This window comes from Flavimobilis rhizosphaerae, from assembly GCF_014852685.1.
GTDB lineage: Bacteria > Actinomycetota > Actinomycetes > Actinomycetales > Cellulomonadaceae > Flavimobilis > Flavimobilis rhizosphaerae.
Map to the genome: position 1 here is coordinate 1 of NZ_JACZDF010000004.1, position 230686 is coordinate 230686.

The window sequence follows — 230686 nt, forward strand, 5'->3', positions numbered from 1 at the left end:
CGTCGGGGCCGGTGTAGCGGGCGCGCCAGCGGCCGGAGGGCAGCAGCTCGAGCGAACCGAACGACCGACGAGAGTCCCGACGACGCGCGCTCATGCGTCGACCTCCGAGACGAGCGCGACGACGACGACCGAACCCGGCCGGTACGTCGCCAGCGTGCGGCGGTGCACCTCGGCCTCGGCTTGGGCCTCGAGCAACGTCGGGTGCCAGTCGTTGGACAGCGGGATCTCCGAACCCTGCCAGGTGCGCTCCACGACGACGTAGCCGAGCCGGTGCGCCACGCCGGCCTCGGCAGCCTCGGCAACGGCCTCGAGGCGCGGGCCGGGGCTGGCAGCGACGGGCAGGGCGTGCGTCGCGTTCCAGTGGCGCGCGAAGTCGGACACGAGCGCGCGCATCTCGCGGCCGGCGGTCTCGTCGTCTGCGGCGTCCTCGGCTGCGGTCCAGAGCCAGGCCAGCGCGAACCTCACAGCTGCATCATCGTCCGGGGCGCGGGTGAGGTGCTCGGCGAGCGTCGCGGGGTCGTCCTCGGGCCGGCGCACGGGCAGGTGGTGGACTGTCATCGGGGGGCCTACTTCCACGTTCTTCCACGACGGCCCGGACGGGGGATGCAGAACGGCCGTCCTCGCGGTGCGAGAACGGCCGTTGACCTGCGGTGATACGTGGAGCGGATGACGGGAATCGAACCCGCGTAATCAGTTTGGAAGACTGAGGCTCTACCATTGAGCTACATCCGCGTGGTCCCGTGGCAACAGGACCGACGGATACCTTAGCAGGACCTCCGGGGACGAGACACAGCCGCCCAGAGGCCGCCGGACCCTCTATGCTTCTCGACGGACCACGCTGTGCGTGGCCGCGGGGTGTGGCGCAGGTTGGTAGCGCGTCCGGTTTGGGACCGGAAGGTCGCAGGTTCAAATCCTGTCACCCCGACCATTGGCCTGGTGACATATTTTCACCGGTCGTAGTGACAGAACCTCTCGTCGAGAGCCCTCCGGGGCTCTGGGCGGGGGGTTCTGTCTGTTTCGGGCTGCTGTCGATGGGTGCAGTGCTGTGCGCGGGACTCCGGCGGCGAGCAGTGACGCGCGCTCGGGGTAGTTCGAGGGCGTGCGGGGAATCACTGGTAGCCCGTCAGGCTCTGGGGCCTGCGGGCTGCGTGGGTGTGGCTGTGGAGTTCGGTGCGCGGCGTGCCGCGCGGGTTCAGGTGGCGGGCGGTGCGCCGGGTCGCTGGGGGTTGGCGGCGGGGCGTGGGCCGCTTGGCGTGGCGTCCGCTTTTGAGGGGGCGTCGTAGAGGTCGGCGTCGTTGAGGGCGTTCTTTGCTGCCCAGCGGCGGATGACCTGGATGTTGTACTGGACGATCGCTGCGGTGACCATGATCGTGTTGGCGGTGATGCCGATCGCGCGGGTCCAGCCGCGGGTCATGGCGTATCCGGTGCGGGCCTTGAGGACGCCGAAGGCTCCTTCAACGGCGGTGCGCCGGGAGTAGGCGGCGATCCATTCGGGGGTGCCCCAGCGGTGGGGCTGGTAGTGCTTGCCGAGGACGGCGCTGGAGACGGAGATGGTCTCCTGGGTGAAGGCCTTGGTGCGACGCTGGGCGGCGGTGGCGTTCTCGCGGCCGTGGGTGCGGGTGAAGAACCGCTGGTGGCCCTTGGCGTGACGGCGTCCGTTGCGGACGAGCGCGTAGGGGGCCAGCGCTTGGATCTGCGCGTTGAACTGCTCGACCTTGGCGGCGCTTCGTGCGTGGCGCCTGCGGACGGGAGCGGAGGCGTTGGGCGCGAGCGGGGCGATGGAGTAGCGCTTCGGGTGGGTGATGTTGAACAGGTGGCGTGGGGTCCAGGGGGAGAAGGGCCAGCCGGCGAACATGATGACGCCGGTCTCGGGGTCCTCGCGGTAGCCGAGGTTGTCGTCACGCATGTCGAGGTACTGGGTGACGCCTCGGGCGTGGAGCTGGTCGGCCCATGCGGGGGCGACCCAGTTGGAGTAGCCGCGGTCGACCAGGAGCGTGGTGCGGGGGGCGAAGGGCAGGAGGGCGTCGTCGAGGAGGTTGATGGTCGATTCGGTGAGTCCTGCGTTGGCTGCGACGAGGTCGAAGGCTGTGATCGCCTTGATGGACTGCCAGGGGCTGCCGGGGGTGTAGGAGGTGACGGCGGCGTTGAGGTGGTAGCCGAAGAACTTCTTGGTGGCGGAGTCGGTGGTGACGGTGCGGTATCCCCAGTCGGCGTCGGGGTCGACCGAGGCGGTCGCCGGGCGACCCGCGGCACGCTGGGCGTCGGTGGCGCGGCGTCTGCCGAGGCTCCAGGCGGGGATCGCTGAGGCGTCGATGGCGTGCATCTCGGCGGTGGGCAGTGAGTCGGGCAGCGAGGCGCGCACGAGGGCGTTGAGCCACTCGTGGGTGGTGTCGGTGACGTCGAGGATGTCGTCGGCGTCGAGCCCGCTGGTGGTGTGGGCGGAGAAGTCCATGGCGCGCACGATCTGCTTGAACAGGTAGCGGACCTGGCGGATGGTGAGGGTCTTGGCCTGTCCGTGCTCGTCCCACATGAGGTCGGAGCGTCGCAGGCGTGAGGCGCTGAGCTCGTCGGTGAGGATGCGGTGGACGGTGACGAGGGTGCCGCTCCTGAACCGCTGGTTGGGTGCGACAAGAAGCGCCGCGAGGAGCATCTCGACGCTGAGGCGCCTGGGACGGCCGGCGGAGGTTGAGCGGATGGCGTCTTCGAGGTGCGGGGCGATCTGTGAGCGTCGCACGACGCTCAGGGCACGGTCGAACTCTGTCTCGACGCTGCGCAGGCTCATCGGGTCACCTCCGTGCTGCGCGCGGCGCGTTCGGAGGTGGTCGGGGTGATGTCGGGTGCGGTGCGTGTCTGCGCGGGCTCGGGCTCGACGTGGCGGGCGTAGGGGAGGAGGTCGGCCAGGGTGGCGGCTGTGGTCAGGCCTGCGTCGGCCAGCAGGCGGGGCAGGGGGATGGCGACGTGGATCATCGCGAAGAGCCACGTGGTGCGCAGCCGGGCGATGTCGAGCTTGACGGGGGTGCCGTCGGCTGTGGTCAGGCGCAGGGTGGTGACGTTCTTGCGTCCTTCGAGCCGCCCGATGAGCAGGTCGGTCTCGGCGCCTTCGTGCAGCGCAAGGCCGGTGCGCACGGCGGGGGCGTAGGTGTCGCGGATGATGACGGTGCGCGGGGCGGGGCCCGCCGGGACGGTGACGGTGAGGTAGGGCAAGAGCGTGTCGGCGTCGCGCTCGACGATGTCGCAGGCACGCACGTAGCGCAGGTCGCGTGCGGCCAGTCCCGCGCCGAGGGCGAGGCCGACGACGAGGGCGCCGGTGCGCTGGCGTGCTCGGCTGGGCTGGTTGGCGACGAGCTCGAGGAGGTCCTCGCACTCTTCGGGGCTGTAGGGGCCGCGCAGCGGGGTGTAGCGGGACGGGACGGCCAGGGGCTGGGCGTCGAGAGCGGCGACGAGGGCGCGCAGCAGGGACCGCGTGGAGCTGATCGAGGCCGTGCTGGCGCCGGAGGTACGACGTCGGTGGGTGATGTAGGCCTCGAGAAGGTCGAGGTCGACGAGGTCGGCGACGCTCAGCGGTCCGGGGTTGGCCGGTCCGGTGGGCTGGGTGTGCAGCCATCGGAGGTAGCCGACCGCGGCGGTGGCTCGGGTGCGGGCGATGTTGACCGTGGCGGGATTCGAGCCGATGACCAGGCGCATCGTGAGCGGACGCAGCTCGGCCCAGAGGCGGCCGGGGACGCCGCGGGGGTAGTAGTCGGCCAGGGCGGCGCGGACGTCGGCGGGCAGGCGCGCGGGGTCGGGCTCGGGGGCCAGGACCGGCCCGGAGGTGGCGCGGCGAAGGGTGTCGCGCTCGGCCTTGCGGGCGGCGCGTTCGGCTCGCATGGAGGTGCGAGCGGGCGAGTTGCTTCTCGTGGCGTGGGTGGGTGTGGCGTGAACCGCCTCCGTGCTTCGCTCATCGGTCGCCTGCAGGATGCGGGCGGTGTAGGTGAGCTCCAGGGTGCGCGCCGCGCGTCCCCGTGCAGTGCTCGCAGCGGCCTCGGCAGCAACAGCGCCGAGCGTCGAGCGCGTCACGGGGCGTCCGGCTGACGTCAGCGCACGCGCGACCTCCACGACGGAGGTTTCGCAGGTCGAGGTGCGCGTGATCGCGGGCATGCGGTGCGTCCGGCGGGAGCGGGCGGGCAGGGCGTGGGCGGTGCGGCGCGCCTGGGTGAGGTGGCGCGCGAGATGGTCGGCGGAGCGGCCACCGCCGGCGACGTGCACGTCCAGGACGGCCTGGATGGCTGGCGGGGTGAGCAGCGCGCGCAGGTCGGGTGCGTTCTGCCGGTCCCAGCCGTAGGGGCCGGCGAGCAGGACGCACAGTGCCCACGCGACGCCCCTGGCGCGGGCGGGGTCGTGCGGGGCGGTGCGGGCGGCGAGGGACCGCACGGGATCGGCAGCAAGCGCCCAGGCGCCGGCGGGCAGTCCACGGGGGACGTAGGCGGCGAGCGTCGCGATGACCTGTGCGTTGGGCGTCATGGCGCAGACCGTCGAGCGCGCGTGTGCGCGCGCAATGTCGTGACAGTTGACGTCGATGCCGGTGGGCCCTTGTGACGAGCTCGAGCGCCGCGACGGTCCGGGAGTGAGCGTTGCGACGCTCCGCACCACCTGTGGCGCACCGTTGCAGGGGTGTCCAATCCAGGAGGACCATGTCCACCACCACGATGCCCCGCAGGGGCACGAAGATGCAGGCCCGTCGACGTGCAGAGCTTCTCGCTCTGCGATCGTCGGTGGGAGCTGAGTGGGCCGACCGCATGTCTCACGGCATGCCCTCGGCAAAGCTCCTCCGGGAGCTGTCGATCCTCGAGCACGCGCTCACCGAGCGCTGGCCTCACATGAGCACGCGCTGGCTCACCGACTGGATCCTCGCTGATGCGGGCAGGATCCACGGCGGGCCCGAGGCTCGAATGCCTGGATGCAGGTACTGCGCTTCGGCGCAGCGGTAAGACACCGGGGTGGGTCTGGGCCGCGAGGCCCAGACCCACCCCGCTGTCAGCGTTGGGGGAGTCGCTGGGACGTCATGAGGGATGGCGACGTCCCGGGTAGCGGGTATGCGCGCGGCACTGGTCTGGGAGGGCCGGTGGGCACGATGCGCGTATGACAGGTCGAGAGCAGGGCGCGCCTTCCTGGATGGCGCACGTAGCGCCGGGGCGCTTGGACCGGCGCGTGCTGGACCAGGGTCGGTTCTGGGTGACGCGCCAGGGCGCGGTTCTGGGGCTGTCGGCGATGAGCGTCGAACATCTTCATGCAGTGGCGGACTTGCTGCGCGCTCAGGCGATGTGGTTGCACATGCTCGCGATGGCCGACCTCCTCACCGGCGCCGTGGAAGGCGCGGTGATGGGTGAGGTGCTGACGGTGGAGCTGGGTGGGGCGAGCATCGCGGACCTGGACGCGGAGGAGTGGCTGGCGACGACGCCGCTCATGCGCGCGATCGAGCACGAGACCCGCCGCAGGTAGGTCTCGAGTCGATCCCGGTCGGCTGCGATGTGGGCAGTAGAATGCCGCAGTCTTGGTCGCGCGTGGTTCTCGATAGGCTTCCAGCGGTCCACCTGGACCGCGATACGGCTTAAGGGGAGTCGAGGATGCACGACGTGCACACAGTGCGGGTGCGGACGGACGCGGCTCGCGCGTTCGCTGCGAAGTGGGCTGGGCGCGGCTATGAGAAGGGCGACACAGGGTCGTTCTGGCTCGAGCTGCTTCGCGATGTCGTCGGTATGAACGATGTGACGACCAACGTGCGCTTCGAGCAGGCGACGGCTACCCACGGCTATATCGACGTCATCATCCCGGACGCGAAGACGGTCATCGAGCAGAAGTCGCTCGGCATCGACCTCGACAAGCCGGACCGGCGCCAGGGCCTCTTGGTGACGCCGTTCGAGCAGGCCAAGCGGTACGCCGACTCGCTTCCCAACTCTCAGCGCCCCGACCGCATCATTGTGTGCGACTTCGACCATTTCCGCATCCACGACCTTGAGGTCGCGACGCCGGCGACCAATTACGTTTCCTTCCGCCTCGCAGAGCTGCCTGAGCAGCTGCATCTCCTCGACTTCCTCGTCGACCCGCAGCTGGCGCGGCGTCAGCGCGAAGAGCGTGTCTCGCTCGACGCGGGCCGACTGATCGGCCGCCTCTATGACCTTCTCCACGCCCAGTACCTGGATCCGGACTCCGAGGAGAGCCGCCACAGCCTGAACGTCCTGTGCGTACGGCTGGTCTTCTGCCTGTTCTCCGAGGACGCGGGGCTGTTCCCGAAAGACGCGTTCGCGAACTACCTCGCAGGTGTGCCCGCACGTCAGGTGCGGGGTGCGCTTCGCGAGCTGTTCGACTACATGAACACCGCACCCGATGAGCGAGACCCCTACGCCTCGCAGGAGCTCAGGGCCTTCCCCTACGTCAACGGCGGGCTCTTCGCCGACGCCGGCGCGACTGAGATCCCGAACTTCACCGACGAGATCGTCAAGGTTCTCGTGGAGGACGTCTCCAAGGGCACGGACTGGTCGGCTATCTCGCCGACGATCTTCGGCGGTGTCTTCGAGAGCACCCTCAACCCGGAGACGAGGCGCTCTGGCGGGATGCACTACACCTCGCCGGCGAACATCCACAGGGTGATCGACCCGCTCTTTCTCGACGACCTCAAGGCCGAGCTCGACGGGATCCTCAACGCGGACGGTGTCACACCACGCGCTCGCGCCGGTGCCCTGGGACGCTTCCACGACAAACTCGCGTCACTGACCTTCTTCGACCCGGCGTGCGGTTCAGGCAACTTCCTCTCGGAGTCCTATCTCGCACTTCGCCGCCTGGAGAATCAGGTGCTGTCCGCGCTGCACAACGGGCAGGCGATGTGGGCGTTTGATGCGCCCGATGGGGCCAAGAACAACCCCTTGAAGGTCTCGCTCAAGCAGTTCGTCGGCATCGAGATCAACGACTTCGCGGCCAACGTCGCTCGGACGGCCCTGTGGATCGCCGAGCTTCAGGCCAATGCTGAGACGCAGACGATCGTCATGCAGGTCATCGACGACCTTCCTCTCACTGACTCGGCGCAGATCACCCTCGCCAACGCTCTCGAGGTCGACTGGGAGGAGGTGCTACCGGCGGACTTGTGCTCGTACATCATCGGAAACCCGCCATTCCGAGGCGCCCGGTACCAGACACGTGAGCAGAAGGCCGAGCTCGTAGCGGTGTTCAACGGGGCCCGCAACGTCGGCAACATCGACTACGTCGCGGGCTGGTTCATGAAGGCCGCACAGTACATGGGTGATCACAAGATTCGCGCGGCCTTCGTGGCGACGAACTCGATCTGCCAGGGCGAGCAGGTCGCCAACGTCTGGTCTCCGATCTACGACTTGGGCGTGCGGATCGACTTCGCACACGACACATTCAAGTGGACGAATGAGGCAAGCGGTGCCGCAGCAGTCTTTGTTGTGGTCGTCGGATTCTCCAAGCAAGGAGATAAGAAGAGGCTCTTCCGTCACCCTCGTCCGGACCAGCCCGCAATTACTGAGTTCCCCGCACAACTCAATGCGTACCTAAAGGATGCGCCGGACGTCTTTGTGTGGAGCCGTTCCAAGCCAATCTGCGACGTGCCGCCGATCGGGATTGGTTCCCAGCCGCTGGACGATGGCAACTATCTATTCACGAGTGAAGAGAAACTGGCATTTCTCGAGGTCGAGCCGGGGGCCGAGAAGTACTTCAGGCGCTGGCTTGGCGCGCGCGAGTTCATCCAGGGCATCGAGCGCTGGGCATTGTGGCTTGGAAATGCGACACCCATGGAGCTCGCGCGAATGCCTGAGGTGATGAAGCGAGTCAAAGCTGTCCGGGAGTTCCGATCCAAATCGAACCGCCCGCAAACGCGCAAGGCCGCGGCTGCTCCACAGCGCTTCGGAACCGAGATAATTTCCACGACAAACTCACTCCTGATCCCGCAAGTGTCGTCTGAACGTCGCAACTACATCCCCCTTGGCTTCGTCGGGCCAGAAACCCTCTGCAGCGACAAGGTGCGCCTGTTGCCGAACGCGACGCTGTATCATTTCGGAATGCTGCACTCGTCGGTCCACAATGCATGGATGCGCATGGTGGGTGTTCGCCTAAAGTCGGATTACAGCTATTCAAACTCGATCGTCTATAACAACTTTGTATGGCCTGATGCGTCCGAAGCGCAGATGCGTCAGATCTCGGCGCTCGCCCAGGACGTCCTCACTTCTCGTGAGGGTCTGATCGGGATGACGATCGCTGAGATGTACGACCCGGACCGTCAGATCCTTGTCCCCGGCCTCGTCGCTTCGCACGCGGCGCTTGATGAGGCTGTGAAAGAACTGTATGGTGCCGCACCGAGCGCGACGGATGGAGAGATCGTCGCGCTCCTTATGAGAATGTACGCCGATCGCTTAGGTGTGTCCGCGCGTTAGGAGATTGTGGGAACTTGAATGCGCAATTCATTGGGTGGGCGGGATGGCCCGATTGACTCGTGAGTCACGAGCCGACTCTGCAATCCGCAACGCCTGGCGGGGCGCGTGGCTCACTCTCTCACTCTCTCACTCTCTCCAGCGCGTGCGGGATGCATGTAGCGCCGTATCGGCAGCGTTGAGCTTTCTCGTGATGTCAGCGACCCTCGAGGGTTCGGCATGACTTGGTGTCCGAACTGATTCTCTGCTGCGGGTGGAGACGCTGCCCGCGATGATCGGAGTGGCCGGCGCCTGCGTGTCGAGTGCCGCCTCCTGCGGCACTGGCATCGTAGGGTGGTAGTAAATCTCGCTTTCAGCGGAGCGTGACAAAGTTGAATTTACCCACCCTGCAACATCGTCTGTCAACGGGCGGCGCATTGCTCCAATGCGACGAGACTCACCGATGATAAGGTGGTGTGGGCTGGCCGGCATAAAGACGCTTGATCCAAGCGGCACTATTCCTTGCCAATGGTCGGCCGGCCTCTCAACGGCCACCGAGCTGTCCGAAGTGATCAGCATGGCACTATCGCTCGTCGCCACGCTCCACTCATAGTTTCGGAGCCTTGACTGAGTTTCATTAATGATTGATGCCATCGTTCGAAGTTGAGACCGTGTTGTCTCGGCATGGTCTATCGGCAGGTTTGTGACGAAGTCAATGACTTGGGGATGGAAGTATATTCCCCTTGTTCTGTATCGCTCGAAGGTTGCAGCGGTTACCTCAGGCTTCAGGTTTGAGTCGAACTCGTGCATCATCCTCCGTATGTAAGGCGAGCGACATAATGAGGTGGCGATGAACCATGCGATGGGGTCAGGGTCGTATGGGCATGGCGGAATACCTACCCTTGCGTGTTCGAGGACCGGCGCAGCGGGAGCCTCGGCGCGGGCTCCCAGCCAGACCTCGACTGCGTCGTCCGGCTTGCCGCTGATGCCCTCAAAACTGTAGAAGTTGTTCCTTACAGAGGCGTTGTTCAGGTGCGTGACGAACGTTGCGCCGCTGCGATTAGTAACCGCGACCCTACTTTGCGAGTCAGCAAATCCCTTGAGTAGCACTTTCGGTACCGTGTGGTGTCGGCGACTGATTTCTCGCCTCGATATCATGGAGACATTTGACACTGGCATTCCGTTGTTTCCAGTAGGTGAATGGTGGATGCTTGCAGTGCCAGAGAACTCCGCTTCACGCTCGCCTGGCGGTTATTTCATAGCTCCATGCGCAGGTGACGATTGTGACTCGGTCACGATACAGGGCGTGCTCTGTGTGCGTGCCTGAAGGTGGACGGTGACCCTTGGGCCGGTTGGAACCGCAGGTGCTGTCGCGGTGGCGGCAAGGCTTGCGACCTTTCGCCGCAAGCTGTCAGCATCGCCAGTCCTCAAGCTTGCGATGGCAGATGTTGCGAGGTTCTCGAGATCGTCGAAGCCGTGGTTATGAGCGAGGTCACGGATTTTCCGCAGTCTCTTCACCATCGTGGGCTGGTCGTTGAGCAGAAGGTTCGCCAGTGTTGCCACGGCAAACTCGACGTCCGGATGGCTGAGGAGGCATGTCCGCCCGCGTGTCGTCTTGTGGCGGAGCTCGAGCAAGGCGATGCATGTCGTCGCGGAGTCGATTCCGACCTGTTCGCTGTAGTCGTTATAGTCAACGAGGTCGATCTCGAGAGGCTCACTCGGAAGGCCCGTCACGGCGACCGTCAAGCGTTCGATGCCGGGGCTGGCCTGCTCTGCGAGGGCGAGCGCTGTCGTCAACACCTCGGTGGGCGGCAAGCTTGCCTCTACCGTCCAAGTTCCGTTTCGGACAGTGGACTGGACATCGTCGATTCCGAAGCGGTGCTCGAGGTTCCAGGTGGCAAGATCGTGCGAGAACAGCCCCATGTACTCGGCATCGTCGGTAGAAGTGGGGACGTTGATCCCGGCAAGCTCGAGTGCAGCGTCCAGCGCCCACATTGCCGCCTGGAGCGACTCGAGGAGTGCAAGGACCCGGTCAACGTAGTCGTCCAGATCCATGACTTCCTTGTGGGACCTGAGAGCGATCGTGACGGTGACTTGAGACTCGTCGAAGTTGAAGGCGCTGCCGTGGTGGGCAGAGTTGCGTAGGTAGGCGGGCATGTCGGCGCTGAGCGTCGGGAGCCGATGGTTGAGCTTGCTGATGAGGTCTGTCGAGTTCCACTCGAGGAACTTGCGGTACTGATCGACCCCCTCGGCGGCTCCCACCAGCAAGCGATACCAGACCAGGAGTGGCATCGCGGACTCTTGCAACTCCCCGACAGATCTTGCGAGTCGGCGGACGACCGCCGCACCTCTTCTCTCGGTCGCCACCACTTGGGTGAAGTGGTTCAGCGTCTCGAAGAGGTCGCGCCGTAGATGCTCGAGCCCCTGGAGCGCACCGTCCATCGCCGCAATCTCCCGGAGCCGCTCCGGGGGCGCGCACACCTGGGATGCTTCCCGGACCTTCAAGCTAAACACCTGTGGGCTGTAGAACGCCGACGCAACGACCTCGAGGATGAGGAAGCTCATGGAAGCGCCATCGGCCACGTCGCTGCCGGTCACCTGACGAGCCCTGCGAGCTCCCTCTTCGACCAGCTCGTTCCTGCTGGCACCGGGGTGCAAGATCTGCAGCGAGAGCTGGAGGCGCCGGGTCAATGACGGCTCTGCGCTCTGGCTGGTGAGGACGTCGATGGCCTCGCCGACCGTCCGCGCGTCACTTATGAAACGGGGTGCTCTGTCGAGAAGGAACTGTCCCTGGCTGCCCAACTCCTGGGCGTGGGCCATGTCGAGTGTTGTCAATGCCTCGCGGTAGATTGGCCAGATCCGCTGAAGCTCCTGCGCCACGCCAAGATATGCGCGCGCCTTGGCCCCGGGGCGTCGCGAAGCTGCGGCGTCGAGGGTGTCGACGAGGGTGTCGAGTCGTCTTAGGGTTCGCGCCATCTTAACGGGTGCCCCCGAACCCGCCGCAGGATCGAGGAGCTCACTGAGGTGCGCTTGGAACGCGTTGGCGAACGTTAGGAGTGCCTCGTGGGCTGGCTCTTCGTGAAGTTCGCAATCGCTGGAACGTTGGTCGTCGAGTGCGTTGGAGAGCGCATCAACTGCTTGCCGACGCCGGACAACCGCGTTGTTGACCTCGCCCAAGCGTGGCGGCTGGCCACATTCAGCGCATGCGGTGCCCAGCACTCGTTGCGCCTTGCAGCGCAGGCACGGGGCGACAGTGAATGGCATGTGAGCCTTGGGGCGCACCGAGCCTCCTCAGGGTGTGCGGACGACAGAGTCGGTGGAACGCCGGCGACGTCCAGAGCCGGACTCAGGAGTACCGCATGGGACTGAATAGTGGCTCGGGCCGTGCAATTTGCGGGCTGACCCTTGTGCAGCGGTGTCCGGCGGCGGGCACTGAACCTTCGAACTCCGAATGCTGGCTATTGCAGATCTCCCGAGGATCCAAGGTCGTCCTTGCGGCGGGAGTGACATGCCGATCGCCCCGTCAGAGCTACTTGCCTTTGACGGTGGTGGACGGGTGGCGCGCGGCGTAGGCGTCAGTCACGAAGCGGCCGGTGACGGCGCTGCGGGCCGCAGTCGTCGGCTTAGCGCCCGAGGTGATGGTGATCGTTCTCTTGGGACTGCTTGCAGCCTTGCTCGACGGGACGAACCGGCCCGTTGCTGCGCTGTGCGTCGTAGTTCGCTTCGACATGTTGCCTCGACCGCCTCTCCAGACCTGGTGCGGCCGGTGGCCGCTCCTTCGCTCCAGACTACATCCGTGTAACCACAATATGTAGTAGTGCTGCCGAGAGTCTCGCCCAAGATGTTGGGCGTCTGACGCGCGGCTGGTTGTGGCGCGAACGCTGGCTTCCGCTCTGGTTCTTCGGTAGTGCATGACCCGCGCGCTTGGCCTGGCCGGCCCCGTGGCGTGTTCGGGAACTGCGTCGCCGGAAGGTCGGGAATCTTCCAGGACGGGGGAGCGGCAGTGCGGGCGGCCGAGGAGTCAGTTGGGCGGTCACGGACGCAGTGGCCGGGGCGGCTGGAAGTGGCCGGTGCCGGGATGGCGTGGATGGTGCGTCCATCTTTACCCCGCCGAGTGCTGATGCGAAGAATGCCGAGGCACTGCACAGGATCGTGTCGGCTCGGCGCAGCTCGTGGCTTTCCCGCTCGGGCGCGGCCAGGAGCTCAGCGTCTGCGGTCGTGGTGCCGGGGCGCGTCCCGGCGTCGATCTCGGCACGCTGGACCCAACTGCGCAACGTCTCGGGGTTGATCCCTAACTGCTCACCGATACGCCGACACGCGCCAGCCGCCGAGGCGCTCTCCTTCTTGGCCTCGAGCACGAGCCGGATCGCACGCTCGCGAAGCACGCCTGAGGTACTTCCTGGGTGCTGCCATGACTCTCACATCCTCCGTTGGTTGAGAGCCTCTACGAAACCTGGGGCGGTTCAGCACCGACAAAGCCCTGCATTGCCTGAACGCCCGCCGTTAGGCGCTGCGGATCTCTTCCGGAAGCGAGGGGAGTGTCAGGGCTCCCTCATCCACCTTCACGGACGACCCTCGACCCCTGAACGGCTTGGCTCGGTGCACTGAGACCGAGCCTCCGCCGGCTCAACCACTGGCCGACGATACGCCGCCCTGGTCGGCGCCCGAGAGGACCTTGCAGAGGCGTGGAAGCAGGACGTTGCTAACCGTGCGGGGGTTGCGCTCAACCGCCACCCAGTCTCTTGAATGATCCGGGCGGGCTCGGCCGCAGACCGTTCATTGGCCTGAACTGGGGTGCGCCTGCCCCGCTGCCAAGTCATGGTGATTCCGTTCTCGCGCGTCCCGACGCGAGCGCTTTGGCGGACCGCCGTCGCTTCGTTCAACGGACGATTGCTCCGTATACTGCGACAATGACGAAGACTATCCGGGATACCGCTCTCCAGGACCGCGGCGGTGTAGCTACAGTTCAGCAAATTGTGACGAGGGACATTCGTTGGGTCTTCCGCGAACAGACAACCGACGACTTCGGCATCGACGCGCATCTCGAGGTGGTGGAGAACGACGGTGTTAGTGGCCGTCTGATTGCGGTACAGATCAAGTCGGGCCCGAGCTATTTTTCAGAGCCCCACGAGGGTGGATGGTGGTTCCGGCTCGATAGTGCCGACCTTGGGTATTGGATGGATCACTCGCTGCCCGTTATCGTTGTACTTTGCAACCCAGATTTAGGGATCGCCTACTGGCAATCCGTGAGTGAGAAGACTGTTGTCGTTGGCAGTCGTGGTGGCAAGAAGATACTTGTCCCTACGGCCCATCGACTTGGTCGTGAGTCGCGACGTGAGCTGGCTAAGATCGCTGAAGGCAGTCCTTATGAACTCCGCCTGCGCGCCCTCCGACTGGCACTGCCGTGGATGAAGCTCCTTCAAGACGGGCGCAGAATCCTACTCGAGGCCGACGAGTGGATTAACAAGACCTCTGGGCGGGGCGACATCGTTATCGCGTCAGTCGACGAGGACGGCGAGGATCGCCAGGAACTCGGGAGTTGGTACATCAGGGCGGGCTTGCGCCCGTACGAGGATCTTTTGCCGACACTCGTGCCCTGGGCAGACTTGTTTCTTCATGAGGAGACCTATGATGATGCCGACCGTCAGGAGTGGGAGGAGTCTTGCGTCTTCTATGACGGCGAAGGCGACCGCATTGTTCTCGAGGACTATGCTGAGTGGCGCGAAAGGACTCTTGGAGAATGTGCTTTGCGCCCTTACATCAACTTGGCGAACGAGATCGATCGGTGGCGCCTCGAACTCGGCTTGAACGATCTCGGCCGGAGTTTTCTCGCCGTTGACCGATTTGCGCTGGGAGATGGGGCATTCCTCTCCCCGCGATGAGTATCCCATCCTCCGTTCTGGTCGGCGTCGCAAGGGGCGGCAGTGTCGTCGCGATTTGGAGTCGCTCATAGTGGCTGAGGTGTCGGAGGTGGCTCTCTTGAATGCGAGCGGCTTTAGGGGCCCTTCCCATCAGAGGGTGTAGGGCCGGCGGGGTGATCTGGAGATGCGGGTGCAGGTCGAGCTCCCCCGATGATGGAGGTTCCTACGCCTTCCATCCGAGAGGCCTCGACGTGCACGACGGTACCTTCTGCCTTCCTGACCTGACGACGTTCTGCCGCCTGGACGAGCTTGGTCTCGTCGTTGTCGGGCAACGCTTGGAGCCTGAACGGACGGTGCTGGAGTGCCGCGTCGTCGCGCGCGAGAACGACGCGTTCTGCCGCAGGTGCGGCGCCGAGGGCGTCATCCGAGACACTGTGACGCGGGCGCTCGCGCATGAACCGTGCGGGTGGCGTCTGTTGACGCTGCTGATCAGGGTGCGCCGGTACCGCTGCTCGGGCTGCCGGCGGGTGTGGCGCCAAGACACCACGGCCGCAGCCGCGCCGCGTGCGAAGCTGTCGCGGGCGGCGGTGCGCTGGGCCCTGGTCGGGCTCGTGACCCAGCATCTGACGGTCGCACGGGTGGCCGAAGCGTTGGCGGTCGCGTGAGGCACCGCGAACGACGCTGTCCTGGCCGAAGGCATGCGCCTGCTGATCGACGACCCTGCCCGGTTCGACGGCGTCGCCGTGATCGGGGCCGAGGAGCACGTGGCGTCACACGACGCGCGGGGAGAAGTGCGTGACCGTGGTCATCGACCTGACCTCGATCCGGGACGGGGTCGGACCAGCGAGGCTGCTGGACATGGTCGAGGGCCGGTCCAAGAGCGCGTTCAAGACCTGGCTCGCCGCGCTCCCCAAGTCCTGGCGTGACGGCGTCGAGGTCGTCGCGATGGACGGGTTCACCGGGTTCAAGACCGCGACCGCCGAAGAGCTGCCCGACGCAGTCGCGGTCCTCGACCCGTTCCACGTCGTGCGGTTGGCCGGCGACACGCTCGATCGGTGCCGCCGCCGAGTCCAGCAGGACCTGCACGGTCATCGTGGCCGCGCCGGCGACCAGCTCTACAAGGCTCGGCGGACCCTGCACACCGGCGCCGACCTGCTCACCGACAGACAGGCGGCGAGACTGGAGGCGTTGTTCGCCGACGAGGACCACGTCGAGGTCGAGGCCACCTGGGGTATCTACCAGCGCGTGATCACCGCCTACCGCCACCCCGACCGCGCCCAGGGACGCACACTCATGACCGCCGTCATCGACTCCCTGACTCGCGGCGTCCCGACAGCACTGCACGAGCTCGCCACCCTCGGACGGACCCTGACCAAACGCGCCGCCGACGTGCTCGCGTTCTTCGACCTGGCCGGCACGAGCAACGGCCCCACCGAGGCCAGCAACGGCCGACTCGAGCATCTACGCGGCTCCGCCCTCGGCTTCCGGAACCTGACCCACTACATCCCCCGATCACTCCTCGAAGCCGGTGGCTTCAGAGCCCGGCCACACCCTCAGATCGGATGAGCCGACAATGCCGTCATCGAGAGCAACTGGCCTCGGATGCAGGTCGAGCCCTTGAACCGCAGATGCTGGCGCACGCGTCTTGAGCTTGCCAACGCGATCTTCGAGTACCTCGAGATTCTCTACAACCGTCTGCGACAGCACTCCACCATCGGCTGGCTGACGCCGGTAGAGTTCGAGAACGCGGCAGCAATCACGGTGGCATGGGTTCCAGTTTTCCGAACCCACAGGAGTCGGGATACCCCCAGAGCCTCCACTACACCCGGGGCGGTTCACCTTCTCGTAATGCGTGGCGCCCCGCATCCGAACCGCACCTACGGAGGAACGACACGTGCGCGCATGGCGGAAGCTCGCAGCCCTACTTGCGATAGGACTCGCGGTCTCGGGGTGCGCGCCCGCCGCCCAGATCGCGGTTCCTGACGTGGTCGGGTATCGAGCCGATCAGGCCGAGGCGATCATCAAGGACGCCGGCTTCGAGCACGTCCGGGCGAAGAACACCGTGAGCCAGCTGCTCATCTTCGACTGGACCAACTGGGTCGTTGTTGCACAGCCGAGCGTGGGTGCTTTGCAGGCGGTCGACGAAGACGTCCAGATCCACGTCGGACCCAGGAACAGCGCGGCGACCTTGGCTCTCCTCTCCGAGACCGCGCCAGCGTACGCGGAAGTCAGCGCGCTCGTCGCGGCCGCGAACGTGCCAACTCCCGAACCGACGCCGAACCCAGGCGACTTCGTCCTGCCGTCCATCGTGGGTCTGCCCGAGATCTACGCGGTCAACCATGGCGTCGACCCGTTCGACAGCTACAAGCCGTATCCCCGCACGATCAGGTACGACCTTGCGACCTACCTTCGTGACGTCCGGGAACGTGACCCCGAGACCGCGGACGCGATGGCCGACACGCTACTCGGTACTCCTCTGGCCTGGTGCGAGTTCTGGCTGCCTCGTTACTCGCAGTCCGACCTCGAGGACCGGCGTGCACACGCCGAAGCGATGGCGAAGCGCCTCGCAGACAATCTGAACGTCGAGTACCGCCCGCACGTGTCGACCGCGACGTACGACCTGCTGAAGTACGCCACCGATGAAGCCGGGCGCCGGTTCTGCCCGCAGCAGGCCGCCAACCCGGGCAAACGAGTCCCGGACCGGCCGAGCGGGGCAGGTGCGCTCCCGGACGGACTCAAGGTCGCTGAACTCCCCATCGACGTCTACGCAATCGAGAGCCGGATGGACAGTAGCGGTGTGTGGGGCAACGGCGCGGCTTCCCGACCCGATGTCGAACTCGCCGTCGTGCGGATGCTCGTGATGCCGTCGGCGGCGTGGACCACCGCCGCAGGTGGGGCTCGTGCCATCGTCGATACATGTGGACGCATGGCGGACTTCTTACCGCTGGAGTACGCCGACAAGTACGCCAAGGTGTTCGACCGCAGCCATGTCGGTGGGACATGGCCAGATGACCGGATGGACAAAGCGGTGCGTGACCTCGCGCCGTCAACGGTCTTCGTTGCCACCTATGAGGACATCGCGTGCCGCAAGCGTGGCGGGCACGATCCCAACGAGTAGCGGGCGCCCTCAGCCGCGGAGGGTCGTGGCCACAGCACCGGTCTGTCGAGATCAAGCGGCGCCTCTCTCGACGACGCTCCTGCGGGCGCCCTGCGCCGGACCGCCATTCCACCTAAGAAGCCCGGGTAGTGCGGAGGGCGGCGCGCAGTGGTGGCCTTCAGCCACGGGAGCGGTGGCAGCGAAGGGAGCCTGACCCGGTTTCCCGGACACCTGAGTTGAGGCGATGATCGTCTCGGAAGGAGTCTGTGAGATGCCTGCTGCCCACCCGCCGGAGTTCCGGCGTCGAGCTCTGGATTTGGTTGCCCAGGGCAATCCTGTCGGCCAGACCGCGCGTGATCTCGGGATCAGCGAGTCCTGCCTGCGGAACTGGATGAATCGAGACGCAGTCGACTCCGGTCGCAAGGCCGGTGTCACGACAGACGAGCACAAGGAGCTCGTCGAGCTGCGCCGCCGCAACCGGGTGCTGGAGATGGAGATCGAGATACTCAAGCGCGCCAGCGCCTACTTCGCCCGGGAGAATGTGCTCCCAAAATAGGGTTCCGGCTGGTCCAGGAGCTCGCCGCTGACGGGATCCCCGTCGCGGTGGCCTGCCGGTTCCTGAACGTCTCGACCTCGGGCTACTACGAGTGGGTGAGCCGGCCACCGTCGCCGCGAGCGGTCGCGGATGCGGCGTTGAGGACGACGATCCGACGCATCCACGCCGACCCCCGCGAAACCTATGGTGCTCCGCGCGTGCTCGCCGAGATGCGCCTCGGTCTCGGCGTTCACGTCGGCCGCAAACGAGTCGCCCGGTTGATGCGACTGGACGGTCTGGTCGGGGTCTCGCACCGTCGGAAGCGGCGCGGGCGGAAGCCGGACACGGCGACGCACGAGGACCTCGTGAAGCGGCAGTTCCGCGCCGACGCGCCGAATCGGCTCTGGTTCTGCGACATCACGCAGCACCGCGCGAGAGACGGATGGGTCTACTGCGCCGCCGTCATCGACGCGTACTCACGCCGCATCGTCGGCTGGTCGATCTCCGATCGCATCACCGCGGAGATCGTCGTCGACGCGCTCGAGATGGCGCGCTGGCGACGCCGTCCCGAGCCCAGCACGGTCGTTCACGCGGACCGCGGAGCTCAATACACCTCGTGGCTTTTCGGCCACCGGCTCCGCCAGGCCGGGCTGCTCGGATCGATGGGCACAGTCGCCTCCAGCGTCGATAACGCGCTCATCGAGAGCTTCTGGTCGACGATGCAACGCGAGCTCCTGGACCGCACGAGCTGGGACTCCAGGACGCAGCTCGCGTCGGCCATGTTCGAGTGGATCGAAGGGTTCTATAACCCCCGCCGCCGGCACACCTCGCTCGGCGGCCTCAGCCCCGCAGACTACGAAGTCCTTCACACCGCTGCAGAAATCGCGGCATGATCAACACACAAGAACCGTCCGGGAAACCGGGTCAGGCTCCCGTTTCCCGGTGCCACAGCAGCGCTGTTGTTCGGCTGTTCTGGACGTAGGCAATCGGTGCTGCCCGGTCGATCTGTATCGCTTGGAGGATTGATGGCTACGTACATCTTGACCGTCTCTCGGAAGCAGAGCTCGTCCATCGAGCCTCAGACGACTGAGAACGTTGAGACGATCCGCAGTGGCGGAACAGTCCCTGACGCGTGGGACGTGCACGGCTCTCTGGTGGAGGGTGGCATCGTTCCCGGGGACCGTGGCTACCTGCTGGTCCAAGGCACCGATGAGCGGGGCATCGTCGCGTCGGCAACGTTTACCGAGGAGCCGGAGTACGGGCCGTCGTGGCGTGAGTCGGATGAGGGAGCACTGGCGGAGCGCCGGTTTGCGCGCCTTCTGTGGGACGCCATCGTCGACATGGATCAACGGTTGCCGATCGAGGACCTCGTCCGGGAGCTCCCGGAGAAGTTCGTCAGTCCCCGCCAGAGCGGGACGAGGTTGGGCGAGGCCAATGCGCGCCGGCTTGAGGAGCTGTGGTCCGAGCATCTCAGAGGGCTCACGATGGGCTCGTCTACCGAGGCACCAGCTCCGACGCCGCCGACGTCCGGTCAGGGCTTCCAACAGGATGCAGCGCTTCGCCGGGAGATCGAGGACCTCGCGCAGCAGCGTTTGACCGACCACTTCGTTGCTCAAGGCTGGGAGGTCGCTGACCGGCGGGTGGGGCATCCCTACGACGCGATCGCCATGCGCGACGGCGAGGTGTGCTACCTGGAGGCGAAGGGCACAACGAGTTCGGGGGAGTCCGTGCTCGTCACGCGCAACGAGGTGGCGTTCGCTGCGGCGAACCCGCGGCAGTGCGTGATGGGGATCGTGGCGAACATCGAGGTCGTCGACGGACACGTGGTCCCACATAGCGGCGACCTGGTGATCTATGACTGGTTCGGCGAGGAGGAGGACCTGGAGGCGATGCAGTATGCCTACCACCCCCACCCCCGCGATCGGCGAAGCTAACCTCCGGTTCGCCGAATCCAGTTGGGGCGGACGCTGGTTCGTGCGCCAGCGACTGTTCAGCGGCCGAGCAGCGCCATACTGCCGTGTGAGCCGTGGCACTCACGCAACGACTCAGGTCACCCCGAGGGCCGTGGCGGCCTCTTGGGGGCGTCGCTGATCTGCGGCAGTCGTGGTGCCACCCGTGACTGATCGCAGTGCCATCCGTCGGGGTCGTCGGCTCTGCGCTGGGGCCAATCAAGCAGTGTCGGCCCCGCGCGACGACGGCGGGCACGGCCAGCTCCGACACCGCGGGTCACGGACGGGCCGTACCCGCCTTGGCCCGTCATGCTCCGGCGCGAGAAGCGATCTGTCCGTCGGTGCTGGCGCGCGGTGTGGCCGCGCGGTCAAACGTCCACCAAGCCGGTGGACGATCGACCCGTCCGCGCCCACTCCGGCCGGGCCCCGTGCCCCGCACTACGGGGACTGCTGCACGGATAGGTGACACCTTGACCTGCCCCACGAAAAGGGTTCCAGTTTCGGTGGCTAACTGGTGGCCTGATCCGGAAGGCTCATCCTCATGCCTCGTCCCTATCCGCCGGAGTTTCGTGCTCGCGCTGTCGCGCTCGTGCGTGCCGGCAAGCAGGCCAAGCAGACCGCCGTCGAACTCGGGATTCACCCTGTCACGCTCTCGAACTGGATCCGCCAGGACGATATCGATAACGGTCGCCGTCCGGGTGTCCCGTCGTCCGAATCGGCGGAGCTGCGAGCTGCGAGACACCGCATTCGAAAGCTCGAGATGGAGTTGCTGATCGTCCGGCAGGCGGCGAAGCTTCTCGACGAGTAGCGTCCCCGCCCAAGAGACTCTTCACGGTGATCGACCGCCTCGCCGACGCCGGGATCCCGATCGACCGTTGCTGCCGCGTCCTCGGGGTCGCGAGGCAGCACTACTACCGTGTCAAACGGAAGCCGCTGACCCAGTCCGAGCTGCGCCGGCAATGGCTGACCGCGCTGATCCGGGAAGTGCACGTCACCTCACGCGGCACATACGGATACCGCCGCGTCCACGCCGAACTGACCATGGCCATGGGTGAACCGCCCCGGGTTTAGTGGAGACTCGGTTCTCTGGTCCCCGCCATCGTAGCGACCAGCTACTGCCGACAGAATGATTCGCCCTGAGTTTCGTTCCGTCCTTTCCTTTTGGAGGATGGAGTTGTGCCAGGACCGTATCCGGATGAGTTCCGTCAGCGTGCGCTGCGGATGTTGAGCGAGGCTCGCCCCGATCACAAGACCGATCACGCCGCGATCAAGCACGTCGCTGGCAGGCTCGGCGTGAACCCCAAGACGCTGCGATTGTGGAAGAAGCGGCTCGACGTCGACGAGGGCCGTGAACCCGGGACCTCGCGTGAGGCGCAGTCGGAGATCAAGCGGCTGAAGAAGCAGATCGCCGAGTTGGAGAAGGCCAACGAGATCCTCCGGTCAGCGAGCGTGTTTGTCGCAACCGAGCTCGGCCGCCCCTCGCCGAGATGGTCGACAAGATGCGTGGTCGTTTCGGGGTCGAGCTCGTCTGCCGTGTGATGCGGCAAGCCGAGGTGGGGTTCCTCACCGCCCGCGGATACCGGGCCGCAAAAGCGCGTCCCGCGTCTGCCCGGCAGCTGCGGGACGAACTGCTGATCCCGGAGATCCGCCGGCTGCATGCGGAGAACTACGGTGTCTACGGGGTCCGGAAGATGCATGCGCTGCTGCGCAGACAAGGCTGGGCCATCGGCCGGGACCAGACCGGCCGGCTCATGCGGCTGACCGGCGTTCGCGGCGTGAAACGGTCGAAGAAGGTCTTCACGACGAAGCCTGACCCGGCTAACGCGAAGCTGAAGGACCTCGTGCAACGCAGGTTCACTGCCGACACGCCTCGCAGACTCTGGGTCGCGGACGTGCCATACGTCGCGACGTGGTCCGGGTTCGCCTACGTCGCGTTCGTCACCGACGTGTTCTCCCGCCGCATCGTCGAGTGGAACGTCGCCTCGACGCTCAAAGCCAACATCCTGCCGCTGCAGGCATTGAACATGGCCGCGTGGGCTGCCGACGGGAAACTCGACGGGCTCGTCCATCACGACGACCATGGATCGAACTACCTCGCCGTCGTCTACATCGATCGGATCGAGGAACTCGGCGCAACACCGTCGACAGGAACCGTGGGCGATTCGTTCGACAACGCGATGGCTGAGGCGATCAACGGGCTCTACAAGACCGAACTCACCCGTCGCCGCGGCCCGGGGCGCACGGTCGAGCAGGTCGAGCTCGCAACGCTCGAATGCGTCTGGTGGTGGAACAACCAACGCCTCCACGGAGAGCTCGACATGCGCACCCCCGCCGAGGTCGAAGCCGACTACTACGCTGGCCTCGACACACCCTTGGGAACACCGGTTTCCCAAACCGCCCGATAGGAACGAAACCCAGGGCGAATCAGGACACCCGTCGAGCACGGTCAGGACAGGCCTCGGCAAGGGCCTCTGACAACGAGCAACTCTCCGGCGGCGCAACCGTCCATCGGCAGGTGTCATTCGGTCGTGCAGTGGTCCCGCACGTCGCGTGTCGCCCGGAGCGAAGGATCGCGGTCGCGTTGGGAGCAGGGCTATCGCTCGGTTCTCAGAGGGCTCATCTACGATACTCAACTATGACTTCAGGGCAATCCGACGGCGACCGCCAGGATATCGAGGACACGGCGGCGACGGGGCTGCAAGCCTCGCTTGTATCGCACGGCGCGTTGCCGTACTTGTTCATGGGCAGCGGCCTGTCGCGCAGGTATCTCGGCCTTCCGGACTGGGACGGCCTGCTGCGGCACTTTGCTTCCGAAGCGGGAGTGGACTTTAATTACCACCTCGCATCGGCAAACGGCGACCTCCCATCAGCGGCCACGAGCATCGCGCGCGCCTTCCATGAGCGTTGGTGGAAGGCTCCAGCCTACGAGTCGCAGCGCGAGGCGAACGCAGAGATCGTCAAAGACGAGGAGGGCGGACTGAAGGTCGCGATCGCCTCACACATTCGGGCGAACGATGCCCTCGTCGACGGAGTGCCTGGAGTAGACGACCAGTCGCTCGCGGATGAGATCGCACGGCTTCGTACGGCCGTGGTCGACGGCGTCATCACCACCAACTACGACTCGCTGACTGATCAGCTCTTCCCGAGCTTTCAAGCTTATGTCGGCCAGGACGAGCTGATGATGAGTGACGCCCAGTTCATCGCGGAGACGTACAAGATCCATGGGGCGGCGACGCAGCCACTGTCGCTGATCCTGACCAAGGGTGACTACGAACGGTTCTCGAACCGGAACCACTACCTTGCGGCGAAGCTCCTGACCATCTTCGCCGAGCACCCGGTGATCTTTGTCGGGTACAGTCTCAGTGACGAGTATCTGAACGAGATCCTTGGCAACATCGCCACCGCCGTCGGCCCAGACCGTCTCGGCGAGCTTGGCCGGCGGATCTACTTCGTCGAATGGAACGAGGACAACGGCTTCAAGACTGTCGTCGAGCAGACCAGTATCGAGCGCGGCGGGTTCCGATTCCCGATCACGCGGATCGAGACTCACAGCTTCATGTGGCTTTGGGACGTGCTCTCGCGCTTGGAGCGGCCCTTCCCTGCGGCGATCCTGCGAGAGCTTCGCAAGCACGTCTTCGATCTGGTCACGCATCCCGAACCATCGCAGAACCGCGAGGTGGTGCGCGCGATCCCGATCGATGCGGATGATGCGGACGAGTACCGCGTGGTGTTCGGAGTCGGAGCGTTCTCGGAGAAGGACCTGCAGAACCTCTCGACCATCGGTCGCTCTTTGCGTCGCGAAGACGTGGAGAGCGACGCACTGGGCATTCGAAAGCGCGGGCTCGATGCCGAGAACCTTCTGACTTCGGGCATCCCTGACGGCATCCGCCCGAGCACTACGTCCTACGTGCCGGTGCACAAGTACCTGCACGAGCTGGAGCGCATCGCGCCCAACGGCAGCATCGACTTCGCAGGGCTACCGGGCGTGATCCGCAAGCTGGCCGAGCGCCAGGTATTGGCGTCCGCGCAGAGCACGGCACGTTTCGATCGCGAGGTGAGCGGTGTCCTGCGGACACCCCGCGAGGTGGTCGACTCCGAGTACCCGATGTACTTCAAGCTCGAATGCCTTGTCTTGCTCGATCCGAATGACTACAGCGAAGCCGATCTCCGTGAGGTTCTGGTCGAACTCTACGAGAGTCCAGAGGCGAGGTCGCAAAGCAACATAGCTTTCCTGCGTCGCGCGATCTGCCTGTACGACCGCAGGACAGCGCTCGCGCTGGCGAGCGTGGAGAACAGCCGCACATGACCAAGTACCTCCCAGGTCAGGAGCCTGACTTCTGGAAGCCGGAGCCGGCTGAAAGTACATTCCGATTCGCGCTGGGTAACGTGTCGAAGGCGAGCACGGGTGCTCCGCCCCTCATCGCGATCGGCATGAACCCATCGCACGCCGCAGAGGCTCAGTCCGACCGGACCGTGAACAGGCTTATCGAGGCGAGCGTGTTCCATGGGTACGCAGGCTGGATCATGCTGAACCTGTATCCCGAGCGTTCGCCCAATCCGAGCCGACTCTCGGCATACGACGCGGGGCTGGCAGCGCTGAACTGCGCCGTTATCGAGCAGGTGCTGCTTAGGTACGGTGCGACCGAGGTGCTCGGTGCATGGGGCAACATGCCGCACCGAACACTGAAGCGCGCGAAGCTCGCCGTCCAGGCGCTGCTCGACCTGATGGGTGTAAAGGTGTTCACGTGGGACCCGCTGACCAAGCGGGGCAACCCTCGGCACCCGAGCCCGCCCGGTCGGCCGCTATTGATGCTGGGGCCGAAGGTCTACATGAGGCGAGAAGGTCGATGACCGCAAATGCTTCCTCCTCACGGTGGAGGTAGACGATGGCGCTCGGAGGCGCCTGAGTAGGAGCGTGGGTATTTGCCGTGACCCCTTCGGCAGAGAGCCGGTGACGACCGCCAAGATCGTCGAGCTGCGAGGCGGGCGCGACTGGTAGTCACAGACGGAGAGCAAACTGCAGGGACCGCGGGCTTAGCGCCAACGGCGGCAGCGTCCGTGACCGTTGGCGGGTGGAGCCCGAACATCGGCCTCGAGGAGGTGCGCAAGACTCTTGCGCTCACGTCCCAAGTGAAGGATCTGCTACACCACGTCCAGGGACTCGGCCCCCGGCTCCCGAGGTTGCCCGTCGCGGACGGGCCCCGCGACGCGGGTGAAAGGCGTTCGGGTCCTGCTCCGGTGCCAACAGGGCAGACAAGGGCGGCACCGAGGCCGTCGGCGGCATCATCGAGCTCCCCAGGCGCCAGGTCCGCAACTATCGCAGCCCCGGCAACTATCGACTACGGGTGCTGCTCGCCGCCGGCGGCCTCATCGACAGACCTCCACCACGTCGGCAACGAGCCAACTTGAGGGACTCCACTCGTGCAGCAGACCCGATCTCGGTCGAGGCGTCGGGGACTCGTGCCGAGTGTGGGAACATCGGATCATGAACAGCAAGAAGTCGGACTCCATCAAGTTGTTCGGTTTAGCCTGGCAGCAGCATGTTGGGTTGATCATCGGTGCCTTGACGTCGATTGCTATTTGCCTGAAACTTCTGGCGGTGGCAGGCTGGGACGTTACCACGGCCTTTGGCATTCTTGCTGCAAGTGGGACTGTCGACGTGCTCACGGGAACGCTCCTGGGCATTCTGCCTGTTCTTTATGGCGTAGTGGCGATTAAGGTCGTGCCGGTCGTCGAGCGCAATTTGAGTAGACGCAGCCCGGTAGAGCGTGCGGCTGCGCGGGTTATGGAGAGTTGGCCAGCACTTCTCCTTGTATTAATCGTGCCGACAATGCTAATTATTGCCCTTGCGCTACTGGTGATCGTCGAGGTCGTAGTGCGACGACTTTCGATCAGGCGTGCGGAGAAATCCCGACGCGGGGCCGGCTGTGCGCCGGCGGCGAGTGCGGTAGGTGCGTCGAAGTTCGAGACGGCGAGCGTGGCTGTTGGCGGGCTCATCTTTCTCGTTTTTACGTCGCTTCCGACGCCCTGGGTGCCTCCAGAAACGATCAGATTCTCCGGTGTAGAACGGACGGCGTTCGTGTTTGCGAAGGAGGGGGATAGCGCTACGGTGCTCATGGCTGACGGTCGCGTACTGCGACGAGTTGAGGCGGCTTCTCTGACTGGTGAGCTCTGCTCAACGTTCTCGGGTTGGTGGGAGAAACCGATTCTTGGAGTCTTGGGAGGTGATCGGTATGCGCGCTGTCCATAGAGGTTGCTCGTCGAACGTCACGGTCCTTCGTGGCGCAAAGGCGAGGTGTTTCCGTGATCTTCTGCAGACATGTCGGCGGAGTCGCCTCTCGCGCTGACCAGCGGCGAGCAACTCGTCGAGCCGTCGACCGCCGAACGCGCCCTGCCCGAAGGCTGGCCCTGAGCCGCCGCCTCAAGGGCTGCGGTCGAGCCCCAGTGGGTGAGCCGGGGGCGTCAGGCGGAGAGGCGACGCAGAACCGTCCAGCGCTCCCGCCGAACCCTGGGTGTCCGTGGCTCGTGGTAAGTCAGAGCTGACCGACTGCTGTCGATGCTCTTCGGAGGTTCTTCGTGCCCCTGACAGCCCTGCTCGCGGGACGCATCGTGGATTCCACCGAGCTCAGAGCCGATCAGTGGAGTGAGTTGCACCGACCACGCAGGCCGACGCAACTTGCTTGCCGTGATTGTCGAGCGGCGATGCATGCCAAGGAGTCCGTGCACGGCACGCGGTTCTTCGCGCATAACGTGCGACCAGACTCGTGCAACTGGGGTGGTGAGTCCGCGGAACATCGTCGGCTCAAGGCGTGGCTCGCAGATGTCGTGCGTAGGGCCGGAGGTACCGCCGTCGTCGAAGCGCGCCCGGCAGATGATGACGTTCGGCGATGGAGGGCGGATGTGCTGGCGACGTCACGCGGAGGACGTCGGTTCGCGCTCGAGGTGCAGTTGTCCGCGCTGACGCTCGCGGAGGTTCGCGAACGCACCGAAAGATACGCGGCGGACGGCATCACAACGGTGTGGGTGACTACTCGCGGTGAACGGTGGGGCTTGCAGGTACCGGCCCTTGAACTGACCTTGCTGAGTGGGACGACGGTCCGCCGAGGTGCCGCGCGTTGGCAGGGCGGCCGGCTCGTCCCCGCGGAGGGCGTTCCCGTCGAGGCCCTCATCGCGGGGCTGGTTACAGGCGCGGTAGACGTTGTCGGACCGGTGCACTGTCTGGGGAGGGACCGCGATGCGATCGAGCGTTCGATCGCAGCATCCGGTCATGGACAGTACGTGCTCGTCGATGCGCGATACGCGGATGACATCGCGAAGTTCGATGCCGAGCTGACCGCGACGGTCCAAGCTGCTCAGAAAGAAGCGCAGGAGGAGAGGCTGCGCCAGCGCGCGGCACGTGACAGTGCAAGGGCCGCTGCAGCTGCGCGTCGCGCCCAGGCGGCCGCACGCATAGCGGTGGAGAACGCGCTGAGAACCAGCCGTTCCAGGAAGACTGCACGCGTGACGATGGACGATCCCGACCGGCTACTTGCCGCGGGGCTCGTCGTGCCGCGCCTTGAGAATTACCTACGGACGGGCGGCTACGAACGCTTCGGGTACTCCGTGAGCGCGGATGCGTCGGGCGTCTCCGAGGCGCTTCCTCAACGGTTGGGCCCATGGCCGGAGGGTGGTGACGGGCTCGCAGTGTGGGCTGCGAAGGCCGGGGACACGTTGCGGATCGTGGGAATCGTGAGTCCGGATGCGCGTCGTGTAGTTCCCCGGCATGCGGAGCGGTGGGCAGCTGCTGGCTGGCACGTGTATGTGTCCTGCGGGGCAGAGGCAAATGCGGTCGCGGATGCCGCGGGGTCGCGGTTCGCGAAGAGATTCCTGCATTCGTTCGACTTCCCGCCAGGAAGCTTGCAGGCCGAGGCGGGGCAACGGCGCGGATAGGAGTCCGGTCCCCCTGTCGTCCAGGCGCGTGACGCTTGTGACAGCCCTGCACGCGTCAGCCGAGTCACGCTCCACGGAGTCGAATTTCGCGACGACAGGGGCGGGCATCATCGTGGTCCTCGCCGATGCGGCTGTGGTGACGCATGCCGCCACCGAGAAGATCACCCGGGCGCTTGCGACCAAGCTGACGTCCGCGCCCACGCCGATCGCGCATGCGGTGGACGAGCTCGTCACGCTGCGCAAGGCCGAGACGATCACTGCGGACGAGTACAAGCACGCCCGCAAGAGGGCGCTCGGCCTGGAGTAGGGGAGCGGGGCGCCCCGGAGCGAACTGTGTCGGGTGCTGACCCTCGCGGCGACGACAGGCCTCGCTCGTCGACGGTGTCACAACGGGGGAGCCAGGGCCGTGCAACCCCGGGGGCCAAGGGGGCGTCGAAGCCGTCACGCGGCGCTCCGGAGGGGGGCACACAACCGGGCCGAACGACAGGCCTGTGGCCTGCGTAAACGTTGCCTTCCGCACCTCCTCCTGCCGGGGCCCGTGTGAGCGTTTCGCCGAATCGGTGTGAGAGCCCGTCGCGAGGGCTCGCGACCCAGCAGGTCAGATAGTTCTGTCACCACCCCACCATTGGGCTGGTGACATATCTTCACCGGCTGTAGTGACAGAACCTCTCGTCGAGAGCCCTCCGGGGTTCTGGGTGAGGGGTTCTGTCCGTTTCGGGCGCTGCTCGGGTGGTGGTGGGTCTCGATGGACCGCTCGAGGTGGGCCGTTGGTGCTCGCGCGTCGCCGTCGGGAGCTGAGCGGGGAATCGCCGGTAGCCCGTCAGGCTCTGGGGCCTGCGGGCTGCGTGGGTGTCGCTGTGAAGTTCGGTGCCGGGTGCGGCGGGGTTAGGCGGCGGGCGGCGCGCCGGGTCGCTGCGGGTTGGCGGCGGGGCGCGGGTCGCTCGGCGCGTCATCCATGTCGGCCGGGGTGTCGTAGAGGGCGGCGTCGTCAAGAGCGTTCTTGGCTGCCCAGCGGCGGATGACCTGGATGTTGTACTGGACGATCGCTGCGGCGACCATGAGCGTGTTGGCGGTGATGCCAATCGCGCGGGTCCAGCCCCGGGTCATGGCGTGCCCGTCGCGGGCCTTGAGGACGCCGAAGGCTCCTTCGACGGCCGTGCGCCGGGAGTAGGCGGCGATCCATTCGGGGGTGCCCCAGCGGTGGGGTTGGTGGTGCTTGCCGAGGACGGCGCCGGAGACGGAGATGGTCTCCTGGGTGAAGGCCTTGGTGCGGCGCTGGGCGGCGGTGGCGTTCTCGCGGCCGTGGGTGCGGGTGAAGAACCGCTGGTGGCCCTTGGCGTGGCGACGTCCGTTGCGGACGAGCGCGTAGGGAGCCAGTGCTTCGATCTGCGCGTTGAACTGCTCGACCTTCGCGGCGCTTCGTGCGTGGCGCCTGCGGACAGGAGCGGAGGCATGAGTTGCGAGCGGGACCGTTCGAGTCGCTTCGAGACCGTCGAGGAGCCCGGGGTGCCGGACAGCGCGCCGCGGTCGCAGTGAACCCTATGCCCCGGATGCGTAGACCTGGCATGCCTTCGCGCCGACAGTGGGGGCATGTCGACCACGGGTCGTGCTGGATGGGGGAATGACATGTGCCGTGCTGTTGCGGCGATGCTTGCTCTGGCGCTGGCCCTTGCGCCGCTGGGTGCGCTGGCCGGGTTCGTCGTCCACTGGAACGTCATCCAGCCGAGCGACGCGGATCTTGAGGCGGCGGCGCGGACGCTCGCGGGGAACACCGATCGGTCCCGTGCGGGAGCCAGTCGCCACCGGCTGGTTCGCTCCGACGCTCGCGCGGGCGAGAGTGCACTGGCGCGTCGAGTCCGAGGTTGCCCTCGACGCGCCCGCCGTCGTGTCCGCCGCGGAACGTGCCGGGTGGCACGTGGATGCGGCCGGTGCAGATTCGTTGCGGGCGAGCAGAGGCAGGATGCGCCTCGACGCCGACCTCGTTGCGGGGGTGCGGGTGAGCGTCGTCGTCGAGCGGGGCCCCGCGGTCCCGTCGATGACCATGACGGTGACCGGCGGCGCACTCCTCGGTGCATTTCTCGCTGTGCTCGTCGTCCGCGGAACCCGTCGGCCATCGCGGCTGCGGGCACGTCGCCGGGCCGGGCTGCCACGGCCTGCGTCCCGACCCGCGGAGACCCGCTGGGTTCCCTAGCGCCGGTGTGCCCCGCACGCGACGATCGGCGTCATCGTCACGTGCGGGGGTTGCTCGCCCGCAGCCGTGCCGCGTCCCGCCGGTACATCGCTGCGTGCGCGAGGAAGTCGGTGCGTCCCGTCTCTGCGGCGCGCTGGTCGGTGAACTCGGCGAGCTCGTCGAGCCGTGCCGCGGCGACGCGACGCACCTCGTCGGGAGCGGCGTCGAGACCGTACGACGCGACGAGCTCTGCGAGGCGTGCACCACGCTCGCCGTCCCGTGACGGCTCGTAGCCGTCGGCGTCCTCGACCCACGGCACGAGCCGGTAGGCGAGGTACGCAAGGTCCCACACGCGTGAGCCGGGGGAAGCCATGTCGACGTCGATGATCCCGGCGAGCCGGTGAGCACGGACGACAAGGTTGTAGGGTGCGACGTCGTTGTGGCAGATCACTTCGACGGGCGGGTGCGACGGGGCGCGCCACGCGAGGTCGAGGTCGACGAGAGGCACGCTCGCGTCGTGCAGCCGTCGCAGCAGCGACCCTGCCGCGACGAGCAGGGGGCGCGACCATGCCTGTGCGGCCGGGAGGTCCGTGAGCATCGTGCCGTCGAGGTACGTGAGGACCTCGCGCCCGGCCCCGTCGATGCCGAGCACGCGAGGCGCCTCGGCGATCCCGGCCGCCGCGTAGCTGCGGAGCAGCGCGTGGACCGCAGGGGTCCACGGGCCCGTGGTGCGTCGGACGGTATCGCCGACCTTGACGACCGGTGCCATGTTCCCGCCCGTGAGCTCCGTGCCGGGGGAATCGTCATGCATCATCGGTCCTCGCGTCGATGGGTGCTGTCGCCATGAGCCTACGGACGGGTGAGCACGGTGCGCCTGCGCATTAGCGTCGGACCATGAGCGACCAGACGCGGCCACGTCGGCTCAGACCCTCGTCGACGCGGGCACCGAGCCGTTCGACCTCGTCTTCATCGACGCGGACAGGCCGAGCAACCCCGTCTATCTCGCGGCGGCGCTGCAGCTCACGCGTCCCGGCGCGGTCATCGTCATCGACAACGTCGTGCGCGGCGGCATGATCGTCCTGCGGCGCCGCTAGGGCGCCCTACCCGCTCAGCCCTCGAGCAACGTCTCCCCGACGTACCCGCCGGGCGCGCACCCGGGCGGGATCGCGAAGACGGCCGAGCCGATCGGGGTGGTCCATGTGTTGAGGAGGTCGGCCTCGGCAAGTCGTTGCTGCACGGGCACGAGCTGCCGCACGGGGTCGGCCTGGTACGTCGTGAAGATGAGGCCGGCGCCGTCGGTCTCCGACTCGTAGTTGTAGGCGCGGCGGTAGAACACCTCGTCGGGTGTCGTCGCGCGGGCGCGACGCACGTGGGCGGCGATGTTGACGACGGGCAGCCCGGTCCCGTCGAGCGCGTCGAGGTCGACGTCGTCGTGCTCGACGCCGCCTGTGAGCGGGGCGCCGTCGGACATGCGACGGCCGACGGACGCGCCGCGGCCGGGCCGGTCGACCTCGTCCCACGTGTCGAGGTTCATGGCGATGCGCCGCACCACGAGCGTCGTCCCGCCCTCGAGCCACCCGTCCGAACGCAGGACGGCGCGCGCCTGCTCGGCCGAGCCGGGCGCAGGGTTGACGGTGCCGTCGACCTGGCCGAAGAGGTTGCGCATCGTCGTCCCGGGCGCGGACGTGCCGTGGGCCGTGCGGAAGCCCTGCTGCACCCAACGGACCGTCGTGAAGGCGCGCGCGTCCTTGCGGAGCATGCGGTGGGCGTGCGCGAGGACCGTCGGGTCGTCGCACGCGACCTCGAGCAGCAGGTCGCCGCCGCTCCACCGCTCCTCGAGGCGGTCGATGCTGAACGCGGGCAGCGGCGCGAGCCACGCCGGCACGTCGGCGCCGGCCGCGGCGACGAACCCTGGGCCGAACCCGAACGTCACGGTGAGCCGGGCTGGCGTCGAAGCCATCTCGGGCTCGGTGTCGGCGAGCGCGGGCCGCCCCTGCGTGAGACGGGCCGCGTCGTCCGTGAGCAGGCGCATGAGCCGCGCGAGCGCGGCGCGGTCCGTGCCGGGGCGCAGGTCGAGCGCGGTGTGGATCGAGTGCGTCTGCGGCGTGACGGTGAGCGCTGCTTGTTGCGGCCCGTGGAACGGGACGACGACGGTGCCGTTGAGCGGCTCCGGTGCGGGGGTCGCGGCCGTGGGCGCGGGGCGGCGCGCGCTGTCGACGCCGAGCGCGATCGCCGCGCCCCACCCGGCGACGAGCCCGCCCGTGAGGAGGTCGCGCCGGCTCACACCACGGCGCGCGGGCGCGACGGGCGCAGCCGGTCCGGGCAGGGGGGTGCCGTCGGCGCGGCCGGCGTCAGTCGTCGTGCGTGCCATGCGCGGCGTCGCCCTCCGCGTCGTCACCGTGGCCCTCGTAGTGCTCGTTCGCGCCCGCGAACTCCTTGACGGGCACGGTGAACGACGCGGTCGTCCCGTCGGAGGTCGTGAGCTCGAGCGTGAGCTCGTCGCCTGCCGCGAGTGGGCCGGTGAGCTCCATCATCATGAGGTGGTCCCCGCCGGGCGCGAGCTCGCGGGTGCCGCCGGCGGGCACGGTGAAGCCGTCGACGGGTCGCATGACGGAGGCGCCCGACGCGTCGGTCGTCGTCTCGTGGAGCTCGACGCGCGCCGCGGCGACCGTGCGCGCGCTCACGACGGTGACGTCGGCGGTGCCGGGGTTCGTGAGCGTCCCGAACGCGGCGGACATGCCGGACGGCGCAGCCTTCGCCCACCCGTCGGCGAGCGTGAGCGCCGTCGACGCTCCGCTCGCGCCGGGCGCCGGCGCCGCGTCTGTCGGGGCGGCGTCGGGCGCGCCGCCGGAACATCCGGCGAGCGCGAGTGCGGCGGTGAGGGTGAGCGCGGCGAGCGTGCGGCGGTTCATGGTGTCTCCGTGACGTGGGGTGCGGCAGGGGTGCGCCGCCGCAGGGCGGCGGCGACGCGGACGAGGACGAGGAGGGTGACGCCGGCGAGGGCTCCGAGCCCGCCGACGGCGAGGGGTCGCACCGCGGCAGGCAGGCGGCTGGCCTCCGGTGCGCCCGGTGTGGCGTCGGGCGTGCCCGACGCGTCCGGTGCCGGTACGGCCGCGGCCGGTGGTGTCGTGCTGGGGGAGCCGACGACGAAGGGGATGAGCCCGCTGATCGGGTGCCCGTCCGAGGAGACGACGCGCCACCGCACGGTGTAGCTGCCGTGGGGCAGCGCGCCGAGCGGCGTCGTGAGGCGAGGGCCGTCGACGACGGGCGCGCCTGCGTGGTCGGTCCCTGCGCTGTCGACGACCATGACGGTCGCGCCGACGTCGAGGAGGTCGCCCGAGAAGGTGAGGCTGACGTCGGACGGCGCGGAGCCGAGGACGGCGTCGGCGGTGGGGTCGGAGGCGACGAGCGAGTCGTGCGCGGCCGCCGGGGGAGCGCACGCGAGCCCGAGCGCGGCGACGAGGGCGAGGGTGGCACCTGTCGACCGCCGGCGTCGGCCGGTCGGTGTCGTCATGTCGCCTCCATGCTTGTCGGGGTGCGTGCCCAGCATGGGCCCTCGGTCCCGCGAGGTCAACTACAAGTTGTAGTAGGCTCCGCGGGATCGTGAGGTGCTAACGTCCGGCACGTGACCGACGACACGACCCGCGGGAGAGGCGCCCTCGAGCGCGACGTCCTGCGCGTCCTGTGGGAGAGCGACGAACCCGCCGGCGCCGCCGACGTCCGCCGACGCATCGCCGGACGCACCCCCGCCTACACGACCGTCGCGACGATCCTCGAGCGCCTCGTCACCAAGGGCCTCGTCCACCGCGCCGACGGCGGCTACGTCGCCGCGCAGTCACCCGAGAACCACGCGAGCCACGCGATGCTCGACGTCCTCGCCCAGGCGCCCGACCGCAGCGCCGCGCTCCTGCGCTTCGTCGGCAACCTCGACGCCGACGACGCGGCGCTCCTCGCCCGCGCCCTCGGCGGCGAGCCTCCACGGACGCCCCGAATCACACGGCGGAACCGGCCCGCAGACCCGCCCGCGCACCCGGACGACCGACCATGACCCCGCTCGCGACGTCGGTGCTCGTGCTCGGAGCCGCGCTCCTCGTCGTCGTCCTCGCACCGCGCCTCCTCGCGACGCGCGCCTGGCAGGTTCGCTGGCCCACCCTCGCGCTCGGAGCCTGGACGCTCGCCGTCCTCCTCGGCGCGGCCCTCGCGTCCGCGGCGCTCGCGGTCCTCGTCGTCGACGTCGTCAGCGGCCCGCGCCCGGCGCAGGGCCTCGTGGGCGGGGTCGCGACGACGCTCGGCGCCTGGGGCGGCCTCGCGCTCACCGGCGCCGCGCTCCTCGTCACGGCCCGCCACGCAGGCGAGCTCGCCCGCGCCGACGCCACGGACCGCCGAGCGGTGCGCGGCACCCTCGAGCTCGAGGCGCAGACCTACGAACTGCGCGACGGCGTGCTCCTCGTCCGCACGCAGGGCGACGGCTTCGGCGCGTGCGCGGCCCCGGGCGACGTCCCGCTCGTCGCGTGGAGCATCCGCACCGAGGAGGCACTCGGGGGAGCGGGACTCCGCGCCGTCCTCGCGCATGAGCTCGCCCACCTGCGCCGACGCCATCACACGCTGCTGTGGCTCGCCGAACTCAACGCCCGATGCGTGCCGCACCGGTTCCGCGCCGGCCGCGCGCCTCTCGACGCGGTGCGGCTCCTCGTCGAGCTTGTCGCCGACGACGTCGCCGCACGGCAGGCGGGCGCCCCCGAGCTCGCTGCGGCGCTGCGGACCCTCGGCCGGCTCACCGAGAACCCGTCGCTCGACCTGCGGGCCGCACGCGTCGAGCAGCGGCACCCCCGGAGGGGCGCGGCGCACCTCACGTCCACAGGGCCGGTCCCACATCCTCCCGTGGAGTAGGATTCCAGGGTTACCCGCGCGCCTCGGCGCGTGGCCGCCCGTCAGCCGTGCCGGCTGCGCCGGCACCACCTGGTCGATCACGGTCACCCCGGGTCGCCCCCCGACTTGCTGGAGTTCATCGAAGTGAAGAGCGCCGTCGAAACCCTCGAGCCCACGAAGGTCAAGCTCACGGTGGAGGTGACGTACGACGAGCTCAAGCCGAGCATCGACCACGCGTACGAGCACATCGCCAAGGAGGTCTCGATCCCGGGCTTCCGCAAGGGCAAGGTGCCGCCGCGCATCATCGACCAGCGCGTGGGCCGCGGCGTCGTCCTCGAGCACGCGATCAACGACGGTCTGCCCGGCTTCTACGGCGAGGCCGTGCGCGAGCAGAAGCTCCGCCCGCTCGCGCAGCCGTCCGTCGAGGTCACCAAGGTTCCGGACCCCTCCGAGACCGAGGGTGAGCTCCACTTCACCGCCGAGGTCGAGGTCCGCCCCGAGATCGAGCTCCCCGAGATCTCCTCGCTCGAGATCACGGTCGACGACGTCGCCGTGACCGACGAGGACGTCGCGGCGCGCCTCGACGCGCTGCGCGAGCGCTTCGGATCCCTCGTCGGCGTCGACCGTCCCGCGCAGGACAAGGACTACGTCGTCATCGACATGTCCGCGAAGATCGAGGACGAGGAGATCGACACCGTCTCCGGCACGTCCTACCAGATCGGCTCGGGCACGATGCTCGACGGTCTCGACGAGGCCCTCATCGGCCTCTCCGCCGGTGAGGACGCGATCTTCACGTCGCCCCTCGCAGGCGGCGAGCACGCTGGTAAGGACGCGACCATCACGGTGAAGGTCACCTCAGTCAAGGAGCGCGAGCTCCCCGACGCCGACGACGACTTTGCGCAGATGGCCTCCGAGTTCGACACGATCGCCGAGCTCACCGAGGACCTTCGCGAGCAGGTCGGGAAGTCCAAGGTCTCCCAGCAGGCCGTCCAGGCGCGCGACAACCTCCTCGAGGCGCTCCTCGGCGCCGTCGAGATCCCCGTGCCCGCGGGCGTCGTCGAGGCGGAGATCCACCGTCACCTCGAGTCCGAGGGTCGCCTTGAGGACGACGAGCACCGCGAGGAGGTCCGCGAGGAGGCCACGGTCGCCCTGCGCAACCAGATCCTCCTCGACACCCTCGCCGAGAAGCTCGAGATCAAGGTCGGCCAGGGCGAGCTCCTCGAGTTCCTCCTGCAGTCCGCGCGTCAGTACGGCATGGACCCCAACGAGTTCATCAAGCAGATCGACGCGAACGGCCAGATCCCCTCGGTCGTCGCCGAGGTCGCCCGCTCCAAGTCGCTCGCCGTCGCCCTGCGCGCCGTCGAGGTCAAGGACGCCTCGGGCAACGTCGTCGACCTCTCCGAGTTCATCGGCTCCGACGAGGAGGACGCCGCGACCGAGGTCCTCGAGGACGCAGCCGCGGCCGCCGCGGACAGCGACGAGGACTGAGCCTCACCCTGCACGTCACGAAGGCCGTGCCCCCGCGACGCGGGGGCACGGCCTTCGTCGTCCGACCCGTGCGCCGACAGCGAAACAGAGGCCCCGACGGGCAGGAACCGGGGACCCCGGGCGTTAGGGTCGACAACGGATACACCAACGGGACCATTGAGGGAGACCCACGTGATCGAGCAGACGCCCGTGGCAGCACGCGGTGAGGGAGCCGGACTCGGCCTCAACGACAGCATCTACAACCGCCTCCTCAAGGAGCGGATCATCTGGCTCGGATCCGAGGTGCGCGACGAGAACGCGAACGCGATCTGCGCCCAGCTCATGCTCCTCGCAGCCGAGGACCCCGAGAAGGACATCTACCTCTACATCAACTCCCCGGGCGGCTCGATCACGGCCGGCATGGCGATCTACGACACCATGCAGTACATCCAGCCCGACGTCGCCACCGTCGCCATGGGCCTCGCCGCGTCCATGGGGCAGTTCCTGCTCTCCTCGGGCGCACCCGGCAAGCGCTTCGCGACGCCCCACGCACGCGTCATGATGCACCAGCCCTCGGGTGGCATCGGCGGCACCGCGACCGACGTCCGCATCAACGCCGAGCTCATCCTCCACATGAAGCGCGTCCTCGCGGACCTCACGGCGCAGCAGACCGGCAAGAGCGTCGAGCAGATCAGCTCCGACGCCGACCGTGACCGCTGGTTCACCGCGACCGAGGCCCTCGAGTACGGCTTCATCGACCACGTCGTCACCCACGCCGGCTCCGTCCCGGGCGGCGGCGGCACGGGCGCCTGAGCGCCTCCCGCCCCGACCGGACACCAGACCTGAAGGAGAGCTCGATGAGCATCGAGTCCCAGTACATCTCGACCGCGCAGCGTCTCGCCGGACCGTACGCCGGTGCGATCTTCGGCGGCAGCGCGCCGCACGGCCCGTCGGCCCGCTACGTCCTGCCGAACTTCGAGGAGCGCACGCCGTACGGCTTCAAGCGCCAGGACCCGTACACCAAGCTGTTCGAGGACCGCATCATCTTCCTCGGCGTGCAGGTCGACGACGCATCGGCAGACGACGTCATGGCCCAGCTGCTCGTCCTCGAGAGCCAGGACCCGGACCGCGACATCTCGGTCTACATCAACTCGCCCGGTGGCTCGTTCACCGCGATGACCGCCATCTACGACACGATGCAGTACATCAAGTCGCAGGTGCAGACCGTGTGCCTCGGCCAGGCCGCCTCCGCCGCCGCGGTCCTCCTCGCCGCGGGCCAGCCCGGCAAGCGTCTCGCCCTGCCGAACGCGCGCGTGCTCATCCACCAGCCCGCGATGGAGGGCGGTGGCTACGCTCAGGCGTCGGACATCGAGATCCACGCGAACGAGCTCATCCGCATGCGCGAGTGGCTCGAGGAGACTCTCGCGAAGCACACGGGCACGCCCCTCGAGCAGATCCGCAAGGACATCGAGCGCGACAAGATCCTCTCGGCCGCGCAGGCCGTCGAGTACGGGATCGTCGACCAGGTCATGGAGTCCCGCAAGACGCCGGTGCTGCCCGCACAGTGACTCAGGGCCCCACCGGAGCGTCGGGCGCGACTTCGACGCTCCGGTGGTGTTCCATGGTGAGGTGGTCCGTCGTCAGGGACGGGCGGAAGAGAGGGAGTGGCCGTGGCTCGGATCGGAGACGGTGCCGACCTGCTCAAGTGTTCCTTCTGCGGGAAGACGCAGAAGCAGGTCAAGAAGCTCATCGCAGGACCCAGCGTCTACATCTGCGACGAGTGCATCGAACTCTGCAACGAGATCATCGAGGAGGAGCTCGGCGAGGCCGCCGAGCTCGGGCTGGTCGAGCTGCCGAAGCCCGCCGCGATCTTCGACTTCCTCGGCCAGTACGTCGTCGGGCAGGACCACGCCAAGCGGTCCCTCGCCGTCGCCGTGTACAACCACTACAAGCGCATCCAGGCGGGCGCGACCGGCAAGCCGACGTCGGACGACTCCGACCAGGTCGAGATCGCCAAGTCGAACATCCTGCTCATCGGCCCCACGGGCACGGGCAAGACGTACCTCGCGCAGACGCTCGCCAAGCTCCTCAACGTCCCGTTCGCGATCGCCGACGCGACCGCGCTCACCGAGGCTGGCTACGTCGGCGAGGACGTCGAGAACATCCTCCTCAAGCTCATCCAGGCCGCCGACTTCGACGTCAAGAAGGCCGAGACGGGCATCATCTACATCGACGAGGTCGACAAGATCGCCCGCAAGGGCGAGAACGCGTCGATCACGCGCGACGTCTCGGGCGAGGGCGTCCAGCAGGCGCTGCTGAAGATCATCGAGGGTACGGTCGCGTCCGTCCCGCCGCAGGGCGGCCGCAAGCACCCGCACCAGGAGTTCCTCCAGATCGACACCGCGAACGTCCTCTTCATCGTCGCCGGCGCATTCGCGGGCCTCGAGGAGATCATCGCGGACCGCACGCGCAAGCGTGGCGTCGGCTTCGGTGCCCCCATGGAGTCAGGCGACCCGGGTGACCTCTTCACCGAGGTGCGTCCCGAGGACCTCGTGAAGTTCGGCCTCATCCCCGAGTTCATCGGCCGCCTACCCGTCGTCACCGCGGCCAACCGGCTCGACGCCGAGGCGCTCGTCTCGATCCTCACCGAGCCCCGCAACGCGCTCGTCAAGCAGTACCAGAAGATGTTCGAGCTCGACGGCGTCGAGCTTGAGTTCACCGACGACGCCCTCCACGCGGTCGCCGAGAAGGCCCTCGAGCGCAAGACCGGCGCACGCGGCCTCCGCGCCATCCTCGAAGAGGTCCTGCAGCCCGTGATGTTCGAGATCCCGAGCCGCGAGGATGTCGAGCGTGTCGTCATCGACACCCCCGCCGTCATGGGCACGGGCGAGCCGGTCTACGTGCTCGACGGAGCGCGGGGACGCCGCGAGAAGACCGCGTGATGCCCGGCACCACCGAGGGCACACCCGGATCCGAGACCGCCATGCCCGCCGAGATCTTGCGACTGCGCCACTCGATCGACAACATCGACGGTGCCCTCATGTACCTCCTCGCGGAGCGCTTCAAGTGCACGCGACGCGTCGGCGAGCTCAAGGCCGCAGGAGGGCTGCCGCCCGAGGACCTCACGCGGGAGCGCGAGCAGATCGCGCGGCTCGGTCAGATCGCCGCCGACGCAGGCCTCGACCCGGCTCTCGCCGAGGACTTCCGCAGCTTCATCGTCACGCAGGTCAAGCACCACCACGCGCTCATCGCGGCGCGCGGCGACGGAGACGTCCCGCCCCTCGACATCTACTCCTGAGACGCAGGCACCCCGGTCACGCGACGAGCAGCACGCCGGCGAGCGCGAGAACCGCGACGAGAACCGTCGAGAGCCCGGCCAGCGCGAACGGTCGGAACCCGACCCGCACGAGGCTCGTGACCCGCACGCCGCAGCCGAGGCCGAACATCGCAGCGGCGAGGAGCAGCGTCTGGAGGACCTGGCCTGCGTCGAGGAACCCGGCAGGCACGGCGACGACGGACCGCACGAGCACCATGCCGAGGAACCCGACGACAAACAGCGGCACGATCGGCGGCCGACGACGGTTCCCGCCTACCTGGTCCGTCGCGCCGCCGGTCCGTTCCCGGCGCCGTTCACGCAGGCTCAGCGCTGCCATGACGGGCGCGAGCATGAGGACGCGGGTGAGCTTGACGAGCACGGCGGTCGTGAGGCCGGCACCGCCGAGGACCCCGCCGACGGCGACGACCTGGGCGATCTCGTGGATCGAGCCGCCCGCCCACATGCCCGCAGCCGCGGTGTCGAGTGCGAGTAGGTGAGCGAGCGCGGGGACGAGCGGGATCATGAGGGTCCCGAAGATCACGACGAGAGCGACGGCCGTGATCGTGTCCTCCTCAGCCTCGTCGTCGGGGTCGGTGACTCCGGCCGCGCCCGCGACCGCGGCGGCGCCGCAGATCGAGAAGCCGCACGCGACGAGCAGCGTGAGGTGGGAACGGACGCGCAGGAGCCGACCGAGCGCGACCGTGCCGAGCAGGCCTCCGGCGATGACGGCGACGACGACGAGGAGGAGAGGGGCGCCGAGGTTGCGGATGTCGGCGAGCGAGACCTGGAGGCCGAGGAGAACGATGCCCGCTCGCAGCAGCTTCTTCGAGGAGAGGTTGAGGCCGGGGGTGACGGTGGCAGGAAGAGCCACAATGTTCGCTGAGAGGACGCCCAGCACGATCGCGACGATGAGCGGACTCACCCCAGGCAGGAACCGGCTGACGCCGAACGCGACGAGAGCGGCCACCATGCTGAGCGCGACCCCCGGGACGAGCGTGCGGGCCTTCTGCGGCGGAGCGAGCCTCTGGTCGAGGTGCCTCGTGCGCGGGCGGTCGGAGAGCGCGGTGGGTGTGCCGGACATGGCTCCATCCTCCGTGCCGCGCGGACCCGAGAGAACGCCGCCCTGGTTCGGGCCTCACAACGTGTCGTTGTGACAGTGAGCGCCGGGCCGTGGGCTGGCGCCGAAGTGTCGCCAGCCCAATCGTCACACGCGGTGCCGTCCCGTCGGGGCGGACGTTCCTGTCGCGCCGCAGGTGGCGGTGGGGACCGGTCGTCCCGGCTCGGAAGAGGTGCTGGCGGGCACGACGGTCTGCGACATGGACACCGCACGGTTGGCGCGGCTGCTCCGGATGGCGCACCCTTGAACGTACGGGACCGGTCGATCAGGCGGGTCCACTCGGGAAACGAGGCCACGATGCTCGTCGACTGGATCCGTCCACTCCTCGGCCGTCCTGGCCCCTTCACGAGCGTCCACCTCGACGTGAGTCGCGCCGGTGGTCGCCACGAGCGTGAGATCGCCGACCGCTGGCGACCGCTCCGCCGCATCCTCGAGCTCGCCGACACACCGGCCGAGCTCCTCGGCATGCTCGACGACGCTGTGGCCATCCCGATCCGCGACGACAGCGTCGGCGGGCGCCTGCTCGTCGCGACGGACGTCGACGGGATCCTCGTCGACCGCCCGCTCGTCACCTCCCCACCGTCCTCACGTGTCGCACGCGGCGCGACGCCCGATCTCCTTCCCGCGGCCGTCTACTCCGACGAAGTCGTTGACCACGTCGTCGTCACCGTCGACCGCGCCGGGGCCGACCTCGTCCGGCGCGGTTGGGGAAGCAGCGACGTCGCGTGGCAGGCGAGCATCGACGGCGAGCGCGCCGACGTCGCCCAACCCGGCCCCGGTGGCATCTCCGAGAGCCGGGCCGTCCGGAGGACCCAGGACGCGTGGTCCCGCAACGCACAGTCGGTGGCCTCGGTCGTCGACCGGCTCGTCGCCACGGACGGCCCCGAGATCGTCGTCCTCACCGGTGACACGCGTGCCGTCGGGCTCGTCGGGCGTGCTCTCGGTTCCCGTGCCCGGGCACTCGTCGTCGAGATCCCAGGAGCGGCACGGGGAGCGACCGGAGCGCAGGACGTCTTCGAGGCACGGCTCCGTGGCTCCCTCGAGTCGCATCGCGTGCGACGGCGCGCTGCCGTCGTCGCGCGCCTCACCGAGGGCCTGGCGCTGGGACGCGGCGCCCTCACGGGGCTCGACGCCGTCGTCAGGGCGTCGAGGGAAGGGCGCGTCGCGGAGCTCGTTCTCGAGACGACCGTGCAGCGCACCGTGGGCGAGGGGCCGCTCGTCTGGGCGGGTGACGACTGGGCGGCGCTCTCACTCACGCCCGACGTCCTCGTCGCGCAGGGCGAGCCGCACCTCCGGGAGATGGACGCGGTCATCGCCGTGCTCCGCGCCGCGATCGGCCAGGACGCAGGCGTGTCCTTCGTCGAGCCCGGCACGGCGCCGCTCGTCGACGGGATCGGTGCGATGCTCCGCTGGGACGTGGCCGAGCCGCAGCCTCGTGCGTCGACCGGCCGCGGCCGCGGGCGTCCGTGGGCGACCGCGTACGTCTGAACACGAGGAGGGCCGGGGCACATGGTGCCCCAGCCCTCCTCACGTGAGGCTCGACGTCGTCAGTCGGTGGTCGTCCCGTGCGCGTGCGTCGGGTCGAGCACGCGCTGCAGGAACAGCTGCGTGCGCGGGTGCTGCGGGTTGCCGATGACGTCGGCCGGAGCACCCTCCTCGACGATGACGCCACCGTCGATGAAGACGACGCGATCGGCGACGTCCCGCGCGAAAGCCATCTCGTGCGTGACGACCATCATCGTCATGCCACCCTCGGCGAGCGCGCGCATGACGGCGAGGACGTCGCCGACGAGCTCGGGGTCAAGCGCCGAGGTCGGCTCGTCGAAGAGCATGAGCTGCGGGTCCATCGCGAGGGCCCGTGCGATCGCGACGCGCTGCTGCTGGCCGCCCGAGAGCTGGTGCGGGTGGGCGTCGCCGCGGTCACCGAGCCCGACCCGCTCGAGGTTCTCGAGCGCGATCCGCTCGGCCTCTTCCTTCGGACGGCGCAGGACCTTGCGCTGGGCGACGGTGCAGTTCTCGAGCACCGTGAGGTGAGCGAACAGGTTGAAGCCCTGGAAGACCATGCCGACCCGGGAGCGTACCGCGTCGATGTCGACGTCGGGGTCGGTGATCTCGGTGCCGAGCACCTCGACGCTCCCCGCGCTCGCGGTCTCGAGCTGGTTGACGCACCGCAGCAGCGTCGACTTGCCCGAGCCCGACGGGCCGATGACGCACACGACCTCGCCCGGGGCGATCGTGAGGTCGACGCCCTTGAGCACCTCGCGCTGGCCGAACGACTTGTGGAGGCCCCGGATGTCGACGACGGGGGCTGTCGCCTGGGCGGTCATGAGCGACTCCTTGCACCCTTGGCCTCGAGCCTTCGCGCGAAGATGCCGAGCGGGATCGTGATGACGAGGTAGCAGGCGCCGACGACGAACATCGGGGTGAGCCCGCCGCCCGCGCCGGACGACAGGGCGTTCTGGCCGATCTTCGTGAGCTCGAACTCGGGGATCATGAGCCCGAGCGACGAGATGAGCGCGGTGTCCTTCGTGAGGAGGATGACCTCGTTGGTGAGCGGCGGCAGGACGATGCGGAACGCCTGCGGCACGACGACGGTCATCGTCGTGCGTGCCGTGCTCATGCCGAGCGAGCGCGCCGCCTCGATCTGTCCCCGGGGGACGGCCTGCAGGCCTGCCCGCATGGTCTCGGCGACGTACGCCGACGAGACCATGCCGAGCGCGATCGTCACCTTGAGGAGGGTCGACGTCAGGGAGAAGTTGACGACGAGCGGAAGGGCGAGGCCGACGGCGATGACGTAGAGCAGGGCGGGGATGCCGCGGAAGAACTCGACGTAGATCGTCGAGACGATCCTGTAGAGACGCACCTCGGAGACCCGCATGAGCGCGAGGAGCGTGCCGAGGACGATCGACAGCGCGAACGAGCACACCATGTAGAGCAGGGTGTTGCCGAACGCCCGGGGGATCTTCGGCAGGAGCGCCCGTGCCGCGTCAATGTTGAAGATGTTCTCGGCGACCGAGTCCCACTTGATGAGCAGCGCGACCGCGACGAAGGCGGCGAGGAGGACGACGTACTGGACGACGCGCACGACGAGGCGGCGGCGGCGCGGACTCAGCCGGGCCCGGACGTGCCCGGTCCGGGCCGCGGCCGGAGTCTGCGTGGTCATGAGCGAGCTCAGTCCTCGGACGGGGCGACGCCGATGCGCGCGGTGTAGATCTTCGCCCACGTGCCGTCACCCTTGATGCGCTCGAGGGTGCCGTTGATCTTCTCGAGGAGCGCGGTGTTGCCCTTCTTCACGCCGAAGCCGTACGTGGAGCCGGTGGAGACGGGTGCGAGGAGCTCGTATCCGTCGGCGACGTAGGAGCCGAGCACGGCGTAGTCGTTCATGACGGCGTCGACCTGACCGGCGTTGAGCGACTGGATCTGCAGGCCGAGGTCGGCGAACTGGACGCCGCCCAGCTCCCTCTCGTTGACCCACGTCTCGGCGTCGGTCGAGATCTGGACGCCGATGCGCTTGCCCGCGAGGTCGGTCTCGGACGCGATGCCCGAGTCCTTCTTCACGAGGATGCCGAGGTCGGCGTCGAAGTACGGCTCGGAGAAGTCGAGGTTCGCCTTGCGCTCGTCGGTGATCGACAGGCCCGTCGCGACGATGTCGCACTGGCCGTTGTTGAGCGCGGCACCCGACGCCATGGCGTCGAAGCCGATGTTGAGGACGGTCTGGGTGACACCGAGGTCCTTGGCGACCTCACCCGTGATGTCCATGTCGAGACCGACGATCTGGCCGTCCTCCTCGAACTCGAACGGCGCGAAGGGCGGGTTCGTGCAGACGGTGAGCACGCCCTCCTTGACGAGGCTGACGGATGCGCCGCCGGCGGACGTGGGGGTCGCGGCGGGAGTGTCGCCGTCGGAGGAGCAGCCCGCGAGGACGAGGGCGCCGGCCGCGAGGACCGGGAGGATGCGGGTGAGGGAGGCGTTCATGATGTCCGTCCGTCAGTCTGAATGTTTATTCCTTGAGCATCATACATATGCGCCCAGAGTCTGAGACAACCCAGAGGCCCGCCTGTGAGGCGATCCACACGTGCTAGGGGCCAGTCTGCGCTCTTGGAGCGTCAGGTGCGCGTCCGGCGACGGCGACGCGCCACAGGCCGGCCCCCGCGACGAGCGAGAACCGGCCTGTGGCGCGCAAGGATCCGTCAGGCGTAGAGCGCGTCGACCTCGCCCGCGAAGTCCGTGAGGACGAGCGCGCGCTTCACCTTGAGGGACGGCGTGAGGTATCCGTTCTTCTCCGTGAAGTCCGTCGTGAGCACGCGGATCTTCCGGATCGACTCGGCGCGCGACACGGCCTCGTTGGCACGCTCGGCCGCGCGGTGGAGCGCCGCGAGCACCTCGGGGTGGACGGCGGCCTCCGTGACGGACATCGCGGGCAGGCCACGTGCCGAGAGCCAGCCCGGGAGCATCTCCGGGTCGAGCGTGACGAGCGCCCCGATGAAGGGCCGCTGGTCGCCGACGACGACGCACTGGCTCACGAGCGGGTGCCCACGGAAGCGGTCCTCGAGGGCCGCCGGAGCGACGTTCTTGCCGCCCGCGGTGACGATGATCTCTTTCTTGCGGCCCGTGATGCGCAGGCGGCCCGCGTCGTCGAGCGAGCCGAGGTCGCCCGTGCGGAACCAGCCGTCGACGAACGCCTCGGCGGTCGCCTCCGGGTTGTCGTGGTACCCGCGGAAGACGTGGTCGCCCTGGACGAGGACCTCACCGTCGGCGGCGATGCGCACGCTCGTCCCCGCGAAGGGCAGGCCGACCGTGCCTGGAGCGACCGAGCCGGGTCGGTTGACCGCGCTCGGCGCCGTCGTCTCGGTGAGCCCGTAGCCCTCGAGGATCGTCAGGCCGATGCCACGGTAGAAATGGGTGAGCCGCTCCCCGAGGGGAGCCCCGCCCGAGATCGCATACGTGCACCGACCGCCGAGTGCCGTGCGGAGGTTCGAGTAGACGAGCCGGCCCGCGAGGGCGTGCTGTGCCTTGAGGGCGGGGGAGGGGCCGCGCGGGGTGTCCCAGGCGCGCGACGTCTCGATCGCGACCTTGGCCGCCCAGCGGAAGATCTTGAGTTTCGCGCCGGCCCCGGCCTTCTGCTCAGCCGAGTTGTAGACCTTCTCGAAGACCCGGGGCACCGCGAGGAGGTACGTCGGGCGGAACGAGCCGAGGTCCGGCAGGAGGTTCTTGATGTCCGGCGCGTGGCCGAGCACCGAGCCCGACGTCACGGCCATCACCTGGATGTACCGCGCGAAGACGTGCGCGAGCGGCAGGAAGAGCAGCGTCCTCGCACCCGGAACCGCGCAGATCTCGCCGAGCGACCGCACGCCGTTACGCGCGAGGTGGACGAAGTTGCGGTGCGTGAGCTCGACGCCCTTGGGGCGGCCGGTCGTGCCCGAGGTGAAGATGATCGTCGCGACCGCGTCGCCGTCGAGGGCCTCGGTGCGCGCCGCGAGCTCACCGTCGGTGACGTCGACGCCCCCGGCGGTGAGAGCGTCGACCGCGTCGTCGTCGAGCACGAGGACGTGCTCGACCGACGGAGCCTCCGAGCGCGCCTCCTCGACGAGGGCCGCGTGCGCCGCCGTCTCGACGACGACGGCGCGGACGCCCGCGTTCGCGAGGATCCACCGGACCTGCTCGACCGAGCTCGTCTCGTAGACGGGCACCGGGACGAGCCCGGCCTGCCAGGCGGCGAAGTCGAGCAGCGTCCACTCGTAGCGGGTGCGCGACATGATCGCGACGCGTTCGCCCTGGGCGAGGCCGAGCGCGAGGAATCCCTTGGCGACCGCCATGACCTGGTCGCTGAACGCACGGGCCGTCACCGGACGCCACGTGCCGGCGACGTGCGACTTCACCTCGATGAGCGTGCCGGCACCGGCCTCCGCGACACGCTTCGCGAGCAGGTCGGCGATCGAGGCGTCGCGCGGGACGTCGTTGAGGTCGGGGGAGACCGACTCTGCGAGAGTCATCGTCAGGCCTTCGGCTTCCGCGCCTCGGGCTCGCCGAGCTCGGAGCGCACGACGACGATGCCGCCCTGGACGTCGACCGAACCCTCGCCCTCGGACGCCTCACGGATCGTGAGCTCACCCGTGACGCGACCCGCGCCGCGGATGTCACCGATGGCCTGCTCGACCGCAGCGAGCGACGCTGCTGGCACGGCGACCTCCGCGAGGAGGATCGGCGTGCGCATCGAGACCTTGGCCTCCGACTTGATCTTGCGGAGCGCGGCGAGCGCGTTGCCCGCAGCCGTGAGCTCGTCGAGACGCGCCTCGGTGCCTGCGGCCGCGCGCAGCGGCGCAGCGACGGGCCACGGTGCCGTGTGAACCGAGCCGTCACGCCACCACGACCACACCTCCTCCGTCGCGAACGGCAGGACCGGCGCGAAGAGGCGGAGCATCGTGTCGAGCGCGAGCGCGAGCGCGGTGCGCGCCGAGAGCGTCTCCGCGGAGACCTCCGCGTCGCCACCGCCGTACGCGCGGTCCTTGACGAGCTCGAGGTAGTCGTCGCAGAACGTCCAGAAGAACGTCTCGGAGAGCTCGAGGGCCCGCGTGTGGTCGTACGCCGCGAGAGCCTCCGTTGCCGCGTCGACGACGTCCGCGAGACCCGCGAGCATCGCGCGGTCGAGCGGCACCGTGACAGCCGCCGGGTCGAGACGGATCTCGCCCTCGCCCGCGAACGACAGCGCGAACTTCGACGCGTTGAGGATCTTGATCGCGAGGCGACGGCCGATCTTCATCTGACCGACCTCGAAGGCCGCGTCCGTGCCGAGGCGCGCCGAGGCCGCCCAGTAGCGCACCGCGTCCGAGCCGTGCTCCTCGAGCAGGCCCATCGGCGTGACGACGTTGCCCTTCGACTTCGACATCTTCTTGCGGTCCGGGTCGAGGATCCAGCCCGAGATCGCGGCGTCCGACCACGGCAGCGAGCCGTGCTCGAGGTGCGAGCGCACGACCGTCGAGAAGAGCCACGTGCGGATGATGTCCTGGCCCTGCGGGCGAAGGTTCATCGGGAACACCCGCGCGAAGAGGTCGGGGTCGGAGAGCCAGCCGCCCGCGATCTGCGGGGTGAGGGAGCTCGTCGCCCACGTGTCCATGATGTCGGGGTCGCCGACGAACCCACCGGCCTGCCCGCGCTGCTCGGCCGTGTAGCCGGCCGGGACGTCGGAGGACGGGTCGATCGGCAGCGACGCCTCGTCGGGGACGATCGGGGAGTCCCACACGGGCTGCCCCTCGGCGTCGACCGGGTACCACACCGGGATCGGCACGCCGAAGAAGCGCTGGCGCGAGATGAGCCAGTCGCCGTTGAGGCCGCCGACCCAGTTCTCGTAGCGCACGCGCATGAAGTCGGGGTGGAAGCCGAGCTCGGAGCCGCGCGCGAGGAGCTGTGCGTTGAGCTCGGCGTCGCGGCCGCCGTTGCGGATGTACCACTGGCGGCTCGTGACGATCTCGAGGGGCTTGTCGCCCTTCTCGAAGAAGTTCGTCTTGCGCTGCGTCGCGACGGGCTCGCCGTCGAGGTCGCCCGACGCCCGCAGGGCGTCGACGACGGCCGTACGTGCCGAGAACGTCGTCTTGCCCGCCATCTCCGCGAACATCGCGACGCCCGCCTCCGACGTGATCCACTCCGGGGTCTCGCGCGTGAGGCGGCCGTCCCGGTTGAGGACCGAGCGCGTCGGCAGCTGGAGCTCGCGCCACCACTGGACGTCCGTGAGGTCGCCGAAGGTGCAGCACATCGCGATGCCCGCGCCCTTGTCGGGCTCGGCGGCCGGGTGTGCGAGGACGGGCACCTCGACGCCGAAGAGCGGGGACGTCACCGTCGTGCCGAAGAGGTGCTGGTAGCGCTCGTCGTCGGGGTGCGCGATGAGCGCGACGCACGCGGGGAGGAGCTCGGGTCGCGTCGTCTCGATCTGCACCGGGGTGCCGTCGGGCGCGTGGAAGCTCACCTTGTGGAAGTGGCCCGGATAGTCGCGAGCCTCGAGCTCGGCCTGCGCGACGGCCGTCTGGAACGTCACGTCCCACAGGCCCGGGGCCTCGGCCGTGTACGCCTCGCCGCGGGCGAGGTTGCGAAGGAAAGCCGTCTGGGCGACGGCCTGCGCGTCCTGGCCGATCGTCTGGTACGTGCGCGTCCAGTCGACGGAGAGCCCCAGGTGGCGCCACAGCGCCTCGAACTGCTTCTCGTCCTCCGCCGTGAGCCGCTCGCACAGCTCGACGAAGTTCTTGCGGCTGATCGGCTGCTGGTCGGCAGCCTTGACGCTCTTGCCCTCGGCGCCCTGCAGCGGCGGCTCGTAGCCCTCGACGTACGGCAGCGACGGGTCGCAGCGCACGCCGTAGTAGTTCTGCACGCGACGCTCGGTCGGCAGGCCGTTGTCGTCCCAGCCCATCGGGTAGAAGACGCGCTTGCCGCGCATCCGCTGGAACCGCGCGACGACGTCGGTGTGCGTGTACGAGAAGACGTGCCCGACGTGGAGCGAGCCCGAGACCGTCGGCGGGGGCGTGTCGATCGAGTAGACGTCGGCGCGCTCGGCCGTGCGGTCGAACGCGTACGTCCCCTCGGCCGTCCAGCGGGCGTCGAAGCGGTCCTCGAGACCGTCGAGGCTCACCTTGTCCGGTACCTCGCGCACGACGGCGGAGATGACGCCGTCGGCGTTCGCGGTCGTGGCGGAGGGGGTCGGCTCAAGAGGTGAGGGTGCACTCATGGTCACCGATTCTCCCAGATCTCCGAGGTGCCGCGCACACACGTCCGGCACGGACGGCCGGACCCGTCCTAGGCTGGGCGCATGGACCTCACGATCGGCTACGCCGCGATGCTCGAGCAGTTCCACCCGACCGAGGTCGTGGCCCTGTCGGCCTACGCCGAGGAGCACGGATTCTCGGGCGTCATGGCGGCCGACCACTTCCAGCCGTGGGTGCCCCAGCAGGGGCAGAGCGCGTTCGTGTGGAACGTCCTCGCCGCGCTCGGCGAGCGGACGAAGGGCGACATCGGCCCCGGCGTCACGGCGCCGACCTTCCGCTGGCACCCCGCGATGGTCGCCCAGGCGAGCGCGACGCTCGCCGCGATGTACCCGGGCCGGCACTGGCTCGGGCTCGGCTCGGGGGAGGCCCTCAACGAGCACATCGTCGGGCAGTACTGGCCCGAGGCCCCCGAGCGCATCAACCGCCTCTTCGAAGCCATCGAGATCATCAAGAAGCTCTTCAGCGCCTCGCTCGCCGGCAAGGACACCAAGCACTCGGGGCAGTTCTACAAGCTCGAGTCGACGCGCCTGTGGACGATGCCCGAGGTCGCCCCCGAGATCCTCGTCGCCACGGCCGGCCCCGTCACCGCGAAGCGCGCCGGCCGCCACGCCGACGGCCTCATCACCGTCGGCGCGCCCCTCGAGAAGATCTCGATGCTCTTCGGCAAGTTCGACGACGGCGTCCGCGAGTCCGGTCGCGACCCCGAGTCGCTGCCCAAGGTCCTCCAGATCCACCTCTCGTGGGCGCCCACGGACGAGGAAGCCATGGCGAACGCCCTCACCGAGTGGCCCAACGGCGGCATGAAGTTCCCCAAGGCCGACATCCGCTCGCCGTTCGAGCTCGAGCAGATCGCCAAGCTCGTCCGCCCCGAGGACTTCGAGGGACGCATGGTCATCTCCGCGGACCCCGACGTCCACCGCGCCAACATCCAGAAGTACGTCGACCTCGGCTTCGACCGCATCTACCTCCACAACGTCGGGCGCAACCAGCGCGAGTGGATCGACGTCTTCGCGCGCGACGTCCTGCCCAAGCTCTCCCGGTGACAGAGTTCTCCGTCACCGCGCCCGACGGGATCGGGGAGGTCCGCCCGGGCGACGACCTCGCGGCGCTCGTCGCCCATGCGTGCCCGGACCTCACCGACGGCGACGTCGTCGTCGTCGCGAGCAAGATCGTGTCGAAGTCCGAGGGGCGCGTCGTCCCGGCCGACGACCGCGAGGCCGCGATCACCGCGGAGACGGTGCGCGTCGTCGCGACGCGTGAACGGCCGGGCGTGCCGCCGCTGCGGATCGTCGAGAACCGGCTCGGGCTTGTCATGGCGGCCGCGGGCGTCGACGCGTCGAACACCCCCGAGGGCACCGTGCTCCTGCTGCCCGTCGACCCGGACGACTCGGCGCGCCGGCTCCGCGCGGGCCTCCGGGAGCGGCTCGGGGTCAGGGTCGGCGTCGTCGTCACGGACACCGCCGGACGCGTGTGGCGCGACGGGCTCGTCGACCTTGCGATCGGCGCGGCGGGACTCCGCGTCGTCGAGGACGAGCGCGGCCGGCGCGACTCGGCCGGCCGCGAGCTCGGCATGACGGTGCGCGCCGTCGCCGACGAGATCGCGGCGGCCGCCGACCTCGTCAAGGGCAAGGTGACGGGCAGGCCCGTCGCCGTCGTCCGCGGGCTCGGCCATCTCACGACCGACGACGACGGACCCGGCGCGAAGATCCTGCCTCGGCTCGGCGAGGTCGATCTCTTCAGCGAGGGCACCGCCGAGGCCTACGCGCGCGGGCTCGCCGACGGGCGAGGAGAGCTGCGCGCGGGGACCCGCCGCTAGCACGGGCCGGCGCCCGGCGCTCGGTGTGCCGAGCCGGAGGCGCGAGGGGCCGCGCGTCGGGCTGGTGCGCGAGAACCGCCGTCGGGCCGAACGCGCACGCGTCGGGGCGGGGACGCGACCGCGTCCCCGCCCCGACCCAGGAGGTGCCCGCTCAGCAGGCGAGCCAGGAGGTGCCTGCTAGCAGGCGCCGACGAGCTGCCACGCGCCCCACGGGCTCGAGGCGTCGGGCGCAGCACCCTGCGTCCAGTAGCGGGCGGAGAAGACGTTGCCCTTGTAGGTGGCCTTCTGGCCGCCCGTGTAGACGGTCGCCGCGGAGTACTCGGCGACGCCGGCGCACGAGCCCGTGCCACCGTTGCCGTTGCCGCCACCGTTGCCGTCTCCACCACCGTTGTCGCCGCCGTGACCGGCGCCTCCCGTGGGCTCGACCACCGTCGCGCCGCGCGGGAAGTCGTACGTCGTCGCGTACTTCTCCGAGCCGATCGTCACGATGACGTTGGAGAACGCCGAGGTCGGCATCGACCACTTCAGCTGGTTGGTGATCGAGCCACCGGCGGGGATGCCGCCGAGCGGGACCGCGAACTCAGCGGTGTGGTAGTTGCCCTTGAGGCCGCCGACGTTGTTGCCCGTGTGCCCCTCCTTCGTCACCGTCGTCCGCATGCCGCTCCAGTCGGACATGCCGCCGGGGTTCGACGTCGAGTACTGGAACGAGATCGTCGCGCCCGCCGGGATGTCCGTCTTCGAGTTGTTCGTGAAGACGACCTTCGGGCTGATCGGGTAGTTGTTGTCGCCGAGCGCGAACTCGGTGTACTTGATCGACAGGTCGATGGCCTTCGTCGGCATCGGTCGGTCCGCCTCGGCCTTCGTCGACGAGTACGTGCCTGCCGTCGAGAAGGTCTTGTGCATCGCGTCGACCATCGTCTGGCCCATCTCGTACTGGCCCTTGGCCTTGTTGAAGCCGTAGTCGCCGGCGAACTCCCAGATCATGATGCCGCCGAGGCCGGTGTTCTTGACGTAGTCGGCCTTGGCCTGGACGGCCTGGACCGTGTCGCCCGAGATGTAGGTCTTCGTCGTCGGGTTCCACCACCACTCGTTCTTCGACACGTCGTCGAAGTGGTGGCTGAACTCGCCCTTGAGCGTGTCGGTCACGCCGTACGCCTCGGCGTAGTCACCGACGCGACCCTCGGCGAGGTTGAGCGCGTGCCAGATCGGGTTGGCGCCGGCAGGCACCTCGCCGCCCATGGGGTCGGAGTCGTGCCAGAGGTTCGCGACGCCGACGGCGCCCTGACCGCACTTGCCCGACGTCCCGGGTGCGCACGTGTATCCGGCCGGGGCCGGGGCGCGGCCGCCGTCGCCGTAGTTGCCGCCCTGGACGTTGTCCCAGCCGCGCGTGTAGAAACCGACGCCGAGGTTGATACGACCGCCCTGCGTGCCGGAGCGGAAGTACTTCGCCGCCCAGTCACCGTTGAGGTAGCCGATGCCGTTGTAGGCGCCGTAGATGTTGCCCGCGAGGAGCTCGGGGTCCTTGCCGTTGTCGAACAGCGGGTTGTTGCCGCCGACATACTCGTTCCACGCGCCGTGGAGGTCGTACGACATGAGGTTGACGTAGTCGAGGTACTGGGTGACCTGGTACATCTCCATGCCGCGCAGGAGCCAGCCCGAGGAGGGGGCCGCGACCGTGAGCATGTAGTACTGGCCGTCCTCGGCAGCAGCCTTGTCGAGCTTCTCGCGCAGCGTCTTGAGGAGCGCCTCGTAGCCCTTGAAGAGCGTGCCGCGGTTCTTGTCGGCGATCCAGAAGTCGTCGGGGTTGCCGGCCTGGTTGTTCGACGTCGGGTACTCGTAGTCGATGTCGAGGCCGTCGAAGCCGTACTCACGGATGAAGCGGACCGCGGAGTCGGCGAACTTGTCGATGTTCGCCTGCGACTTCGTCATCTCGTAGAAGCCGCCCGACGCGACGCGCTTGCCGTTCTCGTCGTGGTAGCCGCCGGACTCCGTCCAGCCGCCGACGGCGGGGATGATCTTCACGCCGGGGTTGGCCTTCTTGTACTTCTGGAGCAGGTTGAAGTGGCCGGTGTAGGGGAGCGACGGGTCCATCTCGGCGCCGGGGACGCCGGGCCACGTGCGATCGGTCGCCTCGTTGCCGGGACGGTCCTGGTACGCGGAGACCTCGTTGTTCTTGTCGATGTGCGCGAACGCGTAGTTGATGTGGGAGATCTTGTCCCACGGGATGTTGTTCGCGAGGTACGTCGGCGTGCCGTTCTGGCCGGTGCGCCAGCTCGTGAAGTAGCCGATGATGCGACGGTCGAGGCCGTTGGGGAGCTTCTCGACGCCGTCGGTGTCGTAGACGTCGCAGTACGGGGTCTTGACGCCCGGCGTGCGGTACATGCCGTCGGGGCGGCAGGCCTCGTCACCCTCGACGGGCGGGGCCGTCGTCGGCGGGTCGGTCGGCTCCGTCGTCGTCGGCGGGTCCGTGGGCTCGGCCGTGGTGGGCGGGTCCGTGGGCTCGGTCGTCGTCGGCGGGTCGGTCGGCTCCGTCGTCGTGGGTGGGTCCGTCGGCTCGGTGCCGCAGGTCCCGGTCGACTCCCAGGCGCCCCACTGGCTTGCGCCGGGAGTCTCGCCGAGCGTCCACCACTTGGCGCGGTAGTTGGTGCCGCCGTACGAGACGGTCTGGCCGCCCGTGTACGTCGTGGCACTCGACCACGGCGTCAGGCAGGCGGAAGGAGCAGCAGCGGCGGACAGCGTCAGCGCGGGGACAGCGAGCAGGGACGCGACGAGCGCTCCCGTCGCGGCCGCGGCCGCGGCGACGGCTCGCTTGCGGCGGGCTGGCAGGAGGTGCATGAGAGGGCCTCGCAGGGGGACGGGGAGCCAGGCCCGGGACGCGCGTCCGGCACCACGGCTCCGTGATGGCTCCGACCGTAGTGACGTGGAGCACGTCGTGTGATGCGGTAGATCCCTACTCCTGCAGCGTCTGCGCAGGTGGGGAGTGCGCGTTCCACGTACGTGGAAGGCCGATGTGGAGGATCGGCGTGTCCGTCGCGCGGATGGCGACACCGGACCACGACCGTGCCAGACTGGGAGCGTGCACGGGGAGGCATCCTCCCCCGAGACGACTCCCCGTGCCACGAGCGCGAGCACCCGCGCCGCGACGGAGCGACGGAAGGACGAGAGTGACCGCACCCACGTGGACCCACGGCGTCGACATCTCCATCACCGAGGAGATGGAGGCGCTCGGCGTCACCTACCGCGACCACGACGGCGCGCCGTGCGACCTCGTGACGCTCGCCGCCCGGGCCGGCAGCAACCTCGTCCGGCTCCGGCTCTGGGTCGATCCCTACGACGCCGACGGCACCCCCTACCTGGGCGGCACCAACGACCTGGCGCGCACGCTCCGGCTCGCCCGCCGCGCCCGCGAGGCGGGCATGGCGGTCCAGCTCGACCTCCACTACTCCGACTTCTGGGCCGACCCCGCCAAGCAGCGCACGCCCAAGGCCTGGGCGGGGCTCGGCGCGACGGCGCTCGCGGCCAGCGTCGGGGAGTACACGCGGACGACGCTCGACGCGTTCACGGTCGCAGGGATCGCGCTGGCCAGCGTCCAGGTCGGCAACGAGATCACCAACGGCACGTGCTGGCCCGTCGCAGCGACGTCCCGCTTCGACGACCAGGCCGGCGTCTACGGCGCGGCGGACCCCGCCGCCGACGACCGCCTCGCGGGCCTCCTGCGCGCAGGCGTCGCCGCCGTCCGCGAGCACTCCGACGCCGAGGTCGTCCTCCACCTCGACCAGGGCGGCTCCGACGTCGTCGCACGCCAGTGGCTCGACCGCATGCTGCCGCGCGGCGTCGACCTCGACGTCCTCGGGCTCTCCTACTACCCGTTCTGGCACGGGTCGCTCGCCGACCTCGGAACGAACCTCGACCACCTCGCGACGACGTACGACCTCGACCTCCTCGTCGTCGAGACCGCCTTCGCCAGGTCGGCGACGACCCCACCCGGGCACGGCTCGATGGTGCGCGAAGCCGAGATCGCCCGCACAGGACGTGAGCCGGGGACCGACGCTCAGGCAGCCTTCCTCACCGACCTCGACGACGTCGTCGCCGCGACCCCGGGCGACCACGGCCGCGGCGTCATCTACTGGGAGCCGGCCTGGCTCCCCGTCGACGGCTCGTCGTGGGCCTCGCCCGCAGGCATGGCGTACGCCGAGGAGGGCGACGCTGACCAGGCGGGCGTCCAGTGGTCCAACCTCGCGCTCGTCGACGAGACGGGGCACGAGGAGAGCGCGTGGCGCACCTGGACGTCCCACGTCCCCGACGCCGTCCGGGGCGCCGCGCTGCGCGCGGCGACCGTGGCGAACTAGGCTCGGCGACCATGAGCGACCAGGCCCGACCCAGCCACACCCCCCGTCGCCGGCCGACGATCCGCGACGTCGCCGCCGCCGCCGGAGTGTCCCGCGGAACGGTCTCACGCGTGCTCAACGGCGGCCACTGGGTGTCGCCCGACGCGCTCGCGGCCGTCCAGGAAGCGATCCGCACGACCGGCTACCAGGCCAACCAGCATGCCCGCTCGCTCGTCACAGGACGCGCCAACTCGGTCGCGTTCCTCCTCACGGAACCCCAGCACCTGCTCTTCGAGGACCCCAACTTCTCTGTCCTGCTGCGCGGCGCTGCCGAAGCCCTCGCAGGTCGCGAGATCCCGCTGCTCCTCATGCTCGCCTCGACGCCCGCCGAGCGGAAACGGATCTCCGCGTACGTCGCGGCCGGGCACGTCGACGGCGTCCTCCTCATCTCCTCGCACCGCGACAACCCCATGGTTGCCGAGCTTCTCAAGCACCAGGTACCCGTCGTCGCGTGCGGTGTGCCCCTCGGGTTCGAGGGCTCCGTCGGCTACGTCGCAGCCGACGACCGCGCGGGCGCACGCACGATGACGCGCCACCTCCTTGACACGGGCCGCACGAAGGTCGCGATGATCACCGGCCCGCTCGACACGCCGGGCGGCACGCTCCGCCTCGAGGGCTACCGCGAGGCCGTCGGCGACGCGTTCGACGAGACGCTCGTCGCCCACGGCGACTACTCGCGCGAGTCGGGCCGGCTCGCCATGGCGGAGCTCATCGAACGACGCCCTGACCTCGACGCCGTCTTCGTCGCCAACGACCTCATGGCGGCCGGCGCGCTCGTCGCGCTCCAGGCCGCAGGCAGGTCCGTGCCCGATGATGTCGCGGTCGGCGGCTTCGACGACTCCGGTGTCGCGGCGGCGCTCCACCCGGCGCTGACGACGATGCGCCAACCCTTCGAGCGGATCAGCGCCGAGATGGTGCGGCTCCTGCTCGAGACGGTCGAGGGGGCAGAGCCTGCGGCGGTGACCCTGCAGACGACGCTCGTCCGACGCGCGTCGACCTGAGCCTGCTCAGAGCACGAGGAGGGGCCGCCCCGTCCGGGGGTGCGTGAGGATGTCGGGGCGCACGCCCCAGACCGCCTCGACGACGTCGGGCACGAGGACGTCCTCGACAGGGCCCTCGGCAAGGACACGACCATGGTCGAGCACGACGACGTGGTCGCACCACGCTGCCGCGAGCGTGAGGTCGTGAAGAGCGGTGAGGACCGTCGTGCCGTCGGCCGCGAGCCCGGCGAGGAGTGTGAGGAGCTCGCGCTGCGCCGCGACGTCGAGGTGGTTCGTCGGCTCGTCGAGCAGCAGGAGGCGGGGCTCCTGCGCGAGCGCGCGGGCGACGTGGGCGCGCTGGCGCTCGCCGCCGGAGAGCGTCGCGAGGTCCCGATCAGCGAGCTCGGTCGCGCCCGCGCGTGCGAGCGCCGTGCGCACCGCGACGCGATCGGAGGTGCTCGGCGGCGAGAACCATCCACGGTGGGGGAGGCGCCCGAGCTCGGTCGCGTCCGCCACGGTGAGGCTCCGGTCGGCGCTCGCGTCCTGCTCGACGAACGCCGCGATGCGAGCCCGCTCACGGCGACCGAGCGTCGTGAGGTCTGCCCCGTCGAACGACGCGGACCCAGCCTCGGCGCGTGTCGCCCCCGCGACGAGCCTCAGGAGCGAGGACTTGCCTGAACCGTTGGGTCCCAGAAGACCCGTGACGGCACCCGACGGCGCGCGGAACGAGACACCGTCGACGACACGCCGGCCCGCGACCGACCATGCGAGGTCGCGTGCGACGAGGCCGCGCGGGGCGGTGGACGTTGTTGCTCGGGGTGTCGTTGTCGCTACGCGTTCCGGCGCGGATCTGCGCCTCATGTGAGCGACCTCCGGGTGCGGTGAAGCAGCCACGCGAACGCGGGCGCGCCGAGGGCGGCGGTGACGACGCCGACGGGCAGCTCGCGCGGCTCGAACGCGGTGCGGGCGAGCGTGTCGGCGAGGACGAGGACGATCGCGCCGGCGACGGCCGAGACGGGCAGGACCGCCCGGTGACGTGACCCGACGATGGCGCGCACGGCGTGGGGCAGGACGAGTCCGACGAAGCCGATCGACCCGGAGACGGACACGAGCGCACCCGTGAGGAGCGCGACCGCCCCGAGCAGGCCCCACCGGACGCGCTCGACGGGCACACCGAGTGCCGAGGCCGCGTGGTCGCCGAAGGTCATCGCGTCGAGGACGTTGCCTGCGGCAGCGAGCGGCACGCCGAGGACGAGCAGGGCGACGCCGGCGATCGCGACCGAGCTCCACCCGGCACCTGCGACGGAGCCCATGAGCCAGGTGAGGACCTCGCGGTAGGAGTCGCCCTCGGCGGACCAGAAGATCACGAGGCTCGTCGCGGCGGCAGCGAGCTGGCTCACGGCGAGCCCCGCGAGGACCGTCCTCGTCGGGGTGAGGGCGCCGAGCGTCCCCGCGAGAGCGAGCGACGCGACGAGCGCCAGGCCGGCGCCCGCGAAGGCTGCGACGGGCAGCAGGACAGTGAGGCCGAGCAGGAGGACGCTCACCGCGCCGAGGCTTGCCCCCGACGAGAGGCCGAGCAGGTACGGGTCGGCGAGCGGGTTGCGTGTGAGGGCCTGCATGACGACGCCGCACACGGCGAGCCCGGCCCCGACGGCAGCCGCGGTGAGAGCCCGCGGGAGGCGGCCTTCCCAGACGATCGCGTCACGCAGCGTCGAGAGCGTCGCCTCGCCTCCGAGCATGTGATGGCGCACCGATGACCACACCTCGGCCGGGGTGAGTGCGGCCGGACCCACGAGCACCGCGACGAGCAGCGCGAGCACCAGCACTGCGAGCCCGATGGCGACAAGGAGCCAGGTGCGTGTGGTAGCTCGATCCCTGTGCGCGGCGGGGCGCCCCTCGTGCGCGGGAACGTCTGCAGCCGGTCCAGGCGCGACCCGAGTCGATGTTCGGGAGGCCAGGGCTGGACGAGCGTTCGTCATCGGGGGGCGATCTCGAGGTGTCCGATGTCAGTCGCGAGCTGAGCAGCCGCGGCCACGGTGCGGACCCCGGCCTCGGTCGCGGGGAACGGGACGACGACGTAGGAAGCGCTCCGCACTGCGCGCAGCTGCTTCGTCACGGGGCCCGCCGCAAGGAGGGCCTTCTTCTTCTCGGCGCTGTTCCACGGGGAGTCGACGAGGACGATGACGTCCGGGTCGGCCTCGGTGACGGCCTCCCAGGACATCGGGCCCCAGGCGTCGTCGATGGCCGAGCCGATGTTCGTGAGCCCTGCGGTCGTCATGACGAGTTGGGGTGCGCCGGTGCCGCCGCCGACGTACGGGGTGTCGGACCCCGACGAGAACCACAGTGCGCTGAGGCCGCGGTCGTCGGGCTTGATCGAGTCGAGGGCGCTGCGCTGCTCGGCGACGAGTGCCGCGGCTTCCGGCACGCGATCGACGACGGACCCGACGAGCGTGATCTCGTCAAACACCGTCTCGAACGTCAGCGGCTTCGGTGCGTAGGGGGCTGCCTTGCAGGCCGACGGCGCGACGAGGGTGCGGACGCCGAGCTTCTCGAGGTCGGCCCGCTCGCCTGCTCCCTCGGCGGAGAAGTTCGACTCCCACCCTGCGTACACGAGGTCGGGCTCCGCCTCGAGGACGACCTCGTGGCTCGGAACCTTCTCGGCGAGCACCGGGATCGCAGCGGCTTGAGCGGTCCACGGCTCGGGTGCCGGACCGTCAGGGTAGGCGGTGCCGATGATCGACCCGCCGGCGCCGAGTGCCAGGAGCATCTCGGTCGTCGCCGACTTGATCGTGAGGATCCTCTCGGGCCGTCGAGCGAACGTCACCTCGGTCCCGCAGTTGTCGATCGTCAGCGGGTACGTCGTCGCGCCGGGGGCTGCGGACGAGGTGACGGTCGTCGTCGGGCCGGGTGCGGGGACCTGGGCGTCCGACTGGCTGCACGCCGCGAGCATGAGCGCGGTCGTCGCGAGGGTGGCGGCAAGGACGGACGTCGAGCGGGTCACAGGATCTCCGAGGGGGACGGCACGTGGGCGCACACCCGTGTGGACGCGCGGGGACGCCGCACGCGACCGTGCGGGCGCCGCGGTGGTGGCGCATGGCGGTGGGACGGGCGCGCGAGGGGCGCCCACGACCGACGGCCCAGAGCGGGACCGCGCCGCCCGGTGACTCGGAGCCGGGCGGGTCGGCCCCCAGGATACCGCTGCGCGCGCGGTGCGGATCAGCTCCCGGCGCCGAGCTCGAGGTCGCGTTCGATCGTTGCGCTCACGGAGTCGACGACGGTCGAGACGAAGCCGCCGTCCTCGAGCGCCATGAGTCCCGCGATCGTCGTGCCGCCGGGGGAGCAGACCTTGTCGACGAGCGTCCACGGGTGCTCGCCCGACTCGAGGATCATCTGGGCTGATCCGAGCACGGTCTGAGCGGCGATGCGGGTCGCGAGAGCCTTCGGCATGCCTGCCTTGAGCGCGCCGCGTGCGAGCGCGTCGATGAAGAGGAAAGCGTAGGCGGGGGCCGAGCCGGCGATCGCGGTGAACGTCGAGAAGGACGACTCTGGCAGCTCGATCGCGTCGCCGACCGCGCGGAACAGGTCGACGACCTCCGCGACCTGCGCCGCGGACGCGACGGAGTTGCCCGCGACGGCGGCCATGCCTGCGCCGATCTGCGCGTTGACGTTCGGCATGACGCGGACGACGGGCTGCGCGGCGCCGTGCTCGCCGAGGAGCGACGCGATGCGTGCGAGCGAGGTGCCTGCGGCGATCGAGATGACGAGCGTCCCGTTCTCGGCGAGCGCTGGCGCGAGCGGCGGCAGGACCGCGCTGAAGACCTGTGGCTTGATCGCGAGGACAACCGTGTCGACGGCGTCGACGAGCGCCTCGTTCGAGTCTGCGACGCGCACGCCGAGCGAGGCCGCGAGTGCAGCCGAGGCCGCACCGTGCGGGTCGTGCACCACGACGTCCTCCGGGGTGACGACGCCGCGCTCGATGATGCCCGCGACGATCGCGGACGCCATCGTGCCTGCACCGATGAAACCGATGGTCATGTTGTCGCCCCTCCGAGATGTCGTGCGGCGGATGCCGCGGGACCCAGCCTAGGTGCACGCCAGAAGGGCGGGGCCCCTGGCGTGGCGTCCGATGTTCGTCGGTGGTGCGACCATGGATGTCATGAGCGAGGTTCCTGCGTCAGTCCTGTTCGTCTGCAACCGCAACGGTGGCAAGTCACCGATGGCCGAGGGGCTCGCCCGGGCATTCGCTCCCGGGGCGACCTTCGTCTCGGCAGGGACGCAGCCCGGGGACTCGCTCAACGCTGAGTCCGTCGCGGCGCTCGCCGAGGTCGGCGTCGACATGTCCGAGCACACGCCGCAGCAGATCACCGACGAGATGATCGCGGCGGCGGACGTCGTCGTCGTCCTCGGAGAGCAGGCCGACGTCGTGACGCACGACGGCACGCCCGTCGTGCGGTGGGTGCTCGACGAGCCCTCCGAGCGTGGGGTCGTCGGCATGGAGCGGATGCGCCTCGTGCGTGACGAGATCGCCGGACGCGTCCGTGACCTGCTCAGCGACCATGCCGGCGAGGCTCCTGCGCGCCCCGCCAACCCCTACGACGTCGACCCCGAGACCAGCGCCGATCTCCGCATTGCTGACGCAGCCACTCCGGTCGGCATCGAGTCCGTCGCCGACGGCCGGTCCGTCCCCCTGCCTGCTGCGACCGCGGACGAGACCGCTGACGATCTGCACGACGAGCACCTCGACGACACGATCGAGCGGCTCCCGACGCGTGCCGGGCGGCGGCGCGCGTCCCGCCCGGCCCCGCCGCGGCTGCGTGCCGTCGTCACGGGAGCGTCCTCGGGCATCGGGCGCGCGACGGTCGAGCTGCTGCGAGCCGCGGGCTGGGAAGTCTTCGCCCTGGCACGCCGGGCCGACAGGCTCAGCGAGCTGGCGACACGCACGGGCGCGACCGCAGTTGTGTGCGACGTCACCGACGACGCGTCGGTCGCTGCGGCCGTCGCGCGCGTGACGGCCGACGGCCCGCTCAACGCGGTCGTCAACGTCGCCGGCGGCGCGCTCGGCACGGACTCCGTCGCGGACGCCGACCTCGACCGGTGGCGTCGCATGTACGAGACGAACGTCCTCGGCACGCTGCGCCTCACGCGCGCGCTGCTGCCGTCGCTGCGCGAGTCGGGCCGCGGGGACGTTGTCGTCCTCACGTCGACGGCTGCGCACGACACGTACCCGGGCGGTGCCGGGTACGTCGCGGCGAAGCACGCCGAGCGCGTCATCGCAAGCACCCTGCGGCTCGAGCTCGTCGGTGAGCCGGTGCGAGTCATCGAGATCGCCCCTGGCATGGTCGCGACCGAGGAGTTCTCGCTCGTGCGGTATGACGGCGACGCCGAGAAGGCGGCCGCCGTCTATGCCGGCGTTGATTCGCCGCTCGTCGCGGAGGACGTCGCCGACGCGATCGTGTGGACGCTCACGCGGCCTCACCACGTCAACATCGACTCGATGATCATCCGGCCGCGCGCCCAGGCGTCGAACACTCTCGTCGCGCGCCGCGAGGCCTGAGCCCCCGGGGCCGCGTGCGCGGTCTCACCATCCGGGACAGGTGGGGGTGCGGGTTCACGCGGCCGACGTTCCCGGGCACGCTCGTCCCATGAGCCACGACCGCCGGACGACGACGCAGCGAATGCGCTGCGTCGTCGTGCCCGCGGCGGCCCCGGTGACCCTCGCCGGTGCGTGCTGTCGCTGTCGCTGACGACACGACCCCAGCACACCGCACCCGCACGCTCCGAGGACCCGCCATGCTCACGACCTTCCTGCCCCTGCACTCCGACGCAGCACGCCCGTCGGCCGCCGTCGGCGGAGCACGCACCGCGCCCGCGCCTGGCCTGCGCGCCCGCCGCGGCACGCCGTCCGACGACCTCGTCCGCTCGCTCTTCGGCCCCTGGGTCGCGACCGTCGAGGAGCTCGTCGCGAGGGACATCGCCGCGTTCACGACGCGCCGCCTCGCCCGGCCCTGACCTCCGCGCACGGCTCGCGTGCCGAGCCTCGGCCCGGGAGGGTACGATGGAGTGCACAGGCGTCGACCCGGCCATCACCGGTGAGCCTCCGGAAGAACGGGCCCCGTGAGGGGCCTCAGTAGAACCGGACGGGAGCGGCCCGTGACAGCCGGTCGAGCGGACCTCGTCGCACCCTCAGGGGCGCGGCGCGGTCAAGCGGGGTGGTACCGCGGCGGAGACGTCGTCCCTGCAGCACTTGCAGCAGCACGCGACCACCCGCAGGAGAGCTCGTCATGGCCTACCCCCTCCACCGCGACTCCGCCGTCCCGGCAAGCCCGGACCTTCCCGCGCTCGAGCGCGAGGTTCTCGCGTACTGGGACGCCGACGGGACCTTCCAGGCGTCGATCGACCAGCGTCCCGCGGGTACGGACGGCGACAACGAGTTCGTCTTCTATGACGGCCCGCCCTTCGCCAACGGCCTGCCGCACTACGGCCACCTGCTCACGGGGTACGCGAAGGACGTCGTCCCGCGTTACATGACGATGCGCGGTCGCCGCGTCGAGCGTCGCTTCGGCTGGGACACGCACGGTCTGCCGGCCGAGCTTGAGGCAGAGCGCGTCCTCGGGATCTCCGACAAGTCGGAGATCGAGGAGATGGGCATCGCCGCGTTCAACGAGGCGTGCCGCACGTCCGTGCTCCGGTACACGAAGGAGTGGCAGGAGTATGTGACGCGCCAGGCGCGCTGGGTCGACTTCGACAACGACTACAAGACGCTCGACGTCACGTACATGGAGTCGGTGCTGTGGGCGTTCAAGGAGCTGCACACGAAGGGCCTCGCGTACGAGGGCTACCGCGTGCTCCCGTACTGCTGGCGCGACGAGACGCCGCTGTCGAACCACGAGCTGCGCATGGACGACGACGTCTACCAGTCGCGTCAGGACCCCGCGCTCACCGTCGGCGTGCGCCTCGAGTCGGGTGAGCTCGCGCTCATCTGGACGACGACGCCGTGGACCCTGCCGTCAAACCTTGCCCTCGCTGTGGGTCCGGACGTCGACTACGTCGTCGTCCGGGCGGGCGAGGGCTCGGTCGTCGCAGGCCAGGAGGTGCTGCTCGGTGCTGCGCGCCTCGGCGCCTACGCGGCCGAGCTCGACCTGGGCGACGACCCGCAGGCAGCCGTCCTGCGGACTCTCACCGGTGCCGAGCTGGCCGGTCGCCGCTACACGCCGCCGTTCCCGTACTTCGCGGACGACGCCGCCAACCCAGCCGCGCACCAGGTGCTCGCGGCCGACTGGGTCTCGACCGAGGACGGCACGGGTCTCGTCCACCTCGCCCCCGCGTTCGGTGAGGACGACAAGGAGGCGTGCGACGTCGCGGGCATCGTTCCCGTCGTCCCCATCGACGCGCGCGGCTGCTTCACCGCCCTCGTGCCCGACTACGCGGGCGAGCAGGTCTTCGACGCGAACCCGCAGATCATCCGCGACCTCAAGGACGGCACGGGCCCGCTCGCCGCGACCCCGGCCGACCGTCGGGCCGTCGTGCTGCGCCACGAGACGTACCAGCACTCCTACCCGCACTGCTGGCGCTGCCGGAACCCCCTCATCTACAAGGCGGTCTCCAGCTGGTTCGTGCGCGTCACGGAGTTCCGCGACCGCATGGTGGAGCTCAACGAGCAGATCACGTGGACGCCCGAGCACATCAAGCACGGGCAGTTCGGCAAGTGGCTCGCGGGCGCCCGCGACTGGTCGATCTCCCGCAACCGGTACTTCGGCACGCCCATCCCCGTGTGGGTGTCGGACGACCCGGCGTTCCCACGCACGGACGTCTACGGCTCGCTCGCCGAGCTCGAGGCCGACTTCGGTCGCGTGCCGACGAACGAGCAGGGCGAGCCGGACCTCCACCGGCCGTACATCGACGACCTCGTGCGCCCCAACCCCGACGACCCGTCGGGCAGGGCGATGATGCGTCGCATCCCCGACGTCCTCGACGTGTGGTTCGACTCGGGTTCGATGCCGTTCGCGCAGGTGCACTACCCCTTCGAGAACACGGACTGGTTCGAGCATCACTTCCCGGGCGACTTCATCGTCGAGTACATCGGTCAGACGCGTGGGTGGTTCTATCTTCTCCACGTGCTGTCAACGGCTCTCTTCGACCGTCCGGCGTTCCGCACCGCGGTCTCGCACGGCATCGTGCTGGGCTCCGACGGCCGCAAGATGAGCAAGTCGCTGCGCAACTACCCGGACGTCTCCGAGGTCCTCGACCGTGACGGCTCGGACGCGATGCGCTGGTTCCTCATGTCGAGCCCCATCCTGCGCGGCGGCAACCTCATCGTCACCGAGGACGGCATCCGCGACTCGGTGCGCCAGGTGCTGCTGCCGGTGTGGAGCACGTACTACTTCTTCACGCTCTACGCGGGCGCGGCCCGCGGCGGCGCGGGGTACACGGCGAAGGCCGTGACGCCCGAGCGCGCGGCGACGCTCGGCGACATGGACCGCTACCTGCTCGCCCGCACGGGCGACCTCGCCCGCGCGGTGACGGCGCAGCTCGACGCGTACGACATCGCGGGCGCGTGCGAGTCGGTGCGCGACTACCTCGACGCGCTGACGAACTGGTACGTGCGGACGCAGCGGGACCGCTTCTGGGCGGAGGACGACGATGCGTTCGACACGCTGTGGACGGCCCTCGAGACCCTCACGCGCGTCATGGCGCCGCTCGCCCCGCTGCTGTCGGAGGAGGTGTGGCGCGGGCTCACAGGTGGTCGTTCCGTGCACCTCGTCGACTGGCCCGTGCTCACGGGCGAGGACGGTGCCCCGACGGCGGCGGGCAGGGTGCTCGCGGCGGACGACGCGCTCGTCGCAGCGGTCGACCGCGTGCGTGCGGTCGTGTCGTCGAGCCACGCGGTCCGCAAGGCGCACAAGCAGCGCGTGCGCCAGCCGCTCGCGCGCCTCACGGTCGTCGTCGAGGATCCGGCGGCGCTCGCGCCGTACGCGGACGTCATCGCCTCCGAGCTCAACGTCAAGGCGGTTGAGCTCGTGCAGCTCGACGCGGAGGCGGGGGAGCGGTACGGCGTCGTCCAGCGTCTTGCGGTCAACGCGCGGGCCGCGGGCCCGCGCCTGGGCCGCGGCGTGCAGGCTGCGATCAAGGCTGCGAAGGCGGGCGACTGGCGCGAGGAGGCCGACGGTACGGTCGTCGTCGTCACGCCCGACGGCGACGTGGCGCTCGAGCCGGCCGAGTACGAGCTGGCGACGGTCGTCGGCGACGGTGGCGCGGAGGCCGAGGTCGGCGCGGCCGTGCTCGCGGGCGGCGGCTTCGTCGTCCTCGACCTCGCGCTCAACGACGCGCTGCGTGCCGAGGGCTTCGCGCGGGACATCGTCCGTGAGGTCCAGGACGCACGCAAGGCGGCCGGCCTCGACGTCGGCGACCGCATCGCCCTCAGCCTCACGGTCGCCGCCGACAAGGTCGAGGCGCTCGAGGCGAACCGCGAGCTCGTCGCGTCGGAGACGCTCGCGGTCGAGCTCACCGTCGTCGCGGGCGAGCCGTCCGTGCACGTCGAGAAGAGGGACGCGTGATGGCCAAGGACACGCAGGTCGACGACGGACGCAGCCCCGAGCTCGCGGGCGTCTACGCGGAGATCATCGGCCGGAACCCTGAGCACGACTTCGAGCCGACGCTCGGGCGGGTCGAGCGGGTGTGCGAGCTGCTGGGCGACCCGCAGCGAGCGTTCCGCACGATCCACCTCACGGGCACGAACGGCAAGACGTCGACCGCACGCATGATCGAGTCGCTCGTCCGTGAGCAGGGCCTGCGTACGGGCCGTTTCACGAGCCCGCACCTCACGAGCATCACCGAGCGCATCGCGATCGACGGTGAGCCCGTGACGGAGCAGCGGTTCGTCGAGATCTTCCGGGACGTCGAACCGTACGTGCGGATGGTCGACGACGAGTCGGTGGCCGCAGGCGGACCGCGTCTGAGCTTCTTCGAGGTGCTCACCGTCATGGCGTTCGCGGCGTTCGCAGACGCCCCGGTCGACGTCGCGATCATCGAGGTCGGCCTCGGCGGCAGCTGGGACTCGACGAACGTCGTCGACGCCGAGGTCGCGGTTCTCACGCCCGTCGCGATCGACCACGAGCGGTGGCTCGGCCACTCGGTCGCGGAGATCGCGCGGACGAAGGCCGGGATCATCAAGGACGGCGCGACCGTCGTCGTCGCAGAGCAGCCCGAGGACGCCGAGCGTGAGATCGTCGACGCGGCCGCCGCACGTGGTGCACGCCTCGTCCGCGAGGGTCTCGAGCTCGAGGTCGTCCAGCAGCGCATGGCCGTCGGCGGCCAGCTCCTCGACCTCCGTACTCCCGGGGGTCTCTACACGGAGATCTACCTGCCGCTGCACGGCGCCCACCAGGCGCACAACGCGCTCCTCGCGCTCGCGGCGGTCGAGGCGCTCGTCACGGGCGGCGCCGCGCTGCCCGCCGGCATCGTCGAGGCCGGGTTCGCCGCCGCAACATCGCCCGGACGTCTCGAAGTCCTGCGGTCGAGCCCGACGATCATCGTCGACGCCGCGCACAACCCCGCAGGCGCCGAGGCGCTCGTCCGGGCGCTCGAGGAGACCTTCGGCCTCACCCGCGTCGTCGCGGTCGTCGCGATCCTCGCGGACAAGGACGCCGAGGGCATCCTCTCGGTTCTTGAGCCGCACGTCGACGAGCTCGTCGTCACCGAGGTGCACTCCGTGCGCGCGACGCCCGCCGAGGAGCTCGGCACGCTCGCCGAGGACATCTTCGGGGAGGACCGCGTGCACGTCCTCCCAGACCTCGCCTCAGCCCTCGACACGGCTGCGACCTTGGCGGAGAGTGAGGACACGGTGGGTGTCGGTGCAGGAGCCGGCGTCGTCGTCGCGGGCTCGGTCATCCTCGCGGCGGAGGCGCGCATCCTGCTCGGGCGCCCGTAGGCGACGGTGCCCGGCACACCCGTGCACCTCACACGGAGGGTGTGCCATGAAGAAGCTGCTCAACGATCCGGCCCAGGCTGTCGACGAGTCCGTGGAGGGGTTCGGCCTCGCGCACGCTGATCTCGTCGAGGTGCGGACCGACCCGCTGTTCGTCGTGCGGCGGCAGCGGCCGCCGCACGGGACGGTCGCGGTCGTCTCGGGTGGCGGTGCGGGCCACGAGCCGCTCCACGCGGGCTTCGTCGGCGAGGGCATGCTCGACGCCGCCGTGCCGGGAGCGGTGTTCACGTCGCCGACGCCCGACCAGGTGGGGGCGGCGTTCGTCGCGGCCGACGCAGGCGGCGGGGTGCTCGCGATCGTCAAGAACTACACGGGTGACGTGCTGAACTTCGAGACGGCCGCGGAGCTGGCGGACGCCGAGGGCGTCACGGTGCGCACGGTCCTCGTCCACGACGACGTCGCGGTCGAGGACTCGCTCTACACGGCCGGGCGGCGCGGGGTGGGCGGCACGGTCATGGTCGAGAAGATCGCGGGCGCCGCTGCCGCGCGCGGGGACGACCTCGACGCGGTCGCGGCGCTCGCCGAGCGGGCGTCGGCCGCGGTGCGGTCGATGGGCGTCGCGCTGCACGCTCCGACGGTCCCGCACGTGGGCCGGCCGAGCTTCGACCTCGCCGACGACGAGATCGAGATCGGCATCGGCATCCATGGCGAGCCGGGGCGTCACCGGATCCCCATGGCGTCCGCGGACGAGATCACGAAGATGCTCGTCGAGCCGGTCGCCGACGACCTCGGTCTCGCGAACGGCGAGAAGGTCCTCCTGTTCGTCAACGGCATGGGCGGCACGCCGCCGTCGGAGCTCTACGTCGTGTACCGCGCGGCGCGACGCCTGCTCGAGGAACGGGGCGTCACCGTCGAGCGGTCCCTCGTCGGCTCGTACGTGACGTCGCTCGAGATGCAGGGCTGCTCGGTCACCGTCATGCGGCTCGACGACGAGCTCACGGGCCTGTGGGACGCGCCCGTGCACACGCCGGCGCTGCGCTGGTGAGCGCCGTGACGGGGGTGCTCGACGTCGCGTGGGCGCGCACGTGGGTGCAGGCCGCGGCCGTGGCGGTCGCCGACGCGAAGGACGAGCTCACAGAGCTCGACCGGCAGATCGGGGACGCCGACCACGGGTTCAACATGGATCGTGGGTTCCAGGCGGCGGCCGCGAAGGTGGTGGATGCGCCGGCAGAGACGGTGGGCGACGTCCTCAAGCTTGTCGCCATGACGCTCATGTCGACGGTCGGTGGGGCGGCGGGGCCGCTCTACGGCACGGCGTTCCTCCGGGCCGCGAAGGTGACGACCGCACCGGAGCTTGGCCCGGACGACGTCGTCGCGCTGCTCGAGGCCGCGCTCGAGGGCGTCGTCGCGCGCGGCAAGGCTGCCGTCGGCGAGAAGACGATGGTCGACGCGTGGACGCCCGCTGCCGCCGCGGCGGCGTCGGCGCGCGACGCGGGGGCCGACGCGGTCGGCGTGCTCGAGGCGGCCCTCCGGGCGGCCGAAGAGGGCGCGGCGTCGACCGTCCCGCTCCTCGCGACGAAGGGGCGCGCAAGCTACCTCGGTGAGCGCAGCCAGGGCCATCTCGACCCGGGCGCGCGCTCGACGGTCGTGCTGCTCGCCGCCGCGCTCGAGGCGGCTCGGGCGTGACGGCCGCCAGGACGCGGCTCGTCCTCGTCTCGCACTCGGACGCGCTTGCGCGCGGCGTGGCCGACCTTGCGGGGCAGATGGCGCCCGACGTTGACATCGTCCCGGTCGGAGGCCTGGCCGACGGTGCGCTCGGCACGGACTTCGAGCGGATCGAGGCGGCGGTCGTCGGGGCGCCGGGCGAGGTCTGCGTGCTCGCCGACCTCGGCTCTGCGGTGCTGACGACGCAGGCGGTCCTCGAGATGGTCGACGACGACATCGCCGCCCGGACGCACCTCGCACCGGGGCCGTTCGTCGAGGGTGCGGTCGCCGCCGCGGTCGCGGCGCAGGGCGGGGCGGGAGCAGAGGCGCTCGTCGGCGTCGTGCGTGAGGCGGCAGCTGCTGTCGCGACGGCCGCGGGCGCCGCCGCCGTGGAGGCGTCCCCGGCAGCCGCCGTGCCGAGCGGTGCCGCGCCGGGCGACGTCGTCGCGCGGACCGTCGTCGTCGTCAACCCGCAGGGCCTCCACGCACGACCCGCGGCGGAGGTCGCGCAGCTGGCGTCGGGCCTGCCCGCGGCCGTGACGATCGCAGGTGTCGACGCGACGAGCGTGCTCGCCCTCATGACGCTCGGCTCGACCGCGGGCACCGAGCTCGAGGTCGTGGCACGTGGCCCGGGCGCAGCCGAGTCTGTCGAGGCGGTCGTCGGGCTTGTCGCGTCAGGCTTCGGGGAGGTCTGAGTCACAGCCCGGGGCCGACGCAGACGGGATCGCGCCCAGCGGGCGCCGGTATCCTCGGGGCGTGCACGCGTCCTCCGGTCTTCCTGTCCCCGGCCAGCCCATCGAGGCCAAGCCGTCCGCCCGCACGCAGTTCACGTCGACGATCCTCGTGCTCGAGGCGTTCGTCGTGCTCTTCGCGTGCTTCGTCGCGATGGGCCTCCAGGGCGTCGAAGGCGCGGGTGCCGACGCGGTTCCCGTGATGTCGGACGCGACGATCTGGACGTCGGGCGGCGTCCTCATGGCCGTGCTCGTCATCCTCTCGCGGACGGTGGGTCGTCCTGAGGGGATCGTCGCGGGGTCGGTCGCGCAGGGCGTCGTCCTCGCGACGGGGCTCGTCGTGCCGATGATGTTCGTCGTCGGCGCGGTCTTCGTCGTCCTCTGGGTCGTGTCGCTGCGGCTCGGCGGACGTATCGACCGCGAGCGCGCGGCGTTCGACGCAGCCCACCCGGACACGGCCCCCAACCTGTGACCCCGCGCTGCCTCGCGGGAGCGTCGGAGCGGGTCGGTAGAGTTCTGCCATGAGCTCTGTTCAGCGCACCCTTGTCCTCGTCAAGCCCGACGGCGTCGCCCGCGGCCTCACCGGAGAGGTCCTGCGCCGCATCGAGGCGAAGGGCTACCGTCTCGTCGCGCTCGAGCTGCGCACCGCCCCGGCCGCTCTTCTTGAGGAGCACTACGCGGAGCACGCGGGCAAGCCGTTCTACGCCCCGCTCGTCGAGTTCATGGGCTCGGGCCCGCTCGTCGCCGCCGTCGTCGAGGGCGACCGCGTCATCGAGGGCTTCCGCTCGCTCGCGGGCACGACCGACCCGACGACCGCCGTGCCCGGCACGATCCGTGGCGACCTCGGCCGCGACTGGGGCCTGCCCGTCGCCCAGAACATCGTCCACGGCTCCGACTCGCCCGAGTCCGCCGCGCGCGAGATCGGGCTGTGGTTCCCCGGAGTGTGACCCCGGGTGGTCGACGCGGCCCTCACCGACCACGGTCGGTGAGGGCCGTCGCGTTCCCGGGTTCTCGAGGTCCGAGGTTGAGCCGTTCGTGGGGCGTCCGCCGCTAGGCTCGACCCGTGCACCTCAAGACGCTCACCCTGCGCGGGTTCAAGAGCTTCGCGTCGGCGACGACGCTGAGCCTCGAGCCCGGCATCACGTGCGTCGTCGGGCCCAACGGCTCGGGCAAGTCGAACGTCGTCGACGCCCTCGCGTGGGTCATGGGCGAACAGGGCGCCAAGACGTTGCGTGGCGGCAAGATGGAGGACGTCATCTTCGCGGGCACGTCGGGGCGGCCCCCGCTCGGACGTGCCGAGGTGTCGTTGACGATCGACAACGCCGACGGTGCGCTGCCGATCGAGTACTCCGAGGTGACGATCACCCGGACCCTCTTCCGCAACGGTGGCTCGGAGTACCAGATCAACGGCGCGCAGTGCCGCCTGCTCGACATCCAGGAGCTGCTCTCCGACTCCGGGCTCGGCCGCGAGATGCACGTCATCGTCGGGCAGGGGCGCCTCGACACGGTGCTCCGCGCGACGCCCGAGGAGCGACGCGGCTTCATCGAGGAAGCCGCAGGCGTCCTCAAGCACCGCAAGCGCAAGGAGAAGGCGCTCCGCAAGCTCGACTCGATGCAGGGCAACCTCGTGCGTCTCGGGGACCTCACGAGCGAGATCCGCCGACAGCTCGGGCCGCTCGGCAAGCAGGCCGAGGTCGCACGCCGGGCGCAGGCCGTCCAGGCGGACGCGCGTGACGCACGGGCGCGGCTCCTCGCGGACGACCTCGTGCAGCTCACGTCGACGCTTGAGCAGGAGAAGGCCGACGAGACGGCGCTGCGCGAGGAGACGCAGCGGGTCGAGCGGGAGCTTGCCGAGGCCCGGGGCGAGCTAGCGGCGCTCGAGGCTGCCGCCGCCGAGGCGGCGCCGCGGCTCACGGAGATCTCGGAGACCTGGTACCGGCTCTCGGCGTTGCGTGAGCGACTGCGGGGCACGCAGCAGCTCGCGACGGAGCGGGTGCGTCTCCTCGGCGCGCCCGAGCCGACCGAGCAGCGCTCGGACCCGCGCGCGCTCGAGGAGCAGGCCGAGCGCGTGCGCGCGTCGGAGGTCGAGCTCCAGGCCGAGGTCGAGGCTGCGCGCGCGACGCTCGACGCGGCGCTCGAGGCCCGTACCGCCGCCGAGGCGGCCGCGAAGGAGGCCGAACGCGTCGTCGCGACGCTCCTGCGGGGTGCGGCCGACCGCCGAGAGGGACTGGCGCGTCTTGCCGGTCAGGTCGCGGCGAAGCGGTCGCGGGCCGAGGCCCGTGCGGCCGAGATCGAGCGCCTCGAGTCGGCGGCCGAGGCTGCGCGCGCACGTGGTGAGGCTGCGGCGCGTGAACTGGGCGTCCTCGAGTCCGAGGTCGCGGGTGTCGAGGAGGGCGAGGAGGGGCTCGACGCGGCGCACGAGGCGGCGCTTGAGGCCCTCGAGGCGGCCCGGGCCGTGCTCACGGACCTGCGCGAGCAGCTCGCGGCCGCGCGCCAGGACGCCGTGACGGCACGCGCCCGCACCGAGGCGCTCGAGCTGAGCCTCGACCGGAAGGACGCGGTCGGTGCCGTGCTCGCCGCCGACGACGCGGCGCTCACCGAGGTCCTCGGGACGCTCGCGGCGCTCCTCACGGTCGAGCCTGGCTTCGAGGAGGCGGTCGCGGCCGCGCTCGGTCCTGCGGCTGACGCGCTCGCGGTCGCGTCCGTCGGGGGAGCGGTCGACGTCGTGCGCTGGTTGCGCACCGACGACGCCGGTCGGGCGAGCCTCGTCGTCGCGGGCGCCCCAGCCCCGGCCGACGTCCCCGGCGTGCCGGTGCCCGACGGCGGCGTCCACCTGCCCGACGTTGTCACGACGACCGCCGCGCTCGCGGGCACCGTCCGTGCGTTGCTCGCGCGGCACGTCGTCGTCGACGACCTTGCTGCCGCCCGTGCTCTCGTCACGGCGGAGCCGACGCTCACGGCCGTCACCCGTGCAGGCGACGTCCTCGGCGCCCTGCGCGCGCATGGCGGCTCGGCTGCCGCGCCGTCTGTCCTCCACCTCCAGGCCGCGCTCGACGCTGCCCGCGCCGCGCTCGCGGACGCGGAGAGCCGTGAGACGGACCTCGTGGCGCGCATCGAGGTCGCAGCGGCGCGCGAGGCGGAGGCGGCCGACGCCCATGACGCGGCGCTCGACCGGCTCCACGAGTCCGACGCGTCGATCGCCGCGATCTCTGAACAGCTCGGGCACCTCGGCGCGGGGGTGAGGGCCGCGCAGGCCGAAGCCGACCGCGCGACGGCCGCGCTCGAGCAGGCGCGCACCGCGCTCGCCACGGAGCAGGCCGAGCACGCCGAGCTCGCCGCGAGGCTCGAGGTGGCCGAGGCTGAGCCCGCCGACTCCGAGGAGGCTGTCGCCGAGGCGACTGCGACGCGCGACAGCGCCCAGCAGAGGGCGACCGAGGCGCGTGCCGCCGAGACCGAGGCGCGGCTCGCGCTGCGCACGAGTGAGGAGCGCGCGCGGGCTCTCGCAGGCCGTGCGGCGTCCCTCGACCGCGCGGCTGCGGCCGAGCGGCAGGCCGCGGAGAAGGCACAGCGCAGGGCGGCACGGCGGGCCGCGCAGGCCTCGCGCGCCCAGGCCGTCGCGACCGGTGCGGCTCTTGCGGTCCGCGCGGCCGAGGAGTCGCTCGCGGCCGCGACCGTCGCGCGCGAGCAGGCCGAGGCCGAGCGCACGGCGCGCGACGCCCGGCTCGCCGAGGTCCGTGCGCGCGTCGAGCAGCATGCGGGCCGGCTGCGGGAGCTCACGGACGTCGCGCACCGTGACGAGCTCGCGCGAGCGCAGCAGGTCCTGCGCATCGAGCAGCTCCACGAGCGGGCGATCGCCGAGCTCGGCCTCGACCCCGCGACCCTCGTCGACGAGCATGGCCCCGACCGTCCGGTGCCCGTGCTCGCCGAGGACGGGACGCCGGAGGTCGACGACGACGACGTGCCCGTCACCCGGCCCTACGTGCGGGTCGAGCAGGAGAGGCGTCTCGCGCGGGCCGAGCGTGACCTCGCGCGCCTCGGACGTGTCAACCCTCTCGCGCTCGAGGAGTACGCGGCGCTCGAGGAACGGCACCGGTTCCTCGTCGAGCAGCTCGACGACCTCAAGCGGTCGCGCGCGGACCTGCTGGAGATCGTCAAGGAGATCGACGACCGCGTCGAACGTGTCTTCGCCGAGGCATTCCGTGACACAGCGGCCCAGTTCGACCGGGTGTTCGCGCGGATGTTCCCGGGCGGTGAGGGACGACTCGTCCTCACGGACCCGGAGAACATGCTGACGACGGGCCTCGAGGTCGAGGCGCGACCGGCCGGCAAGAAGGTCAAGAGGCTCTCGCTGCTCTCGGGCGGCGAACGCTCGCTCACGGCGGTTGCGCTGCTCGTCGCGATCTTCAAGGCGCGGCCGAGCCCGTTCTACGTCATGGACGAGGTCGAGGCTGCGCTCGACGACACGAACCTCGGGCGGCTGCTCGAGGTCTTCCGCGAGCTGCAGGAGGACTCCCAGCTCATCGTCGTCACGCACCAGAAGCGCACGATGGAGATCGCGGACGCGCTCTACGGCGTGACGATGCGTGACGGCGTCACGACGGTCGTGAGCCAGCGGCTGCGGGAGGACGTCGCGTGACGCGGTGACATGCGCGCGCCGTCGCACGGCCGTGGAGATCCTGTGGTGAACGCGAGCAGCGTCGCGGGGGCGCGTCCGGACGGTGCGAAGTCGTCCCACAATGGGGAGGTGCTCGAGTACCTCTCCATCATTATCGTCGCCCTCGTCGCTGCCGGGGTCGTCATCGCGGCTGCCGCCTTCGTGACGACCGAGCGTTTCGGGACGGGGCGCGGGGCGCGCGGCCTGCGCCAGGACGCGCGCCGCACGTGGGACGTCGTGCGTCGCCGGCGCCCGATGACGACGCCGGCCGTGAGCGACGAGCTCGAGCGCGTCGTGACGGCCGAGCCCGTCGAGACGACGATGGACGACTTCTTCGCGGCGAACGTCACCCCCGGCACGGGGTACCTCGACGCCGAGGTCCTCGTCGACCGGGTGGGCCGTGCGGCGAGCGCCGCGAAGGCTGTGGCGACGCGGACGACGTCCTCGCACGAGTGACCTCCGCCGCGCGGCGCGCTGCGCGGCCACCTGCCTCGACCTGAGAGACTGTGCCCATGCCCGAGAATCTCTGGATCTGGATCGTCCTCGGTGTCGTGCTCCTCGGCCTTGCCGTCGGCGCCGCGCTGCTCGCCCCGCGCCTCACACGGCGCCCGCACGAGCCGAGCGCAGCCGAGCGACCGGCGCCGCAGGCGCCCGCTGACGACGCGACGACTGACGCGACGACGACCGACGACGCGGCTGTCGACGGCACGAGCCCCCCGACGCTGCCCGAGGCCTCGGCCGACGTCGAGGTCCCCGTCCTCGACGTCCCCGAGCCGGTCACGGGCCGGCTCGCCCGGCTGCGTGCGCGCCTCGCGCGGTCCGGCTCGCCGCTCGGTGCGCGTCTGCTCGCGGTCCTCTCGCGCGACCACCTCTCGGAGGACGACTGGGACGAGCTCGAGGAGACGCTCCTGCTCGCCGACGTCGGCGCGGGGCCCTCGGCCGGGCTCATCGACGCGCTGCGCACGCAGGTGCGTGTCCACGGTGTGTCCGACCCGGTGCAGGTGCGTGCCATGCTCCGCTCCGCGTTGCTCGACCTCGTCGACCCGAGCCTCGACCGTTCGCTCGCGACGGACCCGACGCTCGGTGAGGACGGGGCGCGTGTGCCGTCGGTCGTTCTCGTCGTCGGCGTCAACGGGACGGGCAAGACGACGACAGTCGGCAAGCTCGCGCGCGTCCTCGTCGCGGAAGGTTCCGACGTCGTCCTCGGCGCTGCGGACACGTTCCGTGCGGCGGCTGCCGATCAGCTCGAGACGTGGGGCTCGCGCGTCGGTGTGCCCGTCGTGCGCTCGCACAAGGACGGGGCGGACCCGGCGGCCGTCGCGTTCGACGCGGTGCGCCACGGGCGCACCGAGGACGTCGACGTCGTCCTCGTCGACACCGCGGGCCGTCTGCAGAACAAGTCGGGGCTCATGGACGAGCTCGGCAAGATCCGCCGTGTCATCGAGAAGGAGGCCCCGCTGCGCGAGGTCCTTCTCGTCCTCGACGCGACGACGGGTCAGAACGGGCTCATGCAGGCGCGCGTCTTCGGTGAGGTCGCGGGGGTCACGGGCATCGTCCTCACGAAGCTCGACGGCACCGCGAAGGGCGGCATCGTCGTCGCGGTCCAGCGTGAGCTCGGTGTGCCCGTCAAGCTCGTGGGGCTGGGGGAGGGGCCGGACGATCTCGCGCCGTTCGAGCCGGAGGCGTTCGTCGACGGGCTGCTCGGCGACTGACCGCGTCCGCACCCGGCGGAGGGCCGCGACCTGCGAGGTCGCGGCCCTCCGTGTGTCAGGGCCGCGGCGAGGCAGCGCACCCATGTGAAAGTCGCAGACACAGACCTTCCGGACGCCTGCGAAACATGATGTTCACGTGAGGACGCCGAGTGTCACACGTCTGGAACACCGCTCGCCCGTCGCGGAAACGTCCGAGGACGAATGTTGTCCCCGGGCCGGCCGAGGGGCTGGCGATGGGAGAACGCCATGGAATTCGACACCGGAGCGGCCGCCTGGATGCTGATGTCAGCGTCCCTCGTGCTGCTCATGACACCCGGTCTCGCCTTCTTCTACGGAGGCATGGTCCGGAGCAGGTCCGTGCTCAACATGATGATGATGTCCTTCGGGGCGATGGCCGTCATCGGCGTCATCTACGTCCTGTGGGGCTGGTCGATGTCGTACGGGTCGACGGTCCTCGGGCTCTTCGGGAACCCGTTCGACCAGTTCGGTCTCGTCGGCACGATCCAGGACGACACCGGGGCGTGGCTCCCGGGAGTCGGCGCTTACCCGCAGATCATCGACGTCGCCTTCCAGGTGACGTTCGCGATCATCACGACCGCGCTCATCTCGGGTGCGATCGCCGACCGCGTGAAGTTCGGCTCGTGGATGCTCTTCGTGCCGCTGTGGGTGACGCTCGCGTACTTCCCCATGGCGCACATGGTGTGGGGCGGCGGCCTGCTCTCCGGCTCCGAGGACGGCATCGCCGCAAAGATCTTCGGCGTTGTCGACGAAGCGGCTGCGGTCGCCCCTGTCGACTTCGCTGGCGGCACGGTCGTCCACATCAACGCAGGCATCGCGGGTCTCGTGCTCGCGCTCCTCATCGGTAAGCGCAAGGGCTTCGGCACCGAGCCGATGCGTCCGCACAACCTGCCGTTCGTCATGCTCGGCGCCGCGCTGCTCTGGTTCGGCTGGTTCGGCTTCAACGCAGGCTCGGCGTTCGCCGCCGACGGCGCCGCGGGCCTCGCGTGGGTCAACACGACGTCGGCAACGGCCGCCGCGATCCTCGGCTGGCTCCTCGTCGAGAAGATCCGCGACGGCCACGCGACGTCGCTCGGTGCCGCGTCGGGCATCGTCGCAGGCCTCGTCGCGATCACGCCCGCCGCGGGCGTGCTCAACCCCGTGACCTCGCTCATCCTGGGTGCAGTCTCCGGTGCGTGCTGCGCGATGGCCGTCGGGCTCAAGTACCGCTTCGGCTACGACGACTCGCTCGACGTCGTCGGCGTCCACCTCGTCGGTGGCCTCGTTGGCACGGTCGGCATCGGCTTCCTCGCCTCCGAGGGCGGGCTCTTCTTCGGTGACGGGGTCAAGCTCCTCGTCATCCAGGTTGTCATCGCGCTCGTCGCCATCCTCGTCTCGGCGATCGTGACCGGGGTCATCGGGTTCGGCATCAAGAAGACGATCGGCTGGAGGGTCTCCGAGGAGGCCGAGGTCGGCGGCATCGACCTCGCCGAGCACGGCGAGCAGGCGTACGAGACCATCGGCTCCGGCCGAGTCATCCGAGAGGCGTGAGAAACATGAAGCTCATCACCGGAGTCATCCAGCCCCACCGCCTCGACGAGGTGAAGAAGGCGATCGAGGCCGCAGGAGTGCGCGGCATGACCGTGAGCGAGGCGAGCGGCTACGGCCGCCAGAAGGGCCACACCGAGGTCTACCGCGGAGCCGAGTACACGGTCGACCTTGTGCCGAAGGTCCGCGTCGAGCTCGTCGTCGACGACGCTGTGGCTGCGGCCGTCGTCGAGGCGATCATCGCGGCGGCCCAGACGGGTCGCATCGGCGACGGCAAGGTCTGGGTCGTGCCGGTCGAGGACGTCGTCCGCGTCCGGACCGGCGAGTCCGGCACGGACGCGCTCTGAGCGGAGCGCGACGTGCACGACGACCTCACGGGGCGTGAGGTCGGGCAGGGGACGCAGGTCCCGCACCCCGTCGGGGTGCGGGACCTGCGGTCCTTCCGGCTCGACCTGTGGCGCTCACGACCCGGCCGGCTCACGGATGCCGCGTCGGCCGCCCTCCGCACGCGGGCGACCGACGTGACGCTCGAGCTCCTCGCAGCGCTGTGGGACGAGGCGCTCGACGGCGGCGACGACGGGGTGGCGCTCGCCGTCGTCGGGTCGCTCGCCCGCGGTCATGCGGGGCCGTGCTCGGACCTCGACCTCGTCCTCCTCCACGAAGGACGCGCTCGGGACGCCGAGCGTGTCCGGCGTCTCGCGGAGCGGCTCTGGTACCCGCTGTGGGACGCGGGGCTCGAAATCGACCACGCGGTCCGGTCGCTCGCGCAGTGCCGCCAGGTCGCGACGCGTGACGTGCCGGCGGTCGTCGGGCTCCTCGCCACGCGCCACGTCGCCGGCGACCCGGCCCTCACGACGCGCGCGACGTCCGCGGTCCTCGCGGACTGGCGAGGCGCCGCACGGCGGCGCCTGCCGGAGCTGCTCGCGTCGACGCGCGAGCGCGCCGAGCGGGCAGGGGAGCTCGCGTACCTCGTCGAGCCCGACCTCAAGGAGGCCCGCGGTGGCCTGCGGGACGCGACCGTGCTCGCGGCGCTCGCCGCCTCGTGGCTCACGGACCGCCCGCACGGCGACGTCGACTCCGCCGTCGGGCACCTGCTCACGGTGCGGGACGCGCTCGGCACTGTCACGGGCCGGCCGACGAACCTGTTGCTCAAGGCGGACCAGACCGAGGTCGCGAAGCGCCTCGGGCTTCTCGGGGACGGCGCCGACGGCGAGGCGGCGCTCGACGCGACCGACAACCTCCTCGCGGGTCTCGCCGAGGCTGGCCGCACGGTGACCGCGGCGCTTGAGACGACGGCGCGGCGTGCACGCCATGCGCTCACGAGGACCGTCGTGCTCGGCCCGCGCGTCGTCCGAGGGCGGCGCATGCCGCCCCGGCTGCGTGTTGTCGCCGACGGGCTCGTCGAGTTCGACGGTGAGCTCGTGCTCGCGGTCGATGCAGCCCCTGAGCGTGACCCGCTCCTGCCGCTGCGGGCCGCGGCGACGTCGGTGCGGACCGGGCTGCCCGTCTCACCCGTGACCGCACGCAACCTCGGCGAGTGCCCACCGTTGCCCGAACCCTGGCCTGCGGCGGCGCGCCAGCACCTGCTCGCGCTGCTCGGCGGTCGCGAGGCGCAGGTGCCCGTGTGGGAGGCCCTCGACCTCGCGGGCGTCGTGACGACGTGGTTCCCCGAGTGGGCAGGCGTCCGCAACCGGCCGCAGCGCTCGCCCGCGCACCGGCATACCGTCGACCGTCACCTCGTCGAGGTCGCCGCACGGGCGGGACGCGCCGACGGCCTCACGCCGGACGAGCGTCGCACGCTCCTGCTCTCCGCGTTCCTCCATGACATCGGCAAGCGCGCGGGCGCCGACGACCACGCGGTCGCCGGCGCGGCGCTCGTGCCGCAGATCCTTCGTCGGTGCGGCGTCGAGGACGACGTCGTGGGCGATGTCACGCTGCTCGTCCGCCACCACCTCACGCTCGCGCGCCTCGCGACAACGGCGGACCCGGACGACCCGACGACGCTCGCGGAGCTGTGCGACGCGGTCGACGGCCGCGCCGACCTGCTGCGGGTCCTTCGGGCGCTCACCGAGGCGGACTCGTCGTCGCTCGGTCCGCACGGCTGGACCGCGTGGCGCGCGCGTCTCGTCGACGATCTTGCTGCGCGGGGGATCGCGGCGTTGGGCGGGTAGGCTGGCGCCTGACCTACAGCCCCGTGATCGTGAGGGATGCCCCGGTGTTCGCCACCCTGTCCGACCGCCTGACATCGACGTTCAAGAATCTCCGCTCGCGCGGACGCCTCTCCGAGGCGGACATCGACGCGACCGTGCGCGAGATCCGTCGTGCGCTGCTCGACGCGGACGTCGCGGTGCCCGTCGTGCGGGAGTTCGCCGCCGCGGTGCGTGAGCGCGCCCTGTCCGTCGAGGTCTCGGGTGCGCTTAACCCGGCGCAGCAGGTCGTGAAGATCGTCAACGAGGAGCTCGTCGCGATCCTCGGCGGTGAGGGCCAGCGCGGTCTCGCGCTCGCGAAGAACCCGCCGACGGTCATCATGCTTGCGGGCCTCCAGGGCGCGGGCAAGACGACGCTCGCGGGCAAGCTGGCCCTCCACCTCAAGGAGAAGGGCCACACGCCGCTCCTCGTCGCGGCGGATCTTCAGCGTCCCAACGCCGTCACGCAGCTCAAGGTCGTCGGTGAGCGGGCGGGTGCGCCCGTGTACGCGCCGCACTCGGGCGTCGCGGGCGAGGACGAGGTCCCGACGGGTGACCCGGTCGCGGTCGCACGCGCTGGCGTCGAGACCGCGCGCTCGCGCGAGCACGACGTCGTCATCATCGACACCGCGGGCCGCCTCGGCGTCGACGCGGAACTCATGGCGCAGGCGCGGGACATCCGTGACGCGACGCAGCCCGACGAGGTCCTCTTCGTCATCGACGCGATGATCGGTCAGGACGCGGTCGCCACGGCGAACGCGTTCGCCGAGGGCGTCGACTTCACGGGCGTCGTCCTCTCGAAGCTCGACGGCGACGCGCGTGGTGGCGCTGCGCTCTCGGTCGCGCGCGTGACGGGTCGTCCGATCCTCTTCGCGTCGACGGGTGAGAAGCTCACCGACTTCGAGGCGTTCCACCCTGACCGCATGGCGTCGCGCATCCTCGACATGGGTGACGTCCTTACGCTCATCGAGCAGGCCGAGAAGGCGTTCGACGCCGAGCAGGCCGAGAAGATGGCGTCGAAGCTCGCGCAGGGCGACGACTTCACGCTCGAGGACTTCCTCTCGCAGATGCAGGCCATGCGCAACATGGGCTCGATGAAGAAGATGCTCGGCATGCTGCCGGGCATGGGGCAGATGCGTGAGGCGCTCGACAGCTTCGACGAACGTGAGGTTGACCGCGTCGAGGCGATCGTCCGCTCGATGACCCCGGCCGAGCGTCGCAACCACAAGATCATCAACGGATCGCGTCGCGCACGCATCGCCAAGGGTGCGGGCACGACGGCCTCGGCCGTCAACCAGCTTCTCGAGCGGTTCGAGGGCGCCCAGAAGATGATGAAGCAGATGGCGCGCGGCGGGGGCATGGGCATGCCGGGCATGGGTGCGCTGCCGGGCATGGGCGGCAAGAAGTCGAAGGGCCGGTCGCAGGCACCCGCGCGCAAGAAGGCGCGCTCGGGCAACCCCGCGAAGCGGGCCCAGCAGGAAGCCGGCATCGTCGAGGCCTCGCAAGCTCCTGCGGGCTCCGCGTTCGGCCTCGGCGGCGGCGCCGCGTCGGGCGCGACCCCGGACATGGACGAGCTGCGCAAGCTGCTCGGCGGCTGACGCTCGGCAGCGGGGAGGCGAGTCGCGTGGAGACGCTCCACCTCGCGGGGCCGGTGCGGCTCGGCGAGGACGACGTACGGGCGGAGGCCTGGGTCGTCGACGGCCGCCTCACCTTCGAGCAGCCGTCGGGCGACGTGACGCGCGTCGAGGGCTGGGCCGTACCCGGGCTCGTCGACGTCCACTGCCACGTGGGTCTCGACTCCGCCGGGGCGACGAGCCGCGAGGTCGCTCGAACCCAGGCACTCGCCGACCGCGACGCGGGCGTGCTTCTCGTGCGGGACGCGGGCTCGCCGCTCGACACGACGTGGGTGCACGACGAGCCCGACCTGCCGCGCCTCGTGCGCTGCGGGTCGCACCTCGCGCTGCCGAAGCGCTACCTGCGCGACTACGGCCGCGAGCTCGCCGAGGTCGCGGAGCTGCCCGACGCGGTCGCCCAGGAGGCGGCGCGCGGCGACGGCTGGGTGAAGATCGTCGCCGACTGGATCGAACGCTCCGAGGGAGCGTCGGCGGACCTGCGGCCGCTGTGGCCGGGCGACGTCCTCGCGGCCGCGGTCGCGCGGGCGCACGACGCGGGTGCGCGTGTCACTGCGCACACGTTCTCCGAGGAGGCGCTCCCGGGCCTGCTCGCCGCGGACATCGACTGCCTCGAGCACGGCACGGGCCTCACCCCGTCGATGATCGACGAGGTCGCTGCGCGCGGGATCGCCGTGACACCGACCCTGCTGCAGGTCGAGCGCTTCGAGGCGATCGCGCAGCAGGCCGACGGCCGCTACCCGGTGTACGCGGCGCACATGCGGCGCATGCACGCGCGACGCCACGCGCACGTGCGCGACCTCTTCGAGGCAGGTGTGCGGCTGCTCGTCGGCACGGACGCCGGTGGGACGATCGGGCACGGGCAGATCGCCGCCGAGTGCGCCGAGCTCGTCGCTGCCGGCGTCCCCCCGCTCGAGGTCCTCGCGGCGGCAAGCTGGCGGACGCGTGACTACCTCGGTGCCCCGTTGCTCGACGAGGGCGTCGAGGCCGACGTCGTCGTCTACCCGGCCGACCCCGCGCTGGACGTCGCCGTGCTCGCGGCGCCGAGCGCGGTCATCCTCCGCGGCCGCCGGGTCCGCTGACCGCGCACCGCCCCTGCGGCGGGCCGGAAGTCGGGTGACGCGGCGCACGTGGATCGCGTGCCGCGGATGGTTGGACCACTCGCGGACGTCTGGCAGAATGGTGCGCTGTACTCGGCGTGCCCGGCCCCTCTCTCCGTGCAACGCCGCGTCCTGGACGCTCACGACCTCCGGCCCCACCGGCGTGCGCGAGGGTCCGCCCACACACGAACCAGGAGAGACCACACAGTGGCCACCAAGATCCGCCTCAAGCGCTTCGGCAAGATGCGCGCCCCGTTCTACCGTGTCGTCGTCGCCGACTCGCGCACCAAGCGTGACGGTCGCGTCATCGAGGAGATCGGCAAGTACCACCCGACCGAGGAGCCCTCGCTCATCGAGATCGACTCCGAGCGTGCGCAGTACTGGCTCGGCGTCGGCGCGCAGCCGACCGAGCAGGTCGCCGCGCTCCTCAAGATCACGGGTGACTGGCAGAAGTTCAAGGGCCTCCCGGGCGCCGAGGGCACGCTGCGCGTCAAGGGCGACAAGGTCGACCCCGCCGCCGCGATCGCCGCCGCCGCCGAGCAGGCCGAGAAGGTCAAGGCGAAGGCCGCCGAGGCCAAGGCTGCGGCCGCCGCCCCGGCCGAGGCCCCCGCTGACGAGGCTCCCGCGGAGGAGTCCTCGGAGGAGCAGGCCTGATGCTCGCCGACGCCCTGGAGCACCTCGTCCGCGGCATCGTGGACAACCCCGACGACGTCCAGGTCAAGGCCAAGGCCACGCGCCGCGGCGACCTGCTCGAGGTGCGCGTGCACCCCGACGACCTCGGTCGCGTCATCGGACGCTCCGGGCGCACCGCACGTGCCCTGCGCACCGTCGTCGGCGCTCTCGCCGACGAGCCGGTCCGCGTCGACGTCGTCGACGTCGACCGCCGCTGACACGCGCGACACCCGCATCACCACGTCAGGCCCGGCCCGCAAGGGCTGGGCCTGACGCGTCCCACCACCACACGACCGGAGCCCTCCATGACCAGCCAGCGCCTCACCGTCGCCCGTCTCGGCAAGCCCCACGGGCTGCGGGGCGAGATCGCGCTCGAGCTCCGCACCGACATCCCCGACGAGCGCCTCGCGGACGGCGCCGTCCTCGAGACCGTCCCCGCGTCGGCAGGCCCGCTCACGGTCGAGTACACGCGCACGGCCGGTGACCGCTGGTACGCAGCGTTCGTCGAGATCCCCGACCGCTCTGCCGCGGAGGACGCTCGCGGCGTCGAGCTCGTCGTCGACGCCGAGGACTCCGACGAGGAAGACGCGTGGTACCCGCACGAGCTCGTCGGCCTGCGCGCCGAGCTCGCCGACGGCACGGTCGTCGGCACGGTCAAGGGGCTCGAGCACCTGCCCGCGCACGACATGCTCGTCGTCGTCGAGACGGGCGGCGAGCGTACGCTCGTGCCGTTCGTCCGGGCGATCGTCCCGACGGTCGACGTCGCGGGCGGCCGCGTCGTCCTCACGCCCCCCGGCGGCCTCCTCGCGTCGGACGCCGCGAACCTCGAGGTCGTCCCGCCGACGCCGGGCTCGGCCGACGGCAGCTCCACGGACGACGAGGAGCGCTGAGCGTGCGCGTCGACGTCCTCACGATCTTCCCCGCGTACCTCGACGCGCTCGAGCTCTCGCTCGTCGGCAAGGCCCGCAGCGCGGGCCTGCTCGACGTGCGCGTCCACGACCTGCGGGACTGGGCGCACGACCGGCACCGCACGGTCGACGACACGCCCGCGGGCGGCGGTGCCGGCATGGTCATGCGCCCCGACGTGTGGGGCGCGGCGCTCTCCGACGTCCTTACGGAGGGTGCGACGCTCGTCGTGCCCACGCCGTCCGGCCCGACCTTCACCCAGCGGACCGCCGAGGACTGGGCGACGCGAGAGCACCTCGTCTTCGCGTGCGGCCGCTACGAGGGGATCGACGCGCGCGTCGCCGAGCACCACCGGGCGCGGGGCGTGCGCGTCGAGGAGGCGTCGATCGGGGACTACGTCCTCAACGGGGGCGAGGTCGCGACGCTTGTCATGGTCGAGGCCGTCGCGCGGCTCGTGCCGGGCGTGCTCGGCAACGCCGAGTCGGTCGTCGAGGAGTCGCACTCCGCCGAGGGCCTCCTCGAGTACCCCGTCTACACGCGTCCGGTCGAGTGGGAGGGGCTCGCGATCCCCGACGTCCTCATGAGCGGCCACCACGGCAAGGTCGCCCGGTGGCGACGCGACCAGGCGCTCGCGCGCACCGCGGAGCGCCGGCCCGACATGATCGCGGCGCTCGACCCGACGCGCCTCGACAAGCGGGACCGGGCGACGCTCGGCGACCTCGGCTGGTGGGTGCATCCCGACGGGGTGCGTCCCGCGGGGGAGTGACGCGGCGCACTCCAACCTGGGGTGCCGGTGGTTACCGTCGCGCGACCCGGATGTGGCAAGATAGGGCGTTGGTGCGCGCCGGCCTCTGCCACAGGGGAGCGCCTCACGCCACGACGGGCCCGCCCGTCACGCACCACCCCATGGACCGACGGGCCCCAGCAGGCCCACGATCACGTCCCTGACCTGTGGCAGGACGAGGAGCAGACATGCACATCCTTGACTCCGTCGACGCAGCCCAGCTGCGCACCGACATCCCCGAGTTCCGCGCCGGTGACACCCTCAAGGTCAACGTCAAGGTCGTCGAGGGCAACCGCTCGCGCGTCCAGGCGTTCCAGGGCATCGTCATCGCGCGCCGCAACGGCGGCGTCCGCGAGACGTTCACGATCCGCAAGATCTCCTTCGGTGTCGGCGTCGAGCGTACGTTCCCCGTGAACTCGCCCGTCATCGAGTCGATCGAGGTCGTCTCGCGCGGTGACGTGCGCCGTGCCAAGCTCTACTACCTCCGCAAGCTTCGCGGCAAGGCCGCGCGCATCAAGGAGAAGCGCGACTTCGGCCCGAAGGCCTGAGCCTCCTGCACACCGTCCCGAGGGCGGGCGACCGACCGGTCGCCCGCCCTCGGGCGTACCCGGCCCGGGGCTCCGGCGTTGCCCGCGCGATGGGCCGGTTGTGCCCCGGACGGCCAGGGGTGGGACAGTGGACCCCGTGATCCATGAGAACGACGAGCACGTGACGGCCGGGAGCGACGACGGTTCCGGGCCCGGGAGCCAGATGCGCCCGCGCGGCACGATCCACCGACGGTCGCGCTTCTCCGCGCTGGTCAAGGAGACGGTCATCATCCTCGTCTCTGCGCTCGTGCTGTCGTTCGTCGTCAAGACGTTCCTCGTGCAGCCGTTCATGATCCCGTCCGAGTCGATGGAGGACACGCTCGTCGCAGGCGATCGGGTGCTCGTCTCCAAGCTCACGCCAGGACCGTTCGACCTCTCGCGCGGCGACGTCGTCGTCTTCAAGGATCCGGGCGGGTGGCTCGACGGCGTCCCTGCGAGCCGCGCCGACAACATGCCGACGTGGCTGAGCACGCCGCTCACCGTCGTGGGCCTGCGTCCCCAGGACGCGGGGGAGCACCTCATCAAGCGGGTCGTCGGGCTTCCGGGCGACAGGGTGACGTGCTGCACCGACGCAGGGCTCCTCACCGTCAACGGCGTCGAGATCGACGAGACGCAGTACCTTGCGTCGGGGGCACTGCCGAGCCAGACCGAGTTCGACGTCACGGTGCCCTCGGGATCGCTGTGGGTGCTCGGCGACAACCGGCAGCACTCGGGGGACTCCCGATACAACGGTGGCAAGCCCGGTGGCGGGTTCGTCCCCCTCGACAACGTCGTCGGCGTCGCGTTCGCGAAGGTGTGGCCGCTCGACCGCGTCGCGCTCATGCGCAACCCGGGTGACGTCTTCGCCGACGTGCCCGCGCCGACCCCGTGAGGCAGCCTCCGGACACGCTCGTCGAGGCGGCCTGGCTCGCGGAGGGTTGCGAGGTCGTCGCGGGCATGGACGAGGTGGGGCGCGGCGCCCTTGCCGGACCGGTGACGGTCGGGTGCGTACTCGTCTCGGCGTCGTCGCTTACGGTGCCGTTCCCCGCGGGCCTCACCGACTCCAAGCTGCTGAGCGCCGCGGCGCGCGAGCGGATCGAGCCGGCGGTCGCCGGCTGGGTGCTCGCGTGGGGCGTCGGCCATGCCTCGCCCGCGGAGATCGACGCCCTCGGCATCGTCGGGGCGTTGCGCACCGCGGGGAGGCGAGCGCTGCGCGCTGCCGAGTCCGCCGGCACGACGGTACGTGCGGTCCTGCTCGACGGGTCGCACGACTGGCTGACGCCGCCGGCGCAGGACGATCTCTTCGCGGTCGACGACCCCGAGGACGACGGAGTCGCGCTCGAGGTGCGGACGCTCGTCAAGGGCGATCTGCGCTGCGCGTCGGTGGCGGCTGCGAGCGTGCTCGCGAAGCAGGCGCGCGACCGCCTCATGGATGAGGCCGACGCACGTCACCCGGGCTACGGGTGGGCGTCGAACAAGGGGTACGGGTCTGCGGACCATCTCGCCGAGCTGCGGCGCGTCGGCCCGTGCGACGAGCATCGGCGGTCGTGGCGCCTCCCGGCGCGCGAGGCGGCACCGGTCGGCTCGGGTGCGGTGCCGGGTCGTGCCGCGGATGAGGGATGATGGTCGGGTGAGTGCTGAAGACCTCGAGAACTACGAGACCGACATGGAGCTGGCGCTCTACCGGGAGTACCGGGACGTCGTCAGCCTGTTCTCCTACGTCGTCGAGACCGAGCGCAGGTTCTACCTTGCCAACCAGGTGGACCTCCAGGTGCGGTCGGCGGCGGGCGAGGTGTACTTCGAGCTGACGCTCGCCGACGCGTGGGTGTGGGACGTCTACCGGACGGCCCGCTTCGTGAAGTCGGTACGTGTCGTGACGTTCAAGGACGTCAACGTCGAGGAGCTCGCGAGGCCCGAGCTCTCGATCTGAGGCGCGCCGAGCCGCGTGCTCGGCTGACCACAGCCCGGCGCGGTGCACGGGCCGTCCACAGAAGTGCGTGACGCGGATGCGCAGCACCGCACCACGGCAGCACCCTCTGTCCCGGAGGTGGTGGCCATGGTGGCGCACGGACGGACGACGGACAGGCAGGCGGTGGGCCGCGCGGGGGAGGACCTCGTCGCACGACGCCTCGAGGACGACGGATGGTGCGTGCTCGAGCGCAACTGGCGCGGGCACGGCGGCGAGCTTGACATCGTCGCGCTCGAGGGCGACGACCTCGTCGTCGTCGAGGTGAAGACCCGCACCGGAACAGGCTTCGGCCACCCCGCCGAGGCCGTGACCCCGGCGAAGGCCGCGCGGCTTCGCCGGCTCACGGGACAGTGGCTCGCCGAGCACTCCCAGCGCGTCGTCCACGTGCGGATCGACGTCGTCGCGGTCTGGCTGTGCCCGGGCGAACCGCCGCGCATCGAGCACCTGCGCGGGATCCTCTGATGGGGCTCGGGACCTCGCGCGGTGTCGCGCTCGTCGGCATGACCGGGCACGTCGTCGGCGTCGAGGCGCATCTCGCCGCGACCGTGCCGGGCTTCACGCTCATCGGGCTGCCCGACGCGTCGCTGAGCGAGTCGCGCGACCGGGTACGGGCCGCCGTGGCGTCGAGCGGCTTGGCGTGGCCGCAGCAGCGCGTCACCGTCAACCTCTCGCCCGCGTCGCTGCCCAAGCACGGCGCAGGCTTTGACCTCGCGATCGCGGTCGCCGTTCTCGCCGGCGCGCGGCTTGTCGACGCCAGCGCGCCGCGGGGCGTCGTGCACCTCGGAGAGCTCGGCCTCGACGGCCGCGTCCACCCTGTCCGTGGCGTGCTGCCGGCCGTCGCCGCGGCGGCTGCGGCGGGCGTGCGGCGGGTCGTCGTCGCGGCCGCCGACGTCGACGAGGCCCGGCTCGTCCCCGACGTCGAGGTTCGAGGTGTCTCGTGCCTCGCCGAGCTCGCGTACGCCTACGGCGCCGACATCGCCGAGCCCGCACCGGTGAGGATCCCGACAGCGCGGCCCGTGCGTGGCCCGCGCGAGCCCGTGGGCGACCTCGAGGATGTGCTCGGCCAGCACGAGGCGAGGGCCGCTCTCGAGATCGCCGCGGCGGGCGGGCACCACCTGCTCATGGTCGGGCCGCCGGGCGCGGGGAAGACCATGCTCGCGTCGCGGCTGCCGGGCCTGCTGCCGGACCTCACGGAGACAGAGGCGGTCGAGGTCACGGCCGTCCACTCGGTCGCCGGGACGTTCGACGCGGGCGACGGGCTCGTGCGCCGCCCGCCCTACGAGGACCCGCACCACACCGCGACCGCTGCGGCGCTCGTCGGTGGGGGCAGTGGTGTGCCGAGGCCGGGTGCGGCGTCGCGTGCCCACCGGGGTGTGCTCTTCCTCGACGAGTGCCCGGAGTTCGGGGCGCGGGTCCTGCAGACGCTGCGGCAGCCGCTCGAGGACGGTGAGCTCGTCATCCATCGGGCCGGTGGGTCGGCGCGGTTCCCCGCGCGCTTCCAGCTCGTCCTCGCGGCGAACCCCTGCCCGTGTGGGCTCGCGGTCGGCCAGGGCCTGCAGTGCACGTGCACGCCCATGCAGAGGCGACGGTACTTCTCGCGCGTCCAGGGACCGTTGCTCGACCGGGTCGACCTTCAGGTCGAGGTCGCAGGCGTGAGCCGTGTCGACCTCGACCAGGCGGAGCCGGGGGAGTCGACGGCGACGGTCGCCGGACGCGTCGCGCAGGCGCGCCTCGCGGCGGCAGCGCGGCTCGCCGGCACGCCGTGGCGTCTCAACGGGGAGGTGCCTGGACGGGTCCTCCGCGGGATGCTCGGCCGCGGCGGTGGGGTGCTCGCCGACGTCGACCGGGCGCTCGACCGTGGCATGATCTCGCTGCGCGGAGCCGACCGGGTGCTGCGGATCGCGTGGACGATCGCCGATCTCGGCGGCCGAGACCGGCCAGGACGCGAGGACGTCGGACGCGCGCTCGCGCTGCGCACGCGTGGAGCGGTCGCGTGACCGCCGCCGTGGTAGGACGCGGAGCGACGCCTGCGAGGCCTGGCGGCGAGCCGCCGGTGGGTGCCGTGCCTGCGCGGACCGCCATGGCCCCGTCGGACCCGTCTTCGGGGTCTGACGAGACGGGCGCACGCCGTGCCGACGTCCGGCGTGCGGCCGCCGCATGGAGCGGCCTCGCTGAGCCTGGTGACAGGACGGCGGGGGCGCTTCTCCTCGCGGTCGGCCCGGTGGCCGCGCTCGCGTGGTTGCGCGCCGCGCACGACCACGGCGACCGGGCACGTGCGGTCGCGCGGCTGCGCGAGCGCATCGACGACCCGGTCGAGGAACTCACGCCGCGTCGGCTGCTCACCGCGCTCGACCGGTGGGGGCCGCGCCTCGGACGCGTCGACCCCGACCGGGACGCCCGTGCGCTCCGGGAGCTCGGGGGGCGGGTTCTCGTACGCGGGGACGAGGGCTGGCCGCAGGGGCTCGACGACCTCGGGCCCGCTGCACCCGCATGCCTGTGGGTGCGCGGCGACCCGCGCGCGCTCCTGGGCCCGCCCGCCGTCGCGCTCGTCGGTGCCCGTGCCGCGACGAGCTATGGCACCGCTGTCGCGGCCGACCTCGCGTGCGGCCTGGCCGACCGCGGCCATGCGGTCGTCTCGGGAGGTGCGTACGGGATCGACGCGGCCGCGCACCGGGGAGCGCTTGCCGGTGACGGACCGACGGTCGCGGTCATGGCGGGAGGAGCGGACCGGCTCTACCCGGCGGGGAACACGGACCTGCTCGAGCGGATGCTGGCGCGGGGCGGGGCCGTCGTTGCGGAGGTCCCGGTGGGTGCGACACCGACACGCTCGCGCTTCCTGCGACGCAACCGCCTCATCGCGGCGCTCACGGCGGCGACCGTCGTCGTCGAGGCTGCGTGGCGGTCGGGTTCGCTCTCGACCGCGACGCACGCGGCGGGGCTCCTCCGGCCGGTCGGCGCCGTGCCGGGTCCCGTGACGTCGATGGCCTCGACGGGGTGCCACCGACTGCTTCGTGAGCACGAGGCGGTCTGCGTGACATCGGTTGCTGACGTGCTCGAGCTCCTTCCGGGCGGTGCGCCGTCCGGAGGCGCGGAGGAGACGCATCATGATCCCCGGGACGCACTCCGCGACGTGGCCCGCGAGGTGCTCGACGGCTTCGACGCGCGCCGGCCCATGACGCTCGACGAGCTCGTGCCCGCGGTCGGTCTCGCGGCCTCCGACGTGCTTGCGGCGCTCGGCGAGCTCGAGCTCGCCGGGCTCGCCGTGCGGGCCGCCGGGGGGTGGGAGCTCACCGCGGCCGCTCGCCGACCTGCGGCGCGATGATCGCCTTGACCTGCGCAGATCGTCGGAGCCGCCGGCGCTGGCCGGATCGTGCTGTCGGGGCTGATCTGCGGCGCAGATCTGAACAAGTTCTGGCGCGATCCTTCCGTTGCCCGCCGCAATTGATCGCGCCACGACTCGTGCATTTTTTGTGACGCGGCCGGGAAGGTCGGCTCATGTCGGAATGAAATGGACATCGATGGCGCGCTTCCGGGAAACCGGTACTTGAACAACGTCGCAGGTCGGGCCACTCTCGTCTCGTGAACGCGACCTTGAGGACCCGGGCTGCGGACGGGTGGGACGAACCGCTCGCCCGCTTCTGCGTCGACCTCGGGGTCCAGCGGGGGCTCGCCGCCCACACCGTGCGGGCCTACCGTAGCGACGTCGAGCAGCTGGCGACGTACGCGGCGGGTCTCGGCCTCGAGGACCCCGCGGATGTCAACCTCTCCGTCCTACGCTCGTGGCTCGCCGAGATGAGCGAGCGCAACCTCTCCCGCGCGACGCTCGCCCGCCGCGGCGCGTCCGTCCGCTCTTTCTTCGAGTGGGCGTGCCGCACCGGCCGCATCGAGAGCGACCCCGCGGTGCGTCTCGCGAGCCCGCGCAGCGACCGCATGCTCCCGACCGTCCTCGACGTCGACGCAGCCCGTGAGCTCATGGAGACGGCACGAGATCGCGCCGAGAGCGGTGACCCCGCGCACCTGCGCGACTGGGCCGCCGTCGAGCTCCTCTACGCGACCGGTATCCGGGTCGGTGAGCTGGTCGGGGTCGATGTCTCGGACGTCCAGCTCGCCGAGCGAACCGTCCGCGTCCTCGGCAAGGGCTCGCGCGAACGCGTCGTCCCGTTCGGTCTGCCTGCTGGCCGCGCCGTCCACGCCTGGCTCGAGAGCGGACGCCCTGTCCTCGTCTCAGACCCGGCGGAGCCGGCGCTCCTTCTCGGCACCCGTGGCCAGCGGTGGGGGCAGCGGCAGATCCGACAGGTCGTCCACGACCTCGCGGAGCTCGCCGGTGTCGTCGACATCGCGCCCCACGGGCTGCGGCACACGGCCGCCACACACCTCCTCGCGGGAGGCTCCGACCTCCGCGGGGTGCAGGAGGTTCTGGGTCACGCGACCCTCGCCACCACGCAGAAGTACACCCACGTCAGCGCCGAGCGGCTTCGCTCGTCCTACGAGCTCGCGCACCCCCGCGCGTGAGAACAGCCGGAGACACCATGCCGATCACAGGTCTTCCGCACCCCGCGGCCGAGCAGGACCCTGCCGCGGACGTCCTCGCTGACCTCGAGGCCGACCTTGCACCGCACGACGCGGTCGCCGAGATCTGGGTCGAGTACAAGCAGACGGGTTCCGCGCAGCGGCGCGAGGAGCTCATCATCCACTACGCGCCGCTCGTCTCGATGGTGGCCTCCCGCATCGCGATGCGTCTTCCGAGCTCGGTCGAGCACGCGGACCTCGTCTCGTATGGCATGTTCGGTCTCATCGACGCGATCGAGAAGTTCGAGATCGATCGTGAGATCAAGTTCGAGACGTATGCGTCGGCGCGGATCCGCGGCGCCGTCATCGACGAGCTGCGACAGATCGACTGGGTGCCGCGCTCGGTGCGGTCGAAGGCCCGTGCGATCGACCGGGCTCACGCCGAGCTCGAGGCGCAGTGGCACCGTCGGCCGTCGGACGACGAGGTCGCGCAGCACCTCGGCGTGCCCGTCGTCGACGTCCGGGCGGTGCACGCGCAGGTGTCGCGCGCGAACGTCGTCGCGCTCGACGAGCTGCTAGCGGTCGGTGCCGAGCGGGCCGAGCCCATGTCGATGCTCGACACGGTCGTCCAGGGTCACGGCGACGACCCGGCGCGCAGCTTCGAGGCGAAGGAGTCGAAGTACCTCCTCGGGCGGGCCATCTGCCAGCTGACGGACCGGGAGAAGCTCGTCCTCACGCTCTACTACTTCCAGAACCGGACGCTCGCCGAGATCGGCGCGATCCTCGGTGTCACCGAGTCGCGGATCTCGCAGGTGCACTCCGCCGCAGTCGTCCGTCTCCGTCAGCTCCTCGACGAGGTCGAGCACGGCTGACGGAGTTCCGGGCCGGGCCCAGGGAAGCCCGGCGCGTCGTGCGCCGCGGGCGCCGTCCGGGGGACGGAGCCCGCGGCGTGCTCATGCCCGCCCCGGGAGGAGCACGATCCGTGGTCGCGCCAGGAGCGAGGCGGGATCGATGTAGGCGGCGCCGAGGCGCACACCCCAGTGCAGGCACGCCTGTGGCGTGCAGTGTCCGGGCTCGGTGCTGAGCGTGGCGAGGACGTCGCCGGCGGCGACGGGGGTGCCGACGGCGGCGCTCGCCGTGACGGGTTCGAGGGTGGACCGGAGTCCGCCCTCGTGCTCGACGACGACGACGCCGCGCCCGGCGACCTGTCCTGCGAACTGGATGGTGCCGGCTGCCGGGGCCGCGACGGCGCCGCCCGGACGCGCGGCGAGGTCGAGGCCGCGGTGACCGGCGGCCCACGGGCTGCGGGGGATGTCGGCGGGTCTGACGACCCTGCCTGCGACGGGTGGGCGCCATCGGGCGCCTCCAGGAGGGGGCGCGTCGCGAGGAGCGGCGGCTGCGCCGACGGCCGTGCGGGTCGTGCCGACGGTCGGGTCGGAAGTCGCGACGCCAGGGCCGGCCGCGGCCGGGGGCGTCGTGGCGACGAGCAGGGCCAGCGCGGCGACGACGCGGTGAGCGTTGTCGCGCGCGCGGTGCGCTGCGGACCGCGCCCGCCGGTGGCGCGGCGGGATCGCGCGGCGCGGGTCGGCAGCCCTCGGGCTCGTGGGTGTCGTCATGCAGCCACTTCACACCGCGGTCGTGCGGTGAGCATTCCGCGCCCCGCCGTCGGTGGAGAGGGGGGCGCGACAGCTGGTCTGTGGTCAGGCACGGACCCGGGGGTGCGGCGCGCGGTGGTGGCTTCGTCACACCGTCCGGCGTCCGGGACCAGGGGAGTCGTCGGGTACGATAGATCTGCTCTGGGTGCGCCGTGCCTGCACGTCGCCCCCGGGGACATCGCGCACCTCCCTCCTGGTCATCACCCCGTCGTGCCTTGCGCCGGGTCGTCCAGGGTCACGCGACGTGGTCCGGCTCCGGCCGGTGCTCGCGGGACGGGGTGCCAGGGACCCTCGCCTCCCGGCGCAGGGTCGACAACCACCACGCGGCCCCGCAGGGGTCGCCGGACGTGCACGGACGGGCGGAGGATCCGCCGCCGTGTCGGAAGGAAGTGCCATGGCAGTCGTGACCATGCGCCAGCTCCTCGAGAGCGGTGTCCACTTCGGGCACCAGACCCGCCGCTGGAACCCGAAGATGAAGCGATTCATCTTCACGGAGCGCAACGGCATCTACATCGTCGACCTCCAGCAGTCGCTGTCGTACATCGACACGGCCTACGAGTTCGTCAAGCAGACCGTCGCGCACGGCGGCACCATCCTCTTCGTCGGCACGAAGAAGCAGGCCCAGGAGGCCGTCGCCGAGCAGGCGACCCGCGTGGGCATGCCCTACGTCAACCACCGCTGGCTCGGTGGCATGCTCACGAACTTCGGCACGGTGCACAAGCGCCTCCAGCGCATGAAGGAGCTCGAGCAGATCGACTTCGACGACGTCGCTGGCTCGAACCTCACGAAGAAGGAGCTCCTCGTGCTCCGTCGTGAGAAGGACAAGCTCACGAAGACGCTCGGCGGCATCCGTGACATGGCCAAGGTTCCCTCGGCCGTGTGGATCGTCGACACGAACAAGGAGCACCTCGCCGTCGACGAGGCGCGCAAGCTCAACATCCCGGTCGTCGCGATCCTTGACACCAACTGCGACCCCGACGTCGTCGACTACAAGATCCCGGGCAACGACGACGCGATCCGCGCCGTCGGCCTCCTCACCCGCGTGATCGCGGACGCCGTCGCCGACGGTCTCGTCTCGCGCTCGCAGGGCCGCTCCGGCGCCGAGGCTCCGGCCGAGCCGCTCGCCGAGTGGGAGCAGGAGCTCCTCGCGGGCGACGCGGCGGCCGCGCCGACCGCCGAGGCCGCAGCCGAGGCTCCCGCTGCCGAGACGCCGGCCGCCGAGGCTCCCGCGGCCGAGTGACCAACGTGCGGCCGGGCGGGACACCGCCCGGCCGCACCGGTCCACCACCGACCACCGTCCAGACCGAACGCAAAGGGTGACCACCCATGGCGAACTACACCGCCGCTGACATCAAGGCTCTGCGCGAGCGCACGGGCGCCGGCATGCTCGACGTCAAGAAGGCTCTTGACGAGGCTGACGGCAACTCGGAGAAGGCGCTCGAGCTCCTCCGCATCAAGGGCCTCAAGGGCGTCTCGAAGCGTGAGGACCGCGAGACCACCGAGGGCCTCGTGGCCGTCGACATCCGCCCGTCCGACGCCGGTGAGACCGGCACGATCGTCGAGCTCAACTGCGAGACCGACTTCGTCGCGAAGAACGAGAAGTTCATCGACCTCGCCGACACGGTCCTCGCGGCCGTCGTCGCCGCGGGTGCGACCGACGTCGAGAGCGCCCTCGCGGCGCCGACCGCCGAGGGCACCGTCGCCGACACGATCACGACGCTGGCCGCCGGCATCGGCGAGAAGGTCGTCCTGCGTCGCGTCGCGGCCGTCTCGGGCCCCAAGGTCACGAGCTACGTGCACCGCACGGCCAAGGACCTCCCGCCGACGATCGGTGTCCTCGTCGTCACCGACGAGGCCGGTGCCGCGGTCGGCAAGGACGTCGCGCAGCACGTCGCCGCCCTCGCGCCCGACTTCCTCTCCCGGGAGGACGTCCCGGCGGAGAAGGTCGACAACGAGCGCCGCATCGCCGAGGAGACCGCCCGTAACGAGGGTGGCAAGAAGCCTGACCACATCATCGCGAAGATCGCCGAGAACCGTCTCGGCAAGTTCTTCGAGGACGTCGTCCTCCTCGAGCAGCCGCTCGCGAAGGACCCCTCGAAGAAGGTCGGTCAGGCCGCGAAGGAGGCCGGCGGCACGATCGTGTCGTTCGTCCGCTTCCGCGTCGGCAACTGACCCGGTCGTCCTCACCGTCGGCCCGGCCCCGTCTCCGGGGCCGGGCCGACGGCGCACCCGCCCACCGCCCCCCACGTTGCACCGAGGAGTCCCGATGACCGAGTCCGCCACGCCACGCCGAGTCCTGCTCAAGCTCTCGGGCGAGATGTTCGGAGGGGGCCAGATCGGGCTCGCACCCGACGTCGTCCAGCGGATCGCCGCCGAGATCGCCGCTGCTGCGGCCCGCGGCGTGCAGATCGCCATCGTCGTCGGCGGTGGCAACTTCTTCCGCGGTGCGGAGCTCTCGCAGCGCGGCATCGACCGCGCCCGCGCCGACTATATGGGGATGCTCGGCACGGTGATGAACTGCCTCGCGCTGCAGGATTTCCTCGAGCAGGCCGGTCAGTCGACCCGCGTCCAGACGGCGATCGCCATGGGCCAGGTCGCCGAGAACTACATCCCGCTGCGTGCGATCCGGCACATGGAGAAGGGCCGCGTCGTCATCTTCGGCGCCGGGGCCGGCATGCCGTACTTCTCGACGGACACCGTCGCTGTCCAGCGCGCTCTCGAGACCCGGTGCGACGAGGTGCTCATGGGCAAGAACGGGGTCGACGGTGTCTACACCGCGGACCCGAACACCGACCCGAACGCGAAGCGTCTCGACACCCTCACGTACTCCGACGCGCTCCAGCGCGGGCTCAAGGTCGTCGACTCGACTGCGTTCAGCCTCTGCATGGACAACGGCGTGAAGATGCGTGTGTTCGGCATGGGAGAGCCCGGAAACGTGACCCGCGCCCTCGTGGGTGAGAACATCGGGACCGTGGTGACTGCGGGCTGACCGCCTGCGCGAGCCTCACAAGACCTCAGCACGACGAACCCGCACGTGCCGCCCCCGGGCGGCTCAGACAAGGAGCACCGGTGATCGACGAGACCCTTCTCGAAGCCGAGGAGAAGATGGACAAGGCGATCGAGGTCGCCAAGGAGGACTTCGGCGCAATCCGCACGGGCCGTGCGAACGCTGCGATGTTCGCGAAGATCTTCGTCGAGTACTACGGGACACCTACGCCCCTGCAGCAGCTCGCGTCGTTCAACGTCACGGAAGCGCGCACGGTGCTCATCTCACCGTTCGACAAGACCGCGATGTCCGCGATCGAGAAGGCTCTGCGCGACTCCGACCTCGGCGTCAACCCGTCGAACGACGGCAACGTCGTCCGCGTCATCCTGCCCTCCCTCACGGAGGAGCGCCGCCGCGACTACGTCAAGCTCGCCAAGACGAAGGCCGAGGACGCTCGCGTCTCGATCCGTGCGGTGCGACGCAAGGCCAAGGACATCCTCGACCGTCTCGCCAAGGACGGCGACGCGGGCGAGGACGAGGTGACGCGCGCGGAGAAGGAGCTCGACGCTCTGACGAAGCGACACACCGACGAGGTCGACGCGATCCTCGCCGCCAAGGAGACGGAGCTCCTCGAGGTCTGATGACCGAGAAGCTTGAGGGTGCAGTGCCCGCGACGACGACCGGCCGCTCCGGCCGCGACCTGCCGATGGCGGTCGCGGTCGGCGCAGGCATGCTCGTCGTCGTCGGTCTCGCCCTCTTCGTGTGGCAGCCCGCCTTCGTCGGGCTCGCCGTCATCGCCGTGGGTGCGGCGCTATGGGAGCTGTCGCACGCGTTCGCGCGCCGCGACGTCCACCTGACCCTTGCACCGCTGTGGGTCGGCGCCGCGGGGATTCTCGTCTCCGCCTACGTCGCCGGGCCGGAGGCGATGTTCGTCGCGTTCACGCTGACGGTCCTCGGTGCCCTCGTGTGGCGGGCCCTCGACGGCTACGGCCCTAGTGGGCTCCGCGACACGGCTGCCTCGACGTTTGCCGTCGCGTACCTGCCGCTCATGGCGGGGTTCGCGATGCTCATGCTCGCGCAGCCCGACGGCACGTGGCGCGTCCTGCTCTTCATCCTCCTGCCCGTCGCGAGCGACACCGGCGGGTTCTTCGCGGGCGTGCGTTTCGGCAAGCACCCGCTCGCGCCGTCGATCTCCCCGAAGAAGAGCTGGGAGGGCCTCGCCGGATCGTTCCTGCTCGCGTCGCTCGTCGGGGTCGTCGGCATGGTCCTGCTCGACGGCCCGTGGTGGTGGGGCGTCGCCCTCGGGCTCGCGACGCCCGTGACGGGGACGTTCGGCGACCTCGCCGAGTCGCTCCTCAAGCGGGACCTCGGCCTCAAGGACATGGGCACCCTCCTGCCCGGTCACGGCGGTGTCCTCGACCGGCTCGACTCGCTCCTGCTCACCGCGCCCTTCGCCTACCTCATGCTGTCGGCCGCCCTCGGCGGCTGAACCGTCCCACCGGAAGCTGATCCTCATGACCGACCGCCGCGTCCCCGTGACGCTCGACCTCTCGACCCCCGCCGCCGGACGGCGCGGCAAGCCGCCGCGCCACTTCGCCGACCTCACGCCCGCCGAGCGGGTCGAGGTCGTCACGGGCCTGGGGGAGAAGCCGTTCCGGGCCAAGCAGATCAGCCAGCACTACTACGGCCACCTCACGGCGGACCCTGCCGAGATGACGGATCTTCCCGCGGCGACGCGTGACCGGCTCGTCGAGGCGTTCTTCCCGCCACTGCTGCGCAGCACGCGTGTCATGACGGCGGACGGCGGCACGACCGTCAAGACGCTGTGGCGCATGTTCGACCAGGCGCGTGTCGAGTCGGTGCTCATGCGCTACCCGCACCGGTCGACGCTGTGCGTGTCGAGCCAAGCCGGCTGCGGCATGGCGTGCCCGTTCTGCGCGACCGGCCAGCTCGGCCTCACCCGCAACCTCTCGACCGCGGAGATCGTCGAGCAGGTGCGAGACGCCGCGCGCGCGCTCGACCGCGGCGAGATCCCCGGCGGCCCCGGCCGTCTCACGAACCTCGTCTTCATGGGTATGGGAGAGCCGCTCGCCAACTACAAGGCCGTCATGGGCACGATCCGGCAGCTCGTTGCGCCCGTCCCGGACGGGCTGGGCATGTCGGCGCGCAACATCACGGTGTCGACCGTCGGTCTCGTGCCGGCGATCAAGCGACTCTCCCAGGAGGGGCTGCCGCTCACGCTCGCCCTGTCGCTCCACGCGCCCGACGACGAGCTGCGCTCGGAGCTCGTGCCCATCAACACGCGCTGGTCCGTCGACGAGACGCTCGACGCGGCGCGCGCCTACTACGAGGTGACGGGCCGACGTGTGAGCATCGAGTACGCACTCATCCGTGACATCAACGACCATGCGTGGCGGGCCGATCTGCTCGGCAAGAAGCTCAACGCGCGGGGCCACGGCTGGGTGCACGCCAACCCGATCCCGCTCAACCCCACGCCCGGTTCGAAGTGGACCGCGAGCGACCCAGCCGTCGAGGAGGAGTTCGTGGCGCGACTGCGCGGGCACGGCATCCCCACGACGATCCGGGACACCCGCGGCTCGGACATCGACGGGGCGTGCGGCCAGCTCGCAGCCGAGGAGGCCTCATGACCGGCACCTTCCCCACGACGACGGGTCTGCGGCGGGGGTATGCCGCCGATGAGGTCGACGCGTTGTTCGCGCGCGCCCGTGCCGAGTACGAGGGCTCGGGAGCCCCGGGTGCGGCGACGCTCGACGCCGCGGCGATCCATCGGGTCGCGTTCCCCGTCGTCCGTCGTAACGCTTACGAGACGGGCGCGGTCGACGCTGCGCTCGACCGGCTCGAGGCGGCGTTCGTCGCTCGCGAGCGCGCCGAGTTCGTCGCGGCGCACGGTCAGCAGGCGTGGATGGCGCAGCTCGCTGAGAAGGCCCGCACGCTCTACGGCCGTCTCGGTCGCCCGGACGGCGAGCGTTTCGCGCCCGGCGCGCGTGGCGAGGCGTCGTACGACGCGGACGACGTCGACGCGCTGTGCGCGCGACTCGTCGGCTACTTCGACCGGGGCGAGCCGCTCACGAGCACCGAGGTGCGCGAGGCCCGCTTTCGGACCCGTCGGGGCCGCGACGGGTATGCGGTCGGACCCGTCGACGCGTTCCTCACGCGTGCCGTCGAGGTGCTCCTGGGGGTCGAGTGACGGCCGCGCCGCGGTCGCTCGCGCTGCTCGGGTCGACGGGTTCGATCGGCACGCAGGCGCTCGACGTCGTCGCGCGCAACCCTGAGCTCTTCCGGGTCCGTGGGCTCGCGGCCGGGGGCGGTGACGTCGTCGCGCTCGCGCAGCAGGTTCGGGCGACGGGCGCCGAGGTCGTCGCGGTCGCCGACGCGTCACGGCGCGACGCGCTCGTCGCTGAGCTCGGCGCCGACGCCCGTCGCATCGAGGTGCTGGGTGGGCCGGGGGCGGCCGCGCAGGTCGCGGGTCTTGGCGTCGACGTCGTCCTCAACGGGATCACCGGGTCTGTCGGGCTCGCTCCGACCCTGGCTGCGCTCCACGCGGGCTCGACGCTCGCGCTCGCGAACAAGGAGTCGCTCGTCGTGGGCGGCTCGCTCGTCAAGGACGCGGTGACGCGCCCGGACCAACTCGTGCCGGTGGACTCGGAGCACTCGGCGATCGCCCAGTCGTTGCGCGGCGGACGCCGCGACGAGGTGCGCAGGCTCGTCCTCACTGCCTCGGGCGGCCCGTTCCGTGGCTGGACGCGCGCGCAGATGAGCTCGGTCACGGCCGAGCAGGCGCTCAACCACCCGACGTGGTCGATGGGCCCTGTCGTCACCGTGAACTCGGCGTCGATGATGAACAAGGGCCTCGAGCTCATCGAGGCGCACCTGCTCTTCGACGTGCCGGTCGACGACATCACGGTCGTCGTGCACCCGCAGTCGGTCGTCCACTCGATGGTCGAGTTCCACGACGGTTCGACGATCGCGCAGGCGTCGCCCCCGGACATGCGCCTGCCGATCGCGCTCGGCCTCTCGTGGCCCGAGCGGGTCACGGACGTCGCGCCGGCGTGCGACTGGACGCAGGCGCAGCAGTGGACGTTCGAGCCTCTCGACGAGTCGACATTCCGGGCGGTGCGTCTCGCACGCGAGGCCGTCGCGGCGTCGGCGACCCACCCCGCGGTGCTCAACGCGGTCAATGAGGAGTGCGTCGACGCGTTCCTCGCTGGCCGCATCGGCTTCCTCGACATCGTCGCGACCGTCGAGCAGGTCCTCGGCGAGCACGACGGTCCCGGAACCTCCCATCTCGTTCCCAGCCTCGTGCTCGACACTGAGGCGTGGGCCCGCGCACGCGCCCACGAGCTTCTCGCCCGCGCCTGACCCGTTCGCACACGGCCGTGAGGCCCTCGGAAGGAAGTGACCCGGATGGGCTACGTCATCGGCGTCGTCGTCTTCGTCGTCGGCATGCTCGCGTCGATCGCGCTCCACGAGGTCGGGCACATGGTGCCTGCCAAGAAGTTCGGCGTGCGCGTGAGCCAGTTCATGGTGGGTTTCGGCCCGACGATCCGCTCGTGGACGCGAGGCGAGACGGAGTACGGCTTCAAGTGGATCCCGCTCGGCGGTTTCGTGAGGCTCGTCGGCATGTATGCGCCGGCACGACCTGTGCCGGTGGGTGCGGAACCGCGGAGCGGTCGCTGGGAGGAGATGGCCGAGGACGCGCGCGCGGTGTCGGCCGAGGAGATCCGTCCGGGCGAGGAGCCGCGGGCGTTCTACAACCTCTCCGCGCCGAAGAAGCTCGTCGTCATGCTCGGCGGGCCCTTCATGAACCTCGTCATCGCTGCAGTCCTCCTCGGTATCGTGACGCTCGGCTGGGGCGTCGCGACCGCGACGTCGACGCTCGCAGCCGTCGTGCCGTGCGCGCCGACGACGACGGCGGTGTCGGACACGTGCGCGAGCGGAGCCCCAGCCTCGCCCGCGGCCGCCGCGGGCCTCGTCCCAGGCGACCGCGTCGTCGAGTACGGCGGGGAGCGGGTCGACGGCTGGGCCGAGCTCACCGAACGGATCGCTGCCGTCGGCCCGCACCCGACGTCGGTCGTCGTCGAGCGGGCCGGCGAGCGCCTCACGCTCGAGCTCGTGCCCGCTGAGCTCACACGCACTGTCGTCGACGCTGAGGGCCAGCCCGTCCTCGCGGAGGACGGCACGCCACGCACCGTGACGTCGACGTACGTCGGTGTCCAGCCGACGGTCGAGGCCGACAGGTCGCTCGCGGCCGTGCCGCAGCAGCTGTGGGCACAGGTCTCGGGCACCGCCGGGATCGTCGTCACCCTGCCCGGGCAGGTGTGGGACGTGGCCCGCACGCTCGTCACCGGCGAGGACCGTTCGGCATCGTCCGTCATGAGCATCGTCGGCGTCGGCCGCGTCGCAGGTGAGGTCGGCACGATCGGCGGCGACGAGGTCTCCGTCGGCGACCGCGTCGCGGTGTGGCTCTCGCTCCTCGCGAGCCTCAACGTCGCGCTCTTCGTCTTCAACCTCATCCCGCTCCTGCCGCTCGACGGCGGGCACGTCGCGGGGGCCCTCTACGAGGGCGCGAAGCGGCAGATCGCGCGGCGGGGCGGACGCCCCGACCCAGGCCCCGCGGACACGGCGCGCATGATGCCGGTCGCGTACGGCGTGTTCGTGCTGCTCGTCGGGATGAGCGTCCTTCTCGTCGTCGCGGACATCGTGCGTCCGGTGACGCTCGGCTGACGGCGACGTGCCGGAGGTGACGCGGACCACTGCTGCTGGGTGGGATTCGTGCACGTGAGCGGTGTCATGCGCGAGCCGGCGGCGCGACGGGGGATACTGGCGGGGTGAGCGTACCCATCAGTCTTGGCATGCCGGCGGTGAAGGAAGCACCTCCCGTCCTGGCTCCCCGTCGACCCACCCGTCGCATCAACGTGGGTTCTGTCCCCGTCGGCGGAGGCGCACCGATCTCGGTGCAGTCGATGACGACGACCCCGACGACCGACATCAACGCGACCCTGCAGCAGATCGCCGAGCTCACGGCCGCGGGCTGTGACATCGTGCGCGTCGCGTGCCCGTCGCAGGACGACGCCGAGGCGCTGCCGATCATTGCGAAGAAGTCGCAGATCCCCGTCATCGCCGACATCCACTTCCAGCCGAAGTACGTCTTCGCGGCGATCGACGCGGGCTGCGCGGCCGTCCGCGTCAACCCGGGCAACATCCGCAAGTTCGACGACCAGGTCAAGCAGATCGCGCAGGCGGCGAAGGACGCCGGCACGTCGATCCGCATCGGCGTCAACGCGGGATCCCTCGACCCGCGCCTGCTCCAGAAGTACGGCAAGGCGACGGCTGAGGCGCTCGTCGAGTCGGCGGTGTGGGAGGCGTCGCTCTTCGAGGAGCACGACTTCCACGACTTCAAGATCTCGGTCAAGCACAACGACCCCGTCGTCATGGTGCGCGCCTACGAGCTCCTCGCCGAGCGCGGCGACTGGCCCCTCCACCTCGGCGTGACCGAGGCCGGCCCCGCGTTCCAGGGCACGATCAAGTCCGCGACCGCGTTCGGCGCGCTGCTCAGCCAGGGCATCGGCGACACGATCCGCGTCTCCCTCTCGGCCCCGCCGGTCGAGGAGGTCAAGGTCGGCATCCAGATCCTCCAGTCGCTCAACCTCAAGGAGCGCAAGCTCGAGATCGTCTCGTGCCCGTCGTGCGGGCGCGCGCAGGTCGACGTCTACACGCTTGCCGAGCAGGTGACCGCGGGCCTCGAGGGACTCGAGGTGCCGCTGCGCGTCGCCGTCATGGGCTGTGTCGTCAACGGTCCGGGCGAGGCCCGCGAGGCCGACCTCGGTGTCGCGTCCGGCAACGGCAAGGGGCAGATCTTCGTCAAGGGCGAAGTCATCAAGACCGTTCCCGAGCACGCGATCGTCGAGACCCTCATCGAGGAGGCCATGCGCATCGCCGCGACGATGGAGCCCGTCGAGGGCACGGCGCCGTCGGTGAACGTCGGCCGCTGACTCCCGAGGCCCCACGCGTGGGCCCCGGCGGGTCCTCCCGCCGGGGCTCACACGTCCTCAGGCGAACGTCACGTCGAGCCGGGAGGGCGCGTGCGGCACAATCGGCTCATGGGACGGTGGTTCCGCGGCCAGGGTGCCGCGACGGGCTCGGCGGTCCGGGTCCTCACAGACACGGACGTCCCGGTCGCGCTCGCGCTGTGCGCGGCGAACCCCGTCGCCTCCGTCCTCGCCGCGTCGAGGCTCCGGCCCGCGCTCCTGGGCGGGCTCGCCGTCGCCGGCGGCCGCGGCTGGCTCTACCCGTCGACGGGCACGCCGCGCGCGCTGTGCTGGGTCGGCGCGAACGTCGTGCCCGTGCTCGGCGACCTCACGGGTGACGACGCCGAGGCGGCGCTCGACGCGTTTGGCGTCGAGCTGCGCCGCGGCGGACGCAAGGCGTCGTCAATCGTCGGGCCGGCGGCGCACGTGCTCGGCCTGTGGGAGCGGCTCGGGTCCTCGTGGGGGCCCGCGCGCGACGTGCGGCCCGAGCAGCCGTCGCTCGCGCTCGACCGTTCGGCGGACATCGACCCTGACCCGGCCGTGCGGCTCGCGTCGCCTGATGAGCTCGCGGCGCTGCTGCCCGCGAGCGTCGCGATGTTCCTTGAGGAGGTCGGCTACTCGCCGCTCGGCTCGGCACCGTCGTCGTACGTCGAACGCGTGCGGTCGCTCGCGGCGCAGGGACGCACGTTCGTCCGCACTGCGCCGGGCGCCCGCACGGACCTCGGTCCGGCGGGCACGGCCACGGAGCCCCTGCTGCGAGCCGTGCGGCCCCCGCACGAGCACGTCGTCTTCAAGGCGGAGCTCGGCGCGATCGCTGGAGACGTCGCACAGGTGCAGGGCGTCTGGGTCACGCCCTCGCGGCGCGGCGAGGGCATCGCGGCCCCCGCGATGGCCGCGGTCGTCGCGGGAACGCTCGAACGGTTCGGCGTCGTGTCCCTCTACGTGAACTCCTACAACGAGCGTGCCCTTGCGACCTACCGTCGGGTCGGCTTCGAGCAGGTCGGGACGTTCGCGACCGTCCTCTTCTGAGCGGGGTCGGCCGCACCGGGGGGACATCGTGCGGCGGTAGGATCGACCCCATGCTCCTGCGGATGTCCACGCTGTTCCTGCGCACGCTGCGCGAAGACCCTGCCGACGCGGAGGTGGCGAGCCACAGGCTCCTCGTCCGTGCGGGCTACATCCGCCGGGCGGCGCCCGGCATCTACTCGTGGCTCCCGCTCGGCCTGCGCGTCCTCGCGAAGGTCGAGGCCGTGGTGCGTGAGGAGATGGTCGCGTCCGGTGCGCAGGAGGTGCACTTCCCTGCGCTCCTGCCGCGCGAGCCGTACGAGGCGACGGGGCGCTGGGCCGAGTACGGTCCCAACCTCTTCCGCCTCCAGGACCGCAAGGAGGCCGACTACCTGCTCGCGCCGACGCACGAGGAGATGTTCACGCTCCTCGTCAAGGACCTGTACTCGTCGTACAAGGACCTGCCGCTCACGCTCTTCCAGGTGCAGACGAAGTACCGCGACGAGGCGCGCCCGCGCGCCGGACTCATCCGAGGGCGCGAGTTCATCATGAAGGACGCGTACTCGTTCGACATCGACGACGCGGGCCTCGACGCGTCCTACCAGGCGCAGCGTGATGCGTACGAGCGGATCTTCACGCGCCTCGGTCTCGACTACGTCATCGTCGCCGCGACGGCGGGCGCGATGGGCGGCTCCCGCTCGGAGGAGTTCCTCTCGCCGAGCCCCATCGGTGAGGACACGTTCGTGCGGACGGCCGGCGGGTATGCGGCGAACGTCGAGGCCGTCGTCACGCCGGTGCCCGACGCTCTCGACTTCGCCGACGTCCCGGCCGCCTCGGTCGTGCCGACGCCGGGCGCTGCGACGATCGAGTCCCTCGTCGCGCTCCTCGACGAGTCCCACCCGCGGACGGACGGTCGCGCGTGGTCGGCCGCGGACACGCTCAAGAACGTCGTCCTCGCCCTCACTCACCCGGGTGGCGAGCGCGAGATCGTCGTCGTCGGTGTTCCCGGCGACCGCGAGATCGACCTCAAGCGCGCCGAGGCGTCGTTCGCGCCGGCCGAGGTCGAGCCTGCGACGGACGCCGACTTCGCGAAGAACCCGACGCTCGTCAAGGGTTTCATCGGTCCGCAGGTCCTCGGTCGTGCCCACACGGGCGACGAGGACGCGATCCGCTACCTGCTCGACCCGCGCGTCGTCACCGGCACCCGCTGGGTGACGGGCGCGAACGCGGTCGACGCGCACGTCGTCGACCTCGTCGCGGGCCGCGACTTCGTCGGTGACGGCACGGTTGAGGCGGCCGAGGTCCGTCCGGGTGACGTCGCGCCCGACGGCTCCGGCGAGCTGGAGTTCGCGCGCGGTATCGAGATCGGCCACATCTTCCAGCTGGGGCGGAAGTACTCGGAGTCGCTCGGCCTCAAGGTGCTCGACGTCAACGGCAAGCAGGTCACCGTGACGATGGGCTCCTACGGCATCGGTGTGACGCGCGTGCTCGCGGCGCTCGCCGAGGCGAACCACGACGACAAGGGCCTCGCATGGCCCGCGCATGTCGCGCCCGCGCACGTCCATGTCATCGCGACCGGCAAGGACGCTGCAGTGTTCGCCGAGGCCGAGCGCCTCGCGACCGAGCTCTCGGCTCGTGGCGTCGAGGTGCTCTACGACGACCGTCCCAAGGTGTCGCCGGGTGTGAAGTTCGCGGACGCCGAGCTGCTCGGCGTGCCGTTGCTCGTCGTCGTGGGTCGTGGGCTCGCCGACGGCGTCGTCGAGGTCCGTCCGCGTGCGGGCGAGGCCGGGCAGGTCGCGGTCGCCGAGGCCGTCGAGAACGTCGCCACGCGCGTCGCTGAGCTGCTCGCCGACTGAGCCCTGGCCAGTACGACGGCCCCCGCGCTCGAACTGCGCGGGGGCCGTCGGCGTCCCCACCCCCCGGCGACCCGTAGGTCTGGAGCACCATCGAACGGTGCGACGGGCCTACGAGTCGAAGGAAGCGCGTGACTCGTAGCGACCCTGCACGCAGCGCGAGCGTGCAGGGGCGCTACGAGCCGGCGGACGGCGCGCTCAGGCGCGTTCGCGGTCCAGGTCGCGGCGGTAGCCGAGCGCCGTGAGCACCGTGCACGCGACACCCCAGCCGACGATGACGACCACGTGCAGCCATGTCGACCCGCTCGTCGTGACGCCGAACAGCGAGATGTCGTCGGCCGGAGCCATCGCGCCCCACGCGAGCTGACCGAAGTGGTACGTCGGCAGCCACGGCGCGATGCCCTGGAGGACGTCGGGAAGCTGCGAGAGCGGGAAGAAGAAGCCCGAGAGGAACGACAGCGGCAGGAAGACGAGGTTGACGATCGTCGTCGCCGCCCGTGGCCGCGCCCAGTACGCGATCGCGGACCCCATCGGAGAGAAGCACACGGTGCCGAGCAGGAGCACGCCGACGGTCGTCGCGAGCCGTGCGGGCGAGAACCCTGCGTTCCCCGCGAGCTGCGCGAGGAGAGCGATACCGGTGATCGTCACGAGCGACCAGACGAGCGACAGGGCGAGCTTGCCGCCGAAGTACACGCTCATCGGCATGGGCGTCGCGCGCAGGCGACGCAACCAGCCCTGCTGGCGCTCCTCGGCGAGGTCGGCGCCGAACGTGAAGAGCGCCTGCGAGACGATGCCGTAGCACGCGAAGGACACGAAAAGCAGGGCGACGACGCTCGTGCCGCCCGGGAGCGTCTGCTCTGCGTTGGGCAGGCCGAACATCGCGAAGAGGATGACGGGCAGGACCACGACCCCGACGACGTACTCGGGCAGACGCCGGTAGCGGAGCACCTCGGCGCGCACCTGGGCAGCGAGGACGCCGAGGGGGCGGGGGCCCGCGTAGGCCTCGGGGGACCGGACGTGCTCGAGCGTGGTCATCGCAGGGCCTCCTCGGCCGTCTGGGTGGTGCGAGCGTCGGCGTGCGCGGACCCGGTGAGGGCGAAGAACGCGTCCTCGAGGCTCGCCTCGGTGACCTCGAGCGCGCTCACGTGCGCGTCCGAGGCGAGCAGTGTGCGCAGCGCGGGGACGGGGTCGGTGACGTGAAGGACGACGGCACGGACGGCGCCGCCCGGGTCCTCGACGCTGCGCAGGCCCGGCAGCGCCCCGAGCGCGGTGGCGGAGGCATCGGTGGTCAGGGCGATCGTCGCGCCCTCGACGAGCCGCCGGACGTCCTCGGGCGCGCCGTCTGCGAGGATCCGGCCGCGGTCGATGACGACGACGCGGCTCGCGGTTCCCTTGACCTCAGCGAGGTTGTGCGTTGAGTAGACGACGGTCCGGCCGAGCGCCGCGAACGCCCGGACGTGCTCCCACAGCTCGACGCGCGCGGCGACGTCGAGCGCAGCAGTCGGCTCGTCGAGGTAGAGGACGTCGGGGTCGCCGACCATGGCGATCGCGAACGAGAGGCGCTGGCGCTGTCCGCCGGAGAGCTGGGAGACCCGTTTGTGCGCATGCTCGGTGAGGTCGGCGCGCTCGAGCGCGAGCGCGGTCGGGATGCGGACGGGGTGGTAGGCGCCGACGAGGTCGACGACCTCGGCCGCGGTGAGGGAACCGGGTGCGTCGGTGTCCTGGAGCATCGCACCGACACGCGCCCTGACGGCGCGGTCGGTCGGTTCCCCGCCGAGGACCGTGACGGTCCCCGCAGTGGGTGTGCGCATGCCGAGCAGCATCTCGATCGTCGTCGTCTTGCCGGCTCCGTTGGGGCCGAGCATGGCGACGACCTCGCCCGGCTCGACGACGAGGTCGATCCCGTCGACCGCGACGACGTCGCCGAAGGTGCGTCGCAGGCCGTGCGCCTCGATCGCATGCATGGTGCCTCCTGGGTCGGGCCGGGTGGTCCGGCGTCCGTCGACGGGGAGGGCCCCGTCGTCGTCGACGCTACGGACGCGACGGGGGTGCGCCACAGTGCCGCCGGTAACGTTCGATGGGGCCCCGACCCATGACTCCTGGCACGGGTCCCGCGTGCCACGGGGTCCGTAGGCTGGTGACGTGACAGGACGCACGGACGCGAGGGACGACGCGCGCGACGACGCACCCGGAGGGCGGGACGGCCAGGGGGTGCGCGGACTGCTGCTTGCGATCGCGGGCGTGTGCGCCTACCTCATGCCGGGCATGTACGTGCTCACGCCGGGTGCACCGGGGATCTCGGGGGTGTGGTGGGCCGCGTACGTCGTCGGGCTCGGGCTGTTCGTCGTCCTCGCGTTCGCCGAGGAACGGCTCTCCGTTCCCGAGCCGTGGCTCGTCGGCGGTCTCGTCGTCGCGGCCGCCACCGCGTTCCTCCTCGACCCGCGGCAGGGGGTCTCGGGCGTGCCGCTCGCGGTCGCCGCCGCGACCGTGGGCCTCGCGATGTCGTGGCGCTGGGTCGTCGCTGTGTGCGCTGGCTACGTCGTGCTCATCGCGGCCGTCGCGCTGCGGACGGAAGACACAACATCCTTCGCGTTCATCCTCACGATGATGTACACGGGTCTCGTGCTCTTCGCTGCGATCACCGGCTACTCGGCGGCCTCCGAGAGGCGGCTGCGCGAGCAGAACGCGGCGGCGCTCGCCGAGCTCACGGCAGCGCACGAGGCGCTGCGCGCGGCGCGCGACGACCTCGCGGAGGCCTCACGGGCGGCGGAGCGGCTGCGGATCTCGCGCGAGCTCCACGACCTCGTCGGGCATCAGCTCGCCGGGCTCGCGGTCCACCTCGAGGTCGCCTCCCACCTCACCGACGGGCAGGCGTCCGTCCACGTCGAGGCGGCGCGCGGCGCGGCGAAGTCCCTACTCTCCGACGTGCGGACGGTCGTCGCGCGGCTGCGCGACGATGCGCCGACCGACCTCGCCGCGGCGCTCGCCGCGGTCGCCGACGCTGTCCCGCACCCGCGCGTCGTCCTCACCGCTGAGGGTGTCGAGGACCTCGCGCCGGGCTGCGCGCACGTCGTCCTGCGCTGCGTCCAGGAGGGTGTGACGAATGCCGTGAGACACGCGGGTGCGGAACGCGTCGACGTCGAGGTGCGGACCTCGGCCGAGGAGGTGCTCGTCGTCGTGCGGGACGACGGCCGTGGTGCCGTCGGGCTCGTCGAGGGCACGGGGCTGCGAGGGATGCGGGAGCGGGTCGACGCGCTCGATGGCAGCGTCGACGTCATGCCGGGCGCGGCCGGGACAGGGCTCACGTTGCGCGTGCGACTCCCGCGCACGACGTGCAACGTCACGGAGGACATACCCGTCGTGGGGGAGGTGCGAGCGTGAACGCGCCTGTGAGGGTCGTCCTCGCGGACGACCAGACGCTCGTCCGTGCGGGGCTCGCGGCACTTCTCGGGCTCGCCGCTGGCATCGAGGTCGTCGGCGAGGCGTCCGACGGTCGAGAGGCGCTCGACGTCGTCGCGGCGACGCGCCCCGACGTCCTCCTGCTCGACCTGCGCATGCCCGTGCTCGACGGTCTCGGGACTCTCGAGGCGCTCGCTGGGGCCGAGCACCGGCCTGCCGTCCTCGTCCTCACGACGTTCGACGACGACGACCTCGTCGTCGCGGCGCTGCGCGCGGGTGCGCGCGGCTACCTGCTCAAGGATGTCACCCTCGACGAGGTCGTCGAGGGAGTTCTCACCCTCGCCCGCGGCGACAGGCTCGTGCAGCCCGCGGTGACGGCGCGCGTGCTCGACCGGCTCGCGGCGGCACCGCTCGCCGAGCGCGTCCCTGCGGGGCCCGCGGTGTCGATGACGCCCCGTGAGACGGAAGTGCTGCGGCTCCTCGCCGCGGGATGGTCGAACCGGGAGATCGGGCGTGGCCTGCACCTCGCGGAGGGCACGGTGAAGAACCACGTCTCGGCGATCATGCTCAAGCTCGGTGTGCGTGACCGGACGCGCGCGGTCGTGCGGGCACTGGACCTTGGGCTCGTCGGCCGCTGAACGACCGGGACGGTCGCCCGAACGGCGTGTGCCTGTGGTGCGGTCAGCCCTGGGCCGGAGCGTGCTCGGGCATGCCCGGCAGCGGGACCGACTGGGCGCCCCACGTGAGGGCGGCCGCCCAGGAGTCGGCTGCGAGGTCGAGCGTCGCCGCGCGCGAGGCGGCCGGGACGACGGCGAGGAGCGTGACGAGATCCGTCGTGAGCGCGACCTCCGCCGCACCGATGAGCGCGGTGTCCGGGGTGTCTGCAGTGATGCCTGCGGGCAGCGCGTACGCGACCCGGCGCGGGTCGTCGGTCGTGCCTGCGAGGCCGGCGGCGCGCGCCCACGCATCCGCGCGCGTGCGGTGGGTCGCGGCACGAGCGAGGGCGGCGGAGCGCTGCGGCCCCGAGAGGCGCGACGCGAGCACCTCGAGCATGTAGCCGGTCGAGTCGTCGGCGAGAACGAGCGCGACGAGGTCGGTCGCCGGCACGTCCTCGAGCGCCGTGGGCACGGTGGCGACGGCGGGGAACTCGGTCGCGGGCGCCTCGACGTCGGCCGAGGCGGCGAGGGTCCGCGCAGCCACGAGGTGCGCGACGGCGATCGATCCTGTGAGACGCGCGAAGCCGGGGTCCTCCACCGTCTCGAGACCCGAGCGCGCGCGCGACGCGGCCTGCGCGAGGATCTCGACGACCGCTGCGGCGTCCGTGCCGGACGCGGTGCCGGTCGGCAGCGGGGCCGGGGAACCGTCGACCCCGACGAGCCCCGAGTCGTAGACGCCACCGAGCTGGGCCTCGTGGACGTCCGTGGCCGCGAGGACGGCCTCGAGGATGTCCGCAGGGCGGCCCTCGGCGCCGTCCTGGGCGGCGAGCACCGTCGCCCGGACGTCGAGCACGTCGGTGACGGCCGCACGACGCGCGGCCTCGACCGCGGTGAGCGACGGCTCGCTGGGTGGCGGGGTCTCGAGGCGGACACCGCAGCCCGTGAGCGCCAGGGTGAGCACGAGGGCGGCCGTGACGCGGGCGGTGCGGCGCACGGGAGCGGGGCGGTGAGACGTGTCCATCGGAGCCGATCATGCCACGCGGAGCAGCCCGTCTCCGGACGCGCGCGCCGTGCGGCGTGAGGCACGTCGCACGCTGCGCACCCGTCGTGGCAGCGACCTTGCTCACGTCACCCGATAGGCTGTGGGTTGCGCGCACAACATCACACCGGTCGTTCGTCAGGTGCGGGTGCGCCTGGATCGACAGGAGACTCTCATGGCACCTCAGCACGGGGACCTCGCCGCGGCCGTGGCCGCGGCGATCACCGACGCCGTCGCGGCGTCCGGGCTCTTTCTCGAGGACGTGACGATCGTGGGGCCCGCGACGCGCAGCGTCGTCCGCGTCACCGTCGACCTGCGCGAGGACGAGGTCGGGTCGCTGCCCCTCGAACGCGTGGCCGAGGTCTCGCGCGTCGTCTCGGACGCGCTCGACGCGTCGGACGTCCTGCCGCACGCCTACCAGCTCGAGGTCTCGTCGCCCGGTGCGACGCGCACGCTCACCGAGGCGCGGCACTTCCGCCGCGCCCGCACCCGGCTCGTCCGCGTCGAGACGCGCGACGGGGCCGAGGTCACCGGCCGTCTCGTCGAGGTCGAGGACGACGTGCTCGTCCTCGACGACGAGGCCGGCACCAGCACCCGCCTGCCGCTCGCCGACGTGCGTCGCGGCCGAGTCGAGCTCGAGATGCGTCGCATCGACGAGGTCGACCTGGGCGATGACGACGTGGAGGACTGATCGATGGACATCGACATGACCGCGCTGCGGCTGCTCGAGAGCGAGCGGGAGATCCCGCTCGACGTGCTCGTCTCCGCGATCGAGGAGGCGCTGCGCTCCGCCTACCTGCGCACGCCCGACGCCTACGCGCACGCGCGCGTCGAGGTCGACCGCCGTTCGGGGCGCGTCACCGTCCTCGCACGCGAGGAGATCGTCACGCAGGTCCCGGTCGACCCGGACCCTGAGGACCCGGACGCTGAGCCGACGACGCGTACGCTGCGCGAGCTGGGCCCCGAGTTCGACCACACGCCCTCCGGCTTCGGGCGGGTCGCGACCGCGACCGCGCGCCAGGTCATCGTCCAGCGTCTGCGGGACGCGGAGGACGACCAGGTGCTCGGCCAGTTCCGTGACAAGGAGGGCGAGCTCCTCGGCGGTGTCATCCAGCAGGGCCGGGACCCGCGGGTCGTGCTCGTCGACGTGGGTGGCACGGAGGCCGTGCTCCCGCAGCACGAGCAGGTGCCGACGGAGCGCTACGTCCACGGTGAGCGGCTGCGTTCGTTCGTCGTCGAGGTGTCCCGCGGGCTCAAGGGCGCGCAGATCGTCCTGTCGCGGACGCACCCAGGGCTCGTGCGTCGCCTCTTCGAGATGGAGGTGCCCGAGGTCGCCGACGGCACGGTCGAGATCGTAGCGATCGCGCGCGAGGCCGGGCACCGTTCGAAGATTGCGGTGCGCTCGACGGTTCAGGGCGTCAACGCGAAGGGCGCGTGCATCGGCCCCATGGGCCAGCGTGTGCGTGCCGTGATGGCCGAGCTCCACGGTGAGAAGATCGACATCGTCGACTGGGCCGAGGACCCCGCCCGGTTCGTCGCGAACGCGCTGTCGCCCTCGAAGGTGTCGTCGGTCGAGGTCGTCGATCTTGCGGCACGGGCCGCCCGAGTCGTCGTCCCCGATTACCAGCTCTCGCTCGCGATCGGCAAGGAGGGGCAGAACGCCCGTCTCGCCGCGAAGCTCACAGGATGGCGCATCGATATCCGCTCCGACGGGGCCGTCGGGGGCGAGCCTGCGGACGCCGACGGCGAGGAGCGCTAGACTGGACGACGTGCGATCACGCGCCGTGCCTGACGCACCCCACCCGACAGACCCCATGACCTCGTCCCTGCGCGCCTGTGAGGCACCGACGGACGGCCCGGTCAGGACCTGCGTGGGGTGCCGACGGAAGGACGCGCGTGAGGCGCTCGTCCGCCTCGTCGTGGACCGCGCTCCGCTCGACGGGACCCTGAGGGTCGTCGTCGACGAGCGTCGGTCCCTCCCGGGGCGGGGTGCGTGGGTCCACCCGGACCCGCGCTGCTACGAGCTCGCTGACAAGCGGCGGGCCGTAGGGCGTGCGCTGCGGATCACCTCCGCGGTCGAGCACGTATGGCAGGACAACGCTGGACGCGCGTGACCACCCGGTCGCGCACGGTCAGGACTTCACCAAGGAAAGCGGGTCAGAGGCCGATGGGCACCCGATGAGTACTCAGCGATGAGCCCCCAGCACTAAGTAGGTCCCTCCCTGTCCGGGGCGGGACCCAGACAGGAGAGAAGTGGCAAAGATCCGCGTATACGAGCTCGCCAAGGAGCTCGGTGTGGAGAGCAAGGAGCTGATGACGAAGCTCAACGAGATGGGTGAGTTCGTCAGATCAGCTTCGTCGACGATCGAGGCGCCGGTCGTGCGTCGTCTGCGCGACGCGATGCCGGCGAAGGCCCCCGCGGCCGCAGCCGAGGCACCCGCGAAGCGCCCTGCGGCGCCCAAGGCGCCCGCGAAGGCCGCGCCCGCGGCTCCGGCGCCCGCCGCCGAGGCCCCCGCACCCGTCGCCGAGACCCCCGCACCCGCCGCCCCTGCGGCGCCTGCCGCACCGGCGGCACCGACCCCGGCTCCGGCCGCTCCTCGTCCCGCCGCGCCGCGTCCCGGCCCGGCGGCCGAGCGACCCGCGACCGAGCGCCCCGCGCGCGGTCCGCGTCCAGGCAACAACCCGTTCGCTTCGAGCCAGGGCATGCCCCGTGGCGAGCGTGGCGGCGGTCCGCGTCCGGGCAACAACCCGTTCGCTCCGAGCCAGGGCATGCCCCGCCCGGGCGCACGCCCTGCACCCGCAGCCGATGCTGCCGCGACCGGTGAGCGTCCGGGCGGTCCCCGTCCGGGGGCCCCGCGTCCCGGCGCGCCCCGTCCTGGCGCCCCGCGTCCGGGCGGTCCCCGTCCGAACCCGGGCATGATGCCGGGCAAGACCCAGCTCGGCCGTCCCGGTCAGGCTGCGGGCGCTGGCGCTGGTCGTCCCGGTGGCGGCGGTCGTGGCGGCTACGGCGGCGGTGGCCGTCCTGGTGGCCCGGGTGGCGCTCCCGGTGGTGGCGGTGGCGGTTTCGCCGGTCGACCCGGTGGCGGCGGTCGTCCCGGTGGTGCCGGTCGTGGCAGCACGCAGGGCGCCTTCGGGCGCGCCGGTGGCCGCCCCGTGCGTGGACGGAAGTCGAAGCGCGCGAAGCGGCAGGAGTTCGAGCAGATGCAGGCGCCGTCGCTCGGCGGCGTGCAGGTCCCCCGTGGGGACGGCTCGACGGTCGTCCGCCTGCGTCACGGCTCGTCGCTCAACGACTTCGCCGACAAGATCGATGCGAACCCCGCATCGCTCGTCACGGTGCTCTTCCACCTCGGTGAGATGGCGACCGCGACGCAGTCGCTCGACGAGGACACGTTCGGCTCGCTCGGCGCCGAGCTCGGCTACGTCATCGAGATGGTCTCGGCCGAGGAGGAGGACCGCGAGCTGCTCGAGGCCTTCGACATCGACCTCGACGCAGAGCTCGAGGGGGAGTCCGACGAGGACCTTCTCCCGCGTCCCCCCGTCGTCACCGTCATGGGTCACGTCGACCACGGCAAGACGCGTCTTCTCGACGCGATCCGCCGCACCGACGTCGTCTCGGGCGAGGCCGGTGGCATCACGCAGCACATCGGTGCCTACCAGGTGCACCGTGAGCACGAGGGCGTCGACCGCGCACTGACCTTCATCGACACCCCGGGTCACGAGGCCTTCACGGCCATGCGTGCACGTGGTGCCGAGGTCACGGACATCGCGATCCTCGTGGTCGCGGCGGATGACGGCGTCATGCCGCAGACGGTCGAGGCGCTCAACCACGCCCAGGCCGCAGGCGTGCCGATCGTCGTCGCGGTCAACAAGATCGACAAGGAGACCGCGAACCCCGCGAAGATCCGCCAGCAGCTCACCGAGTACAACCTCGTGGCCGAGGAGTACGGCGGCGACACGATGTTCGTCGACGTCTCGGCCCGTCAGGGTCTGCACATCGACGAGCTCATCGAGGCGGTCCTCCTCACGGCGGACGCGGCGCTCGACATGCGGGCGAACCCGAACAAGGACGCGCGCGGTGTCGCGATCGAGGCGAACCTCGACAAGGGCCGCGGTGCGGTCGCGACCGTCCTCGTCCAGCAGGGCACGCTCCGCGTCGGTGACGCGATCGTCGCGGGCACGGCCCACGGCCGCGTGCGTGCGATGTTCGACGAGCACGGCAACACGGTCGAGGAGGCGACCCCGTCGCGTCCCGTCCAGGTGCTCGGTCTCACGTCCGTGCCTCGCGCCGGTGACAACTTCCTCGTGGCGTCCGACGACCGCACGGCCCGTCAGATCGCTGAGAAGCGTTCGGCGGCCGAGCGTGCGGCGACGCTTGCGAAGCGTCGCAAGCGCATCAGCCTCGAGGACTTCACGAAGGCTCTCGAGCTCGGCAAGGTCGAGACGCTCAACCTCGTCATCAAGGGTGACGTCTCCGGTGCGGTCGAGGCCCTCGAGGACTCGCTGCTCAAGATCGACGTCGGCGACGAGGTCCAGCTGCGTGTCATCCACCGCGGTGTCGGTGCGATCACGCAGAACGACGTCAACCTCGCGACGGTCGACAACGCCGTCATCATCGGCTTCAACGTCCGCACCGCGGAGCGGGTCGCCGAGATGGCGGACCGCGAGGGTGTCGACATCAAGTTCTACTCGGTGATCTACCAGGCGATCGACGACGTCGAGGCGGCCATGAAGGGCCTCCTCAAGCCGGAGTACGAGGAGGTGCAGCTCGGCACCGCGGAGATCCGCGAGGTCTTCCGCTCCTCGAAGTTCGGCAACATCGCCGGTTCGCTCGTTCGATCGGGCATCATCCGTCGCAACACCAAGGCCCGCGTTCTGCGTGGCGGCGTCGTCGTGGGGGACAACCTCACGATCGAGTCGCTCAAGCGTTTCAAGGACGACGCGACCGAGGTCCGCGAGGGTTACGAGTGCGGAATCGGTCTCGGGTCGTTCAACGACCTCCAGACCGAGGACATCATCGAGACGTGGGAGATGCGCGAGAAGCCTCGCGCGTGAGTCCGGGCGGGAGCGCCGGTGCCTCGGCACTGGTGCTCCCGCGTCCCGGGTTCCTAGACCTCGGCCGTCGGGGACGACGGTCGTGAAGGGAGATGCACATGTCTGACAGCCCCCGCGCACGCAAGGTTGCCGACCGCATCAAGGAGGTCGTTGCGCGCATGCTCGACACGCGGATCAAGGATCCGCGTCTTGGCTTCGTGACGATCACCGACGTGCGGGTCACGGGCGACCTGCAGTCCGCCTCGATCTTCTACACGGTCCTCGGCGACGAGGACGCGCGGACGAGCTCGGCCGCCGCTCTGCGGAGCGCGACCGGCATCATCCGCTCGGAGGTCGGTAAGCAGCTCGGGACGCGGCTCACGCCGACGATCGAGTTCCACCTCGATGCGGTGCCCGAGACCGCGGCGCACCTCGAGGCCGCGCTCGACGAGGCTCGGCGTCGTGACGCCGAGCTCGAGCAGTCCCGTCGCGGTGCCGCCTTCGCGGGCGACGTCGACCCCTACCGCCGTCCGGAGGACGACGAGGACGACGAGGCCTGAGAGCGCCGCACGACGAGCACGACCCGCAGGGCCCGGAGCACACGCTCCGGGCCCTGCGTCGTACCGCCCCCACCCAGGAATCCGCGCAGATGGTTGCTGGCAGCAGCCATTCGCGCAGATTCTTCGGCTGTGGGGCGGGGCGTGGATGGCGTGCGGTCCGACACGTGGGGCGCCCGGCCGCGGGGCGGGGCCGGCGAGCCCACGCTGGTACCGTTGGCCGACGTGACCCCCCGTGCTCCTCGTCGTCCTGACACCCGCGCCTGGCCCCCCGCGCCGGACGGCGTCGTCGTCGTCGACAAGCCTGCAGGCATGACGAGCCACGACGTCGTCGCGAAGGTCCGCTGGCTCGCGCGGACGCGCAAGGTCGGTCACGCCGGGACTCTCGACCCCATGGCGACGGGCGTGCTCGTCCTCGGGGTGGGGCGCGCGACGCGTGCGCTCACGTACCTCGTCGGCGCCGACAAGGAGTACGTGACAACGATCCGGCTCGGAGCGGCGACGTCGACCGACGACGCTCAGGGTGAGACGGTCGCGACGACGGACGCCCGGCACGTCACCGCGGAGTCGTTGCGTGCGGCAGCCGAGGGTCTCACGGGCCAGATCCTCCAGGTTCCGAGCACGGTCTCCGCGATCAAGGTCGACGGTCGGAGGGCCTACGACCTCGCGCGCGCGGGCGAGGACGTCGAGCTCGAGGCACGGCCCGTGACGGTGGCCCGGTTCGAGCTCAGTGAGCCGCGCACGGTCGAGGTCGACGGCGTGACGTTCGTCGACGTCGACGCGACGGTCGAGTGCTCGTCGGGCACGTATGTGCGGGCGTTGGCGCGCGACCTGGGTGCTGCGCTCGGCGTCGGCGGTCACCTCACGGCGCTGCGTCGCACGCGTGTCGGTGGGATCCGGGTCGAGGACGCGCACCGGCTCGACGTCCTCGTATCGCGTGCCGAGGTCGACGCGCTGCCGGTCCCCGTCGTCGGGGCTGCGGACGCGCTGCGCGGGACGATGCCGTGGCACGTCCTCACGCACGAAGAGTCGCTGGCGGCCGTCCACGGGCGACGGGTCGCCCGTGGAGGGACGACCGAGGCGACCGTCGCGGGCGTCGACGGCGCGGGGCGGCTCGTCGCCGTGCTCACGCGGTCGGGTGCGTGGCTCAAACCTGTGACGGTGTTCATGGCGCCCGACGACCTCGTGCCGGATGGTGCTCCTCAGGACGCGGTGGTGGTCGACGGGAGGCAGACGCAGGTGTGGCGCTCGCTCGACGAGCTCCCCGCGGACCTCGGCCCGACGGTCGTGACGATCGGCAACTTCGACGGGGTGCACCTCGGTCACCAGGAGGTGCTCGGGGTCGTCGTCGCGCAGGCGAGGGCGCGCGGCGCGGCCGCGGTCGCGGTGACGTTCACGCCGCACCCGCGTGCGGTCCATGTGCCCGAGGAGCCGTTGCGGCTCGTGACGAGCCCTGCGCAGCGGCGCGAGCTGCTCGCTGCGACGGGGCTCGACGGGGTGCTCGAGCTCGACTACACGCTCGCGTTCGCGGCGCAGTCCCCGCGGGAGTTCGTCGAGTCGTGCTTCGTCCGGGGGCTCGGCGCGACGGCGGTAGTCGTCGGGCGGGACGTGCAGCTCGGTGCCGGCAACTCCGGGAATCTCGCGACGCTCGTCGGGCTCGGCGAGGAGCACGGCTTCGAGGTCGTCACGGTCGAGGACCTCGGCGTCGCGGGCGGGCGCTGGTCGTCGACGGCGGCGCGCCGGCTTCTCGACGACGGGGACGTGACGCGCGCGTCACGGATCCTAGGCCGGCAGCACCGGCTGCGGGCCGAGGTCGTGCACGGTGACGCGCGGGGGCGGACGATCGGTTTCCCGACCGCGAACCTCTCCCAGGAGGTCGAGGGTCTCGTGCCTGCGGACGGCGTCTACGCGGGCTGGATGCTGCGACGGGGTGGGGGCGCGGACGCTGTGCTGCCGGCCGCCGTCTCGATCGGGACGAATCCGACGTTCGACGGCACCCAGCGGCGGGTCGAGGCGTACGTGCTCGACCGCACGGACCTCGATCTCTACGGGGAGGCCGTCGAGCTCGACCTCGTCGCGCACCTGCGTCCGACGTTGCGCTTCACGTCGGTCGACGAGCTCGTCACCCAGATGGATGCGGACGTCGTCCGGGTGCGAGAGGTGCTTGCGGCCGAGGGTCCGCCCCCCGCGCGCCCCTGACCTGGGGAGGCGCTCGGCAGGGCTGGGGCGGGCGTCGCCGATGCTGCGCTTCCTGCTGCCCCGCCCCCTCCCGTGATGCTCCTGGGGTCTGTGAGATTCTGCGCCGACTTGTTATCGTTCGTCGCGGGTCGCCCACGCGACCGCTCATCAGCAGATCAGGGGAACACCATGCGCAGGCTCGTCTCAGCCGCGACCGTCGCCGCACTCACCGTCGCCGGGCTCGCGCTGCCCGTCGTCTCGATGCCCGTCGCGGCGGCGACACCGGTGACGCCCGAGGTTGTCAGCATGACGATCGACGGTGTTGACGCGCGCGCCGCGGCACAGCCGGGAGCGCTCGACGCGCCGCCCGAGGTGCGGACGGACGCCGCGACGGAACGGGCGGTCGCTCTCGAGGACGCGCTCGCACCGACGCCCGTCGAGGCCGTCCCCGAGCTCGTGCCGCTCGCTTCGGCGACGGATCCCGACCTGGCTGCGCTCACCCCGCTCACCCGGACCGAGCGGTTCACCGCCGTCGGCGTCACATGGGACGCGGCCTCGGCCGAGGAGGTCCTCGAGGTCACGGTACGCATCCGTGAGGGCGGCGCGTGGAGCGAGTGGGTCGCCCTGCCGGAGAGCGAAGCGGTCGCGACGTCGGACCGCGCGGGGACGGAGCCGCTCGTCTCCGCCGGTGCCGACGGTGTCCAGGCGCGCGTCCGGACCGCGTCGGGGAACGAGCCTGCCGGGGTGCGCCTCGACCTCGTCGACGCGGGCAGCTCGCCCGCTGACGCGTCGATCGGAGGCCCCGGCGCGCTCGCGACGGCATCGGCGGCGACCGCTTCCGTCCTGCGGCCACGGGTCGTCACCCGCGCGGAATGGGGCGCCGACGAGAAGCTGCGCCGCGCATGGACACCGCAGGACCAGTCGTCGCGGCTGGCCGCGATGTATGTCCACCACACCGTCAACCGCAACGACTACGCCCGGAAGGACGCCGCCAAGCTCGTCCGGAGCGTGTACGCGTACCACACGCAGTCGATGAAGTGGCCGGACATCGGCTACCAGTTCCTCGTCGACCGGTTCGGCACGCTCTACGAGGGACGCTACGGCGCGATCGACACGCTGCCGATCGGCGCCCAGGCGGGCGGCTACAACACGACGACGATCGGCGTCTCGGCAATCGGCAACTTTGAGAACCGTGACGACAACAAGAACGGCAAGGTCGACGGACCCTCGAAGGCGATGCTCGAGTCGATCGCGCAGCTCCTCGCGTGGAAGGCCTACGAGCACGGGCTCGACCCGCGCGGGAAGGCCAAGCTCTACACGGGCACGAGCACGAAGAGCGGGGTCCACGCGAAGCCGGGGGAGACGATCACGGTCAACGTCATCCAGGGCCATCGCGACACGAACATCACGGCGTGCCCCGGCAAGACGCTCTACGCCAAGCTCGGGTCGATCCGGACGCTCGTCGATGCGCTCGTCGACGTGGCCGTCGCCGCGCACGGCGCGGCGCAGCCGGTCCTGCCTGCGCCGGTGCCCGACGCGCACACCGCCCAGCAGAGCCCCGCACAGCTGACGACGCAGCAGGTCTACACATGGCAGCCGGTCGCGGGCGCGGTCGGCTACGAGCTGCTCGAGCGTCCCGCGTCGCACGGCAACGCGTTCGCTGACGCGCGCGGCTGGCGCACGATCGCGACGGTGAAGAACCCGCGGGCGACGCTCACCGTGAGCCCCGGCGTCAATCGCCTCGTCGTCGTGCGCGCGGTGTCCGCCACGGGGGAGCGCGGCGCGATGACCGACCTCGTGAGGGCGACGCGACCCGTCTCGCAGTCTGCGCTGACGTTCTCAGCAAGCTGGAAGAAGCAGCCGTCCGACGGTGCGGTCGACGGTGCGCTGCGGGCGACGACCGGCAAGGGGGCGACTCTCAAGGTGTCGTCCGTCAGGGATGCGCGCCGGATCGTGCTCGTCGGAGAGGAAGGCCCGGGCAACGGGAGGGTGAGCGTCTCCGTCGGCTCGATCGTCGTCGGCGAGGTGAGCTGGGCGGCGGACGCTCTTGCGTCGGCCGCTGTGCGGGTCGTCGACCTGCCCGCGGCGGTCTCGGGGACGGTGACGGTGCGGACGCTCGACAGCGGCACTCGCGTCGCGCTGACGTCGCTCGCGTTCCCACGCTGGGAGTCGACGGGCACGGCGCCGGGTGACGGCGGCGGGCCTGGCGGCCCGACGGGTCCCGCGCCGACCCCGACGCCGCCGCCTGCCCCGGCGGCACCCGCGACCCCCAAGCTCCGCGCTCCGGGTGCGACGGTCGCCCCGGTGCGGCTCTCGTCGACGGCGACGCTCCGCTGGAGCGCCGCGCCGCGTGCGACGAGCTATGAGGTGCACGTCCGCACCGCGTCGCACGGGGGGAAGCTCGGTGCCTGGCGCGTCGCGAAGCGGACGACGTCGCGTGCGTACACGCTCAAGCTTGGCTACGGACGCACCGCCGAGGTCGGGATCGTCGCTGTCGGCGACGGGGGCCGCTCGGCACGCGCGGTCTTCCCGAAGATCACGCGGCACGTCTCGCCGGGCACGGTGCAGCGGTCGACGGGCGCGGCACGCTGGAAGACCGTCCGTGACGCGCGGTACCTGCGCGGCGTCGCGTGGACGACGTCGGCGAAGAGCGCGCGGCTGCGCGTGAAGAAGTCCAAGGACGTCCGCACGATCCAGGTAACGGCTGCGAGCGGGCGTGGCCATGGCCGGTTCGCCGTCTACGCAGGGTCAAAGCGCGTCGCGACGTTCTCGACCGCGTCGAGCCGGACGAAGCATCTCGTGCGGTACACGGTGAAGCTCTCGAAGCCCTTCTCGGGGACGGTGACGGTCAAGACCCTCGACCGTCGTCCGGTGCGGGTGAGCGCGGTGACGACCGCACGTTGAGCGTGCGGCGAGCTGCGTTCGCGGGTGTCGTGCGTCACCGCGGTCCGGGCCACCCGTGCTGGTAGGCTTGACCTCGCCGTTCGAACGGCCGCGGACAGAGAGTGCCCGGAGGATCAGCCCCGGCGCGCCGCGCAACGAGCTTATTACTAGGAGAATCGTGCCCCTCGACAAGGCCACCAAGCAGTCCATCATGTCCGAGTACGCGACCCACGAGGGCGACACCGGTTCCCCCGAGGTCCAGATCGCGATGCTCACGCAGCGCATCAAGGACCTCACGGAGCACCTCAAGGAGCACAAGCACGACCACCACAGCCGTCGTGGCCTGCTCCTCCTCGTCGGCCAGCGTCGTCGCCTCCTCGGCTACCTCCAGAAGGTCGACATCGCGCGCTACCGCAGCCTCATCGAGCGCCTCGGCCTGCGCCGCTGACACTTCCGAGCCAGCCCGGACCCCTTGGGTCCGGGCTGGCTCGGTGTCACCACCCGCGCCGGCCGCCCGGCCGCCGCACCCACCAGCACCACCCCGCCCCGGCAACCTCGTCCGGTCCTCGGTAGTGGCCCCCGTCACCGCAGCAGCGTTGCGTGGGCCTCGATCGAAGACCGTGGGGTCCGGGGCCGAACGAGAGGAGGGCACCCCATGGAGGGTCCCGAGATCCAGTTCGCCGAGGCCGTGATCGACAACGGTCGCTTCGGCACCCGCACCGTCCGTTTCGAGACGGGCCGCCTGGCCAAGCAGGCCGCCGGCGCCGTCGTCGCCTACCTTGACGGCGACACCATGCTCCTGTCGGCCACGACGGCCGGCAAGCACCCGAAGGACCACTTCGACTTCTTCCCCCTGACGATCGACGTCGAGGAGCGCCAGTACGCCGCGGGCAAGATCCCCGGCTCGTTCTTCCGTCGCGAGGGCCGCCCCTCGACCGAGGCCATCCTCGCGTGCCGCCTCGTCGACCGCCCGCTGCGCCCCCTGTTCGTCAAGGGCCTGCGCAACGAGGTCCAGGTCGTCCTCACCGTCATGGCGATCCACCCGGACGACTCCTACGACACGCTCGCGATCAACGCCGCCTCGGCGTCGACGCAGCTCTCCGGCCTGCCGTTCTCGGGCCCCGTCGCCGGTGTGCGCATCGCGCTCGTCGACGGCCAGTGGGTCGCGTTCCCGCGCTACTCCGAGCGTGAGCGCGCGACGTTCGACATGGTCGTCGCGGGCCGCGTCGTCGGCGACGACGTCGCGATCGCGATGATCGAGGCCGAGGCCCCCGAGGCGTCGTGGAACCTCATCCACGACGAGGGTGCCGTCGCCCCGACCGAGGACGTCGTGGCCCAGGGCCTCGAGGCCTCGAAGCCTTTCATCAAGGTGCTCGTCGAGGCCCAGGTCGCGCTCGCGCAGGCCGCGGCCAAGGAGACCCAGGTCTTCCCGACGTTCCCCGACTACCAGGCCGACACCTACGCGGCCGTCGAGGCCGCGGCGACCGCAGCCCTCGGCGACGCGCTCTCGATCGCGGACAAGCAGGACCGCGAGAACCGCCTCGACGAGATCAAGGCGGAGATCGTCGCGCAGCTCTCGGGCGACTTCGAGGGGCGTGAGAAGGAGCTCTCGGCGGCGTTCCGCTCCGTGCAGAAGCAGCTCATCCGTCAGCGCATCCTCACGGACGGCTTCCGCATCGACGGTCGTGGCCTGCGGGACATCCGCACGCTCTCGGCCGAGGTCGAGGTCCTCCCGCGCGTTCACGGCTCGGCGCTCTTCGAGCGCGGCGAGACGCAGATCCTCGGTGTGACGACGCTCAACATGCTCCGCATGGAGCAGCAGCTCGACTCGCTCGCCCCCGAGACGCGCAAGCGCTACATGCACCACTACAACTTCCCGCCCTACTCGACTGGCGAGACCGGCCGCGTGGGCTCGCCCAAGCGCCGCGAGATCGGCCACGGCGCGCTCGCCGAGCGCGCGATCGTGCCGGTGCTCCCGAGCCGCGAGGAGTTCCCCTACGCGATCCGTCAGGTGTCCGAGGCTCTCGGCTCCAACGGCTCGACGTCGATGGGCTCCGTGTGCGCCGCGACCCTCTCGCTGCTCAACGCCGGTGTGCCGCTGCGCGCACCCGTTGCGGGCATCGCCATGGGCCTCGTCTCCGACACCGTCGACGGTGAGACCCGCTACGCGGCACTCACCGACATCCTCGGTGCCGAGGACGCGTTCGGCGACATGGACTTCAAGGTCGCCGGCACGCGGAAGTTCGTCACGGCCATCCAGCTCGACACGAAGCTCGACGGCATCCCCGCCGACGTGCTCATCGGTGCCCTCGCCCAGGCGAAGGAGGCTCGCCTCGCGATCCTCGACGTCATCGAGGAGGCCATCGACGTGCCGGACGAGATGTCGCCGTTCGCCCCGCGCGTCATCACGGTGAAGGTCCCCGTCGACAAGATCGGCGAGGTCATCGGCCCGAAGGGCAAGATGATCAACCAGATCCAGGACGAGACGGGCGCGGACATCTCGATCGAGGACGACGGCACCGTGTACATCGGTGCCACGGACGGCCCGTCGGCCGAGGCCGCCCGCGCGGCGATCAACGCGATCGCCAACCCGCACGTTCCCGAGATCGGTGAGCGCTTCGTCGGCACCGTCGTCAAGACGACGACGTTCGGCGCGTTCGTCTCGCTGTCGCCCGGCAAGGACGGTCTGCTGCACATCAGCCAGATCCGTCGTCTCGTCGGCGGCAAGCGTGTCGAGAACGTCGAGGACGTCCTCTCGATCGGCCAGAAGGTCCAGGTCGAGATCGGCGAGATCGACCCGCGCGGCAAGCTGTCGCTCCACGCGGTCGTCGAGGACGAGCCGGCAGGGGACGACGCCTGACGTGAGCTGGAACCTTCCTCTCACCCGCGCGGGTGAGCCGGGGAGCGAGCTGACCGCCGGGCAGGACGGCACCGTCATCCGACGGTCCGTCCTGCCCGGCGGTCTTCGCGTCCTCACCGAGTCCATGCCGGGCCAGCGCTCGGCGAGCATCGGCATGTGGGTCGGCGTCGGCTCCCGTGACGAGACGTCGGGCCACTTCGGCTCGACGCACTTCCTCGAGCACCTGCTCTTCAAGGGCACGGAGCGGCGTGACGCCATGTCGATCGCGGAGGCCTTCGACGAGGTCGGTGGCGAGGCCAACGCGGCGACCGCCAAGGAGAGCACGTGCTACTACGCGCGCGTGCTCGACCAGGACCTGCCCATGGCGGTCGACGTCATCATGGACATGATGACGTCGGCGCGGCTTGACGCCGACGAGCTCGAGACCGAGCGCGGTGTCATCCTCGAAGAGCTCGCCATGAATGACGACGACCCGACGGACGTCGTCCACGAGGAGTTCTCGAAGGCGGTCCTCGGCGACACGCCGCTCGGCCGCCCGATCGGCGGGACGCCGCAGGCGATCCGCGACGTCCCCCGGGACGCCGTGTGGGAGCACTATCGGTGGCACTACCGGCCGGAGACGCTCGTCGTCACGGCCGCGGGCAACGTCGACCACGACGAGCTGTGCCGTCAGGTGTCGGAGGCGGCGGTCGCCGGGGGCTGGACCCTCGCCGCGGGTGCCTCACCTCGTCCCCGACGCGGCGACGATCTTGACGATGTCGTGCTCCCGACGGAGCCCGCGCACGTCGAGATCTCGCGGCCCGTCGAGCAGGCGAACGTCGTGCTCGGCACCGTGGGCCTTCGGGCGTCCGACGAGCGCCGGTACGTCATGACGGTGCTCAACGCGACGCTCGGCGGCGGCATGTCGTCACGCCTGTTCCAGGAGATCCGGGAGAAGCGCGGTCTGGCGTACTCGACGTACTCCTTCGCGTCCGGCTACGCGGGCGCGGGGGTGTTCGGTCTCTACGCGGGCTGCGCGCCCTCGCGCGTCGACGAGGTGACGGAGCTGCTCGTCGCGGAGCTCGAGAAACTTGCCGACGGCGGCATCACGGAAGCCGAGCTCCGTCGCTCGCAAGGCCAGCTCCGCGGCGGGCTCGTCCTCGGCCTCGAGGACTCGGGTTCGCGCATGACGCGGCTCGGCAAGTCCGAGCTCACGTACGGTGAGCTCCTCTCGGTGGACGAGGCGCTTGAGCGCGTCCTGGCGGTGACGCGCGCTGACGTCCAGGCGCTCGCGCAAGAGCTCGCCTCACGTCCGCGCACGACGGTGAGGGTCGGGCCCTTCGGGGGCTGAGCTCCGCGCAGACCGCGATGGTTCGACGGGTCGGGGGCTGCTGCGACAGCATCCCCTGACCCGTCGCTCCGTGTCCGGCGCGGATGACGCGAGTCGTGGGACGCGACGGCGTCGGGCGCACTGCGGCGTCTAGGCTGACCTCGTGACTTCAACGATCAAGGTGGCGGTGCTCGGCGCCGCGGGCCGTATGGGGACCAACGTCTGCGCGGCCGTCGAGGGCGCTGCGGATCTCGAGCTCGTCGCGCGGCTGGACGCCGGTGACGACATCGCGGCCGGGCTCGCGGCGAGCGGCGCGGACGTCGTCGTCGACTTCACGGTGCCCTCCGTGACCGAGGCCAACGTCCATGCCGCAATCGACGCCGGCATGCACGTCGTCGTCGGGACGACGGGCTGGGACGACGACTCGCGCGGACGCGTCACGGACCATCTTGCGCGCAGGGCGGCCGAGGGCGTCGCCCTCGGTGTGCTCATCGCCCCGAACTTCGGCCTGTCCGCGGTTCTCGCGATGACGTTCGCGGCGAAGGCCGCGCGTTACTTCGAGTCCGTCGAGGTCGTCGAGCTCCACCACCCTGACAAGGTCGACGCTCCGAGCGGCACCGCGCGGCACACGGCGCGCGCGATCGCGGCCGCCCGTGCGGAGGCGGGCGTCGCGCCGAGCCCCGACGCGACCGAGGACGGCTGGGAGGCGCGCGGCATGGACGTCGACGGCGTGCGCGTCCACGCGGTGCGCCTGCGTGGGCTCGTCGCGCACGAGGAGATCCTCCTCGGCAACGTCGGTGAGCAGCTCTCGATCCGTCAGGACTCCTTTGACCGGATGTCCTTCATGCCGGGCGTGCTGCTCGGCGTGCGCGAGGTCGGCGGTCGGCCTGGCCTCACCGTCGGCCTTGAGCACGTGCTCGATCTTTCCTGATGCGCAGGGGACTGCTGCCGGCGCTCGCCGTCACGGCGCTGCTCGCGATCTACGTGTGGGCGATCGCCGGGCGCGGCGTCGCGCTGCTGAATACGGGCGAGCCCGTGGGCATCGCGCTCGGCGCGGCCGTGCTCGCGATCCCGCTGCTCGTCATCTGGCTCATCTGGCGTGAGTGGTCGCTTGCGGCTCACGTCCAGCGCATGGCCGACGAGCTCGCGGCGTCGGACGAGCTGCCGGTCGACGACCTGCCGCGCTCACCGGGCGGGCGCATCGACCGTGCCGCGGCGGACGAGGCGTTCGCGCTCGCGCGCACGAAGGCGGAGGCAGCTCCTGAGGACTGGCGTGCCTGGTACCACCTCGCGTTCGCGTACGACGCGGCGGGCGACCGGCGTCGTGCCCGCGCGACGCTGCGTCACACCGCGAAGCTCCACGGGCGCGCGGCGGGCTGACCGTCCCGCGCGCTCGGGCGCGGCGGCCCCGGCCTCGGGGTCCGACCGTCAGAGAGTCGCGCTCCACCGGCTCTCGACGACCTCGCGCCCGCCGACGTCGAGCGTGCGACGGCGCCCGTCGGCCGCCATGCCAGCGCCTGAGAGGAAGTGCTCGCGGCCCTCGTCGCCCGCGAGGACCCACGCCGAGACCTCCTCGGCACCGTCCTGGCGCAGCCGGTCGACGGCCGCGGACAGCAGGCGTGAGCCGTGGCCCTTCCGACGCTCGTCGGGTGCGACCTCGAGGCCGGCAATGGCGCCGGGGGAGAGCGCGACGTAGCCGACGACGCGGGGGCCAGCGCACGCGACGAGCACCGCGAAGCCGGGGCCGGGCGGCGTGCCGACGGCGGCCGCCCACTGGGTCCGGAAGCCGTCGGGGTCGAGGCGGTCGAGGACGTCGGCGCCGAGGGCGCCGGCGTGCGTCGCTCGCCACGCGGCGATCTGGAGGTCGGCCATGGCGACCTCGTCGCCCGGCACGGCCGGGCGGACGGAGACGTCCGCGGTCGGGGAGAACAGACTCATGGGTCCAGTCTCTCCCGTCCGCGGACGTCCCGCCGACACGCGTGCGGCGTGCGCTGAGTCAGTGGGCCGCGGCCGCCGCGTTGGCCGCGCGCTGGTGCGCCGTGAGCGACATGCGGTCGATCCACGCGAGCGCGAGCGCCGAGACGACGAACGCGAGGTGGATGACGGTCTGCCAGAGCATGATCTCGCCCGTGATGCGGCCCGAGCTCGACTCGATGAACGTCCGCAGCAGGTGGACGGACGAGATGCCGATGATCGACATCGCGAGCTTGGTCTTGAGGACGTTGGCGTTGACGTGGCTCAGCCACTCGGGCTGGTCCGGGTGGCCGTCGAGACGCATGCGGGACACGAACGTCTCGTAGCCGCCGACGATCACCATGATGAGGAGGTTGGAGATCATGACGACGTCGACGAGGCCGAGCACCGCGAGCATGATCTCCTCGGCACCGAACGCGTGCTCGACGACCGCGTGCGTCACGGGGTCCTCGGTCGTGTGGACGCCCGTGAACCCGCCGACGATCAGGTGCCAGAGCTCCTTGAGGAACTGCCACACGTAGATGACCTGCGCGACGATGAGGCCGAGGTAGAGCGGGGCCTGCAGCCATCGGGAGGCGAAGATCATCGCGCCGAGCGACGAGCTGTAGCGCGGTCCGGCGAGGGTCGGGTCGGGCGTGGGGGTGCTGAGCTCGCTCATGGCGGCCTTCCGGTCGTCAGTCGTGGGAGGCATCAGGCTAGGTGCACCTACGTCGCGGCACGTCGGAGTGTGCACGATCCGGACGCGCCGGCGTCCCAGATCCCGGTCACATCGCGACGTAGACGGTCTCGAGGTACTCCTCGAGCCCTGCCTCGCCGCCCTCGCGGCCGAGACCTGACATCTTCACGCCACCGAAGGGCGCGCTCGCGTCGGAGACCATGCCGCGGTTGAGACCGATCATCCCCGCCTCGAGCTCGTCCGCGAGGCGCATCGCGGTGCTCAGATCGCGCGTGTGGGCATACGCGACGAGGCCCGCGTCGGTGTCGTTCGCGAGCGCGATGCCCTCGTCGAGGGTGCCGAAGCGGGTGACGGGCGCGACGGGACCGAAGATCTCCTCGCGGAGCACGACGCTGTCGGCGGGGACGTCCGCGAGCACCGTCGGCGCGAAGAAGTGGCCGGGGCCGCGCGGGGCGTCCCCACCGGTCGTCACGCGGGCACCGTCGGCGAGCGCGGCCGCGACGGTCTCGTCCATGCGGTCGACCGCGGATGCTTCGATGAGCGGGCCCACCTCGACGCCGTCGCGCGCCCCGGGGCCGACGCGCAGCCGCGCGAACGCCTCGGTGAGCCGGGCCGTGAGCTCGTCGGCGATGCCGGCCTGCGCGTAGATGCGGTTCGCGGCGACGCACGTCTGCCCGGAGTTGCGCATCTTCGCCTGGAGGAGGCTCGTCACGGCGAGATCGAGGTCCGCGTCGTCGCACACGAGGAACGGGGCGTTGCCGCCGAGCTCCATCGACGTGCGCAGGATGCCGCGGGAGGCACCCGCGAGGAGGGTGCGGCCGACGTCGGTCGAGCCCGTGAACGACAGCTTGCGCAGGCGGCGGTCGGCGAGCAGCGGCTCGGTGAGACGGCTCGCGCTCGTGCCCGTGACGACGTTGAGCACTCCGGTCGGAAGGTCGTGCGTCGCGAGCGTCGTGCGGACGATCTCGGCGACGAGCATCGTCGTGAGCGGCGTGAGGCGCGCGGGTTTGACGACAACGGTGCAGCCCGCGGCGAGCGCGGGCGCGATCTTGCGCGTCGCCATCGCGAGCGGGAAGTTCCACGGCGTGACGAGGAGCGAGGGGCCGACGGGTCGGCGCGAGACGATCTGCCGAACGCCGCCCGCGGGGGCCGTGCGCGTGAGGCCGCCCATGCGCACCGCCTGCTCGGCGTACCAGCGGACGTAGTCGGCGCCGTACGTGAGCTCGGCACGCGACTCCGCGAGCGGCTTGCCGCCCTCGGCGGTGATGAGAGCGGCGATCTCCTCGCCGCGCGCGAGCAGCGTGCGGTGGACGTCGGCCAGGACGTCGGCGCGGGCACGCGGCGAGGCGGCCCGCCACGCCGGGGCGGCGTCGGCCGCGGCGTCGAGCGCTGCGAGCCCGGTGGCGCCGTCCGCGTCGGCGACCTCGGCGAGGACGTCACCGGTCGCGGGGTCGTGCACCGCGAACGTGCTCGGGGCGGGAAGCCACGCGCCGCCGATGAGGGAGCCGGTGGGGAGATCGTGGGGGAGCTGCGTCGTTGGAGCCATGGGACCATCTTGCGCCTCGGGCGCTCGTCGCGCGCCGGAACCCTGGCGCGTGCAGCCGCCGCGCGCGCAGGCGCCTGCCCCGTGCGGCGCGCCGTGGACGTGCACGCGCTGTCGGGTCGCCATCCCGTACCGTGCCTCTATGGTCGACACGCAGTACGAGGATCTCCTGCGCGACGTGCTCGAGCACGGCACCCCCAAGGCGGACCGGACGGGCACGGGCACGCGCTCGGTCTTCGGCCGACAGCTGCGCTGGGACCTCGCGCAGGGTTTTCCGCTCGTCACGACGAAGCGCGTCCACGTGCGGTCGGTCGTCGGCGAGCTCCTGTGGTTCCTCCGGGGCGACTCGAACGTCCGCTGGCTCCAGGAGCACGGCATCCGGATCTGGAACGAGTGGGCGGACGCCGACGGTGAGCTCGGCCCGGTCTACGGCGTCCAGTGGCGTTCGTGGCCGACGCCCGACGGCGGGCACGTCGACCAGATCACGAAGGTGGTCGAGGACCTGCGCGCGAACCCCGACTCGCGCCGGCACATCGTCTCGGCGTGGAACGTCGCTGAGCTCGACAAGATGGCGCTCGCGCCGTGCCACGCGTTCTTCCAGTTCTACGTCGCGGACGGCCGGCTCTCATGCCAGCTCTACCAGCGCTCGGCAGACATGTTCCTCGGCGTGCCCTTCAACATCGCGTCGTACGCGCTGCTCACGCACATGGTCGCGCAGCAGGCGGGCTACGAGGTCGGGGACTTCGTGTGGACGGGCGGCGACGTCCACGTCTACGACAACCACCACGCGCAGGTGCGCGAGCAGCTGAGCCGTGAGCCGTTCCCGTTCCCGACGCTCGCGCTGCGCAAGGCTGCGTCGATCCTCGACTACACGTTCGACGACGTCGTCGTCGAGGGGTACAAGAACCACCCGGCGATCGCGGCGCAGGTGGCGGTGTGAGCGAGCGCGCGCCGGGCACGTGGCTCGGCATGATCTGGGCGCAGGACTCGAGCGGCGGCATCGGCATGGGCGGGACCCTGCCGTGGCACCTCCCGGAGGATCTCGCGTTCTTCCGCGAGCAGACGCGCGGGCACGCGGTCGTCATGGGGCGCAAGCAGTGGGAGTCGCTTCCCGAGCGTGTCCGACCGCTGCCGGGCCGCCGCAATATCGTCCTCACGCGCGACGCCTCGTACGAGGCTCCGGGAGCCGAGACGGTGCGCTCGCTCGCGGACGCGCTCGCCCGCGTCGCGGGGGAGCGCGCCTGGATCATCGGCGGCGGTCAGGTGTACGCCCAGGCCATCGACGACGCCGACGAGCTCGTCGTCACGACGATCGACGGTGACTACGACGTCGACGTCCACGCCCCCGTGATCGGGGAGGACTGGACGCTCGTCGCGCGCGAGCCCGGCGCGGGCTGGACGACTGCCGCGAACGGCATGCGCTATGCGGTCGAGCGTTACGAGCGCACCGGCGGCTGAGTCGGGGCCGTGCGCGCACAGCACGGCCCGGACGGAGCGCGGCTCGGCGGATCAGCGGTGCGCGGGCACCGCGTCGACGATCTCGCTCATCGTCACGAAGCGCATGCCGCGCTCTGTGAGCGTCCGCACGAGCCGCTCGACCGCGGCGTAGAGCGACTCGGCCGGAGTGCCACGTCCGTCGTGGCAGAGGATGACCATGCCGGGGCTCGCTGTCGCGAGATCCCGGTCGACCTTGGCCTCAGCGCCGTCGGTCGGCAGGTGGTGCGACCACAGGGCGACGTCGTAGTCGAGCTCGGCCGCCGCGTACAGTACGGGTGCGTCCATGCGCCCGTACGGCGGGCGCAGCCAGCGCGGGGTCGTGCCGGTGACGTCGACGAGCGCTTCGTGCGTGCGCGTGAGGTGGTCGAGGCACTCGGCCGCCTCGTAGCGTGTGAGGTCCGTGTGGTCCCAGCCGTGCGATCCGATCTCGTGACCGCCCTCGACGACCGCGCGGGCGATGCCCGGATGCTCGCGTGCTGCTGAGCCGTGCTGGAAGAACGTCGCCCGGGCGTCGTGCCGGGCGAGGATCTCGAGGACGAGCGGCGTCCAGCGAGGGTCGGGACCGTCGTCGAAGGTGAGCGCGACGAGCGGTTCGGCGCACCCCGCGCGCCACACGACACGGGACGCGCAGGCGGTCGTGCGTGTCTCGGGTCGCGGCGAGACGCGGTACGTGGGTGGGCGACGGTCGCTCCGCGCGGCTTGTGCGACGGAACCACCGACGGCGCCGAGCGCACCCACCGCCGCGACGGTCGCCATGCCGCGCAAGACCGCGCGGCGCCCCGGCGCCGTACCTCCGGTCGTGACCTCGTCGGCGTCGTCGACCGTGTCGTTCCCCTGCCCCATGTGTCGGATGCTAGCGGTCCGGGCACCGACCTGCCGGGACGTCTGGCACGTGGCACGTGCCGTGCGTCCGCAGGGCGCGCCCCGCACGCGCCATGGCGTCGTCTCGCGATAGGTTGGCCTCCATGACGCAGACCCCCGCGCGCCCGTTCGGCGCAGTGCTCACCGCGATGGTCACCCCGATGACGCCGGACGGCGCCGTCGACGTCGAGGCGGGGGTCGCGCTCGCGAAGCACCTCGTCGACCACGGGCACGACGGGCTCGTCGTCAACGGCACGACGGGCGAGTCGCCCACGACCCACGCCCCCGAGAAGGCCGAGCTCGTCGCAGCTGTCGTCGAGGCGGTCGGGGACCGTGCGCGGATCGTCGCGGGCGCGAGCTCGAACGACACGGCGCACGCTGTCCGCATGGCCGAGCAGTCCGCCGAGGCCGGCGCGCACGGCCTCCTCGTCGTCTCCCCGTACTACTCGCGTCCCTCGCAGGAGGGCGTCTACCGTCACACGCTCGCGGTCGCCGAGGCCACGGACGTCCCGGTCATGCTCTACGACGTCCCCGGGCGCACGGGTGTCCGCTTCGCGCCCGCGACGATCGCGCGCCTCGCCGAGCACGACAACGTCGTCGCCATGAAGGACGCGACAGGCGACATCTACGGGGCCTCGAAGCTCATCGCGTCGACCGGCCTCGCCTGGTACTGCGGTGATGACGCCCTCTACCCCGCCTACCTCGCGTACGGCGCGAGCGGCATCGTCTCCGTCGTCGGCCACGTCGTCGGCGACCAGCTCGCCGAGATCACGCGTGCGTTCGACGAGGGCGACCACGCGCGCGCCTGGTCGGTCTTCTCGACGATCACGGAGGCCATCGACGCCGTCAACGGCGCGGGCTTCCAGGCCGTCATGGCGAAGGCCGCGTGCGAGCTCCTGGGCCTCGTGCCCACCCGGACCCTCCGGCTGCCCCAGGTGGCAGCCACCGACGACGAGGTCGCCGTCGTCCGCGCCCACCTCGTGGCCGCGGGACTGCTCGACCCGTCCCACTGAAAGGCACCCCACATGAGCAACGCCCACCCCGAGCTTCCCGCGCCGCCGCCGCTCCCCGCCGGTGGCCTGCGGGTCGTCCCGCTCGGCGGGCTCGGCGAGGTCGGACGCAACATGTCCGTCCTCGAGTTCGACGGCAGGCTCCTCGTCATCGACTGCGGCGTCCTCTTCCCTGAGGACCACCAGCCGGGCGTCGACCTCATCCTCCCCGACTTCGAGTACATCGCCGACCGCCTCGACGACATCGAGGCGATCATCCTCACGCACGGGCACGAGGACCACATCGGTGGCGTGCCGTACCTCCTGCGCATGCGCCGCGACATCCCCGTCGTCGGGTCGCAGCTCACGCTCGCGTTCATCGAGGCCAAGCTCAAGGAGCACCGGATCACGCCCGTGACCTTCGCGGTCAAGGAGGGCCGGACGGAGTCCTTCGGTGCGTTTGAGTGCGAGTTCATCGCGGTCAACCACTCGATCCCTGACGCACTCGCCGTCGCCGTGACGACCCCCGCCGGCACCGTGCTCAACACGGGCGACTTCAAGATGGACCAGCTGCCGCTCGACGGCCGCATCACCGACCTGCGCGCGTTCGCCCGCCTCGGCGAGAAGGGTGTCGACCTCTTCATGGTCGACTCGACGAACGCCGAGGTCCCCGGGTTCGTCACGGGCGAGCAGGAGATCGGTCCGGTTCTCGAGGGCGTCTTCGACCAGTGCGACGGCCGGATCGTCGTCGCCTCGTTCGCGTCGCACGTCCACCGCGTCCAGCAGGTCCTCAACGCAGCGCACTCGCACGGGCGCAAGGTGGCGTTCGTCGGTCGCTCCATGGTCCGCAACATGGGGATCGCGTCCGAGCTCGGCTACCTCCACGTGCCCGACGGGCTGCTCGTCGACCTCAAGAAGATCGACGCGCTCCCGGACGACCAGGTCGTCCTCATGTGCACGGGCTCGCAGGGCGAGCCGATGGCTGCGCTCAGCCGCATCGCCAACCGCGACCACAAGGTGTCGGTCGGCCCGGGCGACACGGTGATCCTCGCGTCGTCGCTCATCCCGGGCAACGAGTCGTCGGTGTTCCGCGTCATCAACGGCCTCACCCGTCTCGGCGCGCGCGTCGTCCACTCGGGCAACGCCAAGGTGCACGTCTCGGGCCACGCGAGCGCGGGCGAGCTCATCTACTGCTACAACATCCTGCGCCCGCGCAACGTCATGCCGATCCACGGCGAGGTGCGTCACCTCGTCGCGAACGGCGCGCTCGCGGTCCGCACGGGTGTTCCGCCCGAGCGCGTCGTCCTCGCAGAGGACGGTTTTGTCATCGACCTCGTCGACGGCAAGGCGTCGATCGTCGGTGCCGTCCCGTGCGGCTACGTGTACGTCGACGGCTCGAGCGTCGGCGAGCTCACGGACGCCGAGCTCAAGGACCGTCGGATCCTTGGCGAGGAGGGCTTCATCTCGATCTTCGCGGTCATCGACTCCTCGACCGGCAAGATCGTCGCGGGACCCGAGATCCACGCGCGCGGCTTCGCCGAGGACGAGGCCGTGTTCGACGGGATCCTCCCGCAGCTTTCGGACTCCCTCGAGGAGGCGGCGGCGGGCGGCAACGTCGACACGCACCAGCTGCAGCAGGTCATGCGGCGTGTCGTCGGCCGGTTCGTCTCGAACCGCCTGCGTCGTCGTCCGATGATCGTCCCGGTCGTCGTCGAGGCCTGACCTCTGCATCGCTCTGACACCCCGGGACCCTGTGAGGGTCCCGGGGTGTCGTCGTCGGACCATGTGACGTTCTCGCGCCGCGCCGCTGCCGGGGTGTGTCGGCGGTCGTTGGTAGGTTCGGAACCATGGCGACACGTGGCTCCTCAGCACCTTCCGCGAAGCGCGGCACGACGACGGCGCGCAGCGCCGGTGCGTCGTCGCGCGGCTCGGGCGGCGCACGTTCGGGTAGCTCGTCGTCCAAGGGCTCGACGTCGGGTCGGCGCGCGCCGCAGCCCGAGCCGACGCAGCCCGCGCTCCCGCTGCGCATGGCGAAGGGCGCCTGGATGGGCACCGCGCACCTCGTCGGCGGCGGCTTCCGCAGCGTCGGCCGCGGCGCGCGCGACCTCGACCCGGCGCACCGCCGGGACGGCGTCGCGCTGCTCCTGCTCGCCCTCACCATCATCGTCGCGGGCCGCGAGTGGTTCGGGCTCGAGGGCTTCGTCATGGAGTGGGTGCACCTCGGGGTCGCCGGGCTCCTCGGCGTCGTCGGCGTGGTGCTTCCCGTCCTCCTCGGCTGGCTCGCAGTGCGCTTCATGCGCGCTCCGCAGGAGGGTGCCGAGACGAGCCGCAAGGCCATCGGTATCACCGCGATCCTCGTCGCCGTGTGCGGCATCGTCGCGATCTCGTCGGGCCGTCCCTCACCGAAGGACGGCTGGGTCGGGCTCCAGGAGGCCGGTGGCATCCTTGGCTACGCGGCCGGCAACTCGCTCGTCGCCGCCTTCAGCGCGTGGATCGCGGTGCCGGTGCTCGTGCTCCTCGCGTTCTTCGGGGTCCTCGTCCTCACCGCGACGCCCATCAACCAGATCGTCCCGCGCCTGCGGCAGCTCTTCGGGCACGCTCCGGCCACGGACGAGGACACCGGCGACGCGAGCCCGCTCGAGCTCGCCGAGGGTGTCTCGCGTCACGACGGCACCGATCCGACCGAGGCTGCGCCGCGTCGCAGGCGCTTCGGCCGCCGCAGGGACGACGACGCCGACGCGACGCCGACGACCACGCTCGCGGAGGGCGGCGAGGGCGTCCGTCCGTTCGACTCCGCCGCGATGCGCGAGGTCGAGCCGGGGGCGACCGACGTGACCGCGCTGCTCGGGCACGACGCGGCCGACGACGCACCGGCCGCGACCGCTCCGACAGCGCCCACCGCGCCGACGGTCCCGGCGACGGTGCCCGCCGCCGAACCCGCTCCCGAGCCCGCCGCGCCCCCGACGGCCGCCGTCCCGCACGGCGAGCAGCCCATGCTCGGCGGCGACATCGTCTACGTCCTTCCCAGCGAGGAGACGCTCCTCACCGGCCCGCCGCACAAGGTGCGGTCCGCCGCGAACGACCGCGTCGTCGAGTCGCTCTCGAACGTCTTCGAGCAGTTCGGCATCGACGCGAAGGTCACCGGCTTCTCGCGCGGCCCGACCGTGACGCGCTACGAGGTCGAGCTCGGCCTCGGCACGAAGGTCGAGAAGATCACCAACCTCTCGAAGAACATCGCGTACGCCGTCGCGAGCGCCGACGTCCGCATTCTCTCGCCGATCCCCGGCAAGTCCGCGATCGGCATCGAGATCCCCAACGCGGACCGCGAGACCGTCGTCCTCGGCGACGTCCTGCGCTCGTCGGTCGCGCGCCGCAGCGAGCACCCCATGATCATCGGCATCGGCAAGGACGTCGAGGGCGGGTACGTCGTCGCGAACCTTGCGAAGATGCCGCACATCCTCGTCGCCGGCGCGACGGGTGCGGGCAAGTCGAGCTTCGTCAACTCGATGATCGTGTCGCTGCTCATGCGCGCGACCCCTGACCAGGTGCGCATGGTGCTCGTCGACCCGAAGCGCGTCGAGCTGACGATCTACGAGGGCATCCCGCACCTCATCACGCCCATCATCACGAGCCCCAAGAAGGCGGCCGAGGCCCTCGAGTGGGTCGTGCGGGAGATGGACGCGCGGTACGACGATCTCGCGATGTTCGGCTACAAGCACATCGACGACTTCAACGCGGCGGTCCGTGCGGGCAGGGTCCAGCCTCTGCCCGGCTCCGAGCGCAAGATCGCCCCGTACCCGTACCTCCTCGTCGTCGTCGACGAGCTCGCGGACCTCATGATGGTCGCCCCGCGCGACGTCGAGGCGTCGATCCAGCGCATCACGCAGCTCGCCCGTGCGGCCGGCATTCACCTCGTGCTCGCGACGCAGCGCCCGTCCGTCGACGTCGTCACGGGCCTCATCAAGGCCAACGTCCCCTCGCGCCTCGCATTCGCGACGAGCTCGCTCACCGACTCGCGCGTCGTCCTCGACCAGCCGGGCGCCGAGAAGCTCATCGGCCAGGGTGACGCCCTCTTCATGCCGATGGGGGAGGCGAAGCCGGCGCGCGTCCAGGGCGCCTGGGTCGAGGAGAAGGAGATCGCGGCGGTCGTCGCGCACGTCAAGGAGCAGCTCAAGCCCGTCTACCGCGAGGACGTCACGGTGACGGCTGCGAAGAAGCAGATCGACGACGACATCGGTGACGACCTCGACGTCCTGCTCCAGGCGGCCGAGCTCGTCATCACGTCACAGTTCGGCTCGACGTCGATGCTCCAGCGCAAGCTCCGTGTCGGGTTCGCCAAGGCTGGCCGACTCATGGATCTGCTCGAGTCGCGCGAGATCGTCGGCCCGTCCGAGGGGTCCAAAGCCCGCGACGTCCTCGTGCAGCCCGAGGGGCTGCCTGCGGCGCTCGCGATGCTCCGTGGCGAGGACGCGCCCTCGGCCTCGGAGCCCGCGTTCGACCAGGAGGCTCCCGACGACAGGTACGCCGACGGCGTCGACTCCGGGCTACCGCCCGTCGCGCACGACTACGGCGACGGGGACGACGAGGACGGGTCCGAGGACGCCTGGTCGCTCACCGGCCGCTGAACGGCACCAGGATCACCGCTCGGAGCGTTCCTCGACCGTCACCGTCGCGGTCGACACCGTCGGCTCGCGCCGCTCGGGCGCCGACCCGTCGACGGCGTCGCGCACGTGCTTCTCACGCGCCGTGAGCGCACCGGCGGAGAGCCTTCCGGCCTTCGAGCCGTCGAGATCCGCGAACGCGTGGAGCCGGTGACCGTCGAGGCGGTCGACCGTGATGCCGACCCACTCGACACCCGTGACGCGGGCTGGGCCGTCCGCCGCATGGCGGACGTTCGCGAGCATGAGCAGCCCGTTCGACGTCTCGGCGATGCAGCAGTCCGAATCCTGGTTCGAGATCATGTTGCCGAGGCCGTAACCGACCCACATGCCGGAGTCGCCGGGGCCGCCGTCGAGATGCTCGAACGGCTGCGGGACGTGCGCGTGGTGACCGATGAGCAGATCGACCTCGCCCGAGCGCGCGAGCGCCGCGGCGAACGCCCGCTGCTCGTCGTTGGGCGCGGTGACGTACTCGTTCCCCGCATGCATCGACACGAGGACGACGTCGGCGCCGCGCTCGCGCTCAGCCTTCGCCGCCGCGATCATCGTGTCCGCGTCGAGCATCGTCACCGACCACGGCTTGTCGGCGTCGACGGGCATGCCGTTCGTCCCGTACGTGCCTGAGAGGTGCGCGACGACCGTCGTGCGTCCCTGCGAGTCGAGCGTGTAACGCTGCGCCTGCGACGACTCCTCCGCGGAACGCGCGGTGCCCACGTGGCCGAGACCCTCGGCGTCGAAGACGTCGAGCGTGCGCGCGAGCCCGGCGAATCCCTTGTCGACCGAGTGGTTCGACGCGGTCGAGCACCCGTCCCATCCCTGCGCCGCGAGGTCACGGACGAGCGCGGGCGTCGTGCCGAACATGGGGTAGCCCGACACCGGACGGCCCTCCGGCGCGACCGGGACCTCCATGTGGCACAGGGCGAGGTCTGCGCCCTGCACCCAGCTGTCGAGCCCGGCGAGCAGGGGGCGGAAGTCGTAGCCGTCGCCCGTACGGGCCGATCGCATCACGGGCGTGTGCGGCAGGACGTCACCCGCCGCGAGGATCGTGAGATCGACGTCGGGCGTCGGCGTCGGTGTGGGCTCGGCAGGCGGGGTCGTGGGCTGAGGTGCCGGCGACGCGACTGGGGCAGTCGGAACGGACGACGGGCCGTCCGGTCGCCCGCCGAGGAGGTCGGGGAAGACGACCGCCGCGGCCGTCCCGCTGGCGACGATGACCGCGACCGACGCCGCGACCACGGCCCACCGTCGGGGGCCTGCAGCATGAGCAGAACGGTTCTGGGCATGGCGCATCACACAGGGGAGACTACCGCCCGTCATGCTGGGTGCCAGCGCCTATCCTGTGAGGATGACGCAGAACTCCGGGAGCATGTGGCGGACGCAGTGGAACATCGCGAACGCGGTGACGGCGGCCCGCATCCTCATGGTTCCGTTCGTCGCCTGGGCGCTGCTCGTCGACGGCGGTGACTCAGCTCCCTGGCGCTGGGTCGCGACGGTCCTCTTCGTCGTCGCGGCCGCGACCGACAAGGTCGACGGGCATCTCGCGCGGAGCAGGGACCTCGTCACCGACCTCGGCAAGCTCCTCGATCCGATCGCCGACAAGGCGCTCATCGGTACTGCGCTCGTCGGCCTCTCGCTCCTCGGTGAGCTGTGGTGGTGGGTGACGATCATCATCCTCGTGCGGGAGCTCGGGATCACCGCCATGAGGCTGCTCGTCATGGATCGCTTCGTTCTCGCTGCGTCGCGCGGCGGCAAGCTCAAGACCGTCCTCCAGTCGGTCGCGCTCTCGATACTCCTCTTGCCGCGCGGCGTCCTTCCCGAGCTCGTCCACACCGCCGGCTACGCCGTCATGGGGCTCGCGGTCGTCGTCACGCTCGTCACGGGCCTCGACTACGCCGTGCGGACGCTGCGCAACCCCGTCGTGCGCGAGGGCCACGCATGACGATGCTCGCTGCCGCCGCCGACGCGCTCCTCGCCGTGGCACGCGAGCGGGGGCTCACCGTCGCTGTCGCCGAGTCGCTCACGGGCGGGATGCTCAGCAGCGCGCTCGTCGGCCCGCCCGGCGCCTCGGACGTCGTGCTCGGCGCCGTCGTCGCGTACGCGACGGACGTCAAGTCGACGGTGCTCGGCGTCGACGCGGCGCTGCTCGCCGAGCGAGGACCTGTCGACGCCGACGTCGCCGGGCAGATGGCGCTCGGTGTCGCCCGGCTCCTCAGCGCGCGCTGCGGTGTCGCGACCACCGGCGTCGCGGGTCCTGGCCCGCAGGACGGGAAGCCTGCGGGCCGCGTCCACGTCGCAGCGAGCCGCGACGACGTCGTCCGGACGCGCCAGCTCGACCTGCCCGGAGACCGCGCGGAGATCCGGGAGCGTGCCGCGCTCGCGGCGCTCGAGCTCCTTCACGAGATCGTCACCGGGTGAGTCGACGCCGACCGGGAACACCTGAGGCCCCGGAACAGTTGGACAAGGCATGGAGACATCGACACGTCCGGGACCGTCGGCCACGGGGGGAACGTCTCGCGCAGCACGCGGGACCGCCCGACGGCGCGAGCCTGTCCGTGGCTCGTTGTATCCTCACCAGACCGTGACGCAGCGGAGTGGAACGACGGAGAGGGGGCGCCAGATGATCGTCCTGCGACGAGAGATCGGTGATGTCCTGCGTGACGCGCGCCAGCGGCAGGGCCGAACCCTGCGCGAAGTGTCGTCCGCAGCACGTGTGTCGCTCGGCTACCTCAGCGAGGTCGAGCGTGGTCAGAAGGAAGCCTCCTCGGAGCTGCTCGGGTCGATCTGCGAGGCGCTCGACGTCCCGCTGTCGACCGTGCTCCGTGAGGTGAGCGACCGGGTTGCGGTCGCCGAAGGTTTGTTCGTCCCGGACACGGTCCCGGACGACTTCGCGAGCGCCGTCGTCCGGGTTCCGGCACGGCGCGAGCTCACACCGATCGGCTGACACCTGGCTGCGGTGCCTGGCACCGTGGGCAGAAGAAGATCGGACGTTCCTCGGGCGGCCTGCGGGCCTGCCGCACCGCGATCGCGGTGCGGCAGCGCACGCACGGCCGCCCGAGGCGTCCGTGCACCCGTGACTCGCGCGCCTCGAGACCGTGCATGACGGCGACCGTCATGTCGCGGCGCGCCGTGAGGAGGAGCGCCGCGAGCTCGTCAGCGTCGAGCGTGCCGACCGTCCGCCACGGGTCCGTGCGCCGCGCGAAGAGCGACTCCGCGGCGTAGATGGTGCCGATCCCCGCGACCCGCCGCTGGTCGAGGAGGGCCTCGGAGACGCTCACGCCCGGCCCGTCTCCCGCGTCCCGCAGCCGCAGAGCCGCCGCGCGGACGTCGAGGGCGTCCGCAAGGACGTCAGGACCGAGGTGACCGAGCAACCGACGCTCGTCACGCGACCGGACGACGTTGAGCATGCCGAGGTTCTCGCCGAGCGCCGTCCACCGCGCCGATGCGAGCACGGCCCTCACGCGGGGTGCGCGGCCCTCGGCCTCGGGCGAGCCGGTGCGGGCGACGTACCAGCGGCCCTCCATCCGCAGGTGCGCGTGGACCGTCCAGCCGTCCGTCGTCCTTACGAGGAGGTTCTTGCCGTACGCGACGACCTCCGCGACCTCCCGACCGGTGAGGTCGATGTCGCCGAGCCCACCCCACCGGAGCTCGGCCCGCACGAGGACCGCACCGCGCAGCGCGGCGTCGAGGCGGGCAGCCGTGAGCCGCAGGACATCACCCTCGGGCATCGCACGCTCCTCCGCAGCGGTCTGCGGCGGTCACGACCTGGCCCCGGACCTCACGCGCAGCCCGCGCGGAGTCAGCGCGAAACCTGCCGCGGTGAGCGCCTCGACGACCGGCCCGCCGAGCCCGAACACCTCGATGCCGTCGACGTGCCGCACCGTCGACCTGCCGAGCGCCCCCGCCGCGGCGGCATCCGCGAGCGCATGCGCCCCGCGAGCGAGCAGCCCCGGATCCTCGGTGAACGACAGGAGCGTGCGGCCGCCACGCTCGACGTAGAGGACGAGATACCCGTCGACGAGGACGACGACGGAACCCGCCTTGCGCCCGGGCCGGTGCCGCACCTCGGCGACGCCCGCAGGCCACGCGAGGGCGGCGCCGTACGGGTTCGCCGGGTCGCAGGCCGCGAGGACGAGCGCATCGTCGGCGCGGCGGCCGGCCGCGGCGACCTGCGGCGCAGCGGGCTGCAGGTTCCGCTCGACCGCACGCGCGTCGTCCCGCAGCACGTCGACCGCACCAGGTACGGCGAACTGCGAACCACCCAGATGCTCGACGAAGTACCCCCGGCGGACCTGACCCGCGGCCTCGAGCGCGGTGAGCACCTTGTAGACGTCGGGGTAGCGGCCGACGACCTGCTCGGCGGGGGCGACGGCGCGCGTGACGATCCCGTGCCGGTCGAGGAGCACCATCGCGAGCGCGTGCGCGCGCACGGTCGGGTCGGGCTCTGTCCCCGGCAGCAGAGACCACCTGCCACCGCCGTGAAGAGCCTCGGGCGCGGCGGTCCGCACGAGCGCCGCAAGACCGAAACGTCCGCGAGGACGGTGGACGGGACGCGCCTGAGGGCGCGGCGCGCGGGGTGAGGACCCGAGGAGCGCGCGCAGCGGGCCGAAGGAGTCGTTCGTCGCGCGGCCGGCCCACACGAGGTGCCACAGCGACTCCCGCACGATTTCGGCGGGGTCGTCGCCGAGCGCCGCGACGTCGTCCGCGGCCTCGGCGGCCGCGCGGGCGCGCTCGACGACGCGGTCGACGAAGTGTGCGCCGGAACCCTCGAGCGCGGCGAGGACGTACGGGAGCGCAGCCGGCCCGCCCGCCACGTCCGGCGGCTCGGGAAGCGTGAGCGGCGCGGTCTCGGCGAGATGAAGGCTCACGGTGCCGTCCCCGGAGCCCCTGCCAGGTGCTGCGAGCGAGCCGTGTCCGGCCCACAGCACCTCACCGCTCGTCGTGAGCGCGTCGAGGAGCGCGGGGGAATAGTCGACGACGCGGCTCGGCAGGATCCTCGACTCGAGGTCCGATGCCGGGACGGGCACCCCGGCGAGCTGCTCGATCGCGCGCAGCAAGCCGGCACGGCCGCGCAGCTCGCCGACACGCTGCCACCTGGGAAGGAAGAGACCGAGAGCTGCCGGCGGCGCAGGTTCGACCTCGGCACGCAGCAGCGCGAGCGAACGTCGGCGCAGACGACGCACGACGTCGCGGTCCGCATACTCGTCACCCGCACCACCGAGCACGGCGGGCAGCATGCGTCCGCGCACGAGCTCGCCCGCGGCGACGAGCCGGTCGAGGACCTCGCGGACGACGGCTGTCGGAAGTCCGAACCGCAGGGCCACGTCGTCGGCCGGGAACGGCACGTGCGTGCGCGCGTGCCGTCGCACGAGGTCGCCGAGCGGATCGTCGACAGGAGCGAGGAGAACGTCGGGCAGCCCGACGGGGAGCGCGGCGCCGAGCGCGTCCCGCACCCGGGAGGCGTCGTCGACGGCGAGCCACCGCTCGGCAGCCTCGGGAGAGGACTCGGACCGCAGACCCGGCAGACGCACGGCGACGACCTGGCGGGAGGCCTCGAGCCGCGCGAGCCATCCGGAGACGTCCGCGCCCTCCTCTGCTCGTGCGGCGAGCTCGTCGAACGACGACGGTCCGCGCCGCCGGAGCAGGTCGAGCAGCCCGTCGTGGCTGCGTGCCCTGCGGTCCGGGGCGAGACCGTCGAGCTCGGCCGCGACCTGCTCGACGGCCGTCGGGTCGAGGAGGTCGGCGAGCTGGGCGCCCGACGAGCTGCCGAGAAGCTCGTCGAGGAGTGTCGGGTCGAGCGCGAGCGTCGCCGCGCGCTGCTCGGCGAGCGGGGCGTCCGCACCGTAGAGGTTCTGCGCCGTGTAGCCGAGGAGCAGCGACCGGGCGAACGGCGAGGGCTGCGTCGTGTCGACGTGGACGACGTCGACCCGACCTGCGGCGACGTCGGCCATGAGCGAGGTGAGCGCCGCAACGTCGAAGTCGTCCTGGAGGCACTCGCGCGCTGCCTCGTGGACGATCGGGAACTCGGGGAAGCCCGCAGCGACCTCGAGCAGCTGGGCGGAACGCTGCCGCTGCTGCCACAGGGGCTGGCGCCGGTCCGGGGAGCGCCGGGGGAGCAGGAGGGCGCGCGCCGCAGCCTCGCGGAAGCGCGCAGCGAAGTGGGCCGACCCGGCGAGCGCGTCTCGCACCTGCCCGGTGACCTCGGCCGGGTCGGTGAAGAGCTCGTCGGCGACCTCGGGCGCGGCTCCGTCGGGCAGGAACCCGGTCCACGTGCCGTCGGCGCCGACGCCGTCGAGGCCGATGTCGGGCAGCCGCAGCACGATGCCGTCGTCCGCGTGCATGGCCGCGACGTCGACGCCGTAGCGCTCGCGCAGGCGCGCCCCGAGCAGGAGAGCCCACGGTGCGTGGACCCGCGACCCGAACGGGCTGTGGACCACGACGCGCCAGTCGCCGATCTCGTCCCGGAACCGCTCGACGACGATCGTCCGGTCGTCCGGAACGACCCCTGTCGCCGCGTGCTGCTCGCGGAGGTGCGCGACGACGTTGCCCGCCGCCCACGGGTCGAGCCCCTCCGCGGCGAGGTGCGCGAGGGCTGCCTCGGTCCTGGCGGCGCTCGCCGGGAGGACGCGGCCGACCGTCTCGCGCGTCCACGCGCCGATGGCACGTCCGAGCTCGACAGGCCGTGCCGGCGAGTCGCCCTTCCAGAACGGCATGCGCCCGGGCAGCCCCGGGGCGGGCGTCACGAGGACGCGGTCGGGCGTGATCTCGTCGATGCGCCACGTCGTCGAGCCGAGCGTGATCGTGTCCCCGACGCGTGACTCGTAGACCATCTCCTCGTCGAGCTCGCCGACACGTCTCCCGCCTCGCGCTCGCGGCGCGGTGTCGGCACGGACGTCGTCGGGCCCTCCGGGTGATGAGGCCGCGAGGAAGACGCCGAAGAGCCCGCGGTCCGGAATCGTGCCGCCGCTCGTCACGGCGAGCCGCTGCGCGCCGGGACGTGCCTGCAGCACGTCCCGGCCGCGGTCCCACGTGAGCCGCGCGCGGAGCTCGCCGAACGCCTCCGACGGGTAACGGCCCGTGAGCATGTCGAGGACGCCGCGCAGCGCCGAGCGGGGCAGCTGCGCGAACGGCGCGGCACGCCGCACCGTCGCCTCGAGCTCGTCGACTGGCCAGTCCTCGATCGCGACCATCGCGACGACCTGCTGCGCGAGGACGTCGAGCGGGTTGCGGACGAGCCGCAGCGGCTCGAGCTCTCCCGTGCGCATCCGTGCAGCGGTCACGGTCGCGGGCACGAGGTCGCCCGTGTGCGTCGGGACGAGCACGCCGTGGCTCGGCACGCCGACGGCGTGCCCCGCACGCCCGACGCGCTGCAACCCCGACGCGACGGACGGCGGTGACCCGACGAGGACGACGAGGTCGACTGAGCCCATGTCGATGCCAAGCTCGAGCGAGCTCGTCGCGACGACGACGGGCAGACGGCCCGCCTTGAGCTCGCCTTCCGTGTACGAGCGCTCGGCGCGGGACATCGAGCCGTGGTGGGCGCGCGCGAAGACTGCGTCGGCACCTGCCGACGTCCCGGCCTGCCCGGGGACCGCAGCAGGCTGCGACGCCCCCGGGTCGGGCACGTCGAGGCCTTGGCGGCGGGCCCAGATCTCGTTGAGGCGTGAGGTGAGTCGCTCGGCGCTGCGGCGCGAGCTCGCGAAGACGATCGTCGAGCGGCTCGTCGTCGCGAGGTCGACGATGCGTTCCTCGACGTGCGGCCAGACCGACGCACGCGCGAGAGGCCCAGCAGCGGGTCCCGTGAGGTCTGGGCCGTCGTCGGACGGGCTCGTCCCCGGCAGCGGTGTCGCCGCGATGTCGGTGAGGTCCTCGACCGGGACGACGACGTCGAGGTCGACCTGGCGCCGTGCGGGAGGTTCGACGACGACGACGGGCCTGCCGCCGTCGGCGGCGGTGCGGTGGCCCACGAGCAGCTCCGCGACCGCGTCCGTGGGGCGGGCCGTCGCCGAGAGCCCGATGCGCTGCGCGGGGGTGTCGAGCAGGAGGTCGAGCCGTTCGAGCGAGAGAGCGAGGTGAGCGCCCCGCTTCGTGCCGGCGACCGCGTGGATCTCGTCGACGATGACGGTGCCGATCTCGCGCAGGCCCTCGCGCGCCGCGGAGGTGAGCATGAGGAAGAGCGACTCGGGCGTCGTGATGAGGATGTCCGGAGGGTGCACCGCGAGGCGACGTCGCTCCGCCGGGGGCGTGTCGCCGGTCCGCGTGCCGACGGTCACCCGGGGCAGGACGAGCGACGCTGCGGCCGCCGCGTTCCCGATGCCGGTGAGCGGGCTCGCGAGGTTGCGCTCGACGTCCGCGGCGAGAGCCTTGAGCGGCGAGACGTAGAGGATGCGGTCGGTGCGCGGGCCTTCGGCGGCGGTGTCCCGCGCGAGGAGGCGATCGATCGCCCAGAGGAAGGCTGCGAGCGTCTTGCCCGAGCCCGTGGGTGCGATGACGAGCGCGTGCGAGCCGCCGCGGATCGCGGCCCACGCCTCGGTCTGGACACGTGTCGGCCCCACGAACGCCCCCGTGAACCAGGAGCGTGTGGGCGCGGTGAACCCCGCGAGGGGCTCGGCGGGCGGTGGCGTGGGTGTCACGTCTCCCATTGTGGCGCGGGCCACCGACACTGCGCGTGGGCTGTGCGTGGGAGCACCCGTCCGGGCGTGGCACCCTGTGTCGGTGAGGTATCGCGAGTTCTGGGATCTGGTCGACGACGTCTTCGGTCGCGCCTACGGCCGGTCGATCGCGGGCGACCAGGTGCTCGAGCAGCTCGGCGGGCGGACGGCCGCCCGCGCGATCGAGGAGGGCGTCGAGCCGCGCGCGGTGTGGCACGCGTTGTGCGACGCGATGCAGGTGCCGGACGCCGAGCGCTGGGGGAGCGATCCTCACCGGCAGGCTCCGCCGCGCTGATCCCGCATGTCTGCGACACGCCGTCCCTGCCGGCTCGACGGTCGAACAGGTGTTCGGTAGGGTTGTCCACAACGGTCGACGGCGGCCGGGCGGTCCACGTCCTCGCAGCGATCACGCGTGAATGTCCGTGGCTCGTCCTAGTGTCGGGCCCATCAAGATCGCAGAGCTTCTTCGGCGGCACGTGCCGCCCCGAACGACAGAGGTGAACCCATGGCAGCATCCGCGGACCGCGAGAAGGCGCTCGAGGCAGCGCTCAGCCAGATCGACCGCCAGTTCGGCAAGGGCTCGATCATGCGCCTCGGCGACGATGACCGCCCCGCGGTCGAGGTCGTCCCGACGGGCTCGATCGCGCTCGACGTCGCGCTCGGCATCGGAGGCTTGCCGCGGGGGCGCATCGTCGAGATCTACGGTCCGGAGTCGAGCGGTAAGACGACCGTCGCGCTCCACGCGGTCGCCAACGCGCAGCGGCAGGGCGGCATCGCCGCGTTCATCGACGCCGAGCACGCCCTCGACCCCGAGTACGCGAAGAAGCTCGGCGTCGACACCGACGCATTGCTCGTCTCGCAGCCGGACACTGGTGAGCAGGCCCTCGAGATCATGGACATGCTCGTCCGCTCGGGCGCGATCGACATCATCGTCGTCGACTCGGTCGCCGCTCTCGTGCCCAAGGCCGAGATCGAGGGCGAGATGGGTGACAGCCACGTGGGCCTTCAGGCCCGGCTCATGTCGCAGGCGCTCCGCAAGCTCACGGGTGCACTGTCCTCGACCGGCACGACCGCGATCTTCATCAACCAGCTCCGCGAGAAGATTGGCGTGTTCTTCGGCTCGCCGGAGACGACGACGGGCGGAAAGGCGCTGAAGTTCTACGCGTCGGTCCGGATGGACATCCGCCGCATCGAGACCCTCAAGGAGGGCACCGACGCGGTCGGCAACCGCACCCGCGTGAAGATCGTCAAGAACAAGATGGCCCCGCCCTTCAAGCAGGCGGAGTTCGACATCCTCTACGGCGTCGGCATCTCGCGCGAGGGCAGCCTCATCGACCTCGGCGTCGAGCACGGCATCGTCCGCAAGTCCGGCTCGTGGTACACGTACGAGGGCGACCAGCTCGGCCAGGGCAAGGAGAACTCGCGCGGCTTCCTGCGGGACAACCCCGAACTTGCCGCCGAGATCGAGCGCCGGATCAAGGAGAAGCTCGGCATCGGTGCGCCGTCCGAGGCTCCCGCCGAGGCAACCGCGGGCACGGAGGCTGCCGCCCCCGCTGCCGAGGCCGCTCCGAAGAAGAGCCGTGCCAAGGCCGCGAAGGTCGACTTCTGAGCCGCAGCACCATGCAGCACGCGGCCGTGGACGGACAGGCTCACGAGTCCCGAGCCGCCGCACCGACCCGCCGGGCGGACACCGCGACGATCGATGCTCTGAGGGCAGCGATCGCCGCGGTGCCGCCGGGTGGGTCGGCCCCGTCGCGCGACGGCGAGGACGGGCTGGGCCCGACGCCTGACTGCGACTCTCGTCGGGCACCTGAGGGCAGGACGAAGCGGCGGGACGCCGGACGCTGGCACGGCGGGACCGGCGGAGCAGCCTACGACGAAGGTGCTGTGGGGCGCGCCCCGCACGACGAGCATGACGACGCTGACGAGCAGGGGACGGAGGGTACGGACGGCCCTGCTGGCCGTCTCGACGCCGGATCTGTGCGAGGCGGTTCGCGGCGTCCTGCGACGGACCTCGAGATCGAGGACGCGGCGCGCGAGTACCTGCTGCGCTCGCTCACGGCTGCTGCACGGTCGCGGCAGCAGCTCGCGAGCGGACTGGCGAAGCGGGACGTGCCCGAGGACGTCGCCGAGCGTCTGCTCGACCGCTTCGAGGAGGTCGGGCTCGTCGACGATGCCGCTCTCGCGCAGGCGATCGTGCGATCCCGGTCCCAGGAGACCGGCGCGGCGCGACGCCGCATCGCGTCGGAGCTGCGCCGCAAGGGCTTCACGGACGACGTCGCGCACGACGCTCTCGCCCAGGTCGACGACGAGGACGAACGGCGCTCCGCGTACGACCTCGCACGCGTGCGTGCCCGGCGCCTCGTGTCGCTCGACCGGGACGTCGCGCTGCGTCGGCTCGTCGGGTTCCTCGGCCGCAAGGGCTACCCGCCGTCGCTGTGCCTCGACGCTGCGCGTGCGGGCCTCGAGGGTGCGATGGACGAGCGCAGCACGGTGCACGACGCGCAGGGCTGAGGCCTCGTCGTCCTCACGGTCGTCATCGTCGTGCGTGATCCGCGTCGCACCGTGAGCGACACGGGACGTACGGCAGGTGGAACGATGGCTCGTTCCGCTACGTTCACCGTGGAGGAGGGGCGCGCCGCGCCCGTCGCCCACAACCGAGGGGAGGTGCTGACGTGATCGAGGACTGGCCCGCGCTCCTGCTCGTGCTCGTGCTCCTGCTCGCATGTCTCGTCGCGCTCATCCTCGTCCTGGTGGCCCGACGCGAGGCCGCTGCGGTGCGGGCACAGGCCCGCGAGGACGTCGCCTCGCTCAAGGACGAGCTTCATGTCCGCGCTGTCGAGGCCGACCGCCGCAGTGCACGTCTCGACGACGAGCGTGCACGGCTCGAGGCCGACCGCGTCCAGCTCGCCGAGGATCGTGCGAGGATCACCAGGCTCGCTGAGTCGCTCGATGCGCGCACCGCCTCTCTGACAGCGCAGGAGACCGCACTCGCCACCCGCACCGCGGAGCATGAGGCGCGCGTCGCCGAAGAGCTCGCCCAGATCGCCGGGACGACCGTCGAGCAGGCTCGCACGAGGCTTGCCGACGACCTCGCTGAGCGAGCCGCGCGCGACGTCGAGGCTCGCCTGCGCCGCACCGAACGTCGCCTGCGCGCAGAGTCCGAGGCGCGCGCCAGGTCGATCCTCACGACGGCCGTCGAACGCCTTGCGGTCGAGACGTCGAGCCAGCTCTCGGTCGCGGTCGTCCCGCTCCCGTCGCCCGAGCTCAAGGGACCGATCATCGGGCGCGACGGCCGCAACATCAAGGCGTTCGAGGCGCTCACCGGCGTCAACCTCATCGTCGACGACTCCGACGACCACGTCCAGATCTCCAGTTTCGACGCCGAACGGCGCGAGATCGCCCAGCAGAGCCTCGAACGCATGCTCGCCGACGGACGCATCAACCTCGAACGCATGGAGCGTGTGGTCGCGACCGTCACGGACGAGGCCGAGGAACGCAGCCGTGACTCCGCCAGGCATGCGATCGACGACGCGCGCGTCCGTCCGCTCCACCCCGAGCTCGAGGAGCACGTCGGGCGGCTACGTCTGCGCACCTCCTACGGACAGGTCGTCCAGCAGCACCTCGTCGAGTGCGCGCTGCTCGCGCGAAGCATCGCTGGCGAGATCGGCGCGGACGCCGAGGTCGCCGCGCGTGCCGCATTCCTCCACGACGTCGGCAAGGCCGTCCCCGCAGGCGAGCGGGGCTCGCACGCCCGCGCCGGAGCCGAGCTCGCGGCCCGGTGCGGCGAGCCCGAGATCATCGTCAACGCGATCGCCGCGCACCACGGCGAGGTTCCCGCCGAGTCCGTCGAAGCCGTCATCGTCCAGATCGCCGACGCCATCTCCGCGTCCCGACCTGGAGCCCGGCGCGAGGACGCCGACTCGCACGTCGAACGGCTCGAGGCGCTCGAGCGCGCGGTCGCCGCGCACCCCGGGGTCGCCCGCGCCCTCGCGCTCTCGTCCGGCCACGACGTGCGCGTCGTCGTCGAGCCCGGGGTCGTCGGGGACGACGACCTCGAGGGCCTCGCCGTGCAGATCGCGTCCGCGATCTCCGAGACGCAGGCGGTGCCCGGCGAGGTGCGTGTCACCGTCGTGCGCGAGCTCCGCGCGACCGCGACCGCCGGCTGACCGCAACCCTGAGCGCGACCGTCGTACCACCGACGACGTCCCACCACGACCGATGGCTGACCAGCGACGACCGTCGCGTCCCCGGACCCCGGGACCGCTCCCACCGGCGTGCTGAGCCACCGGCGTGCGGCGCCCTTGACGTGCGGGTCCCCTGACGCGCAGCGGCCCTGACGTGCGGGCCCCTGACGTACCGGCCCCTCACGCGCGGGTCCCCGAGGTGCGCTGCCCACGACGTGCGGTGGACTCAGTCGTCGGCAGCGACGAGGCCCGGTTCCTGCGTCGTCATCGCTCCTGAGGTGCGCGACCGCAGCCGTAGCGCGAGACGGTCCGCCAGGAGGCTCACAGTGAGGTTGACGAGGATGAAGACCGCCGCGATGACGATGACCGCTGGGATGTAGTTCGCGAAGTTCGTCGCAAGGTACTCGGCCTGGCGCAGCAGCTCGGCGTACCCGATGAGATATCCGAGCGCAGAGTCCTTGACGACGACGACGAGCTGGCTCACGAGTGCGGGTAGCATCGCGACGACGCCCTGCGGCAGGAGGATCGTCCGGACCGTCTGGCCGTGGGTGAGGCCGATCGACAGCCCGGCCTCACGCTGACCCCGGGGGAGTGACGTGATGCCCGAGCGCACGAGCTCCGCGACGACCGAGCCGTTGTACACGGTGAGCGAGATGACGACGGCCGTGAGCGCGAGCTGGTCGGACGGGACGAGCCGGTAGTTGACGAGGAGCCAGTACGAGAAGACCATCATGAGCAGGACGGGCACCGCACGGAAGAACTCGACGATCGCCCCCGCGATGCCGGAGATCCACCGGTTCTCCGAGAGCCTGCCGAGGCCGAGGACGACGCCGAGCACACCCGCGAGCACGACGGAGATCGCGGCAGCGCCGAGTGTCCCGAGCAGGCCCGGGAGGAGGTAGTCGACCCAGGTCGACCCTTCGAGGAACGGTGTCCACTTCGCCGCTGCGAGCTGGCCGTTGCGGCCGAGCATCCACACGACCCAGGCGAGCCCGGCCGCAAGGCCGAGGACCGCGGTGACGTTCGCGAAGGCAAAGATCCTGCGGGTCCGGGGTCCCGGCGCGTCGAAGAGTGGAGAGGCTGCCGTCATCGGGCCACCGCCAGCCTGCGCGACAGCGCCGTCATGAGGATCCCGACGGGCAGGACGAGGCACACGAACCCGAGGGCGAAGACGCCGAAGATGAGGAAGAGGACGTCGGGGCGGAACTCGATCATCACCTTCATGAGGTAGGAGGCCTCCGCGACGCCGATCGTCGCGGCGACCGTCGTGTTCTTCGTGAGCGCGATGATGACGTTCCCGAGCGGTGCGACCGCGCCGCGGAACGCCTGGGGCAGGACGACGAGCACGAGCGACTGCGTGAACGTCAGCCCGATCGACCGAGCGGCCTCCGCCTGTCCGAGGGGCACGGTGTTGACGCCGGACCGCAGTGCCTCGCACACGAACGCCGCGTGGTACAGCGAGAGACCCACGACCGCGAGGCGAAAGTTCTGGTCGACGATGAACGTGCCCGAGCTCGGGTTTGCGAGGACGAGACCCAGCTGTGTGTAGAGCCCGAGCGAGCAGCCGACGATGATGAGCGTGAGCGGCGTGTTCCTCACGAGGTTGACGTAGATCGCCCCGCCGAGCTGCAGCGAGGGGATCGGCGAGACCCGCATGACCGCGAGGAGCGTGCCGAGGACGAGCGAGCCGACGAGCGAGAACCCCGTGAGCTTCACGGTCATCCAGAAGGCCGCGAGCACGTCGTAGTCGCTGAACAGCGTGCCGACGGCGTCGGAGAGCGGGGACAGGTCGATCACCTCCCGGGAGGGCCCGTCGGCCGCGCGGTGAGCGCGGCCGACGGGACGTGGTCAGGAGCAGGCGGCGGGCGTCGGCGGGTTGAGGTCCGCGTTGGGCGTGTAGCTTCCGCCGGTGTTCGCCTCGAGGGCCTTGGCCCATTCGCCCGACGAGATCATCTTCGTGATCGCCTCGGTGACCTTCCCGCACCTGTCGGAGCCCTTGGGCAGGCCGATGCCGTAGTTCTCCTGTGAGAACGTCGTCCCGACGGTCGTGAGCTTGCCCTTGTACTGCTCCTGCGCGGCGAAGCCGGCGAGGATGATGTCGTCGGTCGTCACGGCGTCGACGTTGCCCTGGCTCAGCTGCTCGACGCACTTGGAGTACGTGTCGAACTCCTGGAGCTGGACCTGCGTCGAGAACTCGTCCTTGATGCGCTGCGCCGGGGTCGACCCCTGGACGGAGCAGAGCTTCTTGCCGTCGAGAGTGTCGGGCCCGGTGATGTCGGTGTTGCCCTCCTGGACGAGGAGACCCTGGCCGGCGACGAAGTACGGGCCCGCGAACGAGATCTTCTCCTTGCGTGCGTCCGTGATCGAGTACGTCGCGACGATCATGTCGACCTGGCCGGACTGCAGGAGGTTCTCGCGCTGGGGCGACGGGGACTCCTTGAACGTGATCTGGTCGGCCTCGAAGCCGAGTTCCTTGGCGACGTAGCGCGCGACGTCGACGTCGAAACCCGAGTATGTGTCGCCGGACTTGAGCCCGAGCCCGGGCTGGTCGAACTTGATGCCGATGGTGATCTTGTCGCTGTCGTCGCCCCCGCACCCTGTGAGCAGGGCGCTGGCGAGCGCGACGGACCCGAGTGCGGCGATGACCTTGGTGCGCATGTGCTTCTCCTTGTGTCGACCGTGCTGCGGTGGGTGACGGCGGGGCCGTCGATGCCGGAGGTTCAGTGGGTGAGGATCTTCGAGAGGAAGTCCTTGGCGCGGGCCGAGCGTGGGGCCGTGAAGAACTCCTCGGGCGTCGCCTCCTCGACGATCTGGCCGTCCGCCATGAAGACGACGCGGTCGGCGGCCTTGCGTGCGAAGCCCATCTCGTGGGTGACGACGATCATCGTCGTGCCCTCGTGGGCGAGGTCGATCATGACGTCAAGGACCTCGTTGATCATCTCGGGGTCGAGCGCCGAGGTCGGCTCGTCGAAGAGCATGACCTTGGGATGCATCGCGAGGGAGCGGGCGATCGCGACGCGCTGCTGCTGGCCGCCCGAGAGCGCGGCTGGCAGCTTGTGGGCCTGGTTGGCGACGCCGACACGCTCGAGGAGCGTCATGGCCTCTGCCTTCGCCTCGGCGGCGGGGATGCCGCGCGCCTTGACAGGGCCGAGCGTGACGTTGTCGAGGACCGAGCGGTGGGCGAAGAGGTTGAAGGACTGGAAGACCATGCCGACGTCGGCCCGGTGGCGGGCGAGCGCCTTGCCCTCCTCGGGGAGCTCGGCCCCGTCGACGCGGATCGATCCGGAGTCGATGGGTTCGAGCCTGTTGATCGTGCGGCAGAGCGTCGACTTCCCTGACCCCGAGGGTCCGATGACGACGACGACCTCGCCCTTGCGGACCGTGAGGTTGATGTCCTTGAGCACGTGGAGGTCGCCGAAGTGCTTCTGCACGTCGACGAGCTCGACGAGCGGTGTGCCGCCAGGGTCATTGGTCCCACCTGTGACGTCGTCCATCCATCGACCGTACTGACCTGCTGTGATGCGCGCCACAGCCTACGGTCACGAACGTGTCACAACCTGGCAAAGTCACCCCGTCGGTCACCCTTGGGGGGGCGTCGCGGCCGCGGCCGCGGCCCGGAAGGGCCCGCCGTCGCGCGGCTTAGGATGGACGGCGATGTCCACGACGCCCGCACCCCACGCCACGCCGGCCGCACCCGCCGCCGACGCCACCGCCGCGCGCACCTACACGGTGCGCACGCTCGGCTGCCAGATGAACGTCCACGACTCCGAGCACATGGCCGGGATGCTCGAGGAGGCGGGCTACGTCCGCGCGGCCGCCGCCGACGAGGCCGCGAGCCGTGCCGACGTTGTCGTCATCAACACGTGCGCCGTGCGCGAGAACGCTGCGAGCAAGCTCTACGGCAACCTCGGCCAGCTCGCCGAGCTCAAGCGCGAGCGGCCCGGCATGCAGATCGCCGTCGGCGGCTGCCTCGCGCAGAAGGACCGCGCAGGCATCGTGGAGCGCGCCCCGTGGGTCGACGTCGTCTTCGGCACGCACAACCTCGACGCCCTGCCCGTCCTCCTCGAGCGCTCGCGCCACAACGCCGCCGCCGAGGTCGAGATCGCCGAGTCGCTCCAGGTCTTCCCCTCGACCCTCCCGACGCGTCGTGAGTCCGTCTACGCTGGCTGGGTGTCGATCTCGGTCGGCTGCAACAACACGTGCACGTTCTGCATCGTGCCGCACCTGCGCGGCAAGGAGCGCGACCGTCGGCCGGGCCAGGTTCTCGCCGAGGTTGAGGCGCTCGTCGCGCAGGGAGCGATCGAGGTCACGCTCCTCGGGCAGAACGTCAACTCCTACGGCGTCGAGTTCGGGGACCGCGGCGCCTTCGCGAAGCTCCTGCGCGCGTGCGGCCAGATCGAGGGCCTCGAGCGCGTGCGTTTCACGAGCCCGCACCCCGCGGCGTTCACCGACGACGTCATCGACGCGATGGCTGAGACCCCCAACGTCATGCCGCAGCTGCACTTCCCGCTCCAGTCCGGCTCGGACCGGGTGCTGCGCGCCATGCGGCGCTCCTACCGTTCCGAGAAGTTCCTCGGCATCCTCGACAAGGTCCGGGAGCGCATGCCCGACGCTGCCGTGAGCACCGACATCATCGTCGGGTTCCCCGGTGAGACCGAGGAGGATTTCCTCGAGACCCTGCGCGTCGTCGAGGCCGCGCGGTTCACCAACGCGTTCACGTTCCAGTACTCCCCGCGCCCCGGCACGCCCGCCGCAGACCTTCCCGACCAGCTGCCCAAGGAGGTCGTCCAGGAGCGGTTCGAGCGGCTCGTCGCGCTCCAGGACCGTATCTCCGCCGAGCAGTCAGCGGCACAGCTCGGACGCGAGGTCGAGGTGCTCGTGGCCGAGAGCACGGGCCGCAAGGACGCCGAGACGCACCGTGTCACAGGCCGCGCCCGCGACAACCGGCTCGTCCACGTCGAGCTGCCCGCCGGCGCGCCCCGCGTCACCGACGGCATCGACGACCCGCGCCTCGCCGACGACCTCGACCCGCGTCTGCCGCGCCCCGGTGACCTCGTCGTCACGCGCATCACGCGGACCGCGCCGTACCACCTCGTCGCGGACCGCACCGAGGCCACGGACCTCTTCGAGGTCCGGCGCACCCGTTCGGGCGACGCCTGGGCCGCGCGCGAGCGCGCACGGCTCGGCCTCGGCGCCGAGGAGCACTCTCACGGTGGCGCGCCGGCCGCAGGCATCCCGGTCGTGCTCGGTCTCCCGACCGTCCGCCGCGCCTGACACCGCAGAAGCGTCCCCGGGCCGGAGCCCGGGCACGAGACCGCCCGCCGCGGATCACCGTGGCGGGCGGTCTCACGTCCGCGGCACCTGTCAGCCCACGTCGGGCGTGTCCTTGCCCTCGGGCGGGACCTCGGGAAGGCCGAACGCCGGCGCCTGCGCGTCGAGGTGGTCGAACGCCATCATCGCGGTCTCGAGCCCCGACATGAGGATGACGTCGAGCTGCTCGGCCGTCACCCCGTGCTCAAGGTCCGTCGACGACTCCGCGTGGACGTCGAGCAGGTCGTTCGACGGGTTGAGACGTGCATACATCTTGGGGAACACGCGTTCCCGGTTCCACTCGTTGAGCGCGCGCAGGAGCGGCGCCTTGTGGACGGGATCGACCGACCGGCCCCAGGTGCCGCGGACCTGGAAGATCTCCTCCTTGTCGCCCATGAGCATGAACCACACGCGATGGTCGCCCCAGTTGCCGCCGAAGTCACCGTCGTCGACCGTGATGTAGTGGAACTCGTGGGAGTCGAGGACTCCCTGGACCATCTCACGCGTGAGGGGCAGCGGCACGGGGCCGGAGGTGGGGACGGGCACGGAGGACCTCACAGTGCAGGGGACTGGGCGACAGGGTCGGGGTAACGCTCGTCGAGCGCGTCGAAGAACGACGTGCCCGACGCGAGCCCGCACCGGATGACCTGACGGATCTGGGCGTCGTTCCCGCCCTTCTCGAGATCGACCGCGACCTCGGCGCTCACCGACACCGCACCGTCGTCCCGGACCCGGGCGTAGGCCTTGGGCCAGATCCGCTCGGTGTTCCAGTCATTGATGAAGTCGAGGATCTCGTCGAGCCGCTCGATGCTCGCCTCGCGGCTCCACGTCCCGCGGATCTGCAGGAACGTCGGCGTCTCGCCGTAGAGGACGAAGAGGAACATGCGCAGCTGCCAGAAACCGATGCAGTCGCCGTCGTCGTCGACGCCGAAGTGCGCGCCGTCGGCGCGCAGGATCTGAGCGATGCGCTCGGAGGTCATCGGTGTCGGGAAGAGCTCGGGGTCCGAGGTTGTCGGTGACGGGTCGGCGCCGTCGAACGGGGAGACCGGCACCGGCACGCTGGGTTGGGGGCGAGACGCGGGCGGCTCCGGCGTGTGCTTGGGACGACGACTCCAGAAGGCCATGCCAGCAGGTTAGTCGTTCTGCACGGCCGCTGTGGGGTGGTCCGCCCCGGGTTCGCTCACCGCGTGACGGTGACGGACCTCCGAGTGCTCAGCGCCCCTCGCCCGCGATCTCGGCGAGGACGAGAGACGCCTCGTCGCTGCGCCCGAGCCGTCCGAGCACGTCGAGGACCTCGTCGCTCACAGACGTCGACAGCTGGCGCCGCCGCTGCGCGCGGAAGAGGGTCGCGGCGCGCACGAGCGGCTCGAGCGCGCCCTCGTGGTCGCCGGTCCCCGCGAGGCAGCGTCCTGCGAGCCACGCGGCATGAGCCTCGTCGAGCCGGTTTCCTGCGGCGCCGTGAAGCGCGGTGAGCGCGAACGCCTCGGCAGCCGCGTCGACGAGGCGGCCCGCCGTCGCGAGCAGCCGGGCGCGGGAGTCGCGCAGCTCGAGGAGCTCGGCGGCGTCGGCCGCCGACTCGCGCGCGGCGAACGCCGTGCCGTGCCCTGGCGCCGCACCGCCCGCGGCGCCCGGGCTGCTCCCGCCGAGCACGTCGACAAGGCGGTCGAAGGTCGCGAGGAGTGCGACGACGTCGTCGTCGAGCGTCGTCACGCGCGCCGCGGCACGCGCGACAGGCGCTGTGTCACGCGCGTCGACGCCGCCGGCGTGCAAGAGCCCGAGGGCCCGGCGGAACCCGGCCGCGGCTCCCGCGTGGTCGTCGAGCAGCGCGGCGAGCTGCGCCGCCTCGGCGAGCGCGAAGCCCGCTGTCGGCAGGAGACCGGCCTCCTCGGCGTCACGCGCAGCCGTGCGGTAGAGGACGGCGGCCGTGCGCGGGTCCGAGTCCTCGACCGCGGCCGCCGACGCGAGGAGCGCGTCAACCGTGTCCGCGGGCGGAAGGTCGCTCGTTCCCGGCGCTGCGGCGACGGTCGCCCCGGCAAGGCCCTCGAGGCGCAGCACCGCAAGGTCGACGTCGAGTGTCCGTGCGGCCCTGCCGCGGGCGAGAACGAGGTGCCGGGAGCAGGCGTCGTTACCGTTGCGGGCGTCGAAGGCCGCGGCGATCGTGTCAGCCTCGGCCTCGACCCACGCGGCGAGAGCAGCGACGTCTCGGGCGGGGACGCCCGGCAGCGACACGGGCGTCGACGGGTCGGCCTGCGCGAGAGCACGTGCGCCGATGCCGACGTGCGTGAGCACCATGAGCCGTTCGCCGGGCGAACGGCTTCCCACGAGGACATCAGTGACGCGTGCGATCATCCGCAGCGCCCGCTCGGTGTTGCCCGTGCGGCCGAGGACCTCGGCGTTGCGCGCGTGGGGCCCGCAGAGGTCGTAGGGTCCCTCGAGGTGACCCAGGCCGAGGAAGTGGGCCCGTGCGACGCCCTCCGCGTCGCCCTGGTCGAGGTAGGCGAGCTGGAGGTAGGCGAGCATGTCGGCCGGCTCGGTCGCGCACGACGGCTCCTCGGGGAGCACGGACTCGATGATCCGCACGGCCTCGTCGCCACGGCCCGCTCCCACGAGGTAGGCCGCACGGTCGCCAGGTTCGCACGCCTCGCACTGCGAGTAGGCGTCGCGTGGCGTCGCCACCCAGGCCTCGTAGGCCTCGGCGACGGCTGCCGGGTCGGGGTTCGAGTGCTGCTGCCAGCGGAAGTTGCTGTGCCGCACCGCGTTGAGGCCGTGGCCGGCGATGACGAAGCGGCGCTCCATGTCCGCGAGCGTCGCGTCGATCTGGGCCGAGGACACGCCCGGGAAGTCGACGAGGTGCCCCGTCATCCACTTGAACGACCAGAACAGCGAGTGGGCGTCCGCGCCGTCGAACACGTCGGGCCTTTCGTCGTAGAGACGCAGGGCACGCGTGAAGGGGACGAACGCCTTGTCGACCTCCTCGCCCCACACGTACGCGTCGACGAGCGTGTTGTAGGCGAACGCGAGCGCCTCGACAGGACCCTCGGCCTCGATCCGCTCGACCTCCGCGAGGATCCTGGCGGTGCGCGACGAGCCGTACGGGAGGGAGGTGACGTCGTGCACAGCGTGGACGGCCTCGTCGAGCGATCGTGTCATCGGGCGTCTCCTTCGCGTGGTGGTGCCGCGGGGTCGGTCGTGGTCGGCGCGGCGAGCGCGCCGTCGAGCAGGGTGCGCAGCGCCCCGTCGAGCAGACGTGACTCCCCGTCGTTGAGGGGGCGCCCCGACGCGAGCAGGCTCGTGACGTAGAGCGCGTGGACGCCGGCGTCGCGTACGGGGCCGGGGGCGCCCGCGAGCAGCGCCCGGACGGTCGTGTTGTCGTCGTTGAGGACGAGGCGCCGAGGCTTCGCCGGCGCCGTAAGCCCCGCGACGATTCCGCCCCAGAGGTCGTCGGCGGCCGCGACCGTCGCCGCGGCCGCGCGGGCATGGTCGCCCTCGGCGTCGCGCAGCAGCAGGGCGGGCAGCGACGTGGGCTCGAAGCGACGCAGGACGACCTCGCAGTCGGCCGAGGTGAGCGCCGCGGTCGCGCCGGTGAGGGCCTCGGTGACCTCGAGCTCGCGCAGCGGCTCGACCTCCTCGAGCGTGTGCGCGACGTCGTCCGCCGTGACCCGCGCCAACCGCCAGGCGGGGAAGCGGGCTGCGACACGCGTGAGCAGGTCGTCGTCGTAGACGTAGCCACCGTTGACGAGGAGCAGGCCCTGCGCGGACGCGACGGGCGCGAGCCGGCGGAACTCCTCGAGGTCCGTCGTGAAGAGCAGCCGCTCGCCCGCGAGGCGTTCGGCCGCGTCCGCGAGCGTCGTCGGGCCGAGCGTCGACTCGAACGGCAGCACCTGCGTCGCCAGATCGAGCATCTCGTCGTCCTGGAGCGCGAGCGCACGCACCGCGAGGTGGTGCGTGCGCAGGAACGTCGTCGCGAGCGGCGAGGGCTCCGCGAGCGTCGCGAGCAGCCACGCGCGGACCTGCCTGCCGAGCGCGTCGCGCGTCGCGACGAGCACCTCGTCGTCGTAGAGCCCCTCGCGCGACGCGGTCGGACGCAGCGCGGCGACGTCGACGACGCACCGGACGAAGAACGCCCACGGCGGCAGGAGGTCCGGCACCGACGACGAGAGCAGCATGCGTCGCAGGTAGACGCGATGGTGCGCGGTGCTCGTCGGGGCGAGCGCACCGGGCAGCACGTAGGCGACGCCCGTGAGGCCCGCGAGCGGGAGGTCGAGATCGATCCGGGCGAGGGGCGTGAAGCCGAGCGTCCGCTCGGCGTAGGCGACGAGACCCTGCTCGCGCGCCGCCGGCGCGGTCGCCGACGGGGACCAGGGGAGTGCCGTCGCGCTCACCCGACGCTGCACGGGAGAACCGTCCTCGAGAGTGGTCGCGACGAGCACGGGAACGGGCAGCAGACCGCCGACGTCCTCGGCGAGCGCGACGACGGTCTCCGCGGCGAGCCAGTGCTCCATGTCGCGCCGAGGGTGCAGCCGGACGAGGCTGCCCCCGCCGGTCGGGACGTCGGGGTCGTCGGGCGAGATCTCACCGAGCTCGTAGCGCCCGTCCGCGTGCCCGAGCCACCGCACGGGCGCCGCGTCGGGCTGGCGTGCCGAACGGGAGACGAGCTCGATCGTCTCCGCGACCATGAACGCCGAGAGCAGCCCGATGCCGAACTGACCGAGGAACTCCTCACGCCCGGCGCCGAGGTCGGCGTCACGCTTCGAGGACCGGCCGATCGTCGCGAGGAGCTCGACCGCCTCCGCGCCCGTGAGCCCGACGCCGTCGTCACGGACCTCGAGCGAACCGTCCGCGCAGGGGGTGAGAAGGATCCGGCCGCCACCCTCCGGGGCCGCCAGCCCCGGCAGCAGGCGGCGCGCCGTGAGCGCATCGACGCCGTTCTGGAGGAGCTCGCGCAGGTAGACGCGCGGGCTCGAGTAGAGATGACGGGCGAGCAGGTCGACGACGCCGTGGAGGTCGACCTGGAACGCGGCCCGCGAGTCCGGTGAGCCCTCGCGGGCCGCAGAGGTCACGCGGACGCGTCCTCGGTCTGCGGCGCCCACTCGGGGTGCGCCTCGCTCAGGTGGTCGAAGAACTGGATGCCCGTGAAGATCCCGCACTTGAGGAGCTGGTCGAGCTGGTCGTCCGCGACCCCGTGCTCGAGGTCCGTCGAGACCTCCGAGTAGATGCCCGTCTCGGAGTCGTCGGGACGCGAGTAGACCTTCGGCCAGATGCGGTCCCGGTTGAACTCGTCGAGGAACGGCAGGACCGCTGTCTGCTCCGAGAGCGGCACCGTGCCCGCGTAGCGGCCGCGGATCTGGAGGATCTCGTCCTGCTGTCCCATGAGGAAGAAGTAGAAGAGGTGGCTGTCCCAGATCCCGTAGACGTCGCCGTCGTCGTCCGTGCCGACTCGCCACTCCGCCGCCTCGAGCAGCTCCTTGATGCGCTCGCGCGTCACCGGTGCGTTCGTCCGGACAGGCTCAGCGCCCGGCTTGGTGAAGAATCCCATGTCGTCCCCTTGCTCGTCGTGCGCAGGGCTCACCTGCGTCGTCGACACACTATCGGTGTCCTCCGACACCGGCGCGATAGCATTCCGGCTCGTGAGCACCCAGCGCGTCATCGCCGTCGTCGGCCCCACGGCGACCGGCAAGTCCGACCTCGGGGTCGCGCTCGCGCTCGCTCTCGGCGACGCGGAGATTGTCAACGCCGACGCCTACCAGCTCTACCGCGGCATGGACGTCGGCACGGCCAAGGTCACGCCCGCGGAACGCCGCGGCGTCCCGCACCACCAGCTCGACGTCCTCGATCCGAGCGAGGACGCGTCTGTCGCCGTCTACCAGCGGGAGGCGCGCGCGGACCTCGCGGCTCTCGACGAGCGCGGCCGACGCGCCGTCGTCGTCGGCGGCTCGGGCCTCTACGTCCGCGCGCTGCTCGACCGCATGGACTTCCCGCCGACCGACCCTGCGGTGCGCGCCCGCCTCGAGGAACGGGCTGAGCACGAGGGCACGCGTTCCCTCCACGACGAGCTCACGGCGCTCGACCCGGTGGCGGCCGCGGGCATCCTCCCGGGCAACACCAAGCGCATCGTCCGCGCGCTCGAGGTCATCGAGCTCACCGGCGGCCTCTTCAGCTCGCACCTGCCCGTCGCCGAGCATGTCCGTCCCGCCGTGCAGATCGGCCTCGACTCCCCGCGCGAGGAGCTCGACGCGCGCGTCGCCGCACGGGTCGACCGCATGTGGGACCGCGGGCTGCTCGACGAGGTGCGCGCGCTCGACGCCGCGGGCATGGGCCGCACCGCACGGCGCGCCGTCGGCTACGCCGAGGCGCTCGAGCACCTCGCCGGGCGCCTCACCGCGGCGGAGGCCCGGGACGCGACGACGGCCGCGACCAGGCGTCTCACGCGCAAGCAGATGGGATGGTTCGGCCGCGACGCCCGCACCGTGTGGCTTCCCGCGACCGCCCCCGACCTGCTCGAGCGTGCGCTCGACGTCGTCGCCCGCGCCGACGCCGGAACGCTGGACGTCCCCGCCACAGGCGAACCGACGCGCCGTAGCCTGGGTTCATGACCGTCCGCGCCACGCTCGCCGTCACCAAGGGTCACGGCACGCAGAACGACTTCGTCCTCCTCGACGACCGCGACGGCGTGCTCGACCTCGACCCGGGCCTCGTCCGGGCGCTCGCGGACCGTCGCGCGGGCGTCGGCGGCGACGGGGTCATCCGCGTCGTGCGCTCGGCCGATCTCCCCGAGGGTGCCGCTGCCCTCGAGGCCGACCCCGCCGCCGAGTGGTTCATGGACTACCGCAACGCCGACGGCTCGGTCGCGCAGATGTGCGGCAACGGCGTCCGGGTCTTCGTGCGCTTCCTCGAGCAGCTCGGCCTCGCGGACCTCGGCGGTGGCGCAAGCCTCGCGATCGGCACGCGTGCGGGCGTCCGCCACGTCACCCGCGTGCCCGAGGGATACGCGGTCGACATGGGCGTGTGGCACCTGCCCGGCGGCGAGGCCGCGCGCGCGGCAGGTCACGACGCGTTCGTGAGCGTCGCGGGGCTTGCAGGAGAGCGCCCCGCGCTGAGCGTCGACATGGGCAACCCGCACACGGTCGTCGCGCTCGCGTCGCTCGACGAGCTCGACGCGCTCGACCTCACGCGTGCCCCCCTCGTCATGCCCACGCCTCCCGAGGGCACCAACGTCGAGCTCGTCGTGCCGCTCGGCGAGGAGACGACGCCGGACGGCGTCGTCGGGCACGTCCGCATGCGCGTGCACGAGCGCGGCGTCGGCGAGACGCGCTCGTGCGGGACGGGAGCGTGCGCGGCCGCGCTCGCGGTCGCGACGTGGGCGGGGCCGGGTGCCCCGCGCACGTGGCGTGTCGACGTGCCGGGCGGCACCGTCACGGTGACGATGCTCGACGGCGACCGGGTCGAGCTGGCCGGGCCGGCCGAGCTCGTGGCGCACGGCGAGGTCGACGTCGCGGCGCTGCTGCGCGGTCTGTAGCGGGACGCGCCCAGGGGCCGACGGCAGGTCGGGCCCGGGCCTCAGGCAGCGGGACCCGGAACGCGAAGGACCCGGAACCCCTTTGCTGACGCGAGCTTCGCGGTGCCCGGCGCGACCTCACGGTCGATCCACGCCGCGAGCGAGTCCGCACCGAGGTTGCGCTGGACGACGAGGAGCGCTTCCGCACCCGGAGCGACGCGCGGCAGCCACGTGCGGAGCATGCCGTGGAGCGCGTCCTTGCCGATGCGGATCGGCGGGTTCGACCACAGCGCGGCGAACCGTACGTCGGCGGGGACGTCCTCGGGCCGCACGGCCTCGACGTTCGTGAGGCCAAGCCGTGCCGCGTTGCGGCGCACGAGGTCGAGCGCGCGCTCGTTGACGTCGACCGCCCACACGCGGGCGCCCGGCGCCTCGAGCGCCATCGTCAGCGCGACGGGACCCCAGCCGCAGCCGAGGTCGAGCAGGTCGCCCGTCGCCGGCGGCTCGGGAACAGTCCGCAGGAGCACTCGCGTGCCGAGGTCGACGTGCCCGGGGGAGAAGACACCTGCGGCGGTCTCGACCTCGAGCTCGCGGCCAGCGAGCGTCACGGTGACGTGACGGCGCTCGTCGGCCGAGGCGGGTGAGGCGGTGAAGTAGTGGTCCTCGTTCACCCCGCGAGCCTAGTGCGTCGGACGGCACGGGCAGGCGCCGCACACGTGTGCGGTCCGTGCGCCCGGTCACGCCGCGCGCGAAATCGTTGGTGCCCGGGCCCGTCGGCGTGACACGCTGGACGTGCACCGCCCCGACGGAAGGACCTCCATGACGCATCCCACCCCCGAGCCCTCGCGCACCGAGCGCGACATCGCCGACGACGTCGTCGCGCGCGTGCTGGCCCGGGCGGGGACCGCCGTCGACGAGGGCAGCACGATCCACACGTCAGCGGACGGCGAGCAGCTCGACCTCGTCGAGCGCGCCGCGCTGCGCCGCGTCGTCGGGCTCTCGACCGAGCTTGAGGACGTGACCGAGGTCGAATACCGCCAGCTCCGGCTCGAGAAGGTCGTCCTCGTCGGCCTCTGGTACGGCAGGTCCTCGCTCGACGCTGAGATCTCGCTGCGCGAGCTCGCCGCGCTCGCCGAGACCGCGGGCTCCGAGGTGCTCGACGGGCTGCTCCAGCGCCGTCAGACGCCCGACCCCGCGACGTACCTCGGCAAGGGTAAGTCTGCGCAGCTCGCGGAGATCGTCGCCGCGGTCGGAGCGGACACGGTCATCATCGACGGCGAGCTCGCGCCCTCGCAGCGCCGCGCTCTCGAGGACGTCGTCAAGGTCAAGGTCATCGACCGGACCGCGCTCATCCTCGACATCTTCGCGCAGCACGCGAAGTCGCGGGAGGGTAAGGCTCAGGTCGAGCTCGCGCAGCTCGAGTACCTCCTGCCGCGACTGCGCGGCTGGGGCGAGTCGATGTCTCGTCAGGCCGGAGGTCAGGTCGGCGGCGCGGGCGCAGGCATGGGCTCGCGCGGACCGGGCGAGACGAAGATCGAGCTCGACCGGCGACGCATCCGTGACCGCATGGCGAAGCTCCGCCGCGAGATCGCCGCGATGGCCCCGGGGCGCGAGGCCAAGCGGGCCTCGCGGAAGAAGGGCAAGGTCCCGGCGGTCGCGATCGCGGGATACACGAACGCCGGCAAGTCGTCGCTGCTCAACGCGATCACGGGCGCAGGCGTGCTCGTCGAGAACGCGCTCTTCGCGACGCTCGACCCGACGGTGCGGCGCACGCAGACGGCCGACGGCCGCGTCTACACGCTCGCGGACACGGTCGGCTTCGTGAGGTCCCTGCCGCACCAGCTCGTCGAGGCGTTCCGCTCGACGCTCGAGGAGGTCGCTGACGCGGACCTCCTCCTCCACGTCGTCGACGCGTCCCACCCGGATCCCGAGGGTCAGATCGCTGCGGTGCGTGAGGTGCTCGCCGACATCCCTGGGGCGCTCGACGTGCCCGAGGTCATCGTCCTCAACAAGGCCGACGTCGCGGACCCGGACGTCGTCGCACGAGTGCGCGGTCGGGAACGACGGACGCTCGTCGTCTCGGCACACACGGGCCACGGAATCCCCGAGCTCCTCGCGTACATCGCCGCGGCGCTGCCGCGACCCGACCGCGACATCGACCTCACGGTGCCGTACACGCGAGGCGACCTCGTCCACCGGATGCACCACGAGGGTGAGATCGACCTCGAGGAGCACACACCCACGGGTACGCGCCTTCGTGGACGTGCAGGAGAAGCGCTCGCGACCGAGCTCGAGGCCGCTGCGGTCGCCCACAGCACGTCCTGAGGGAAGCCCGCGGCCACGCGGTCGTGCGTAGGATGACGCGGTGACCCCGACGCCCGACGACCCCGAGACCGACGTCGCCCGGGAGGTCGGACCGCTTCTCGAGGTCGCGGTCGCAGCCCTCGGCGGAAGCCCCCGCGAGGGGCAGCGCACCATGGCGGAGCGTGTCGCGACGTCGTTCGCGACCGGCGAGCACCTGCTCGTCCAGGCGGGCACCGGCACAGGAAAGTCCCTCGGCTACCTCGTCCCGGCGGTGCACCACGCGGTGACGGCCGGCGAGCGGGTCGTCGTCTCGACCGCGACGCTCGCGCTCCAGCGGCAGGTGCTCACACGCGACCTGCCGCTCGTCGCGGACGCGCTCACGGACCATCTGCCGCGCGCGCCCCGGATCGCGCTCCTCAAGGGCTGGCAGAACTACCTGTGCCTCCACAAGGTTGCGGGCGGCTACCCGGAGGAGCCGGGGACGGCGCTCTTCGACCTGCCCGACGCCGCCTCGACGCCCGACCCGCTCGACGACGACGGCCCGCGCGACGAGAGCGCCGTCAAGCGCCTCGGACGCGAGGTCGTCCGGCTGCGCGAGTGGTCCGAGCAGACGACGACGGGCGACCGTGACGACCTCGTGCCGGGCGTGAGCGCCCGCGCGTGGCGGCAGGTGTCGGTGACGAAGATGGAGTGTCTCGGCAACCGTTGCCCCCTCGTCGAGGAGTGCTTCCCGGAGCGGGCGCGCGCGCACGCACGCGAGGCCGACGTCGTCGTCACCAACCATGCGATGCTCGGCATCGCGGCCTCGGGCTCGCCGGGCGTGCTGCCCGAGCACTCGGCGCTCGTCGTCGACGAGGCGCACGAGCTCACGGACCGCATCACGAGCCAGGCGACGCTCGAGCTCTCGACGATGTCGATTGACCAGGCTGCGCGGCTCGCGCGGCGCCAGGGCATCGCGACGGCCGCGCTCGACCGTGCGGCCGCTGATCTCGGCGCGCTCCTCATGGACCTCCCCGAGGGGCGCTTCCCGCACGGGCTGCCGGAGGGCGTGCAGGCAGCGGTCGGCGCGGTGCGCGACGAGGCGCGCGAGCTGCTCACCGCGCTCAAGCCCGAGCCGAAGTCCGACGCGGACGGGGCGCTCAAGGTTGCACAGGCGGGGGTGCTCATCCTCTTCGAGACCGCGGAGCGCATGGCGGCGGACCCGTCGGGGCACGACGTCCTGTGGTGCTCGCGAGGCTCGTGGGAGGCGGGCGGGGCGACGCGCCTGCACGTCGCCCCCATGAGCGTCTCGGGGCTCGTCCGGACGTCGCTCCTCGCGGAACGTACGGGGGTGTTCACGTCGGCGACGCTGAGCCTCGGCGGCTCGTTCGAGCACGTCGCGCGTTCGCTCGGGCTCGAGACGCCCGACGGCGACGGGCCGGCCACGCCGTGGGACGGCATCGACGTCGGCACGCCGTTCGACTACGCGAAGCAGGGCATCCTCTACGTCGCGCGTCACCTGCCCGCGCCAGGGCGCGAGCCCGCGACGGAGGCGCAGCTCGACACGATCGCGGAGCTCGTCGAGGCTGCAGGCGGCCGGACGCTCGGGCTCTTCTCGTCACGACGCGCGGCGGAGACGGTCGCCGCCGCGATGCGGGAGCGGCTCGACGTCCCGGTGCTGTGCCAGGGCGACGACGTCTTGCCGACGCTCGTGCGGCAGTTCGCCGAGGACGAGGCGACGTGCCTCTTCGGCACGCTCTCGCTCTGGCAGGGTGTCGACGTGCCGGGTCGGTCGTGCAGCCTCGTCCTCATCGATCGCATTCCCTTCCCGCGGCCTGACGATCCCGTGCGCTCGGCGCGCACGGAGGCGGTCGCGGCGGCGGGCGGCAACGGGTTCATGTCGGTGTCGGCGACGCATGCCGCGCTCCTCCTCGCCCAGGGCGCGGGACGTCTCGTGAGGACGTCGACGGACCGCGGCGTCGTCGCGGTGCTCGACTCGCGGCTCGCGACCGCACGGTACGGGAGCTTCCTCACGCGCTCGATGCCTCCGCTGTGGCCGACGACGGATCGCGCGGTCGTCCTTGCTGCGCTGAGACGGCTCACGGCCGACGCCTCCGATGACTAGGCTGGCTTGGACACGCAGGTCGCTCGCGCGGCCGGCCGCTCAACCCTGGAGGAACGATGCCGAACATCACGCCGCACCCCGACGAGCACACGACGCTGCGGACGACGAAGCTTGCCGTCGTCGGTGCTGGAGCGGTCGGCTCCACGCTCGCCTACGCGGCGCTCATGCGTGGTGCCGCCCGCACGGTCGCGCTCATGGACATCAACGCCGCCAAGGTCGAGGCCGAGGTGCTCGACCTCTCGCACGGCGTGCAGTTCGTACCTGAGGCCCAGGTCATCGGCTCGGACGACGTGTCGGTGTGTGCGGACGCCGACGTCGTCGTCGTCACTGCGGGCGCCAAGCAGAAGCCGGGTCAGACCCGCACGGAGCTCGCGGGCGCGACGATCGACCTCATGAAGAAGATCCTGCCGGGGCTCGTCGAGGCCGCCCCGAACGCGGTCTACATCATGGTGACGAACCCGGTCGACGTCGTCACGTACGCGTCGCTGAAGATCTCGGGGCTTCCGCCGAGCCAGATGTTCGGCTCCGGAACCGTGCTCGACACGTCACGGCTGCGCTTCCTGATCGCGCAGCACTGCGGCGTCGCGGTCCGTAACGTCCACGCCTACATCGCAGGGGAGCACGGCGACACGGAGATCCCGCTGTGGGATTCTGCGACGATCGGAGGCGTGCCGCTCCTCGAGTGGAACCGCCAGTCCGAGCACCACGGCCCGCTCAACGACGGAGACCGGGCCCGCATCGCGGACGAGGTCGTCAACTCGGCGTACAAGATCATCGAGGGCAAGGGCGCGACGAACTACGCGGTCGGGCTCGCGGGGACCCGCATCATCGAGGCGATCCTCACGAACGAGCACTCTGTCCTGCCGGTCTCGTCCCTCCTGACGGACTACTACGGGATCTCGGACGTGTGCCTGTCGGTCCCGTCGATCGTCGGGCGTCGTGGCGTCTACGAGCAACTGCAGGTACCACTGTCGGACGCCGAGTACGACGGTCTCAAGGCGTCCGCCGACCACCTGCGGGCGGTCGCCCGGGAGTTCGGCTTCTGAGAACGGACGCAGCATGATGAAGGCCCCTCCACGGAGGGGCCTTCGTCATGTCGCCACGATGCCGCGAACGCGAGGTCCGGCAGGTGGTGCGCGTCCCGCGTCAGAGCGAACGGAGCACGGAGACGACGCGCCCGAGGATCTGGGCGTCGTCGCCGGGGATGGGGGCGTACGCAGAGTTCTGGGGGAGCAGCCAGACGTGCCCCGAGGTGCGCTTGAACGTCTTCACCGTGGCCTCGCCGTCGATCATCGCCGCGACGATCTCGCCGTTCTCGGCGACCGGCTGGCGGCGCACGACGACCCAGTCGCCGTCGCAGATCGCAGCGTCGACCATCGAGTCGCCCTGGACCTTGAGCATGAAGAGGTCGCCGTCGCCGACGAGCTGCCGGGGGAGCGGGAAGACGTCCTCGACAACCTGCTCGGCGAGGATCGGTCCGCCCGCGGCGATCCGCCCGACGAGGGGGACGTACGACGGTGCGGGCCGGGAGTCGTCCTCGGCGGCGGAGTCGTGGGCGATGCGGGGCTCGGCGCTGGACGCAGGCGTGGACGGGACGGCCGTCGCGACGACGCGGGCATCGTCGGACTGGACGATCTCGAGGGCGCGCGGCCGGTGCGGGTCGCGACGCACGTAGCCCTTGCGCTCGAGCGCCTCGAGCTGGTGCTTGACGCTCGACGGGCTTGTGAGGCCCACGGACGCCCCGATCTCCCGCATGGTCGGAGGGTAGCCACGCTCGTCCAGGGACGTGCGGATGCACTCGAGCACGGCGCGCTGACGCCCGGTGAGCGCGCGGCTCGCCGCGGTGGCGGGCGAGATGGGCCCTGGGGTGGTCTGCGTCACGTGATGCTCCCTCGTCCACCCCCGAATGTCGGAGGCTCGTGGTCGGCTGTCTCTCGTCAGCCTAGGGGAGGACACGGACGGGTTCAAACATTCGTTCGATCGTGTCTCGACATCCTGCGCCGGCCCTGCTAGAAATAGAACAGCAGTTCGACGAACAGGCGTTCGAGCATCGGCTCGACCGACGAAGGAGCATCGAGATGAGCACCATGAGCCTGGCAGCCTCGCCCCGCACGGCCCGTGTCGCGCCGGCGGGTGCTGAGCTCGCTCCGCTGCGCCTCACCCGGCGCGGCCGGATGGTCGTCGCAGTCCTCGTCGCCCTGGTTCTCGGCGGCGTCGCGCTCCTCTTCGCCAACGGTGCGACCGCGGATGTTCCCGAAGGTGCGCGCGCTGTGACGGTGCGGACCGTCGGCGCGGGCGAGTCGCTCTGGGCGATCGCTTCCTCCGTGACGGCTCCGGGCGCGGACGTCCGTGACGCGCTGCGGGAGATTGCCGATCTCAACGGGCTCACCGGTCCGACGCTCGCGGCGGGTCAGCAGCTGGTCGTCCCCGTGCTGGCGGCGGGCTGAGCCTGCATATCTGGTCGTGGCTTGCCTCGGCGGATGCTGCGAGCTGCCGTTGCCGTTCTGGGTCGGCGCATGGCGTGCCGCAGTGGGCGCGCCGCCTTGCACAGCCCCGGGTGTGGGCCTAGTGTCGCGGTGCCAGCCGATGTGACATCCCGTGAGGACGCTGATGCACTGCCCGTTCTGCCGGAACCCGGACTCCCGAGTCGTCGACTCGCGGACCTCGGACGACGGTCTCTCGATCAAGCGTCGCCGCCAGTGCCCCGAGTGCGGGCGGCGGTTCTCGACCGTCGAGACGTCGAGCCTCACCGTCGTCAAGCGGTCCGGCGCGACCGAGCCGTTCTCGCGTGACAAGGTCGCCGCGGGTGTTCGTAAGGCCTGCCAGGGTCGTCCCGTGAGCGACGACGACCTCGCTCTGCTCTCGCAGCGTGTCGAGGAGTCGATCCGTGGTGCCGGCAGCGCCGAGATCGACGCCAACGAGATCGGTCTCGCGATCCTCGGGCCGCTGCGCGAGCTTGACGAGGTCGCATACCTCCGGTTCGCAAGCGTGTACCAGGACTTCGGCTCGCTCGAAGACTTCGAGGCTGCGATCACCGCGTTGCGTGCCGACCGGGAGGACGCTGCGCGCACTGACCTGGTTGACGGGTCGTCGGTGTCGGCACTTTCCGCGGACTGACGCGGGGGCAGGCTGACGCCGCACGGACCGCACTGAGGCGGACCGAACTGACGCCGTGAGTCCTGACGGGGTGCGTCTGCATGCCGTCACGTCACGCGACGGCGCACAAAGGGGTTGTCGCTCAGGACGCGGAAGAGAGAAGGTGGAGTGCCGCACCCGCGGCACCTGACGAGGAGGCGCCCATGGCTGACCACGACGATCGTTCCGTCCCCGAGGACGTCAAGGAGAAGTTCCGCGCGGCCCTTGCCGCGAAGAAGGGCAACGCGCGCTCTGCCGAGGGGGCCGCGAACACCGGTTCCGTCCACGGGTCCGAGACCTCGGGCAGCACGCAGCGCACCTTCCGCCGCAAGTCGGGCTGAGTCTCCCGGCACTGCTTGCGTGGCGGGGTTCCGCTCGACCGCCCCGCAGGAGCGGCCGCACGGGCCCGCCACCCACACACCACCGGACCCGCGCCCCAGGGGGCGCGGGTCCGGTGGTGTGTGACGCACGTGCGCCGTTGGGCCCCGGCGCAGGGACTAGTCGAGGACGCGGAGCCTCACGGTCGCCTCGAGCTGCGCGAGCTCGGCGACGGCGTCTGCGGAGACGTCCGAGCCTGCGTCGGTGACGACATAGCCGATGTCACCGCGCGTGCCGAGCAGCTGGCCCTCGATGTTGACATCGTGCGCCGCGAGGATCTGGTTGACCTTCGCGAGGACGCCGGGAACGTTGCGGTGGAGGTACGCGATACGGCTCGCGCCCGTGTACTCGAGCGCGAGGTTCGGCAGGTTGACGGAGAGCGTCGTGGAACCTGTCGTGAGGTAGTCGCGGATCTTCGTCGCGACGAACTGGCCGATCGCCTCCTGGGCCTCCTCCGTCGAGCCACCCGTGTGCGGGGTGAGGATGACGTTGGGCAGGCCCTGGAGCTCGGACACGAACGGGTCGCCCTTGCGCTTGGGCTCGTGAGGGAAGACGTCGACCGCAGCGCCGACGATCCGACCTGCGTTGATCTCGTCGCGGAGAGCCGCGTAGTCGGGGACGAAGCCGCGCGAGAGGTTGAGGAAGATCGACCCCTGCTTCATCCGGGAGAAGTGCTCCGCCGTGAACATGCCGGCGTTGCCCGCGCGGCCGTCGACGTGGAGCGTGACGATGTCGGACACCTCGAGGAGCTCCTCGAGCGAGGCCATACGCCGCGCGTTGCCGAGTGCGAGCTTCTCGGCGGAGTCGTAGAAGACGACCGACATGCCGAGGTTCTCTGCGAGCACGGAGAGCTGGGTGCCGATGTTGCCGTACCCGATGATGCCGAGGGTGCGGCCGCGGACCTCGTGGGCCCCCGACGCCGACTTGTTCCAGACGCCCGCGTGCATCTCGTCGTTGAAGACGGTGAGGCGCCGCGTGAGGGCGATGATGTCGGCGATCGCGATCTCGACGACCGAGCGCGTGTTCGAGAACGGCGCGTTGAAGGTCGCGATGCCGCGCGTCGCGGCTCCGGCGAGGTCGATCTGGTTCGTCCCGATGCAGAACGCGCCGATGACACTGAGCTGCGGCGCGTGCTCGAGCACGCGCGGCGTCACCGTGGTCTTCGAGCGGATGCCGAGGATGTCGACGCCGTCGAGGGCTGCGATGAGGTCGTCCTCGTCGAGGGCGCCGGTGCGGTTGACGACCTCGATGCCATGGGACGTGAGGATCTGGGTCGCGAGCGGATGGAGGTTCTCGAGGAGAAGGGCGGTAGGCACGGGGCCAGTATCGACCGGTCCGCGGGTCGGACCAAACGCAGTCCGCACGATGGACCCGTCGGTCCGTCAGGGCGCGGCGACGGCCTCGGCGATGCGAGCGGGAAGGTCGTGCGAGTGCACGAGGTGCAGCCGCTGCGTCGGCCGCGTCATCGCGACGTAGAGGTCGGACGGGGCGAGCTCGTCGGGCTCGACGAGCACGACGACGTCGTACTCGAGACCCTTGACCGTCCGCGGGTCGACGACGGAGACCGGGGCGTCGAGCTCGTCGTCACCGCGCACGGCCCGCAGCGAGGCGTCGGGGAGGACGTCCCGCAACGCGGCGCGGAGCGACGCCGTCCGGCGTGGCTCGGCGACGACGGCGATACGGCCGACGCCGTCGGCCGTGGTGCCGGATCGGACCTCGGTCGCGACGACGCGCGCCGCCTCGCGCGCGACGTCCCTCGACCAGTGGACGTGGAGCGCGTCGTCGACCTCGCGGGCCGACGTCATCGGAGAGACCGGGAGGTCCGCGGCGAGGGCGGCGGAACGGGCCGCGTCAGCGACCACCGCGGGCGTCCGGTAGTTGACGGTGAGCTCCTCGAGGCGCCAGGCACCACGCAGGGGAGCATCGAGCATCGTGCGCCACGACCGCGCGCCGCCCGCGGCCGACGTCTGCGCGACGTCGCCGACGATCGTCAGGGAGCGGGTCGGGACGCGTCTCAGGAGCGAGCGCCACGCCATGGCGGTGAGCTCCTGCGCCTCGTCGACGACGACGTGACCGTACGTCCACGTCCGGTCGGCCGCGGCGCGCTCCGCGGTCGTGAGCGACGTGCCGCCCGCGGCGAAACGGTCCGCAAGGACCTCGGCGGAGACGAGAGCTCCGGCACCCGTGCCCTTGAGGACCTCCTGCGCGTACTCGAGGTCCCGGGCCCGTGCGGCGGCGTCGGCCTTCGCCTGGGCGCGCTCCGCCTGGTCGTCCTCGCCGAGCAGCTCGGCGGCCTCGTCGAGCAGCGGGATGTCCGAGACGGTCCATGGGGAGCCCGGCTCGCGCGCGAGCGCGGCGCGCTGCGCGTCGGAGAGGTGCGGCGCGGCCTCGGCGAGCCGGTGCGGCTTCGCCCACAGGTCCTCGACGAGCCGCTGCGGGGTGAGGGGGAACCAGGCGAGGTTGAGCGTCACCCGCACGTCACGGTGCGCGCGCAGGTCGTCAAGGACCATGCGGCGGTCCTCCTGCTCGAGCTCGACGCCCGTCGCACGCCCGTACTGCGTCGCGAGCCGCGAGAGCATCTCCTTGACGAACGTCACGCGCGCGACGTTGTGCGGCTTGTTCGTGCGACGGGCGCGGGCGGCAGCCTCCCGCACGTCGTCGCGACGGAGGACGAGGTCAACGCCCTCGAGCCGGAACGGGACGTCGTGCTCGGGGATGCGTTGCCGGGCGCGAACGGCACGCGCGACGACGCGTGCCATCGACGCGTCGCCCTTGAGCCGGGCCGCGAGGTCCGTCGGTTCCTCGGCGCGCGCCGAGACCCCCGGCAGGAGGTCTCCCATGGTGGTCGCGACGACCCCCGTCTCGCCGAGCGACGGCAGCACCTGGTCGATGTACCGCAGGAACGCCGAGGACGGGCCCACGAGGAGGACGCCCGAGCGCTCGAGGACCCGGCGGTGCGCGTAGAGGAGGTAGGCGGCGCGGTGCAGCGCGACCGCGGTCTTGCCCGTTCCCGGGCCACCCTGGACGACGAGCGCGCCCGCGAGGTCCGAGCGGATGATGCGGTCCTGCTCGGCCTGGATCGTCGCGACGATGTCGTTCATGCGCCCCGTGCGCTGCGCAGCCATCGCGGCGAAGAGTGCTCCCTCGCCCGAGAGGTGGACCTGCTCGTCGCCGAGCGCGTCGAGGTCGAGAACCTCGTCCTCGAGCGAGACGACCTGCCGGGCGCGCGTCACGAGGTGACGGCGGCGCAGCACCCCGTCGGGGTGGACGGCGGTCGCGCGGTAGAACGCCTGGGCCGCAGGTGCCCGCCAGTCCGTGAGGATCGAGCTGTGCTCGTCGTCGGTGAGCCCGATGCGGCCGATGTGGCGGACCTCGCCGTCGGTAAGGTCGAGGCGGCCGAAGCACAGGCGGTCCTCGACGGCCTCGAGCTGGGCGATGCGGTCCTCGTAGAGCGTCGCGAAGGCGTCGCGCTCCGACCTGTTCTGCGGCGAGCCCGACGGTCCCGAGCGGCGGACCTTCGCGAGTCGGCCGCGGGTCTGCGCCCGCAAGGCGTCGAGCCGGGCGTACAACCGGTCGACGACCTCCTGCTCGGAGAGGATCTCGGACGAACGGGACGCTGACACCGGGCCTCCTGGGTCTGGGACGGCGCGACCTGCGCGCACGTGGCCATCCATTATGGTCCCTCGCGGGAGTCCCGGGTCCCGGCAGGTGGCCGCACGGCACGGACGGGAATGCTCGGAGCGCGACGTGCGTTGTCACGCGTGAGGCCCTGGACGGGGCCCGGACGGACGAAGGAGGACCGGTGCTCGACCCGACGGACCTGTACGAGATCGACGAGAGCGTCGCGGCGCGTCTCGGTGCGCACGAGGGCGGCACCGGGCCGGTCCTTCTGCACGCGCTCGAAGGCTTCGTCGACGCGGGCCGGACCGCCGAGCTCGTCTCGGACCACCTCGTCGACGCGTTCGAGACGGAGCGGCTCGTGACCTTCGACGCAGACGAGCTCCACGACTACCGGGGGCGACGCCCGCTCATGGACTACGACGAGGACCGCTGGACGTCGTACGCGGCGCCGCGGCTCGTCGTCGACGTCGCACGTGACGCCGAGGGGACGGCCTTCCTCGTCCTCCACGGCTCCGAGCCGGACCTGCGCTGGGAGCGTGTCGCGACGGGGCTGCAGCAGGTCGTCGACCGTTTTGGCGTCTCGCTCGTCGTCGGTGTCCAGGGCATCCCCATGGCGACGCCTCACACGCGTCCGGTGGGCGCGAGCGTGAGCGCGACCCGCCCGGAGCTCGCGGGCGTCCAGCCGCGGATCTTCGGCAAGGTCCGGGTTCCGGCGAGCTTCGGTGCGATGTTCGAGCGTCGGCTGGGGGAGTCCGGGCACGACGCTGTCGGCCTGACGATGCACGTGCCGCACTACCTCGCGCAGGGGCACTTCGCGCCCGCGGCGCTCGAGGCTGTCCGCCGGGTCGAGCACGTCACGGGGCTCTCGCTGCGGGCGCACGACCTCGAGGAGGCCGCGCACGAGGCTGCCGAGGAGATCGCGGAGCGTGCGTCGGGGTCGGACGAGGTGCGTGAGGTCGTCGCCGACCTCGAGCGGCGCTACGACGCGTTCGTCGCGGCGAACGGCGGCACGAACCTGCTCGCCGAGCCTGTCGCGATCCCGTCGGCGGACGAGATCGGGGCGGCGTTCGAGGAGTTCCTCGCGGCGCAGGACACGCCCGATGACGGGCAGCGGCCCGGCGAGGGCTGACCTCGCAGGACCGTCGGCCGGTCAGACGTCGCCCGGCTCCTCCACGTGAGGCTCGGCGAGCGCGGGCTCGCTCGTGACGGGCTCGTCCGCGCCTGGCGCGGCGCACCGCGCGGGGTCCTCACGGGGTGCCGCCCCGGCCGCGAAGCGGGTGAGCGCGTCCCCGTCGACGAGGGATGCGGGGACGGCGAGCCGCCGAAGCGCGCGCTCGACGTGCGCCCCGCCGAGGTCGGGGCCGGGCGCGCCCGCGCGGACTGCGGCAAGCACGAGGTTGCCGTAGCGGCGTCCCTTGAGGACTGCGGGCTCGGCGACGAGGGCGACGGAGGCCCAGCGGGCCGGCTCGGGTCCTGCGTCCGGCGCGGAGACGAGCCCCTCGAGAAGGGTGGCGACCTCGGCCCGGGCGAGGCGCAGCGGCGCGCGGTCGGCGATGTTCGCGAGGTAGAGGCCGCCGGGGCGCAGCACCCTGCACACGTCGTTGGCCCAGCCCGTGGTGGTGAGGTGTGCGGGCGTCGTGTCGCCGGCGAACGCGTCACGGATGACGACGTCGGCGCTGGCCGGGGCCGACGTCGCGAGGGCGGCTCGTCCGTCCTCCGCGCGCAGGCGTAGGACGGGTGAGCGTGGCAGGTCGAACCAGGTGCGGACGAGCTCGAGGAGCGTCGGGTCGGGATCGATCGCGACCTGGCGCGACCCGGGCCGCCGGGCCTCGATCCAGCGGGGCAGGGTGCACCCGGCAGCCCCGACGTGCACGGCGCGCACGGGCCCGGGGGTGACCGCGTCGAGGAGGGCGGCCATGTGCTCCATGTACTCGAACGCGAGGACGCTCGGGTCCTCGTGGACGTAGGAGCTCGGGACCCCGTTGACGAGCACGGTGACTCCGCGGGGGTCGTCGCGGTCGACGATCGCTTCTGCGGTGCCGGTCGTGATCTCGACGGGGCCGTTCGGGAGCGCGAATGTCGGTGGCTCGGTGTTCGATCGACGTCGGGAGGTGCGGCGGGCCATGGGGACCACCGTAGACGGCCTCGGAGGGCTTGACGGTCTCGAACAGATGTTCGATGATGGATCGAGGAGGTGGCGGAGATGACAGTGACGACGATGACCCCGCGCAGGAGCCGCGCGGTCGAGGAGCAGCGCGCGCTCCGTGGTGTCCAGGAGTCGACGCTCATGCGGCGCTCCGACGCCGAGATCCTTGCGGCGCAGCTCTCGCAGGACCCGGTCGACCGCTTCCTCCACGCGCACTTCGCCGCACTGCGTGCTGCAGGTGCGGTGCTGGCGGCGGTTGTGCCGCCGCGCGGCCGCGGCCGTGACCGGTCCGCGTGGGAGCAGCTTGCGGACCGCGTGCCCGAGCTCGCGGGCTGGGCCGCCGTCTTCGCCGACGCCGCACGGGTGCGCGCCGCGGTCGAAGGTGGGCGGGTCGACCTCGTCGACGACGTGCGTGCGGACCGTGCGCTTGAGGACGCCGAGGACTTCCGTGACGCGATTGACGCGCTCGTCGAGGACACGACCGGGGACACCGCCGGAGGAGCGCGTGCGCTCCGTGCCGTGCGAGCGTCATGACGGGTTGGGCACGCTCATGAGCCGGGGTCCACGGGCCAATCTTCGTGGCCGCTCGTGGGGCGACGACGACGATGGGTGCAACGTCCTCCACGTCGACATGGACGCCTTCTTCGCGCTCGTCGAGCTGGCTCGGCGGCCGGAGCTGCGTGGCCGACCCGTCATCGTCGGGGGTGCCGAGCGGGGCGTCGTGCTGTCCGCGACGTACGAGGCGCGCGCGTTCGGCGTGCGGTCGGCCATGCCGATGGCCGCAGCTCTGCGGCTCTGCCCGCAGGCCGTCGTCGTTCGTCCCGAGCACGGTCTCTACCGTGAGGTGTCGCACGAGGCCATGTCGATCCTCCGCGATGTCACGAGCCTCGTCGAGCAGCTGAGCGTGGACGAGGCATTCCTCGACGTCCGGGGTGCACGGCGCCGTCTCGGGCCCCCGGTCGTCATCGCCGAGGGCATCCGCGAACGGGTCGCACGCGCGCTCGGCATCACGTGCTCGGTCGGCATCGCGTCGACGAAGTTCGTCGCGAAGCTCGCGTCGGTCCACGCGAAGCCCGACGGCCTGCTCCTCGTGCCACGTGGCGCGACCATCCCGTTCCTCCGTTCGCTTCCGGTCGGCGCGCTGTGGGGCGTGGGCGAGCGCACCGAGGAGCGTCTTGCCCGCTACGGCATCACGACGGTCGCCCAGCTGGCCGACACGGAGGTTGAGGTGCTCCGGGGCGCGGTCGGCAGGTCGGCAGGCGCGCGGCTCCATGACCTCGCCTGGGGACGGGACCCTCGGCCCGTCGAGCCGACACGCATCGAGAAGAGCCTCGGGGCCGAGTCGACGTTCGAGCACGACCGCACCGACCTCACGGAGGTTGAGGCACGTCTCCTCGGGCTTGCCGACCATGTCGCCGCACGCCTGAGGCGGCACGGACAGGTGGGTCGCGTCGTCGCGCTCAAGGTCCGCACGAGCGACTTCCGAACGCTCAGCAGGTCCCGGACGCTCGACGCCCCGACGGACGTCGGACGTGAGATCTACCTCGCCGCGCGCGAGCTGCTCGCCGGAGTCGACCTGCGGGGGCTTCCGGTCCGCCTCGTCGGGGTGCGGCTCGAGGGGCTCGTCGTGCGCGATGGAGCCGCCGTGCAGTCAACCCTCGAGGAAGCGGCGGACGGGACCGTCGAACGCCGGCGCGAGGCCGAGGCCGCGATGGATCTCGTGCGGGAGCGCTTCGGCTCGTCGGCTATCGGCCCGGGTGCGTCACGGCTCGCGCCGCGGGGCGAGCAGGGTCCGGCGCGAAGCCAACGGGGCGCTACGCCGATCGTCCGGTGACGTCGCGCGCCGGCACTCGTCCCGCCGGGGCCCCGGGCTCGGCACGCTCCGTGCGGGCCGTCACGTGGGCGCTGGGTACAACTTCCGCGCGAAGCGACCTATCCTAGAGTTGACCGCCTGTCCCGATCGATGAAGCGGGGGTGCCCATGCCACTGTCCGAGTACGAGCAGCGCGTGCTCGAGCAGATGGAGCGTCAGCTCTCCGCCGACGACCCGAAGCTCGCCACGACGCTCACCACGCCCCGCCGACGCACGGGACGCAAGATCATCGTCGCCACGGTCGGCGTGCTCGTCGGCCTGCTCCTCCTCGTCCTCGGGGTGGTCCAGAGCAGTGCCGTCGTCGGCATCTTTGGCTTCCTCGTGATGTTCGGCGGCGTGACCTACGCGGTTCTCGGACCGTCGGGCGCCGAGGGCAGCGGCCCCCAGGGCGTCGTCAACGACTCCGGCCACGTCACGCCCCACGCGCGGCAGCGCGGCCGCGGCAAGGCACGCGGCGAGAGTTTCATGCAGCGCATGGAGGACCGCTGGGACAAGCGCAAGGACGGCGGGCTCTGACGACGAGCCGCTGACGACGGCTCGGCCCCTCGGGGGCGACCACACCATCTCGATGAGAGGCTCCGCGCACACTGTGCGCGGAGCCTCTCGCACTCCCGGCCGCCATCGGCCGCAGCGCGCTCCGGCAGCCTGCCCCTGCCGGCGCGCTTCGGCAGCGCACCCCGGCAGGGGCAGGGAAGGGGGCGCCCGCTCCGTCGGGAGCGGGCCACAACCGACGAGCTGGGCGATCCGGGGTCAGCGGCGCGGCGCGTCGACGTCGTCGACAGCGGAGACCGTTGCTGCGTCCGGAGCGGCGTCGGTGACCTTCCCCGAGCGTTCGGCGCGGAGCCGCGTGACCTCGTCGAGCGCGCCCCGTTCGAGGTGCGCGACGGCGGCGGGGTCCGGGACGGGAGCGCCGGGTGCGTAGCGTGCGCGCTCGACCGCACGTGCCAGCTCGACGAGCCCGCCGTCGTCGCGGCCGACCCTGTCGGCGAACGCTCGCGTCGTCTCGCTCGTCCCCGGGACGAGCCCAGCGCGCCGCGCCGCACCGAGGGTGACGCGCCAAGCCGCCTCGACGTCGCGGCGCGCCTCGGCGCGCCGCCGCACCCACAGGCCGGTGATGCCGAGCGCAACGAGGATGAGTGTCCCGACGCCCCCGACGAGCCACGGTGCGGCACCGTCGGACGTCGCGCTCGTGGGCGCGGATGCGGTGGCCGTGGCGTTCGGCCGGTCGCTGGGGCCGGTCGGCGTCGCACCGGGCGTCGCCGTTGCGACGGTCGGTTCCTCGGTCGGACCTGCGGTCTCGTCGGGCTCGGGAGCGGTGTAGGTGGGGGCGAGACCCGACTGGGTTCCGGGAGTCGGCTCGAACCTCACCCAACCGAGCCCGGAGAAGTAGATCTCGGGCCACGCGTGCGCGTCCCGGCCCCGCACCACGTACCGGCCGCCCTCGGAGCGTCCGGGGAGGTAGCCGACCGCGAGCCGGGCAGGCATGCCGAGCGAGCGTGCCATCGCGGTCATCGCGGTCGCGAACTGGACGCAGTACCCGCGTCCGTCCTCGAGGAAGTCGAGGACTGCGTCGCTGCTCGTCCCGTCCGGAACCTCGAGCGTGTAGCGGAACTGGGGGCCGTTGCGCAGGTGGTCCTGGAGCGCGACAGCGCGGTCGTAGTCGGTCGGGGCCTCGGCGACGATGTCGGATGCGATCGCGGCGGTCTCGCCGGCGCCCGGTGTGTCGGGGAGATCGAACGACGACTCGACGGCCAGGGCGTCGCTCTCGGGGATCTCGTCGCCCCGACGAGGTACCGACGCCGCCCGCAGTACGTCGGCGGAGAGGTCGCGCGGGTGGAAGGTCAGAGCGGCCTCGTCGCCCGAGGAGAGGTCCGGGCTCGTCGTCACGACGTCCCGCATCCCGTCGTACGCGCTCGTCGCACCTGCCCGGGAGACGGTGCGCGGGTCGAGCGGCACGGGAAGGGCTCCGCCGCGCATCTCCTCGGTGCGCAGGTCGATCGTCACGGGAGAGCGGAGCGCGCCCGTGAACGTTCCTGGCCACAGCACGGAGCCTTCGGTGACCGCGGTCGCGCGTGAGCGCTGCGGCGACCACGTGCGCCCGTCGAAGTCGTAGAGCGTGCCGGTGCGGAGGGGGCCGCGCTCCGCGGGCGACGTGATCGTGTAGCTGAACGCCTTGCGCTGCGACCGTTCGCCGAGGCTGCGGGCGAGGTCGAGGTTCTCGCCGACCTGCCCGACGCCCGTGCGGACGTCGGGAGCCTCGACGGTGCCCCAGCCGGGGACGTGGGGGAGCGCCGCGCTGAGCGCGAGCGTCCCGACGACCGTGACGGCGGTGAGCGAGCCCCAGCGGACGGCCCGCGGGCCGTACGTGCGCAGGGCGCGCTCGCGGTCCTGAGCCCACCGGTTCCCGCGCGGTGCGGGGTAGCGGCGGACGATCGCGTGAGGGTCGTCGACGGCGAGGAGACCGAGGAGCGCGAGGCCGGCGACGATGACGGGCCCGGCCGACATGTCCTGCACGATGAGCAGCGGCGGGAGCCAGAGGAGCCCGACGGCGACGCCGGCGAGCGCGGGCACGCGGACCGCGATGACGACGTCGGCGAGCGCGAGGACGCCGAGCGCCCCGAGGACGACGAGGAGCACGATCGGCTCGAAGGGGTCGGCCGGTGCGGCGTACGCGGCGAGGAGGTCGGTGATCGTGCGGAGGAGGTCGAGCACGTTGCGGGCGTCGGACGGGCCGACGGCAGGGTCGAACGGGGTCGCGGTCGTTGCAGTCGCGGTCGCTGTCCCGAAGCGGCCGAGGACGAGCCACGTGCTCACGGCCGCACCGAGGAACGTCGGGGCGAGGGCGGCGAGCGTCCCGACGTCGGGGCCGCGCCATGCGCGCAGCGAGAGCCGCGCGAGCACGACGACGGCGCTGACGAGAAGGACGAGGCTCACGACCTCGGCGCGCCACGCGCCGGCGGTGATGACGGCGGAGAGGCCGAGTGCGGAGGCGCTCACGGCGGTCGCGAGGAGCGCACCCGACGCGATGATGCGGCCGGGGGAGGGCAGGTACTCTGCCGAGCCGTTCACGCGCGGACCCCCAGGAGCTGCTGCCACGCGTCGTCGAGGTTGTCGTCGGCGAGCACGACGGTGCGCCACCCGTGGTCGCACAGACGGCTCGCGACGGGGTTCGGGCCACCGGCCCGGGTGACGACGACGGCGGTGCGGGTCGCGGAGGTCGCGGCCTCGTCGCCGTACGCGGCGAGCTCGATCTCGGCGGCCTCGGTGTCACCGCCGAGGACGACGACGATCTGCTCGGCGCCGCGACGTCCGCCGACGACCTCGGTGAGGCGGGCGGCGCGGGCGGCGGTGCGCGCGGCGCCGACGGGCATGGGGGTGAGGTCGATCGTCGGGTCGAGGATGCGGGCGCGGGCGGCGTCGTCGGTCGCGACGACCCGGGCGCCGGCGGAGGGGGAGGCGGGTCCCGCGTCGCCGACGGCGACGAGGCGCACCGCGTGCCCGGTCTCGACGAGGTGGGTCGCGAGGGTCGCGCCGACGGAGATGATGCGTTCGAGGACGATGTCGTGCGCCGTCCTGCGAGCTGCGGGGAGGTCGACGACGACGGTCGCGGGGGTGAGGCTCGCGCCCTCGTCGACGCGAACGTGGAGCTCTCGGTGGCGGGCGGCGCTCTTCCAGTGCACGCGGCGCAGGTCGTCGCCGGGCACGTAGCGTCGCAGCGACGCGTCCTCGTCGCTCGGCTCGTTCGCGCCGGCCTGCATGGGGGAGATGCCGGCCTGGGCGAGCGCGGAGCTGCCCGTCATCGGCAGGAGCCGGGGGCGGACGGCGACGGCGGTCGCCTCGCCGAGCGTCGACGTGGCGCGGCAGAGCCCGAGCGGGCCGACCCGGGTGACCTCGAGGGGGCCGAGCGGCCAGCGGCCGCGGACGGTGGGGTGGAGCACGTAGTCGAGGTGGACGTCCTCGTAGCGGGCGCGGACGAGCGCACGGAGGGGGGTGCCGGACCTCAGCGCGGGCGGGACCTCCTCGGCGAGGCCGAAGCCGTGGAGGAGGTCGGAGGACCACGCGGTGAGGTGGCGCGGAGCGACGCGTGTCGTCACGGTGACCTCGTCGCCGACGTGGGCGGGGGCCGGCCGCAGGCTGCGGGTGACGGTGAACCGCCCGGACGGGTGGAGGACGACGAGGACGATCGTCGTCACGGCGACCGGGATGCACATGAGCAGCCCGAGGAGGAGGACCGGGGTGAGCGCGGCGACGAACCCGGCCAGGACGAGGACGACCCCGGCGAGCAGCAGCCCGGTCCCACGGTGGGTGAGGCGGGCGGTGCGGGTGACGGGGCGTGCCGTCATCGGCGGGCGGGTGTGGGGACGGGGACGCGTGCGAGGACGCCGTCGACGATGTCGGTCGCGTTGCGGCCCGAGGCCCGGGCGGACGGGTTGACGACGAGCCGGTGGGCGAGGACGGGGGCGGCGAGCCGCTGGACGTCGTCGGGCGTCACGTACTCGCGGCCGCTGAGGGCGGCGACGGCGCGTGCGACACGGAGCAGCTGGACCGAGGCGCGGGGAGACGCCCCGAGCCGGACGTCGGGGTCCTCGCGGGTCGCGCGGACGAGGTCGATCGCGTAGCGCTTGACGGCCTCGGCGGCGAACACGCGGTGGACGACGTCGATGAAGCGCCCGAGCGTCGCGACGTCGGTGACGGGTTCGATCTCGTCGAGCGGGTCGGTGGTCTCGCGGCGCTCGAGCATCTCGAGCTCGGCGTCGGCCGACGGGTACCCGACGGAGATGCACGCGGTGAAGCGGTCGCGCTGCGCCTCCGGGAGGGGGTACGTGCCCTCCATCTCGACGGGGTTCTGCGTCGCGACGACGAGGAAGGGCCGGGGGAGCTCGTGGGTCGTGCCGTCGACGGTCGCCTGACGTTCCTCCATGCACTGGAGGAGCGCGGACTGGGTCTTGGGGGAGGCTCGGTTGATCTCGTCGCCGATGACGACGTTCGCGAAGATCGGTCCGGGGCGGAACTCGAACGTGCCGTCGTGGGTGCGGTAGATCGTCATGCCGGTGAGGTCGCCGGGCAGGAGGTCGGGCGTGAACTGCACGCGGCCGACGGTGCCCCTGATGGTCCGGGCGAGAGCGCGGGCGAGCGTGGTCTTCCCGACGCCGGGGACGTCCTCGACGAGGAGGTGTCCCTCGGCGAGGAGCACGGCGATCGTCGTCATGACGACCTGGGGCTTGCCCGAGAGCACGTGCGCGAGCCGCTCGCGGATCTCGTCGCAGGTGCTGGTGATCTCGTCGAGCTCGACGGGCGTCGGCGGTGTCGTCCTCACGTGTCCTCCTCGGTCGTGAGTCGCAGCGTAGACGACGGGAGTGGTCCGGATCACCTCCGTCCTAGGCGCGGCACGGGCGGGTCGTCGGGTCGTGCCGGTGTGGGAGGTGCGCGCTGACCACGTCCCCCCACTTCCCTCCACGGTGGGGCGGGCCTCAGCTGCTCCGCGGGGTGGGGTGGGGCCGATACGCGGGATCCTGCGGATCTTGCCGTCCTGGAATGGGGGTGCGGGAGTGCGGTGTCGTGGGGCGCGTGAGGTGTTTTCCCATTCTTCACTCCACTCCCCTCCACCATGTCTGACCTGCGCATACACCCGTGCTGCGGGTGATTGGGGTGCCCGTAGGCCTTGTCGGTGGAGGGAAGTGGAGTACAGTGGGGCAACCGGGGACGTAGGGGAGGTGTATCCGGATGGCAGAGACGATCACGGGGGCACCGAGCCTGCTGCTCGGCACGTACACGCCGCGCCTCGACGACAAGGGCCGGCTGCTCCTTCCCGCGAAGTTCCGCGGGCAGCTTGCCTCCGGCCTCGTCATGACCCGCGGCCAGGAACGCTGCCTCTACCTCCTGCCCATGGAAGAGTTCCGGCGCATGTACGAGCAGATCCGTCTCGCCCCCGTGACGAGCAAGCAGTCGCGCGACTACCTCCGCGTCCTCCTCTCGGGAGCGAGCGACGAGATCCCCGACAAGCAGGGACGCATCTCGATCCCCGCACCGCTGCGCGAGTACGCAAGCCTCGACCGCGACCTCGCCGTCATCGGCATGGGCACGCGCGTCGAGATCTGGGACGGCCCGACCTGGGAGGCGTACCTCGCCGAGCAGGAGTCCGGCTACGCCGACACCGCGGAGGAGGTGCTGCCCCCGTTCCCGTTCTGACCCGAGGGTCCACGTCCGTACGACGAGGCCTCCTCCCGCCCCATCTGGCGCACTTCCCCGGCGCCAGCGGGGTCGCGGTGGGAGACCTGGTCGGGCGGAAGCCCAGAGCCCTCCCGACCTGCCACCTCCGCACCACCCAGCACGACCGGTCCAGACCGCACCATCGCCCCGAGAGGAGACGCCGCATGACGCACGAGCCCGAGCGGGAGACGTCCGACCGCCACCGCCCCGTCCTCCTCCAGCGGTGCGTCGACCTCCTCGCCCCCGCGCTCGCGGCGCCCGGCTCGGTCCTCGTCGACTGCACGCTCGGCATGGGTGGGCACACCGAGGCCGTCCTCGAGCAGGTTCCGACGGCGCGCGTCGTCGGCATCGACCGGGACCCGCAAGCGATCGCGCTCGCGAGCGAGAGGCTCGCCCGCTTCGGCGACCGCTTCACGGCGGTCCACGCGGTGTACGACGAGATCGGCGACGTCGTCGCGAACCTCGGGCTCGACGGCGTCCAGGGCGTCCTCATGGACCTCGGCGTGTCCTCGCTCCAGCTCGACGAGGTCGACCGCGGGTTCGCGTACGCCCACGACGCCCCGCTCGACATGCGCATGGACCCGACGACGGGCCAGACCGCCGCCGACGTCCTCAACACCTACGACGAGCGTGAGCTCGCCCGGATCCTGCGCGAGTACGGCGAGGAGCGCTTCGCCGGCAAGATCGCGCGCTCGATCGTCCGGATCCGTGAGGAGCGACCCTGGTCGACGAGCGCGGAGCTCGTCGACCTCGTGCGCGCGTGCATCCCGGCGGCGACCCGCAGGACGGGCGGACACCCGGCCAAACGCACGTTCCAGGCCTTGCGCATCGAGGTCAACGGCGAGCTCGAGGTGCTCGACCGCGCCGTCCCCGCCGCGGTCGAGGCACTGGCCGTCGAGGGCCGGATCGTCGTCGAGAGCTATCACTCGCTCGAGGACCGTCTCGTCAAGCGCGTCCTCCAGCGCGGTGCGACGTCCTCGGCGCCTCCCGGGCTCCCGGTCGAGCCCGAGACGCACAAGCCCTACCTCGAGCTCCTCACCCGCGGGGCCGAGGAGGCCGACGGAGCCGAGCTCGACGACAACCCCCGGGCCCAGTCCGTCCGGCTGCGCGCCGCGCGCCGCACCCGCCCGACCCCTGACCACCTGCGTCCGAACCGAGAGGCCACGCGATGAGCGCACAGCACGCCCCCGCCGCGTACGCGCCGCGTCCCGTCGCGCCCGCGGCACCGCGGACGCAGCCCGCCGCGGCGAGCCGCATCCGTCTCGTGACGACGCCCGCCGTCTCGCGGTCGCGCGTCCCGTTCATCCTCCTGTGCATCGCGATCCTCGCGACCGCGCTCGCGGGCGTGCTCCTCCTCAACACGACGATGGCCCACGGTTCGTACGAGCAGCGCAGCCTCCAGCGTGAGATCTCCCAGCTCGCGCAGGTCGAGCAGGCGCTCCTCACGCAGATCGACGCGGCCTCCTCGCCGCACGCGCTCGCCGAGCACGCGTCACGGATGGGCATGGTGCAGGACTCGACTCCTGCGTTCGTGCGGCTCGAGGACGGCAAGGTCATCGGCGACGTCACCCCGGCGCAGGCGAAGAACTGAGGTCTGGCATGAGCGACGACCGGCGTTCCGACCGCGGCGCTCCGCGTTCGACGACGAGGCAGCCCTCGGGCGAACGTCCCGTCCGTGGCCGGGAGCCGCGCACCCCTGAGCGGCGCGCACCTGAGCCGCGCGCCGCGACGTCGTCGCGGACGCCTCGCACCGCTGCGACGGGCGGCCAGCGTTCCGCCGGCGGTCGCGCCCCCTCCCGGACGACCCAGCCGCAGGCGACCGCACGGTCGTCGTCGCGGCAGGCCCCGGCACGTGCCGGCTCCGCGTCGCGTGGGGCCTCCGCGAACCGCGCTGGCTCCGCGAACCGCGCGGGCTCCGCGAACCGTGCCGGCAGCCCCCTGGGCGCGGCCCGGCGTCCCGCCCGCACGGCTGCGGCGCGTTCCGGGGGCGTGCTGCCACGGGCGTCGGCCCGTCAGCCCGCCGCACAGACGCGCGCCGACGGTCGCCCCGTCGACCGCAGCACCGTCGGCCGTCGTCCCGTCGACCGCGGCGCGGCCGACCGCCACGTGCGTTCCCTGGACTCCGTGACGCGCACGCTCGTCATGCCTGCGTGGTTCGCGGCACGCACCGGGTCGCCGCACGCCCGTCAGCGTGCGCTCCTCATCGGGGTCCTCACGATCCTCGGGGTCTTCGCCGGGCGTCTCGTCTACGTCCAGGCCGTCGAGGGGCCGGACCTCGCCGCCGAGGCGCTTCGGGGCCGGCTCGTCTCGGGTGAGCTCGTTCCGCAGCGCGGTGACATCCTCGACGCCGACGGCAAGGTCATGGCCATGTCTGTGACCCGGTACGACATCCTCGTCGACCAGACTCTCGTGCCGGACTGGAAGCGCTACGAGGACGGTCGTCTCCTCGGCCAGGGCGCCGAGGCGCTCGCCGAGGTCCTCGCACCGATCCTCGACCGGCCCGTCGCGGAGCTCGCGGCCGACCTCGTCGGTGACCGCCGCGGCAAGTACATCGCGCGCGGCGTGCTCCCCGAGACGTGGAACGCGATCAAGGCGCTGCGTATCGCGTTCGTCAGCGCGGAGGAGACGTCCGAGCGCAAGTACCCGAATGGCAACGTCGCGGGCAACATCCTGGGCTTCGTCAACTCCGAGGGCGTCGGCTCCGCTGGGGTCGAGCAGTCGCAGGAGGCGCAGCTGCGCGGCACCAACGGCTCCTACCTCCTCGAGCAGGACCCGCGCGGTGCGCTCATCCCGACGGGCGAGAAGGAGCGCGTCGAGGCGGTCGACGGCCGTGACGTCGAGCTCACGGTGAAGTCCGACCTGCAGTGGAAGGCGCAGGACGCGATCGAGACGGCGGCACGCGCGTATGGCGCGACGTACGGCAACATCGTCGTGTCCGACACGCGGACGGGGCAGATCCTCGCGCTCGCCGAGACGAGCACGGTCGACCCGGCGGACCTCGCGAGCAGCGACCCCTCGAACTGGGGCTCCCGGGCCATCTCCAACGTCTTCGAGCCCGGCTCGACCGCGAAGGTCATCACGATGGCCGCGGCTCTCGAGACGGGGGCGTGGACACCGACGTCGAAGTTCACGGTGCCCGACACGTACGTGACGGACAACGGGCAGACGATCCGGGACTCGCACGCGCACGCGCCCCAGCAGCTCACCCTTGCGGGCGTCTTCGCGGAGTCGTCGAACACGGGCACCGTGATGATCGGCGAGAAGATCCCGATGCAGGTGCGCTACGACTACCTCTCGAAGTTCGGCTTCGGCCAGAAGACGGGGATCGGCCTGCCGGGCGAGTCTGCCGGCATCCTCCATCCGGTCGAGAAGTGGGACGGACGCACGCGCTGGAACGTGCTCTTCGGCCAGGGCGTCGCCGTGACGGCGATCCAGAGCAACGAGGTGTTCGCGACGATCGCCAACGGCGGGGTCCGCAACACTCCGCGCATCATCAAGGGCTACCGGTCCGAGGACGGCACGTATGAGGCCGTCAAGCCGGCCGAGACGACGCAGGTCGTCTCCGAGGAGACCGCCGACACCGTGCTCCAGATGATGGAGACGGTCGTGTCCGACGGCACGGGCAAGAAGGCTGCCGTCCCGGGGTACCGGATCGCCGGGAAGACCGGTACGGCCCAGGCCCCGAACCCGCTCACGGGCACGTACGACCACTTCGTTGCGTCGTTCAACGGCATCGCACCCGCCGACGACCCGCGGATCGCGGTCTCGGTGTCGCTCTACTCCGACAAGCTTCTCTACGGTGGTGAGGCCGCGGCGCCCGTCTTCGCGGATGTCACGGCGTTCGCGCTGCAGCACCTCGGGATCGAGCCGAGCGGCTCGAAGGCGACGAAGATCCCGACCGAGTGGTGAGCCTGCACGAACCTCTCACGTGCCCCACGGCCCAGGACCAGCGGACGGGCCCCAGGGGACCGGTAGGTTCTCACCCGTGAACGACCCACGCACGCTGCCCTCCCTTCTCACCGAGGTCACCGTCGGACGGCTCGCCGAGCTTCTCGACCTCGAGCTCCGCGGCGACCCGGGCGCCGTCGTCTCGTCGGTCGTCCTCGACGATCGGCGCGCTGTCCCCGGGGACCTCTTCGCGGCGCTCCCGGGCGCTCGCGCCCATGGTGCGCGGTTCGCGCCCGCGGCCGTCGGGCGCGGCGCCCGCGCCGTCCTCACGGACGCCACGGGGGCTGCCGAGCTGGTGGACGCCGGTGTCCCGCTGCTCGTCGCCGCGAACCCGCGCGGCGTCCTCGGCCGTCTCGCGGCGCTCGTGCACGACGAGCCCGCGACGCGCATGACGACGTTCGGCGTCACGGGGACGAACGGCAAGACGACGACGACCTTCCTGCTCGAGCGACTTCTCGGCGAGCTCGGACGGCGGCCCGGTCTCGTCGGGACGGTCGTCGCACGGTATGCGGGCCGCGACGTGCCGAGCCGTCTGACGACCCCGGAGGCCCCCGAGCTTCAGGGCTGGATCGCCGCGATGGCGGAGGCGGGGGTCGACGCGCTCGCGATGGAGGTCTCGTCGCACGCGCTCGCGCTGCACCGGGTCGACGGCGTCGTCTACGACGTCGTCGGCTTCACGAACCTCAGCCAGGACCATCTCGACTTCCACGGCACTCTCGAGGAGTACTTCGACGTCAAGGCGTCGCTCTTCACGCCGGGGCGGGCACGGCGCGGGGTCGTCGTCGTCGACGATGACGCGGGCCGGCGTCTTGCCAAGCGTTCGGAGGTTCCCGTGACGACGGTGACGACGCGCGGCACGGACGCCGACTGGCACGTCGCCGACCATGTCGCGGGCGTCGGGGGCTCACGGTTCACGCTCGTCGGTCCCGCCGGGGAGCGGCTCGACGCCCGCGTGACGATGCCGGGCGACTTCAACGTCGCGAACGCGGCGCTGGCGATCGTCATGGTCGTCGCGTCCGGTGTGAGCGTCACGGACATCGCCGGGGCGCTCGCGCGGGACGGGCTCGACGCGACAGTGCCCGGACGCATGGAGGTGCTCGCGACGGCCCCGCGCGTCGTCGTCGACTTCGCGCACAACGCGGATGCGCTCGGGCTCGCGCTCGCGACGCTCCGCCCGACGACGCCCGGCCGGCTCGTCGTCGTCTTCGGGGCGACGGGGGAGCGTGACACGGGCAAGCGCCCGGTCATGGGCGCGGTCGCCGCGCGTGGCGCGGACATCGTCGTCGTCACGGACGACGACCCGCACGGCGAGGACCCTGCGCCGATCCGCGCGGCGGTGCTCGCGGGAGCGCACGAGGCCGTCCTGGCGCGCGTTCCCGACGCTCGGCCTGCGATACTGGAGGTCGCGCCCCGGGCGGAGGCTGTGCGCCGGGCGGTCCTCGAGGCCGCCCCGGAGGACACGGTGCTCGTCGCGGGGCGCGGGCACGAGACCGTACAGGACGTCGGCGGTGTCGATATCGCTCTCGACGACCGGGTCGAGGCCCGAGCGGCGCTCGCCGCGCGAGCCGACTGACGGCCGCACACGACTGACTGGCATGCACGCGCGCTCGGCGCGGACGAACGGGAGAACGGTAAGCACATGATCGAGCTCGGCATCGACGAGATCGCCGACGCGACGGCGGGGCGCGTCCTCGGGGACGCAGCGGCCCGTGTCACGGGACCCGTCGTCATCGACTCCCGGCTCGTCGTCCCTGGCGCGCTGTTCGTCGCGCTCCCCGGTGAGCACGTCGATGGGCACGACTTCGTCGCGGCGGCCGTCGCGGCAGGCGCCGCGGCCGTCCTCGTCGCGCACGAGGTCGACGCTCCGGCAGCGGTCGTCGTCGACGACGTCCAGGCGGCGCTCGGCGCCCTCGCCCATGAGGTTCTCGCGCGGCTGCGGGCTTCAGGGCCGCTCGAGGTCGTCGGCATCACGGGCTCGGTCGGCAAGACGACGACGAAGGACCTCGTCGGCCAGCTGCTCGCGGCCGAGGCCCCGACCGTCGTGCCGCAGGGGTCGTTCAACAACGAGATCGGCCTGCCGCTCACGGTCCTCGAGGCCGATGCCTCGACGCGCTACCTCGTCCTCGAGATGGGGGCGAGCGGTATCGGCCACCTCACCTACCTCACGGGCATCGCGGCGCCGGATGTCGCGGTCGTGCTCGTCGTCGGCTCGGCGCACCTCGGCGAGTTTGGCGGGGTCGAGGCGATCGCTCAGGCGAAGGCCGAACTCGTCGCGGGCGTGCGCGCGGGGGGCACCGCGATCCTCAACGGTGACGACCTGCGGGTCGCGGCGATGGCCGCTGCGGCCCACGGGCCTGTCGTCACGTTCGGCACGGTGACGGGCGTCGACGTGCGGGCGCAGGACGTGCGCATCGACCGCGCCGGCCGTGCGACGTTCACGCTCGTCGCGGGGGAGATGACGGCCGAGGTCGTGCTGCGCCTCGTCGGCGAGCACCACGTGACGAACGCGCTCGCCGCGGCCACGGTCGCGCTCCGGCTCGGCCTCGCGCCCGAGGTCGTCGCCGAGCGGCTCTCCGCCGCGCGGGCCGTGAGCCCGCACCGCATGCAGGTGACCGAGCGCCCCGACGGCGTGACGATCATCGACGACTCGTACAACGCCAACCCGGACTCGATGCGTGCCGCGCTGCGGGCCCTGGCCGTCGTCGCGGGACGCGACCGTCGCTCGATCGCGGTGCTCGGCGAGATGCTCGAGCTCGGTGAGGACTCCCGCGAGCGGCACGACGAGGTCGGGCGGTTGGCGGTCCGGCTCAACGTGCGTCTCACCGTCGTCGTCGGCGACGGGGCGTGGGCGATCCGTGAGGGCGCGATGATGGAGGGGTCGTGGGGCGACGAGGTCGTCCACGTCGCCGACGTCGACGCCGCACGGGCCGTCCTCGCGGACGAGGTGCGCGCCGGGGACGTCGTCCTCGTCAAGGCATCCCATGGCACGGGCCTGTGGCGGCTCGGTGACGAGCTCGCAGCGACGGAGGTGGACGCGTGATCGCGCTCCTCGTCGCGGGCGGGACGTCGCTCGTCGTCGCGCTTCTCGCGACCCCGCTCTTCATCCGCTTCCTCGAGAAGCGTCAGTACGGCCAGTTCATCCGCCAGGACGGCCCGACCTCCCACCTCACAAAGCGTGGCACGCCGACGATGGGCGGCGTCGTCATCATCGGCGCGACGCTCCTCGCGGTCGGTGCGGGAAGCCTCGTCGCGGGCAGGCTGCCGAGCGTCTCGGCGCTGCTCGTGCTGTTCCTCATGACGGGCCTCGGTCTCGTCGGCTTCGCGGACGACTTCACGAAGATCTCGCGGCAGCGGAGCCTCGGTCTCTCGCCCGCCGGAAAGATCGTCGGTCAGGGCCTCGTCGGGATCACGTTCGCGGTGCTCGCGCTGCAGTTCCCGGACGAGGGTTTCCGCACGCCCGCCTCGACGAAGATCTCGTTCATCCGTGACACGGGCATCGACCTCGCGTTCGCGGGGGTCACCGTGGGCCTCGTGCTCTTCGTCCTCTGGGCGAACTTCCTCATCACGGCGTGGTCGAACGCCGTCAACCTCACCGACGGCCTCGACGGGCTCGCGACCGGCGTCTCGCTCGCGGTGTTCGGGGCGTACACGTTCGTCGGGATCTGGCAGTGGAACCAGCGCTGCTCGGCGGCGGCGTCGGCAGGCCCCGCGTGCTACGACGTGCGCGACCCGTGGGACCTCGCGATCGTTGCGGCCGCGATCACGGGCGCGTGCTTCGGCTTCCTCTGGTGGAACGCGTCGCCTGCGAAGATCTTCATGGGCGACACGGGCTCGCTCGCGCTCGGCGGGGCGCTCGCCGGCCTCTCGATCCTCTCGCGCACCGAGGTGCTCGCCGCGATCATCGGCGGCCTCTTCGTCCTCATCGTGCTCTCCGACGTCATCCAGATCGGCGGGTTCAAGCTCACGGGCAAGCGCGTGTTCAAGATGGCGCCGCTCCACCACCACTTCGAGCTTTCGGGCTGGGGCGAGGTGACGATCGTCATCCGCTTCTGGATCATCGCGATGATCTTCGCGGCCGTGGGCCTCGGCATCTTCTACGCGGAGTGGGTGGCGGGAGCATGACCGCGGTACCCGAGGCCGTCGAGCCCGCGGTGCCGCTCGCGTCGGCGCACGTCGTCGTCGCCGGGCTCGGCGTCACGGGACGCGCGGTCGTCACGGCTCTCGCGGGTCGCACGGCGCGCGTGACGACGGTCGACGCCGCGGCGCCCGACGCGGACGTCGCCGACGGCCGCCTCGTCGACCTCACGGACGTCGACCTCGTCGTGACGTCGCCCGGCTGGCGCCCCGACCACCCGCTGCTCGCAGGCGCGCTCGCCGCGGGCATTCCCGTCTGGAGCGAGGTCGAGCTCGCGTGGCGGCTGCGCGTGGACCGCGCGGGCGGGCGCGGACCCGCGCCGTGGCTCGGCGTCACCGGCACGAACGGCAAGACGACGACCGTCGGCATGCTCACGTCGATCCTGGCGGCGGCGGGTGAGCGGGTCGCGGAGGTCGGCAACGTCGGCACCCCGGTCGTCGAGGCTGCGCTCGACCCGGCCGTCGACGTCCTCGCGGTCGAGCTCTCGAGCTTCCAGCTGCGCTTCACGCGCACGACGTCGCTCGAGGCCGCCGCGGTCCTCAACGTGGCCCCCGACCACCTCGACTGGCACGGCTCGCTCGAGCGGTACGCGGCCGACAAGGGCCGCATCTTCACGCACGCGCAGCGTGCGTGCGTCTACAACGTCGCCGACCCCGTGACCCGGGGGCTCGTCGAGGACGCAGACGTCGTCGAGGGCTGCCGCGCCGTCGGGTTCTCGCTCGGCGCCCCGGGGCGCGCGGAGCTCGGCGTCGTCGACGACCTGCTCGTCGACCGCGCGTTCCACACCGCAGCGGATGACCCGTCGCGGCACGAGGGCGCCGACGAGCTCGCGACGCTCGGCGACCTCGCCCATCTCGGGGGAGACGCGGGCGTTCCGCCGCACGTGGTCGCGAACGCACTCGCGGCAGCAGCGCTCGCCCGCGCCCACGGCGTGTCGGCGGACGACGTCCGCGCGGGCCTGCGCGCCTTCACCGGAGGCCACCATCGGATCGAGACCGTCGCGACCGCGCAGGTCACGGGCGGGACGGTCCGTTTCGTCGACGACTCTAAGGCGACGAACGGCCACGCTGCGTCCGCGTCGCTTGCCGCGTTCGACGCGGGAACCGTCGTCTGGGTCGTCGGCGGTCTCGCCAAGGGCGCGACGTTCGACGACCTCGTCGTGCGACGCGCCGATCGCGTGCGTGCCGCCGTCGTCATCGGGACCGACGCGACCGAGATCCTCGGCGCGCTCGCGCGACACGCGCCCCAGATCCCCGTCGTCCGCATCGATCCGGCCGACACTGGGACGGTGATGACGCGCGCGGTCGAGGCTGCGGCGGCGCTCGCCCACCCGGGTGACACCGTGCTCCTCGCACCGGCGAGCGCATCGATGGACCAGTTCCGCAGCTACGCGCAGCGCGGCGACGAGTTCGCCGCAGCCGCACGTGCGGTCGCGGGAAGGACCATGGAGGACGACTGAGGGGGAGCGGCATGACGGCGAACGAGACGGTGGGGCGCAGCGACGCTCCGCCGACCCGACGCAGGTCCCTCCTCGGGTCCTGGGACACCCCGGTGACGAGCTACTACCTCATCCTCGGGCTGACGGTGCTCCTCGTCGTCTTCGGGCTCGCGATGGTGCTCTCCGCCTCGTCCGTCCGGTCGATCGCGCGGGAGGGCAACGCGTACTCGATCTTCCTCGGACAGGCCGTCTACGCCGTTCTCGGTGTCGTCGCCCTCGGGGTGACCGCGAGTCTGCGACCGGTAGTGTACCGCAAGCTCGCGTGGTTCGTCCTCGTCGCGTCGCTCGGGCTGCAGGCCCTCATCTTCGTGCCGTCGTTGTCCGTGTCCGCACTCGGCAACACCAACTGGATCAAGATTCCCGGCACGTCGTTCACGATCCAGCCCTCCGAGATCGTCAAGCTTGCGCTCGCGCTGTGGCTCGCGGCGGTGCTCGCACGCAAGGGTGAGCTGCTGCGCCACTGGGGGCACGTCGTCGTGCCGGCGGTGCCGGTCGCGGCCGTCGCGATTCTTCTCGTGCTCTCGGGGCACGACCTCGGGACGGCGCTCATCCTCATGCTCATCGTCGCGGGTGCGCTGTGGGTCGCGGGGGTCCCGGTGCGGATGTTCGCGCTCGGCGGCACCGCCATGGCCGCAGGCGTCACCGCGATGATCGTCTTCCAGAACAACAAGAACCGCCTCGGTCGCATCGACGCGTGGCTCGGCCGTGACTGCGGCGTGGGCGACGCGTGCTACCAGACGAAGCACGGCCTGTGGGCGCTCGGCACGGGCGGGTGGACCGGCGTCGGGCTCGGCGCGGGCCGGGAGAAGTGGCACTACCTGCCCGAGGCCCACAACGACTTCATCTTCGCGGTCGTCGGCGAGGAGCTGGGCCTGCAGGGCACGATCCTCATGCTCCTGCTCTTCGGAGCGCTCGCCTGGGCGATGTCACGCATCGTCGTGCGCCACCCCGACCCGTTCGTGAAGATCGCGACGGGGGCGATCATGTGCTGGATCATCGGCCAGGCCCTCGTCAACATCGGCGTCGTCATCGGTGCACTGCCCGTCATCGGCATCCCGTTGCCGCTCGTGTCCGCGGGAGGCTCGGCGCTCATCATGACGATGGCTGCGATGGGTGTCGTCCTCTCGTTCGCGCGTGACGAGCCCGGCGCGCGCGAGGCCTTCGCGGCGCGCACGAGCGTCGTCCGCCGTTCGCTCGCCGTCGTCGGCGGATCCGTCCGTCGTTCCCGGAAGGGGAGATCCTCCCGTGCCTGAGTCCGTCCTGCTCGCCGGCGGCGGCACCGCCGGCCACGTCAACCCGCTGCTCGCGGTCGCCGACGAGCTGCGGGCGCGGGATGCGTCGACCCGCATCACCGTGCTCGGCACCGCCGAGGGCCTCGAGGCAGATCTGGTGCCCGCACGCGGGCACACGCTCGTCCACGTGCCGCGCGTCCCGCTGCCGCGGCGACCGTCGGCCGAGATGTTCTCGGTGCCGTCGAGGTTGCGTGCGGCCGTGCGTGCCGCGGAGGACGCGATCGTCGAGGCTGAGGCGAGCGTCGTCGTCGGGTTCGGCGGCTACGTCTCGACGCCCGCGTACCTCGCGGCACGGCGCCGTGGGGTGCCCGTCGTCGTCCACGAGCAGAACGCGCGCCCGGGCCTCGCCAACAGGCTCGGCGCGCGCCGGGCCGCGGCCGTCGCGGTGACCTTCCCGGGCACCCCGCTGCGTGGCGCGCGCCTCACGGGGCTGCCGCTGCGCCGCGAGATCGCGACGCTCGCGCTCGCCCGACGCGTCGACGCGCTCGCGGCGCGCCGCGAGGCAGCCGAGCAGCTCGGGCTCGACCCGGACCGCACGATCCTCGTCGTCACGGGGGGCTCCCTCGGCGCGCAGAGCCTCAACACCGCGATGGCCGGTGCGGCCGCGGCGCTCGCGGACCTCGGCCCAGGACGGCCGCAGGTCCTCCACCTCACGGGTCGCGGCAAGGACGCCGAGGTGCGCGCAGCGGTCGGTGCGGCGGGCCTCGACGGCGACTACGTCGTCGCGGAGTACCTCCTCGAGATGGAGCGCGCGCTCGCGGTCGCCGACCTCGTCCTGTGCCGTGCCGGGGCAGGCACGGTCGCCGAGCTCACGGCGCTCGGCCTTCCCGCGGCGTACGTGCCGCTGCCCATCGGCAACGGTGAGCAGCGGCTCAACGCGCAGCCTGCGGTCGACGCGGGGGGTGGCCTCCTCGTCGAGGACCGGCTGCTCTCGCCCGCGTGGGTGGCGTCGACGCTCCTGCCGCTGCTCGGGGACCGTGCTCGGCGCGAGGAGATGGCTGCGGCCGCGACGCGTGTCGGCCGTCCCGAGGCGACGGCCGCGGTCGTCGACCTCGTCCTCGCTGCGGCCGGAGGTGCACGATGACTGCCGCAGGCACGCTCGCCGACCTCGGCCGCACGCACCTCGTCGGCATCGGGGGCGCGGGCGTCTCGGTCGTCGCGCGGCTCCTCGCTGCCCGCGGGGTCCCGGTCCAGGGCTCCGACGCGCACGCGTCCGACGTCGTCGACGCGCTGCGCGCCGAGGGGCTCACCGTCTGGGTGGGTCACGACGCCGCCCACGTCGCCGATGCGGACACCCTCGTCGTCTCGACGGCGGTGCGCGAGACCAACCCCGAGCTCGCGGCCGCGCGTGCGCGCGGGCTGCGCGTCCTCCACCGATCCGAGGCGCTCGCGCTGCTCATGGACGGGACGCGCGCCGTCGCGGTCGCGGGTGCGCACGGCAAGACGACGACGTCCGCGATGATCGCGGTCGTCCTGGCCGAGGCGGGGCGCGACCCGTCGTTCGCGATCGGTGGCTCGGTGCGCACCCCTGCGGGAGCGGTGCCGGGCGGGCACCTTGGCGCGGGGGACGTGCTCGTCGCGGAGGCCGACGAGTCCGACGGCTCGTTCCTCAACTACCGGCCCGAGATCGCGGTCGTCACGAACGTCGAGCCCGACCATCTCGACCATTACGGCAGCGCCTCGGCGTTCGAGGCTGCTTTCGTCGAGTTCGCGGGCCGCGTGAGACCGGGCGGTCTGCTCGTCGCGTGCGCCGACGACGCGGGTGCCGCGGCGCTCGTCGGTGCGCACCGGGCCGCAGGCGGTGCTGCGCTCACGTACGGCGGGCCCGGTGCCGACGTCGTGGTCCGCGACCACGTCGCAGAGGGCGACGGCGGGCGCTTCACGCTCGACGTGCCGGCCGCGACGGGCCTCGTGCCGGCCGACCGCACGCTCGACGTCGTCCTCGAGGTCCCTGGCGTCCACAACGCGCTCGACGCGGCCGCGGCGCTCGTCGTGGCGCTGCGGCTCGGCGTCGACGCGGATGCGGCGGTCGCGGGCGTCGGGCAGTTCCTCGGCACGGGACGGCGCTTCGAGGAGCGGGGCACGGCCGGCGGCGTGCGTGTCGTCGACGACTACGCGCACCACCCCACGGAGGTTGCGGCGCTCCTGCGGGCGGCGCGGCCGGCTGCTGCGGGCGGCCGCGTGCTCGTGCTCTTCCAGCCCCACCTCTTCTCCCGGACGCGCACGTTTGCGCGCGAGTTCGCGGACGCGCTCGCGCTCGCGGACGAGGTCGTCGTCACGGACGTCTATGCGGCGCGCGAGGACGACGACCCGACGGTGACGGGCGCGACGATCACGGACCTCATGGCGGGGCGTGGGCGTCACGTCGCGGGCCGTGTCGAGGCGGCGCACGCGATCGCGGCGCTCGCCCGCCCAGGCGACCTGGTTCTCACCGTGGGTGCGGGCGACGTCACGCAGCTGGCGCCCGTCGTGCTCGAGAGCCTCGCGGTCCGTTCGTGAAGCCTCCCGCGCGTCCGCGTCCGACGCCGCCGCAGCGCCCCGGGGCGCCGCGGCCGGCGCGTCCGGACGCGCCGTCGCGGGCCACCGAGGACGTTCGCGAGGAACCGGCAGGACGCCGGGGTCGACCGGCCGCACCGCGCGTCTCGCCAGCTGCTCCGCGGGCGGCGGCTCCGCGTGGGAAAGCTCCGCGTGGGCGTGACGTGCCGGCTCCGGGCGCTTCGGGGGGTAGCGACGAGCGCGCTGCGGCGCGACGTGGCACCACGTCGCGCAGCGCGGCGGGGGTGGACCGCCACGTGGCGTCGTCACCGTCGATCCCGTCGGCCGCAGGGACCACGGCGAATCCGCGCACGGCGGGGCACGCGCGGACGTCGGGCGCGGCGACGGCCGGGGCCGGCGGCCGTCCGGCGGCGAGCGCGCTCGTCGTGCCGGGCACGGACGGCGTGCCGCTCGTCCCGGGCCAGCGGCGCCAGGTGGTCTCGACGGGGCTTGCAGCGCGGCTCGCCGAACGGGACGCGCAGCGTCGTCGTCGGTGGTGGGTGCGGGGTGCGTGGGTCGCGGCAGGGTTCGTCGTCCTGGGTGCGCTCGTCTGGGGCGTGTTCTTCTCGCCCCTCTTCGCGCTCGACGCGGACGAGGTCGTCATCTCGGGGGAGGGGACCGTCATCGAGCCGGGCGACGTCGTCGCGGTCGTCGACGGGGTCGTCGACGTGCCGCTCCCGCGGCTGGACACGGTGGCGCTGCGGGGACGGATCCTCGACGTGCCCGGGGTGCGGGACGCGCGTCTCACGCGCGACTGGCCGCGGGGCCTCACGGTCGAGCTCGTCTCGCGCGAGCCGGTCGCCGCGGTCCCGCAGGGCGGGGGAGTCGTCCTGCTCGACGACGAGGGTGTCCAGGTCGGGCGTGCGGACGCTGCTCCCGAGGGGCTTCCGACGATGACGTTCGACATCGCGGCCGAGGGTCGCCGGACCCTCGAGTCCGCGCTCATCCTCCTCAACGCGCTGCCCGAGGGACTCGCGGCCGAGATCGCGACGATCTCGGCGGAGAGCCCGGACGACGTGCGGATGACGCTCCGCGGGGGAGCGACGATCCTCTGGGGCGGTAAGTCGGACGCAGCGCTCAAGGTGCGGGTGGTCGAGGTCCTGCGTTCGGCGAAGAAGACGAAGAGCTCGAAGGTCTTCGACGTCTCGGCCCCGACGGCGCCGATCACGCGTTGACCTGGGGTCGTGCAGGTGCCCGGGGGTGGGACGTGACGGGCACGTCGGTCGACACGCGCGACACGCGACGTCGAGGTGCTTGGTCCTCGCGTCGGTGCGACCTACCTTCGACATAGCAGAACCTGACATAACTCTAACCCTCTACCTGAGGGTGAAGGTTGCGACCGACCGAGAGGCACCTCCCGTGGCAACACCGCAGAACTACCTGGCCGTCATCAAGGTGGTGGGCATCGGTGGCGGTGGCGTCAACGCCGTCAACCGCATGATCGAGGTCGAGCTCAAGGGCGTCGAGTTCATCGCGATCAACACTGACGCCCAGGCGCTCCTCATGTCGGACGCCGACGTCAAGCTCGACGTCGGCCGTGAGCTCACCCGTGGCCTCGGCGCGGGCGCCGACCCCGAGGTCGGCAAGAAGGCCGCCGAGGACCACGCGGAGGAGATCGAGGACGTCCTGCGCGGCGCGGACATGGTCTTCGTCACCGCAGGCGAGGGCGGCGGCACCGGCACGGGCGGCGCGCCCGTCGTCGCCCGCATCGCCCGCTCCCTCGGCGCGCTCACCGTCGGCGTCGTCACACGACCGTTCTCCTTCGAGGGCCGTCGGCGCGCTAACCAGGCCGAGGCCGGCATCGAGGCGCTGCGCAACGAGGTCGACACCCTCATCGTCATCCCCAACGACCGGCTGCTCTCGATGGCGGACCGCTCGGTCTCCGCGCTCAGCGCGTTCCACCAGGCCGACCAGGTGCTGCTCTCGGGCGTCCAGGGCATCACCGACCTCATCACGACTCCGGGCCTCATCAACCTCGACTTCGCCGACGTGAAGTCCGTCATGCAGGGCGCAGGCTCCGCGCTCATGGGCATCGGCTCCGCCCGCGGCGAGGACCGCGCCGTCCAGGCCGCCGAGCTCGCGATCTCCTCGCCGCTCCTCGAGGCCTCGATCGACGGCGCGCACGGCGTCCTCATCTCGATCCAGGGTGGCTCGGACCTCGGGCTCCAGGAGATCAACGAGGCCGCACGCCTCGTCCACGAGGCCGCCCACCCCGAGGCGAACATCATCTTCGGTACCGTCATCGACGACGCCCTCGGCGACGAGGTGCGCGTCACCGTCATCGCCGCGGGCTTCGACGGTGGCGCACCGCTGCCGCGCAAGGACGGCCGCGGGCTCGGCCAGGTCGAGCCCGCGGCCGGACGCCCGGCGGAGGCCCCGGCGGCTCCCGTGCGGCGCGAGCCGTCGGCGCAGACGGGCGCGCACTCGCAGGTGCGTCCGATCCTCCCGATCGAGGACGACGCCGAGCGCCCGTCGTGGCAGCGCGCCGTCCAGCCGCAGCCCGTCGAGCCGGTCGCGCCGCAGCCCGTCCGGCCCGCCTCGCCCTACGCGACGACCGGTCCCGGCGAGCAGGTGCCCGCGTTCCTCGGCGACGCCGACGGGCCGCAGGCCACAGGTCAGCTCGAGGTCCCGCGTGTCTTCGAGGAGGAGGCACCGAGGCGTCGTCACGACGACCTTGACATCCCCGACTTCCTCAAGTGACACGGTGAACGGATCGCCTCGCGGACCCCGGCTCACCGAGCTTGCGCTCGGTGCCGGGGTCCGCGGCGTCCTCACCGAGTCCGCGGGAGGTCTCTCGCCAGCCCCGTGGGCCGCGCCTGACGGCCCCGGCCTCGACCTCGGCCTCAACGTGGGCGACGACGCGGGGCGGGTACGCGCGAACCGCGCGCTCCTTGCCGAGGCGCTCGGCGTCCCGGTCGTCTACGCGACGCAGGTCCACGGCGCCGACGTCATCAACGTCGGCGACCCGGCCGCGGCGACCCTCGACTCCGTCGGCGAGGCCGACGGGCTCGTGACGGCCGTGCCGGGGCTCGCTCTCGCCGTCCTCGTCGCCGACTGCGTCCCGGTCCTCCTCGCGGACCCCGTCGCCCGTGTCGTCGGCGTCGCGCACGCAGGTCGGCGCGGCGTCGAGCTCGACGTCGTCGGCGAGGTGCTCGCTGCGATGCGGACGCTCGGTGCGTCCGGGGCGGACGTGCGCGCGGTCGTCGGGCCGAGCGCGTGCGGGCGCTGCTACGAGGTCCCCGTCGCGATGCGCGACGAGATCGCGGCACGCGTGCCCGGAGCCTCCTCGACGACGTCGTGGGGGACGGCGGCGCTCGACCTGCCCGGCGCCGTCGACGCGCGACTGCGCTCCCTTGGGGTCGGGCACGTCGCGCGGGACGCGCGCTGCACGATCGAGGATTCGTCGCTCTTCTCGCACCGGCGGGCGACCGCGGACGAGGGTCCCGGAACGACCGGCCGCCTCGCGGGCGTCGTCCACCTCGCCCCCGCGTCACGGTGACGATGCTCGAGCGGGTGCGGGCACCCGGGGCGTCGGGCGTGTCGTTGCAAGATCCCCCGGCCGCCGACGGTTAGCGTGGATCCACCCTCATGGGTGCACTGGACGACGACGGAGGAGCAAGGCGATGGCCGGAGCGCTGCGCAAGACGATGCTGTACCTGGGCCTCGCGGACGACCGCGGCGGCCAAGAGTACGCCGAGGAGTACCACGACGAGTACGTCGAGGACTACCAGGACTTCGAGCCCGAGGTGGAGACCGTGAGCGAGACGCACGCACAGGTGACGCCCATCAGCCGAGGGGTCCAGGCCGTCGCGCCGGCGCCCGAGCTGCGTCGCATCACGACGGTCCACCCGCGCTCGTACAACGACGCCCGGCAGATCGGCGAGGCGTTCCGCGCGGGCACGCCCGTCATCATCAACCTCTCCGACATGGACGACTCCGACGCCAAGCGTCTCGTCGACTTCTCGGCCGGGCTGATCTTCGGGCTCCGCGGCTCGATCGAGCGTGTGACGAACAAGGTCTTCCTCCTCTCTCCCGAGAACGTGGAGATCGCCGGCGAGGACCGCGGCGAGAACGCTCGCGCCGGCATCTTCAACCAGAGCTGAGCCGTCGCCTCCGTGGATCTCGTTCTGACGCTCCTCAGGCTCGTCCTCTGGCTCTACCTGCTCGTCCTCCTGGGGCGCGTCGTCATCGACTGGATCCAGGTCTTCGCGCGCGACTGGCGTCCTCGAGGCGCCGTCCTCGTCCTGTGCGAGCTCATCTTCACCCTCACGGACCCCCCGCTCAAGCTCCTGCGACGTTTCATCCCGCCGCTGCGCCTCGGTCGGGTCCAGATCGACCTGTCGTTCATCGTCCTGTTCCTCGCCTGCTCGCTCCTCATGAACGTGCTGGCCATGATTCAGTTCACGATGAGAGCAGCCTGACCGACGGGGTCGATGACGACCGACCCACTTTTTTCCGCTAGCGTGATCCTCGGCGTACCTGACGTCAGGTCCGTCAGGATCCGCAACGACTGCAACAGAGGTGACCCGATGGAACTGCTGACCACGGACGACATCCTGAACAAGAAGTTCACGGCGACAAAGTTCCGCGAGGGCTACGACATCGTCGAGGTCGACGACTTCCTCGACGAGGTGCTCAATACGCTCCGCGCGTACGAGGGCGAGAACGGTGACCTCAAGAGCAAGCTCGCCGCCGCAGAGCGCCGCGTGGCAGAGCTCACCCGCCAGAACGCTGCGCAGGCCGCGGCAGCAGCAGCCGCGCCGGCCGCCGCCCCCGAGCCGGCCCCTGCTCCGACGCCCGAGCCGGCACCGGCCCCAGCGCCCGCCGCTCCCGCCCGCCTCTCGGAGCCCGAGTCCGCCACGGGCATGCTCCAGCTCGCGCAGAAGCTCCACGACGACTACGTCCGCTCCGGTCAGGAGGAGGGCGACCGCATCGTCACCGAGGCGCGCACCGAGGGTGAGCGCATCGTCCGCGAGGCGCAGGAGACCTCCGCACGCACGCTCGGCCAGCTCGAGCAGGAGCGTGGTCTCCTCGAGCGCAAGATCGACGAGCTCCGCCAGTTCGAGCGTGACTACCGCATGCGTCTGCAGAGCTACCTCGAGAACCTCCTCGGCGACCTCAACAACCGTGGCGCGGTCATGCCGGGCGGCGACAAGGAGTCCGGCCGCTCCATCTGACGGCCCCCGTCCGTGAGCGGGCACACCTCTCGTGGTCGGGACGGACGCTGCAGCACCCCGTGCGCAGTTGTCCGTCCCGATCACGACGTCTATCCTCAGCATTTCCGCCGTGAAGAGAGGCTCGCCGATGTCGATCCAGGATGCCACGCCCGCCCCCACCTTCGCCGAGCGCTTCCCGCGGCTCGCGAAGGACGTCAAGCAGCTCCAGGTGCGCGAGGGCGAGGAGCCGTGGACGACCAAGGAGGTCAAGGCTCTCGCCCTCGGCCTCATCGCTGAGTCGGAGCGCCTCGAGATCGAGCTCGAGGCCGCCGACGCCGACCTCGCGGAGCTGCTCCGCAACTCGGGCGAGGGAGCCGGGGACGACCAGGCGGACTCGGGCTCGAGCGCGCTCGAGCGGGAGCAGGAACTCACCTTCGTCAACAACACCCGGGATCTGCTCGAGCAGAACCGCAGCGCGCTCGCGCGCATCGCGGACGGCACGTACGGTACGTGCGAGGTGTGCGGCGGTCCGATCGGCAAGGCGCGCCTCGAGGCGTTCCCGCGCGCCGCGATGTGCGTCCGCTGCAAGCAGCTCGCCGAGCGGCGCTGACCGGCGGCACGCAGCGCACGGCCGCGACCGTGGCAGACTGGTCCGGCCATGACTGACGACACGACGCCCTCCGGGGCCATGACGCCCGAGGGTGCTGCGGCACCCGCCCGCCCACGCCGTCTGCTGTGGCCGATCCTCCTTGGCGCGCTCGCCGTCGTCGGGATCGATCAGGCGACGAAGGAGCTTGCGCTCGCGCGGCTCGAGCCGGGAGCAGCAACCGACTGGTTCCTCGCGGAACTCCTCGGCTGGAAGCTCGTCTTCAACCCCGGCGCTGCCCTGTCGATGGGCGAGGGCTTCACGTGGGTGCTCACGCTCCTCGCGGTGGGAGTCACGATCGTCATCGTCCTCGGGTCGCGCCGCATCACGTCCCGCCCGTGGGCGTTCGCGCTCGCGCTCATCCTCGGCGGAGCCGTCGGCAACCTCGTCGACCGGCTCCTCCGCGAGCCGAGCTTCGGGCACGGCCACGTCGTCGATTTCATCAACTACGCGGGATTCTTCGTCGGGAACGTCGCCGACATCGCGATCGTCGGCGCCGCGGTCGTCGTCGTCTGGCTGTCGTTCCGCGGCGTGCCGTTCGGCGACGAGGCGCCCGCCGGTGCCGTGTCCGACGACGCGCCGGACGGCGTCGCCGGCACGGATGTGGCTCCCGGACGCGAGGACGCGACCAGGACCGTGACCGACAAGGGCGCGCAGCCGTGACCTCGCGCACCCTGCCTGTCCCCGACGGCCTCGCGGGGGAGCGTGTCGACGCGGGACTCGCGCGGCTCCTCGGCCTCTCACGCTCGCGGGCGGCGGAGATCGCCGAGTCCGGGGGCGTCCAGCTCGACGGCCGGACCGTGGGCAAGTCCGACCGGCTCACGCCCGGGTCGTGGCTCGAGGTCGAGCTCCCGGACCCGAACGCGAAGGCGGCGCCGCCGCCGGAGCCGGTTCCCGGCATGATCATCCGGTATGACGACGACGACGTCGTCGTCATCGACAAGCCTGTCGGCGTCGCGGCTCACCCATCGCCCGGCTGGACGGGGCCGACGGTCGTCGGCGCGCTCGCCGCGGCGGGCTACCGGATCTCGACGTCGGGCGCAGCCGAGCGCCAGGGCATCGTCCACCGCCTCGACGCGGGCACGAGCGGCCTCATGGTCGTCGCGAAGAGCGAGCACGCGTACACGGTGCTCAAGCGTGCGTTCAAGGAGCGAACGGTCGAGAAGGTCTACCACGCGCTCGTCCAGGGCTATCCCGATCCGTCGGTCGGGACGATCGACGCGCCGATCGGTCGGCACCCCTCGTCGGACTGGAAGTTCGCGGTCGTCGCGGACGGCAAGCCGTCGGTGACGCACTACGAGGTGCTCGAGATGTTCCCGTCGGCGAGCCTCGTCGAGGTGCACCTCGAGACGGGCCGCACGCACCAGATCCGTGTCCACTTCTCGGCGCTGCGTCACCCGTGCGTCGGTGACCCGATGTACGGCGCGGACCCGCGGCTCGCGGAACGCACGGGTCTGACACGCCAGTGGTTGCACGCGATGCGGCTCGGGTTCGCGCACCCGTCGGACGGGCGCTGGGTCGAGGTGACGTCGGAGTACCCCGCAGACCTCGCGCACGCGCTCGAGGTCGTCGCTGAGGGCTACCGGTGAGCGCGGACGGCACGCGCCCCGTCCTCGTCGAGGGCAACGTCACGGTCGTTCGGCTCGACGACGGGACCCGGCGCGGGGACTGTCTCGCGGTGCGGCTCGAGGTCTTCGTCGACGAGCAGAAGGTTCCTCTCGCCGAGGAGATCGACGCGCTCGACGACGCCCCGACGACGACGCACCTGCTCGCGCTCGGCGCGGACGGAGTGGTGCTCGGCACGGCACGGGTCCTCGCGGACCCGGCGCACCCTGGGGAGGTCCACGTCGGGCGGGTCGCGGTGCGCGCGGTCGCGCGCGGTACAGGTGTGGGACGCGTGCTCATGCGCGCGGCGCACGCCGTCGCGCTCGACGACCATGCGGTCGACGGCCGCGTGCGATCGGTTCTCTCGGCGCAGCGGCAGGCCTTCGGCTTCTACGAGTCGCTCGGCTACACCGTCGTCGGGGACTTCTACCTCGACGCGGGGATCGAGCACAAGGACGCGTTCGTCGACCTCGTGCGCTGAGCCCGGACGAGGTCGTTGCGACGCGCCGTGCGCGGCCCGGGACGTCCGCCGCTCGGCCTAGACTCGGGGCATGCCGAGCACCGCTGAGGACTTCGTCCATCTTCACGTCCACACCGAGTACTCGATGCTCGACGGTGCGGCACGCGTCGGGGACCTCATGGAGGAGGTCGCCCGGCAGGAGCAGAAGGCCATCGCGACGACCGACCACGGTTACCTCTTCGGAGCCTTCGACTTCTGGCAGCAGGCGACGCGCGCGGGCATCAAACCGATCCTCGGCGTCGAGGCATACGTCACCCCGGGGACGAGCCGCTTCGACCAGACGCGCGTGCGCTTCGGTGAGCAGGGTCAGGAGTCCGACGACGTCTCGGCCCGCGGCGCGTACACGCACATGACGATGTGGGCGCGCAACAACGAGGGGTTGCACAACCTCTTCCGCGCGTCGTCGTACGCGTCGCTCGAGGGTCAGATGGGCAAGTGGCCACGCATGGACCGCGACCTGCTCGAGCGGTACTCGCCGGGCATGATCGCGTCGACGGGCTGCCCGTCGGGGGAGATCCAGACGCGGCTGCGCCTCGGCCAGTACGACGAGGCCGTGCGCGTGGCCGGCGAGCTGCAGGACATCTTCGGCAAGGAGTTCTTCTACGTCGAGCTCATGGATCACGGGCTCGACATCGAGACGCGCGTCTTTCCTCAGCTGCTCGAGCTGGCGAGGGCGATCGGTGCGCCGCTGCTCGCGACGAACGACCTCCACTACGTGCGGGAGGAGGACGCGGCGAGCCAGGAGGCGCTCCTCGCGATCAACTCCGGCTCGGCGCTCACTGAGCCGACGTACGAGCAGGGCGGCAACCGCTTCGCGTTCCAGGGCACGGGCTACTACGTGAAGACGGCCGCGGAGATGCGCCGGCTCTTCAAGGACCATCCCGAGGCGTGCGACAACACGCTGCTCGTCGCCGAGCAGTGCGAGGTGTCCTTCGACACGAGTGCCAACTACATGCCGAACTTCCCCGTCCCGCCGGGGGAGGACGAGACCTCGTGGTTCATCAAGGAGGTCGAGCGAGGCCTCGAGCGTCGCTACCCGCACGGCGTCCCGGAAGCGTCGCGCGCGCAGGCGAAGTACGAGACCGACGTCATCATCCAGATGGGCTTCCCGGGGTACTTCCTCGTCGTCGCGGACTTCATCAACTGGGCGAAGTCCCAGGGCATCCGCGTCGGGCCCGGTCGTGGCTCGGGCGCAGGCTCGATGGCGGCGTACGCGATGCGGATCACGGACCTCGACCCGCTCGAGCACGGCCTTATCTTCGAGCGTTTCCTCAATCCCGAGCGCGTCTCGATGCCCGACTTCGACGTCGACTTCGACGAGCGCCGGCGCGGCGAGGTCATCAGGTACGTCACTCAGAAGTACGGCGAGGACCACGTCGCGCAGATCGTCACGTACGGCACGATCAAGGCGAAGCAGGCACTCAAGGACTCCTCGCGCCTGCTCGGCTTCCCCTTCGCGATGGGCGAGAAGCTCACGAAGGCCATGCCGCCCGCCGTCATGGGCAAGGACATCCCGCTCTCGGGGATCTTCGACCCCCAGCACAAGCGCTACGCGGAGGCCTCCGAGTTCCGGGCGCTCCACGACGCCGACCCCGACGCGCAGCGCGTCGTCGAGCTCGCCCGCGGCATCGAGGGCCTCAAGCGCCAGTGGGGCGTCCACGCCGCGGGCGTCATCATGTCGAACCACCCGCTCATCGACATCATCCCCATCATGCGTCGCCCCCAGGACGGCGCGATCATCACGCAGTTCGACTACCCGACGTCCGAGGGCCTCGGCCTCATCAAGATGGACTTCCTCGGGCTGCGCAACCTCACGATCCTCGACGACGCGCTCGAGAACATCGTCATGAACGGCAAGAAGCCGCTCGTCCTCGAGGATCTCGCGCTCGACGACGTCGGCAGCTACGAGCTGCTCGCACGCGGCGACACTCTCGGCGTCTTCCAGCTCGACGGCGGACCCATGCGCTCGCTGCTGCGACTCATGAAGCCCGACAACTTCGAGGACATCTCGGCCGTCCTCGCGCTCTACCGCCCCGGCCCCATGGGCGTGAACTCGCACACGAACTACGCGCTGCGCAAGAACGGGCTCCAGGAGATCACGCCGATCCACCCTGAGCTCGAGGAGCCGCTCAGCGAGATCCTCGGCGGGACGTACGGCCTCATCGTCTACCAGGAGCAGGTGATGGCCGCGGCCCAGAAGGTCGCAGGCTTCTCGCTCGGACAGGCCGACGTCCTGCGTCGCGCGATGGGCAAGAAGAAGAAGTCCGAGCTCGACAAGCAGCAGGCCGACTTCTTCGAGGGCATGACGAAGCACGGTTACACGAAGGACGCGCAGCACGCGCTGTGGAACGTCCTCGAGTCTTTCGCCGACTACGCCTTCAACAAGGCGCACACCGCGGCCTACGGCCTCGTCTCGTACTGGACCGCGTACCTCAAGGCGCACTACCCGGGCGAGTACATGGCGGGCCTCCTCACGTCCGTCAAGGACGACAAGGACAAGTCCGCGCTCTACCTCGGCGAGTGCCGCCGCATGGGCATCACGGTGCTCCCGCCCGACGTCAACTCGTCGGCCGCGAACTTCACGGCCGTCGGCCCGGACATCCGCTTTGGCCTCACCGCGATCCGCAACGTCGGCGCGAACGTCGTCGACGCGATCGTCCGCACGCGCGAGGAGAAGGGCGACTTCACGTCGTTCACCGACTTCCTCGACAAGGTGCCGGCAGTCGTCTGCAACAAGCGGACCATCGAGTCGCTCATCAAGGGCGGGGCCTTCGACTCGCTCGGCCACACGCGCCGCGCGCTCGTCATGGTGCACGAGCAGGCGGTCGACGCCGTCATCGGCGTCAAGCGCAAGGAGGCCGAGGGCCAGTTCGACCTCTTCGCCGACTTCGGCGGTGAGGAGGACGACGCGGTCGGCTTCTCCGTCGAGGTGCCGGACCTGCCGGACTGGGACAAGAAGCAGCTCCTCGCGTTCGAGCGGGACATGCTCGGCCTCTACGTCTCCGACCACCCGCTCTCGGGCCTCGAACACGTGCTCGAGCGTGCCGCGGAGACGTCGGTCGCGAACCTCCTCGCGGACGAGGCGCGACCCGACGGCTCGACCGTGGTCATCGCGGGGCTCATCACGAGCCTGCAGCGCAAGATGTCGAAGAACGGCAACCCGTGGGCGGCCGTGACGATCGAGGACCTCGAGGGGTCGATCGAGGTGATGTTCTTCGGCGAGACGTACACCGCGTACTCGACGGTGCTCGCGGAGGACCAGATTGTCGTCCTGCGCGGACGCGTGAGGCGGCGCGACGAGTCGATGTCGCTCCAGGCGATGGAGCTCTCGCTGCCCGACCTCACGGCGGGGCCTGAAGCCCCTGTGCGTGTCATCGTGCCCGAGTCGCGCTGCACGCAGGCCGACATCGAGAAGCTTCGAGACATCCTGCGCGCCCACCCGGGCTCGTCCGAGGTGCACGTCCGGGTGACGCGACCTGGACGGTCGACGCTCCTGCGTGCGGCCGACCGCTTCCGTGTCGACCGCACGCCCGCGCTCTTCGGGGACCTCAAGGTCCTCTTCGGCCCCAGCTGCCTCGGCTGACATCCCGTCTCGACCCAGGAGCGTCCCGTGCGTCCACTCACCCCTGAGCAGACCGTGTTCGTCACCGAACGTCACCTCGCGACGCTCACGACGCTGCGTGCCGACGGCACGCCGCACGTCGTGCCCGTCGCGTTCACGTGGGACGCCGACGCACAGCTCGTCCGCATCACGACGGAGCGGACGAGCGTCAAGGCGCGCAACGTCGCGGCGGGTGCCCCGGGCGGCGGTGACGCGCGCGTCGCCGTGTGCCAGGTCGACGGGGGCCGCTGGCTGACGTTCGAGGGGACCGCGACCGTTTCCGACGACCCGCACGACGTCGCGGAGGCGGTGCGGCGCTACGCCGTCCGGTACAGGCCGCTGGAGCACAAGCCGGAGCGGGTCGTCCTCCACGTCCGGCCCGACCGCGTGCTCGGCTCGGGCTACATGACCCGCTGACGCACTCCGCCCGGGCCGACGCCTGCGAGAATGGCGTCATGCACGACGTGACGATCCGCGACGAGTCCATCCGCCTGGGCCAGTTCCTCAAGCTCGCCGACCTCGCCGAGTCCGGAGCCGAGGCCCGTGACCTCGTCACCGACGGGGAGGTCACCGTCAACGGCGAGGTCGACACGCGCCGCGGCCGCCAGCTCGTCCCAGGCGACGTCGTCGTCGTGTCGCACCCAGACGGACGCCGCTCGGCGCGCGTCGTGCACGACGACTGACCCCGCCGACAGCCTTCGGTGCGCCACCGGGCGGGCGTCCGCCCAGCGATAAGTCCCTGCGTGCTGCGCACTGCCGCGGCTACCCTCGGAGAGTGATCAACCGTCTGGACCTGCGTGGTCGCTCCCTGTCCGCCCGTGAGCTCTCCGCCGTCCTCCCGCGCCCCGAGGTGGGCGTCGAGGACGCGAGCCGGCTCGTCGCCCCCGTCGTCGAGGACGTCCGCGCGCGCGGCGCCGCGGCGCTGCGCGACTATGCCGAGAAGTTCGACCACGTGCGACCCGAGCACCTGCGCGTCCCGACCGACGTCATCACGGCCGCGCTCGAGGGCCTCGAGCCTGGCCTGCGCGCCGCGCTCGAGGAGACCATCACGCGCGTGCGCGCCGTCCACGCCGCGCAGCGTCCCGCCGACTTCACGGTGTCCGTCGCCCCGGGCGCGACGGTGCGGCAGCGGTGGATCCCCGTGCAGCGCGTCGGGCTCTACGTGCCCGGCGGGCTCGCCGTCTACCCGTCGTCCGTCATCATGAACGTCGTCGCGGCCCAAGAGGCAGGTGTCGTGTCGCTCGCGATCGCGAGTCCGCCGCAGGCGGACGAGCAGGGGCTGCCGAACGCGACGATCCTTGCGGCGTGCGCGCTCCTCGGCGTCGACGAGGTCTACGCGGTCGGCGGCGCGCAGGCCGTCGCGATGTTCGCTTACGGCGCCGTGGGCTCCGAGCCGCAGGACGGCGACGTCCTCGCCGAGCCCGTCGACGTCATCACGGGGCCCGGTAACGTCTTCGTCGCCGCCGCCAAGCGCCTCGTGCGCGGGGTCGTCGGCATCGACGCGGAGGCGGGCCCGACCGAGATCGCCGTGCTCGCCGACGCGACCGCGGACGCCGAGCACGTCGCCGCGGACCTCCTCAGCCAGGCCGAGCACGACCCCATGGCGGCCTCGGTGCTCGTCACCGACTCGGTCGCGCTCGCGGACGCGGTCGACGCGGCGCTCGCCCGGCGTGCTGCCGCGACGAAGCACACCGAGCGTGTCGCGACCGCGCTCGCCGGTCCCCAGTCCGCGACGGTCCTCGTCGACGACCTCGAGGCGGGACTCGCGGTCGTCAACGCGTACGGCGCCGAGCACCTCGAGATCCAGACGGCGGACGCCGCCGCGCTCGCAGACCGTGTGACGAGCGCGGGCGCGATCTTCGTCGGCGCCTTCTCGCCCGTGCCGCTCGGCGACTACATGGCCGGCTCCAACCACGTCCTGCCGACGGGCGGGTGCGCGCACTACTCGAGCGGACTCGGCGTCCACTCCTTCGTGCGGGCTGTCCAGGTCGTCGAGTACTCCCGGGACGCGCTCGAGCAGATCGCGGACCAGATCGTCACGTTCGCGAACGCCGAGGACCTCCCGGCCCACGGCGAGGCGATCAGCGCACGATTCGGTCGCTGAGGTGGTCGTCGACGACGTCGCTGCCCGTGCGATGTGGGACGCGTACGTCGCGACCGGCGCAGTGCCCGCAGGCACGCTGCCCGTCGGTGTCGAGGCGTTCGGCGACGGGCCGGCGCTCGCCGACGAGCTCATCGCACTCGTGCTCGCGGGCCGCAAGCGCGCGACGGCGACCCTCGTGGCCGAGCTCGAGCTCGCGGACGAGGCGCCTCCGGCGGTGGGGGACCACTGGGTGATGTGCGACGGCGCGGGCGCCCCCCGTTGCGTCCTGAGAACCACCTCGGTCGACGCGGTCCGCTTCGACGTCGTCGATGAGGACTTCGCACGGGCCGAGGGCGAGGACGACGGTTCTCTCGTGGCGTGGCGCGCGGGTCACCGCGCCTACTGGGAGCGCGTGAGCGCACGCACCGGGGTCGCGTTCGACGAGAGCAGCGTCGTGCTCACCGAGCGGTTCACGGTCGTCTGGCCACCCGAGGTCGCCGACGCGTGACGGCCACGTCAAGGTGTGCGACTATCGCGGGCGTCGACCGACACTAGTGGTGGGTGATGGCGTGGGTTTGGTATGCGCGCTCGCGGAGATGTTGCACGCGAGGGCGGACCCGGTCGGCTCGAGAGTCCTGATACCGTTGGCGATGTCTCCGCTTTCCGCGGTAGCGGCTTTCGCTCAGCGACTAGGATCACCTTGTCGGCAACGTTGCGGCGCGTGATGGGAGGGCAAGCAGATGGCGCATAGCCAGGGTTGGAGCGTGCCACCCAACATGCCGCCGCCTATGGCTGGGTCGAACTATGTCCCACTGCCACCACCGCCGCCACCGGCAGCCATGCCGCCGCCCGTGCCGAACTATGGCCCACCGGCACCGCAGCCGCCACCGGCAGCCATGCCGCCGCCCGTGCCGGGCACCGGGGTGGGTGGGATGTCCACAACCTATGCGCAGCCACAAGTCCCGGTGAATTTTGCTGTGGGGTATCCGCACGTGCAGCCGCGCCCGGATTTGTCGATCGGCACGGCGTATCTTCTCTGGTTCTTCCTCGGCTTCTTCGGGGCTCACCATTTCTACCTCGGCAAGGTGGGCATGGGTCTTGGATATCTGTTCACGTTCGGCTGGTTGATGATCGGCTGGTTCGTCGATCTCTTCACGCTTCCGGCTCAGGTGCAGCGGGTCAACATCGAACGCAGGATGTGGCTCAGATGAGGATCTGCAACCGTTGCGGAGGGTGCGATGTCTGAGGCGCCCGAAGGCTGGAAGAGGGTGCCCGGCACGTTCTTGATAAGGGAGAACTCCGACCTCTCCGAGTCCCACGTGCTTCCTGGACAAAAGAGCCCTCTCGCGCGCGACCGGACGACAGGCGAGCTGTCTCAAGTGGTGATCCTAGACGAGGATGAGCCGGACGACGAGTACGACGAGCCCGAGCCGTGGCTCACCTGCGACGAGCGCGGGTCCGGGGCTGCACAAGAGGACGCCCCTGATATATCTGCCCTCGTTCCCTGGGCGCTCGTTGCTGCAGCCGGCGTTGTCATTGGCGTGAGGGCCGTTCAGAAGTCTCGCGAGAAGCGGCGAAGTGCCGATACTGCACACACGACCGCCGGGCGTGTGGGCGGTGTTCCTGCCGGATGGTACGAGATTCCGGGTGCCCCGGGGCGTCTGCGCTATTGGACTGGCCTCGCGTGGACGGATGATTACGCTCAACGGGCGGTTTCCGCTCCTCGTATCGAGGCGGACTGGTATCCCGACCCCTCGAATGCTGCACAGGTGCGCTACTGGAATGGAACTTCCTGGACGCACCATGTCGCGCAAGCGCCGGGAACCGTGACGGCGCCAGCGGACTGGTATCCCGACCCGGCGAGTCCAGCACATCTCCGCTATTGGGATGGACGGTCGTGGACGGACCATGTCTCGAGCGGCCGCGCGTCTGGCGTCACGGCTCACCAAGGTCGTACTCTCCCAGTGGGAAGCGGACATGTCGTCGCGAGCCCTGAGCCCAAGATCAGCATGACGAGCGCCGAGTGGAAGTCACACGTCGAGGCATGGCTCCACGCGGGTGTGGTCCATCAGGAACTGTGGCATCGGCTGTCCCACGCGTATATCGAGGACGCTGACGCCGCGACCTTGGAAGCTCAGCGCCGCATGGAGGCGCTTTCTCCGGATGAAGGCGCACGGCGCATCACGTTGTTGCTCGAGGCCAACCCCGGACTGCGGCAACGGGCGTCGCTCATTGACCTCACTAGGCTCCTCGGCAACATCGGGGGCGAGCCGCTGGTAGTCGAAAGGAATGTTGGGCCCTACAACCATCGATGAGCCCGGTGGCACAGGCGCGTAGCCCCGGGAAGTGCTCAGGCGTCTCCCGTCAGGACAGGCGGCGCAGCGTCCTCACGTTGCGGGTGGTCGTCGCCGAGAAGTGCGCGCGGGCGAGCGTGCGGGCGAGCGGGGTCGTGAGCGACGAGCCGCGCGGGCAGCGCCACCACAGCGCGTCGAGGCCAACCTCGGCGAGACGGGCCGCGAGGGCCGCGTCCGGGTGCTGCCAGCTCTCGACGAGGTCGCCGCGCTCGGCGTCGCGCTCGGCCCCGCCGACGAGGAAGCTCGCCGCGACGACCGAGCACACCTCGGTGCGACCGGTGCGCTCGCGCAGTTCCGTCACGCGTGCGGCCGCCTCCTCGTTCGCGGCGAGCTGCTCGGAGAGCGTCCTGCGGGTCGCGGCGCGGGCTCGCACCTCGGCGAGGCGTGTCCCGGCGGGTGCGTCGTCGGCCTCCGTGGGTGCGGGGTGCGGGCTTCCCGGCAGGGGAGCGGACGGCTCTGCCGGCTCGGTCCCGGGCGAGGCGGCTCGCGGCACTCGTCCGGGTGCGGGGTCGTCCGCTCCGTCGTCCCGGCCGGACACCCCGGCGGCCGTCATCTGGGTGGCCGTCGCACCCGCGTCGGCCGCAGCTGCGTCGGCCGTGAGGTTCTCCTCGGTCGCGGTCGTTGCCTCGCGCAGCAGCCCGGGCGTCGTCGAGAACGCCACGTACGTGTGCCACAGGTCGTCGTCGGGCCAGGGCGCACCTGCGGCGAGCTCGCCGACGAGAGTGAGCGGTACGAGCGCGACGAGCGCTTCGTAGCCGAATCGCTCACCGATCGCCTGCTCGAGCCGTGCGCGGGTCGTGCCGACGGGCGTCGCCGCGGGCGCGTCGAGCAGGACGTTCCCGCTCGCGAGGACCGTGCGGACGTTGCGGACGTCGAGGGTCCCGACGAGGTCGCGCAGCTCGTACATGGGGATGTTGCGGCCCCCGACGTTGACGCCGCGCAGCAGCGCGGCGAGGCGGACGTCGTCGGCAGCGAGCTCGGGTGCTGGCATGGTCTGACGGTAGCGCGCGCGCACGCGTGCAGCACGGGGCAGGCCGTGAGAAAGGCTGGGGCGCGGACGGCCGCGCACGCTGCGTGGGCAGCCGGTGATCACGGAGAACCGGCCGCCCGCACGGACGTGCGACGTCCGTGAGCGACGTCAGGCCTGGGCGAGGACGAACGGCAGGACCGAGGCCGCCCCGACCTGGCGGAGCATGCGCGCGGCGACCGTGAGCGTCCAGCCGGACTCCGTGAAGTCGTCGACGAGGAGCACGGACCGACCGGGCAGGCCCGCGAGGGCGGCCTCGCTGAGGCGCGGCTGAAGCCGCTGGACGACACCCGCGAGCCGGAGCGCCGAGTTGACGTCGTGCCGTCCGGCAGGAGTCCCGGGCGCGGGTGCAATCTCGCCGACGACCGGCTTGCCGAGGTACCGGCCGAGACCGTGCGCGAGGTGGGTGACGAGCTGGGGCCGGGTCGCAGACGCGACGAGGACGATGCCGTCGATCGCGCGGACCGCGGGCCACTCGTCGAGCGCCCGCGCGGCGGCCGTGCGCAGCGCGCGCGGCACCTCGCCGTCGGCGGTCGTCGGCGCGAAGAGCTCACGCAGGGGAGCCGACCAGCCGAGACCGTCGAGGCGTGCGACGGCGCGTCCGGGCTCGGCGAGCTCGTCGGCGGGCAGTCGCCCGGCCAGCTCGATGCCGAGGTTCGCCATGCCGCTCGGCCACTGGCGCCGGGCCGAGATCTCGATGCCGGGACGGTCCATGCGCTCGCGGGCCGTCGTGATCGCAGTGCGGTCGGGCAGCGGTGGGAGCGTCACGGTGCCGCAGCGGTCGCACCGGCCGCAGCGCCAGCCGGCCTCGAGCTCAGGGTCGTCGAGCTGTGCGCGGAGGAACGCCATGCGGCAGCCGTCGGTGCGCTGGTAGTCGAGCATCGCGCGCTGCTCGCGCAGCCGAGCCGCGTCGACGCGCCGGTAGCGCTCGGCGTCGTACGCCCACGGCTGGCCGGTGGCGGTCCATCCGCCGCGGACGCGCTTGACGGCGCCGTCGACGTCGAGGACCTTGAGCATCGTCTCGAGCCGGGCGCGCTTGAGGTCAACGTGGGTTTCGAGCTGCGGCAGTGACATGGTGCCGTTCTGCGCGAGCGTGTCGATGACCGTGCGGACCTGCTGCTCGGAGGGGAAGGCGAGCGACCCGAAGTACTCCCAGATCCGCTGGTCCTCCTCGCCCGGGACGAGGACGACGGTCGCGCGGTCGACGCCACGCCCGGCACGGCCGACCTGCTGGTAGTACGCGATGGGTGAGCTCGGGGCGCCGAGGTGGATGACGAAACCGAGGTCGGGTTTGTCGAAACCCATGCCGAGTGCGCTCGTCGCGACGAGCGCCTTGACGCGGTCGGCCTTGAGGTCTGCCTCGAGCTGCTCGCGCTCGGCGGTGTCGGTGCGGCCCGTGTAGGCGCGGACCTCGTGGCCTGCGGCACGCAGCTGCTCGGCGACCTGCTCGGCCGCTGAGACGGTGAGGCAGTAGACGATGCCCGAGCCCGGAAGCACACTCAGCGCGTCGATGAGCCAGGCGACGCGTGTCGGCTGGTCGGTAACGGGCAGGACGGCGAGGTGGAGTGAGGCGCGGTCGAGCGTGCCGCGCAGCACGAGGACGTCCTCACCCTCGGGCGCGCTCGCGTGGACCGCGAGCTGCTCGGCGACGTCGTGCGTGACGCGCTCGTTCGCGGTCGCGGTCGTCGCGAGCACGGGGATGCCTGCGGGGAGGTTCGCGACGAGGTCGCGGATACGCCGGTAGTCAGGCCGGAAGTCGTGGCCCCAGTCGGAGATGCAGTGCGCCTCGTCGACGACGACGAGGCCCGCGTCCGCCGCGAGGCGGGGGAGCACGGTGTCGCGGAAGTCGGGGTTGTTGAGCCGCTCGGGGGAGCACAGGAGGACGTCGACCTCGCCCGCCGCGATCTGCTCGTGGATGTCGTCCCACTCGGTGACGTTCGAGGAGTTGATCGTCACCGCGCGGATGCCCGCGCGCTCGGCCGCCGCGACCTGGTCGCGCATGAGCGCAAGCAGCGGGGAGACGATGACCGTAGGGCCCTCGCCCGCCTCGCGCAGCAGCGAGGTTGCGACGAAGTACACGGCCGACTTGCCCCAGCCGGTGCGCTGGACGACGAGCACGCGCCGCTGGCGCGCGACGAGCGCCTCAATGGCCGTCCACTGGTCCTCGCGCAGGCGCGCGTCGTCACGTCCGACGAGGCGGCGCAGGACAGCCTCGGCCGCCTCACGGCCGACGACACCGTCGAGGCTCGCGCGCTCGCGGGGAGCACGGGGTGCTACATGCCCGACGGTCGCGCTGCTACCGGCGGGGGAGCGGCGCTCGACGGGGGCGGGGCCCCACGCGTCGTCGGGCGGCGGTGGGACATCGTCCCAGTCGACCGGCGGCTCACCGAGCGGAATGCCGTCGTCCCAGACGACGGTCTCGGCCTGAGGCGCGGCCTGAGCGGGTTCGGGTCGCGCGGATACAGGCTCCGCCGGCGCGAGAGATGCCGACGCGTCGATGGGGGCCGACGAGCCCGGGGCGTCGGGCGCCGCGGCAACCGCAGACGCGACGGCCGGGGGAGCCGGTGCCACAGGGTCCGGCGCGAGTGACGAGCCGCGCGACCACGCGGGCTCGGCGGGTCCGTCGTGCTCGGCGAGCTTGCGTGCGTCGAGCGAGCTCGCGCCCCAGCCCGGGCCGGTGTCTTCGATGTGGCGGCGTGGACGTCCTTCGAGAAGGGACCAGTCGGGCTCGACGCCCCAGCGGCCCGGGGTCCCCTTGGGCTCGCGCGCAGGCTCGGGCGCAGACTCCGGTTGCGCCTGATCGGTCGAGGTCGTCTCGTCGGGCAGGTGGATCTCGTCGGACACGAGCACCAGCCTACGGACCGCCACCGACACCCGAGCACCGGCTGTGGATTACCCCGCAGATTCCAGCGCGATCCCGCTACGCGCAACGCCTTCGGTGAGCGCGTCCAGCTCGAAGGCCTGGACCGGACCGAGTGCGCCCGCGCCGGTGATCTCGCCGTTCGCCGCTTGCGCGGCGGCCCACGCGAGGAACTGCGCGGTGAAGGTGAAACCCTCAATGCCTCTCAGTTCCGTCCGGTGCAGACAAGTCCCATCCGGCGCCATGGCTTCGGCGATGACAACCGATGACCCAGCGGCACGGTTGCTCTCGCTCGGCCCGCCCGATGATCCCGGGGAGGTTCGCGCGACGACGCTGCGGATACCCCGCGCGAGTGGCCCGACACGCATGCCCGCGCTGATGACGGCAGAGGCGGCGGGAACGAAGGGGGAGACACCACCGAGCAGGCCGAGGCCCACGTCGACGCGCTGAAGCTGCGGAAAGAGCTGCGGCAGGGTGAGGTGTTCGGTTCCGCCCACACTGAGCACTCAGCGCGTCCGGCCTGCACCCACGTCGATTGCCGCCGCCACGGCGGCGTCTCCCCACCGCAGGATGGGTCCGACGGTGGAGATCAACACGTCGCCCGCCCCAAGCGATGGGTCGAGCGGGCGCCGTCGCGGGTATTCTGACGTCGCCGCTGTTGACCACGAGTGCGCAGGTCGCAGAGGGCGCCACGGGCCACTGCGCCCGGCCACGGAGCGTTCGACGTCGAGGAGCGAGGTCATCGCATGGACTTCCGCCGAGCGAGTACGGGCCTGACTGGCCTCGACGAGGTCTTTGACGGGCTGCGCCTCGGTGACAACGTCGTGTGGCAGGCCGACAGCGTCGCCGCCTACCGCGACGTGGTGACCCCGTACGTCGCCCAGGCGCGCCATGACGGCCGACGCCTCGTCTACGTGAGGTTTGGGCAGGACGCACCACTCATCGATGACCTCACCGGGATCGAGGTCCACGAACTCGATCCGTCGTTGGGCTTTGAGCTGTTCGCACGGACGGTGCACCAGATCATCGCGGAGGCGGGCCGGTACGTCTTCTACGTCTTCGACGCGCTGACTGACCTGCTGGGGTCGTGGCACTCGGACATGGCGGTCAACAACTTCTTCAAGGTGACGTGCCCGTTCCTCTATGAGCTCGATACGGTCGCGTACTTCTGCCTCGTGCGGAGTCGGCATACCGTCGAGACCCTCTCCGGTGTCCGGGACACGACCCAGCTTCTGCTGGACCTCATGCAGATCGACGGCGAGACGTACGTGCACCCGCTCAAGGCGTGGGGCAGGCACAGCCCGACGATGTTCTTCCCTCACCTCATTCAGGGAGATGAGGCGACGTCGATCACGTCGAGTGGGGCGTCGGCCCGGCTCTTTGCCGCCCTCAACGTGCCGCAGGATCGCACTGACCCGTGGCGCTTGCTGCTTGACGAGGGGTGGCAGACGCTGCACACCGGCGACGCAGCAGCGCAGGACGCTGCGAAGGAACTCCTGCTGCAGGTTCTTCTGGCGCGTGACGCACGGATGCTGCAACTGTGCCGCGAATCCCTCACCCTGGCCGACATTCTCACGATCGGATCGCGGGAGATCGGCTCGGGGTACGTCGGCGGCAAGAGCGTCGGCATGCTCGTTGCCCGCGCCATCCTCGAGCGCGCCCCGGCGGAGCCCGGCACGACGCCACTTGCCGAGAGGCTCGAACCGCACGACTCCTACTACCTCGGCTCGGACCTCTTCTACACGTACATCATCGCCAACGGCTGGTGGAAGGACTGGACCCGGCAGAAGACCCCGGAGGGGTACTACGAGGCCGGCGCCGAACTGCACCGCAAGCTTGCCACCGGCCACTTCCCGCCGTGGGCGCGCGAGCAGTTCTGGCGGATGCTCGAGTACTTCGGTCAGTCGCCGATCATCGTGCGCTCGAGCTCGCTGCTCGAGGACAACTACGGCAACGCCTTCGCGGGGAAGTACGAAAGCGTGTTCTGCGCGAACCAGGGCACGCCCGAGGACCGGCACCAGGCGTTCGAGGACGCCGTGCGCACCGTGTATGCGAGCGCGATGAGCCCGGAGGCGCTTGAGTACCGGCGCAACCGGGGCCTGGGCGAGGCCGACGAGCAGATGGCGATCCTCGTGCAGCGGGTCTCCGGCGACCATCACGGAGAGTCCTTCTTCCCGCATGCGGCGGGCGTCGGCAACTCCTCGAACCTCTACGTGTGGGACCCGGACATTGACCCCGACGCCGGCATGGTGCGCCTCGTCCTGGGGCTGGGCACCCGCGCCGTCGACCGGACCACACAGGACTACGCGCACGTCGTCGCGCTCGACAACCCGCTGCGCCGCACCCGGGTCGAGGTCGATGACCTCGCTCGGTATTCCCAGCGGCAGGTCGACGTGCTGTCCATCGTGGACGACGAACTCACGACGGTGGCCGCACGGGATCTCGTGCAGACCGACATCAAGGCGGACTGGTCCCTGTTCGCGAGCCCCGACGAGGGCTGGGCGGCGCGACTGCGTGAACTCGGCAGGCCCGTGACCGGGCCGCCGCCGATGATTCTCGACTTCGCGGGACTCCTGCGTCGTACCGAACTAGCGGAGTGGCTGAAGCGCGCGCTCGCGACGCTCGCGGCCGCGTACGGGTACCCCGTCGACATCGAGTTCACTGTCAATCTTCTGGACGACGGCGACTTCCGGGTCAACGTCGTCCAATGCCGGCCGCTCCAGACCAGGTCGCTGGGCCCGGCGGTCCCGATGCCCCAGCTTGAGGACACCCGCGACTGCTTCTTCGCCACCGACGGCGACTTCATGGGCGGCAACGTGCAACTCCCGCTCGAGTACGTCGTGGTCGTGCGTCCGGCGGAATACCTCGCGCTCGACCAGCAGAGCCGCCACGCCGTCGGCCGGCAGGTCGGAGTGCTCAACCGCATGCTGCGCTCGCGGTCGTTCCTGCTCATGGGGCCCGGCCGTTGGGGTACGACGATGCCGTCGTTGGGTGTGCCGGTGAACTTCGCCGAGATCTGCCACGCGGCCGTGCTGTGCGAGATGACGTACGAGGAATTCCAGCCGGAGCTCAGTTATGGCAGCCACTTCTTCCAGGACCTCGTGGAGTCGCAGATCTTCTACGCGGCGCTGTTCGTCGAGCAGCCCGGCGTGACGCTCAACCTTGCGCAGGTGCTTGACCTGCCCAACGAACTGACGTCGCTCGATTCTTCGGCAGTGCTCGACGAAGTCATCCACGTGGCGCGCGTCGAGGGCATGACGTTGCATAGCGATGTTGTGGGTCAGCGGCTCATCTGCACGAGTGGGGGAGCGGCGCGGTAACTGTCTGGGTGTGTAACGTCGTTCTATCGCCTTGAGTTTCATGGCAAGCATTGCGTCGAGGGCGATGTTTTCGACGGTCACTCCTCCCGCGGTGTACAGGGTGTGCCACGTGATAGCCATGCCTCATCAATGACGATGCCGTGTGCCAGGAAGGCCGGAGGAACGTGCCCGCGGTCGATGGGGATGTGGATGCCAAAGTCGTTGATCGCAAGCGTCTGCTCAACAGTAAGGCGGCGGACAGGCTCGTTCACCCACGCAGGGACGGGGAGTCCTCGGCGGGCGAGATGGTGACGAACCAAACCCGCGAACGCGGCATCCCAGGTCTCCTTGCCAGTGAGGCCAGGCGGGGTAAGGACAGCGCCCGCCACGGCGAGGCCGTCGAGGGCGTCGAGTTGCGAAGACAAATCGAGCCAGGCGCGCAGCGCTCCGTCGACTGAACCTTCCGCGAGCGAGCGGCGCGCTCTATCGATTGCCCGAGCAGCATCGATCCACACTCCCGGTGCGACGACGAGGACGGCCCGGCCGGTCGCAGTCTACGTCGACCCTGCAGCGCAGCATTCATAGCCGGATGACTGCGTGGCGTTGGTCGTGTCGCGCGATCCACCCAGCGGTACGCTGGGGCGTCGATTCTTGCGGGAGTCCCCGCCCACCCCGTGGAATCAGCTCCCCTCGCGCAGGTGCCCCGCCCTAGAATCGCCAGGTGACCACCCCCGCTCGCGCCCTGAGGCTGCCGATCCGTCCCGAGCTCGCGGGGGAGGAGCCCTACGGCGCCCCCCAGCTCGACGTTCCCGTGCTGCTCAACGTCAACGAGAACCCGTACGCGCCGGGCCCTGAGGTCGTGGCGAGCATCGCCAGCGCCGTGGCCGAGGCCGCGAGCGGCCTCAACCGCTACCCGGACCGCGACTTCCTTGGTCTGCGCGGCGACCTTGCGGACTATCTCGCGGTCGAGTCGGGCGTGCGATTGTCCGCCGAGCAGGTGTGGGCGGCAAACGGCTCGAACGAAGTGATGATGCACGTGCTGCAGGCCTTCGCGGGCCCCGGCCGCACCGTCGTGTCCTTCGCGCCGACGTACTCGATGTACCCCGAGTACGCGCGTGACACCCACTCGCGCTACATTGCCGGGCGCCGCGAAACCGACTTCACGCTCGACGCCGCTCACGCCGCCGAGCTCATTCGCGCCGAGCAGCCCTCCGTCGTCATCCTCACAAGCCCCAACAACCCGACGGGCACCGCGCTGCCGCCCGCCACGGTCAGGGCTGTCCTCGACGCAGCCCTTGAGGTCGACGTTGACGGTGCACCCGCGGTCGTCGTCGTCGATGAGGCCTACGGCGAGTTCCGCCGTGACGGTGTGCCGAGCGCGCTGGAACTCCTCGCTGAGTACCCCAACCTTGCCGTGAGCCGCACCATGTCGAAGGCCTTCGCGCTTGCGGGCGCCCGCCTCGGCTACCTCGCCGCGCGCACCGAGATCATTGACGCGCTGCGCGTCGTGCGCCTGCCCTACCACCTGTCCGCGGTGACGCAGGCCGTGGCGCGCGCCGCGCTCGCGCACGCGCCCTCGCTGCTCGGCATGGTCAAAGAGCTGCGTGTCGAGCGTGACGCGACTGTCGCCTGGCTGCGCGAGCAGAAGTTCGACGTTGCCGACACCGATTCGAACTTCGTCCTTTTCGGGACGTTCCCCGACAGGCACGCCGTGTGGCAGGGCCTGCTGGATCGGGGTGTGCTCATCCGGGAGACTGGTCCGGAGGGGTGGCTGCGCGTGTCGATCGGCACGCGCGAGGAGATGACGGCGTTCAAGGACGCCCTCGTGGAGGTAGCAGGACTGTGACCGCAACCAGGCGCACGGCGCGCATCGAGCGCACGACGTCGGAGTCGAGCGTCCTCGTCGAGATCGACCTCGACGGCACGGGACGCACCGAGATCTCGACGGGTGTGCCGTTCTACGACCACATGCTCACCGCGCTCGGCAAGCACTCGCTCATCGACCTCACCGTCCGCGCCGAGGGCGACACGCACATCGACGCTCACCACACGGTCGAGGACGTCGCAATCTGCCTCGGTGAGGCGCTCAAGGTCGCGCTCGGCGACAAGCGTGGCATCGCGCGCTTCGGCGATGCGCTCGTCCCGCTCGACGAGGCGCTCGCACGCGCGGTCGTCGACGTCTCGGGCCGCCCCTACCTCGTCCACGACGGCGAGCCGGCAGGCCAGGAGTACCACCTCATCGGAGGGCACTTCACGGGCTCGCTCACGCGCCACGTCCTCGAGTCGATCGCGCACCACGCGAACATCTGCCTCCACGTGTCGCTACTTTCGGGCCGCGACCCGCACCACATCGTCGAGGCGCAGTTCAAGGCGCTCGCCCGCGCGCTGCGCGCGGCGGTCGCGCTCGACCCGCGCGTCGACGGCATCCCGTCGACGAAGGGCGCGCTCTGATGTCCGACGACCTCCCTGACGACCTCTCGTTCGAGATCCCGGACGACCTCTCGGGCCTCGACGCGGTCGGCGGCGGGACGGAGCCGACGCTCGCGCTCCTGCTCACGCAGGTCGCGGGCTCCGAGCCGCTCGTCGCGGTGTGCGCTCTCGCGCAGGTCGCCGCGGACGTCGTCGCGAGCAGGATCGGTGCGATCGCAGTGCTGCGCGAGCGTGCGGGCACGGCTCCTGCCGAGGCAGCCGCGGCCGTCTCCGCGCTCCTCGCGGGCTCCGAGGTCGTCCTCGTCACGCGCGCCGGATCGCAGCTGAGCGCGACCCGCTACGAGGGCGGCGAGCGCGGCGCGGACATCCCTGCGGGCCTCCTCCTCGACTCGGCGCCCCAGGACCTCGAGGACCTCATCCTCGGCGAGAAGACGGTCGCTGACCTCGCGGGCGTCGCGGACTCGACCGCGATGTCCCGCCTCGGGGCGGTGCGGGCCCTCAAGAAGATCGCGAAGAAGATGCGGAAGGAGCGGTGAGCGCTCCCTCCGTCGTCGTCCTCGACTACGGCTTCGGCAACGTGCGCTCGGCCGTGCGTGCCCTTGAGCGTGTCGGCGCGAAGGTCGAGCTCACCTCGGACCGCGAGACAGCGATGGCTGCCGACGGGCTCGTCGTGCCAGGCGTCGGCGCGTACGCAGCTGTCATGACGGGTCTGCGCGGCGTGCGTGGCGACTGGATCGTCGAGCGTCGTCTTGCGGGTGGGCTGCCCGTCCTCGGCATCTGCGTGGGCCTCCAGGTGATGTTCGACGAGGGCGTCGAGCACGGCGTGAGCACCGAGGGCCTCGGCCAGTGGCCGGGCATCGTCGAGCGGCTCGCGGCACCTGTCGTCCCGCACATGGGATGGAACACGGTCGACGCACCCGCGGGCTCGCGGCTCTTCGAAGGCATCGCCGACGAGCGCTTCTACTTCGTCCACTCCTACGCGGCGCAGACGTTCACGCTCGGCACGGACGAGCCCGCGGACACCGTCTTCGCGCCGCCGCTCGTCACGTGGGCCGACCATGGTGGCCGCTTCGTCGCGGCCGTCGAGAACGGCCCGCTCAGCGCGACGCAGTTCCACCCCGAGAAGTCGGGCGACGCCGGCGCCCAGCTCCTCACCAACTGGCTCGGTACCCTGCGCTGAGCCCCGCCACGACCCGCGGCCCCGCCGCACCCTCGACCCACGGAGCACCCATGTCTGACCGCCTCGTCCTCCTGCCCGCCGTCGACGTCGTCGACGGTCAGGCCGTCCGCCTCACGCAGGGGGTGGCCGGGACGGAGAAGAGCTACGGCAGCCCGCTCGAGGCAGCGCTCGAGTGGCAGGCCGGGGGCGCGGAGTGGCTGCATCTCGTCGACCTCGACGCGGCGTTCGGGCGCGGCTCGAACGCCGACCTCCTGCGCGAGGTCGTCGGGCGTCTCGACATCCAGGTCGAGCTCACGGGCGGTATCCGCGACGACGAGTCGCTCGAGCGCGCGCTCGGGACGGGCGCGGCGCGCGTCAACCTCGGTACTGCCGCGATCGAGAAGCCCGAGTGGACGGCGCGCGTGCTCGGCGAGCACGGCGACCGCGTCGCGGTCGGCCTCGACGTCCGTGGCACGACGGTCGCGACGCGCGGCTGGACGGAGGACGGCGGCGACCTCTGGGAGGTGCTCGCTCGGCTCGACGCGGCCGGCTGCTCGCGCTACGTCGTCACGGACGTCACGAAGGACGGCATGCTCCAGGGGCCCAACGTCGAGCTGCTCGCCGAGGTCGCGCGACGCGCGGCCGCGTCTGTCGTCGCGTCGGGCGGCATCTCGAGCCTCGACGACCTGCGTGCGCTACGAGAGCTCGTCCCTGCGGGCGTCGACCAGGCGATCGTCGGCAAGGCCCTCTACGACGGAGCGTTCACGTTGCCGGAGGCGCTCGACGTGGCAGGTCGGCCGTGACGACGGGCCACGAGGGCCACGCGCACGCTGAGAGGCCGCTCGGCGACGGTGTCGTCCGTGACGTCGACGCTCACGGCCACCAGCGGGCGGTCCCCGAGCAGGTCGCGTCGGTGCGCGACGGTGCCGACGGTCCGGCGGACTCTGCGGGCGTCCCGTGGGGCGGCCGCGAGCTGCGCGCGAACCCGTTCGCGGGCGACGACGGCTCCGTCGACCCGGCGCTCGGGGCGGCCCTCGACGCGCACGGCGCCTCGCCGTCGTCGCAGACGATGCAGGCGGTCGTCGCGGCGCTCGGCGCGGCACGTGTGCTCGTGCCGGTCCTCGCAGAGCTCGAGGCGGGCGTCACGTCCGAGCACGGTGCCGAGGCGGACAAGGAGGCCTCGGCCGGTGTCGTCGCACTCCAAGCCCCCGACGGACGACGTGCCCTGCCCGTGTTCTCGTCGGTCGCGACGCTGACGGCGTGGCGCGCCGACGCCCGTCCCGTGCCGGGCTTCGCGAACCGTGCGGCGCTCTCCGCCGTCCAGGAGGACTGGGCGCTGCTCGTCGTCGACCCCGGCGGCCCGGTGACCGTCCTCGTGCCGAGGCCCGCGGTGTGGGCGCTCGCGCAGGGCAGGCCGTGGCGTCCTGCTGTCGTCGACGGCACGGTCGACGACGAGGTGCGTGAGGCGGTGCGGGCCGCGTGCCTGCCGGCGCAGCACGTCGTGCGGGCCGACGCGGAGCCGGGACGCACCGCGGAGGTTGCGGTGGTCCTCGGCATCGACGCGGGTCTCGACCGTGCGGGTCTTGAGCGTGTGCTCGCGTGGATCAACAAGGCGCTTGCCGCGAGCTCGGTGATCTCCGAGCGTGTCGACTCGCTCGAGATCCGCATCGGCAAGGCCTGAAGCCGCCGCGGACGACGACGCCTCCCACTGCCGAGCAGTGGGAGGCGTCGTGCCGTCAGGGTGCTGAACGTCAGGAGACGTGGCCCGTGAGCTTCTCGCCGGGACCCTCGCCGGGCGCGTCGGGGATGATGCTCGCCTCGCGGAACGCGAGCTGGAGCGTGCGCAGCCCGTCGCGCAGCGAGCGCGCGTGCTGGTTGCCGATGTCGGGCGCCGACGTCACGACGAGGCCGGCGAGCGCGGTGATGAGCTTGCGTGCCTCGTCGAGGTCGGTGAGGTGCTCCTCGCCCTCGGCGAGGCCGAGCTTGACCGCAGCCGCGCTCATGAGGTGGACGGCGGCGGTCGTGATGACCTCGACTGCGTTGACCTCGGCGATGTCGCGGACCGCTTGCTGGGTGACGTCGTCGTCGTGCGTGTGCTCGGTGCTCATATGACCATCATCCCGCATGCTCACCGTACCGACCGCACGGGGCCGGGGCGCGGACCGCCCCGCCCCCGGACGAACCGGGGACGGGGCGGTGTTCGGCTGGCGTCAGCCCTCGAGCGCGGCGCGGAGCTGCGCACCGAGGTCGGCGTCGACCTGACCCCAGTACCAGAAGAAGCGCTCACGGATCTCGGGGACCGTGATGCTGCGACCCTGGCCGGTGAGGGTCGCGACGAAGCGTGCCTTGGCCTCGTCGTCGAACACCTCGCGGTAGAGCGTGCCAGCCTGACCGAAGTCGGAGTCCTCCGAGCGGAGCGTCTGGGCGGCGCGCACGAGCTCGCCGTCCGTCTCCCACGTGACCTCGCCGGCGCGGGACGCGTCGGCGGCCGGGCCGCCGACGGAGTTCGTGCCGTGGACCGGCATCGAGGCGTCGGCGTAGTGATACCGCATCTGTCCCTCGTGCTGGTAGTTGACGACCGTCGCCGCGTGCGGCTGGTTGACGGGGAGCTGGTTGTAGTTCGCGCCGATGCGGTAGCGCTGAGCGTCCGGGTAGGCGAAGACGCGGCCCATGAGCATCTTGTCGGGGGAGAGCCCGATGCCGGGGACGAGGTTCGACGGCGAGAACGCGGCCTGCTCGATCTCCCCGAAGAAGTTCTGCGGGTTGCGGTCGAGCGTGAGCTCGCCGACCTTGATGAGCGGGTAGTCGGCGTGCGACCAGGTCTTCGTGATGTCGAACGGGTTGAAGCGGTAGGTCTTGCCCTCCTCGTACGGCATGACCTGGACGAAGAGGTCCCACACCGGGTACTCCTCGCGGGCGATGGCTTCGAAGAGGTCGCGGCGGTAGTAGTCGGCGTCGGAGCCAGCAAGCTTCTCGGCCTCCTCGTTGGACATGCCCTCGACGCCCTGGCGGGACTTGAAGTGGTACTGGACCCAGAACTTCTCGCCCTCGCCGTTCTGCCACGAGTAGGTGTGCGAGCCGTAGCCGTTCATGTGGCGCCACGAGCGCGGCAGGCCGCGGTCGCCCATGAGGTACGTCACCTGGTGGGCGGACTCGGGGGAGAGGGTCCAGAAGTCCCACTGCATGTCCGTGTCGCGCAGGCCCGACGCGCCGAGGCGCTTCTGGGAGTGGATGAAGTCGGGGAACTTGATGGCGTCCCGGATGAAGAACACCGGCGTGTTGTTGCCGACGATGTCGTAGTTGCCCTCGGGCGTGTAGAAGCGCAGCGCGAAGCCGCGGACGTCGCGCCACGTGTCGGGGGAACCCTGCTCGCCCGCCACGGAGGAGAAGCGCAGGAGCGTCTCGACCTCGGAGCCCGGCTGGAACACCGCGGCCTTCGTGAAGCGCGAGACGTCGTCGGTGACGACGAAGCGGCCGAAGGCGCCGCCGCCCTTGGCGTGGGGGTTGCGCTCCGGGACGCGCTCGCGGTTGAACGACGCGATCTTCTCGACGAGGTGGTGGTCGTGGAGCGCGGTGATGCCGTCCGGGCCCGTCGTGAGCGAGTGCTGCTCGCTCGGGATCGGGGCGCCGCTCTGGCTGGTGGTGAACTGCTGGGTCACAGGTTCTCCTCGTGCGTGGTGCTGAGCCGCGGTGTGCGGCGGTGGTGGGTGACGGGTGCGGGCCCGCCGCGGGTGGACGTCAGTCGGCGGTGCGGCATGACGGACAGGTGCCCCAGTAGAGGACCTCGGCGGTGTCGATCGTGAAGCCGTGGTCGTTCGAGGGAATGAGGCAGGGGGCGTGGCCGGTCGCGCAGTCGACGTCCCCGACGGCGCCGCACGTGCGGCACACGACGTGGTGGTGGTTGTCGCCGTGGCGACGCTCGTACCGTGCCGGGTGGCCGGCGGGCTCGATGTGCTGGACGAGCCCGCGCGAGTTGAGCGCGTGGAGGACGTCGTAGACGGCTTGGACGGAGACGCTGCCGAGCCGCGCGCGGACGTCGGCGACGAGCTGGTCGGCGCTCGCGTGGGGCCGCGCGGTCAGCGCGGCGAGCGTCGCGAGGCGGGGCGCGGTGACGCGGAGGCCGACGGAGCGCAGCAACGCCTCGTCGTCCTGCGTGCTCGGGACGTCCTGCTCGATGACCATGACCTGCAGCCTTGCATACTTTCTGGAAGCAGTCCAATAATGGGTTCGCTAC

At 71.3% G+C, this 230686-nt stretch carries 199 protein-coding genes, 2 tRNA genes and 5 pseudogenes; 150 read left to right on the forward strand and 56 right to left on the reverse strand.

Annotation, left to right across the window (positions count from 1 at the left end):
• Positions 1-90: 90 nt before the first annotated feature.
• Both IGS67_RS08555 and IGS67_RS08560 read right to left on the reverse strand, forming a co-directional pair.
• Complete coding sequence (locus tag IGS67_RS08555) at positions 91-558, reverse strand: hypothetical protein (RefSeq protein ID WP_192279717.1); 468 nt, start codon at positions 556-558, stop codon at positions 91-93.
• A 100-nt stretch (positions 559-658) separates the two neighbouring features.
• Positions 659-732: transfer RNA gene (locus IGS67_RS08560), tRNA-Gly, on the reverse strand.
• 119 nt (positions 733-851) lie between these two features.
• On the opposite strand from IGS67_RS08560, the gene IGS67_RS08565 reads away from it, so the two are divergent.
• A tRNA-Pro gene (locus tag IGS67_RS08565) sits at positions 852-928 on the forward strand.
• 264 nt (positions 929-1192) lie between these two features.
• Here the strand turns inward: IGS67_RS08565 and IGS67_RS08570 are convergent.
• The gene (locus IGS67_RS08570; protein ID WP_192279719.1) at positions 1193-2782 is read right to left on the reverse strand and encodes a hypothetical protein; all 1590 of its coding nucleotides are present in this window, start codon (positions 2780-2782) and stop codon (positions 1193-1195) included.
• Positions 2779-4500 (reverse strand): hypothetical protein, encoded by a 1722-nt coding sequence (locus IGS67_RS08575; protein ID WP_192279721.1) that lies wholly within the window; start codon positions 4498-4500, stop codon positions 2779-2781. Before IGS67_RS08575 ends, IGS67_RS08570 begins: the two co-directional genes overlap by 4 nt.
• A gap of 687 nt (positions 4501-5187) precedes the next feature.
• Between IGS67_RS08575 and IGS67_RS08580 the strand changes: the two genes are divergently transcribed.
• Both IGS67_RS08580 and IGS67_RS08585 read left to right on the forward strand, forming a co-directional pair.
• Positions 5188-5478, forward strand: a complete 291-nt coding sequence (locus IGS67_RS08580; RefSeq protein ID WP_192279723.1) for a hypothetical protein — start codon at positions 5188-5190, stop codon at positions 5476-5478.
• 125 nt (positions 5479-5603) lie between these two features.
• Positions 5604-8423 (forward strand): class I SAM-dependent DNA methyltransferase, encoded by a 2820-nt coding sequence (locus IGS67_RS08585; protein WP_192279725.1) that lies wholly within the window; start codon positions 5604-5606, stop codon positions 8421-8423.
• A gap of 126 nt (positions 8424-8549) precedes the next feature.
• Here the strand turns inward: IGS67_RS08585 and IGS67_RS08590 are convergent, their stop codons facing one another.
• Together IGS67_RS08590 and IGS67_RS08595 are read right to left on the reverse strand one after the other, a co-directional pair.
• On the reverse strand, positions 8550-9578 hold the full coding sequence (locus IGS67_RS08590; RefSeq protein ID WP_328742130.1) for a DUF4238 domain-containing protein: 1029 nt from the start codon (positions 9576-9578) through the stop codon (positions 8550-8552).
• Between the two features lie 72 nt (positions 9579-9650).
• Positions 9651-11576, reverse strand: a complete 1926-nt coding sequence (locus IGS67_RS08595; RefSeq protein WP_192279729.1) for a hypothetical protein — start codon at positions 11574-11576, stop codon at positions 9651-9653.
• A 1733-nt stretch (positions 11577-13309) separates the two neighbouring features.
• On the opposite strand from IGS67_RS08595, the gene IGS67_RS08600 reads away from it, so the two are divergent.
• The 15 genes and pseudogenes from IGS67_RS08600 (at position 13310) to IGS67_RS08675 (ending at position 28077) form a co-directional block, all read left to right on the forward strand.
• Positions 13310-14281 (forward strand): DUF4365 domain-containing protein, encoded by a 972-nt coding sequence (locus tag IGS67_RS08600; RefSeq protein WP_192279731.1) that lies wholly within the window; start codon positions 13310-13312, stop codon positions 14279-14281.
• Between the two features lie 230 nt (positions 14282-14511).
• Positions 14512-15826 (forward strand): annotated as a pseudogene (locus IGS67_RS08605) (ISL3 family transposase).
• 3 nt (positions 15827-15829) lie between these two features.
• A pseudogene (locus IGS67_RS14515) lies at positions 15830-15971 on the forward strand (IS3-like element ISAar24 family transposase); the annotation flags it as partial.
• Positions 15972-16154: 183 nt separating this feature from the next.
• Positions 16155-17378, forward strand: coding sequence for a PASTA domain-containing protein (locus IGS67_RS08615; RefSeq protein ID WP_192280176.1), 1224 nt, complete (start codon positions 16155-16157; stop codon positions 17376-17378).
• 250 nt (positions 17379-17628) lie between these two features.
• Positions 17629-17913: a transposase gene (locus IGS67_RS08620; RefSeq protein ID WP_055990899.1), complete on the forward strand. Its 285-nt coding sequence runs from the start codon at positions 17629-17631 to the stop codon at positions 17911-17913.
• Positions 17914-17921: 8 nt separating this feature from the next.
• Positions 17922-18785 carry an IS3 family transposase gene (locus tag IGS67_RS08625; RefSeq protein WP_235978050.1) on the forward strand — a complete coding sequence of 288 codons (864 nt, stop codon included), beginning with the start codon at positions 17922-17924 and terminating at the stop codon, positions 18783-18785.
• A gap of 132 nt (positions 18786-18917) precedes the next feature.
• Positions 18918-19826 (forward strand): protein NO VEIN domain-containing protein, encoded by a 909-nt coding sequence (locus IGS67_RS08630; RefSeq protein ID WP_192279737.1) that lies wholly within the window; start codon positions 18918-18920, stop codon positions 19824-19826.
• 556 nt (positions 19827-20382) lie between these two features.
• Positions 20383-20900: pseudogene (locus IGS67_RS13950) on the forward strand (transposase); the annotation flags it as partial.
• Between the two features lie 117 nt (positions 20901-21017).
• Positions 21018-21380: a transposase gene (locus tag IGS67_RS08645; RefSeq protein WP_192279743.1), complete on the forward strand. Its 363-nt coding sequence runs from the start codon at positions 21018-21020 to the stop codon at positions 21378-21380.
• Complete coding sequence (locus IGS67_RS08650; protein ID WP_192279745.1) at positions 21329-22246, forward strand: IS3 family transposase; 918 nt, start codon at positions 21329-21331, stop codon at positions 22244-22246. The genes IGS67_RS08645 and IGS67_RS08650 overlap by 52 nt, the downstream gene beginning before the upstream one ends.
• Positions 22247-22476: 230 nt before the next feature.
• The gene (locus IGS67_RS08655; protein WP_192279747.1) at positions 22477-24147 is read left to right on the forward strand and encodes an SIR2 family protein; all 1671 of its coding nucleotides are present in this window, start codon (positions 22477-22479) and stop codon (positions 24145-24147) included.
• Complete coding sequence (locus IGS67_RS08660) at positions 24144-24692, forward strand: DUF1643 domain-containing protein (RefSeq protein WP_192279749.1); 549 nt, start codon at positions 24144-24146, stop codon at positions 24690-24692. Before IGS67_RS08655 ends, IGS67_RS08660 begins: the two co-directional genes overlap by 4 nt.
• A gap of 634 nt (positions 24693-25326) precedes the next feature.
• Entirely contained in the window at positions 25327-26091 is a 765-nt protein-coding gene (locus IGS67_RS08665) for a hypothetical protein (protein WP_192279751.1), read from the forward strand.
• Between the two features lie 452 nt (positions 26092-26543).
• Positions 26544-27770 carry a competence protein CoiA family protein gene (locus IGS67_RS08670; protein WP_192279753.1) on the forward strand — a complete coding sequence of 409 codons (1227 nt, stop codon included), beginning with the start codon at positions 26544-26546 and terminating at the stop codon, positions 27768-27770.
• Positions 27771-27807: 37 nt separating this feature from the next.
• On the forward strand, positions 27808-28077 hold the full coding sequence (locus tag IGS67_RS08675) for a hypothetical protein (protein WP_192279756.1): 270 nt from the start codon (positions 27808-27810) through the stop codon (positions 28075-28077).
• A gap of 578 nt (positions 28078-28655) precedes the next feature.
• Here IGS67_RS08675 and IGS67_RS08680 read toward each other — a convergent pair.
• On the reverse strand, positions 28656-28877 hold the full coding sequence (locus tag IGS67_RS08680) for a hypothetical protein (protein ID WP_192279758.1): 222 nt from the start codon (positions 28875-28877) through the stop codon (positions 28656-28658).
• A gap of 105 nt (positions 28878-28982) precedes the next feature.
• Between IGS67_RS08680 and IGS67_RS08685 the strand changes: the two genes are divergently transcribed.
• Positions 28983-29306, forward strand: coding sequence for a hypothetical protein (locus IGS67_RS08685; protein ID WP_192279760.1), 324 nt, complete (start codon positions 28983-28985; stop codon positions 29304-29306).
• A gap of 424 nt (positions 29307-29730) precedes the next feature.
• Positions 29731-29961 carry a hypothetical protein gene (locus tag IGS67_RS08690; RefSeq protein WP_192279762.1) on the forward strand — a complete coding sequence of 77 codons (231 nt, stop codon included), beginning with the start codon at positions 29731-29733 and terminating at the stop codon, positions 29959-29961.
• A gap of 37 nt (positions 29962-29998) precedes the next feature.
• Here IGS67_RS08690 and IGS67_RS08695 read toward each other — a convergent pair whose 3' ends face one another.
• Positions 29999-30751, reverse strand: a complete 753-nt coding sequence (locus IGS67_RS08695; protein ID WP_192279764.1) for a phosphotransferase — start codon at positions 30749-30751, stop codon at positions 29999-30001.
• A gap of 97 nt (positions 30752-30848) precedes the next feature.
• Between IGS67_RS08695 and IGS67_RS08700 the strand changes: the two are divergent.
• Positions 30849-31016, forward strand: a pseudogene (locus tag IGS67_RS08700) (O-methyltransferase); the annotation flags it as partial.
• Between the two features lie 32 nt (positions 31017-31048).
• Here the strand turns inward: IGS67_RS08700 and IGS67_RS08705 are convergent.
• The 3 genes from IGS67_RS08705 to IGS67_RS08715 are packed head-to-tail and all read right to left on the reverse strand — an operon-like array spanning position 31049 to position 33454.
• Positions 31049-32338 carry a Dyp-type peroxidase gene (locus IGS67_RS08705; protein WP_328742141.1) on the reverse strand — a complete coding sequence of 430 codons (1290 nt, stop codon included), beginning with the start codon at positions 32336-32338 and terminating at the stop codon, positions 31049-31051.
• Positions 32292-32852, reverse strand: a complete 561-nt coding sequence (locus tag IGS67_RS08710; protein ID WP_192279768.1) for a copper chaperone PCu(A)C — start codon at positions 32850-32852, stop codon at positions 32292-32294. Before IGS67_RS08710 ends, IGS67_RS08705 begins: the two co-directional genes overlap by 47 nt.
• Positions 32849-33454 carry a copper resistance CopC family protein gene (locus IGS67_RS08715; protein WP_192279770.1) on the reverse strand — a complete coding sequence of 202 codons (606 nt, stop codon included), beginning with the start codon at positions 33452-33454 and terminating at the stop codon, positions 32849-32851. Before IGS67_RS08715 ends, IGS67_RS08710 begins: the two co-directional genes overlap by 4 nt.
• Before the next feature lie 111 nt (positions 33455-33565).
• Here IGS67_RS08715 and IGS67_RS08720 point away from each other — a divergent pair, with 111 nt between their 5' ends.
• From IGS67_RS08720 to IGS67_RS08750, 7 genes are all read left to right on the forward strand, one after another.
• Positions 33566-33988 (forward strand): BlaI/MecI/CopY family transcriptional regulator, encoded by a 423-nt coding sequence (locus IGS67_RS08720; protein ID WP_192279772.1) that lies wholly within the window; start codon positions 33566-33568, stop codon positions 33986-33988.
• The gene (locus IGS67_RS08725) at positions 33985-34830 is read left to right on the forward strand and encodes a M48 family metalloprotease (RefSeq protein ID WP_192279774.1); all 846 of its coding nucleotides are present in this window, start codon (positions 33985-33987) and stop codon (positions 34828-34830) included. The genes IGS67_RS08720 and IGS67_RS08725 overlap by 4 nt, the downstream gene beginning before the upstream one ends.
• A 123-nt stretch (positions 34831-34953) precedes the next feature.
• Positions 34954-36297: a trigger factor gene (gene tig / locus IGS67_RS08730; protein WP_192279776.1), complete on the forward strand. Its 1344-nt coding sequence runs from the start codon at positions 34954-34956 to the stop codon at positions 36295-36297.
• A gap of 171 nt (positions 36298-36468) precedes the next feature.
• The gene (locus IGS67_RS08735) at positions 36469-37089 is read left to right on the forward strand and encodes an ATP-dependent Clp protease proteolytic subunit (protein ID WP_102509044.1); all 621 of its coding nucleotides are present in this window, start codon (positions 36469-36471) and stop codon (positions 37087-37089) included.
• A gap of 44 nt (positions 37090-37133) precedes the next feature.
• A complete protein-coding gene (locus IGS67_RS08740) occupies positions 37134-37844 on the forward strand; it encodes an ATP-dependent Clp protease proteolytic subunit (protein WP_192279778.1) in 711 nt (236 codons plus the stop codon).
• Between the two features lie 102 nt (positions 37845-37946).
• Entirely contained in the window at positions 37947-39218 is a 1272-nt protein-coding gene (gene clpX, locus IGS67_RS08745) for an ATP-dependent Clp protease ATP-binding subunit ClpX (RefSeq protein WP_192279780.1), read from the forward strand.
• Positions 39218-39574 carry a chorismate mutase gene (locus IGS67_RS08750; protein ID WP_235978053.1) on the forward strand — a complete coding sequence of 119 codons (357 nt, stop codon included), beginning with the start codon at positions 39218-39220 and terminating at the stop codon, positions 39572-39574. The genes clpX and IGS67_RS08750 overlap by 1 nt, the downstream gene beginning before the upstream one ends.
• A 16-nt stretch (positions 39575-39590) precedes the next feature.
• Here IGS67_RS08750 and IGS67_RS08755 read toward each other — a convergent pair whose 3' ends face one another.
• Positions 39591-40673: a YeiH family protein gene (locus IGS67_RS08755; RefSeq protein ID WP_192279782.1), complete on the reverse strand. Its 1083-nt coding sequence runs from the start codon at positions 40671-40673 to the stop codon at positions 39591-39593.
• Positions 40674-41006: 333 nt separating this feature from the next.
• On the opposite strand from IGS67_RS08755, the gene IGS67_RS08760 reads away from it, so the two are divergent.
• On the forward strand, positions 41007-42197 hold the full coding sequence (locus IGS67_RS08760; protein WP_192279784.1) for a baeRF2 domain-containing protein: 1191 nt from the start codon (positions 41007-41009) through the stop codon (positions 42195-42197).
• Positions 42198-42256: 59 nt separating this feature from the next.
• On the opposite strand, the gene IGS67_RS08765 is transcribed toward IGS67_RS08760, so the two are convergent.
• From IGS67_RS08765 to valS, 5 genes are all read right to left on the reverse strand, one after another.
• Entirely contained in the window at positions 42257-43036 is a 780-nt protein-coding gene (locus IGS67_RS08765; protein WP_192279786.1) for an amino acid ABC transporter ATP-binding protein, read from the reverse strand.
• Positions 43033-43872 carry an amino acid ABC transporter permease gene (locus tag IGS67_RS08770; RefSeq protein ID WP_192279788.1) on the reverse strand — a complete coding sequence of 280 codons (840 nt, stop codon included), beginning with the start codon at positions 43870-43872 and terminating at the stop codon, positions 43033-43035. The genes IGS67_RS08765 and IGS67_RS08770 overlap by 4 nt, the downstream gene beginning before the upstream one ends.
• 8 nt (positions 43873-43880) lie before the next feature.
• Positions 43881-44684, reverse strand: a complete 804-nt coding sequence (locus tag IGS67_RS08775) for a transporter substrate-binding domain-containing protein (RefSeq protein ID WP_192279790.1) — start codon at positions 44682-44684, stop codon at positions 43881-43883.
• Between the two features lie 215 nt (positions 44685-44899).
• A complete protein-coding gene (locus tag IGS67_RS08780) occupies positions 44900-46702 on the reverse strand; it encodes an AMP-dependent synthetase/ligase (protein WP_192279792.1) in 1803 nt (600 codons plus the stop codon).
• Positions 46703-46704: 2 nt separating this feature from the next.
• The gene (valS, locus tag IGS67_RS08785; protein ID WP_192279794.1) at positions 46705-49422 is read right to left on the reverse strand and encodes a valine--tRNA ligase; all 2718 of its coding nucleotides are present in this window, start codon (positions 49420-49422) and stop codon (positions 46705-46707) included.
• An 81-nt stretch (positions 49423-49503) separates the two neighbouring features.
• On the opposite strand from valS, the gene IGS67_RS13955 reads away from it, so the two are divergent.
• Both IGS67_RS13955 and IGS67_RS13960 read left to right on the forward strand, forming a co-directional pair.
• Positions 49504-50502, forward strand: a complete 999-nt coding sequence (locus IGS67_RS13955) for a TIGR03557 family F420-dependent LLM class oxidoreductase (RefSeq protein WP_192279796.1) — start codon at positions 49504-49506, stop codon at positions 50500-50502.
• Positions 50499-51275, forward strand: coding sequence for a coenzyme F420-0:L-glutamate ligase (locus tag IGS67_RS13960; RefSeq protein WP_192279798.1), 777 nt, complete (start codon positions 50499-50501; stop codon positions 51273-51275). Before IGS67_RS13955 ends, IGS67_RS13960 begins: the two co-directional genes overlap by 4 nt.
• Before the next feature lie 177 nt (positions 51276-51452).
• Here the strand turns inward: IGS67_RS13960 and IGS67_RS08800 are convergent, their stop codons facing one another.
• On the reverse strand, positions 51453-54110 hold the full coding sequence (locus IGS67_RS08800; protein WP_210767199.1) for a glycosyl hydrolase family 18 protein: 2658 nt from the start codon (positions 54108-54110) through the stop codon (positions 51453-51455).
• Positions 54111-54439: 329 nt separating this feature from the next.
• Between IGS67_RS08800 and IGS67_RS08805 the strand changes: the two genes are divergently transcribed.
• Positions 54440-55624 (forward strand): glycoside hydrolase family 53 protein, encoded by a 1185-nt coding sequence (locus IGS67_RS08805; RefSeq protein ID WP_192279800.1) that lies wholly within the window; start codon positions 54440-54442, stop codon positions 55622-55624.
• A gap of 11 nt (positions 55625-55635) precedes the next feature.
• Entirely contained in the window at positions 55636-56664 is a 1029-nt protein-coding gene (locus IGS67_RS08810) for a LacI family DNA-binding transcriptional regulator (RefSeq protein WP_192279802.1), read from the forward strand.
• A 6-nt stretch (positions 56665-56670) separates the two neighbouring features.
• Here IGS67_RS08810 and IGS67_RS08815 read toward each other — a convergent pair whose 3' ends face one another.
• The 4 genes from IGS67_RS08815 to proC all read right to left on the reverse strand — a co-directional run bounded on the left by IGS67_RS08815 (position 56671) and on the right by proC (position 60678).
• Complete coding sequence (locus IGS67_RS08815; protein ID WP_192279804.1) at positions 56671-57504, reverse strand: ABC transporter ATP-binding protein; 834 nt, start codon at positions 57502-57504, stop codon at positions 56671-56673.
• Entirely contained in the window at positions 57501-58622 is a 1122-nt protein-coding gene (locus IGS67_RS08820) for a putative F420-0 ABC transporter permease subunit (RefSeq protein WP_192279806.1), read from the reverse strand. Before IGS67_RS08820 ends, IGS67_RS08815 begins: the two co-directional genes overlap by 4 nt.
• Positions 58619-59644, reverse strand: coding sequence for a putative F420-0 ABC transporter substrate-binding protein (locus tag IGS67_RS08825; protein ID WP_328742159.1), 1026 nt, complete (start codon positions 59642-59644; stop codon positions 58619-58621). Before IGS67_RS08825 ends, IGS67_RS08820 begins: the two co-directional genes overlap by 4 nt.
• Before the next feature lie 215 nt (positions 59645-59859).
• Positions 59860-60678, reverse strand: a complete 819-nt coding sequence (proC, locus tag IGS67_RS08830; RefSeq protein WP_192279808.1) for a pyrroline-5-carboxylate reductase — start codon at positions 60676-60678, stop codon at positions 59860-59862.
• 121 nt (positions 60679-60799) lie between these two features.
• Here proC and IGS67_RS13965 point away from each other — a divergent pair.
• The 31 genes and pseudogenes from IGS67_RS13965 to IGS67_RS08980 all read left to right on the forward strand — a co-directional run.
• Positions 60800-61051: pseudogene (locus IGS67_RS13965) on the forward strand (arsenate-mycothiol transferase ArsC); the annotation flags it as partial.
• 402 nt (positions 61052-61453) lie between these two features.
• Positions 61454-62197, forward strand: coding sequence for an SDR family NAD(P)-dependent oxidoreductase (locus tag IGS67_RS08835; RefSeq protein ID WP_235978055.1), 744 nt, complete (start codon positions 61454-61456; stop codon positions 62195-62197).
• Between the two features lie 236 nt (positions 62198-62433).
• Positions 62434-62652: a hypothetical protein gene (locus tag IGS67_RS08840; protein ID WP_192279810.1), complete on the forward strand. Its 219-nt coding sequence runs from the start codon at positions 62434-62436 to the stop codon at positions 62650-62652.
• Positions 62653-62924: 272 nt separating this feature from the next.
• Positions 62925-66197 (forward strand): isoleucine--tRNA ligase, encoded by a 3273-nt coding sequence (ileS, locus tag IGS67_RS08845; RefSeq protein WP_192279812.1) that lies wholly within the window; start codon positions 62925-62927, stop codon positions 66195-66197.
• On the forward strand, positions 66197-67570 hold the full coding sequence (locus IGS67_RS08850; protein WP_192280097.1) for a bifunctional folylpolyglutamate synthase/dihydrofolate synthase: 1374 nt from the start codon (positions 66197-66199) through the stop codon (positions 67568-67570). The genes ileS and IGS67_RS08850 overlap by 1 nt, the downstream gene beginning before the upstream one ends.
• Before the next feature lie 46 nt (positions 67571-67616).
• Positions 67617-68612 carry a dihydroxyacetone kinase subunit DhaK gene (gene dhaK / locus IGS67_RS08855; RefSeq protein ID WP_192279814.1) on the forward strand — a complete coding sequence of 332 codons (996 nt, stop codon included), beginning with the start codon at positions 67617-67619 and terminating at the stop codon, positions 68610-68612.
• Positions 68609-69253 carry a dihydroxyacetone kinase subunit DhaL gene (gene dhaL, locus IGS67_RS08860; RefSeq protein ID WP_328742163.1) on the forward strand — a complete coding sequence of 215 codons (645 nt, stop codon included), beginning with the start codon at positions 68609-68611 and terminating at the stop codon, positions 69251-69253. The genes dhaK and dhaL overlap by 4 nt, the downstream gene beginning before the upstream one ends.
• Complete coding sequence (gene dhaM / locus IGS67_RS08865) at positions 69250-69966, forward strand: dihydroxyacetone kinase phosphoryl donor subunit DhaM (protein ID WP_328742166.1); 717 nt, start codon at positions 69250-69252, stop codon at positions 69964-69966. Before dhaL ends, dhaM begins: the two co-directional genes overlap by 4 nt.
• A 61-nt stretch (positions 69967-70027) precedes the next feature.
• The gene (locus IGS67_RS08870; protein WP_192279817.1) at positions 70028-70474 is read left to right on the forward strand and encodes a DUF4233 domain-containing protein; all 447 of its coding nucleotides are present in this window, start codon (positions 70028-70030) and stop codon (positions 70472-70474) included.
• 49 nt (positions 70475-70523) lie between these two features.
• Positions 70524-70949 carry a nucleoside-diphosphate kinase gene (gene ndk / locus IGS67_RS08875; protein ID WP_192279819.1) on the forward strand — a complete coding sequence of 142 codons (426 nt, stop codon included), beginning with the start codon at positions 70524-70526 and terminating at the stop codon, positions 70947-70949.
• Between the two features lie 116 nt (positions 70950-71065).
• On the forward strand, positions 71066-74638 hold the full coding sequence (smc, locus tag IGS67_RS08880; RefSeq protein ID WP_192279821.1) for a chromosome segregation protein SMC: 3573 nt from the start codon (positions 71066-71068) through the stop codon (positions 74636-74638).
• A 45-nt stretch (positions 74639-74683) separates the two neighbouring features.
• Positions 74684-75112, forward strand: coding sequence for a hypothetical protein (locus tag IGS67_RS08885; RefSeq protein ID WP_192279823.1), 429 nt, complete (start codon positions 74684-74686; stop codon positions 75110-75112).
• A gap of 56 nt (positions 75113-75168) precedes the next feature.
• The gene (ftsY, locus tag IGS67_RS08890) at positions 75169-76368 is read left to right on the forward strand and encodes a signal recognition particle-docking protein FtsY (RefSeq protein WP_192279825.1); all 1200 of its coding nucleotides are present in this window, start codon (positions 75169-75171) and stop codon (positions 76366-76368) included.
• Between the two features lie 246 nt (positions 76369-76614).
• Positions 76615-77916 (forward strand): ammonium transporter, encoded by a 1302-nt coding sequence (locus IGS67_RS08895; RefSeq protein WP_192279827.1) that lies wholly within the window; start codon positions 76615-76617, stop codon positions 77914-77916.
• Positions 77917-77921: 5 nt separating this feature from the next.
• Complete coding sequence (locus tag IGS67_RS08900; RefSeq protein WP_192279829.1) at positions 77922-78260, forward strand: P-II family nitrogen regulator; 339 nt, start codon at positions 77922-77924, stop codon at positions 78258-78260.
• Between the two features lie 12 nt (positions 78261-78272).
• Entirely contained in the window at positions 78273-80084 is a 1812-nt protein-coding gene (locus tag IGS67_RS08905) for a [protein-PII] uridylyltransferase family protein (RefSeq protein WP_192279831.1), read from the forward strand.
• A 44-nt stretch (positions 80085-80128) separates the two neighbouring features.
• Positions 80129-81697: a signal recognition particle protein gene (gene ffh / locus IGS67_RS08910; RefSeq protein WP_192279832.1), complete on the forward strand. Its 1569-nt coding sequence runs from the start codon at positions 80129-80131 to the stop codon at positions 81695-81697.
• A 26-nt stretch (positions 81698-81723) separates the two neighbouring features.
• Positions 81724-82812 carry an amidohydrolase family protein gene (locus IGS67_RS08915; RefSeq protein ID WP_328742176.1) on the forward strand — a complete coding sequence of 363 codons (1089 nt, stop codon included), beginning with the start codon at positions 81724-81726 and terminating at the stop codon, positions 82810-82812.
• Between the two features lie 225 nt (positions 82813-83037).
• On the forward strand, positions 83038-83484 hold the full coding sequence (rpsP, locus tag IGS67_RS08920) for a 30S ribosomal protein S16 (protein ID WP_102509012.1): 447 nt from the start codon (positions 83038-83040) through the stop codon (positions 83482-83484).
• Positions 83484-83720, forward strand: coding sequence for an RNA-binding protein (locus IGS67_RS08925; protein ID WP_102509011.1), 237 nt, complete (start codon positions 83484-83486; stop codon positions 83718-83720). Before rpsP ends, IGS67_RS08925 begins: the two co-directional genes overlap by 1 nt.
• 87 nt (positions 83721-83807) lie before the next feature.
• Positions 83808-84392, forward strand: a complete 585-nt coding sequence (gene rimM, locus IGS67_RS08930; protein WP_192279834.1) for a ribosome maturation factor RimM — start codon at positions 83808-83810, stop codon at positions 84390-84392.
• A gap of 2 nt (positions 84393-84394) precedes the next feature.
• Positions 84395-85174, forward strand: coding sequence for a tRNA (guanosine(37)-N1)-methyltransferase TrmD (trmD, locus tag IGS67_RS08935; protein ID WP_192279836.1), 780 nt, complete (start codon positions 84395-84397; stop codon positions 85172-85174).
• A gap of 206 nt (positions 85175-85380) precedes the next feature.
• Positions 85381-85740 (forward strand): 50S ribosomal protein L19, encoded by a 360-nt coding sequence (rplS, locus tag IGS67_RS08940; protein ID WP_192279838.1) that lies wholly within the window; start codon positions 85381-85383, stop codon positions 85738-85740.
• 136 nt (positions 85741-85876) lie between these two features.
• Positions 85877-86650 carry a signal peptidase I gene (lepB, locus tag IGS67_RS08945; RefSeq protein ID WP_328742182.1) on the forward strand — a complete coding sequence of 258 codons (774 nt, stop codon included), beginning with the start codon at positions 85877-85879 and terminating at the stop codon, positions 86648-86650.
• Positions 86647-87381 (forward strand): ribonuclease HII, encoded by a 735-nt coding sequence (locus tag IGS67_RS08950; protein ID WP_328742184.1) that lies wholly within the window; start codon positions 86647-86649, stop codon positions 87379-87381. Before lepB ends, IGS67_RS08950 begins: the two co-directional genes overlap by 4 nt.
• Before the next feature lie 7 nt (positions 87382-87388).
• On the forward strand, positions 87389-87688 hold the full coding sequence (locus tag IGS67_RS08955; RefSeq protein WP_102509007.1) for a DUF2469 domain-containing protein: 300 nt from the start codon (positions 87389-87391) through the stop codon (positions 87686-87688).
• Between the two features lie 126 nt (positions 87689-87814).
• Positions 87815-88189, forward strand: a complete 375-nt coding sequence (locus tag IGS67_RS08960; protein ID WP_192279840.1) for a YraN family protein — start codon at positions 87815-87817, stop codon at positions 88187-88189.
• A complete protein-coding gene (locus tag IGS67_RS08965) occupies positions 88189-89724 on the forward strand; it encodes a YifB family Mg chelatase-like AAA ATPase (RefSeq protein WP_192279842.1) in 1536 nt (511 codons plus the stop codon). Before IGS67_RS08960 ends, IGS67_RS08965 begins: the two co-directional genes overlap by 1 nt.
• Before the next feature lie 65 nt (positions 89725-89789).
• Positions 89790-91049, forward strand: coding sequence for a DNA-processing protein DprA (dprA, locus tag IGS67_RS08970; protein ID WP_328742189.1), 1260 nt, complete (start codon positions 89790-89792; stop codon positions 91047-91049).
• 257 nt (positions 91050-91306) lie between these two features.
• A complete protein-coding gene (locus IGS67_RS08975) occupies positions 91307-92239 on the forward strand; it encodes a tyrosine recombinase XerC (RefSeq protein ID WP_328742191.1) in 933 nt (310 codons plus the stop codon).
• Positions 92240-92256: 17 nt separating this feature from the next.
• Positions 92257-93108 carry a FliA/WhiG family RNA polymerase sigma factor gene (locus IGS67_RS08980; RefSeq protein ID WP_192279844.1) on the forward strand — a complete coding sequence of 284 codons (852 nt, stop codon included), beginning with the start codon at positions 92257-92259 and terminating at the stop codon, positions 93106-93108.
• 81 nt (positions 93109-93189) lie between these two features.
• Here IGS67_RS08980 and IGS67_RS08985 read toward each other — a convergent pair whose 3' ends face one another.
• Entirely contained in the window at positions 93190-93852 is a 663-nt protein-coding gene (locus IGS67_RS08985; RefSeq protein ID WP_192279846.1) for a M23 family metallopeptidase, read from the reverse strand.
• Between the two features lie 433 nt (positions 93853-94285).
• On the opposite strand from IGS67_RS08985, the gene rpsB reads away from it, so the two are divergent.
• The 12 genes from rpsB to IGS67_RS09045 all read left to right on the forward strand — a co-directional run bounded on the left by rpsB (position 94286) and on the right by IGS67_RS09045 (position 106787).
• Positions 94286-95131, forward strand: a complete 846-nt coding sequence (gene rpsB, locus IGS67_RS08990; protein WP_192279848.1) for a 30S ribosomal protein S2 — start codon at positions 94286-94288, stop codon at positions 95129-95131.
• A gap of 86 nt (positions 95132-95217) precedes the next feature.
• On the forward strand, positions 95218-96063 hold the full coding sequence (gene tsf, locus IGS67_RS08995; RefSeq protein ID WP_192279850.1) for a translation elongation factor Ts: 846 nt from the start codon (positions 95218-95220) through the stop codon (positions 96061-96063).
• A gap of 94 nt (positions 96064-96157) precedes the next feature.
• Positions 96158-96880 carry a UMP kinase gene (gene pyrH / locus IGS67_RS09000; RefSeq protein ID WP_192279852.1) on the forward strand — a complete coding sequence of 241 codons (723 nt, stop codon included), beginning with the start codon at positions 96158-96160 and terminating at the stop codon, positions 96878-96880.
• Positions 96881-96960: 80 nt separating this feature from the next.
• A complete protein-coding gene (frr, locus tag IGS67_RS09005; RefSeq protein WP_192279854.1) occupies positions 96961-97518 on the forward strand; it encodes a ribosome recycling factor in 558 nt (185 codons plus the stop codon).
• Complete coding sequence (locus IGS67_RS09010; protein ID WP_192279856.1) at positions 97518-98366, forward strand: phosphatidate cytidylyltransferase; 849 nt, start codon at positions 97518-97520, stop codon at positions 98364-98366. The genes frr and IGS67_RS09010 overlap by 1 nt, the downstream gene beginning before the upstream one ends.
• A gap of 25 nt (positions 98367-98391) precedes the next feature.
• Complete coding sequence (gene rlmN / locus IGS67_RS09015) at positions 98392-99525, forward strand: 23S rRNA (adenine(2503)-C(2))-methyltransferase RlmN (RefSeq protein ID WP_102508997.1); 1134 nt, start codon at positions 98392-98394, stop codon at positions 99523-99525.
• Positions 99522-100085, forward strand: coding sequence for a DivIVA domain-containing protein (locus IGS67_RS09020; RefSeq protein ID WP_192279858.1), 564 nt, complete (start codon positions 99522-99524; stop codon positions 100083-100085). The genes rlmN and IGS67_RS09020 overlap by 4 nt, the downstream gene beginning before the upstream one ends.
• Entirely contained in the window at positions 100082-101257 is a 1176-nt protein-coding gene (gene dxr / locus IGS67_RS09025; protein WP_192279860.1) for a 1-deoxy-D-xylulose-5-phosphate reductoisomerase, read from the forward strand. Before IGS67_RS09020 ends, dxr begins: the two co-directional genes overlap by 4 nt.
• A 45-nt stretch (positions 101258-101302) precedes the next feature.
• Positions 101303-102622: a M50 family metallopeptidase gene (locus IGS67_RS09030; RefSeq protein ID WP_192279862.1), complete on the forward strand. Its 1320-nt coding sequence runs from the start codon at positions 101303-101305 to the stop codon at positions 102620-102622.
• A gap of 128 nt (positions 102623-102750) precedes the next feature.
• Positions 102751-103890, forward strand: a complete 1140-nt coding sequence (gene ispG / locus IGS67_RS09035) for a flavodoxin-dependent (E)-4-hydroxy-3-methylbut-2-enyl-diphosphate synthase (RefSeq protein WP_192280113.1) — start codon at positions 102751-102753, stop codon at positions 103888-103890.
• A 108-nt stretch (positions 103891-103998) separates the two neighbouring features.
• A complete protein-coding gene (locus IGS67_RS09040) occupies positions 103999-104955 on the forward strand; it encodes a GNAT family N-acetyltransferase (protein WP_192279864.1) in 957 nt (318 codons plus the stop codon).
• A 50-nt stretch (positions 104956-105005) separates the two neighbouring features.
• Entirely contained in the window at positions 105006-106787 is a 1782-nt protein-coding gene (locus IGS67_RS09045) for a proline--tRNA ligase (RefSeq protein WP_192279866.1), read from the forward strand.
• A gap of 195 nt (positions 106788-106982) precedes the next feature.
• Here IGS67_RS09045 and IGS67_RS09050 read toward each other — a convergent pair whose 3' ends face one another.
• Together IGS67_RS09050 and IGS67_RS09055 are read right to left on the reverse strand one after the other, a co-directional pair.
• Complete coding sequence (locus IGS67_RS09050; RefSeq protein WP_192279868.1) at positions 106983-107819, reverse strand: ABC transporter permease; 837 nt, start codon at positions 107817-107819, stop codon at positions 106983-106985.
• Entirely contained in the window at positions 107816-108748 is a 933-nt protein-coding gene (locus IGS67_RS09055) for an ABC transporter ATP-binding protein (protein WP_192279870.1), read from the reverse strand. The genes IGS67_RS09050 and IGS67_RS09055 overlap by 4 nt, the downstream gene beginning before the upstream one ends.
• 178 nt (positions 108749-108926) lie before the next feature.
• Between IGS67_RS09055 and IGS67_RS14385 the strand changes: the two genes are divergently transcribed.
• Entirely contained in the window at positions 108927-110165 is a 1239-nt protein-coding gene (locus tag IGS67_RS14385) for a sensor histidine kinase (protein WP_192279872.1), read from the forward strand.
• On the forward strand, positions 110162-110821 hold the full coding sequence (locus tag IGS67_RS09065; protein ID WP_192279874.1) for a response regulator: 660 nt from the start codon (positions 110162-110164) through the stop codon (positions 110819-110821). Before IGS67_RS14385 ends, IGS67_RS09065 begins: the two co-directional genes overlap by 4 nt.
• A gap of 43 nt (positions 110822-110864) precedes the next feature.
• Here IGS67_RS09065 and IGS67_RS09070 read toward each other — a convergent pair whose 3' ends face one another.
• Positions 110865-111860, reverse strand: coding sequence for a DUF4439 domain-containing protein (locus IGS67_RS09070; protein WP_192279876.1), 996 nt, complete (start codon positions 111858-111860; stop codon positions 110865-110867).
• A 193-nt stretch (positions 111861-112053) separates the two neighbouring features.
• Between IGS67_RS09070 and IGS67_RS09075 the strand changes: the two genes are divergently transcribed.
• The 12 genes from IGS67_RS09075 (at position 112054) to IGS67_RS09135 (ending at position 128076) form a co-directional block, all read left to right on the forward strand.
• Positions 112054-112569, forward strand: a complete 516-nt coding sequence (locus IGS67_RS09075) for a ribosome maturation factor RimP (RefSeq protein WP_192279878.1) — start codon at positions 112054-112056, stop codon at positions 112567-112569.
• A gap of 3 nt (positions 112570-112572) precedes the next feature.
• On the forward strand, positions 112573-113637 hold the full coding sequence (nusA, locus tag IGS67_RS09080; protein ID WP_102508985.1) for a transcription termination factor NusA: 1065 nt from the start codon (positions 112573-112575) through the stop codon (positions 113635-113637).
• 55 nt (positions 113638-113692) lie between these two features.
• A complete protein-coding gene (locus tag IGS67_RS09085) occupies positions 113693-113992 on the forward strand; it encodes a YlxR family protein (RefSeq protein ID WP_192280116.1) in 300 nt (99 codons plus the stop codon).
• A 139-nt stretch (positions 113993-114131) separates the two neighbouring features.
• Entirely contained in the window at positions 114132-116930 is a 2799-nt protein-coding gene (gene infB / locus IGS67_RS09090) for a translation initiation factor IF-2 (RefSeq protein ID WP_192279880.1), read from the forward strand.
• A 98-nt stretch (positions 116931-117028) separates the two neighbouring features.
• Positions 117029-117469 (forward strand): 30S ribosome-binding factor RbfA, encoded by a 441-nt coding sequence (rbfA, locus tag IGS67_RS09095; protein WP_192279882.1) that lies wholly within the window; start codon positions 117029-117031, stop codon positions 117467-117469.
• Between the two features lie 222 nt (positions 117470-117691).
• A complete protein-coding gene (locus tag IGS67_RS14390) occupies positions 117692-119665 on the forward strand; it encodes a bifunctional riboflavin kinase/FAD synthetase (RefSeq protein WP_328742209.1) in 1974 nt (657 codons plus the stop codon).
• A 168-nt stretch (positions 119666-119833) separates the two neighbouring features.
• Positions 119834-122548, forward strand: coding sequence for an N-acetylmuramoyl-L-alanine amidase (locus IGS67_RS09110; protein ID WP_192279884.1), 2715 nt, complete (start codon positions 119834-119836; stop codon positions 122546-122548).
• 157 nt (positions 122549-122705) lie between these two features.
• Complete coding sequence (gene rpsO, locus IGS67_RS09115; RefSeq protein ID WP_102508980.1) at positions 122706-122975, forward strand: 30S ribosomal protein S15; 270 nt, start codon at positions 122706-122708, stop codon at positions 122973-122975.
• Between the two features lie 207 nt (positions 122976-123182).
• Positions 123183-125387 (forward strand): polyribonucleotide nucleotidyltransferase, encoded by a 2205-nt coding sequence (locus IGS67_RS09120; RefSeq protein ID WP_192279886.1) that lies wholly within the window; start codon positions 123183-123185, stop codon positions 125385-125387.
• 1 nt (position 125388) lies between these two features.
• Positions 125389-126717, forward strand: coding sequence for a M16 family metallopeptidase (locus IGS67_RS09125; RefSeq protein ID WP_192279888.1), 1329 nt, complete (start codon positions 125389-125391; stop codon positions 126715-126717).
• Between the two features lie 142 nt (positions 126718-126859).
• The gene (dapB, locus tag IGS67_RS09130; protein ID WP_192279890.1) at positions 126860-127627 is read left to right on the forward strand and encodes a 4-hydroxy-tetrahydrodipicolinate reductase; all 768 of its coding nucleotides are present in this window, start codon (positions 126860-126862) and stop codon (positions 127625-127627) included.
• On the forward strand, positions 127627-128076 hold the full coding sequence (locus IGS67_RS09135) for a hypothetical protein (protein WP_192279892.1): 450 nt from the start codon (positions 127627-127629) through the stop codon (positions 128074-128076). Before dapB ends, IGS67_RS09135 begins: the two co-directional genes overlap by 1 nt.
• 48 nt (positions 128077-128124) lie before the next feature.
• Here IGS67_RS09135 and IGS67_RS09140 read toward each other — a convergent pair whose 3' ends face one another.
• From IGS67_RS09140 to IGS67_RS09150, 3 genes are all read right to left on the reverse strand, one after another.
• Entirely contained in the window at positions 128125-128634 is a 510-nt protein-coding gene (locus IGS67_RS09140; RefSeq protein WP_192279894.1) for a GNAT family N-acetyltransferase, read from the reverse strand.
• A gap of 58 nt (positions 128635-128692) precedes the next feature.
• Positions 128693-129361, reverse strand: coding sequence for a TIGR00645 family protein (locus tag IGS67_RS09145; RefSeq protein WP_235978047.1), 669 nt, complete (start codon positions 129359-129361; stop codon positions 128693-128695).
• 73 nt (positions 129362-129434) lie between these two features.
• Positions 129435-130892 (reverse strand): NAD-dependent succinate-semialdehyde dehydrogenase, encoded by a 1458-nt coding sequence (locus tag IGS67_RS09150; protein WP_192279896.1) that lies wholly within the window; start codon positions 130890-130892, stop codon positions 129435-129437.
• 139 nt (positions 130893-131031) lie between these two features.
• On the opposite strand from IGS67_RS09150, the gene IGS67_RS09155 reads away from it, so the two are divergent.
• A complete protein-coding gene (locus tag IGS67_RS09155) occupies positions 131032-131829 on the forward strand; it encodes a thymidylate synthase (protein ID WP_192279898.1) in 798 nt (265 codons plus the stop codon).
• Complete coding sequence (locus IGS67_RS09160) at positions 131826-132347, forward strand: dihydrofolate reductase (RefSeq protein ID WP_328742218.1); 522 nt, start codon at positions 131826-131828, stop codon at positions 132345-132347. The genes IGS67_RS09155 and IGS67_RS09160 overlap by 4 nt, the downstream gene beginning before the upstream one ends.
• A 51-nt stretch (positions 132348-132398) precedes the next feature.
• Here the strand turns inward: IGS67_RS09160 and IGS67_RS09165 are convergent, their stop codons facing one another.
• Positions 132399-133229 (reverse strand): polysaccharide deacetylase family protein, encoded by an 831-nt coding sequence (locus IGS67_RS09165; protein ID WP_210767203.1) that lies wholly within the window; start codon positions 133227-133229, stop codon positions 132399-132401.
• Between the two features lie 122 nt (positions 133230-133351).
• Here IGS67_RS09165 and dapA point away from each other — a divergent pair, with 122 nt between their 5' ends.
• The 3 genes from dapA to IGS67_RS09180 all read left to right on the forward strand — a co-directional run bounded on the left by dapA (position 133352) and on the right by IGS67_RS09180 (position 138861).
• The gene (gene dapA, locus IGS67_RS09170) at positions 133352-134260 is read left to right on the forward strand and encodes a 4-hydroxy-tetrahydrodipicolinate synthase (protein WP_192279900.1); all 909 of its coding nucleotides are present in this window, start codon (positions 133352-133354) and stop codon (positions 134258-134260) included.
• A 12-nt stretch (positions 134261-134272) separates the two neighbouring features.
• Positions 134273-135958 (forward strand): ribonuclease J, encoded by a 1686-nt coding sequence (locus IGS67_RS09175; protein WP_192279902.1) that lies wholly within the window; start codon positions 134273-134275, stop codon positions 135956-135958.
• 125 nt (positions 135959-136083) lie between these two features.
• Entirely contained in the window at positions 136084-138861 is a 2778-nt protein-coding gene (locus IGS67_RS09180; RefSeq protein WP_192279904.1) for an FtsK/SpoIIIE family DNA translocase, read from the forward strand.
• A 12-nt stretch (positions 138862-138873) separates the two neighbouring features.
• Here the strand turns inward: IGS67_RS09180 and IGS67_RS09185 are convergent, their stop codons facing one another.
• Complete coding sequence (locus IGS67_RS09185; RefSeq protein WP_328742223.1) at positions 138874-140130, reverse strand: CapA family protein; 1257 nt, start codon at positions 140128-140130, stop codon at positions 138874-138876.
• A gap of 109 nt (positions 140131-140239) precedes the next feature.
• On the opposite strand from IGS67_RS09185, the gene pgsA reads away from it, so the two are divergent.
• The 3 genes from pgsA (at position 140240) to IGS67_RS09200 (ending at position 141835) form a co-directional block, all read left to right on the forward strand.
• The gene (gene pgsA, locus IGS67_RS09190) at positions 140240-140833 is read left to right on the forward strand and encodes a CDP-diacylglycerol--glycerol-3-phosphate 3-phosphatidyltransferase (RefSeq protein ID WP_235978048.1); all 594 of its coding nucleotides are present in this window, start codon (positions 140240-140242) and stop codon (positions 140831-140833) included.
• A complete protein-coding gene (locus tag IGS67_RS09195) occupies positions 140830-141309 on the forward strand; it encodes a CinA family protein (RefSeq protein WP_192279906.1) in 480 nt (159 codons plus the stop codon). The genes pgsA and IGS67_RS09195 overlap by 4 nt, the downstream gene beginning before the upstream one ends.
• A 202-nt stretch (positions 141310-141511) precedes the next feature.
• On the forward strand, positions 141512-141835 hold the full coding sequence (locus IGS67_RS09200) for a helix-turn-helix domain-containing protein (protein ID WP_102508961.1): 324 nt from the start codon (positions 141512-141514) through the stop codon (positions 141833-141835).
• On the opposite strand, the gene IGS67_RS09205 is transcribed toward IGS67_RS09200, so the two are convergent.
• Together IGS67_RS09205 and IGS67_RS09210 are read right to left on the reverse strand one after the other, a co-directional pair.
• Positions 141819-142619, reverse strand: coding sequence for a DNA-formamidopyrimidine glycosylase family protein (locus IGS67_RS09205; protein ID WP_192279908.1), 801 nt, complete (start codon positions 142617-142619; stop codon positions 141819-141821). The two genes, IGS67_RS09200 and IGS67_RS09205, sit on opposite strands and share 17 nt — an antisense overlap.
• Before the next feature lie 30 nt (positions 142620-142649).
• Complete coding sequence (locus tag IGS67_RS09210; RefSeq protein WP_192279910.1) at positions 142650-147533, reverse strand: Lhr family helicase; 4884 nt, start codon at positions 147531-147533, stop codon at positions 142650-142652.
• 73 nt (positions 147534-147606) lie between these two features.
• On the opposite strand from IGS67_RS09210, the gene IGS67_RS09215 reads away from it, so the two are divergent.
• From IGS67_RS09215 to IGS67_RS09230, 4 genes are all read left to right on the forward strand, one after another.
• Positions 147607-147837, forward strand: coding sequence for a DUF3046 domain-containing protein (locus IGS67_RS09215; protein WP_192279912.1), 231 nt, complete (start codon positions 147607-147609; stop codon positions 147835-147837).
• A 210-nt stretch (positions 147838-148047) separates the two neighbouring features.
• Positions 148048-149151, forward strand: a complete 1104-nt coding sequence (gene recA / locus IGS67_RS09220) for a recombinase RecA (RefSeq protein ID WP_192279914.1) — start codon at positions 148048-148050, stop codon at positions 149149-149151.
• A 278-nt stretch (positions 149152-149429) separates the two neighbouring features.
• Positions 149430-150056: a regulatory protein RecX gene (locus IGS67_RS09225; protein ID WP_192279916.1), complete on the forward strand. Its 627-nt coding sequence runs from the start codon at positions 149430-149432 to the stop codon at positions 150054-150056.
• A gap of 161 nt (positions 150057-150217) precedes the next feature.
• On the forward strand, positions 150218-151711 hold the full coding sequence (locus tag IGS67_RS09230; protein WP_328742231.1) for an HD domain-containing protein: 1494 nt from the start codon (positions 150218-150220) through the stop codon (positions 151709-151711).
• 244 nt (positions 151712-151955) lie between these two features.
• On the opposite strand, the gene IGS67_RS09235 is transcribed toward IGS67_RS09230, so the two are convergent.
• The 4 genes from IGS67_RS09235 to IGS67_RS09250 form a co-directional block, all read right to left on the reverse strand.
• Positions 151956-152819, reverse strand: coding sequence for an amino acid ABC transporter permease (locus IGS67_RS09235; RefSeq protein WP_192279918.1), 864 nt, complete (start codon positions 152817-152819; stop codon positions 151956-151958).
• Positions 152816-153526: an amino acid ABC transporter permease gene (locus tag IGS67_RS09240; protein WP_407925819.1), complete on the reverse strand. Its 711-nt coding sequence runs from the start codon at positions 153524-153526 to the stop codon at positions 152816-152818. Before IGS67_RS09240 ends, IGS67_RS09235 begins: the two co-directional genes overlap by 4 nt.
• Before the next feature lie 51 nt (positions 153527-153577).
• The gene (locus tag IGS67_RS09245) at positions 153578-154387 is read right to left on the reverse strand and encodes a glutamate ABC transporter substrate-binding protein (RefSeq protein ID WP_192279920.1); all 810 of its coding nucleotides are present in this window, start codon (positions 154385-154387) and stop codon (positions 153578-153580) included.
• A 62-nt stretch (positions 154388-154449) separates the two neighbouring features.
• A complete protein-coding gene (locus IGS67_RS09250) occupies positions 154450-155223 on the reverse strand; it encodes an amino acid ABC transporter ATP-binding protein (protein WP_192279922.1) in 774 nt (257 codons plus the stop codon).
• 160 nt (positions 155224-155383) lie between these two features.
• Here IGS67_RS09250 and miaB point away from each other — a divergent pair, with 160 nt between their 5' ends.
• Positions 155384-157003 carry a tRNA (N6-isopentenyl adenosine(37)-C2)-methylthiotransferase MiaB gene (miaB, locus tag IGS67_RS09255; RefSeq protein WP_192279924.1) on the forward strand — a complete coding sequence of 540 codons (1620 nt, stop codon included), beginning with the start codon at positions 155384-155386 and terminating at the stop codon, positions 157001-157003.
• 90 nt (positions 157004-157093) lie between these two features.
• Here miaB and IGS67_RS09260 read toward each other — a convergent pair whose 3' ends face one another.
• From IGS67_RS09260 to IGS67_RS09280, 5 genes are all read right to left on the reverse strand, one after another.
• Entirely contained in the window at positions 157094-157585 is a 492-nt protein-coding gene (locus IGS67_RS09260; protein WP_192279928.1) for a type III secretion system chaperone family protein, read from the reverse strand.
• Positions 157586-157593: 8 nt separating this feature from the next.
• Positions 157594-158163, reverse strand: coding sequence for a YbjN domain-containing protein (locus IGS67_RS09265; RefSeq protein ID WP_192279930.1), 570 nt, complete (start codon positions 158161-158163; stop codon positions 157594-157596).
• 88 nt (positions 158164-158251) lie between these two features.
• A complete protein-coding gene (locus IGS67_RS09270; RefSeq protein ID WP_192279932.1) occupies positions 158252-160189 on the reverse strand; it encodes a hypothetical protein in 1938 nt (645 codons plus the stop codon).
• Entirely contained in the window at positions 160186-162099 is a 1914-nt protein-coding gene (locus tag IGS67_RS09275; RefSeq protein ID WP_192279935.1) for an HSP90 family protein, read from the reverse strand. The genes IGS67_RS09270 and IGS67_RS09275 overlap by 4 nt, the downstream gene beginning before the upstream one ends.
• The gene (locus tag IGS67_RS09280; protein ID WP_102508948.1) at positions 162096-162575 is read right to left on the reverse strand and encodes a type III secretion system chaperone family protein; all 480 of its coding nucleotides are present in this window, start codon (positions 162573-162575) and stop codon (positions 162096-162098) included. The genes IGS67_RS09275 and IGS67_RS09280 overlap by 4 nt, the downstream gene beginning before the upstream one ends.
• A 91-nt stretch (positions 162576-162666) precedes the next feature.
• Here IGS67_RS09280 and miaA point away from each other — a divergent pair, with 91 nt between their 5' ends.
• Both miaA and dapF read left to right on the forward strand, forming a co-directional pair.
• Complete coding sequence (gene miaA, locus IGS67_RS09285) at positions 162667-163632, forward strand: tRNA (adenosine(37)-N6)-dimethylallyltransferase MiaA (RefSeq protein WP_328742237.1); 966 nt, start codon at positions 162667-162669, stop codon at positions 163630-163632.
• Complete coding sequence (dapF, locus tag IGS67_RS09290) at positions 163629-164555, forward strand: diaminopimelate epimerase (RefSeq protein WP_192279939.1); 927 nt, start codon at positions 163629-163631, stop codon at positions 164553-164555. The genes miaA and dapF overlap by 4 nt, the downstream gene beginning before the upstream one ends.
• A gap of 41 nt (positions 164556-164596) precedes the next feature.
• Here the strand turns inward: dapF and IGS67_RS09295 are convergent, their stop codons facing one another.
• Positions 164597-165205: a class I SAM-dependent methyltransferase gene (locus tag IGS67_RS09295; protein WP_192279941.1), complete on the reverse strand. Its 609-nt coding sequence runs from the start codon at positions 165203-165205 to the stop codon at positions 164597-164599.
• Positions 165206-165353: 148 nt separating this feature from the next.
• Here IGS67_RS09295 and hflX point away from each other — a divergent pair, with 148 nt between their 5' ends.
• Genes hflX through IGS67_RS09310 form a run of 3 tightly spaced genes read left to right on the forward strand, consistent with a single transcriptional unit; the run spans position 165354 to position 169988 of the window.
• Positions 165354-166859, forward strand: a complete 1506-nt coding sequence (hflX, locus tag IGS67_RS09300; RefSeq protein WP_192279943.1) for a GTPase HflX — start codon at positions 165354-165356, stop codon at positions 166857-166859.
• 40 nt (positions 166860-166899) lie between these two features.
• Positions 166900-168942 carry an ATP-dependent DNA helicase gene (locus tag IGS67_RS09305; RefSeq protein WP_328742240.1) on the forward strand — a complete coding sequence of 681 codons (2043 nt, stop codon included), beginning with the start codon at positions 166900-166902 and terminating at the stop codon, positions 168940-168942.
• A gap of 56 nt (positions 168943-168998) precedes the next feature.
• Positions 168999-169988: an L-lactate dehydrogenase gene (locus IGS67_RS09310; RefSeq protein ID WP_192279945.1), complete on the forward strand. Its 990-nt coding sequence runs from the start codon at positions 168999-169001 to the stop codon at positions 169986-169988.
• 100 nt (positions 169989-170088) lie between these two features.
• On the opposite strand, the gene lexA is transcribed toward IGS67_RS09310, so the two are convergent.
• Positions 170089-170823, reverse strand: coding sequence for a transcriptional repressor LexA (gene lexA / locus IGS67_RS09315; protein WP_328742242.1), 735 nt, complete (start codon positions 170821-170823; stop codon positions 170089-170091).
• A 197-nt stretch (positions 170824-171020) separates the two neighbouring features.
• Between lexA and IGS67_RS09320 the strand changes: the two genes are divergently transcribed.
• From IGS67_RS09320 to IGS67_RS09330, 3 genes are all read left to right on the forward strand, one after another.
• Complete coding sequence (locus tag IGS67_RS09320; protein WP_192279947.1) at positions 171021-171389, forward strand: LysM peptidoglycan-binding domain-containing protein; 369 nt, start codon at positions 171021-171023, stop codon at positions 171387-171389.
• A 163-nt stretch (positions 171390-171552) separates the two neighbouring features.
• A complete protein-coding gene (gene nrdR / locus IGS67_RS09325; protein ID WP_192280149.1) occupies positions 171553-172059 on the forward strand; it encodes a transcriptional regulator NrdR in 507 nt (168 codons plus the stop codon).
• A gap of 182 nt (positions 172060-172241) precedes the next feature.
• On the forward strand, positions 172242-172418 hold the full coding sequence (locus tag IGS67_RS09330; protein WP_192279949.1) for a DUF5302 domain-containing protein: 177 nt from the start codon (positions 172242-172244) through the stop codon (positions 172416-172418).
• 156 nt (positions 172419-172574) lie between these two features.
• Here the strand turns inward: IGS67_RS09330 and serA are convergent, their stop codons facing one another.
• Together serA and IGS67_RS09340 are read right to left on the reverse strand one after the other, a co-directional pair.
• Positions 172575-173771 (reverse strand): phosphoglycerate dehydrogenase, encoded by a 1197-nt coding sequence (serA, locus tag IGS67_RS09335; protein ID WP_192279951.1) that lies wholly within the window; start codon positions 173769-173771, stop codon positions 172575-172577.
• 66 nt (positions 173772-173837) lie between these two features.
• Entirely contained in the window at positions 173838-176129 is a 2292-nt protein-coding gene (locus IGS67_RS09340; RefSeq protein ID WP_192279954.1) for a HelD family protein, read from the reverse strand.
• 128 nt (positions 176130-176257) lie between these two features.
• Here IGS67_RS09340 and IGS67_RS09345 point away from each other — a divergent pair, with 128 nt between their 5' ends.
• Entirely contained in the window at positions 176258-177205 is a 948-nt protein-coding gene (locus IGS67_RS09345) for a PAC2 family protein (protein ID WP_192279956.1), read from the forward strand.
• A 21-nt stretch (positions 177206-177226) separates the two neighbouring features.
• Here the strand turns inward: IGS67_RS09345 and IGS67_RS09350 are convergent, their stop codons facing one another.
• Complete coding sequence (locus IGS67_RS09350) at positions 177227-178201, reverse strand: spermidine synthase (protein WP_192279959.1); 975 nt, start codon at positions 178199-178201, stop codon at positions 177227-177229.
• Positions 178202-178279: 78 nt separating this feature from the next.
• On the opposite strand from IGS67_RS09350, the gene IGS67_RS09355 reads away from it, so the two are divergent.
• The 3 genes from IGS67_RS09355 to IGS67_RS09365 all read left to right on the forward strand — a co-directional run bounded on the left by IGS67_RS09355 (position 178280) and on the right by IGS67_RS09365 (position 180610).
• The gene (locus IGS67_RS09355; RefSeq protein WP_210767205.1) at positions 178280-178756 is read left to right on the forward strand and encodes an SAV_6107 family HEPN domain-containing protein; all 477 of its coding nucleotides are present in this window, start codon (positions 178280-178282) and stop codon (positions 178754-178756) included.
• Between the two features lie 16 nt (positions 178757-178772).
• The gene (gene dinB, locus IGS67_RS09360) at positions 178773-180056 is read left to right on the forward strand and encodes a DNA polymerase IV (protein ID WP_192279961.1); all 1284 of its coding nucleotides are present in this window, start codon (positions 178773-178775) and stop codon (positions 180054-180056) included.
• 146 nt (positions 180057-180202) lie between these two features.
• A complete protein-coding gene (locus tag IGS67_RS09365; RefSeq protein WP_192279962.1) occupies positions 180203-180610 on the forward strand; it encodes a DUF3040 domain-containing protein in 408 nt (135 codons plus the stop codon).
• A 234-nt stretch (positions 180611-180844) separates the two neighbouring features.
• Here the strand turns inward: IGS67_RS09365 and IGS67_RS09370 are convergent, their stop codons facing one another.
• The 3 genes from IGS67_RS09370 to IGS67_RS09380 are packed head-to-tail and all read right to left on the reverse strand — an operon-like array spanning position 180845 to position 185411.
• Positions 180845-183163, reverse strand: coding sequence for a transglutaminase TgpA family protein (locus tag IGS67_RS09370; RefSeq protein ID WP_192279963.1), 2319 nt, complete (start codon positions 183161-183163; stop codon positions 180845-180847).
• Entirely contained in the window at positions 183160-184437 is a 1278-nt protein-coding gene (locus IGS67_RS09375; RefSeq protein WP_192279964.1) for a DUF58 domain-containing protein, read from the reverse strand. Before IGS67_RS09375 ends, IGS67_RS09370 begins: the two co-directional genes overlap by 4 nt.
• Positions 184434-185411, reverse strand: a complete 978-nt coding sequence (locus tag IGS67_RS09380; protein ID WP_328742250.1) for an AAA family ATPase — start codon at positions 185409-185411, stop codon at positions 184434-184436. Before IGS67_RS09380 ends, IGS67_RS09375 begins: the two co-directional genes overlap by 4 nt.
• A gap of 437 nt (positions 185412-185848) precedes the next feature.
• On the opposite strand from IGS67_RS09380, the gene mraZ reads away from it, so the two are divergent.
• The 28 genes from mraZ (at position 185849) to IGS67_RS09520 (ending at position 215638) form a co-directional block, all read left to right on the forward strand.
• Positions 185849-186283: a division/cell wall cluster transcriptional repressor MraZ gene (gene mraZ, locus IGS67_RS09385; protein WP_102510523.1), complete on the forward strand. Its 435-nt coding sequence runs from the start codon at positions 185849-185851 to the stop codon at positions 186281-186283.
• Positions 186284-186468: 185 nt separating this feature from the next.
• On the forward strand, positions 186469-187476 hold the full coding sequence (gene rsmH / locus IGS67_RS09390; RefSeq protein WP_192279965.1) for a 16S rRNA (cytosine(1402)-N(4))-methyltransferase RsmH: 1008 nt from the start codon (positions 186469-186471) through the stop codon (positions 187474-187476).
• Positions 187473-187895 carry a hypothetical protein gene (locus IGS67_RS09395; protein WP_192279966.1) on the forward strand — a complete coding sequence of 141 codons (423 nt, stop codon included), beginning with the start codon at positions 187473-187475 and terminating at the stop codon, positions 187893-187895. The genes rsmH and IGS67_RS09395 overlap by 4 nt, the downstream gene beginning before the upstream one ends.
• 8 nt (positions 187896-187903) lie before the next feature.
• The gene (locus tag IGS67_RS09400) at positions 187904-190213 is read left to right on the forward strand and encodes a peptidoglycan D,D-transpeptidase FtsI family protein (protein WP_192279967.1); all 2310 of its coding nucleotides are present in this window, start codon (positions 187904-187906) and stop codon (positions 190211-190213) included.
• Positions 190214-190289: 76 nt separating this feature from the next.
• Positions 190290-191825: a UDP-N-acetylmuramoyl-L-alanyl-D-glutamate--2,6-diaminopimelate ligase gene (locus IGS67_RS09405; protein WP_328742253.1), complete on the forward strand. Its 1536-nt coding sequence runs from the start codon at positions 190290-190292 to the stop codon at positions 191823-191825.
• Between the two features lie 66 nt (positions 191826-191891).
• Positions 191892-193292: a UDP-N-acetylmuramoyl-tripeptide--D-alanyl-D-alanine ligase gene (locus IGS67_RS09410; protein WP_192279971.1), complete on the forward strand. Its 1401-nt coding sequence runs from the start codon at positions 191892-191894 to the stop codon at positions 193290-193292.
• Complete coding sequence (gene mraY, locus IGS67_RS09415; protein ID WP_192279973.1) at positions 193289-194374, forward strand: phospho-N-acetylmuramoyl-pentapeptide-transferase; 1086 nt, start codon at positions 193289-193291, stop codon at positions 194372-194374. Before IGS67_RS09410 ends, mraY begins: the two co-directional genes overlap by 4 nt.
• Positions 194371-195846, forward strand: coding sequence for a UDP-N-acetylmuramoyl-L-alanine--D-glutamate ligase (gene murD / locus IGS67_RS09420; protein ID WP_192279975.1), 1476 nt, complete (start codon positions 194371-194373; stop codon positions 195844-195846). Before mraY ends, murD begins: the two co-directional genes overlap by 4 nt.
• An 11-nt stretch (positions 195847-195857) precedes the next feature.
• Positions 195858-197138 (forward strand): putative lipid II flippase FtsW, encoded by a 1281-nt coding sequence (gene ftsW / locus IGS67_RS09425; protein ID WP_192279977.1) that lies wholly within the window; start codon positions 195858-195860, stop codon positions 197136-197138.
• Positions 197131-198261 (forward strand): undecaprenyldiphospho-muramoylpentapeptide beta-N-acetylglucosaminyltransferase, encoded by a 1131-nt coding sequence (gene murG, locus IGS67_RS09430; protein ID WP_328742256.1) that lies wholly within the window; start codon positions 197131-197133, stop codon positions 198259-198261. The genes ftsW and murG overlap by 8 nt, the downstream gene beginning before the upstream one ends.
• Positions 198258-199676, forward strand: coding sequence for a UDP-N-acetylmuramate--L-alanine ligase (gene murC, locus IGS67_RS09435; protein ID WP_192279979.1), 1419 nt, complete (start codon positions 198258-198260; stop codon positions 199674-199676). Before murG ends, murC begins: the two co-directional genes overlap by 4 nt.
• A 293-nt stretch (positions 199677-199969) precedes the next feature.
• Positions 199970-200887: a cell division protein FtsQ/DivIB gene (locus IGS67_RS14395; RefSeq protein ID WP_192279982.1), complete on the forward strand. Its 918-nt coding sequence runs from the start codon at positions 199970-199972 to the stop codon at positions 200885-200887.
• 184 nt (positions 200888-201071) lie between these two features.
• Complete coding sequence (gene ftsZ, locus IGS67_RS09445; protein WP_192279984.1) at positions 201072-202412, forward strand: cell division protein FtsZ; 1341 nt, start codon at positions 201072-201074, stop codon at positions 202410-202412.
• A gap of 4 nt (positions 202413-202416) precedes the next feature.
• Positions 202417-203211: a peptidoglycan editing factor PgeF gene (gene pgeF / locus IGS67_RS09450; protein ID WP_192279986.1), complete on the forward strand. Its 795-nt coding sequence runs from the start codon at positions 202417-202419 to the stop codon at positions 203209-203211.
• Between the two features lie 124 nt (positions 203212-203335).
• Positions 203336-203815 (forward strand): cell division protein SepF, encoded by a 480-nt coding sequence (locus IGS67_RS09455; protein WP_192279988.1) that lies wholly within the window; start codon positions 203336-203338, stop codon positions 203813-203815.
• 12 nt (positions 203816-203827) lie between these two features.
• Positions 203828-204133 (forward strand): YggT family protein, encoded by a 306-nt coding sequence (locus IGS67_RS09460; protein ID WP_192279990.1) that lies wholly within the window; start codon positions 203828-203830, stop codon positions 204131-204133.
• A 108-nt stretch (positions 204134-204241) separates the two neighbouring features.
• The gene (locus IGS67_RS09465) at positions 204242-204889 is read left to right on the forward strand and encodes a DivIVA domain-containing protein (RefSeq protein WP_192279993.1); all 648 of its coding nucleotides are present in this window, start codon (positions 204242-204244) and stop codon (positions 204887-204889) included.
• A 127-nt stretch (positions 204890-205016) separates the two neighbouring features.
• Positions 205017-205478: a TraR/DksA family transcriptional regulator gene (locus IGS67_RS09470; RefSeq protein ID WP_192279994.1), complete on the forward strand. Its 462-nt coding sequence runs from the start codon at positions 205017-205019 to the stop codon at positions 205476-205478.
• A 48-nt stretch (positions 205479-205526) separates the two neighbouring features.
• A complete protein-coding gene (locus tag IGS67_RS09475) occupies positions 205527-206177 on the forward strand; it encodes a signal peptidase II (protein ID WP_192279996.1) in 651 nt (216 codons plus the stop codon).
• Positions 206174-207103 (forward strand): RluA family pseudouridine synthase, encoded by a 930-nt coding sequence (locus IGS67_RS09480; protein ID WP_192279998.1) that lies wholly within the window; start codon positions 206174-206176, stop codon positions 207101-207103. The genes IGS67_RS09475 and IGS67_RS09480 overlap by 4 nt, the downstream gene beginning before the upstream one ends.
• Positions 207100-207600: a GNAT family N-acetyltransferase gene (locus tag IGS67_RS14400; RefSeq protein WP_192280000.1), complete on the forward strand. Its 501-nt coding sequence runs from the start codon at positions 207100-207102 to the stop codon at positions 207598-207600. The genes IGS67_RS09480 and IGS67_RS14400 overlap by 4 nt, the downstream gene beginning before the upstream one ends.
• Before the next feature lie 70 nt (positions 207601-207670).
• Positions 207671-211222, forward strand: coding sequence for a DNA polymerase III subunit alpha (dnaE, locus tag IGS67_RS09490; RefSeq protein WP_192280002.1), 3552 nt, complete (start codon positions 207671-207673; stop codon positions 211220-211222).
• A gap of 27 nt (positions 211223-211249) precedes the next feature.
• Complete coding sequence (locus IGS67_RS09495) at positions 211250-211657, forward strand: pyridoxamine 5'-phosphate oxidase family protein (RefSeq protein WP_192280004.1); 408 nt, start codon at positions 211250-211252, stop codon at positions 211655-211657.
• Positions 211658-211695: 38 nt separating this feature from the next.
• Positions 211696-211923 carry an RNA-binding S4 domain-containing protein gene (locus IGS67_RS09500; protein WP_192280006.1) on the forward strand — a complete coding sequence of 76 codons (228 nt, stop codon included), beginning with the start codon at positions 211696-211698 and terminating at the stop codon, positions 211921-211923.
• A 92-nt stretch (positions 211924-212015) separates the two neighbouring features.
• Positions 212016-213344 carry a histidinol dehydrogenase gene (gene hisD, locus IGS67_RS09505; protein WP_192280008.1) on the forward strand — a complete coding sequence of 443 codons (1329 nt, stop codon included), beginning with the start codon at positions 212016-212018 and terminating at the stop codon, positions 213342-213344.
• 1 nt (position 213345) lies between these two features.
• Positions 213346-213831 carry an ASCH domain-containing protein gene (locus tag IGS67_RS09510; protein ID WP_328742266.1) on the forward strand — a complete coding sequence of 162 codons (486 nt, stop codon included), beginning with the start codon at positions 213346-213348 and terminating at the stop codon, positions 213829-213831.
• 256 nt (positions 213832-214087) lie between these two features.
• Positions 214088-214534, forward strand: coding sequence for a TM2 domain-containing protein (locus IGS67_RS14405; RefSeq protein WP_328742267.1), 447 nt, complete (start codon positions 214088-214090; stop codon positions 214532-214534).
• Between the two features lie 27 nt (positions 214535-214561).
• Entirely contained in the window at positions 214562-215638 is a 1077-nt protein-coding gene (locus tag IGS67_RS09520) for a DUF2510 domain-containing protein (protein ID WP_192280010.1), read from the forward strand.
• 49 nt (positions 215639-215687) lie between these two features.
• On the opposite strand, the gene IGS67_RS09525 is transcribed toward IGS67_RS09520, so the two are convergent.
• From IGS67_RS09525 to IGS67_RS09535, 3 genes are all read right to left on the reverse strand, one after another.
• Complete coding sequence (locus tag IGS67_RS09525) at positions 215688-216668, reverse strand: DUF1697 domain-containing protein (RefSeq protein ID WP_192280012.1); 981 nt, start codon at positions 216666-216668, stop codon at positions 215688-215690.
• A 147-nt stretch (positions 216669-216815) separates the two neighbouring features.
• On the reverse strand, positions 216816-218909 hold the full coding sequence (locus IGS67_RS09530; RefSeq protein WP_210767236.1) for a RecQ family ATP-dependent DNA helicase: 2094 nt from the start codon (positions 218907-218909) through the stop codon (positions 216816-216818).
• A gap of 687 nt (positions 218910-219596) precedes the next feature.
• Complete coding sequence (locus IGS67_RS09535; RefSeq protein ID WP_192280014.1) at positions 219597-220061, reverse strand: saccharopine dehydrogenase family protein; 465 nt, start codon at positions 220059-220061, stop codon at positions 219597-219599.
• A 249-nt stretch (positions 220062-220310) separates the two neighbouring features.
• Between IGS67_RS09535 and IGS67_RS09540 the strand changes: the two genes are divergently transcribed.
• The 7 genes from IGS67_RS09540 to IGS67_RS09570 all read left to right on the forward strand — a co-directional run bounded on the left by IGS67_RS09540 (position 220311) and on the right by IGS67_RS09570 (position 228133).
• The gene (locus tag IGS67_RS09540; RefSeq protein ID WP_192280016.1) at positions 220311-222884 is read left to right on the forward strand and encodes a PEP/pyruvate-binding domain-containing protein; all 2574 of its coding nucleotides are present in this window, start codon (positions 220311-220313) and stop codon (positions 222882-222884) included.
• Between the two features lie 700 nt (positions 222885-223584).
• Positions 223585-224709 (forward strand): histidinol-phosphate transaminase, encoded by a 1125-nt coding sequence (locus IGS67_RS09545; protein ID WP_192280018.1) that lies wholly within the window; start codon positions 223585-223587, stop codon positions 224707-224709.
• Complete coding sequence (gene hisB / locus IGS67_RS09550) at positions 224706-225314, forward strand: imidazoleglycerol-phosphate dehydratase HisB (protein WP_102508910.1); 609 nt, start codon at positions 224706-224708, stop codon at positions 225312-225314. The genes IGS67_RS09545 and hisB overlap by 4 nt, the downstream gene beginning before the upstream one ends.
• Positions 225314-225829: a hypothetical protein gene (locus IGS67_RS09555; RefSeq protein WP_192280020.1), complete on the forward strand. Its 516-nt coding sequence runs from the start codon at positions 225314-225316 to the stop codon at positions 225827-225829. Before hisB ends, IGS67_RS09555 begins: the two co-directional genes overlap by 1 nt.
• On the forward strand, positions 225826-226473 hold the full coding sequence (gene hisH, locus IGS67_RS09560; RefSeq protein WP_192280022.1) for an imidazole glycerol phosphate synthase subunit HisH: 648 nt from the start codon (positions 225826-225828) through the stop codon (positions 226471-226473). The genes IGS67_RS09555 and hisH overlap by 4 nt, the downstream gene beginning before the upstream one ends.
• A gap of 50 nt (positions 226474-226523) precedes the next feature.
• Positions 226524-227255, forward strand: coding sequence for a bifunctional 1-(5-phosphoribosyl)-5-((5-phosphoribosylamino)methylideneamino)imidazole-4-carboxamide isomerase/phosphoribosylanthranilate isomerase PriA (gene priA / locus IGS67_RS09565; RefSeq protein ID WP_192280024.1), 732 nt, complete (start codon positions 226524-226526; stop codon positions 227253-227255).
• Between the two features lie 170 nt (positions 227256-227425).
• Positions 227426-228133 carry an SseB family protein gene (locus IGS67_RS09570; RefSeq protein ID WP_210767238.1) on the forward strand — a complete coding sequence of 236 codons (708 nt, stop codon included), beginning with the start codon at positions 227426-227428 and terminating at the stop codon, positions 228131-228133.
• Between the two features lie 70 nt (positions 228134-228203).
• Here the strand turns inward: IGS67_RS09570 and IGS67_RS09575 are convergent, their stop codons facing one another.
• The 3 genes from IGS67_RS09575 to IGS67_RS09585 all read right to left on the reverse strand — a co-directional run bounded on the left by IGS67_RS09575 (position 228204) and on the right by IGS67_RS09585 (position 230634).
• Complete coding sequence (locus IGS67_RS09575) at positions 228204-228560, reverse strand: DUF1844 domain-containing protein (protein WP_192280026.1); 357 nt, start codon at positions 228558-228560, stop codon at positions 228204-228206.
• Between the two features lie 102 nt (positions 228561-228662).
• Positions 228663-230111: a catalase gene (locus IGS67_RS09580; protein ID WP_192280028.1), complete on the reverse strand. Its 1449-nt coding sequence runs from the start codon at positions 230109-230111 to the stop codon at positions 228663-228665.
• A 79-nt stretch (positions 230112-230190) separates the two neighbouring features.
• A complete protein-coding gene (locus tag IGS67_RS09585) occupies positions 230191-230634 on the reverse strand; it encodes a Fur family transcriptional regulator (protein WP_192280030.1) in 444 nt (147 codons plus the stop codon).
• Between the last annotated feature and the right edge of the window lie 52 nt (positions 230635-230686).

Coding starts and splice junctions, on each gene's coding strand:
- IGS67_RS09400 (WP_192279967.1), top strand. CDS start 187,904: ATGAGCGACGACCGGCGTTCCGACCGCGGCGCTCCGCGTTCGACGACG.
- IGS67_RS08590 (WP_328742130.1), bottom strand. CDS start 9,578: ATGCCAGTGTCAAATGTCTCCATGATATCGAGGCGAGAAATCAGTCGC.
- IGS67_RS09455 (WP_192279988.1), top strand. CDS start 203,336: ATGGCCGGAGCGCTGCGCAAGACGATGCTGTACCTGGGCCTCGCGGAC.
- IGS67_RS09395 (WP_192279966.1), top strand. CDS start 187,473: ATGAGCGCACAGCACGCCCCCGCCGCGTACGCGCCGCGTCCCGTCGCG.
- tsf (WP_192279850.1), top strand. CDS start 95,218: ATGGCGAACTACACCGCCGCTGACATCAAGGCTCTGCGCGAGCGCACG.
- IGS67_RS09135 (WP_192279892.1), top strand. CDS start 127,627: ATGCGCAGGGGACTGCTGCCGGCGCTCGCCGTCACGGCGCTGCTCGCG.
- murC (WP_192279979.1), top strand. CDS start 198,258: ATGACTGCCGCAGGCACGCTCGCCGACCTCGGCCGCACGCACCTCGTC.
- IGS67_RS09520 (WP_192280010.1), top strand. CDS start 214,562: ATGTCTGAGGCGCCCGAAGGCTGGAAGAGGGTGCCCGGCACGTTCTTG.
- IGS67_RS08815 (WP_192279804.1), bottom strand. CDS start 57,504: ATGAGGCGCAGATCCGCGCCGGAACGCGTAGCGACAACGACACCCCGA.
- murD (WP_192279975.1), top strand. CDS start 194,371: ATGACCGCGGTACCCGAGGCCGTCGAGCCCGCGGTGCCGCTCGCGTCG.
- rlmN (WP_102508997.1), top strand. CDS start 98,392: ATGACCGACCGCCGCGTCCCCGTGACGCTCGACCTCTCGACCCCCGCC.
- IGS67_RS08660 (WP_192279749.1), top strand. CDS start 24,144: ATGACCAAGTACCTCCCAGGTCAGGAGCCTGACTTCTGGAAGCCGGAG.
- IGS67_RS09040 (WP_192279864.1), top strand. CDS start 103,999: ATGGGACGGTGGTTCCGCGGCCAGGGTGCCGCGACGGGCTCGGCGGTC.
- dhaK (WP_192279814.1), top strand. CDS start 67,617: ATGAAGAAGCTGCTCAACGATCCGGCCCAGGCTGTCGACGAGTCCGTG.
- IGS67_RS08585 (WP_192279725.1), top strand. CDS start 5,604: ATGCACGACGTGCACACAGTGCGGGTGCGGACGGACGCGGCTCGCGCG.
- IGS67_RS08900 (WP_192279829.1), top strand. CDS start 77,922: ATGAAGCTCATCACCGGAGTCATCCAGCCCCACCGCCTCGACGAGGTG.
- nusA (WP_102508985.1), top strand. CDS start 112,573: ATGGACATCGACATGACCGCGCTGCGGCTGCTCGAGAGCGAGCGGGAG.
- IGS67_RS08810 (WP_192279802.1), top strand. CDS start 55,636: ATGAGCGACCAGGCCCGACCCAGCCACACCCCCCGTCGCCGGCCGACG.
- IGS67_RS09500 (WP_192280006.1), top strand. CDS start 211,696: ATGCACGACGTGACGATCCGCGACGAGTCCATCCGCCTGGGCCAGTTC.
- ndk (WP_192279819.1), top strand. CDS start 70,524: ATGAGCTCTGTTCAGCGCACCCTTGTCCTCGTCAAGCCCGACGGCGTC.
- IGS67_RS09030 (WP_192279862.1), top strand. CDS start 101,303: ATGGGCTACGTCATCGGCGTCGTCGTCTTCGTCGTCGGCATGCTCGCG.
- IGS67_RS08755 (WP_192279782.1), bottom strand. CDS start 40,673: ATGTCCGGCACACCCACCGCGCTCTCCGACCGCCCGCGCACGAGGCAC.
- IGS67_RS09250 (WP_192279922.1), bottom strand. CDS start 155,223: ATGGACGACGTCACAGGTGGGACCAATGACCCTGGCGGCACACCGCTC.
- IGS67_RS09280 (WP_102508948.1), bottom strand. CDS start 162,575: ATGGGATTCTTCACCAAGCCGGGCGCTGAGCCTGTCCGGACGAACGCA.
- IGS67_RS09045 (WP_192279866.1), top strand. CDS start 105,006: ATGCTCCTGCGGATGTCCACGCTGTTCCTGCGCACGCTGCGCGAAGAC.
- IGS67_RS09050 (WP_192279868.1), bottom strand. CDS start 107,819: ATGACCACGCTCGAGCACGTCCGGTCCCCCGAGGCCTACGCGGGCCCC.
- dapF (WP_192279939.1), top strand. CDS start 163,629: ATGACCGTCCGCGCCACGCTCGCCGTCACCAAGGGTCACGGCACGCAG.
- IGS67_RS09245 (WP_192279920.1), bottom strand. CDS start 154,387: ATGCGCACCAAGGTCATCGCCGCACTCGGGTCCGTCGCGCTCGCCAGC.
- IGS67_RS09375 (WP_192279964.1), bottom strand. CDS start 184,437: ATGACGGCACGCCCCGTCACCCGCACCGCCCGCCTCACCCACCGTGGG.
- IGS67_RS09340 (WP_192279954.1), bottom strand. CDS start 176,129: ATGGATGGCCACGTGCGCGCAGGTCGCGCCGTCCCAGACCCAGGAGGC.
- IGS67_RS08780 (WP_192279792.1), bottom strand. CDS start 46,702: ATGACTCTCGCAGAGTCGGTCTCCCCCGACCTCAACGACGTCCCGCGC.
- IGS67_RS09355 (WP_210767205.1), top strand. CDS start 178,280: ATGACAGTGACGACGATGACCCCGCGCAGGAGCCGCGCGGTCGAGGAG.
- rimM (WP_192279834.1), top strand. CDS start 83,808: ATGACCAGCCAGCGCCTCACCGTCGCCCGTCTCGGCAAGCCCCACGGG.
- IGS67_RS08850 (WP_192280097.1), top strand. CDS start 66,197: ATGGCCAAGGACACGCAGGTCGACGACGGACGCAGCCCCGAGCTCGCG.
- dnaE (WP_192280002.1), top strand. CDS start 207,671: ATGCCGAGCACCGCTGAGGACTTCGTCCATCTTCACGTCCACACCGAG.
- IGS67_RS09555 (WP_192280020.1), top strand. CDS start 225,314: ATGTCCGACGACCTCCCTGACGACCTCTCGTTCGAGATCCCGGACGAC.
- IGS67_RS09265 (WP_192279930.1), bottom strand. CDS start 158,163: ATGGCCTTCTGGAGTCGTCGTCCCAAGCACACGCCGGAGCCGCCCGCG.
- rpsB (WP_192279848.1), top strand. CDS start 94,286: ATGGCAGTCGTGACCATGCGCCAGCTCCTCGAGAGCGGTGTCCACTTC.
- rplS (WP_192279838.1), top strand. CDS start 85,381: ATGCACATCCTTGACTCCGTCGACGCAGCCCAGCTGCGCACCGACATC.
- IGS67_RS09210 (WP_192279910.1), bottom strand. CDS start 147,533: ATGGGAGACGTGACACCCACGCCACCGCCCGCCGAGCCCCTCGCGGGG.
- proC (WP_192279808.1), bottom strand. CDS start 60,678: ATGACCATCGGTTTCATCGGTGCAGGCACGATGGCGTCCGCGATCGTC.
- IGS67_RS08680 (WP_192279758.1), bottom strand. CDS start 28,877: ATGACCCGGGGCTGGACCCGCGCGATTGGCATCACCGCCAACACGCTC.
- IGS67_RS09525 (WP_192280012.1), bottom strand. CDS start 216,668: ATGCCAGCACCCGAGCTCGCTGCCGACGACGTCCGCCTCGCCGCGCTG.
- IGS67_RS09365 (WP_192279962.1), top strand. CDS start 180,203: ATGCCACTGTCCGAGTACGAGCAGCGCGTGCTCGAGCAGATGGAGCGT.
- IGS67_RS09205 (WP_192279908.1), bottom strand. CDS start 142,619: ATGCCCGAGGGTGATGTCCTGCGGCTCACGGCTGCCCGCCTCGACGCC.
- IGS67_RS08555 (WP_192279717.1), bottom strand. CDS start 558: ATGACAGTCCACCACCTGCCCGTGCGCCGGCCCGAGGACGACCCCGCG.
- IGS67_RS09410 (WP_192279971.1), top strand. CDS start 191,892: ATGATCGAGCTCGGCATCGACGAGATCGCCGACGCGACGGCGGGGCGC.
- IGS67_RS09465 (WP_192279993.1), top strand. CDS start 204,242: ATGGAACTGCTGACCACGGACGACATCCTGAACAAGAAGTTCACGGCG.
- IGS67_RS09195 (WP_192279906.1), top strand. CDS start 140,830: ATGACGATGCTCGCTGCCGCCGCCGACGCGCTCCTCGCCGTGGCACGC.
- IGS67_RS09155 (WP_192279898.1), top strand. CDS start 131,032: ATGGTCGACACGCAGTACGAGGATCTCCTGCGCGACGTGCTCGAGCAC.
- IGS67_RS08980 (WP_192279844.1), top strand. CDS start 92,257: ATGCCGATCACAGGTCTTCCGCACCCCGCGGCCGAGCAGGACCCTGCC.
- IGS67_RS08960 (WP_192279840.1), top strand. CDS start 87,815: ATGGTGGCGCACGGACGGACGACGGACAGGCAGGCGGTGGGCCGCGCG.
- rsmH (WP_192279965.1), top strand. CDS start 186,469: ATGACGCACGAGCCCGAGCGGGAGACGTCCGACCGCCACCGCCCCGTC.
- rbfA (WP_192279882.1), top strand. CDS start 117,029: ATGTCTGACAGCCCCCGCGCACGCAAGGTTGCCGACCGCATCAAGGAG.
- dapA (WP_192279900.1), top strand. CDS start 133,352: ATGACGCAGACCCCCGCGCGCCCGTTCGGCGCAGTGCTCACCGCGATG.
- dinB (WP_192279961.1), top strand. CDS start 178,773: ATGAGCCGGGGTCCACGGGCCAATCTTCGTGGCCGCTCGTGGGGCGAC.
- IGS67_RS09140 (WP_192279894.1), bottom strand. CDS start 128,634: ATGAGTCTGTTCTCCCCGACCGCGGACGTCTCCGTCCGCCCGGCCGTG.
- IGS67_RS09180 (WP_192279904.1), top strand. CDS start 136,084: ATGGCGACACGTGGCTCCTCAGCACCTTCCGCGAAGCGCGGCACGACG.
- IGS67_RS09085 (WP_192280116.1), top strand. CDS start 113,693: ATGACCTCGTCCCTGCGCGCCTGTGAGGCACCGACGGACGGCCCGGTC.
- IGS67_RS08840 (WP_192279810.1), top strand. CDS start 62,434: ATGCTCACGACCTTCCTGCCCCTGCACTCCGACGCAGCACGCCCGTCG.
- miaB (WP_192279924.1), top strand. CDS start 155,384: ATGTCCACGACGCCCGCACCCCACGCCACGCCGGCCGCACCCGCCGCC.
- IGS67_RS08620 (WP_055990899.1), top strand. CDS start 17,629: ATGCCTGCTGCCCACCCGCCGGAGTTCCGGCGTCGAGCTCTGGATTTG.
- IGS67_RS08655 (WP_192279747.1), top strand. CDS start 22,477: ATGACTTCAGGGCAATCCGACGGCGACCGCCAGGATATCGAGGACACG.
- IGS67_RS08570 (WP_192279719.1), bottom strand. CDS start 2,782: ATGAGCCTGCGCAGCGTCGAGACAGAGTTCGACCGTGCCCTGAGCGTC.
- IGS67_RS09540 (WP_192280016.1), top strand. CDS start 220,311: ATGGACTTCCGCCGAGCGAGTACGGGCCTGACTGGCCTCGACGAGGTC.
- IGS67_RS09165 (WP_210767203.1), bottom strand. CDS start 133,229: ATGGGGCAGGGGAACGACACGGTCGACGACGCCGACGAGGTCACGACC.
- IGS67_RS09020 (WP_192279858.1), top strand. CDS start 99,522: ATGACCGGCACCTTCCCCACGACGACGGGTCTGCGGCGGGGGTATGCC.
- IGS67_RS08575 (WP_192279721.1), bottom strand. CDS start 4,500: ATGACGCCCAACGCACAGGTCATCGCGACGCTCGCCGCCTACGTCCCC.
- ftsW (WP_192279977.1), top strand. CDS start 195,858: ATGACGGCGAACGAGACGGTGGGGCGCAGCGACGCTCCGCCGACCCGA.
- IGS67_RS08715 (WP_192279770.1), bottom strand. CDS start 33,454: ATGACGACACCGACCGGCCGACGCCGGCGGTCGACAGGTGCCACCCTC.
- IGS67_RS09150 (WP_192279896.1), bottom strand. CDS start 130,892: ATGGCTCCAACGACGCAGCTCCCCCACGATCTCCCCACCGGCTCCCTC.
- nrdR (WP_192280149.1), top strand. CDS start 171,553: ATGCACTGCCCGTTCTGCCGGAACCCGGACTCCCGAGTCGTCGACTCG.
- IGS67_RS08600 (WP_192279731.1), top strand. CDS start 13,310: ATGACGAAGACTATCCGGGATACCGCTCTCCAGGACCGCGGCGGTGTA.
- valS (WP_192279794.1), bottom strand. CDS start 49,422: ATGAGTGCACCCTCACCTCTTGAGCCGACCCCCTCCGCCACGACCGCG.
- IGS67_RS08765 (WP_192279786.1), bottom strand. CDS start 43,036: ATGACCGCCCAGGCGACAGCCCCCGTCGTCGACATCCGGGGCCTCCAC.
- IGS67_RS09575 (WP_192280026.1), bottom strand. CDS start 228,560: ATGAGCACCGAGCACACGCACGACGACGACGTCACCCAGCAAGCGGTC.
- IGS67_RS08895 (WP_192279827.1), top strand. CDS start 76,615: ATGGAATTCGACACCGGAGCGGCCGCCTGGATGCTGATGTCAGCGTCC.
- IGS67_RS09120 (WP_192279886.1), top strand. CDS start 123,183: ATGGAGGGTCCCGAGATCCAGTTCGCCGAGGCCGTGATCGACAACGGT.
- IGS67_RS08775 (WP_192279790.1), bottom strand. CDS start 44,684: ATGAACGCCTCCCTCACCCGCATCCTCCCGGTCCTCGCGGCCGGCGCC.
- IGS67_RS09585 (WP_192280030.1), bottom strand. CDS start 230,634: ATGGTCATCGAGCAGGACGTCCCGAGCACGCAGGACGACGAGGCGTTG.
- IGS67_RS09350 (WP_192279959.1), bottom strand. CDS start 178,201: ATGGCCCGCCGCACCTCCCGACGTCGATCGAACACCGAGCCACCGACA.
- IGS67_RS08800 (WP_210767199.1), bottom strand. CDS start 54,110: ATGCACCTCCTGCCAGCCCGCCGCAAGCGAGCCGTCGCCGCGGCCGCG.
- recA (WP_192279914.1), top strand. CDS start 148,048: ATGGCAGCATCCGCGGACCGCGAGAAGGCGCTCGAGGCAGCGCTCAGC.
- IGS67_RS08665 (WP_192279751.1), top strand. CDS start 25,327: ATGAACAGCAAGAAGTCGGACTCCATCAAGTTGTTCGGTTTAGCCTGG.
- priA (WP_192280024.1), top strand. CDS start 226,524: ATGTCTGACCGCCTCGTCCTCCTGCCCGCCGTCGACGTCGTCGACGGT.
- IGS67_RS08770 (WP_192279788.1), bottom strand. CDS start 43,872: ATGACCACGCAGACTCCGGCCGCGGCCCGGACCGGGCACGTCCGGGCC.
- IGS67_RS08760 (WP_192279784.1), top strand. CDS start 41,007: ATGCTCGTCGACTGGATCCGTCCACTCCTCGGCCGTCCTGGCCCCTTC.
- IGS67_RS09010 (WP_192279856.1), top strand. CDS start 97,518: ATGACCGAGAAGCTTGAGGGTGCAGTGCCCGCGACGACGACCGGCCGC.
- IGS67_RS08750 (WP_235978053.1), top strand. CDS start 39,218: ATGCCCGGCACCACCGAGGGCACACCCGGATCCGAGACCGCCATGCCC.
- IGS67_RS09475 (WP_192279996.1), top strand. CDS start 205,527: ATGACTGACGACACGACGCCCTCCGGGGCCATGACGCCCGAGGGTGCT.
- IGS67_RS08985 (WP_192279846.1), bottom strand. CDS start 93,852: ATGACGACACCCACGAGCCCGAGGGCTGCCGACCCGCGCCGCGCGATC.
- IGS67_RS09270 (WP_192279932.1), bottom strand. CDS start 160,189: ATGACACGATCGCTCGACGAGGCCGTCCACGCTGTGCACGACGTCACC.
- IGS67_RS08695 (WP_192279764.1), bottom strand. CDS start 30,751: ATGCATGACGATTCCCCCGGCACGGAGCTCACGGGCGGGAACATGGCA.
- IGS67_RS08965 (WP_192279842.1), top strand. CDS start 88,189: ATGGGGCTCGGGACCTCGCGCGGTGTCGCGCTCGTCGGCATGACCGGG.
- IGS67_RS08820 (WP_192279806.1), bottom strand. CDS start 58,622: ATGACGAACGCTCGTCCAGCCCTGGCCTCCCGAACATCGACTCGGGTC.
- IGS67_RS08670 (WP_192279753.1), top strand. CDS start 26,544: ATGCATGCCAAGGAGTCCGTGCACGGCACGCGGTTCTTCGCGCATAAC.
- IGS67_RS09470 (WP_192279994.1), top strand. CDS start 205,017: ATGTCGATCCAGGATGCCACGCCCGCCCCCACCTTCGCCGAGCGCTTC.
- hflX (WP_192279943.1), top strand. CDS start 165,354: ATGACGCATCCCACCCCCGAGCCCTCGCGCACCGAGCGCGACATCGCC.
- IGS67_RS09330 (WP_192279949.1), top strand. CDS start 172,242: ATGGCTGACCACGACGATCGTTCCGTCCCCGAGGACGTCAAGGAGAAG.
- IGS67_RS08740 (WP_192279778.1), top strand. CDS start 37,134: ATGAGCATCGAGTCCCAGTACATCTCGACCGCGCAGCGTCTCGCCGGA.
- IGS67_RS09055 (WP_192279870.1), bottom strand. CDS start 108,748: ATGCATGCGATCGAGGCGCACGGCCTGCGACGCACCTTCGGCGACGTC.
- IGS67_RS09310 (WP_192279945.1), top strand. CDS start 168,999: ATGCCGAACATCACGCCGCACCCCGACGAGCACACGACGCTGCGGACG.
- IGS67_RS08925 (WP_102509011.1), top strand. CDS start 83,484: ATGCTCGCCGACGCCCTGGAGCACCTCGTCCGCGGCATCGTGGACAAC.
- IGS67_RS08690 (WP_192279762.1), top strand. CDS start 29,731: ATGCGCCTCGACGCCGACCTCGTTGCGGGGGTGCGGGTGAGCGTCGTC.
- IGS67_RS08725 (WP_192279774.1), top strand. CDS start 33,985: ATGACCCCGCTCGCGACGTCGGTGCTCGTGCTCGGAGCCGCGCTCCTC.
- IGS67_RS09175 (WP_192279902.1), top strand. CDS start 134,273: ATGAGCAACGCCCACCCCGAGCTTCCCGCGCCGCCGCCGCTCCCCGCC.
- ftsY (WP_192279825.1), top strand. CDS start 75,169: ATGCCCGAGAATCTCTGGATCTGGATCGTCCTCGGTGTCGTGCTCCTC.
- pgsA (WP_235978048.1), top strand. CDS start 140,240: ATGACGCAGAACTCCGGGAGCATGTGGCGGACGCAGTGGAACATCGCG.
- IGS67_RS08710 (WP_192279768.1), bottom strand. CDS start 32,852: ATGAACCGCCGCACGCTCGCCGCGCTCACCCTCACCGCCGCACTCGCG.
- IGS67_RS08630 (WP_192279737.1), top strand. CDS start 18,918: ATGGCTACGTACATCTTGACCGTCTCTCGGAAGCAGAGCTCGTCCATC.
- pyrH (WP_192279852.1), top strand. CDS start 96,158: ATGACCGAGTCCGCCACGCCACGCCGAGTCCTGCTCAAGCTCTCGGGC.
- IGS67_RS13955 (WP_192279796.1), top strand. CDS start 49,504: ATGGACCTCACGATCGGCTACGCCGCGATGCTCGAGCAGTTCCACCCG.
- IGS67_RS08650 (WP_192279745.1), top strand. CDS start 21,329: ATGGTCGACAAGATGCGTGGTCGTTTCGGGGTCGAGCTCGTCTGCCGT.
- ileS (WP_192279812.1), top strand. CDS start 62,925: ATGGCCTACCCCCTCCACCGCGACTCCGCCGTCCCGGCAAGCCCGGAC.
- IGS67_RS09110 (WP_192279884.1), top strand. CDS start 119,834: ATGCGCAGGCTCGTCTCAGCCGCGACCGTCGCCGCACTCACCGTCGCC.
- IGS67_RS09075 (WP_192279878.1), top strand. CDS start 112,054: ATGGCACCTCAGCACGGGGACCTCGCCGCGGCCGTGGCCGCGGCGATC.
- ispG (WP_192280113.1), top strand. CDS start 102,751: ATGCCGGCGGTGAAGGAAGCACCTCCCGTCCTGGCTCCCCGTCGACCC.
- IGS67_RS09145 (WP_235978047.1), bottom strand. CDS start 129,361: ATGCCTCCCACGACTGACGACCGGAAGGCCGCCATGAGCGAGCTCAGC.
- IGS67_RS09070 (WP_192279876.1), bottom strand. CDS start 111,860: ATGGACACGTCTCACCGCCCCGCTCCCGTGCGCCGCACCGCCCGCGTC.
- IGS67_RS09320 (WP_192279947.1), top strand. CDS start 171,021: ATGAGCACCATGAGCCTGGCAGCCTCGCCCCGCACGGCCCGTGTCGCG.
- IGS67_RS09235 (WP_192279918.1), bottom strand. CDS start 152,819: ATGACGGCAGCCTCTCCACTCTTCGACGCGCCGGGACCCCGGACCCGC.
- IGS67_RS09200 (WP_102508961.1), top strand. CDS start 141,512: ATGATCGTCCTGCGACGAGAGATCGGTGATGTCCTGCGTGACGCGCGC.